The 230686-nt window shown below is 69.3% G+C and carries 214 protein-coding genes and 3 pseudogenes; 110 read left to right on the forward strand and 107 right to left on the reverse strand.

Going from position 1 to position 230686, the window contains the following annotated elements; translation table 11 throughout:
* Positions 1–238: 238 nt before the first annotated feature.
* The 9 genes from ACRWNM_RS17065 (at position 239) to ACRWNM_RS17105 (ending at position 7717) form a co-directional block, all read left to right on the forward strand.
* A complete protein-coding gene (locus ACRWNM_RS17065; protein ID WP_431969085.1) occupies positions 239–2089 on the forward strand; it encodes a hypothetical protein in 1851 nt (616 codons plus the stop codon).
* Positions 2086–2277: a hypothetical protein gene (locus ACRWNM_RS17070; RefSeq protein ID WP_431968568.1), complete on the forward strand. Its 192-nt coding sequence runs from the start codon at positions 2086–2088 to the stop codon at positions 2275–2277. The genes ACRWNM_RS17065 and ACRWNM_RS17070 overlap by 4 nt, the downstream gene beginning before the upstream one ends.
* Positions 2274–2657 (forward strand): hypothetical protein, encoded by a 384-nt coding sequence (locus ACRWNM_RS17075; protein ID WP_431968570.1) that lies wholly within the window; start codon positions 2274–2276, stop codon positions 2655–2657. Before ACRWNM_RS17070 ends, ACRWNM_RS17075 begins: the two co-directional genes overlap by 4 nt.
* Positions 2657–3991, forward strand: coding sequence for a hypothetical protein (locus ACRWNM_RS17080; protein ID WP_431969087.1), 1335 nt, complete (start codon positions 2657–2659; stop codon positions 3989–3991). Before ACRWNM_RS17075 ends, ACRWNM_RS17080 begins: the two co-directional genes overlap by 1 nt.
* A gap of 152 nt (positions 3992–4143) precedes the next feature.
* Positions 4144–4407 carry a helix-turn-helix transcriptional regulator gene (locus tag ACRWNM_RS17085; RefSeq protein ID WP_431968572.1) on the forward strand — a complete coding sequence of 88 codons (264 nt, stop codon included), beginning with the start codon at positions 4144–4146 and terminating at the stop codon, positions 4405–4407.
* A 274-nt stretch (positions 4408–4681) separates the two neighbouring features.
* Positions 4682–5080 (forward strand): TOBE domain-containing protein, encoded by a 399-nt coding sequence (locus tag ACRWNM_RS17090; protein WP_431968574.1) that lies wholly within the window; start codon positions 4682–4684, stop codon positions 5078–5080.
* Complete coding sequence (modA, locus tag ACRWNM_RS17095; protein ID WP_431968576.1) at positions 5080–5862, forward strand: molybdate ABC transporter substrate-binding protein; 783 nt, start codon at positions 5080–5082, stop codon at positions 5860–5862. Before ACRWNM_RS17090 ends, modA begins: the two co-directional genes overlap by 1 nt.
* Positions 5859–6671 carry a molybdate ABC transporter permease subunit gene (gene modB, locus ACRWNM_RS17100; RefSeq protein ID WP_431968578.1) on the forward strand — a complete coding sequence of 271 codons (813 nt, stop codon included), beginning with the start codon at positions 5859–5861 and terminating at the stop codon, positions 6669–6671. The genes modA and modB overlap by 4 nt, the downstream gene beginning before the upstream one ends.
* Positions 6668–7717 (forward strand): ABC transporter ATP-binding protein, encoded by a 1050-nt coding sequence (locus ACRWNM_RS17105; RefSeq protein ID WP_431968580.1) that lies wholly within the window; start codon positions 6668–6670, stop codon positions 7715–7717. Before modB ends, ACRWNM_RS17105 begins: the two co-directional genes overlap by 4 nt.
* A gap of 11 nt (positions 7718–7728) precedes the next feature.
* Here the strand turns inward: ACRWNM_RS17105 and ACRWNM_RS17110 are convergent, their stop codons facing one another.
* From ACRWNM_RS17110 to ACRWNM_RS17120, 3 genes and pseudogenes are all read right to left on the reverse strand, one after another.
* Positions 7729–8367, reverse strand: a complete 639-nt coding sequence (locus ACRWNM_RS17110; RefSeq protein ID WP_431968582.1) for an AAA family ATPase — start codon at positions 8365–8367, stop codon at positions 7729–7731.
* A 43-nt stretch (positions 8368–8410) separates the two neighbouring features.
* A pseudogene (locus ACRWNM_RS17115) lies at positions 8411–8694 on the reverse strand (ABC transporter substrate-binding protein); the annotation flags it as partial.
* Between the two features lie 14 nt (positions 8695–8708).
* The gene (locus ACRWNM_RS17120; RefSeq protein WP_431968584.1) at positions 8709–9110 is read right to left on the reverse strand and encodes a Dabb family protein; all 402 of its coding nucleotides are present in this window, start codon (positions 9108–9110) and stop codon (positions 8709–8711) included.
* A 386-nt stretch (positions 9111–9496) separates the two neighbouring features.
* On the opposite strand from ACRWNM_RS17120, the gene ACRWNM_RS17125 reads away from it, so the two are divergent.
* Complete coding sequence (locus ACRWNM_RS17125) at positions 9497–9946, forward strand: SgcJ/EcaC family oxidoreductase (protein WP_431968586.1); 450 nt, start codon at positions 9497–9499, stop codon at positions 9944–9946.
* A gap of 544 nt (positions 9947–10490) precedes the next feature.
* On the opposite strand, the gene ACRWNM_RS17130 is transcribed toward ACRWNM_RS17125, so the two are convergent.
* From ACRWNM_RS17130 to ACRWNM_RS17140, 3 genes are all read right to left on the reverse strand, one after another.
* Entirely contained in the window at positions 10491–11000 is a 510-nt protein-coding gene (locus ACRWNM_RS17130; RefSeq protein WP_431968588.1) for a hypothetical protein, read from the reverse strand.
* A 323-nt stretch (positions 11001–11323) separates the two neighbouring features.
* Positions 11324–14980: a cobaltochelatase subunit CobN gene (gene cobN, locus ACRWNM_RS17135; RefSeq protein WP_431968590.1), complete on the reverse strand. Its 3657-nt coding sequence runs from the start codon at positions 14978–14980 to the stop codon at positions 11324–11326.
* Between the two features lie 163 nt (positions 14981–15143).
* Positions 15144–15581 (reverse strand): nuclear transport factor 2 family protein, encoded by a 438-nt coding sequence (locus ACRWNM_RS17140; RefSeq protein ID WP_431968591.1) that lies wholly within the window; start codon positions 15579–15581, stop codon positions 15144–15146.
* Between the two features lie 98 nt (positions 15582–15679).
* Between ACRWNM_RS17140 and cobG the strand changes: the two genes are divergently transcribed.
* On the forward strand, positions 15680–16861 hold the full coding sequence (gene cobG, locus ACRWNM_RS17145) for a precorrin-3B synthase (protein ID WP_431968593.1): 1182 nt from the start codon (positions 15680–15682) through the stop codon (positions 16859–16861).
* A gap of 262 nt (positions 16862–17123) precedes the next feature.
* On the opposite strand, the gene ddaH is transcribed toward cobG, so the two are convergent.
* Complete coding sequence (gene ddaH, locus ACRWNM_RS17150) at positions 17124–17969, reverse strand: dimethylargininase (protein WP_431968595.1); 846 nt, start codon at positions 17967–17969, stop codon at positions 17124–17126.
* 135 nt (positions 17970–18104) lie between these two features.
* Here ddaH and ACRWNM_RS17155 point away from each other — a divergent pair, with 135 nt between their 5' ends.
* From ACRWNM_RS17155 to ACRWNM_RS17175, 5 genes are all read left to right on the forward strand, one after another.
* Positions 18105–18542 carry an Lrp/AsnC family transcriptional regulator gene (locus ACRWNM_RS17155; RefSeq protein WP_431968597.1) on the forward strand — a complete coding sequence of 146 codons (438 nt, stop codon included), beginning with the start codon at positions 18105–18107 and terminating at the stop codon, positions 18540–18542.
* A 96-nt stretch (positions 18543–18638) separates the two neighbouring features.
* Positions 18639–19274, forward strand: coding sequence for a precorrin-8X methylmutase (locus tag ACRWNM_RS17160; protein WP_431968599.1), 636 nt, complete (start codon positions 18639–18641; stop codon positions 19272–19274).
* Positions 19271–20821 (forward strand): precorrin-3B C(17)-methyltransferase, encoded by a 1551-nt coding sequence (gene cobJ, locus ACRWNM_RS17165; RefSeq protein WP_431968600.1) that lies wholly within the window; start codon positions 19271–19273, stop codon positions 20819–20821. The genes ACRWNM_RS17160 and cobJ overlap by 4 nt, the downstream gene beginning before the upstream one ends.
* A gap of 91 nt (positions 20822–20912) precedes the next feature.
* On the forward strand, positions 20913–21518 hold the full coding sequence (locus ACRWNM_RS17170; protein WP_431968602.1) for a TetR/AcrR family transcriptional regulator: 606 nt from the start codon (positions 20913–20915) through the stop codon (positions 21516–21518).
* Positions 21519–21588: 70 nt separating this feature from the next.
* Positions 21589–22113, forward strand: a complete 525-nt coding sequence (locus ACRWNM_RS17175; RefSeq protein ID WP_431968604.1) for a PadR family transcriptional regulator — start codon at positions 21589–21591, stop codon at positions 22111–22113.
* Here the strand turns inward: ACRWNM_RS17175 and ACRWNM_RS17180 are convergent, their stop codons facing one another.
* The 4 genes from ACRWNM_RS17180 to ACRWNM_RS17195 form a co-directional block, all read right to left on the reverse strand.
* A complete protein-coding gene (locus tag ACRWNM_RS17180; protein WP_431969089.1) occupies positions 22114–22863 on the reverse strand; it encodes a cobalt-precorrin-6A reductase in 750 nt (249 codons plus the stop codon).
* A complete protein-coding gene (locus tag ACRWNM_RS17185; RefSeq protein WP_431968606.1) occupies positions 22860–23465 on the reverse strand; it encodes a hypothetical protein in 606 nt (201 codons plus the stop codon). Before ACRWNM_RS17185 ends, ACRWNM_RS17180 begins: the two co-directional genes overlap by 4 nt.
* A 111-nt stretch (positions 23466–23576) precedes the next feature.
* Complete coding sequence (gene cbiE / locus ACRWNM_RS17190; RefSeq protein WP_431968608.1) at positions 23577–24806, reverse strand: precorrin-6y C5,15-methyltransferase (decarboxylating) subunit CbiE; 1230 nt, start codon at positions 24804–24806, stop codon at positions 23577–23579.
* Positions 24803–25558, reverse strand: coding sequence for an SDR family NAD(P)-dependent oxidoreductase (locus ACRWNM_RS17195; protein WP_431968610.1), 756 nt, complete (start codon positions 25556–25558; stop codon positions 24803–24805). The genes cbiE and ACRWNM_RS17195 overlap by 4 nt, the downstream gene beginning before the upstream one ends.
* Before the next feature lie 106 nt (positions 25559–25664).
* Here ACRWNM_RS17195 and ACRWNM_RS17200 point away from each other — a divergent pair, with 106 nt between their 5' ends.
* On the forward strand, positions 25665–26063 hold the full coding sequence (locus tag ACRWNM_RS17200) for a PPOX class F420-dependent oxidoreductase (RefSeq protein ID WP_068066365.1): 399 nt from the start codon (positions 25665–25667) through the stop codon (positions 26061–26063).
* 16 nt (positions 26064–26079) lie between these two features.
* Here ACRWNM_RS17200 and ACRWNM_RS17205 read toward each other — a convergent pair whose 3' ends face one another.
* On the reverse strand, positions 26080–27207 hold the full coding sequence (locus ACRWNM_RS17205) for a M24 family metallopeptidase (protein ID WP_431968613.1): 1128 nt from the start codon (positions 27205–27207) through the stop codon (positions 26080–26082).
* A 144-nt stretch (positions 27208–27351) separates the two neighbouring features.
* On the opposite strand from ACRWNM_RS17205, the gene ACRWNM_RS17210 reads away from it, so the two are divergent.
* Positions 27352–28320 (forward strand): 5'-3' exonuclease, encoded by a 969-nt coding sequence (locus ACRWNM_RS17210; RefSeq protein ID WP_431968615.1) that lies wholly within the window; start codon positions 27352–27354, stop codon positions 28318–28320.
* Positions 28321–28657: 337 nt separating this feature from the next.
* Here the strand turns inward: ACRWNM_RS17210 and ACRWNM_RS17215 are convergent, their stop codons facing one another.
* From ACRWNM_RS17215 to ACRWNM_RS17245, 7 genes are all read right to left on the reverse strand, one after another.
* Positions 28658–29392 carry a DUF4333 domain-containing protein gene (locus tag ACRWNM_RS17215; RefSeq protein WP_431968617.1) on the reverse strand — a complete coding sequence of 245 codons (735 nt, stop codon included), beginning with the start codon at positions 29390–29392 and terminating at the stop codon, positions 28658–28660.
* A 122-nt stretch (positions 29393–29514) separates the two neighbouring features.
* Positions 29515–32214 carry a DEAD/DEAH box helicase gene (locus tag ACRWNM_RS17220; protein WP_431968619.1) on the reverse strand — a complete coding sequence of 900 codons (2700 nt, stop codon included), beginning with the start codon at positions 32212–32214 and terminating at the stop codon, positions 29515–29517.
* 3 nt (positions 32215–32217) lie between these two features.
* Entirely contained in the window at positions 32218–33165 is a 948-nt protein-coding gene (tatC, locus tag ACRWNM_RS17225) for a twin-arginine translocase subunit TatC (RefSeq protein ID WP_431968621.1), read from the reverse strand.
* 143 nt (positions 33166–33308) lie between these two features.
* The gene (gene tatA, locus ACRWNM_RS17230) at positions 33309–33569 is read right to left on the reverse strand and encodes a Sec-independent protein translocase subunit TatA (protein ID WP_431968623.1); all 261 of its coding nucleotides are present in this window, start codon (positions 33567–33569) and stop codon (positions 33309–33311) included.
* A 102-nt stretch (positions 33570–33671) separates the two neighbouring features.
* Complete coding sequence (locus ACRWNM_RS17235) at positions 33672–34703, reverse strand: 2-dehydropantoate 2-reductase (protein ID WP_431969091.1); 1032 nt, start codon at positions 34701–34703, stop codon at positions 33672–33674.
* Positions 34704–34722: 19 nt separating this feature from the next.
* Positions 34723–35703 carry a helix-turn-helix transcriptional regulator gene (locus tag ACRWNM_RS17240; protein ID WP_431968625.1) on the reverse strand — a complete coding sequence of 327 codons (981 nt, stop codon included), beginning with the start codon at positions 35701–35703 and terminating at the stop codon, positions 34723–34725.
* Positions 35700–36695 carry a helix-turn-helix transcriptional regulator gene (locus ACRWNM_RS17245; protein WP_431968627.1) on the reverse strand — a complete coding sequence of 332 codons (996 nt, stop codon included), beginning with the start codon at positions 36693–36695 and terminating at the stop codon, positions 35700–35702. The genes ACRWNM_RS17240 and ACRWNM_RS17245 overlap by 4 nt, the downstream gene beginning before the upstream one ends.
* Before the next feature lie 91 nt (positions 36696–36786).
* On the opposite strand from ACRWNM_RS17245, the gene ACRWNM_RS17250 reads away from it, so the two are divergent.
* Entirely contained in the window at positions 36787–37083 is a 297-nt protein-coding gene (locus ACRWNM_RS17250; RefSeq protein ID WP_431968629.1) for an MTH1187 family thiamine-binding protein, read from the forward strand.
* Between the two features lie 50 nt (positions 37084–37133).
* Here ACRWNM_RS17250 and ACRWNM_RS17255 read toward each other — a convergent pair whose 3' ends face one another.
* From ACRWNM_RS17255 to dop, 8 genes are all read right to left on the reverse strand, one after another.
* Complete coding sequence (locus ACRWNM_RS17255; RefSeq protein WP_431968631.1) at positions 37134–37538, reverse strand: type II toxin-antitoxin system VapC family toxin; 405 nt, start codon at positions 37536–37538, stop codon at positions 37134–37136.
* Entirely contained in the window at positions 37531–37770 is a 240-nt protein-coding gene (locus tag ACRWNM_RS17260; RefSeq protein ID WP_431968633.1) for a FitA-like ribbon-helix-helix domain-containing protein, read from the reverse strand. Before ACRWNM_RS17260 ends, ACRWNM_RS17255 begins: the two co-directional genes overlap by 8 nt.
* A 40-nt stretch (positions 37771–37810) precedes the next feature.
* A complete protein-coding gene (locus ACRWNM_RS17265) occupies positions 37811–38191 on the reverse strand; it encodes a nuclear transport factor 2 family protein (RefSeq protein WP_431968635.1) in 381 nt (126 codons plus the stop codon).
* A 123-nt stretch (positions 38192–38314) separates the two neighbouring features.
* Positions 38315–39673: a Pup--protein ligase gene (gene pafA, locus ACRWNM_RS17270; RefSeq protein WP_218024195.1), complete on the reverse strand. Its 1359-nt coding sequence runs from the start codon at positions 39671–39673 to the stop codon at positions 38315–38317.
* Between the two features lie 337 nt (positions 39674–40010).
* On the reverse strand, positions 40011–40781 hold the full coding sequence (prcA, locus tag ACRWNM_RS17275; protein ID WP_431968638.1) for a proteasome subunit alpha: 771 nt from the start codon (positions 40779–40781) through the stop codon (positions 40011–40013).
* A complete protein-coding gene (prcB, locus tag ACRWNM_RS17280; RefSeq protein WP_431968640.1) occupies positions 40778–41626 on the reverse strand; it encodes a proteasome subunit beta in 849 nt (282 codons plus the stop codon). The genes prcA and prcB overlap by 4 nt, the downstream gene beginning before the upstream one ends.
* A 14-nt stretch (positions 41627–41640) precedes the next feature.
* Positions 41641–41835, reverse strand: a complete 195-nt coding sequence (locus tag ACRWNM_RS17285) for a ubiquitin-like protein Pup (RefSeq protein WP_067781199.1) — start codon at positions 41833–41835, stop codon at positions 41641–41643.
* Positions 41836–42022: 187 nt separating this feature from the next.
* Positions 42023–43522, reverse strand: coding sequence for a depupylase/deamidase Dop (gene dop / locus ACRWNM_RS17290; protein WP_431968643.1), 1500 nt, complete (start codon positions 43520–43522; stop codon positions 42023–42025).
* Positions 43523–43614: 92 nt separating this feature from the next.
* On the opposite strand from dop, the gene ACRWNM_RS17295 reads away from it, so the two are divergent.
* The 8 genes from ACRWNM_RS17295 (at position 43615) to yidC (ending at position 52075) form a co-directional block, all read left to right on the forward strand.
* Positions 43615–44814, forward strand: coding sequence for a DUF418 domain-containing protein (locus ACRWNM_RS17295; RefSeq protein WP_431968645.1), 1200 nt, complete (start codon positions 43615–43617; stop codon positions 44812–44814).
* A 132-nt stretch (positions 44815–44946) separates the two neighbouring features.
* Positions 44947–45660: a hypothetical protein gene (locus tag ACRWNM_RS17300; RefSeq protein ID WP_431968647.1), complete on the forward strand. Its 714-nt coding sequence runs from the start codon at positions 44947–44949 to the stop codon at positions 45658–45660.
* Complete coding sequence (locus ACRWNM_RS17305; protein WP_431968649.1) at positions 45657–46193, forward strand: NUDIX domain-containing protein; 537 nt, start codon at positions 45657–45659, stop codon at positions 46191–46193. The genes ACRWNM_RS17300 and ACRWNM_RS17305 overlap by 4 nt, the downstream gene beginning before the upstream one ends.
* A 224-nt stretch (positions 46194–46417) precedes the next feature.
* Entirely contained in the window at positions 46418–48226 is a 1809-nt protein-coding gene (locus tag ACRWNM_RS17310; protein ID WP_431968651.1) for an AMP-dependent synthetase/ligase, read from the forward strand.
* Between the two features lie 256 nt (positions 48227–48482).
* The gene (locus ACRWNM_RS17315; RefSeq protein ID WP_431968653.1) at positions 48483–49682 is read left to right on the forward strand and encodes a PucR family transcriptional regulator; all 1200 of its coding nucleotides are present in this window, start codon (positions 48483–48485) and stop codon (positions 49680–49682) included.
* Positions 49683–49837: 155 nt separating this feature from the next.
* Entirely contained in the window at positions 49838–50653 is an 816-nt protein-coding gene (locus ACRWNM_RS17320; protein ID WP_431968655.1) for a helix-turn-helix transcriptional regulator, read from the forward strand.
* A gap of 104 nt (positions 50654–50757) precedes the next feature.
* A complete protein-coding gene (locus ACRWNM_RS17325) occupies positions 50758–51051 on the forward strand; it encodes a DUF6412 domain-containing protein (protein ID WP_431968657.1) in 294 nt (97 codons plus the stop codon).
* 103 nt (positions 51052–51154) lie between these two features.
* Positions 51155–52075 carry a membrane protein insertase YidC gene (gene yidC, locus ACRWNM_RS17330; protein ID WP_431968659.1) on the forward strand — a complete coding sequence of 307 codons (921 nt, stop codon included), beginning with the start codon at positions 51155–51157 and terminating at the stop codon, positions 52073–52075.
* 17 nt (positions 52076–52092) lie between these two features.
* Here the strand turns inward: yidC and ACRWNM_RS17335 are convergent, their stop codons facing one another.
* The gene (locus ACRWNM_RS17335; protein WP_431968661.1) at positions 52093–52473 is read right to left on the reverse strand and encodes a nitroreductase family deazaflavin-dependent oxidoreductase; all 381 of its coding nucleotides are present in this window, start codon (positions 52471–52473) and stop codon (positions 52093–52095) included.
* A gap of 90 nt (positions 52474–52563) precedes the next feature.
* On the opposite strand from ACRWNM_RS17335, the gene ACRWNM_RS17340 reads away from it, so the two are divergent.
* Positions 52564–53073, forward strand: a complete 510-nt coding sequence (locus tag ACRWNM_RS17340; protein WP_431969093.1) for an NUDIX hydrolase — start codon at positions 52564–52566, stop codon at positions 53071–53073.
* Between the two features lie 201 nt (positions 53074–53274).
* Here ACRWNM_RS17340 and ACRWNM_RS17345 read toward each other — a convergent pair whose 3' ends face one another.
* The 3 genes from ACRWNM_RS17345 to ACRWNM_RS17355 form a co-directional block, all read right to left on the reverse strand.
* Positions 53275–53955, reverse strand: coding sequence for a TIGR00266 family protein (locus ACRWNM_RS17345; protein WP_431968663.1), 681 nt, complete (start codon positions 53953–53955; stop codon positions 53275–53277).
* A 78-nt stretch (positions 53956–54033) separates the two neighbouring features.
* Positions 54034–54402, reverse strand: coding sequence for an arsenate reductase family protein (locus tag ACRWNM_RS17350; protein ID WP_431968665.1), 369 nt, complete (start codon positions 54400–54402; stop codon positions 54034–54036).
* 22 nt (positions 54403–54424) lie between these two features.
* The gene (locus tag ACRWNM_RS17355) at positions 54425–55960 is read right to left on the reverse strand and encodes a glycosyltransferase family 39 protein (RefSeq protein WP_431968667.1); all 1536 of its coding nucleotides are present in this window, start codon (positions 55958–55960) and stop codon (positions 54425–54427) included.
* 133 nt (positions 55961–56093) lie between these two features.
* Here ACRWNM_RS17355 and ACRWNM_RS17360 point away from each other — a divergent pair, with 133 nt between their 5' ends.
* Positions 56094–56597, forward strand: a complete 504-nt coding sequence (locus ACRWNM_RS17360; RefSeq protein WP_431968669.1) for a hypothetical protein — start codon at positions 56094–56096, stop codon at positions 56595–56597.
* A gap of 6 nt (positions 56598–56603) precedes the next feature.
* On the opposite strand, the gene ACRWNM_RS17365 is transcribed toward ACRWNM_RS17360, so the two are convergent.
* Together ACRWNM_RS17365 and ACRWNM_RS17370 are read right to left on the reverse strand one after the other, a co-directional pair.
* Positions 56604–57482: a bile acid:sodium symporter family protein gene (locus tag ACRWNM_RS17365; protein WP_431968671.1), complete on the reverse strand. Its 879-nt coding sequence runs from the start codon at positions 57480–57482 to the stop codon at positions 56604–56606.
* Between the two features lie 95 nt (positions 57483–57577).
* Positions 57578–58705, reverse strand: a complete 1128-nt coding sequence (locus tag ACRWNM_RS17370) for a PucR family transcriptional regulator (protein ID WP_431968673.1) — start codon at positions 58703–58705, stop codon at positions 57578–57580.
* 141 nt (positions 58706–58846) lie between these two features.
* Here ACRWNM_RS17370 and ACRWNM_RS17375 point away from each other — a divergent pair, with 141 nt between their 5' ends.
* Positions 58847–60391 (forward strand): acyl-CoA synthetase, encoded by a 1545-nt coding sequence (locus ACRWNM_RS17375; protein ID WP_431968675.1) that lies wholly within the window; start codon positions 58847–58849, stop codon positions 60389–60391.
* Between the two features lie 746 nt (positions 60392–61137).
* On the opposite strand, the gene arc is transcribed toward ACRWNM_RS17375, so the two are convergent.
* Entirely contained in the window at positions 61138–62898 is a 1761-nt protein-coding gene (arc, locus tag ACRWNM_RS17380; protein ID WP_431968677.1) for a proteasome ATPase, read from the reverse strand.
* Positions 62899–63078: 180 nt separating this feature from the next.
* On the opposite strand from arc, the gene ACRWNM_RS17385 reads away from it, so the two are divergent.
* Positions 63079–63612, forward strand: a complete 534-nt coding sequence (locus ACRWNM_RS17385) for a hypothetical protein (RefSeq protein ID WP_431968679.1) — start codon at positions 63079–63081, stop codon at positions 63610–63612.
* A gap of 92 nt (positions 63613–63704) precedes the next feature.
* Here the strand turns inward: ACRWNM_RS17385 and ACRWNM_RS17390 are convergent, their stop codons facing one another.
* A complete protein-coding gene (locus ACRWNM_RS17390; protein ID WP_431968681.1) occupies positions 63705–64538 on the reverse strand; it encodes a tRNA (adenine-N1)-methyltransferase in 834 nt (277 codons plus the stop codon).
* A gap of 82 nt (positions 64539–64620) precedes the next feature.
* Here ACRWNM_RS17390 and ACRWNM_RS17395 point away from each other — a divergent pair, with 82 nt between their 5' ends.
* Positions 64621–65529 carry a RecB family exonuclease gene (locus ACRWNM_RS17395; protein WP_431968683.1) on the forward strand — a complete coding sequence of 303 codons (909 nt, stop codon included), beginning with the start codon at positions 64621–64623 and terminating at the stop codon, positions 65527–65529.
* Between the two features lie 13 nt (positions 65530–65542).
* On the opposite strand, the pseudogene ACRWNM_RS17400 reads toward ACRWNM_RS17395, so the two are convergent.
* The 11 genes and pseudogenes from ACRWNM_RS17400 to metH all read right to left on the reverse strand — a co-directional run.
* Positions 65543–65688, reverse strand: a pseudogene (locus ACRWNM_RS17400) (putative sulfate exporter family transporter); the annotation flags it as partial.
* Positions 65689–65766: 78 nt separating this feature from the next.
* The gene (locus tag ACRWNM_RS17405) at positions 65767–65901 is read right to left on the reverse strand and encodes a hypothetical protein (RefSeq protein WP_431968685.1); all 135 of its coding nucleotides are present in this window, start codon (positions 65899–65901) and stop codon (positions 65767–65769) included.
* 148 nt (positions 65902–66049) lie between these two features.
* On the reverse strand, positions 66050–66901 hold the full coding sequence (gene hisG / locus ACRWNM_RS17410; protein WP_431968687.1) for an ATP phosphoribosyltransferase: 852 nt from the start codon (positions 66899–66901) through the stop codon (positions 66050–66052).
* A gap of 125 nt (positions 66902–67026) precedes the next feature.
* On the reverse strand, positions 67027–67308 hold the full coding sequence (locus ACRWNM_RS17415) for a phosphoribosyl-ATP diphosphatase (RefSeq protein ID WP_174553499.1): 282 nt from the start codon (positions 67306–67308) through the stop codon (positions 67027–67029).
* 220 nt (positions 67309–67528) lie between these two features.
* A complete protein-coding gene (locus ACRWNM_RS17420) occupies positions 67529–68095 on the reverse strand; it encodes a GNAT family N-acetyltransferase (protein ID WP_431968689.1) in 567 nt (188 codons plus the stop codon).
* Entirely contained in the window at positions 68092–69909 is a 1818-nt protein-coding gene (locus ACRWNM_RS17425) for a choline/carnitine O-acyltransferase (protein WP_431968691.1), read from the reverse strand. Before ACRWNM_RS17425 ends, ACRWNM_RS17420 begins: the two co-directional genes overlap by 4 nt.
* A gap of 155 nt (positions 69910–70064) precedes the next feature.
* Positions 70065–70886 (reverse strand): class I SAM-dependent methyltransferase, encoded by an 822-nt coding sequence (locus tag ACRWNM_RS17430; RefSeq protein WP_431968693.1) that lies wholly within the window; start codon positions 70884–70886, stop codon positions 70065–70067.
* Between the two features lie 51 nt (positions 70887–70937).
* Positions 70938–71798 carry a HalD/BesD family halogenase gene (locus ACRWNM_RS17435; RefSeq protein WP_431968695.1) on the reverse strand — a complete coding sequence of 287 codons (861 nt, stop codon included), beginning with the start codon at positions 71796–71798 and terminating at the stop codon, positions 70938–70940.
* Between the two features lie 250 nt (positions 71799–72048).
* Positions 72049–72720 carry an HAD family hydrolase gene (locus ACRWNM_RS17440; protein ID WP_431968697.1) on the reverse strand — a complete coding sequence of 224 codons (672 nt, stop codon included), beginning with the start codon at positions 72718–72720 and terminating at the stop codon, positions 72049–72051.
* 207 nt (positions 72721–72927) lie between these two features.
* A complete protein-coding gene (locus tag ACRWNM_RS17445) occupies positions 72928–74610 on the reverse strand; it encodes a serine/threonine-protein kinase (protein ID WP_431968698.1) in 1683 nt (560 codons plus the stop codon).
* A gap of 460 nt (positions 74611–75070) precedes the next feature.
* Entirely contained in the window at positions 75071–78667 is a 3597-nt protein-coding gene (metH, locus tag ACRWNM_RS17450) for a methionine synthase (RefSeq protein WP_431968699.1), read from the reverse strand.
* A gap of 324 nt (positions 78668–78991) precedes the next feature.
* Here metH and ACRWNM_RS17455 point away from each other — a divergent pair, with 324 nt between their 5' ends.
* Positions 78992–79876 carry a PAC2 family protein gene (locus ACRWNM_RS17455; protein WP_068069147.1) on the forward strand — a complete coding sequence of 295 codons (885 nt, stop codon included), beginning with the start codon at positions 78992–78994 and terminating at the stop codon, positions 79874–79876.
* Positions 79877–79961: 85 nt separating this feature from the next.
* Here the strand turns inward: ACRWNM_RS17455 and ACRWNM_RS17460 are convergent, their stop codons facing one another.
* Positions 79962–80291 (reverse strand): hypothetical protein, encoded by a 330-nt coding sequence (locus ACRWNM_RS17460; RefSeq protein WP_431968702.1) that lies wholly within the window; start codon positions 80289–80291, stop codon positions 79962–79964.
* 326 nt (positions 80292–80617) lie between these two features.
* Here ACRWNM_RS17460 and ACRWNM_RS17465 point away from each other — a divergent pair, with 326 nt between their 5' ends.
* The 6 genes from ACRWNM_RS17465 to ACRWNM_RS17490 all read left to right on the forward strand — a co-directional run bounded on the left by ACRWNM_RS17465 (position 80618) and on the right by ACRWNM_RS17490 (position 91077).
* On the forward strand, positions 80618–81757 hold the full coding sequence (locus ACRWNM_RS17465; RefSeq protein WP_431968704.1) for an XRE family transcriptional regulator: 1140 nt from the start codon (positions 80618–80620) through the stop codon (positions 81755–81757).
* A gap of 365 nt (positions 81758–82122) precedes the next feature.
* Positions 82123–83745, forward strand: coding sequence for a TIGR02677 family protein (locus ACRWNM_RS17470; protein WP_431969096.1), 1623 nt, complete (start codon positions 82123–82125; stop codon positions 83743–83745).
* On the forward strand, positions 83745–85157 hold the full coding sequence (locus ACRWNM_RS17475; RefSeq protein WP_431969098.1) for a TIGR02678 family protein: 1413 nt from the start codon (positions 83745–83747) through the stop codon (positions 85155–85157). The genes ACRWNM_RS17470 and ACRWNM_RS17475 overlap by 1 nt, the downstream gene beginning before the upstream one ends.
* Positions 85158–85159: 2 nt before the next feature.
* A complete protein-coding gene (locus ACRWNM_RS17480; RefSeq protein ID WP_431968706.1) occupies positions 85160–89371 on the forward strand; it encodes a TIGR02680 family protein in 4212 nt (1403 codons plus the stop codon).
* Between the two features lie 10 nt (positions 89372–89381).
* On the forward strand, positions 89382–90743 hold the full coding sequence (locus tag ACRWNM_RS17485) for an MFS transporter (RefSeq protein WP_431968708.1): 1362 nt from the start codon (positions 89382–89384) through the stop codon (positions 90741–90743).
* A 64-nt stretch (positions 90744–90807) separates the two neighbouring features.
* A complete protein-coding gene (locus ACRWNM_RS17490) occupies positions 90808–91077 on the forward strand; it encodes a DUF2283 domain-containing protein (RefSeq protein WP_431968710.1) in 270 nt (89 codons plus the stop codon).
* Positions 91078–91931: 854 nt separating this feature from the next.
* Here the strand turns inward: ACRWNM_RS17490 and ACRWNM_RS17495 are convergent.
* The 4 genes from ACRWNM_RS17495 to ACRWNM_RS17510 form a co-directional block, all read right to left on the reverse strand.
* On the reverse strand, positions 91932–92444 hold the full coding sequence (locus tag ACRWNM_RS17495) for a M15 family metallopeptidase (protein WP_431968712.1): 513 nt from the start codon (positions 92442–92444) through the stop codon (positions 91932–91934).
* An 890-nt stretch (positions 92445–93334) separates the two neighbouring features.
* Positions 93335–93553, reverse strand: a complete 219-nt coding sequence (locus tag ACRWNM_RS17500) for a hypothetical protein (RefSeq protein WP_431968714.1) — start codon at positions 93551–93553, stop codon at positions 93335–93337.
* Positions 93554–93687: 134 nt separating this feature from the next.
* Positions 93688–94083 (reverse strand): hypothetical protein, encoded by a 396-nt coding sequence (locus tag ACRWNM_RS17505; protein WP_431968716.1) that lies wholly within the window; start codon positions 94081–94083, stop codon positions 93688–93690.
* A gap of 199 nt (positions 94084–94282) precedes the next feature.
* Entirely contained in the window at positions 94283–95959 is a 1677-nt protein-coding gene (locus ACRWNM_RS17510; RefSeq protein WP_431968718.1) for a fumarate hydratase, read from the reverse strand.
* Between the two features lie 327 nt (positions 95960–96286).
* Here ACRWNM_RS17510 and ACRWNM_RS17515 point away from each other — a divergent pair, with 327 nt between their 5' ends.
* Positions 96287–96754 (forward strand): MarR family winged helix-turn-helix transcriptional regulator, encoded by a 468-nt coding sequence (locus tag ACRWNM_RS17515; protein ID WP_431968720.1) that lies wholly within the window; start codon positions 96287–96289, stop codon positions 96752–96754.
* Between the two features lie 7 nt (positions 96755–96761).
* Here ACRWNM_RS17515 and mftD read toward each other — a convergent pair whose 3' ends face one another.
* Positions 96762–97970 carry a pre-mycofactocin synthase MftD gene (gene mftD / locus ACRWNM_RS17520; RefSeq protein ID WP_431968722.1) on the reverse strand — a complete coding sequence of 403 codons (1209 nt, stop codon included), beginning with the start codon at positions 97968–97970 and terminating at the stop codon, positions 96762–96764.
* Positions 97967–98671 (reverse strand): mycofactocin biosynthesis peptidyl-dipeptidase MftE, encoded by a 705-nt coding sequence (mftE, locus tag ACRWNM_RS17525; RefSeq protein ID WP_431968724.1) that lies wholly within the window; start codon positions 98669–98671, stop codon positions 97967–97969. The genes mftD and mftE overlap by 4 nt, the downstream gene beginning before the upstream one ends.
* A gap of 85 nt (positions 98672–98756) precedes the next feature.
* Between mftE and mftR the strand changes: the two genes are divergently transcribed.
* The 6 genes from mftR to ACRWNM_RS17555 all read left to right on the forward strand — a co-directional run bounded on the left by mftR (position 98757) and on the right by ACRWNM_RS17555 (position 104242).
* A complete protein-coding gene (mftR, locus tag ACRWNM_RS17530; protein ID WP_431968726.1) occupies positions 98757–99350 on the forward strand; it encodes a mycofactocin system transcriptional regulator in 594 nt (197 codons plus the stop codon).
* Between the two features lie 125 nt (positions 99351–99475).
* On the forward strand, positions 99476–100381 hold the full coding sequence (locus ACRWNM_RS17535; RefSeq protein ID WP_431968728.1) for an STAS domain-containing protein: 906 nt from the start codon (positions 99476–99478) through the stop codon (positions 100379–100381).
* 13 nt (positions 100382–100394) lie between these two features.
* Complete coding sequence (locus ACRWNM_RS17540) at positions 100395–100784, forward strand: STAS domain-containing protein (RefSeq protein ID WP_067781095.1); 390 nt, start codon at positions 100395–100397, stop codon at positions 100782–100784.
* Positions 100774–101187, forward strand: a complete 414-nt coding sequence (locus ACRWNM_RS17545; protein WP_431969100.1) for an ATP-binding protein — start codon at positions 100774–100776, stop codon at positions 101185–101187. The genes ACRWNM_RS17540 and ACRWNM_RS17545 overlap by 11 nt, the downstream gene beginning before the upstream one ends.
* A complete protein-coding gene (locus tag ACRWNM_RS17550) occupies positions 101180–101815 on the forward strand; it encodes a SpoIIE family protein phosphatase (RefSeq protein WP_431968730.1) in 636 nt (211 codons plus the stop codon). Before ACRWNM_RS17545 ends, ACRWNM_RS17550 begins: the two co-directional genes overlap by 8 nt.
* A gap of 126 nt (positions 101816–101941) precedes the next feature.
* Complete coding sequence (locus ACRWNM_RS17555; RefSeq protein WP_431968732.1) at positions 101942–104242, forward strand: SpoIIE family protein phosphatase; 2301 nt, start codon at positions 101942–101944, stop codon at positions 104240–104242.
* Between the two features lie 8 nt (positions 104243–104250).
* Here the strand turns inward: ACRWNM_RS17555 and ACRWNM_RS17560 are convergent, their stop codons facing one another.
* Positions 104251–105501, reverse strand: a complete 1251-nt coding sequence (locus ACRWNM_RS17560) for a PucR family transcriptional regulator (protein WP_431968734.1) — start codon at positions 105499–105501, stop codon at positions 104251–104253.
* Between the two features lie 250 nt (positions 105502–105751).
* Here ACRWNM_RS17560 and ACRWNM_RS17565 point away from each other — a divergent pair, with 250 nt between their 5' ends.
* The 5 genes from ACRWNM_RS17565 (at position 105752) to bla (ending at position 112457) form a co-directional block, all read left to right on the forward strand.
* A complete protein-coding gene (locus ACRWNM_RS17565; protein WP_431969102.1) occupies positions 105752–107209 on the forward strand; it encodes a class I adenylate-forming enzyme family protein in 1458 nt (485 codons plus the stop codon).
* 116 nt (positions 107210–107325) lie between these two features.
* Complete coding sequence (locus tag ACRWNM_RS17570; protein WP_431968736.1) at positions 107326–109146, forward strand: DUF3556 domain-containing protein; 1821 nt, start codon at positions 107326–107328, stop codon at positions 109144–109146.
* Positions 109147–109173: 27 nt separating this feature from the next.
* Positions 109174–110586: a phytoene desaturase family protein gene (locus ACRWNM_RS17575; protein ID WP_431968738.1), complete on the forward strand. Its 1413-nt coding sequence runs from the start codon at positions 109174–109176 to the stop codon at positions 110584–110586.
* Between the two features lie 302 nt (positions 110587–110888).
* A complete protein-coding gene (locus tag ACRWNM_RS17580) occupies positions 110889–111275 on the forward strand; it encodes a hypothetical protein (protein WP_431968740.1) in 387 nt (128 codons plus the stop codon).
* A gap of 285 nt (positions 111276–111560) precedes the next feature.
* Positions 111561–112457, forward strand: coding sequence for a class A beta-lactamase (gene bla, locus ACRWNM_RS17585; RefSeq protein WP_431968742.1), 897 nt, complete (start codon positions 111561–111563; stop codon positions 112455–112457).
* A gap of 86 nt (positions 112458–112543) precedes the next feature.
* On the opposite strand, the gene ACRWNM_RS17590 is transcribed toward bla, so the two are convergent.
* Together ACRWNM_RS17590 and ACRWNM_RS17595 are read right to left on the reverse strand one after the other, a co-directional pair.
* Positions 112544–113029 (reverse strand): hypothetical protein, encoded by a 486-nt coding sequence (locus ACRWNM_RS17590; RefSeq protein ID WP_431968744.1) that lies wholly within the window; start codon positions 113027–113029, stop codon positions 112544–112546.
* 13 nt (positions 113030–113042) lie between these two features.
* The gene (locus ACRWNM_RS17595; protein WP_431968746.1) at positions 113043–113216 is read right to left on the reverse strand and encodes a hypothetical protein; all 174 of its coding nucleotides are present in this window, start codon (positions 113214–113216) and stop codon (positions 113043–113045) included.
* A 576-nt stretch (positions 113217–113792) separates the two neighbouring features.
* Between ACRWNM_RS17595 and ACRWNM_RS17600 the strand changes: the two genes are divergently transcribed.
* The 8 genes from ACRWNM_RS17600 to ACRWNM_RS17635 all read left to right on the forward strand — a co-directional run bounded on the left by ACRWNM_RS17600 (position 113793) and on the right by ACRWNM_RS17635 (position 120411).
* Positions 113793–114062 (forward strand): hypothetical protein, encoded by a 270-nt coding sequence (locus tag ACRWNM_RS17600; protein WP_431968748.1) that lies wholly within the window; start codon positions 113793–113795, stop codon positions 114060–114062.
* Positions 114059–115201, forward strand: a complete 1143-nt coding sequence (locus ACRWNM_RS17605) for a thiolase family protein (RefSeq protein ID WP_431968750.1) — start codon at positions 114059–114061, stop codon at positions 115199–115201. Before ACRWNM_RS17600 ends, ACRWNM_RS17605 begins: the two co-directional genes overlap by 4 nt.
* 172 nt (positions 115202–115373) lie before the next feature.
* Entirely contained in the window at positions 115374–116915 is a 1542-nt protein-coding gene (locus tag ACRWNM_RS17610) for a class I adenylate-forming enzyme family protein (RefSeq protein ID WP_431968752.1), read from the forward strand.
* A 125-nt stretch (positions 116916–117040) separates the two neighbouring features.
* Positions 117041–117859, forward strand: a complete 819-nt coding sequence (locus tag ACRWNM_RS17615) for a crotonase/enoyl-CoA hydratase family protein (RefSeq protein ID WP_431968754.1) — start codon at positions 117041–117043, stop codon at positions 117857–117859.
* Between the two features lies 1 nt (position 117860).
* Positions 117861–118778, forward strand: a complete 918-nt coding sequence (locus tag ACRWNM_RS17620; RefSeq protein WP_431968756.1) for an SDR family NAD(P)-dependent oxidoreductase — start codon at positions 117861–117863, stop codon at positions 118776–118778.
* 107 nt (positions 118779–118885) lie between these two features.
* Entirely contained in the window at positions 118886–119587 is a 702-nt protein-coding gene (locus ACRWNM_RS17625; RefSeq protein ID WP_431968758.1) for a TetR/AcrR family transcriptional regulator, read from the forward strand.
* Between the two features lie 13 nt (positions 119588–119600).
* The gene (locus tag ACRWNM_RS17630; protein ID WP_431968760.1) at positions 119601–119882 is read left to right on the forward strand and encodes a metallophosphoesterase family protein; all 282 of its coding nucleotides are present in this window, start codon (positions 119601–119603) and stop codon (positions 119880–119882) included.
* 166 nt (positions 119883–120048) lie between these two features.
* Positions 120049–120411 carry a hypothetical protein gene (locus ACRWNM_RS17635; RefSeq protein ID WP_431968762.1) on the forward strand — a complete coding sequence of 121 codons (363 nt, stop codon included), beginning with the start codon at positions 120049–120051 and terminating at the stop codon, positions 120409–120411.
* Here ACRWNM_RS17635 and ACRWNM_RS17640 read toward each other — a convergent pair.
* A complete protein-coding gene (locus ACRWNM_RS17640) occupies positions 120404–120673 on the reverse strand; it encodes a hypothetical protein (protein ID WP_431968764.1) in 270 nt (89 codons plus the stop codon). The genes ACRWNM_RS17635 and ACRWNM_RS17640 overlap by 8 nt on opposite strands.
* 50 nt (positions 120674–120723) lie before the next feature.
* Positions 120724–121311 (reverse strand): DUF3558 family protein, encoded by a 588-nt coding sequence (locus ACRWNM_RS17645; protein WP_431968766.1) that lies wholly within the window; start codon positions 121309–121311, stop codon positions 120724–120726.
* 120 nt (positions 121312–121431) lie between these two features.
* Between ACRWNM_RS17645 and ACRWNM_RS17650 the strand changes: the two genes are divergently transcribed.
* Together ACRWNM_RS17650 and ACRWNM_RS17655 are read left to right on the forward strand one after the other, a co-directional pair.
* A complete protein-coding gene (locus ACRWNM_RS17650; RefSeq protein ID WP_431968768.1) occupies positions 121432–121668 on the forward strand; it encodes a hypothetical protein in 237 nt (78 codons plus the stop codon).
* Between the two features lie 211 nt (positions 121669–121879).
* Positions 121880–122353 (forward strand): SRPBCC family protein, encoded by a 474-nt coding sequence (locus tag ACRWNM_RS17655; protein ID WP_431968770.1) that lies wholly within the window; start codon positions 121880–121882, stop codon positions 122351–122353.
* A 61-nt stretch (positions 122354–122414) separates the two neighbouring features.
* On the opposite strand, the gene ACRWNM_RS17660 is transcribed toward ACRWNM_RS17655, so the two are convergent.
* Complete coding sequence (locus ACRWNM_RS17660; protein WP_431968772.1) at positions 122415–122879, reverse strand: iron chaperone; 465 nt, start codon at positions 122877–122879, stop codon at positions 122415–122417.
* A 288-nt stretch (positions 122880–123167) separates the two neighbouring features.
* On the opposite strand from ACRWNM_RS17660, the gene ACRWNM_RS17665 reads away from it, so the two are divergent.
* Complete coding sequence (locus ACRWNM_RS17665; RefSeq protein WP_431968774.1) at positions 123168–124748, forward strand: succinic semialdehyde dehydrogenase; 1581 nt, start codon at positions 123168–123170, stop codon at positions 124746–124748.
* Between the two features lie 129 nt (positions 124749–124877).
* On the opposite strand, the gene ACRWNM_RS17670 is transcribed toward ACRWNM_RS17665, so the two are convergent.
* Positions 124878–126422, reverse strand: a complete 1545-nt coding sequence (locus tag ACRWNM_RS17670) for a hypothetical protein (RefSeq protein ID WP_431968776.1) — start codon at positions 126420–126422, stop codon at positions 124878–124880.
* 211 nt (positions 126423–126633) lie between these two features.
* Positions 126634–127350: an alpha/beta fold hydrolase gene (locus ACRWNM_RS17675; protein ID WP_431968778.1), complete on the reverse strand. Its 717-nt coding sequence runs from the start codon at positions 127348–127350 to the stop codon at positions 126634–126636.
* Between the two features lie 149 nt (positions 127351–127499).
* On the opposite strand from ACRWNM_RS17675, the gene ACRWNM_RS17680 reads away from it, so the two are divergent.
* Complete coding sequence (locus tag ACRWNM_RS17680; protein WP_431968780.1) at positions 127500–127874, forward strand: helix-turn-helix domain-containing protein; 375 nt, start codon at positions 127500–127502, stop codon at positions 127872–127874.
* Positions 127855–128247, forward strand: coding sequence for a hypothetical protein (locus ACRWNM_RS17685; RefSeq protein WP_431969104.1), 393 nt, complete (start codon positions 127855–127857; stop codon positions 128245–128247). The genes ACRWNM_RS17680 and ACRWNM_RS17685 overlap by 20 nt, the downstream gene beginning before the upstream one ends.
* On the opposite strand, the gene ACRWNM_RS17690 is transcribed toward ACRWNM_RS17685, so the two are convergent.
* The 3 genes from ACRWNM_RS17690 to ACRWNM_RS17700 all read right to left on the reverse strand — a co-directional run bounded on the left by ACRWNM_RS17690 (position 128244) and on the right by ACRWNM_RS17700 (position 131073).
* Positions 128244–129269, reverse strand: coding sequence for a hypothetical protein (locus ACRWNM_RS17690; RefSeq protein WP_431968782.1), 1026 nt, complete (start codon positions 129267–129269; stop codon positions 128244–128246). The genes ACRWNM_RS17685 and ACRWNM_RS17690 overlap by 4 nt on opposite strands.
* A 248-nt stretch (positions 129270–129517) precedes the next feature.
* Entirely contained in the window at positions 129518–129913 is a 396-nt protein-coding gene (locus ACRWNM_RS17695) for a carboxymuconolactone decarboxylase family protein (protein ID WP_431968784.1), read from the reverse strand.
* A gap of 185 nt (positions 129914–130098) precedes the next feature.
* Positions 130099–131073, reverse strand: coding sequence for a DUF2332 domain-containing protein (locus tag ACRWNM_RS17700; RefSeq protein ID WP_431968786.1), 975 nt, complete (start codon positions 131071–131073; stop codon positions 130099–130101).
* Positions 131074–131895: 822 nt separating this feature from the next.
* Between ACRWNM_RS17700 and ACRWNM_RS17705 the strand changes: the two genes are divergently transcribed.
* The gene (locus ACRWNM_RS17705; RefSeq protein ID WP_431968788.1) at positions 131896–133764 is read left to right on the forward strand and encodes an acetolactate synthase large subunit; all 1869 of its coding nucleotides are present in this window, start codon (positions 131896–131898) and stop codon (positions 133762–133764) included.
* Positions 133765–134143: 379 nt separating this feature from the next.
* Here the strand turns inward: ACRWNM_RS17705 and ACRWNM_RS17710 are convergent, their stop codons facing one another.
* Positions 134144–134629, reverse strand: a complete 486-nt coding sequence (locus ACRWNM_RS17710; RefSeq protein ID WP_431968790.1) for a MarR family winged helix-turn-helix transcriptional regulator — start codon at positions 134627–134629, stop codon at positions 134144–134146.
* A 46-nt stretch (positions 134630–134675) separates the two neighbouring features.
* Between ACRWNM_RS17710 and ACRWNM_RS17715 the strand changes: the two genes are divergently transcribed.
* From ACRWNM_RS17715 to ACRWNM_RS17725, 3 genes and pseudogenes are all read left to right on the forward strand, one after another.
* A complete protein-coding gene (locus tag ACRWNM_RS17715) occupies positions 134676–135044 on the forward strand; it encodes an antibiotic biosynthesis monooxygenase family protein (RefSeq protein ID WP_431968792.1) in 369 nt (122 codons plus the stop codon).
* Positions 135045–135073: 29 nt separating this feature from the next.
* Positions 135074–135172, forward strand: a pseudogene (locus ACRWNM_RS17720) (SDR family NAD(P)-dependent oxidoreductase); the annotation flags it as partial.
* Between the two features lie 376 nt (positions 135173–135548).
* Positions 135549–139781, forward strand: a complete 4233-nt coding sequence (locus ACRWNM_RS17725) for a WGR domain-containing protein (RefSeq protein ID WP_431968794.1) — start codon at positions 135549–135551, stop codon at positions 139779–139781.
* Positions 139782–139930: 149 nt separating this feature from the next.
* On the opposite strand, the gene ACRWNM_RS17730 is transcribed toward ACRWNM_RS17725, so the two are convergent.
* Positions 139931–141442 carry a cytochrome P450 gene (locus tag ACRWNM_RS17730; RefSeq protein ID WP_431968796.1) on the reverse strand — a complete coding sequence of 504 codons (1512 nt, stop codon included), beginning with the start codon at positions 141440–141442 and terminating at the stop codon, positions 139931–139933.
* 113 nt (positions 141443–141555) lie between these two features.
* On the opposite strand from ACRWNM_RS17730, the gene ACRWNM_RS17735 reads away from it, so the two are divergent.
* The 3 genes from ACRWNM_RS17735 (at position 141556) to ACRWNM_RS17745 (ending at position 144105) form a co-directional block, all read left to right on the forward strand.
* On the forward strand, positions 141556–142740 hold the full coding sequence (locus ACRWNM_RS17735; RefSeq protein WP_431968798.1) for a sensor histidine kinase: 1185 nt from the start codon (positions 141556–141558) through the stop codon (positions 142738–142740).
* Positions 142737–143360, forward strand: coding sequence for a response regulator transcription factor (locus ACRWNM_RS17740; protein WP_431968800.1), 624 nt, complete (start codon positions 142737–142739; stop codon positions 143358–143360). Before ACRWNM_RS17735 ends, ACRWNM_RS17740 begins: the two co-directional genes overlap by 4 nt.
* 406 nt (positions 143361–143766) lie before the next feature.
* A complete protein-coding gene (locus tag ACRWNM_RS17745; protein WP_431968802.1) occupies positions 143767–144105 on the forward strand; it encodes an STAS domain-containing protein in 339 nt (112 codons plus the stop codon).
* A 52-nt stretch (positions 144106–144157) separates the two neighbouring features.
* On the opposite strand, the gene ACRWNM_RS17750 is transcribed toward ACRWNM_RS17745, so the two are convergent.
* On the reverse strand, positions 144158–145195 hold the full coding sequence (locus ACRWNM_RS17750) for an LLM class F420-dependent oxidoreductase (protein WP_431968804.1): 1038 nt from the start codon (positions 145193–145195) through the stop codon (positions 144158–144160).
* A 131-nt stretch (positions 145196–145326) separates the two neighbouring features.
* Here ACRWNM_RS17750 and ACRWNM_RS17755 point away from each other — a divergent pair, with 131 nt between their 5' ends.
* From ACRWNM_RS17755 to ACRWNM_RS17770, 4 genes are all read left to right on the forward strand, one after another.
* Positions 145327–145986, forward strand: a complete 660-nt coding sequence (locus ACRWNM_RS17755) for a cyclodeaminase/cyclohydrolase family protein (RefSeq protein WP_431968806.1) — start codon at positions 145327–145329, stop codon at positions 145984–145986.
* Between the two features lie 148 nt (positions 145987–146134).
* Positions 146135–147046 carry a GNAT family N-acetyltransferase gene (locus ACRWNM_RS17760; RefSeq protein ID WP_431968808.1) on the forward strand — a complete coding sequence of 304 codons (912 nt, stop codon included), beginning with the start codon at positions 146135–146137 and terminating at the stop codon, positions 147044–147046.
* 174 nt (positions 147047–147220) lie between these two features.
* Entirely contained in the window at positions 147221–147973 is a 753-nt protein-coding gene (locus ACRWNM_RS17765) for a L,D-transpeptidase (protein WP_431968810.1), read from the forward strand.
* A 152-nt stretch (positions 147974–148125) separates the two neighbouring features.
* Positions 148126–148884, forward strand: a complete 759-nt coding sequence (locus tag ACRWNM_RS17770) for a hypothetical protein (protein ID WP_431968812.1) — start codon at positions 148126–148128, stop codon at positions 148882–148884.
* Between the two features lie 104 nt (positions 148885–148988).
* Here the strand turns inward: ACRWNM_RS17770 and ACRWNM_RS17775 are convergent, their stop codons facing one another.
* On the reverse strand, positions 148989–149840 hold the full coding sequence (locus ACRWNM_RS17775) for a bifunctional 5,10-methylenetetrahydrofolate dehydrogenase/5,10-methenyltetrahydrofolate cyclohydrolase (RefSeq protein WP_431968814.1): 852 nt from the start codon (positions 149838–149840) through the stop codon (positions 148989–148991).
* Positions 149841–150090: 250 nt separating this feature from the next.
* On the opposite strand from ACRWNM_RS17775, the gene ACRWNM_RS17780 reads away from it, so the two are divergent.
* Entirely contained in the window at positions 150091–150963 is an 873-nt protein-coding gene (locus ACRWNM_RS17780; protein ID WP_431968816.1) for a YdcF family protein, read from the forward strand.
* A 193-nt stretch (positions 150964–151156) separates the two neighbouring features.
* Complete coding sequence (locus tag ACRWNM_RS17785) at positions 151157–151957, forward strand: putative protein N(5)-glutamine methyltransferase (protein WP_431968818.1); 801 nt, start codon at positions 151157–151159, stop codon at positions 151955–151957.
* Between the two features lie 45 nt (positions 151958–152002).
* Here ACRWNM_RS17785 and ACRWNM_RS17790 read toward each other — a convergent pair whose 3' ends face one another.
* Together ACRWNM_RS17790 and ACRWNM_RS17795 are read right to left on the reverse strand one after the other, a co-directional pair.
* Positions 152003–152833 (reverse strand): SDR family oxidoreductase, encoded by an 831-nt coding sequence (locus tag ACRWNM_RS17790; RefSeq protein WP_431968820.1) that lies wholly within the window; start codon positions 152831–152833, stop codon positions 152003–152005.
* A gap of 26 nt (positions 152834–152859) precedes the next feature.
* Positions 152860–154434, reverse strand: coding sequence for a succinic semialdehyde dehydrogenase (locus tag ACRWNM_RS17795; protein ID WP_431968822.1), 1575 nt, complete (start codon positions 154432–154434; stop codon positions 152860–152862).
* Positions 154435–154581: 147 nt separating this feature from the next.
* Here ACRWNM_RS17795 and ACRWNM_RS17800 point away from each other — a divergent pair, with 147 nt between their 5' ends.
* Positions 154582–155277: a TetR/AcrR family transcriptional regulator gene (locus tag ACRWNM_RS17800; RefSeq protein ID WP_431968824.1), complete on the forward strand. Its 696-nt coding sequence runs from the start codon at positions 154582–154584 to the stop codon at positions 155275–155277.
* Positions 155278–155331: 54 nt separating this feature from the next.
* Positions 155332–155991, forward strand: a complete 660-nt coding sequence (locus ACRWNM_RS17805) for a TetR/AcrR family transcriptional regulator (protein WP_431968826.1) — start codon at positions 155332–155334, stop codon at positions 155989–155991.
* Between the two features lie 89 nt (positions 155992–156080).
* Here the strand turns inward: ACRWNM_RS17805 and ACRWNM_RS17810 are convergent, their stop codons facing one another.
* Positions 156081–157574: a flavin-containing monooxygenase gene (locus tag ACRWNM_RS17810; protein WP_431968828.1), complete on the reverse strand. Its 1494-nt coding sequence runs from the start codon at positions 157572–157574 to the stop codon at positions 156081–156083.
* Positions 157575–158249: 675 nt separating this feature from the next.
* On the opposite strand from ACRWNM_RS17810, the gene ACRWNM_RS17815 reads away from it, so the two are divergent.
* The 10 genes from ACRWNM_RS17815 (at position 158250) to ACRWNM_RS17860 (ending at position 168737) form a co-directional block, all read left to right on the forward strand.
* On the forward strand, positions 158250–159299 hold the full coding sequence (locus ACRWNM_RS17815; RefSeq protein ID WP_431968830.1) for a 3-oxoacyl-ACP synthase III family protein: 1050 nt from the start codon (positions 158250–158252) through the stop codon (positions 159297–159299).
* A 10-nt stretch (positions 159300–159309) separates the two neighbouring features.
* On the forward strand, positions 159310–160224 hold the full coding sequence (locus ACRWNM_RS17820; protein WP_431968832.1) for a hypothetical protein: 915 nt from the start codon (positions 159310–159312) through the stop codon (positions 160222–160224).
* Positions 160221–161900, forward strand: a complete 1680-nt coding sequence (locus tag ACRWNM_RS17825) for a fatty acid CoA ligase family protein (protein ID WP_431968834.1) — start codon at positions 160221–160223, stop codon at positions 161898–161900. The genes ACRWNM_RS17820 and ACRWNM_RS17825 overlap by 4 nt, the downstream gene beginning before the upstream one ends.
* Positions 161897–162223, forward strand: coding sequence for a hypothetical protein (locus tag ACRWNM_RS17830; RefSeq protein WP_431968836.1), 327 nt, complete (start codon positions 161897–161899; stop codon positions 162221–162223). Before ACRWNM_RS17825 ends, ACRWNM_RS17830 begins: the two co-directional genes overlap by 4 nt.
* The gene (locus tag ACRWNM_RS17835; RefSeq protein ID WP_431968838.1) at positions 162220–163263 is read left to right on the forward strand and encodes an NAD-dependent epimerase/dehydratase family protein; all 1044 of its coding nucleotides are present in this window, start codon (positions 162220–162222) and stop codon (positions 163261–163263) included. Before ACRWNM_RS17830 ends, ACRWNM_RS17835 begins: the two co-directional genes overlap by 4 nt.
* Before the next feature lie 19 nt (positions 163264–163282).
* Positions 163283–164476 carry a peptide synthetase gene (locus ACRWNM_RS17840; protein WP_431968840.1) on the forward strand — a complete coding sequence of 398 codons (1194 nt, stop codon included), beginning with the start codon at positions 163283–163285 and terminating at the stop codon, positions 164474–164476.
* Positions 164477–164568: 92 nt separating this feature from the next.
* Positions 164569–166695 (forward strand): MMPL family transporter, encoded by a 2127-nt coding sequence (locus ACRWNM_RS17845; RefSeq protein WP_431968842.1) that lies wholly within the window; start codon positions 164569–164571, stop codon positions 166693–166695.
* A 150-nt stretch (positions 166696–166845) separates the two neighbouring features.
* Positions 166846–167733 (forward strand): universal stress protein, encoded by an 888-nt coding sequence (locus ACRWNM_RS17850; RefSeq protein WP_431968844.1) that lies wholly within the window; start codon positions 166846–166848, stop codon positions 167731–167733.
* A 148-nt stretch (positions 167734–167881) separates the two neighbouring features.
* Entirely contained in the window at positions 167882–168271 is a 390-nt protein-coding gene (locus ACRWNM_RS17855; RefSeq protein ID WP_431968846.1) for a hypothetical protein, read from the forward strand.
* A gap of 160 nt (positions 168272–168431) precedes the next feature.
* Positions 168432–168737 (forward strand): hypothetical protein, encoded by a 306-nt coding sequence (locus tag ACRWNM_RS17860; protein WP_431968848.1) that lies wholly within the window; start codon positions 168432–168434, stop codon positions 168735–168737.
* An 86-nt stretch (positions 168738–168823) separates the two neighbouring features.
* Here the strand turns inward: ACRWNM_RS17860 and ACRWNM_RS17865 are convergent, their stop codons facing one another.
* The 5 genes from ACRWNM_RS17865 to ACRWNM_RS17885 all read right to left on the reverse strand — a co-directional run bounded on the left by ACRWNM_RS17865 (position 168824) and on the right by ACRWNM_RS17885 (position 173002).
* Positions 168824–169465: an NAD(P)-dependent oxidoreductase gene (locus ACRWNM_RS17865; RefSeq protein WP_431968850.1), complete on the reverse strand. Its 642-nt coding sequence runs from the start codon at positions 169463–169465 to the stop codon at positions 168824–168826.
* A gap of 203 nt (positions 169466–169668) precedes the next feature.
* Positions 169669–170073 (reverse strand): hypothetical protein, encoded by a 405-nt coding sequence (locus ACRWNM_RS17870; RefSeq protein WP_431968852.1) that lies wholly within the window; start codon positions 170071–170073, stop codon positions 169669–169671.
* A 10-nt stretch (positions 170074–170083) separates the two neighbouring features.
* Positions 170084–171073: a DUF6745 domain-containing protein gene (locus ACRWNM_RS17875; protein WP_431968854.1), complete on the reverse strand. Its 990-nt coding sequence runs from the start codon at positions 171071–171073 to the stop codon at positions 170084–170086.
* Positions 171074–171223: 150 nt separating this feature from the next.
* Positions 171224–171778, reverse strand: coding sequence for a peptide-methionine (S)-S-oxide reductase MsrA (gene msrA / locus ACRWNM_RS17880; protein WP_431968856.1), 555 nt, complete (start codon positions 171776–171778; stop codon positions 171224–171226).
* A 396-nt stretch (positions 171779–172174) separates the two neighbouring features.
* On the reverse strand, positions 172175–173002 hold the full coding sequence (locus ACRWNM_RS17885) for a hypothetical protein (RefSeq protein ID WP_431968858.1): 828 nt from the start codon (positions 173000–173002) through the stop codon (positions 172175–172177).
* 432 nt (positions 173003–173434) lie between these two features.
* Here ACRWNM_RS17885 and ACRWNM_RS17890 point away from each other — a divergent pair, with 432 nt between their 5' ends.
* On the forward strand, positions 173435–174391 hold the full coding sequence (locus tag ACRWNM_RS17890) for an alpha/beta fold hydrolase (RefSeq protein ID WP_431968860.1): 957 nt from the start codon (positions 173435–173437) through the stop codon (positions 174389–174391).
* 102 nt (positions 174392–174493) lie between these two features.
* Here the strand turns inward: ACRWNM_RS17890 and meaB are convergent, their stop codons facing one another.
* From meaB to ACRWNM_RS17905, 3 genes are read right to left on the reverse strand one after another with little or no spacing between them, the layout of a single operon-like run.
* The gene (gene meaB / locus ACRWNM_RS17895; RefSeq protein ID WP_431968862.1) at positions 174494–175543 is read right to left on the reverse strand and encodes a methylmalonyl Co-A mutase-associated GTPase MeaB; all 1050 of its coding nucleotides are present in this window, start codon (positions 175541–175543) and stop codon (positions 174494–174496) included.
* Positions 175540–177819, reverse strand: coding sequence for a methylmalonyl-CoA mutase (gene scpA, locus ACRWNM_RS17900; RefSeq protein WP_431968864.1), 2280 nt, complete (start codon positions 177817–177819; stop codon positions 175540–175542). Before scpA ends, meaB begins: the two co-directional genes overlap by 4 nt.
* On the reverse strand, positions 177819–179708 hold the full coding sequence (locus ACRWNM_RS17905) for a methylmalonyl-CoA mutase family protein (RefSeq protein WP_431968866.1): 1890 nt from the start codon (positions 179706–179708) through the stop codon (positions 177819–177821). Before ACRWNM_RS17905 ends, scpA begins: the two co-directional genes overlap by 1 nt.
* 182 nt (positions 179709–179890) lie before the next feature.
* Between ACRWNM_RS17905 and ACRWNM_RS17910 the strand changes: the two genes are divergently transcribed.
* Complete coding sequence (locus tag ACRWNM_RS17910; protein ID WP_431968868.1) at positions 179891–180595, forward strand: TVP38/TMEM64 family protein; 705 nt, start codon at positions 179891–179893, stop codon at positions 180593–180595.
* A gap of 107 nt (positions 180596–180702) precedes the next feature.
* Here ACRWNM_RS17910 and ACRWNM_RS17915 read toward each other — a convergent pair whose 3' ends face one another.
* The 3 genes from ACRWNM_RS17915 to ACRWNM_RS17925 all read right to left on the reverse strand — a co-directional run bounded on the left by ACRWNM_RS17915 (position 180703) and on the right by ACRWNM_RS17925 (position 183387).
* A complete protein-coding gene (locus ACRWNM_RS17915) occupies positions 180703–181635 on the reverse strand; it encodes a DUF4344 domain-containing metallopeptidase (RefSeq protein ID WP_431968870.1) in 933 nt (310 codons plus the stop codon).
* Positions 181636–181963: 328 nt separating this feature from the next.
* Positions 181964–182869: a S1C family serine protease gene (locus ACRWNM_RS17920; RefSeq protein ID WP_431969106.1), complete on the reverse strand. Its 906-nt coding sequence runs from the start codon at positions 182867–182869 to the stop codon at positions 181964–181966.
* Between the two features lie 209 nt (positions 182870–183078).
* A complete protein-coding gene (locus ACRWNM_RS17925; RefSeq protein ID WP_431968872.1) occupies positions 183079–183387 on the reverse strand; it encodes a hypothetical protein in 309 nt (102 codons plus the stop codon).
* A gap of 63 nt (positions 183388–183450) precedes the next feature.
* Here ACRWNM_RS17925 and ACRWNM_RS17930 point away from each other — a divergent pair, with 63 nt between their 5' ends.
* Positions 183451–184566: an alcohol dehydrogenase catalytic domain-containing protein gene (locus ACRWNM_RS17930; protein WP_431968874.1), complete on the forward strand. Its 1116-nt coding sequence runs from the start codon at positions 183451–183453 to the stop codon at positions 184564–184566.
* A 40-nt stretch (positions 184567–184606) separates the two neighbouring features.
* On the opposite strand, the gene ACRWNM_RS17935 is transcribed toward ACRWNM_RS17930, so the two are convergent.
* The 5 genes from ACRWNM_RS17935 to ACRWNM_RS17955 all read right to left on the reverse strand — a co-directional run bounded on the left by ACRWNM_RS17935 (position 184607) and on the right by ACRWNM_RS17955 (position 191246).
* Positions 184607–185317 carry a hypothetical protein gene (locus ACRWNM_RS17935; RefSeq protein ID WP_431968876.1) on the reverse strand — a complete coding sequence of 237 codons (711 nt, stop codon included), beginning with the start codon at positions 185315–185317 and terminating at the stop codon, positions 184607–184609.
* Positions 185318–185519: 202 nt separating this feature from the next.
* Positions 185520–187196, reverse strand: coding sequence for an asparagine synthetase B family protein (locus ACRWNM_RS17940; protein ID WP_431968878.1), 1677 nt, complete (start codon positions 187194–187196; stop codon positions 185520–185522).
* 13 nt (positions 187197–187209) lie between these two features.
* Positions 187210–188520, reverse strand: a complete 1311-nt coding sequence (locus tag ACRWNM_RS17945) for a nucleotide sugar dehydrogenase (RefSeq protein WP_431968880.1) — start codon at positions 188518–188520, stop codon at positions 187210–187212.
* Positions 188521–188523: 3 nt separating this feature from the next.
* Positions 188524–190305, reverse strand: a complete 1782-nt coding sequence (asnB, locus tag ACRWNM_RS17950; RefSeq protein ID WP_431968882.1) for an asparagine synthase (glutamine-hydrolyzing) — start codon at positions 190303–190305, stop codon at positions 188524–188526.
* Positions 190306–190424: 119 nt separating this feature from the next.
* On the reverse strand, positions 190425–191246 hold the full coding sequence (locus ACRWNM_RS17955) for a CorA family divalent cation transporter (RefSeq protein ID WP_431968884.1): 822 nt from the start codon (positions 191244–191246) through the stop codon (positions 190425–190427).
* A gap of 217 nt (positions 191247–191463) precedes the next feature.
* Between ACRWNM_RS17955 and ACRWNM_RS17960 the strand changes: the two genes are divergently transcribed.
* On the forward strand, positions 191464–192423 hold the full coding sequence (locus ACRWNM_RS17960) for an Lrp/AsnC family transcriptional regulator (RefSeq protein WP_431968886.1): 960 nt from the start codon (positions 191464–191466) through the stop codon (positions 192421–192423).
* Here ACRWNM_RS17960 and ACRWNM_RS17965 read toward each other — a convergent pair.
* The 7 genes from ACRWNM_RS17965 to ACRWNM_RS17995 all read right to left on the reverse strand — a co-directional run bounded on the left by ACRWNM_RS17965 (position 192410) and on the right by ACRWNM_RS17995 (position 200202).
* Complete coding sequence (locus tag ACRWNM_RS17965; protein ID WP_431968888.1) at positions 192410–193285, reverse strand: VOC family protein; 876 nt, start codon at positions 193283–193285, stop codon at positions 192410–192412. The genes ACRWNM_RS17960 and ACRWNM_RS17965 overlap by 14 nt on opposite strands.
* A 117-nt stretch (positions 193286–193402) precedes the next feature.
* Positions 193403–193579, reverse strand: coding sequence for a hypothetical protein (locus ACRWNM_RS17970; RefSeq protein WP_431968890.1), 177 nt, complete (start codon positions 193577–193579; stop codon positions 193403–193405).
* A complete protein-coding gene (locus ACRWNM_RS17975; RefSeq protein WP_431968892.1) occupies positions 193579–195231 on the reverse strand; it encodes a hypothetical protein in 1653 nt (550 codons plus the stop codon). The genes ACRWNM_RS17970 and ACRWNM_RS17975 overlap by 1 nt, the downstream gene beginning before the upstream one ends.
* Complete coding sequence (locus ACRWNM_RS17980; protein ID WP_431968894.1) at positions 195228–197030, reverse strand: hypothetical protein; 1803 nt, start codon at positions 197028–197030, stop codon at positions 195228–195230. The genes ACRWNM_RS17975 and ACRWNM_RS17980 overlap by 4 nt, the downstream gene beginning before the upstream one ends.
* Before the next feature lie 8 nt (positions 197031–197038).
* Positions 197039–198334, reverse strand: coding sequence for an ABC transporter substrate-binding protein (locus tag ACRWNM_RS17985; RefSeq protein ID WP_431968896.1), 1296 nt, complete (start codon positions 198332–198334; stop codon positions 197039–197041).
* Between the two features lie 183 nt (positions 198335–198517).
* Complete coding sequence (locus ACRWNM_RS17990; RefSeq protein WP_431968898.1) at positions 198518–199771, reverse strand: SPFH domain-containing protein; 1254 nt, start codon at positions 199769–199771, stop codon at positions 198518–198520.
* Positions 199771–200202: an NfeD family protein gene (locus ACRWNM_RS17995; protein WP_431968900.1), complete on the reverse strand. Its 432-nt coding sequence runs from the start codon at positions 200200–200202 to the stop codon at positions 199771–199773. The genes ACRWNM_RS17990 and ACRWNM_RS17995 overlap by 1 nt, the downstream gene beginning before the upstream one ends.
* A gap of 145 nt (positions 200203–200347) precedes the next feature.
* Here ACRWNM_RS17995 and ACRWNM_RS18000 point away from each other — a divergent pair, with 145 nt between their 5' ends.
* The 4 genes from ACRWNM_RS18000 (at position 200348) to ACRWNM_RS18015 (ending at position 204979) form a co-directional block, all read left to right on the forward strand.
* Positions 200348–201172: a DUF3097 domain-containing protein gene (locus ACRWNM_RS18000; RefSeq protein ID WP_431968902.1), complete on the forward strand. Its 825-nt coding sequence runs from the start codon at positions 200348–200350 to the stop codon at positions 201170–201172.
* A 129-nt stretch (positions 201173–201301) separates the two neighbouring features.
* Positions 201302–202117 (forward strand): hypothetical protein, encoded by an 816-nt coding sequence (locus ACRWNM_RS18005; RefSeq protein WP_431968904.1) that lies wholly within the window; start codon positions 201302–201304, stop codon positions 202115–202117.
* Between the two features lie 349 nt (positions 202118–202466).
* On the forward strand, positions 202467–203741 hold the full coding sequence (locus ACRWNM_RS18010) for a cytochrome P450 (protein WP_431968906.1): 1275 nt from the start codon (positions 202467–202469) through the stop codon (positions 203739–203741).
* A gap of 11 nt (positions 203742–203752) precedes the next feature.
* A complete protein-coding gene (locus tag ACRWNM_RS18015; protein ID WP_431968908.1) occupies positions 203753–204979 on the forward strand; it encodes a cytochrome P450 family protein in 1227 nt (408 codons plus the stop codon).
* 136 nt (positions 204980–205115) lie between these two features.
* Here ACRWNM_RS18015 and ACRWNM_RS18020 read toward each other — a convergent pair whose 3' ends face one another.
* The 9 genes from ACRWNM_RS18020 to ACRWNM_RS18060 form a co-directional block, all read right to left on the reverse strand.
* Positions 205116–205559, reverse strand: a complete 444-nt coding sequence (locus ACRWNM_RS18020; protein WP_431968910.1) for a hypothetical protein — start codon at positions 205557–205559, stop codon at positions 205116–205118.
* A 188-nt stretch (positions 205560–205747) separates the two neighbouring features.
* A complete protein-coding gene (locus tag ACRWNM_RS18025; RefSeq protein ID WP_431968912.1) occupies positions 205748–206812 on the reverse strand; it encodes a ferrochelatase in 1065 nt (354 codons plus the stop codon).
* Positions 206813–206833: 21 nt separating this feature from the next.
* A complete protein-coding gene (gene inhA, locus ACRWNM_RS18030; protein ID WP_431968914.1) occupies positions 206834–207670 on the reverse strand; it encodes an NADH-dependent enoyl-ACP reductase InhA in 837 nt (278 codons plus the stop codon).
* 112 nt (positions 207671–207782) lie between these two features.
* Positions 207783–208505 carry a 3-oxoacyl-ACP reductase FabG1 gene (gene fabG1, locus ACRWNM_RS18035; protein ID WP_431968916.1) on the reverse strand — a complete coding sequence of 241 codons (723 nt, stop codon included), beginning with the start codon at positions 208503–208505 and terminating at the stop codon, positions 207783–207785.
* 79 nt (positions 208506–208584) lie between these two features.
* Positions 208585–209589, reverse strand: a complete 1005-nt coding sequence (locus tag ACRWNM_RS18040; protein ID WP_431968918.1) for a VWA domain-containing protein — start codon at positions 209587–209589, stop codon at positions 208585–208587.
* Entirely contained in the window at positions 209586–210542 is a 957-nt protein-coding gene (locus tag ACRWNM_RS18045) for a DUF58 domain-containing protein (protein WP_431968920.1), read from the reverse strand. Before ACRWNM_RS18045 ends, ACRWNM_RS18040 begins: the two co-directional genes overlap by 4 nt.
* A gap of 32 nt (positions 210543–210574) precedes the next feature.
* Positions 210575–211750: an AAA family ATPase gene (locus ACRWNM_RS18050; RefSeq protein WP_431968922.1), complete on the reverse strand. Its 1176-nt coding sequence runs from the start codon at positions 211748–211750 to the stop codon at positions 210575–210577.
* Positions 211751–211866: 116 nt separating this feature from the next.
* On the reverse strand, positions 211867–213279 hold the full coding sequence (locus ACRWNM_RS18055; protein WP_431968924.1) for an NlpC/P60 family protein: 1413 nt from the start codon (positions 213277–213279) through the stop codon (positions 211867–211869).
* 266 nt (positions 213280–213545) lie between these two features.
* The gene (locus ACRWNM_RS18060; protein ID WP_431968926.1) at positions 213546–214121 is read right to left on the reverse strand and encodes a DUF6676 family protein; all 576 of its coding nucleotides are present in this window, start codon (positions 214119–214121) and stop codon (positions 213546–213548) included.
* Between the two features lie 289 nt (positions 214122–214410).
* Here ACRWNM_RS18060 and ACRWNM_RS18065 point away from each other — a divergent pair, with 289 nt between their 5' ends.
* Entirely contained in the window at positions 214411–217227 is a 2817-nt protein-coding gene (locus ACRWNM_RS18065; RefSeq protein ID WP_431968928.1) for an aconitate hydratase, read from the forward strand.
* A 130-nt stretch (positions 217228–217357) separates the two neighbouring features.
* Complete coding sequence (locus ACRWNM_RS18070) at positions 217358–217924, forward strand: TetR/AcrR family transcriptional regulator (protein WP_011210017.1); 567 nt, start codon at positions 217358–217360, stop codon at positions 217922–217924.
* A gap of 6 nt (positions 217925–217930) precedes the next feature.
* On the opposite strand, the gene ACRWNM_RS18075 is transcribed toward ACRWNM_RS18070, so the two are convergent.
* Both ACRWNM_RS18075 and ACRWNM_RS18080 read right to left on the reverse strand, forming a co-directional pair.
* Positions 217931–218722 carry a hypothetical protein gene (locus ACRWNM_RS18075; protein ID WP_431968930.1) on the reverse strand — a complete coding sequence of 264 codons (792 nt, stop codon included), beginning with the start codon at positions 218720–218722 and terminating at the stop codon, positions 217931–217933.
* Positions 218723–218848: 126 nt separating this feature from the next.
* Positions 218849–219355, reverse strand: a complete 507-nt coding sequence (locus ACRWNM_RS18080) for a MarR family winged helix-turn-helix transcriptional regulator (RefSeq protein ID WP_431968932.1) — start codon at positions 219353–219355, stop codon at positions 218849–218851.
* A 150-nt stretch (positions 219356–219505) separates the two neighbouring features.
* On the opposite strand from ACRWNM_RS18080, the gene ACRWNM_RS18085 reads away from it, so the two are divergent.
* The 4 genes from ACRWNM_RS18085 (at position 219506) to ACRWNM_RS18100 (ending at position 222116) form a co-directional block, all read left to right on the forward strand.
* Positions 219506–219928, forward strand: coding sequence for a cupin domain-containing protein (locus tag ACRWNM_RS18085; RefSeq protein WP_431969108.1), 423 nt, complete (start codon positions 219506–219508; stop codon positions 219926–219928).
* 78 nt (positions 219929–220006) lie between these two features.
* On the forward strand, positions 220007–220423 hold the full coding sequence (locus ACRWNM_RS18090) for an acyl-CoA thioesterase (protein WP_431968934.1): 417 nt from the start codon (positions 220007–220009) through the stop codon (positions 220421–220423).
* Between the two features lie 259 nt (positions 220424–220682).
* Complete coding sequence (locus ACRWNM_RS18095) at positions 220683–221138, forward strand: hypothetical protein (RefSeq protein WP_431968936.1); 456 nt, start codon at positions 220683–220685, stop codon at positions 221136–221138.
* 15 nt (positions 221139–221153) lie between these two features.
* Positions 221154–222116 carry a hypothetical protein gene (locus ACRWNM_RS18100; protein WP_431968938.1) on the forward strand — a complete coding sequence of 321 codons (963 nt, stop codon included), beginning with the start codon at positions 221154–221156 and terminating at the stop codon, positions 222114–222116.
* 154 nt (positions 222117–222270) lie between these two features.
* On the opposite strand, the gene ACRWNM_RS18105 is transcribed toward ACRWNM_RS18100, so the two are convergent.
* Both ACRWNM_RS18105 and ACRWNM_RS18110 read right to left on the reverse strand, forming a co-directional pair.
* The gene (locus ACRWNM_RS18105) at positions 222271–222510 is read right to left on the reverse strand and encodes a helix-turn-helix domain-containing protein (protein WP_357459224.1); all 240 of its coding nucleotides are present in this window, start codon (positions 222508–222510) and stop codon (positions 222271–222273) included.
* A gap of 83 nt (positions 222511–222593) precedes the next feature.
* A complete protein-coding gene (locus tag ACRWNM_RS18110) occupies positions 222594–224225 on the reverse strand; it encodes an ABC-F family ATP-binding cassette domain-containing protein (protein WP_431968940.1) in 1632 nt (543 codons plus the stop codon).
* A gap of 187 nt (positions 224226–224412) precedes the next feature.
* Between ACRWNM_RS18110 and ACRWNM_RS18115 the strand changes: the two genes are divergently transcribed.
* From ACRWNM_RS18115 to ACRWNM_RS18145, 7 genes are all read left to right on the forward strand, one after another.
* Positions 224413–225177 (forward strand): SDR family oxidoreductase, encoded by a 765-nt coding sequence (locus ACRWNM_RS18115; protein ID WP_431968942.1) that lies wholly within the window; start codon positions 224413–224415, stop codon positions 225175–225177.
* A gap of 229 nt (positions 225178–225406) precedes the next feature.
* A complete protein-coding gene (locus ACRWNM_RS18120) occupies positions 225407–226516 on the forward strand; it encodes a lycopene cyclase family protein (protein ID WP_431968944.1) in 1110 nt (369 codons plus the stop codon).
* Complete coding sequence (locus tag ACRWNM_RS18125) at positions 226516–227472, forward strand: Ku protein (RefSeq protein ID WP_431968946.1); 957 nt, start codon at positions 226516–226518, stop codon at positions 227470–227472. Before ACRWNM_RS18120 ends, ACRWNM_RS18125 begins: the two co-directional genes overlap by 1 nt.
* Before the next feature lie 126 nt (positions 227473–227598).
* The gene (locus tag ACRWNM_RS18130; RefSeq protein ID WP_431968948.1) at positions 227599–228018 is read left to right on the forward strand and encodes a DUF4247 domain-containing protein; all 420 of its coding nucleotides are present in this window, start codon (positions 227599–227601) and stop codon (positions 228016–228018) included.
* A gap of 42 nt (positions 228019–228060) precedes the next feature.
* On the forward strand, positions 228061–228486 hold the full coding sequence (locus ACRWNM_RS18135) for a DUF350 domain-containing protein (RefSeq protein WP_431968950.1): 426 nt from the start codon (positions 228061–228063) through the stop codon (positions 228484–228486).
* The gene (locus ACRWNM_RS18140; protein WP_431968952.1) at positions 228487–230052 is read left to right on the forward strand and encodes a polyamine aminopropyltransferase; all 1566 of its coding nucleotides are present in this window, start codon (positions 228487–228489) and stop codon (positions 230050–230052) included.
* A gap of 79 nt (positions 230053–230131) precedes the next feature.
* Positions 230132–230686 carry a GNAT family N-acetyltransferase gene (locus tag ACRWNM_RS18145; RefSeq protein WP_431968954.1) on the forward strand — a complete coding sequence of 185 codons (555 nt, stop codon included), beginning with the start codon at positions 230132–230134 and terminating at the stop codon, positions 230684–230686.

Here is a 230686-nt window from a genome sequence, read left to right on the forward strand (position 1 = left end):
CCCCCCCCCCCCCCCCCCCCCCCCCCCCCCCCCCCCCCCCCCCCCCCCCCCCCCCCCCCCCCCCCCCCCCCCCCCCCCCCGCCCCGTTCCGGCATCGACGGAAACGGGTCCGAACTGCCAACTCCCGGTACGGCGACGCAAGCACACCACACCACCGTTTATGTGTGCTACCTTTCGTAACATTAATACGGCTACGAGTGTAAACTCAGTGCGGTTGGAGGTTGTCGTGTCCGGCACGATGCACGAAGCGATAGGACGGCTCGCCGCGCCCGGCACCGAGGGCGGCGGCGCGGCGCTGGATCGGGTGGCGATCATGACCGGCTCCGCGGGCCTGATCGCGCTCGCCCTGCTCTGGGTCGGGTACCTGCACCGGACTCGACGCATCACCTGGCTCGGCGCACTGGCCGACCGCATCGGCGCCGTCTTCAACCGGCCCGGCTGGGTGGCCCTGCCCATCGTGATGTTCCTCGCCACCATCCTCACCGCGCTGCTCGGCTTCATCTGGGACGTCAGCCTGCACGTCGGCAACGGCCGCGACGAGGGACCGCTGGCCAATCCGGCGCACTACTTCATCCTGGCCGGCCTGTTCTTCCTGTTCACCGCCGGAATGCTGGCGATCGTGCTGCCCATGGACGAGAAGCCGGGCGCGGCGGCGGTGCGGATCACGCGCACCTGGTACGCGCCCGTCGGCGGCATCCTCATCGCGGGCGCCGGCCTCTACGCGCTCATCGGGTTTCCGCTCGACGACATCTGGCACAGGATGTTCGGCCAGGACGTCACGCTGTGGGGACCCACGCACCTCATGCTGATCGGCGGCGCAGGGCTTTCCCTGGTCGGCGTGCTGCTGCTGGAATTCGAGGGCAGCCGCAACCGGCCGGACCCGGATCGCGCGGACGGACGCCTGATCTGGACGCTGCGCGCGTTCGCGTTCGGCGGCCTCATCATCGGCCTCTCGGTGTTCCAGGTGGAATTCGATTTCGGCGTCGAACAGTTCCGGCTGGTGCTGCAACCGATGCTGATCGTCGCGGCCGCCACCGTCTCGCTGGTCGCCGCTCGCGCGACGCTGGGCGCGTTCAGCACCTTCGTGGTGGTCGGCTTCGCCGCGGTCGTGCGCGGGGTGGTGGCATTCCTGGTCGGCGGGCCGATCATCGACGCGCCGCGCAACGTCTTCCCGCTCTACCTCGGCGCCGCCGTCGTCGTGGAACTGCTCGCCCTGCTCCCGTTGGCGCGCAAGCCGCTCTGGTGGGGCGCGGCGGCGGGCCTCGCGGTGGCCACCGTCGGCGTCTGGCTCGAATCCCGGTGGGTCGACGCCGTATTCGTCGATCCGTGGCCGGCGGCGATGTGGCCGGAACTGCTGGCGATGAGCGTGCCGACCGGCATCGCGGGCGGCGTCGTCGGCGCGCTGCTCGGCATGGTGCTGCGCGCGGAGCCGCTGCCGCGCCCGCCGGTGCGCCGCGCCATGATGGTCGCCGCGGTGCTGATCGTCGCCGCCGCCACGACCAACGGCCTGATCGTTCGCGTCCCCGATCAGGCGAGCGCCACCGTCGCGCTGCGCGACGCCGAGCCCGTCGACGGCGGCCGCATGGTGACCGCCGATGTGCGACTAGACCCGGCCGACCTGGTCGGCTCGGATCCCGAGTGGTTGCAGATCCTGGCCTGGCAGGGCGGCGTCGGGTCGGACAGCCCCGGCCGCGGCCTGGTCGTCGATCAGCTGCGGCGAGTCGGCGACGGCCACTACGTCTCGACGAAACCCGTTCCGGCGCACGGATCATGGAAGACCGTGCTGCGCCTGCAGGACGGCCGCACGCTGACCGCGCTGCCGATCTTCATGCCCTACGACGCCGGTATCGGCGCGGCGGAGGTCGCCGCTCCGCCGGAGTTCACCCGCCCATTCGTCGCCGAGATCACGGTGCTTCAGCGGGAGCGTTCGTTCGATCACCCCGACTGGCTGTTCGGCGCGGCCTCGCTGGTCGTGCTGGTGTGCAGCGCGATCCTCATCGGCGCGCTGTCCTGGGGCGCGGCGCGGATCAACGACCGCTACTCCATCACCGCCCGGACCGACGCGACCGCGCCGGTGACGGCGGGATGACCACGCCCGGCGACGGCGTGGACCTGCTGGCGGACCATTCCGTTCTGCTGGCGATCCCCGCCTTCCTTCCCGCGCTCGCCGTGGTGGGCATCATCGTGCTCATCGCGGTGCGCGACCGCCGCGCCGAGCGGCGCGAGGGCCAACCGAACGAGAAGTCCCCCGCGAGCGGCGACGAGGAGACCCGATGACTCGCACCTGGCGAGACGCGGCGGTTGCCCTCGCGGTGGTGGCCGCCGCGCTCGGCTGTTCCGCGGAGGACAGCACGAAGCAGCCGGGCGTGAGCGCGACCGCCGAAGCCGACGCCGTCGTCGTGGAGTTCCGTATCGCGAACGGGACGGTGAGTCCCGTCAACGCGCGCAGGGACGCGAAGGTCGGCCAGCCGATCGATCTCGTCGTCGACAGTGACTCCGAGGACGAACTCCACGTGCACGCCACGCCGGAGTACACCTTCGTGGTCCGCCCCGGGGCCGGTCAGCGCTTCCGGTTCACGGTGGAGGTGCCGGGCCGGGTCGAGGTCGAGTTGCATCACGCGCACAAGACCGTCGCCACGGTCGTCGTTCGCCCGTGATCGAGATCAGCGCGCACGGGATCTCCGGTGCGACCGATCTGCCGATTCCGTTGTCCTACGCGTTGATCGGCGCCGCCTGGGCCCTGACGTTCTCCTTCGCCGTGCTGGCCTTCGCGTGGCGCGAGCCGCGACTGGATCCGGATTCGCCCGGCGCGCCGCTGCCCGGGTTCGCGCGCGCCGTGGTCGATTCCACTGCGGTGCGCACCATGCTGGGCGGCATCGGACTGCTCGGCGCGCTCGCGGTCCTGGTCGCCGGGCTCTTCGGTACGTCCGACTCGGCGCGCAATCCGGTGCCGGGGATCGTCTACATCTTCGTGTGGGTCGGGGTGATGGTGGCCTCGCTGGCGCTGGGGCCCGTGTGGAAGATCCTCTCCCCCACCCGCGCACTGCACCGCTCGATCTGCCGGGTGACGGGGCGGCCGCCCGAGTACGGGCCGCTGCGCTATCCCGAAGCGTGGGGCAACCGTCCCGCGGCGCTGGGCCTGTTCTCCTTCGTGTGGCTGGAATTGGCGTTCCCCGAACCGGGTTCGGTACTCGCCGTGACGATCTGGTTTCTCGGCTACCTGATCGCCGGAACCGCGGGCCTCGTGGTTTTCGGCACGGCGTGGGCCGAACACGGCGATCCGCTCGAGGTGTACAGCAGTCTGCTGGCGCGGCTGAGTCCCTTCGCCCGCCGCGAGACCGGCGTCCCGGTGCTGCGGTGGCCGCTGAACAATCTCGCGGGCACGCCCGCACTGGCCGGTTCGGTCGCGGTGGCGGCGACGCTGCTGGGATCCACTGCCTTCGACAGCTTTTCGATGTTCGCCGGGTGGCGTGACTTCCTCGATCGGGTGGGCGGCGACTCCACCCTGGCGACCACGCTGCTGCGCACCGCGGGCTTGCTCGGGTTCATCGCCGTGGTCGGCGGCGTCTTCGGTCTGGCGGCCCGGGCGACCGGCGGCCTCACGAAACCCGAACGGGCGCTGCTGCCGAGGCGGCTCGCGCACAGCCTCACCCCGATCGTGGCGGGCTACCTGATCGCGCACTACCTCAGCTTTCTCGTCGAGAAGGGGCAGGCGACGCTGATCCTGTGCGCCGACCCCTTCCAGCGCGGATGGAACATCCTCGGGCTGGCCGACCTCGACGTGCACTACATCCTGTCCACCCACCCCGCTGTGCTGGCCAGCCTCAAGGTGCTCGCCGTGCTCACCGGTCACATCCTCGGCGTCGCCGCGGCCCACGATCGCTGCCTGCGGCTGCTGCCTCCCGCGCACCGGCTCACCGGTCAGCTGGCGCTGATGCTGACCATGATCGGCTTCACCTTCACCGGCCTGTACCTGCTGTTCGAGGCCTGACCCGCCGCGGACGCGCGATGTCGGTCGTCATCGTCCGGCCCGGCTCGAACACCGGCTTCGGCAGGATCTCCACCGCAGGGTCGACCGGCGCACCGATGGCCCGGCCGCTTTCGAGATTGCGGTATTTAAATACCGCATCTACCCTGGGGCGCATGGTTCGTTTGCCGCTGACGCCCGCCCAGATCGAGGCGGGCCGCCGCTTGGGCGCTCTGCTGCGCGCGGCCCGCGGCCCGCGCGATCTCACCGAGGTGGCCACCGCGGCGGGGATCTCGCCGGAGACGCTGCGCAAGATCGAGACCGGTCGGCTGCCGTCGCCCGCGTTCGGGACCGTGGTCGCACTGAGCCAGGCACTCGACCTTCCGCTCCAGGAACTCGCCGACACGTGGCGATCGGCTGGGCTGGCCGAATCAGCCTGAGCCGCTATCGATTCGAGGGGCCCGAGACTTCCAGGGTGCCCAGCGTGCGGCGGGCGACGGCGAAGAGCTCCGACTTCGACTGCTCCAGCCGGTCCCCGATCGGCACATAGCCGTCGGCCCTGCCGAACGATCTCGTCGAGCGCGCGCCCGTAACGCACCGTCGACTGATTCAGGGACGACCGAGCGAACCCCTACGGACGCCCGGACTCAGCCGCGGCGGGTTCGCGGCCGGTTCGGTTTCCCTTTCCGCGAATGCGGCAATAAACTCCCGACCGTGGCGAATCTGCGGATCAGCGAGGCGGCCGCCCTCATGGGCGTCAGCGACGACACCGTGCGGCGGTGGATCGATCAGGGGCGACTGCCCGCGATCCTGCTCGACAACGGGCGCAAGGGCGTCGACGGCCGCGATCTCGCCGAATTCCTGCGCGCCAACGCCGAGGCGCCCGCGCCCGGCGTCACCGTGGCGGCGTCCGCCCGCAACCGTATGCGCGGCATCGTGACCCGCATCGTCAAGGACACGGTCATGGCCCAGGTCGAGATGCAGGCCGGGCCGTTCCGGCTGGTCTCGCTGCTGAGCCGTGAATCGGTCGACGAGCTCGGGCTCGAGGTCGGCAGCGTCGCCGTCGCGTCGGTGAAGTCCACGCACGTCGTTGTCGAAATACCGGAAAGTTGATGAGGATGACACTGTTTCGCACGGTGAGCGCGGTCACCGCGACGCTCGTACTCGCGTCTCTGACGGGCTGCGGCTCCGACGACGCACCGGCCACGGGTGACTCCGTGACCGGCACCGTGACCGTCTTCGCCGCCGCCTCGCTCACCGAGACCTTCACCGAACTCGGCAAGCAGTTCGAGGCCGCACATCCGGGCGTCAAGGTCGTCTACAGCTTCGGGGCCAGCTCCGCGCTCGCCGAGCAGATCAACCAGGGCGCCCCCGCCGACGTGTTCGCCTCGGCGGCGCCGAAGAACATGCAGCAGGTCGTCGACAAGGGCGAGGTCACCGCGACGCCGTCCACCTTCGTGCGCAACCGGCTGACGATCGCGGTGCCGAAAGGCAATCCAGGACACATCGCCGGGCTGACCGATTTCGGCAAGTCCGAACCCAAGCTCGCGCTGTGCGCCGAGCAGGTGCCGTGCGGGGCCGCGGCGCAGAAGGTCTTCGAAGCCGCGGGCGTCACTCCGCAGCCCGACACCCGCGAACCCGACGTCAAGGCCGTGCTGACCAAGGTGACGCTCGGCGAAGTCGACGCCGCGCTCGTTTACCGCACCGACGTGCGGGCCGCGAGCGACAAGGTGGAGAGCATCGACTTCCCGGAGGCCGACAAGGCGGTCAACGACTACCCGGTCGCGCCGCTGGCCGAGTCTCCCAACCCGGCCGCGGCGCAGGCCTTCGTGGACTTCGTCAAGTCGGACAAGGCCAAGGCGGTGTTCGCGCAGGCCGGCTTCGACACACCGTGACCGCACCCGCACGACGGCGGGCGGTCCGCGGGCGGCGACCGCTCGTCCTGGTGCTGCCCGCCGTCTGCGGGTTGCTGTTCCTGCTCGTCCCGCTGGCAGGGCTGCTGCTGCGGGCGCCGTGGCAGACCATGCCGGAACGCCTGTTCAGCGCCGAAGTAGGTGAGGCACTGCGGCTTTCGCTGTTCTGCGCGAGCCTCGCCACGGTCGTCTGCCTGCTGCTCGGTATTCCGCTCGCTTGGCTGCTCGCTCGCGGGGAAGTGCCCGGCCGCGGGCTGATTCGCGCGCTCGTCACCGTGCCGCTGGTGCTGCCGCCCGTGGTCGGCGGTGTCGCACTGCTGCTGGTGCTCGGCAGGCGCGGGCTGGCCGGCCGGTACCTCTACGACTGGTTCGGCGTCTCGCTGCCGTTCACGACGGCGGGCGTGGTGGTGGCCGAGGCCTTCGTGGCGATGCCGTTCCTGGTCATCTCCGTGGAGGGAGCGCTGCGCGCCGCGGATGTGCGGTTCGAGGAAGCCGCCGCCACCCTCGGCGCGTCGCGCTGGTACGCCTTCCGCCGCGTCACGCTGCCGTCGGTGCTGCCCGGCGTGGTCGCGGGCGCGGTGCTCTGCTGGGCCCGCGCGCTCGGCGAATTCGGGGCGACGATCACCTTCGCGGGCAACTTTCCCGGCAAGACCACCACCATGCCGCTGGCGGTGTACCTCGCGCTGGAGACCGATCCGGACGCGGCGATCGTGCTGAGCCTGGTGCTGCTAGTGGTCTCGGTAGGTGTGCTCGTCGCGCTGCGGGAGCGCTGGATCCGAGGTGCGCTGTGACGCTGGACGCCGAAATACGCGTCACCCGTGGCGCATTCAGCCTCGACCTCGCGCTCGCGGCCGAACCGGGCGAAGTGGTGGCGCTGCTCGGGCCGAACGGCGCGGGCAAGACCACCGCGCTTCGGGCGCTGGCCGGCCTGCTCCCGGTGACCGATGGACACCTGCGGCTCGGCGAGCGCACCTGGGACGCGCCGCCGTCGGTGTTCGTGCCCGCCGAACGCCGCGAGGTCGGCGTGGTGTTCCAGGACTACCTGCTCTTCGCGCACCTCTCCGCGCTGGACAACGTCGCCTTCGGCCTGCGCGCCCGCGGCCACCGTCGCGCCGAAGCCCGGCAGCGCGCCGCCGAATGGCTCGACCGGGTCGGGCTCGCCGAGCACGCGCACCGTAAACCTCGCGCGCTGTCCGGCGGTCAGGCTCAGCGCGTCGCGCTGGCCCGCGCGCTGGTCACCGACCCGCGGCTGCTGCTGCTCGACGAGCCGCTCGCCGCGCTCGACGCGAGCACCCGGCTCCAGGTGCGTTCCGATCTGGCCCACCATCTGCGCGACTACCCTGGCCACACGGTGCTCGTCACCCACGACCCGCTCGACGCCATGGTGCTCGCCGACCGGCTGATCATCCTCGAACACGGCCGGGTCGTGCAGCAGGGGCCGCCCGCCGAGGTCGCCAGGCAACCACGCTCGGACTACGTGGCGAATCTGGTGGGCCTCAACCTGTATCGCGGCGCCGCCCGCGAGCTCACCGTCGAACTCGACGAGGGCGGCGAGCTCACCGTCGCCGAACCCGCCGACGGACGCGTCCACGTCGCCTTCCCGCCGAACGCGGTGAGCCTGCACCTGGAACGCCCCGAGGGCAGCCCGCGCAACACCTGGCCGGTCACCATCGGCGGCATCGAACAGCACGCCCACACCACCCGCGTCCGCCTCGACGGTCACCCGCCCGTGCTCGCCGATATCACCCCGGCCACGGTCGCCGAACTGCGCCTGCGACCCGGCCTGCGCCTGTGGGCTGCGGTCAAGGCCACCGAGGCGCGGACGTATCCGGCCTGAGCTTCGGGCTGTCAGCTGGGAATCACGACATCGCAGGCGCGACAAGCCTTCTCGCGGGTCCCCGACTCGAGCACGGCGGACCGGTACGCCTCCCACTCGGCCAGCTTGGGCGCGTCCCGGTCGGCGCCCCGCGCGATCATCCGCGCCCTGATCCGATCCGCAGGGGTGTCCAGCCACACCGTGACGATCGGCATCGATCGCGCCGCCTCGGGATAGCCGCGCACGTACTCGCTGAGGGTGCGCCCGGCGGCGTGGGCGTTGCGGATCGTGGACAGGAACGGCGCGTCCAGCACCACCGGCGCGGCGGCGGCGGCAGTCAATCCGGTGCGGATGAGTCCCTCGTACAGGCCGGGCGAGATCAGCGTCCGATAGGTGTCGGAATCGCGGTCGTTGCGGTCGCCGGTCAACTGCTCCATCACCTGTTCCTCGAGCAGCGGCACGAAGCGGTCCTTGTCCAGCACCACGGCGCCGCACAGCGCGCGCAGATACGCTGCGGCCGTGGACTTCCCGGAGGCGGGGAAGCCGCAGAGCAGTACCAGCCCGCGGCGCCCAAGGGCCTCGGCCACCGGGCGCAGCCGCTCCCGCACAGGCGTCGGCACGCGCACGTCCAGCTGATCGCGGTTCTCCAGCATCGCTCCAGTCCACCACATCGCGGCGGCTCGACAACCGTCCGAGCCGGTCGACCGCGCGGGCTCAGACCGCGGCGGCCTCGGTGTCGGCGACGACCTCCCCGATCCACGGCAGCACCGCGTCGCGCACCGTACCGTGGCGGGCGGCAGCCCGTCGGCGGCCAGCAGGTCGGCGGCGCGCTGCTGCTCGTCGAGGAACGCTTCGGTGGCCGACCGGACGCCGAACGGCCTGCCGCGCAACGCCGCCTCCCACGCGTCCAGGTCGGCGGACCCGCCGCGGGCGACCGCGTCGTCGACGAAATACTGCGCGGCGGCCCGCGGGTGGGCGGTGATCCACGCGTCCGATTCGAGAGCGGGATTTCCTAGGCGACGAGCACTTCCGGGATCGACTCCATCAGCCGAGCCCACTCCGGGTACATCGCGAGCTTGCGTTCGTGCATGGCCATGATCTTGGCGCCGAGCTCCGGATCCATGTCGTCGGAGACGTCCGGGCCGATCGCGAGCTTGGCCAGGTGCGGAATGATGCCGGGATCGCCCGCGAGGTGCACCGGGTCGTGCATGTAGCGCTCGAGCGCCGCCAGGTCGGCGATGCCGACGCAGTAGCTGTGCGTGTACCCCGCCGTCGGATCTCCCAGGTGCTGCCCGACCGCCGAGAACGACACCGATTCCACCCCCGCCGTGCGCCGCATCGCGGCGAGGACGTCCGCTTTCCGCTCCTCCGTCGCCTCGTCGCGGAACGCGAAACGCAGCAGGTGAACGATCATGACAATCTCCTCAGCGCGGACAGGTCGTAGCGCGAGCCGCCGCCAGGATCAGCGACGCCTGCGGACCGTAGGTCTTGTTGTCCGCGGCCAGGCGCAGGATCCGATCGGGCCGAGCCAGGTTGAGGACGCCGTCTGGTGCGGTCGCCGCACCGCGCGCAGCGACTCGGCGGCATCGGTGAGGCGCGCTTGGAGCGCGCCGAACTTCCCTGATCGGTGATATCTCCTCGTGCCGAACCCACGCTGTGCTGCCGGCCACTCACGGTACGGAGGCCGCGGCACCGACAACCATGAGCCCAGTGGCCAGAACCTGCTCTTTTCGGCCAGAGTCGGCGAGCTTCCTCCGCCGATTTGACCTGAACCTTTGTTCGGGTACGAAGCTCACGGCCATGGACGCAACGACAGACGAATCGCCGGTGGTCGAGGACACGACCGTGGATCACACCGAGGACATCGCCGCAATCAAGCGATTGGTGGCCGATGTGGAGGAGGGCTTCAACAACAAGGACGCGGAGCTGATGGTCAGCGGGTTCACGGCCAACGCGTCGGCGGGGAACGCGATGGGCACGGTGATCACCGGACGGGAGGCGCTGCTCGACGCGGGGCGCAAGGGGCTGGCCGGGTTCCTGAAAGACGAGTACGCGAGGTACGAGGTGACCGACATCGTCTTCCTGCGCCCCGATGTCGCCGTCGCGCACAAGGCGGCGCGGGCGATCACGACGGACGGCGAGCCGATCGACCACGACCCGGCGATGGTCGCGCTGTACGTCCTGGTGAAGGAGAACGGCCGGTGGTGGACGGCGGCGCGGCACAACACGCTCGTTCCGAAGGCCGGATGAGGAGCGGGGCGAACAACCCCCGAACAGAACAGTCCCCGGTAGTCTCCATCGATTTCCATGAGTCTCAGTCGTCGCTGACGACTCCGGTCTTCGACTGGCTTGCCGGGGGCCTAGCCGGATCTTGAAGATTTGTCACTACATTCTTTGGACGTCTCCGCCGTTTGTACGACTCTTCTTCGGTGTTTCCGGTATACAACCTATCGTCCTCGGTTTTCCCCGCTAGTCAATAGCTGGACACCCCAATTTTCGACGCATTTCCGCCGCTCACCGCCGCCATCGGCACCCGCCGCGCCCTCCCCGCGAACCCGGGGCAGACCTGGCCGCCCCCACCCCTCGGCGAGGCGGGCTTCCCGCAGAGACTCGACACGCCGCGCAGATGCCGTATCGCCCATGCAGCGTTTCGAGAGTCCGCGCGAACCGATTTTCCGCGGAAATGAAAAGCGGGATGTCCGGAAATTGCGAGGGCGTGAGTGCGGCCCGTCCGGAATTCGTCCAGGACGGGCCGCCGGTGGTCGCGGGGCCGTTCCCCCCGCGATTGCTCGGCTCAGGCGTTCGCGCCGATGATCCCGCCGATCACGGCGCCGATGATGCAGCCGGGAATGGCGGGAAGGATGAGGAAGATCGCGCCGATCAATGCGCCGATCACACAGCCGATCGCGATACCACCGATCGTCGTTCCCGCATCGCCGATGAACGCCAGTTCCGGCCGGACCGGGCCGCTCACCGGGGTGAGCGTCAATTCCGTTGCGCTCGCGTCGATTACCGACGCGACTTGCACCTGCTGCCCCGCCACGGTGTGCAGCGTGGTCGGCAGGCTGCCGATCACCGTGCCGTCGGGCGCGTGCACCAGCACCGCGTCCGGCGCGACCTCGAAGGTCCCGGACGCGAGGGTGAGCGTGGCACCCGAGCGATCCGGCGCCACCGAGGCCGTGTACTCGACCCCCCGGTCCACCCCCGCCACCACGCCGCCGGGCGAGCCGTTGGCGGTCGCGGTGGCGATGCCGGTGGTCGCGGCAACGGTCAGCACCGCGGCCGCTATCAACTTTTTGATCATGATGAATCTCCATCATCCGGCCGATCCGAATATTGTGTGCCCCGAGAATCGGCTTTAGGGACATCGATAATGATGCGCCATGGGCGCTCTCGGTGTCGATAGAATGACGAGACCGAATTGTGTTGCAAGATCAGCGAATCGGCCCTGGAATTGGGGGGTTGCCAATTCTGGTCGATGGTATTTGCGCGCTCGAATCCACCGATAACTGGAACGAAACAACATGCGGCACAATAAAAACCGAGGCGTCGTTTTGCGGTGGTATACCACGGCATCGGTGGCGGGCGGACCTGATCATAACCGGGTCCGCCCGCACGACGCCGAGGCTACTCGAGCTCGCCCTCGGTCTCCAGGTACACCTGGCGCAACCGGTCCAGCGTCTCCGGCTCGGGGGCGGCCCACATGCCGCGCTCGGCCGCCTCCAGCAGCCGTTCGGTGATACCGTGCAGCGCCCACGGGTTGGACTGCTCCATGAACTTGCGGTTCACGTCGTCGAAAACGTAGCTCTCGGTGAGCTTTTCGTACATCCAGTCGGCGACGACGTCGGTGGTGGCGTCATAGCCGAACAGGTAGTCGACGGTGGCCGCCATCTCGAACGCGCCCTTGTAGCCGTGCCTGCGCATCGCCTCCAGCCAGCGGGGGTTCACCACGCGGGCACGGAACACCCGCGAGGTCTCCTCCGACAGCGTCCTGGTGCGCACCGCGTCGGGCCGGGTGCTGTCGCCGATGTAGGCCTCCGGGTTCTTGCCCGTGAGCGCGCGTACGGTGGCGACCATGCCGCCGTGGTATTGGAAGTAGTCGTCGGAGTCGGCGATGTCGTGCTCGCGGGTGTCGGTGTTCTTGGCGGCCACGGTGATTCGGCGGTAGGCCGAGCGCATGTCGTCGGCGGCAGGAGCGCCGTCGAGATCGCGACCGTAGGCGTAGCCGCCCCACGCGGTGTAGACCTGCGCGAGATCGTCGTCGGTGCGCCAGCTCTTGGAATCGATGAGCTGAAGCAGGCCCGCGCCGTAGGTGCCGGGCTTGGAGCCGAAGATGCGGGTAGTGGCGCGGCGGGCGTCGCCGTGCTCGGCGAGATCCGACTGGGCGTGCGCGCGAACGTAATTCGATTCCGCGGGCTCGTCGAGATCGGCCACCAGCCGGACCGCGTCGTCGAGCAGGGCGAGCACGTGCGGGAAGGCGTCGCGGAAGAATCCGCTGATGCGCACGGTCACGTCGATGCGCGGCCTGCCGAGCTCGGACAGCGGGATCACCTCGAGGGTGGTGACGCGACGGCTGGCCTCGTCCCACACCGGGCGCACGCCGAGCAAGGCGAAGACCTCGGCGATGTCGTCGCCGGAGGTGCGCATGGCCGAGGTGCCCCACACCGAAAGCCCCACCGAGCGTGGGTATTCACCGTGATCGGCCCGATAGCGTTCGACCAGCGATTCGGCCATGGCCTGCCCGGTCTCCCAGGCCAGCCGCGACGGCACTGCCTTCGGATCGACAGAGTAGAAATTGCGGCCGGTGGGCAGCACGTTGATCAGGCCGCGCAGCGGCGAACCGCTCGGGCCCGCCGGGACGAATCCGCCGTTCAAGGCGTGCAGCACCCGCTCGATCTCGACACCGGTCTGCCGCAGGCGCGGCACCACTTCGGTGGCGGCGAACCGCAGTACGGCCCGCACCGCGCCTGCCGTGCCGGGCTCCGCGCCTGCGACGGCCGCCGCCCCCGAGGGCGCCAGGGCGCCCGCGAAGTCCGCGACCAGTCCGTCGATCGCGTCGACCGACCACTCGGCGGCCTGCAACGCGCCGAGCAGCTCGCGCGCCCTGCCCTCGATCAGGTCGACCCGCTCGCGGGCCTCGCCGCCGGATTCGTTCAGTCCCAACGCTTCTCGCAGGCCGGGCACCGACACCTCGCCGCCCCACAGCTGCCGGGCGCGCAACATCGCCAGCACCAGGTCGAGTTCGCCCTCGCCGACGGGCGCCTGGCCGAGGACGTGCAGTCCGTCGCGGATCTGCACGTCCTTGATCTCGCAGAGCCAGCCGTCGACGTGCAACAGCATGTCGTCGAAGGACTCCTCGTCCGGGCGTTCGGTGAGCCCGAGGTCGTGGTCCATCTTGGCCGCGCGCATCAGCGTCCAGATCTGCTGGCGGATGGCGGGCAGCTTGGCCGGGTCGAGGGCGGAGATATTGGCGTGCTCGTCGAGCAGTTGCTCCAATCGCGAGATGTCGCCGTAGCTTTCGGCGCGCGCCATGGGCGGGATGAGGTGGTCGACCAGGGTCGCGTGCGCGCGGCGCTTGGCCTGGGTGCCCTCACCGGGATCGTTGACCAGGAACGGGTAGATCAGCGGCAGATCGCCCAGCGCCGCGTCGGTGCCGCACGAGGCCGACATGCCGAGGGTCTTGCCCGGCAACCACTCCAGGTTGCCGTGCTTGCCGAGATGCACCATGGCGTCCGCGCCGAAACCGCCCGTGGCCTGGGGCGCCGCCAGCCAGCGGTAGGCGGCCAGGTAGTGGTGGCTGGGCGGCAGATCGGGATCGTGGTAGATCGCGACCGGGTTCTCGCCGAAGCCGCGCGGCGGCTGCACCATCAGCACCACGTTTCCGAAACGCAGTGCGGCGATGACGATTTCGCCCTTCGGGTCGGCCGAACGGTCGACGTACAGCTCGCCGGGCGGCGGGCCCCACGCCTCGACGACGGCCTCGCGCAGGTCCTCGGGAAGGGTCTCGAACCACGCGGTGTAGGTGGCGGCGCCGATGCGGATCGGGTTGCCCTCCAACTGTTCGGCGGTGAGCCAGTCCGGGTCCTGGCCGCCCGCCGCGATGAGCGCGTGGATCAGGGCGTCGCCGTCGCGCTCGTCCAGCCCGGGAATCTCCCCTGAGTCGCCGAGATCGTAACCGGCGGAGCGCAATTCGGTCAGCAGCCGGATGGCGCTCGCAGGGGTGTCGAGGCCGACGGCGTTGCCGATGCGGGCGTGCTTGGTGGGATAGGCGGAGAGCACGACGGCCAGCCGCTTCTCGGCGGCCGGGATGTGGCGCAGCCGCGCGTACCGCGTCGCGATGCCCGCGACCCGCGCGGACCGCTCCGGATCGGGGACGTAGGTGGACAGGCCGTCGGCGTCGAACTCCTTGAACGAGAACGGCACCGTGATGATGCGACCGTCGAATTCCGGTACGGCCACCTGGGTCGCGACGTCCAGCGGCGAGAGGCCGTCGTCGTTGTCCTCCCACTGGTCGCGGCCGCTGGTCAGGCACAGGCCCTGCAGAATCGGCACGTCCAGGTCGGCGAGCGCGCCGACGTCCCACGCCTCGTCGTCGCCGCCCGCCGACGCGGTGGCCGGTTTGGTGCCGCCCGCGGCGAGCACGGTGACGACCAGCGCGTCGGCCTGCCGCAGCGTGGTCAGCAGCTCGGGTTCGGCGGTGCGCAGCGAGGCGCAGTACAGCGGCAGCGGTCGCGCGCCCGCGTCCTCGATCGCGGCGCACAGCGCGTCGACGTAGCCGGTGTTGCCCGCCAGATGCTGGGCGCGGTAGTAGATCACCGCGACGGTCGGCACACCGGCGACGGGCGCCGGGTGACGGGCCGCGCGCTCGAGCTCGCCCCAGCTCGGCAGCTGCACCGGCGGCGCGAAGCCGTGGCCGGTGAGCAAGACCGTGTCGGACAGGAAGTTGTGCAGCTGCCGCAGGTTCTCCGGACCGCCCGCGGCCAGGTAGTTGTGCGCGTCGGCCGCGACGCCGCCCGGCACCGTGGAGCATTCCATGAGCTCGGCGTCCGGCGCGATCTCGCCGCCGAGCGCCACCGTCGGCACGCCGCTGTCACGCAGCGCGGCAAGCCCGTCCTCCCAGGCGCGCTTGCCGCCGAGGATGCGGACGACCACGAGATCGGCTCCGTCCAGCAGCCCGGGCAGGTCGTCGACCAGCAGGCGGGCGGGATTGCCCAGCCGGTAGTCCGCGCCGCTGGCGCGCGCGCTGAGCAGATCGGTGTCGGACGTGGACAGCAGCAGGATCACGGGTGACCTTCCTCGGGTGACGCGCCCATCGGGGTGTGGTGCTCGCCGGAGAGGGTCTGGCTGTTCACAGTGGCGCGACCGCACCGGAATTGCACCGGTTTCCTCGTCGCCCGCCGAGCACGCCGATGCTACCCGGCCCGGTGCGGACCGCCGCACCCCCGGTTCAGGACAGGTCGGCGTTGCCGTCGACGACCTTGAGCAGATAGTGGAACCTGTTGATGCGCCAGCCCGCGGGCGTGCGCTCGACGCCGAGGTCGTAGCTGCCGACGAAGGTGCGGGTCTTGCCGTTGGCGGCGTCGTTCTTCACGTGCACGGCGATGGAGTCCGCGTGCACGTCGGCGGTGTCGCCGTCGCGATCGATCAGGTAGTTGCCCGCCTGATGGTGGATCGCGTCGAGGTCGCCGAGGCCCGCGCGCCAGTCGGCGACGATGTCGGCGGCAGGGCGCGACGCGGCGGGGTCGCCGAAACCGCCGTCGAAATCGACCTTCGCGGTGAACACCTCGGCCAGATCGTCCCAGCGCTTCTGGTCGCAGTAGACGAACATCTGGGTGGCGAGGTCGATGATCGCCAAACGATCTGCGACATCGGAGAAATCGGTCATGTCCGCCACCCTATCGATCGCGCGGGTCACCGCGCTCGGTGAATTCCCCCACGAGGCGCGATCTCGCGGCGCGGTCGCGCACGTAGGCTGAAGGAGCTATGACCAGAACCGCCCCCGATTCCTGCCCCGGCGTGCTCCGGCTCCATCAGGCCGCCGACGGACCGCTCGCGCGCATCAGGGTGCCCGGCGGACGCCTCACGCCGGAGCAGGTGCTGGCCTTGGCCGCCGCGGCGAGCGAACTCGGCGACGGCGCGATCGAACTCACCTCTCGCGGCAATCTCCAGCTGCGGCAGGTGCGCGACGCCGCGGAGCTGACCGCGCGCGCGACCGCCGCCGGACTGCTGCCGAGCCGGACACACGAGCGGGTGCGCAACATCGTGGCCTCGCCGCTGTCCGGGCGGGTCGGCGGACTCGCGGACGTGCGCGGGCTGGTCGGCGCGCTCGACGCCCGGCTGTGCGCGGAGGCCCGGTTGGCGGAACTGCCGGGGCGGGTCCTGTTCACGCTCGACGACGGACGCGGCGACGTCAGCGCACTGGATGGCGACATCGGCGTCCACGCGGTCGGTCCCGACGAGTTCGCACTGCTGCTGGCTGGGGCCGACACCCGCGTCCGTGTCGCCGGATCAGAGGCCGTCGATATCGTGCTGGCCGCGTCGGCGAGTTTCCTCGAGGTGAGCTCGGGGCAGTGGCGGCTACACGAGATCGCGGACGGCCCGGCCCGAATCGTCGAGTCGCTCGGTCTGGCTCCCGGTGCGGAGCGCGTGGAAATCCTCCCCGTCCAGGATGTTCCGATCGGCTGGCTGAACCAGGACGACGGCTTGGTCGCGCTCGGCGCGGGCGTGCGGCTCGGCGCGCTCGACGCCCGCGTCGCCGAATTCGTCGCGGCCATCGAACGTCCGGTGATCGTCACGCCGTGGCGCAGCCTGGTCATCGCCGACCTCGACGAGTGGGCCGCCGAACAGGTGGTGCGCGTCCTGGCCCCGATGGGCTTGATCTTCGACGCCGCCTCCCCCTGGCTGCACGTCAGCGCCTGCGCCGGACAGCCCGGCTGCGCGAAGTCGCTCACGGACGTGCGCGCCGATGTCACCGCCGCCGTCGAATCCGGCCGCGTGCTTGCCGAGGGCGCGTCGACCGACACCGCGCACGAGCAGGCCGTCCCCGCCGAAGAGGTCAGGGTCGCGGGCCGCCAGCACTGGTCCGGCTGCGACCGCCGCTGCGGACGCCCGCGCGGCGAGGTCACCGACGTGGTGGCGACTCCCGACGGCTATCGGGTCGACTGAGTCACACGGCTACCGACCACACGGCGACCTCACCGCCGCGGCGACAACTCACGACGGCTACCGCGTCGACTGATCGCACCCCCTGCCCGGAACCAGCCGCGTCTGCGGTGGCGCCGAGCCCATTCCGGCGTGCGGCCGTGGTCGCCGGGTTGGACTTCCGCCGAATCCGGAATCGGCGATGCCGCACGCGATCGTGACGCCGAGTCGGAGGTCCTGATGCAATGGCTGTGCCGCACGCGATTTCGGCTCCAGCCACTCGGGGTCAATGCAACTCCAAGGTGCAGCATTTGATCCCGCCGCCCGCCTTCAACAGCTCCGAGACGTCCACCGGGACCGGGAGGTAGCCGCGGGCGCGGAGGGCGGTGGCGAGGTCGGTGGCCTGCGGACTCAGGAAGACGTGGTAGCCGTCGGAGACGCCGTTCAGCCCGAGGGCCGCCGCGTCCGCGTCGGTCGCCTCGATGGCGTCGGGGAACAGGCCAGCGAGGACGGTGCGGCTGGTTTCGTCGAAGGCGGGCGGGTAGTAGGCGATGGTGGCGTCGTCGAGGACCATCAGGACCGTGTCCAGGTGGTAGAACCGCGGGTCCACCAATTCCAGTGAGATCACCGGGATTTCGAAGTGCAACTCGACCTCGCGGTGGGCCGCCGCGGAACTGCGGAAGCCGGTGCCCGCCAGGAAGCGTCCGCCGATCAAGGCGAAATCGCCTTCGCCCTCGTTGAATTCCGCCGCCGCCACGACCTGGACGCCGCCGCGTCCGGTGAACCAGCGGTGAAAGGCGGGTCCCTCGGCGGCGCGTTCGACGTGGGTGAAGCGCGCCGACATGATCCGGTCGCCGACGGCGAGGCCGCTGTTGGCGGCGAACACCATGTCGGGGAGCCCGGGTTCGCCGGGGACCACGTCGACCCGGTGCCCGTGGCGCTCGAAGGTCTCGCGCAAGGTGTCCCACTGGGCGAGCGCGAGTGCGCGGTTCACCGGAGCGTTCGGATCCATCCACGGGTTGATCGCGTACCGGACGTCGAAATGGTCGGGGCGACACATCACGAACCGGCGCGGCGCGGGTCGGCGCGCGGGGGTCGGCTCGGTGGTCTGGAGGGTAGCTACTGAGGTCATCGTGGCTCCCGGAGTCAGGCGCGGATTCGGCTGATCCGAAGGTAAACGGCCTACCATTGCGTCAGGAACGCCGAATCGTTGCGCAGATCGCCGTACATACGGCGGATCATTGCGCCGAGCGGAGGATGATGTGACGTGGACGATACCGACCGCCGAATCCTCGGCCATCTGTTGCGCTCGGCCCGCGCGTCCTTCCAAGAGATCGGCTCCGCGGTCGGCCTCTCCGCGCCCGCGGTCAAGCGCCGGGTGGACCGCATGGTCGCCAGCGGACAGATCACCGGCTTCACGGCGCTGGTGAACCCGGCGGCGCTGGGCTGGACCACCGAGGCCTACGTCGAGGTGTACTACCGCGACAACATCACCCCGGCCGAGCTGCGCCGCACCCTGGAGCCGATTCCGCAGGTGGTGGGCGTCTGGACGATCGCGGGCGAGGCCGACGCGCTGGTGCACGTGATGGCCACCGACATGGCCGAGATCGAGTCGACCGTGGAACGCATCAGGGAGAACGCGCGCGTCGGGCGCACCCGCAGCGCGATCGTCATGTCCCGCATCCTCGAACGGCCGCGCACCTGACCCGCGACCGGCGGGCGCGCTCGCCCAGGCGTGGCTCCGCCGCCCTGCGCGGGCTGTCGGCGAGGTCGGTTCGGACGCCCCATTAGGGTGGTGCCCATGTCCGACGTGCGCACCAGCTACCTCACCGACGGGGCCGAGATCTATCGGCAGTCGTTCGCGACGATCCGCGCGGAAGCGGACCTGAGCGCGTTCCCGGCGGACGTGGCGCGGGTGGTCGTCCGCATGATCCACGGCTGCGGCCAGGTGGACCTGACCGAGGACATCGCCTTCTCCCCCAGCGTCGTCGCGGCCGCACGGGCGGCGCTGCACGCGGGCGCGCCGATCCTCTGCGACGCCACCATGGTCGCCTCCGGCGTGACGCGCAAAAGACTGCCCGCCGACAACGAGGTGATCTGCACCCTCGCCGACCCCCGCGTGCCGGAACTGGCCGCGGCACTGGGCAATACCCGCTCGGCCGCGGCGCTCGAGCTGTGGCGCGACCGGCTGGACGGCGCGGTGGTCGCCATCGGCAACGCGCCGACCGCGCTCTTCCACCTGCTGGACATGCTCGACGCGGGCGCCCCGCGCCCGGCCGCGATCCTCGGCATTCCGGTCGGTTTCGTCGGCGCCGCCGAGTCCAAGGACGCGCTGGCGGCCTACGGCGGCGTCGAATACCTGACGGTGCGCGGCAGACGCGGCGGCAGCGCCATCACCGCGTCGGCACTGAATGCGATTGCGAGCGAGGCGGAATGAGTACAGCGGGCAAACTGTGGGGCGTCGGGCTCGGGCCGGGCGACCCCGAGCTGGTGACGGTCAAGGCGGCGCGCGTCATCGCGGCCGCCGACGTGATCGCCTTCCACTCCGCGCGGCACGGCCGCAGCATCTCCCGCGGCATCGCCGCGCCCTACATGCGGCCCGGCCAGCTCGAGGAACACCTCGTCTACCCGGTGACGACGGAGACCACCGACCATCCCGGCGGTTACCAGGGCGCGATCGACGAGTTCTACGAACAGGCCGCCGAACGGCTGGCCGCGCACCTGGCGGCGGGCCGGTCGGTCGCCCTGCTCGCGGCCGGTGATCCGCTGTTCTACAGCTCCTACATGCACATGCACCGCAGGCTGGCCGACCGCTTCGACGCCGAGATCATTCCCGGCATCACCTCCGTGAGCGCGGCCTCGGCGGCGCTCGGCACCCCGCTGGTGGAGGGCGAACAGGTGCTGACCGTGCTCCCCGGCACCATGCCGACCGAGGAGCTCACCCGCCGCCTGCGCGACACCGACGCCGCCGCCATCATGAAGCTCGGCCGGACGTATCCGGGTGTGCGGCAGGCACTCTCGGACGCGGGACGGCTCGACGACGCCTACTACGTGGAGCGGGCGAGCACCGACCGCGAGCAAGTGCGCACCGCCGCCGAGGTGAACGACGCCGACGTGCCGTACTTCTCGATCACGCTGGTGCCCGGCCCGCGACCGACCACGCCGCTGCCGCGAATCGCCGCGGCGAAGGAAGAAAAGGACGCGAACTCCACGACTGTTCCCGCGGAAGCGAATTCGCCCGGCGAGGTCGTCGTCGTCGGCCTCGGACCCGGCGCGGCGGACTGGACGACGCCGGAGGTGCGCGAGGCGCTGGCCGCCGCCACCGATCTGGTCGGCTACACCACTTACATCGACCGCGTTCCACACCGTCCCGGCCAGCGCAGGCACGCCAGCGACAACCGCGTGGAATCCGAACGCGCCGCCATGGCTTTGGATCTGGCCAAGCGCGGCGCCAAAGTCGCGGTGGTCTCCTCCGGCGATCCGGGCGTGTTCGCGATGGCGGCCGCGGTGCTCGAGGAATCCGCCGATCCGCAGTGGCAGGACGTGCCGGTGCGGGTGCTGCCCGGCCTCACCGCGGCCAATGCCGTGGCCAGCCGGGTCGGTGCGCCGCTCGGACACGACTACGCGATGATCTCGCTCTCCGACCGGCTCAAGCCGTGGGAGGTTGTCGCGCAACGCCTTTCGGCGGTCGCCTCGGCCGATATGGCGATCGCGGTGTACAATCCGGCGTCCTCGCATCGCACCTGGCAGGTCGGCGCGATGCGCGATCTGCTGCTGGAGCACCGCAAGCCCGACACTCCGGTGGTGCTCGGCCGCGATGTCGGAGGGCCCACCGAGTCGGTGCGGGTCGTCTCGCTCATCGATCTCGATCCGGCCGACGTGGACATGCGCACCCTGCTGATCATCGGCGCGTCCACCACCGCCGTGGTCGACACCGCGCACGGAACCCGCGTCTACACCTCGCGGCGCTACCACCGGCCGTGACCAGCGGGTGAGCCCTATCTGGTATGCGCATACCAGCACTCGTGATCGCCGCGTACCATAAGCCTCTTCGACGGGACGAAAGGAGACCGCGGTGCCGCGGCTGGTGGATCACGAGCAGCGCAGGCGGGAGATCACCGACGCGGCGCGGCGCGTCATCGCGCGCGGCGGACTGGAGTCCGCCACCTTCCAGTCGGTGGCCGCGGAAGCCGGAATCTCGGTCCGCTTGGTGCAGTACTACTTCGGCACCAAGAAGGACTTCCTGCGCGCCACCCACCTCGCGGTGAGCGCGGACGCGAGCGTCCGCTTCGCCCAGCGGTTCGCCGCACTCGGCGAGGCGGCCGAACCGCGCGATGTCATCTACGCGATGCTCGAGGAGTTGCTCCCGATGAACGAGGCGCGGCGACAGGACACCGTCGTGCTCGGCGCCTTCCAGGCCGCCAGTCTCGCCGGGTCCGGACTGTCGATGGACGAAACCCTCGGCGGCACGCGATGGCTGGTCACCGCGGTCGCCGATCAGCTCCGCCGGGCGGCCGATTCGGCCGACGCCGAGCGCGACGCCACCCTGATCGTGCTCGCCGCCGCCGCGCTCACGCAGACTATGGCGGCCGGGGTTCACACCAACGAGACGGCGACCGACCTGCTCGACCACCTGCTCCGACGCATACCCGGACCGGGCGCCGCCCGACCGGGCGAATGACGACACGACAACCGGCAGCGGGATCGTTCCGCTAACATTCCACTATGGAATGTCGAGAAGGGAGCGACCAATGGCCACGATCCGGCGCAAACCGTTGAATTCGACGGCCGCGTCGCTGCTGGGCTTTCTGCACGAGGGGCCGATGTCCGGCTGGGACCTGGTGACGCTCGCGCAGGACCGGATCGGCGATTTCTGGACCATCACACAGAGCCAGGTGTATCGCGAGCTCGCGGCCATGGACGCGGCGGGACTGGTGGTGAAGGGCGAGACCGGCGCGCGGGAACGCACTCCCTACCGGATCACCGACGCGGGCCGGGAGGCGTTTCTCGAATGGGTCACCCGCGATCCCGGCGCGGAGACCATCCGGGTGCCGCTGCTGCTCACCATGTCCTTCGGGGACCACCTGGACGCCGAGCATCTCGACCGGATCATCGCGGCCAATCGCGAGGTGCACCAGCGCCGCCTCGACCACTACTTGAAGGAAGAGGGCGCCCCCCGGCGGCCGCACCAGCGGGCCACCCTCGAGTTCGGCATCGGCTACGAGCGCGCGGTGCTCGCCTGGTTCGACCGGCTGCCCGGGCTGCTCGGGCGCTGATCACCGCGCGCCGGATGCCCTGGCCCGCAACCATTCCCAGGCTTCGGCCACCGTGTCGACGACCTCGGCGCCCGCGGGCAGTGGCGGCCGATCGATCACGACCACCGGAAGGTGCGCCGCGCGGGCCGCTGTCAGCTTGGCCTCGGTGCGATCGCCGCCGCTGTCCTTGGTCACGAGCACGTCGATGCGACGGCTCGCCAGCAGCCGGGACTCCTCGTCGACCGTGAAAGGCCCTCGGGCCAGCAGCACTTCGTGCCGCGGCGGCAGCTCGGTCTCGGGCGGATCGATGGCGCGGATGAGGAACCACTGCCGGGTGAGACCGGCGAACGCGCCGACGCCCTGCCTGCCGATGGTGAGAAACACGCGCTCACCCAACTCCGGAAGCGCGCGGGCCGCGGCGGCCGGATCGGGCACGCGAATCCATCGGTCACCCGGAACTTCGGACCAGCCGGGCCGCCGCAGGTGAACCAGCGGCACGCCCGCGTCCCGCGCGGCGGCGGCCGCGTTCGCGGTGATGGTGGCGGCGAAGGGATGGGTGGCATCGACAATGCTCTCGATCCCGTTGGCCACCAACCACTCCCGCAGCCCCGCGACGCCGCCGAAGCCGCCGATCCTGACCTCGCCCTCCGGCAGCAGCGGGTCGCGAACACGACCGGCGAGCGAGGAGACGATGTCGAATCCTCGCTCGCCGGAAGCGATGTGGGCCAGCTGCCGGGCTTCGCCGGTGCCGCCCAGAATCAGAGTTCTCAGGGCTGACCGCTGAAGTAGGCCATGCCCGCGTTCAGCAGCGACGGGCCGCCCGCGACCAGCAGACCGATCACGCCGCCGATGATGGCGCCGGGGATGACGCCGACGACCAGACCGAGCAGGCCGATCAGACCGCCGATCACGGCGCCGACGGCAGCGCCGAGCGAGGCGCGCTGCAACTCGGCGAAGAACCACTCCTGCGCGCTGACGTCCTGGACGGCGACCACGTCGGCCTTCGGGGTCAGCGTGAGGGTCTGGCCGGTGGCGTCGAGCGCGGCGGCGATCTCCACCGCGGCGCCGTTGCTGGCCTCGCGCGCGGCGAGCGGGATCGAGGTGACGACCTCGCCCGCGTCGTTCTTCAGCGTGACGGCCTTGCCGTCCGCGTCCAAGGAGAACGCGCCGCCGGTCACCGTGGTGACGATGGACTTGCCCGCGTCGGCGAGCGCCGCGGTGTAGCCGACGCCCTGGTCGACGCCCTGCGCCGACAGCGCGGCCTGCTCCTGCACGGCAGGCGCGTCGGCGGGGGCGGCGTAGGTGGTGCCCGCGGTGACACCAGTGGCGGCGACGGCCAGCAGAGCGGTGGCGGCGAATTTCTTGTACTTCATATATCTCCCCATCAGGAATCGGTTGTCCGATAACGGGCGGATGTCGCGACCGACCCTACCTGGCGACACACGCGTGTTTCACCCTCGCAGTGCAGATTTCAGGGTGAACCCCTAGGCTGATTTGACGATCGACCACTGGGCCACCGGCAGCTGGGGACGCCACGCGGTGAAGCCGCCCAGCGGTTCGGCGCGATAGATCTGGAACTTCCGCAGCTCACCGCCCCACTCGGCGGCCATCGTGACCAGCAACGATTCCGATTCCGCGGTGACGGCGTTCGCGACCAGCCTGCCGCCATGGCGCAGATGGGCAAGGCATGTCTCGAGCAGGCCAGCCTGAGTCACGCCGCCGCCAACGAAAATCGCATCCGGCGCGGACATTTCGTGCTCCGCGGCCAGTTCGGCGAGCACCTCGCCGCGCACCTCGACGTGCGGGACGCCCAGCGCGGTGGCGTTGGCGGTGATCTGCTGCCTGCGCCGCTCGAGCCGCTCGAAGGTCACCGCCCGGCAGGCGGGGTGTGTGCGGCACCACTCGATGGCGATGCTGCCCGAGCCGCCGCCGACGTCCCACAGCAGTTCGCCCGGTGCGGGAGCCAGCGCGGACAGGGTCAACGTCCGCACCTCGGCCTTGGTGAGCTGCCCGTCACCGCCGTAGACGGCGTCGGGCAGACCGGGCACGCGGGTGCGGCGGACGTGCTCCGCATCGGCGGCGCAGTCGACGGCGACGATGTTGAGCGGATCGCCCGTCTCGAGATCCCAGGACGCCGCGGCGCCGGATCGCACGCGTTCCGCGGGACCGCCGAGCTGCTCCAGCACCGTGAGGGTCGACGGGCCGAATCCGTTGTCCCGCAGCAGTTCCGCGAGGCGCGCCGGGGTGTGTTCGTCGCTGCTGAGCACCAGCAGCCGCCGCCCGTCGGCCAGGTCGGGCAGCACCGTCGCGACGGGACGGCCCACCGCGCTGACGACCGGCGTCTCCGCGAGCGCCCAGCCGAGCCGCGCGCACGCCAGCGACGCCGAGGACGGCTGCGGCAGTACGCGCAGCGAAGCGGGTCCGAACAACCGCGCCAGCGTGACGCCGATGCCGTAGAACATCGGGTCCCCGCTGGCGAGCACGCAGATCCGCCGCGCGCCGTGCTCGGCGAACAATCCGGGCAGCGCGGGCAGCAGAGGCGACGGCCACGCGCGGCGCTGTCCGCCGAGATCCGTTGGCACGAGCGCCAACTGACGCGCGGACCCGAAGAGAATCTCGGCCGCGGCCACGGCGTCGCGTGCTGCGGCGCCGAGACCGTCCCACCCGTCGGCCCCGATCCCGACCACCGCGATCGCGGGGCCGTGCCAGGTCATCGAGGCATCCGGCGCCAGAGGAATTGCGGAACCAGGCGCGCGACGACGACGGCCGGGCCGAGAGCGCGGGGCACCCAGATCCTGCCCGCGCGGCGGCGCAACCCGCGGACCACGGCATCGGCTACCTGACCAGGCGTGCTGGACAGCGGCGCGGGGTCCATGCCCTCGGTCATCGCGCCGATGACGAACCCGGGGCGCACCAGCAGCAGATGGACGCCGCTGCCGTGCAGCGCGTCGGCGACACCGCAGGCGAAACCGTCCAGACCGGCCTTGGCCGAGCCGTAGACGTAGTTGGCCCGGCGCACCCGCGCGCCCGCGATGGAGCTGAAGACGACGAGCTGGCCGTGCCCTTGCGCGCGAAGGAGATTCGCGAGGGTGGTGAGCACGCTGACTTGGGCCAGGTAATCGGTGTGCACGACGGCGAGCGCGTGCCCGGGTTCCCGCTCGGCGCGGGCTTGGTCGCCCAGGATGCCGAAGGCCAGCACGGCGACGCCGATGGGCCCGTGTTCGGCGGCGATCTTCTCCAGCAGCGCCGGGTGGCTGCCCGTATCGTCGGCGTCGAACTCCACCGGGTGCACCGCGCTCGCACCGGCCTGTTCGACGGCCGCGATCGGCCTCGCCAAGTCGTGGCTGCGCCGCGCCGCGAGGATCACCGTCCGGCCGGGGGCAAGACGCCGGGCGATCTCCAGACCCATTTCGCTGCGTCCGCCGAGTACCAGTACCGAGCCCTCGGCGATCCCTCGCATTCCCATGCGCTCAGTCTGTCATCCCGGGTTGCGCACCCCTCGATCCCCTCGCGGCCGGCCGAACACCCGCGCCGTGGCGGCCACCGCGGGACGCAACGGCTACCGTCGAGGGATGCCGACCACCACCGCACAGCTCTCCCCCGCCGCACTCGAGTTCGTCGCCGAACGCCATCTCGCGACCCTGACCACGCTGCGCGCCGATGGCACGCCGCACGTTGTCGCCGTGGGATTCACCTGGGACGCCGACGCCGGGATCGCGCGAATCATCACCAACGACGGTTCGGTGAAAGTGCGCAACGTGCGCCGCTCGGGATACGCGGCGGTGAGCCAGGTCGACGGCATCCGGTGGCTGACCCTGGAGGGACCCGCGACGGTGCTCGACGACCCGGACAGCGTCGCCGACGCCGTCGAGCGGTACGCGGGTCGCTACCGGGTACCGCGCGAGAACCCGACCCGGGTGGTGATCGCGATCGAGGTACGCCGCGTCCTGTCGTCGAGCACGTTGCGCTGACTGCACATTCCGGACGTCACAGCACGGTCAGGCCGTGCGGGCGCGCGTTCATGGATTCGCAGCCCTCGGGCGTGACCACGACGATGTCCTCGATGCGAGCGCCCCACTCACCGCCGAAGTAGATGCCCGGTTCGACACTGAACGCCATGCCCGGCTGCAGAACCAGGTCGTTGCCCGCGACGATGTAGGGCTCCTCGTGCACGGACAGGCCGATGCCGTGACCGGTCCGGTGCACGAACTTCTCGCCGAAACCGGCCTCCGTCAACGGATTCCGGGCGGCCGCGTCCACCGAGGCGGCGGTGACGCCGGGCCGGACCGCGGCGACGGCCGCGGCCTGGGCGCGTTCGAGTTCGGCGTAGCGGGCCGCGATGTCGGGGCTGGGCTCGCCGAGGACGTAGGTGCGGGTGGAGTCGGAGTAGTAGCCGGGCTCGACGGGTCCGCCGATATCGATCACCACCACGTCGCCGTTCTCGATGCGCCGATCGGACACCCCGTGGTGCGGATCAGCGCCGTGCGGGCCGCTGCCGACGATCACGAACGCCGCCTCGGTGTGCCCTTCGGCCACGATCGCCGCCGCGATATCGGCGCCGACCTCGGCCTCGGTGCGTCCTGCCTGGAGGAACTCGCCCATCCGCGCGTGCACCCGGTCGATGGCCGCGCCCGCTCGGCGCAGCGCATCGATCTCGGCGGCGTCCTTGAGCATGCGCAGCTCGCGCAGCACCGGCGTGGCCGAGACCGGCAGGCCGCTGAACGAGGCCGCCAGCGGCAGCAGGTGCAGGGCCGGCATGGCGTCGGCCACCGCGACACGGGAACCGACGTGCAGCGTCGACTTCACCACCTGGTACGGGTCGACGCCGTCGACCCAGTCCAGCACCTGCAGGCCGAGTTCCCCCGCCGCCGAGGCGGACAGCGAGGCCAGTTCGAGTTTGGGAATGATCACCGACGGCGTCGCACCGTCGGCGGGAATCACCAGGCAGGTCAACCGCTCGAAGGATTCGGCCGCCGAACCGATCAGATAGCGCAAGTCCGGGCCGGGGGTGATGAGCAGGGCGTCGAGGTGCGCCGTGCGCATCGCCTCCACCGCCCGCTCGAGCCGGTCTCCGTAGACATCCGCCGCGAATCTGGACTCCGTGTGCCCACTCATACCCATCGACGTTACCCGTGATCGACTCGCGGCGAACCCGAACACCGGGCGGCGCCGACCCCTCGGGCGAGCGCCGTGCCGTGTCGGGTGGATGCCGCGCCGGATCGGGTACGGCCTGTCGTAGCCTGCGGGTAGCCTCAGCGCGTGACCTCTGCTGCGACTTCCGGCCCGCTGCTGCTGCTCGACGGAGCAAGCCTGTGGTTCCGCGCGTTCTACGCGATTCCGGACAAGATCACCGCACCGGACGGGCGTTCGGTGAACGCGCTGCGCGGCTTCACCGATATGGTCGCCTCGCTGATCACCAAGCACGCGCCGAGCAGGCTGGTCGTCTGCCTGGACCTGGACTGGCGGCCGCGCTTCCGGGTGGACCTGGTGCCCTCCTACAAGGCGCACCGCCTGGACACCTCGGCCGACGCGGCGGAGGGCGCGGAGGAAGTGCCCGACAAGCTGACGCCGCAGGTCGAGATGATTCTCGAGGTGCTCGCGGCCGCCGGGATCGCGACCGCCGGTGCGGAGGGCCTGGAGGCCGACGACGTCCTCGGCACGCTGGCGAGCCGGGAGCGCACCGACGAGGTGATCGTGGTCAGCGGCGATCGCGACCTGTTGCAGCTGGTCCGCGACGAGCCCGCGCCCATCGTGCGGGTGCTCTACGCGGGGCGCGGTTTGGCCAAGGCCGAACTCTTCGGTCCCGCCGAGGTGTCGGCGAAGTACGGCGTCCCGGTGCGCAACGCCGGACCCGGCTATGCCGACCTGGCGACGTTGCGCGGTGATGCCTCCGACGGCTTGCCCGGCGTCGCGGGCATCGGCGAGAAGTCCGCGGCGACACTCATTTCCCGCTTCGGTTCGCTGGACGCGCTGGTGGCCGCGGTGGACGATCCAGAATCCGATCTGGCGCCGGGCGTGCGCGGAAAACTGCGCGCGGCCGAGGAGTATCTGAAGGCCGCGGCCCCCGTGGTGCGCGTAGTGCGCGACGCCGAGGTCGAACTCTCCCGCCCCGACACGCTGCCCACGGCGCCCGCCGACCCGGACCGCTTGCGAGAGCTGGCGGTGGCCTACAACGCGGAAAGCCCGGTCACCCGACTCACCGCCGCGCTGGCCGCACCGCGGTCCTGAGGCGCGAACACTCCCGCGAGGGCATGCGCCGCACCTTTGCACAAGGTGCAATTTCGCACACCATGCGTGCGCGCGCGTCGTGCCGCTGCGGCTCGATCCGAGTGATACCCGGCGGATTCGCCTCCACTCGCACGGCATGGGTTCTCGACCAGCTGCGCAGGAATCGCACGCGTGCATCCGTGCAGTGGGCTCGTCGGCGAAACGCGACGAGCCCACGAACATCGACGCCGACACCACGACCGTGGTGCACCGCCGAACCCGTTCGTGGGCCCGCTACTTCCCTACTCCCACCGGACGCCCGCGCCGCAGCACGGGCCGCCCGGTCTGGGCTCCGAGCTCAGTTCGGTCGACCGACCTCGTAGGTGCCGTCGTCCTTGGTGATCTTGATGTTGACCTTCTTCTGCTCACCGCTGACCTTCAGGGTGCACTGGAAGGTGGCGTCCACCTCGACCTTCTGGCCCGACGGGCAGGAGACGTCGGTGACGTCCTGGATGCCGTAGGAATCCGTGAGCACCTTCTTGACGCCGTCCTGGACGGCGGCCTGGTCCAGCTTGTCCGTGGAGGTCAGCACCACCACGAGGGCGACCACCGCGCCGATCACCAGCACGCCGAGCGCGGCCAGACCGATGATCAGCCCCTTCTTGCCACCACCACCGCCGCTCTGCTGCTGCGGCTGCTGCTGGCCCTGGCCCTGGCCCCACTGCTGCTGGGGCTGCTGACCCCACTGCTGCTGCGGCTGCTGTTGCTGGCCCCAATCCTGCTGCGGCTGCTGCCCCCACTGCGGCTGCGGCTGACCGGGCGTCTGTCCCCACTGCTGCTGCGGCTGTTGAGGCTGTTGAGGTTGCTGCGGCTGGCCCCACTGTGGCTGCGGCTGGCCGGGGGTCTGTCCCCACTGCTGCTGGGGCTGGTTCTGGTCACCCCAATGCTGGGTGGGCTGTGCCTGCGACGGAGTCTGCTGGCCACCCCAGTGCTGGGTCGGTCCGGCGCCGCCGGGCGCCTGCTGTCCGCCCCACTGCTGGGTGGGATCGTTGCGTCCCTCCCCGGGGTCGTTCGGTCCGTACGGGCCGCTCATCTGGTTGCCTCCACTCGCATAGTTACTCACACGGTAGCCCCCCGCCGGCGACTCGTCGTTGCAGAACACGACTCCTCCGCCACGGTCGGTACGCGAAAGAAATCAAATCACAATCGAATCCGCTACGCGGCGTCCACCGCCACGACACCCCGCCGGATGGCCCGGACCGCCTTCGCCGCCGTCCCCGCGATCTCCGGGTCGTCGGCCGTGCCGTGGATCTGATCGAGCAGGTCGATCACCTGCCTGCACCACCGGACGAAATCGCCCGCGGACAGCGGCGCGCCCTGGTCGCCACTGGCCAGCAACGACTCGGCCAACCCGTCGCCGCGCGCCCATTTGTAGACGCCGGTGACGAATCCGAGATCGGGCTCCCTGGTCGGCGGCAGCTTGTGCCGCGCTTCGTCGGAGCGCAGTTCGCTCCACACGCCGATGGTCGAGGCGACCGCGCGCCGGATCGGCGCGGTGGGACCCGAGGCGCCGAGAATGCCACCCTCCTGGCGAGATTCGTAGACCAGCGCGGACACGACACCCGCCAGCTCGGCCGGGCCGAGACCGCGCCAGAGGCCGTGCCGCAGGCATTCGGCGACCAACAGGTCGCTCTCGGCGTAGATGCGGGCCAGCCTGCGCCCGTCCGCGGTGACCTCGCCGTCGTGCACGAAACCGCGTTCCTCCAGCAGCCCGACGATGCGGTCGAAAGTGCGGGCCAGCGAGTTGGTCGTGGCGGCAACCTTCTGGCGCATGCTCTCGGTCTCGCGAAGCAGCCGGTTGTAGCGCTCACCGATCCGGCTCATCTGCTCGCGGTCCGGCCGGGTGTGCGCGGGATGCGCGCGCAAGCTCCGGCGCAGTGTGTCCAGTTCGCGGTCGTCGGCGGCCTCGGCGCGCTTGCCGCGGCGCGGACGGCCCGGCGCGCTGATGCCGGTGCTGCGCAGCGCGGACGCGAGGTCGCTGCGGGCGCGAGCGGTGCGGTGGTCGACGCGACGAGGCAGCCGCATGTGACCCAGCGGTTCCGCGGGCACCGGGAAGTCGGCGACCGACACCCGGCCCGCCCACTTGTCCGCGGTCAGCACGAGCGGGCGCGGATCGTTGGGCGTCGTGTCCGGTTCCAGGATCACCGCGAGCCCGGCGCGGCGGCCGGATGGAATGGCCACCACGTCGCCGCGACGCAGCGCCGTCAACGCGCTCACCGCCGCGCCGCGCCGGTCGGTGCGACTCTGCTGCGCCAGCTGACGCTCCCGCTGCCTGATCCGCTCGCGCAGCGAAATGTATTCCAGGAAGCCGCCTTCCGCGCCGCCGAGCTGGCCGCGCAGCTTGCGCAGCTGGCCCTCGTTGCGTTCGATGCCGCGCACCAGCCCGACAACCGAGCGATCGGCCTGGAACTGGGCGAAGGAGCGCTCCAGCAGGGCGCGCGATTCGGCGGCGCCCATCCGATCGATCAGGTTGATCGACATGTTGTAGCCGGGCCGGAACGAGCTGCGCAGCGGATAGGTGCGGGTGGAGGCCAGGCCGGCCACCGCGCTGGTGTCGACCTCCGGCTGCCACAGCACCACGGCGTGGCCCTCGATATCGATGCCGCGCCGGCCCGCGCGGCCGGTCAGCTGCGTGTACTCGCCGGGGGTGAGCTCGGCGTGCGTCTCGCCGTTGAACTTGACCAGTCGTTCCAGCACCACGGTGCGCGCGGGCATGTTGATGCCGAGGGCCAGCGTCTCGGTGGCGAAGACGGCCCGCACCAGCCCGCGCACGAACAGGTCTTCCACGGTGTGCCGGAAAGCGGGCAGCATGCCGGCGTGGTGGGCGGCCAGACCGCGGTGCAGCGCCTCGCGCCACTCCCAGTAGCCGAGCACCTCGAGATCGGACTTCGGCAGATCACCGGTGTGCTTCTCGATGATCGCGTCGATCTCGGCGGTTTCTCCCTCCCTGCTCAGGTCCAGTCGCGACCGCAGGCACTGAGCCAGCGCGCCGTCGCATCCCGCGCGGCTGAAGATGAAGGTGATCGCGGGCAGCAGCCCTTCCTCGTCGAGACGGGCCAGCACTTCGGGGCGGGGCAGCGGACGGAAGTCGCGGCGCATGCCGCCGCGACCGCGCGGCACACCCCAGTTGTTCATCCGGTCCGCGGACTCGCGGTGCCGGATGTAGCGCACCAGGTCCTCGTCGACGAGCACCTTCTGCTCGCTGGACTTGGTGTCGAACAGGTCGAACATTCGCTTGCCGACCATCACGTGCTGCCACAGCGGCACCGGGCGCGTCTCGTCGACCACCACCGTGGTGTCGCCGCGCACGGTCTCCATCCAAGCGCCGAACTCCTCGGCGTTGCTGACCGTGGCCGACAGGCTGACCAGCCGCACGTCCGACGGCAGGTGCAGGATGACCTCCTCCCACACCGCGCCGCGGAACCGGTCGGCCAGGTAGTGCACCTCGTCCATCACCACGTACGACAGCCCGCGCAGCGCCTCCGAGGACGCGTAGAGCATGTTGCGCAGCACCTCGGTCGTCATCACCACGACGGGCGCGTCGGGGTTGATCGACTGATCGCCGGTCAGCAGGCCGACTCTGTCGCGCCCGTACCGCTCGGTGAGATCGGCGAACTTCTGGTTCGACAGCGCCTTGATCGGAGTGGTGTAGAAGCATTTGCCGCCGGAGGCCAGCGCCAGGTGGACGGCGAACTCGCCGACCACGGTCTTGCCCGCGCCGGTCGGCGCGCACACCAGCACGCCGTGGCCGTCTTCGAGCGCACGGCAGGCGTCACGCTGGAAGGGATCGAGAGTGAACTTCAGCTCGGCGGAGAAACTGGCCAGCTCGCTGGTGCGGGACCGGTGATCTGTCACCGTTCAGAGAGTATCGGAGTAGTCCGACACCGGTCGCGTGGATTTTGCCGCCGGATCCATGATCGACTCCGCGGGCGTGATCGGCTCCGGCATGGCGATCGAGGAGGCCTCGTCGTCGGTCAGCGCGGCCAGCGCGTCCTTGCGCGCCTTGCGCTTGTCGTTGATCCTGGCGATCTGCACCGCCACTTCGAACAGCACCGTCAGCGCGGCCGCGAGCGCCAGCATCGAGAACGGGTCCTGCGGGGTGACCACCGCGGCGAAGACGAACAGGCCGAAGATGAGGCCGCGCCGCCACGCCTTGAGCCGCTCGTAGGTGAGCACGCCGATCATGTTCAACCCGATGATCAGCAGCGGCGTCTCGAAGCTGACGCCGAAGATGATCAGCAGCTGGATGATGAAGCCGAAGTACTGCGAACCGCTCAAGGCGGTGATCTGCACGTTGTCGCCGATGGTGAGCAGGAAGTCCAACGCGTGCGCCACCACGACGTAGGCGAGCACGGCGCCCGCCGCGAACAGCGCGGAGCCCGACGTGACGAAGCCGACCGCGACCTTGCGTTCCTTCGCGTACAGGCCGGGCGTGATGAACGCCCAGATCTGGTAGAGCCAGATCGGCGCGGCGAGCACGACGCCCGCGGTGAAACCGACCTTCAACCGGAGCATGAACTGCTCGAACGGCGCGGTCGCCAGCAGGCGGCAGGACCCGTCGGGGGTCAGCGCGGCCCTGGCCTCGGGCGGCAGCGAACAGTACGGTCCGCGCAGGATCTCGCCGAGGCTCTCGATGCCGAGGAACGGATGCGAGTACCAGAGGAAGCCGAGCACGGTGGTCAGCAGCACCGCGAACAGCGACTTCAGCAACCGGGTGCGCAGTTCCTGCAGGTGCTCGACCAACGACATGGTGCCGTCGGGATTCGTCCTGCGCCTGCTGCGCCGGGGATCGAACGGGATTCGCATATCTGTGGATTGCCCCTGTGCTCGAGTGCCGCGCCAGGCGCGGCGGTATCGCGTCCCGTGGGTTCAGGGACCGAAGCCTTCACGGACCGCCGAACAGCACTGACCGGGGTGAGTCCGAACTCACCCCGACGGGAGCATTCGACTCAGGCCGATTTCGTCTCGGTCTGCGGCGTGGTCGCCTGGTTCACGGGCTGCGCGGGCGGCAGCTGCTGCGCGGGTTGCTGTGCGGGTGCGGCGCCCGCGGTGGGGCTCGCCTCGTTCTGCATCTGGCTGACCTCGCTCTTGAAGATGCGCAAGGACCGCCCGAGGCCGCGCGCGGCGTCCGGCAGCCGCTTCGCGCCGAACAACACCACGAAGAGCAGCGCGATGATCAGCAGGTGCGACCAGCTGAACGTGCCTGACATCTGTTACCTCCCAAGACTGTGGTAGCTCCGATGCTACCGGACCGCCTGGCGCCCGAACTCGCCCACTTCGCCCGTTTACCGGGCGTTCAACCTCGACTTTTGCTATAGGGGCGGCTCGGCAGCAGCGGCGGCGCGCAGTTGCGCGAGCAACTCCGGCCCGGTCCAGGCCCGCCCGTGGCCCTGCTCGGCCGCGACGATGAGCTCGATGAGTCGCTCGTTCACCGGAGTCGGCGTGCCGACCATCGCGCCGAGGCCGACGATTTCGCCGCAGAGCCAGGTGATTTCGGTCTTGCGTCCGGCGGCGAGGTCGTCGGCCATCGAGGAGCGCGCCACCGGATCGATGGCGAGCACCTGCCCCGCGACCCGGCGGAACAGGCCGTCGGGCACGGTCAGCAGCCGGGTCATCAGCTCCGGCGGCAGCGGGGTGAGCCGGGCCGGGCGAATGCGCGCCTTGTGCATCGCGGCCAGTGCCTCGCGCTGCGTCAGCGCCAGGCAGCGGCGGTAGTCGCGGTCGGCGAGCTCCTCGCGCAGCGGGCGTCCGGACAGCGCGTTGATCGGGTTGTTCAGATTGAGCAGCAGCTTGGCCCACTGCACCGGCCGCAGATCCGAGTAGCGGCGCAGCGGCAGCCCGGCCCGCTCGAAGAGCTGGACATACTCGGCCAGCGCCGGATCGTCCTGCACCGCGAGCCCGCCCTCGGTGCCGCGGTGGAAGCGACCCTCCGGGTGGTGCACGACGTTGAACATCACCATCCCGGCCAGCACCACGCAGGTGGGCAGGATCTCCCTGATCACCGAGTCGTTGCCGATGCCGTTCTGCAGGCTCAGCACCACGGTGCCGGGACGGATCTTGCCGGTCAGCTCGCGCACCGCGCTCGCGGTCGCCCCGGATTTCACCGCGACCAGCACCAGATCGGCCGAGCCGACGTCCTCCGGGCCGGTCGCGAGCGTGAGCCGGTCCGGCGAGACGAGTACCTCACCGCCCTCGAGATCCGTCAGGCGCAGGCCCGAGGCGCCGACCTCGTCGAGCAACCACTGCCTGCCGACGAACGTGACGTCCGCACCGGCCGCCGCGAGTTTGCCGCCGACGAAGACGCCGATGCTGCCCGCGCCGAGCACCATGACTCGCCGCGGCATGTTGCCGAGCTCGGTCACCTCACTCCAATTCCTCTAGTCCGGCGTCCCGGTACGCGGCGAGCGCCGCGTTGGATCGCTCGCGCACGGCGGCGATCAGCTCCGGCGGACCGAGTACGGTCACGCCCGAGCCGAAGCCGAGCAGCAGGCGCGCCATCCAGTCCAGGGTGGCGAAGCGCATGGTCGTCTCCAGACTGCCGTCCGGATGCACGGCAAGCCGGTGCATCGGGTACTGGTCGAGTACCCAGCCGTAGTCGCCGCGGATGCGCAGCCGCGCCAACGGGACCGCCGGGTCGTCCTGGAACAGGTCGAGCGAGGCGGCCGCTTCGGTGGCGGCGTGGCTCGGCGGGCGGGCGGCCTCGGCGAGTTCGGTGGCGGCCTCGATCCGGTCGAAGCGGAACAGCCGCACGCCCTCGGCCTCCCGGCACCACCCCTGCAGATAGCTGTTGTCGTCGACGAGCACGATCCGGATCGGATCGACGACCCGCTCGGAGACCACATCGCGGCTGGCCGAGTAATAGATGATGCGCAGCGCGTGCTGACGAGCCAGGGCCGAGCGCACGGTCGCTACGGCGGGCGCCTCCACCGGGGTCGCCAGGGCGTCGTCGGAGAGCCGCGGGGCGCCGCCGGAGATGGCGGATTCGATCTTGGCGATGGCCGCGTGCGCGGCGGTCGGGTCCACCATGCCCGGCATCTCCGCGATCGATCGCAGGGCAACCAGCAGCGCGGTGGCCTCGGTGGAGGTCAGCCGCAGCGGCCGATCGATGCCCGCGGAGAAGGTGACCTCGATGCTCTCCTCCGAGAACGAGAGATCGATGAGATCGCCCGGACCGTAGCCGGGCAGGCCGCACATCCACAGCTGATTCAAGTCGCTCATCAGCTGCTTGGTCGTCACGCCGAGGTCGGCGGCGGCGTCCGCCGCGCTGATGCCGGGGTTGGCGATCAAGTACGGAATCATGTTGAGCAGCCGGGAAAGCCGCACCGAGAGCCGGCTGGTCGTCACGCCCGCACCTCCGTCGTGTCGAACACCGAACGTAGCCGGGCGACCACGTCGGCGCGCAGATCGTCGGGCGCGAGGACCAGGGCGTCCGGTCCGAGGCCGGTGATGAGCCTGGCCAGCCAGTCGCGCGAGCGGACGGGAACCTCGACCACCATGCCGCCGCGGTCGCCGACGGTACGTTCCTCGACGACCTGGCCGAGCCTGCGGATCTCCTGGCCGCGTCCGTCGGCGACCCATACCGTGGCCGAGCCGCTGACCGGCGCGCTGCTGGTGACCCGCGCGACGATCGCGCGCAGGTCGACGTCGTCGGGTTTGTGCACCGCGTTGACGGGGCCGTACGGCGTCACGTCGTCACCGATACGGGAGAGCCGGAAGCTGCGCACCGCGTCCCGGTCGCGGTCGTGGCCGACCAAGTACCAGCGACCGTGATGGGTCACCACGCCCCACGGCTCCACGTCGCGCATCAGGTAGGGCGCGTTGACCGCGCCGCGATGCTCGAAGCGGACGGCCTGCCCGGCGTCGACCGCCGCGAGCAGCTTGCCGAGCACCGGCTCCGAACCGCGGGTGCGGGCGGGCACGGCGGGCACCGACGCCACGGCCGCGTCGGTTTCGACGTGGATGCCCGCGGCCCGCAGCTTGAGCAGGGCGCCTTCGGCGGCGGCCGCCAGCTCAGGGGACTCCCACATCTGCACCGCGACCGCGACCGCCGCAGCCTCCTCGTCGCTCAGATCGATGTCGGGTAGCTCGTAGGCGTCGCGGTTGATCCGGTACCCCTCCAGCGTCGAATACCGGTTCACCGGTCCGACTTCCAGCGGAATGCCCAGGTCGCGCAGCTCGTTCTTGTCCCGTTCGAACATTCGGCTGAACGCCTCGTCGCTGGCCGAGTCCTCGTAGCCCGCGACGCTTTCCCTGATCCGCTCCGCGCTCAAGAACTGCCGGGTCGACAGCAGCGCGATGACCAGATTCATCAGCCGCTCGACCTTGGATATCGCCACCCGATAGAGGGTAATCGCCACCGCGACGTCACCGCGCGGCGGCGCGCGTTTCGTGGCCGTGCGATCGCCGCCCGCGGTGGACAATGATCCGGTGATCGTTGCCTTCTCAGTGACTCCGCTCGGCGCGGGAGTGGATGTCGGCCCCGCGGTAGCCGAGGCGGTGCGCGTCGTCCGGGCCAGCGGACTGCCCAACCGCACCGACGCCATGTTCACCACGCTGGAGGGCGAGTGGGACGAGGTGATGCGCGTCGTGAAAGACGCCACCGCCGCCATCCTCGCCATCGCCCCGCGCTGCAGCCTCGTCCTGAAAGCCGACATCCGCCCCGGCGTCACCGACGCGATGACGGCCAAGGTCGAGTCGGTCGAGCGCTACCTCGCCGAGGGCTGACTCCCGTGCCGGCATGAAAGAGCCGTACGTCCGTCCACTCGCGCCGTTGGCTACTCGATCAGCTCCACCACGCAGGGCAGACCCGGCGCATTCCCTAGTTTCGCGTCGCGTGTCAGCAAGGGGATCCCCAGCCGTGCCGCCAGCGCGACATAGAGCCCGTCGTAGAACGTGACCGAATGGCGAAGCTTCCACGCCTCGACCGATAACCAATCGTGGTGGGCATACCGCTCATCCACCAGCAACTTCAGCAACCGCATGCAGGTGAGCGCGGTGCGTTCCGAGATCAGCCCCTTCCGCTCCGCACGCCGCAGCACGCTACCCACCTCGGCGTCGATGAGGTGCGGCGAATGGCAGACGGACTCCGAGATTCGTTTGGCCAGCGCGACGCCAGCCGCGTCATCGCGCAACAGCGCATCCACGAGGGCCGACGCATCGACGACAATCTCGTCACTCACCTCGCAGCTCCCGCAGGGTTTCCAGGACGAAGTCGCGGTCGACACCAGGCCCGGAATCCTCGGCCAGTGCCTCGCGAATCTCCGCGAGGGCCTCCACCTTGGTCCGGCGCCGAGCCATGCTGATCAGCTCCCGGCGCATGTACGCCTGCAGCGACATTCCGGCCGCTTCAGCGCGCCGCCGGAGTACCTCGGCGTCTTCCTCGGGAACATCGCGGATCTGAATAGTCGCCATAGCGCTAGTTTAGCGCTCCCCTGGCGCTGAACCAGCGCGATTACTCCTCCGGGAAACGGGTCTGTTGGTAGCAGGTCAGGCGCCAGCCGTCGGTGGTGCGGAGGTAGATGCTCGACATCATGCCGCGGAAGGCTGGGGTGGGGTCTTCGCGGTAGGCGACGCCGATGTAGATCAGGGCCGCGGCGTCAGGGCCGACGTGCACCAGGCGCGGGTCCTGGATTTCGTAGGTGCGCCACGGGGGTGCGTGGCGTAGGGAGTCGACGACGCCGGCGCGGTCGAGCACCATGCCGTTGGCGAGGATCATCAGGGCGTCGTCGGTCATGAGGGCGCCGTAGAAGTCCGCGCCCGAGCTCGCACACAGCGAGTCCCAGCCGCGACCTTCGAGAGCGAGCAGCTCGTCGAGCACATCCGTGTCCGTCATGCGTCCCACATTAGGCAGGATCGGCGTGACGGCACCTCGTTCGATGCTCGGATTTCGTCCCGCCGACAAGCCGCTGGTCCACGACCTGGAGGTCGCGGACCAGCGTTTCCGAACTACATCGAGCTACATCGAGGCGATCAGCCGGTCGACGCGCTCGTCGACCGAGCGGAACGGGTCCTTGCACAGCACGGTCCGCTGCGCCTGGTCGTTCAGCTTGAGGTGCACCCAGTCGACGGTGAAGTCGCGACCGGCCTCCTGGGCGGCGGTGATGAAATCGCCGCGCAGCTTGGCGCGCGTGGTTTGCGGCGGGGTGTCGACCGCCGCATCCACCGCCTCGTCCTCGGTGATGCGCTTGGCCAGGCCCTTGCGCTGCAGCAGGTCGAAGACGCCGCGGCCGCGCTTGATGTCGTGGTAGGCCAGGTCCAGCTGGGCGATCTTGGGATCGGACAGCTCCATGTTGTAGCGGTCCTGGTAGCGCTGGAACAGCTTGCGCTTGATCACCCAGTCGATCTCGGTGTCCACCTTGGCGAAGTCCTGCGCCTCCACCGCGTCCAGGGTGCGGCCCCACAGGTCGACGACCTGGTCGATCTGCGGATCGCGATCCCGGTTGCGCAGGTGCTCGACGGCGCGCGCGTAGTACTCGCGCTGGATGTCGAGCGCGCTGGCCTGCCGGCCGCCCGCCAGTCGCACCGGACGACGTCCGGTGAGGTCGTGGCTGACCTCGCGGATGGCGCGAATGGGGTTGTCCAGCGCGAAGTCGCGGAACGAGACGCCCGCCTCGATCATCTCCAGCACCAGCGCGGCCGTGCCCACCTTCAGCATGGTCGTGGTCTCGGACATGTTCGAGTCGCCGACGATCACGTGCAGGCGCCGGTACTTCTCGGCGTCGGCATGGGGCTCGTCACGGGTGTTGATGATCGGGCGCGATCGGGTGGTCGCCGAGGAGACGCCCTCCCAGATGTGCTCGGCGCGCTGCGACAGGCAGAACGTGGCCGCCTTCGGCGTCTGCAGCACCTTGCCCGCTCCGCAGATCAGCTGCCTGGTCACCAGGAACGGCAGCAGCACGTCGGAGATCCGGGAGAACTCGCCCGCGCGCACCACGAGGAAGTTCTCGTGACAGCCGTAGGAGTTGCCCGCCGAGTCGGTGTTGTTCTTGAACAAATAGATGTCGCCGCCGATGCCTTCTTCGGCCAAGCGCTGCTCGGCATCGATCAGCAACTCCTCGAGCACCCGCTCGCCCGCCCTGTCATGGGTGACCAACTGATGCAGACTGTCGCATTCGGCCGTGGCGTACTCCGGATGCGAGCCGACGTCGAGATACAGCCGAGCGCCGTTGCGAAGGAACACGTTAGAGCTACGGCCCCAGGACACGACCCGGCGGAAAAGGTACCGGGCTACCTCGTCGGGGGACAGCCGACGGTGACCGTGGAAGGTGCATGTCACACCGAACTCGGTCTCGATCCCCATGATTCGTCGCTGCACACTATCGACATTACAGCCATGTCATGTACTCGCGTGGCGCTGCGGACAACACGGACGCATACGGCTTCACAACGATTCGGCACCGTATGCCCGGTGCACTCGGCCGGTCAGACGCGGATTTCGGCCCGTGGGCCGCGGCGAAAACCCGTGCGCCGAGCGCACGGAAGCACACAGAATCGTCGGCCGCATCGGCGTCGCACGACAGATCTTCCGACGTCCCGCCGACGCGCGCCGACCCGCCGGAATTTTGCACGGCTCCGCACGAGACGCGCTCGGAACCGCGAAAGGCCCGCACGGGACCGCCTCGGAGCGGTCTCGCGCGGGCCCTCGTCTTCGACTACTCCGAGTCCGACGACTCCTCGGGGAGCTCGACCACTTTGGTCTTCGCCCCCGGCTTGCCGGCCTGCAGCAACTTCTCCAACGTGGCGTCGGAGATCCTGCGGAACGCCCGGCGCGGCCGCGCCTGCTCCAACGTGGCCACCTCGAGCGAGCTCACGCCGAGCACCCGCTTGTCCTTGTCGGCGCCCTCCGGAATCCCGGCCTGCAACGCCTTGACCGCGACGCCGATCGCGCCTGCCAGGTCGAGACCCGGCCGGTAGGACCCCTTCAACGCGGAGACGATGGGCTCGGTCGTGCCGCCCATCACCACGAACTCGCGCTCGTCCACGATCGAGCCGTCGAAGGTGATCCGGTACAGCACCGACTGCGGCGACTGCTCCGGATATCCCACCTCCGCCACGCAGAGTTCGACCTCGTACGGCTTGAGCTGATCGGTGAAGATCGTGCCGAGCGCTTGCGCGTAGGCGTTGGCCAGCGCCCTTCCGGTCACGTCCCGCCGGTCGAACTGGTAACCGCGCAGGTCGGCCTGCAGGATGCCGCTGCGGCGCAGATTCTCGAACTCGTTGTACTTGCCGACGGCCGCGAACCCGATGCGGTCGTACAGCTCACTCACCTTGTGCAACGTCGCGGAGGGATTCTCCGCGACGAACAGCACTCCCTTGTCGTACGCCAGAACGATGACACTGCGACCACGAGCGATGCCTTTGCGCGCGAGCTCGGTCTTGTCGCGCATGATCTGCTCGGCCGACGCGTAGTACGGCAGTGTCATGCGTTGGCGCTCCCTTCCTCCGCCGCCGCGCGGTCGGCGACGATGCCGCGGGCGATCTCCTCCACACGCTCCTCGGGAACCTCCACCGCACCGTCCTCGTCGATCGTGACGATCGTCGGGTAGATGCCGCGAGCGAGATCCGGTCCACCGGTCGCGGTGTCGTCGTCGGAGGCGTCGAACAGCGCCTCGACCGCGATGCGCAACGCCCGGTCCGCGTCGATTCCCTTGGCGTACAGCTTCTTCAGCGACGTCTTGGCGAACATCGAACCGGAACCGACTGCGGTGTAACCGAATCGCTCCTCGCTGCGACCGCCGACCACGTCGTAGGACACGATGCGGCCGACCCGGTCGGGATCGGTGACCTGCTGGTCGTAGCCGACCAGCACCGGCACCACGGCCAGACCCTGCAGCGCGGCGGGGAGGTTGTCGCGCACCATCTTCGACAGCTTGTTGGCCTTGCCGTCGAAGGTGAGCGGAACGCCTTCGATCTTCTCGTAGTACTCCAGCTCCACCGCGAAGAGACGCACCATTTCTACGGCCATGCCTGCGGTGCCCGCGATGCCCGCCGCCGAGTAGGTGTCGGTGATGTACACCTTCTCCATGTCCCTGCTCGCCACCAGGTTCCCCTGCGTGGCGCGGCGGTCGCCCGCGATCAGCACGCCGCCGCGGTAGGTCACCGCGACGATGGTGGTGCCGTGCGGGGCGATGTCCTTCGCGACAGCGCCACCGGAGTGTCCGGTGGCGCCATCGATCGCGGCGAAACTGTTGCCCGGCAACAGTTCCGGTGCGTGTGCGCGGAGGTGTTCGGTGAACGAGGAGAGGGCGTACCCCGGGTGGAGACGCATGGGGTCACCTGCTGTCACTGGCCGCCCTTCTGCACATAGGCGCGGACGAAGTCCTCCGCGTTCTCCTCGAGCACGTCATCGATCTCGTCGAGCAGGTCGTCGGTATCCTCCGCCAGCTTCTCGCGGCGCTCCTGACCGGCGGCGTCGACGCCGTCGGGACCCTCGTCCTCGTCGCCGCCCCCGGTGCGCTTGGTCTGCTCTTGTGCCATGGCAGCCGACCTCCTCTGTCCTCATCATGACCGGAGCCAAAAGTATGAGCACGGCTCCGATCATGAGCAATGTGCGTGCTCGTACAACAACACTACCCAGCCGAGCCGACACGATGTCGGATCTGTGCCCAATTCGCCGCGCGGACAGCGCCCGATTCGCGACCCTGCCCGCGCGGGAGGAACGTAGCTACGTGGTGAGCTGCCGAACCAGCTCGGCGGCGGTGTCCACGCCGTCGAGCAGCTTGCCGACATGCGATTTGGTGCCGCGGCGCGGTTCCAGGGTCGGGATGCGCACCAGCGAGTCGCCGCCGAGATCGAAGATCACCGAATCCCAGCTCGCGGCGGCGATGTCCGCGCCGAAGCGGCGCAGGCATTCGCCGCGGAAGTAGGCGCGGGTGTCGGTGGGCGGCTTGGTCATCGCGTCGAGCACCTGCTGCTCGGAGACCAGCCGCTTCATCGAGCCGCGCGCCACCAGGCGGTTGTACAGGCCCTTGTCCAAGCGTACGTCGGAGTACTGCAGGTCCATCAGGTGTAGTTTCGGTGCGGCCCAGCTCAGTCCCTCGCGCTGGCGCATGCCCTCGAGCAGGCGCAGTTTGGCCGGCCAGTCGAGCAGGTTCGCGCATTCCATCGGGTCGCGCTCGAGCAGATCGAGCACCATCGCCCAGTTGTCCAGGATGTCCTGCACGCGGGCGTCCTCATTGCCCTCGCGGTCCATGAACTTGGCGACCCGCTCGTGGTAGAGCCGCTGCAGGGCCAGGCCGGTCAGCTCGCGGCCGTCGGCGAGCGCCACGGTGGCGCGCAGGCTCGGGTCGTGGCTGATCTGGTGCACCGCGGTGACCGGACGGGCCAGCTGCAGGTCGGAGAGGTCCTCGCCGGCCTCGATCAGGTCAAGGACCAGCGCGGTGGTGCCGACCTTGAGGTAGGTCGACATCTCGGCGAGGTTGGCGTCGCCGATGATGACGTGCAGCCTGCGGTACTTGTCGGCATCGGCGTGCGGCTCGTCGCGAGTGTTGATGATGCCGCGCTTGAGGGTGGTCTCCAGGCCGACCTCGACCTCGATGTAGTCCGAGCGCTGGGACAGCTGGAACCCGGCGTGATCGCCGGACTGGCCGATGCCGACCCGGCCGGAACCGCAGATGACCTGCCGGGAGACGAAGAACGGCGTCAGCCCGACGATGATCTGGTTGAACGGGGTGTCCCGGTTCATCAGGTAGTTCTCGTGGGTGCCGTACGAGGCGCCCTTGCCGTCGACATTGTTCTTGTACAGCTGCAACCGGGGGGCTCCCGGCACGCTGGAGGCGTGCCGCGCGGCGGCCTCCATCACGCGTTCGCCCGCTTTGTCCCAGATCACCGCGTCCAGCGGGTCGGTGACCTCGGGCGCGGAATACTCCGGGTGCGCGTGATCGACGTACAGGCGGGCGCCGTTGGTGAGGATCATGTTGGCAGCGCCGACCTCGTCGGCGTCGATCACCGGCGCCGGTCCGTTCATCCTGCTCAGGTCGAATCCGCGCGCGTCGCGCAGCGGCGACTCCACCTCGTAATCCCAGCGTGTGCGCTTGGCCCGCGGCACGCCCTCCGCGGCCGCGTACGCGAGGACCGCCTGGGTGGAGGTGAGGATCGGGTTGGCCGACGGCTCGGTGGGGGTGGAAATGCCGTATTCGACCTCGATACCGATGATGCGCTGCATACCTCGAGCCTAGGCGACACCGGCCAATGTCATACCGAGGGTGGTACTTCCGGAGGATCGCGGCGCCCGTGCGCGGGCCGGATAGTCGACACATGACCGAATCCATCGCCGAAACCGGGGCGGGAGCCGTCCAGCGGCCCCGCGTAGCCGACGCGCGCCCCGCGCGGCTCGTCGCGCTCGACGTGCTGCGCGGCATCGCGATTCTCGGCACGCTGGGCACCAATATCTGGATCCTGACCAATCCCGAGGGCCTGATCGGCTACATCGAGGAACTGGGCGCCGCGACGGACGGCGGCTGGATGTGGACCGAGCGGATGCTGCAACAGCTGGCGCAGGGCAAGTTCCTCGGCCTGCTGACGATCATGTTCGGTATCGGCCTCGCCATCCAGCAGGCCTCGGCGGTGCGCCGCGGGCGAGCGTGGCCGGGCGGCTATCCGTGGCGAGCCGGGCTGCTGTTCCTGGACGGCCTGCTGAACTTCGTGCTCGTCGCCGAGTTCGACGTGCTGATGGGTTACGCGGTGACCGGCTTGGTGGTCGCGTTCGTGCTCGCCACCGGTGAGCGCGCGCAACGCCGCTGGCTCGTGATCGCGGCGGCCGTCCATCTGGCACTGCTGACGCTCATCGCGCTCGCGATGACCTTTGCCCCGCAGCCGGATTCGGCCGCGCGCGAGCCGCTGAACCCGAATCCCTATGCGGACGGCTCGTTCTGGGACCTGGTGGTCTTCCGCCTGGAGAACGCCCTCGCGTTCCGCGTCGAGGCCGTCTTCGTGTTCGCCATGTCGGTGGCGCTGTTCCTCGCGGGCGCGCGGCTGTACCGGGCGGGCGTGTTCGCACCGGAGGGCGCGCGAATCCGGCGGCGTCTCATGCTGATCGGCGCGATCGCCGCACCGATCGACTTCGTCGTCGGCGTCCTCGGCGGCGATCTGGTGCTGTTCACCCGGTACGGCACCGCGCCGCTCGTCGCCTTCGGCATCCTCACCGTAGTCGCCGAGTTCTTTCTGCGCCGCCCGCGGCTGGGTTTCGCGGGCAGGCGGCTCACCGAGATCGGCCGTACCGCGCTGTCCTGCTACATCCTGCAGAACCTGGTGGCCTCGGCGCTGTGCTATGGCTGGGGTCTCGGCCTGGCCGCGCGGGTCTCCCCCGAGGCGCGGGTCCCGTTCACGATCGCGATCTACCTGGTGGTCGTGCTGATCATCGCGACGGGCGCCCACTTGTGGCTGCGGCGCTTCGAGCGCGGGCCGGTAGAGTGGGCGTGGCACACCTGCTATCGGCTCCTGGCCGGGGAGCGCTGAATCCGCCCTGGTCCGCGCCGTTGCACCGAGACCAGGTGGCGAACACGAGTAGCCCACTACTCGTGTTCACCGCCCCGCCTCGTCCCATGCTGAAATGAAACCTTTCCGCACTCTCGACGAGGGGAATCGTTCATGAAGGCCGCGGTGCGCCGCGTGTGGCTGGCGTTCAATGTGCCGTTGGAAGGCCGGGTGCCCTGGATGTACCTGGATTCCGAGGGTTTCGTGAGCACCGGTGTCGGCAACAAGCTCGACGACACCGCGCGGGTGCGTGCCGCCCCGACTCCAGCCGAACGAACCGCCTCGCTCATCGCGGCCCGCAGGCTGCCGTGGCGACGCCCGGACGGCTCGGCCGCCACCGGCGCGGAGGTCAACGCGGCCTGGGACGCGGTGAAGAACCGGATGGACCTCGTCGCGGGCGGCAATCGCGCTTTCGCGGACGTCTCCCTGCTGCGGTTGACCGACGAGGACATCGACCGCACCGTCTACGGCCGGCTCGACGAGCTGGAGACGCTGCTGCGCGGCCGCATGGTCCGGCACGGCAGCGGCGCGGTGGTCATGCCGTTCGCCGCCTTCGACTCCTGGCCCGCCGACGCGCAGCTCGGCATGCTCAGCATGTGCTGGGCGATGGGGCCGAGATTCAGCTTCCCCGCCTTCCAGGACGCCGCCTTCGCCCGCGACTGGCTGCGCTGCGCGGCCGCCTGCCGGGTCAATCCCGAGATCGGCACCGTGATCCGGCGCAACGATCGCGATCAGGAGTTGTTCCGCAACGCTTTTCGCGTCGAGGAGGAGCAGCTCGATCCGGAGGTCCTGCTGTTCCGTCTTCCTGAACTACCGTCGGGCAGGTGAGTTTCGCCGAGCGTTATCCGCTGCTGCACACCCCCGCCCGCTGGGAATGGGGCGGCCTCGATGTCCGCTTCTCCATCGAACTGCCACCCGACGAGCTGGTGACCAATGTGCACGCCGTGTGCTTCGTCGGCGAGCGGATCGTACTGTGCCGCGACGACCGCGACGTCTGGCTGCTGCCGGGCGGCACCCGCGAGGCGGGCGAATCCGTCGACGAGTGCCTGCGCCGCGAACTGCGCGAGGAGGCGGGCGCCCGTCCGATCGGCCCGGTGCGATGGCTGGGCGCGCACCACGCGACCAGCGACGCGCCGGAACCGTACCGGCCGTGGCAGCCGCACCCGCACAAGGCGTGGCTGTGGTGCGCCGCCGACGTCGTCCTCGACCGCTCCCCTAGCAACCCCGCCGACGCCGAGCAGATCCTCGAGGTCCGCGCCTTCGCATTCGAGGACGCACTCGAGCACGCCGCGTCGGATGGCGCGCACCTGCCCGAACTCCTCACGCTGGCAAGGGAACTGCACCGCCCAGGTGTGCGGTAGCGCACCGCGGCCGACAACCTCGGGACCATCCGCCGGGCGGGTGCTCCGGGGATGCCGGGCGCACCGCCGTTTGGTCCGGTGCACAAATCACGGCGGCACAGTCTTGTTCTTTGCCCCTGGTGAAGGGGGTCCGCGATGCGCTGAGCTTGGACGGACGACGAGGTCGACGCCACCGCCCCGGGTGCGGGGTTGCCTCGACCACACTCGAGCAGAAGGTTGCGGTCTTGGCTTCTCCCACAATTCCGGCGGTCGAGCGGGTGCGCCCGGACACCCTCTGCGCGGCGTTCCAGGCGAACGTCGCGCGATACGCCGACGCGGTCGCGCTGCGCACCCTCGGCGGCGGGCAGACCATCACCTGGCGCGAGTACGGAGAGCGGGTGCGCGCCATCGCGACCGGTCTGGCCGCGCTCGGCGTCCGCTCCGGCGACACCGTCGCGCTGATGCTGACCAACCGGCCGGAGTTCCACCTGTGCGACACCGCCGTGCTGCACGCGGGCGCCACACCCTTCTCCGTGTACAACACCAATCCGGTCGACCTGCTCGCCTACCAGTTCGGCAACGCGGGCAATCGGACCGTGATCTGCGAAAGCCAGTTCGTGTCACGGATTCTGGACGCGGTGGCCGAGGCCGCCACGCAGGGGCATCGCGTCGAGCGCGTGATCGTCGTGGACGAGGCGCCGGCCGGTACCGTCGCGCTCGCCGCGCTCGAATCGAGCACGGCCCCCGCGGGTTTCGATTTCGAGTCGACGTGGCGCGCGGTGCGTCCCGACGACCTGCTCACCATCGTCTACACCTCGGGCACCACAGGACCGCCGAAAGGCGTCGAGCTGACGCACACCAATTTCCTCGAGAACTCTCGCGTCATCGATCAATTCGGCGGCGGCCCGGACGACCGGGTCATCTCCTATCTGCCCGACGCGCACGCGGCCAACCGCTGGTTCGCGCACTACCTGACCATGCTGGAGGGCGGCCGGATCACCACGGTCGCGGATTTCACGCAGGTGGCCGCCGCGCTGGCGGAGGTGCGGCCGACGGTGTTCCTCGGCGTGCCCCGGGTGTGGGTGAAAGTCAAAGGCGCGCTGGAGGAACGCTTCGCCGCGGAACGCCCGCCGCGCCGCACGCTGGTCCGCTGGGCGGTCGGCATCGGGCGTATCCGTGCGCGTGCCGCCTCCGACGGACGCGCGCTCGGGTTCACCGAGCGGATCCAGCACAGCGTCGCCGAACGACTGGTGCTGCGCCCGCTGCGGGCGCGGCTCGGCTTTGACCGAGTGCGCGTCGCGGTGACGGGCTCGGTGGCCATCCCACCGGACGTGCACGAGTTCTTTCTCGGCATGGGTCTGCCGTTGTGCGAGGGGTACGGCATGACCGAGTGCACGGCGGGCGCGACGCTGAACGGTCCTGCCCGGATCAAGATCGGCACGGTCGGCACGCCGCTGCCCGGCGCGGAGGTCCGCCTCGCCGCGGACGGCGAGGTCCTGATCCGCGGCAAGATGGTGATGCGCGGCTACCGCGACGACCCGGCCGAGACCGCCGAGACGGTGGACGCCGACGGCTGGCTGCACACCGGCGACATCGGCTCCTTCGACGCCGACGGCTACCTGTCCATCGTGGACCGCAAGAAAGAACTCATCATCAACGCCGCGGGCAAGAACATGTCCCCGGCCAACATCGAGAACACGATCATCGAGAACTGCCCGCTGGCGGGCGCGGTCGTGGCGATCGGCGAGCAGCGCCCCTTCAACACCGCGCTGATCTGCCTCGACCCCGATCTGGCCGCCGCGTTCGCCCGGCGAATCGGGCTCGCGGCGGCCTCCCCCACCGAGCTGGGCACGGCCCCCGCAGTGCTCGCCGAGATCGAGCGAGGGGTGGCGGCAGCCAACGGCAAACTCTCCCGCGTGGAGCAGATCAAGAAGTACGTGGTGCTCGGCGAGGTGTGGGAGCCGGGCGGCGACTGCCTGACGGCCACCGGCAAACTTCGCCGCGCGCCGATCGCGAGCCGCTACACCGATACGATCGAGGCCATGTACTCGTGATGGTCGTACGGACTCGGAGGCGCTGATGAGCGAACGTGGTGAGCGAATCGTGTGCCAGCGCGCATCGCGCATGACGGAGCCGAGCGCCAGCGAGGCGGAGGCATGAGCGAACGCAGTGAGCGATTCATGTGCCAGCGCGCATCGCGCATGACGGAGCCGAGCGCCAGCGAGGCGGAGGCATGAGCGAACGCAGTGAGCGAATCATGTGCCAGCGCGCATCGCGCATGACGGAGCCGAGCGCCAGCGAGGCGGAGGCATGAGCGATGCGGGCGGAAGAGCAGGTCCGAGAGGCCACGCGCACCGCACCGCGGCGATCGACGGCCTGCACCAGGCCGCGGCGTCGCTGCTGGAGGGGTTCTACGGCACGCTGCCGCCGTACGCGCAACTGCCGCACTCGCTGGTGGAGACCGACTTCGCCCGCGGCGCGAAGCTCAATGTCGACCTGTTCTTCGAGTATCTCCGGCGCGGCGCCGAGCCGTCCGAAGCCGACACCAGGGAGCTTGTCGAGCTGGCGATGGACCGGCTGCGCGACGGCACCCCGCTGGCCGATGTGCTGGAACGGTATCGGCTCGGCGCCGTCTTCCTCTGGGACCGGCTACGCGATTCGGTCGGTGACGAGCGCCTGCTGCTGGAGGCCTCGCCCGCGCTGCTGAAGTACGTCACGCTGGTCAGCGCGCGCATCGCCACCGCGGCCACCCAGCGGTCGCACGATCCGCGGTGGGAACTGCTCGAGCGCCGCCGCGGCATCGCCGACGCGCTGCTGGCCGGACACGATCCGGTGGAGTGGGCCGCCGACCCGGTCATACCGGTGGCCGACGCCTTCCTGGTCGCGGTGTTCCGGCTGTGCGGAAGCCACGGCGGCACCGCCGCGGCCCTGCGGCACCGCGTCGAAGCCATCCCCGGCGTGTTCTTGCGGCTGGACACCGGCGGCTGGACCGCGCTGGTCCCGCTGGCCACGGGCGACGACGGCGCGGCCGCACTGGCCGGTCTCACCGCGCGCCTGCCCGCGCACGCGCCCGGCCGGGTCCCGCCGTACTGGGTGGGCGTCGGGGCCGCGTCCGCCAGGGCCGTGATCCCCGCGACGGCCGCCGAGGCGCGTGTCCTCGCCGAGCTCGGCCGCTGCCTTTCCTGGCGCGAGATCATCTGTCGCCGAACGGATCTGCACTTCGAGTACACCGTGGCGGCGAGCGACGCCGCGCGGCCGGGCCTCGCCGGGCTGCTCGCCCCGCTGGACGCCCAGCCGATGCTCGCCGAGACGCTGGAGACGTTCGTGGACACCGGCTTCAATCAGCTCGCCACCGCGCGGCTGCTCATGGTGCACCGCAACACCGTGACCTACCGGCTCTCGCGCGTGCACGAACTCACCGGGCTGGATCCGCACCGGCCCGCCGACGCCATGACGCTGTCCGCGGCGCGGCTGGCCCGCCGCCTCGAATCCGCGTCTTTCGCACCGTGATCGGCGTATCCCGTTCCGGCCACCGTGTCCGCGCGACCGATCGTGGGTGAATTCCTGGCTCACCTGACCGAAACGCTCACCGCCGCGGTGGGACCCGGATAGTCTCGGCGATGGGTCCGAAACCCGGATCCTTGCTTCACTGCCGGGAGCGTCCGATGGAGAAGGCTCTGGTCACCGACGGGGTGTCCGCGACACCCTGTAGTCCGGGCGGCGCCCGCACGCCCGACGAATCCCACCGGCGGGCAACGGCTTTACTCCGTCCCGGGATTCTCGCTTTCGGCGGCGCGATCCGCCCGACCGCATTGCACGCCCACCACACCGTTCAGGTGCTCGCCGCACGCACGCCGATCACGGTGATGGACGCGGGCGGGGTGCGCCACCGCGGCACCAGGATCATCGTGCCCGCCGACGCGCCGCACCGGATCGAGACCGCCGCCGAGGGCGCCGCGCTCTATCTCGATCCCGAGACCGCGGCGGGCGCCACCGCCGATCGCCGCGCGCACGCCGGCGGCTGGGCCGACGACCAGCAGGTCATGCCAACGACGCTGGCCACCGCGCCGATCGCCGAGCAGGTGGCCGCGATCGTGCGCGAATTGCGCTGCGCGCCAACGGCCGCCAACGGCTCGCACCGGCACGGCGCGGTGACCGAGGCGCTGCGGCTGCTGCCGAGTCTGGTGCCGGACCATTCGATGCGCGGCGCCGACGTGGCCAAGCGGGTCGGGCTCTCCCCCGCCCGGCTCTCGCACCTGTTCGCCGAACAGGTCGGGATGCCGTTGCGCCCGTACATCCTGTGGCTGCGGCTGCGTTTGGCGGTCAACCGGTTCCGCTCCGGCGACGATGTCGCCGCCGCCGCGCACGCCTCCGGTTTCGACGACAGCACCCAACTCACCCGCACCTGCCGTCGCACCTTCGGGTTGACGCCCGCCGCGCTGCATCGCGCCGAACTGTGGGACCTCGGCGACGGAGCCTGACGGACGCCGTCGGACGTCGGTCCGTCGACAGCCCGCGCACGGCCGGCGCGAAGCCGAACACACGCCATGACGCCGCGCCGCCCGTACCCGGTACGCTCGATCCCATGTTCTCGCGGGTGCGGCTGACGGCCTTCGCGGTGCTCGCGTGCCTGGCGCCCGCGCTCGCACTGCTGGTCGCGCCCCTGCCCGAGCACGCGTCGCTGGCCGCGCTCGGTGTGCTCGCCGTCGCGGTGTTCGCGATGGTGGCGCTGCACGGCGGCGCGGTCGCGCCGCTGGTCGTCGCCCGCGGCGGACCGCCGTCGGCACAGCGCCGCAGGCGCGGTTCCTATCTGCGACAGAGCAATCCCGATACGGCGGGCCGTCCGCGGCCGCGAGCACCGGGACTGGTCACGGGCTGATCGACGGCCCGCGCCGCGGCGCGGGTGTGGTCGGCCCGCGCCGTGACCATCTCCACTTCGCGTGCGTGTGCGCGCACGTCTCACCGAATCAGGTGCTCCCCCAATGCTCGATGTCCTCTATTACCCTGTCTCCGCCGTGCTCTGGCTCTGGCACACCGCGTTCGCCGCGCTGCTCGGATCCACCAGCGGCCTGGCCTGGGTACTGGCGGTGGTGTTCCTCGTCGTCACGCTCCGCGCGGCCATGTATCCGCTGTTCCTGAAACAGGTCCGCACCCAAGCCGTCGTGCGGCGCCTGCGACCCGAGATCGAGGCGCTGCGCAAGCGCTATCCCGACGACAAGCAACGACAGGCCGTCGAAATCCAGAAACTGCACCGCGAGAACGGTGTCGGCGTGCTGGCGGGCTGCCTGCCGATGCTCGGCCAGGGGCTCGTGTTCCTCGCGCTGTTCCATGTGCTTCGCTCGTTCGACCGCACCGGAACGCTCGGCCATCTGCCCTTCCAGGCGACGTCGACGCCGATGACGCCCGAACAGAACGCGCAGACCCCGAACTACGTCTTCGACGCCGCCGATGTGCAGTCCTTCCTGAACGCCAAGCTGTTCGGCGCGCCGCTGTCGGCCACGCTGACCGGTCAGCCGAGCGTGGCGATCGCCGCGGTCGCAGGCACGCTGATGCTGGTGGCGGCCATCGCGACGCACTTCACCGCGCGCGCCGCGATCGCCCGCCAGGACCCGGCCACGGCACAGCTGCCGCTGCTGAACACGATGACGCTCTGGGTGTTTCCGGCGGGCGCGCTCGTCGGCGGCGCACTGCTTCCGGTGGCGATCCTGCTGTACTGGGTGGCGAACAACGGGTGGACGCTCGCGCAGCAGCACGTCGCCCACCGCCGCGTCGACGCCGAGGTCATGGCCGCGGCGGCAGCGGCGGCCACGGCGCGGCAGGACAGCGCGCCGAAGCCAGGGGTGAAGCCGATGCCGGGCGTGAAGCCGCGACCGGGCGTGAAATCCCGGCGTGGCCGTCGGTGACCTGCCGGGGCACGCCGTCAGGCAGCGGGTGTGGCCCGCAGGTAGTGCTTGGCGGCGATGCCCCACAACACCTGGCGCACGCCGAGCGGAGCCCAGCCCGCCGAGCGATCCTCCAGCACCACCGGATCACGCAACGTCACGGTGTGCCCCTTGGTCTCCAGCTCGAAAACGCCCGCGGCGAGGACGTTCTTGACCCATTCCGTCTCACGGCCGTACGTCAGCGCGATGCGGTAGACGCCGTCGTCTTCGAACACCCACACCGGTGTCCGGTAGGCGCGGCCGGATCGTCGTCCTTTGTGCAACACCACAGCGAAGGGCGGCACCGTGCCCGCGACCAGTCCCGCCACCGGGTTGGTCACGTGCCGGTTGAATCTCGCCACTATGCGCGGAAGCACCATCGGACGGTCCTCTCTCCAGGTGGCGTGCGCTGCCCAGGTTACTCTCGAGCAGTGTCTGCGCAGCCGAACTTCGACGGTCCTTCCGGCGAGATGATCGCGGTCTACGACCGGCAGGGTCGCGCGGTCGGCGCGGCCGATCGCGCCGAGGTCTACCGCGAGGGTCTATGGCACGCCAGTGCCGGGGTGCTGGTGCGTTCGAGGGATGGCGAGCGGGTCTACGTACACCGCCGCACCGACACGAAGATGGTGTTCGCCGGGATGCACGACTGCCTCGCGGGCGGTGTCGTCGCGCCGGGCGAGGACCCGGCGCGGACCGCGATCCGGGAGCTGGCCGAAGAGCTCGGCATCGTGCTCACCGAGGACGCGGCGCCTCCGCTGCCGATGGCCAGCGCGTCCTGGGACGGGGAATGGGAGGGCAGGCCGATGCGCTGCCATTTGTTCGCCTACGAGCTGCGGTACGACGGCCCCATCCGTCATCAGCCCGAGGAGATCGCCGACGGCTGGTGGTGGACCGACGCGGAACTGCGCGCCCACCTCGCCGACCCGGACTGGCCGTTCGTCCCGGACACCCTGGTACTGGTCGGCGATCTCCTGGCCTGAACCAGTTACGCCGCGCTGCCGCTGCCCAGGGACAGCATCGTGGTCAGAATGTTGGCGACGACTTCGAGCAACTCCATGAAAGGCAATCCTTCGGGTAGTTCATCAGGTGGAGGGCCCAGCATCACGGATGTGGGTGTCGGGGAGGTTACCCGAACATGACGGACTCGGATGGGAGTCCTCGCAGCGTGACCCTCGCCGCGGTCAGCTCGACGAGGCGCCGGTGCTGGCCCAGGACAGGAACGCGCCGGGATTGCGGGTCTGCAGCAGCACCCGGCCGGGACCGACGAAGTCGAAGACGAAGCCTTCGCCGGACTTCAGCGACTGAATGGAGCGGCCGGAGACGGCGCGCCGGATGGTGAAGTTCATGGCCAGGTCGTAGGCCACCACGTGTCCGGTGTCGATGGTGATCGGTTCGCCCGGCTGCAGATCGATCACATCGATCGCGCCGAAGACGCCGACCACGATCTCGCCGTCGCCGTGCGCGCGCAGGCCGAAGCCGCCCTCGCCGCCGAACAGATTCGCGAAGCCGCCCCACTTGCTCTCCACTTGCACGCCGTGCGAATTGGCGATCCAGCCGCCGCGGCTGATGAAGTACGGCCGGTCCGGGGTGATCTGCAGGTTCAGCATGTCGCCGGGCAGGGCGGGCGCGACGTCGACCCAGCCGCCCTGCGGCGGAGCGGTGAAGGTGGAGACGAAGAACGATTCTCCGGAGAGCACCGAGCGCTTGAGCCCGGCCAGGATGCCGCCCTCGGCCTTGGCCTGCAATGTGACTCCCGCCGAATGGGCGACCATGGCGCCGCTCTCGACCCGCATCGGCTCCCCGCCTGCCAGGAAGCACCGCGCGACGGTGGAGGCGGGGTTGTGGCGCAGATTTACCTTCATGCCGCCGACCCTACCGCGTGTGCGCGGTGGACAGGGATGAGCGAATTCGGCCCCGGGAGACCGGGATTCGCTGGATCGTCAGTCGAGCGAGCGCAGCGTGTCCTCGCTGCGCGCGACCACCGCGCCGCCGTCGCCGGTGAGCACGATCGGACGCTGGATGAGCTGCGGGTTGTCGGCCAGCGCCGCGATCCACCGATCCCGGTCGGCGGGCGTGCGGCCCCAGTCCGCCATGCCCAGATCCTTGGCGATCTGCTCGCCGGTGCGGGTGATGTCCCACGGTTGCGCGTCGAGCCGCCGCAGCACCTCGCGCAACTCGTCGGCGGTGGGCGGGTCGTCCAGGTAGCGGCGCACGGTGTAGGTCGCACCCGTCTCGTCCAGGTGCGCGGTCGCGGCGCGGCTCTTCGAGCACCGCGGGTTGTGCCAGATCTCGGTCTGCCCAGATGTCATGCCTCCAGATAATCACGTCCCGCTACAGGTGCATCAAGTCCGGCCAGGTCTCGGCCCACGGATGACGCGCGCCAGTGCACTTCCACACGGTGACGTCCTGGGTGTTGCCGGGGAAGCCGAGCCTGCTGTCCGCCTTGCCGACCGGCTCCACGCTGTCGAAATTCCAGCGCAGGAAGCTCTCGGTCATCCCGACGGCGAGCACGGTGCTCGCCTCGTCGAGCGGCCTGCCGAAGTAGCCGTAGCCGCGGCTCGGGCTGTAGATCGGCGGCAGCTCGTCGCGGACGAACTGGTCGAGCACGCTGGCCTGCCAGTAGGTGTCGGTGACGACGACGGCGTTCGCGCGTTCGGCCGGGGCGAGGGCCGCCGCGGCCCGCGACACCGCGGCGGTCAGCTCGGGCCAGCCGAATTCGCCGTATACGCCGATGTTGATCGCGGCCTCGGCATCGTCGGCGGGCGGTGCGATGTGGTCGGGGTGCTGCCACGGTGTCGACCACAGCACGAGCGCCGCGGAGCACAGCACGACCGCCGACCCGCCCCCGGTGAGCAGCCGCCGCGGCGAGGGACCCAGTCGGCCCGCCTGCTCGACCAGTCCGGCCGCGCCCGCGGCGAGCACCACGCCGTACATGCCCGCCACGTAGTAGATACGTCCGCCCGTCACCAGGAAGATCGCGACGAGCAGCAGTAGCGTGGCCCCGAGGAAGCGGTACGGGCGCAGGGCCGGAGTGCGCAGCAGCGCCCACACGCCGTACACCAGCACGACCGCGCCGAGAATGCCCGCGGTCAGGATGGCCAGGGGCACGAACATCAGCCGCCCGCCGAGTACGCCCTGCTCGCCGCTGATCACCTCGCCCATGCGCAACTGCGGCCAGCCGTTGCCCGCCTGCCAGATCAGCGTCGGCAGCGTCGCGAGCAGGACGATCGCGCCGCCGAGCCACAGCAGCGGGCGCCGGACCAGCTCGCGCGGACCGAGGGCCAGCGAGGTCACGGCGACCACGATCCAGAAGAACGGGATCAGCCACTTCACCTGCATGTCCAGCGCCGTCACCAGCGCGGCGCACAGCAGCAGCGAGTCGCGGCGGGTGCGCACCCACCGCACCACGAGCCAGGTGACGATCACCCACAACGCGGTGTCGATCGCGTTGGTGGTGAGCATCTTGCCCTGCAACAGCAGAAACGGTGAGGTCGCGTAGGCGGCGGCCGCGAGCAGTTGCGCGCCGCGCCCGCCGCCCAGCTCCCTGGCCAGCAGCGCGGTGAGCGCCACGGCGAGCGTGGTCAGCGCGACCGCGGGCAGCCGGAACACGAAGAACGAGCCGGGAGCGATGGTGTCCATGAGCCGGGCCAGCATCGGAAGCACCGGGCCCTGATCGGCGTAACCGAAGGACGGGTGACGGCCCGCGGCGAGGAAGTACAGCTCGTCGCCGAAGTAGTCGTAGCGAGCGGCCGAGAACAGCAGCACCGCAAGGGAGATACCCGCCACTACGGCGATACCCGCGGTCGCCGCCGGAGGGCGCTCCTCCCCTGCCACGTCCAGCTCCTGACGCTCAACGGTATCGGTCACGCCGCTCCTCGACGAGTTCGGACTCGGGCCTGGTCGAATCTAACGAGAAACGGCCGCCCGCCCATCCGCCCACGGGGGGAGTCGAGATCAGCCTTTCGGCGTAGCCAACGGGGGATCGACAGATACTGGAAGGATGAGCGACACATCGAAGCCCGAAAATCCTTACGGAACACCGACTACCAGCGGTCCCAGTCCGATCCCGCGCTATCAGGCCGTGGTGAACCGCGTAATACGCTCGCTGCTGCGCGTCCCCGTGCTCTCCGGGGTGGTCGGGAAACGACTGATGACGCTGCACGTCGTCGGCCGCACCTCGGGCAAGATCTACGAAGTGCCTGTGGCATACACCCGCCACGGCAGCGCGTTGCTGGTCGGCACCGTGCTGCGGCCGTGGGTGAAGAACCTGCGCACCGGCACGTCGGTCACGCTGACCCGCGGTGGCGCGCCCGAACGCTTCGATCCCGTGGTGCACACCGGCGAGGAGGAGGTGATGCGGCTGTTCGAGATCATCGCGAAAGACAACAAAACCAACGCCTCGTTCAGCGGCATCGGGTTCGACGCCGACGGTTCCCCGAACAAGGCCGACATCTACCAGACCTGGCGGCAGGGCGGTGTCGTCGTCGAGCTGCGGCCGGTCTGATCCCGCTCACACAGTGGCGGTCGCCCGAACAGGCCGACGGCGTCGAGCCAGGAGGTAGGCCGCCCCGGCGGCGGGGATGTTCATCAGCACGCCGTACACCGCACCGGGAACCGCCATCGTGTCGTTGTGCAGCACCGTCACCGCGACGGCGATGGCGATCGCGCCGTTGTGGATGCCGATCTCCATCGCCGAGGCGACGGCCTGATCGTCGTCGACTCCGAACAGCCGCGGCGCGAAATACCCGACCGTCAGGCTCAGCACGGCGAACACCAGGCACAGCGCGGCCAGCTCGCCGAGGTGTTCGGTGAGCGTCTCGAAGTTCTTCGCCACCGCCGCCGCGACCACCAGTGCGAGCACCACGATCGACAACACCTTGACCGCGCCGCGCATCCGCCGCGCCCAGTCGGTGAACCGCCGATGCACCCACATGCCGAGCGCGACGGGCACCAGCACGATCGCGAAGACCTGCGCGAACTTGTCCGGCCGCAGCCCGATCGAGCCCTCGCCGTCCAGGAACACCGTGTAGGACAGCGCGACGACCAGCGGCATGGTGAACACCGCGAGCACCGAATTCACCGCCGTGAGTGTGATGTTCAGCGCGACGTGCCCACCGGCGATGTGGCTGAACAGATTCGCCGACGGTCCGCCCGGCGAGGCCGCGAGCAGCATCATGCCCACCGCGAGCGCGCCCTCCACCCGGAACAGCAGGATCAGCCCCAGGCAGGCGGCGGGCAGGAGCACCATCTGGCAGACCAGCGCGATCGCCGCGGCCGCGGGATAGCGCAGCACCCTGGCGAAATCGTCGACGGTGAGCGTCAGCCCGAGCCCGAACATCACCAGGGCCAGCGCCAGCGGCAGAAATACGGCGAAAGCCGTTGAACCCATGCGGATCTCCTTCCGAACCGACGCCCGCGAGCGGCATTGCCGGAGTCGACCGTAGCGACGGAAGACACGCAAGGAAAGCCCGCGCGGCGAATGTCTCATCCGCGCGGCGGGTACTGCGCCTTCCGGTATTGAATCGCCCACCAGACTTGCAGCGCGGTGTGCGCGACGCGCAGATCGGCGCCGGTGAGTTCTTCGAAGCGACCGAGGCGGTAGCGAACGGTGTTGGGGTGCACCACGAGTCGCTCGGCGGTGACCTCGACGCGCATGCCGGTGTCGAGGTACGCCTCGACGGTGTCGACGACCGTGCGGACGGACTCGCCGTCGCCGAGGGACGCCAGATAGCGCCGGACGAGTTCCCCGCCCAGGTCGGTATCGGCGGCGATCGCGGGCAGCAGGCCGACGCTGTCCAGGTCGACGATTCCGGTGCGGCCGAACAGCTGCGCGGTGGTCAGCATGCGGCCCGCCAGGCGAAACGAGCGAGCCAGGTCCTCCAGGCGGGCAGGCGGGCCGAGGCCGACGACCCCGTGCCCTTCCGGGCTTCTGGACTTTTCCACAAAACCGGCGATATCGCCGTCCACCGTGGTCACGAACCCGCGCGGGGCGATGCTCCGGCCTGCGGCGCGGGATTCGTCGGTCCTGGCGCGGTACGCGCGGTACTCGAGCTCCGGGTCCGCGCCGAGTTGCTGGGCGCGGATGCGCAGGTCCGCGGGACCGAGGGTGCCGAGCAGCGCGGCCCTGGTGAACTCGGCGCGGAACTGCTCGTCGTGCCGTGCCGCGGCGATCTCGACGTCGCGGTGCCCAGCGCTGTACGGGACGACGGCCACGTCGACGAGATCGAGCAGCGCGGTGGTCAGCCTCAGCAGTGTGCGATCGGCGGCCTGGCTCTCGCCCGCGGCCGCGCTCAGCTCGGCGAGAATCTCGCGCACCGCGATGCGCCACCCGTTCTGCACATCGGCGAGCGAAATGCCTTGGCGGGCACGGATTTCGCCGAACTCGCGGAGCGCGGCCAGATCCGCGGCGGCCAGCAGGTTGCCGTCGTGCAGCGCGGTGAGCAGGCGGTCGACGATCGAGGTGGTCGACGCGGCGATGGTCGCGGCGGGCAGCGGCGCGTACGCGGGCACCTCCGCCCTCGCCCGCGCCACGATGCGGTCGACCAGTTCGGGCGCCCGATCCCGCACGCGCACCACCGCTCGGCGTTCCGCGGCGGTCGAGAGTCTGCTCATGGCGATCGACCCTACGGCCGGGCGTTTAGAGAAATCAACAAACTGGCGACTGATAGTTCGACACGCCCTCCATGGCGCAGATCACACCTCCCGCCGAATACTCGTCGGGACCCACCACCGCTGTTCGACGAGGAATAGACGATGTATCTGACTCAGGGCCTGCACCGCGCCGCCCAGCACAACCCCGACGGCCTGATGACCATCTGCGGCCCGCGGACGCGGACCAACCGGGAGGTGCTCGACCGGGTGTCCCGATTGGCGGGCGCGTTGCGTGGCCTCGGCGTCGGCGCGGACGACCGGGTGGCGATGCTGTCACTGAACTCCGACCGCTACCACGAGTACCTGCTCGCGGTGCCGTGGGCGGACGCCGTCCTCAATCCGGTGAACATCCGCTGGAGCCCGGCCGAAATCGCCTATTCCCTGGCCGATTCCGACAGCCGGGTCCTCTTCGTCGACGACGCGTTCGCCCCCATGGTCCCCGCGCTGCGGGCGCAGTATCCCGAGCTCCGCGCCGTTGTCCACTGCGGCGACGGCCCGGCCCCCGAGGGCGCGCTCGACTACGAGCGGCTCATCGCGGATGCCACGCCCATCCCCGACGCGCGCCGCGGCGGCGCAGCGCCGGCGGGCATCTTCTACACCGGCGGCACCACCGGATTCCCCAAGGGCGTGGTGCTCAGCCACGCGAACCTGCTGACCTCCGCGCTCGGCGGCGTCGCCACCGGATACCTGATGGCTCCCGGTGCGGTCTTCCTGCACGCGGCGCCGATGTTCCACCTCGCCGACCTGGCCGGATGGCAGGGTGTGCTGATGCTGGGCGGCACCCACGTGATGATCCCCGCGTTCGATCCGGTCGCCACGCTGACCGCGATCCAGCAGCATCGGGTGAGTTCCTCGGTACTCGTGCCGGTGATGATCCAGATGCTGGTCGACCATCCCCGCGCCGCCGAGTTCGACCTGTCCAGCGTGGAGCACATCATGTACGGCGCCTCGCCGATCTCGCAGGCGGTGCTCGAGCGCGCGATGGCCGCCTTCGGGCGAGCCGGGTTCACCCAGGCCTACGGCATGACCGAGGTCGCGCCGATCGCCACCCTGCTGGGCCCGCAGGACCATCTGGCCGGTCGGTTGCGCTCGGCGGGACGGGCCGCCCCGCACAGCGAGGTCCGGATCGTGGATTCCGACGGCGTCGAGGTGCCGCGCGGCGAGGTCGGCGAGGTCGTCGTGCGCGGTGGCCACGTGATGCTCGGCTACTGGAACAAGCCCGCCGAGACCGCGGACGCGGTGCGGGACGGCTGGATGCACACCGGCGACGGCGGCTACATGGACGAGGACGGCTACGTCTACATCGTGGACCGCATCAAGGACATGATCGTCTCCGGCGGCGAGAACGTGTACTCCGCCGAGGTGGAGAACGCCGTCGCCGCGCATCCGGCGGTCGCCGCGGTGGCGGTCATCGGCGTGCCCGACACCGAATGGGGCGAGCGGGTACACGCGGTCATCGTCTGCAAGCCGGGCCGGCAGGTGACGGCGGAGGAGATCCGGGGCCACGCCAAGGAACTGATCGCCGGGTACAAGGCGCCGCGCAGCATCGAGATCGTGGACGCGCTGCCGGTGTCGGGCGCCGGGAAGATCCTGAAACGCGATCTGCGGCAGAAGTATTGGGACACCGGGGCACGGCAGGTCAACTGATCGGGCCGGATCTATTCCCGGAGCGCGAGATTCGCTCCGCGTCGGCACAGACGAAGGGCCGAGCCCCCTCTCGGGAGGCTCGGCCCTTCGATCCGTCGTGCGCGGTGGCCACGTGCGCTGCCCGACGGCGTCCGTCGGCCGTCCGCGCATGGCCGCCGCGGAGGCGGCGGTGGGCTCAGCTCGCGCTGCCCGACCCCAGCAGCTGCTGGATGGTCTTGATCAGAACTTCGGCCAGGAAATCCGCTGCAGATCCGGACATGGGGTGCTCCTCATCTCGATACGGTGCGCACGGTCGGCGCGCCGTTAATCTGAAGCATGCATGATTCAGATGTTTGCCGGAGGCGTTTTCGGTCCAAAAAGACCGGAGAAGCATCGCGCGCACACCTAGAGCAGGGCTCCTAGCTGGCATTATCTTCCCAGACAAGCGTCCAGTGGGTTGAATCACATTCCATTCAGTGGAACGCGGGGATCCGTTCGCCGGACACGGCGAAGGGCCGCGCCCATGGGAGACGCGGCCCTCGGCACAACCACCACCCGACACGGCGCGAGCCGCGCCCCCAAAGGAGACACGGCCCGCCACACCACCGAACTACAGGTACTGACCCGTGTTCGACTCTGTATCGATCGCACGACTGGCGCTGGCGTTCTTGCCGGTGCATCGAGCGCAGCCGGATGTACACAATGCGCTCACCCGACACGGCGCGAGCCGCGCCCCCAAAGGAGACACGGCCCGCCACACCACCGAACTACAGGTACTGACCCGTGTTCGACTCTGTATCGATCGCACGACTGGCGCTGGCGTTCTTGCCGGTGACCAGAGTGCGGATGTACACGATGCGCTCACCCTTCTTACCCGAAATGCGGGCCCAGTCATCGGGATTCGTGGTGTTGGGCAGGTCCTCGTTCTCGGAGAACTCGTCCACGATCGAATCGTAGAGATGCTGGATGCGCAGACCCGGGTTGCCGGTGTCGAGCACCGCCTTGATGGCGTACTTCTTGGAGCGGTCCACGATGTTCTGGATCATGGCGCCGGAGTTGAAGTCCTTGAAGTACAGGACTTCCTTGTCACCGTTGGCGTAGGTGACCTCCAGGAAGCGGTTGTCCTCGCTCTCGGCGTACATCCGGTCGACGACCCGTTCGATCATTGCGGCAATGCAGGCGACCTTGTCGCCGCCGAACTCTTCGAGATCGTCGGCGTGCAGCGGCAGGTGCTCGGTCAGGTACTTGGAGAAGATGTCCTGCGCCGATTCGGCGTCCGGCCGCTCGATCTTGATCTTCACGTCCAGGCGGCCGGGCCGCAGGATCGCGGGGTCGATCATGTCCTCGCGGTTGGAGGCGCCGATGACGATGACGTTCTCCAGGCCCTCGACACCGTCGATCTCCGAAAGCAGCTGCGGCACAACGGTTGTCTCCACATCGGAGGAGACGCCCGAGCCGCGGGTGCGGAAGATCGAGTCCATCTCGTCGAAGAACACGATCACCGGAGTGCCCTCGGAGGCCTTCTCGCGCGCCCGCTGGAAGATGATCCTGATGTGGCGCTCGGTCTCGCCGACGAACTTGTTGAGCAGCTCGGGGCCCTTGATGTTCAGGAAGAACGACTTGGCTTCCTTGGCATCCTCACCACGCGCCTCGGCGATCTTCTTGGCCAGCGAGTTGGCCACCGCCTTGGCGATCAGCGTCTTACCGCAGCCGGGCGGACCGTAGAGCAGCACGCCCTTGGGAGGGCGCAGCGCGTACTCGCGGAACAGATCCTTGTGCAGGAACGGCAGTTCCACCGCGTCGCGGATCTGCTCGATCTGGCGTCCGAGACCGCCGATGTCGTTGTAGTCGACGTCGGGGACTTCCTCCAGCACGAGATCTTCGACCTCGGCCTTGGGGATGCGCTCGAAAGCGAAGCCCGCCTTGGTGTCGACCAGCAGCGAATCACCGGGCCGCAGTTTGCGAATGGGGGCATCGGGGTCGTCCAGATCATCGACCTCGGCGACCTTCGCCAGCGGGCCCGCCAGCCAGACCACGCGCTCCTCGTCGGCATGGCCGACGACCAGCGCGCGGCGCCCGTCATCGAGGATCTCGCGCAGGGTGCCGATCTCGCCGACCGAGTCGTAGGTGTTCGCCTCGACGACCGTCAGCGCCTCGTTGAGGCGCACGGTCTGGCCGTACTCGAGGATCGCGGTGTCGATGTTCGGTGAACACGTCAACCGCATCTTCCGACCCGAAGTGAACACGTCGACCGTCTGATCGTCGTACACGCCGATCAGAATGCCGTATCCGCTCGGCGGCTGACCCAGCCGATCGACCTCCTCGCGCAACGCGACCAGTTGCTGGCGCGCCTCCTTGAGCGTGTCCATCAGCTTCGTGTTGCGAATGGTCAGCGAATCGATGCGGGCTTCCAATTCCCGTGTGCGATCCGGCGAATCGGCGAGTTGCCTTCGGAGTGCAGCCGCCTCGGCGCGTATCGCCTCGAGCTCTCTCCAGGCCGCCGAATCCGAATTCTCGATGGGGCTCATGTGCTGCTCCTCCCAGTCCCGGTCTATCAACGCTACCGGGCGCGAACCGTTCTCGCTTTCCGACATGGTTTCGTCGTGATCACATCTGTGCTGCGATCGGCGGCTGAGTGTCCATGTTAGCCTGCCCTAACCCGACGTGGGCGAGGTCCCTCGTCACCCGAGCCGAAAGGTTGCTGGACAATGCTCCTTCCTGCCAAAACCCTGCGTGTTTCCGTGGCTACCGCCGCGGCAGCCCTCGCCGTTACGGTGGGGCTGACCGCCTGCGGCTCGGACGACTCCTCCGACACCGCCGCGACCGGCACCTCGGCGGTGGTCACCACCTCGGCAGCGGCCACCACCGGCGCGGCGGGCGGGCACGACCACGCCGCGGGCGACGCTCCCAAGCCCGAGGAGTTGCAGGCCACCTTGGCACTGGTCGCCGATCCCAGCAAGCCCACAGCCGAGAAGACCGCGATCATCGTGGACGGTGAGAAGCGCGCCGCCAACATCGACCAGATGAACCAGCTGCTCGCCGGCTACGGCCAGCTCACCTTCGTGGTCAGCGACGTCAAGACCGAGGGCGAGACCGCCACCGCCCAGGTCGTCATCACCTCCCCGCACGGCTCGGCCCCGGCCATGCCGATGACCTGGCAGCACGTCGACGGCAAGTGGAAGCTCTCGGACGCCACCGCGTGCACCATGCTGGGCTTCGCCCAGGCGCCCTGCACGTCCTAGTCGCACCTCGGCCCGCGCGCCCGTGCGTGATTTCCCCGTCTCCGGTGAAACCTCGCCCGGGCGCGTTCTCGGCGCTGCGGCTCCCGAGCGCCTCAGCCCTTCGAGGGGCGGCGTTGCGGCTTGGGGGTGACCACACCCTCGGCGAGCCTGCGGGCGCTCACCAGGAAGGCCGTGTGGCCCTGCATGCGGTGCTCGGGGCGGACGGCGAGGCCGACGACGTGCCAGCCGCGCACCATCGACTCCCATGACCTCGGCTCGGTCCAGCACTCCTGTTCGCGCAGCGCCTCGACCACCTTGGACAGCTGGGTGACGGTCGCCACGTACACGATGAGGACGCCGCCCGGCACCAGCGCCTTGGACACCGCGGGCAGCGCGTCCCACGGCGCCAGCATGTCCAGCACCACCCGGTCGACCGGATCGCCCGCGTAGTCGGCGACGTCGCCGACGGTGAGACTCCAGTTAGCTGGACGTTCGCCGAAGAAGCGCTCCACATTGCGAACGGCGTGCTCGGCGTGGTCCTCACGGATCTCGTAGGAGACGACCTCGCCCTCCGGGCCGACCGCCCGCAACAGCGAACAGGTCAGCGCGCCGGAGCCCGCCCCGGCCTCCAGCACCCGCGCGCCGGGGAACACATCGCCCTCGTGCACGATCTGGGCGGCGTCCTTCGGGTAGATGACGGCCGCGCCGCGCGGCATGGACAGCACGTAGTCGACCAGCAGCGGGCGCAGGGCCAGATACGGGGTGCCGTTGGTGGAGTGCACGAGGCTGCCCTCGTCGGCGCCGATCAGATCGTCGTGCTTGATCCCGCCGCGGTGGGTGTGGAACTCCTTGCCCGGCTCCAAGATCACCGTGTGGAGGCGTCCCTTGGCATCGGTCAGCTGCACCCGGTCCCCGGTGGTGAATGGCCCGGTCCGTCTGGCCGTCATGAATCTCCGTTCGCTGCTGGTCTTCGCGCTGTCGTCGCGGTTCGGCACCGGCGTGTCGGTGCCGCCGGATAGCCTGCCAGGTATGCCAGCGCCCGTGTCCACGCCCCCTGCCGACGCCGCCTCCGCACCGGAGCCCGCGCCCGCCGAGACGCGCCGCAGGCCCGCGCTGTCCCCTTCGCGGGCAATGGATTTCAAGCAGTGCCCGCTGAAGTACCGGCTGCGCGCGATCGACCGGATTCCGGAGCCGCCCTCGCGGCACGCGGTGCGCGGCACGGTGGTGCACGCGGTGCTCGAGGACCTGTACGGGCTGCCCGCCGCGGACCGCGTACTCGAGCGCGCCGCCGCGCTGGTGGAACCGGCTTGGGACCGCGTGCTGGCCGCGCAGCCGGAGATCGCGGAGCTGGTCGCGGCCGACGGGCTCATGCCGTTCCTCGGCGAGGTCCGCGCGCTGGTCGAGAGCTACTACCAGCTGGAGGACCCGACCCGGTTCGAGCCGGAATCCCGCGAGGCCAGGGTCGAGGTCGAGCTGGACGACGGCGTGCTGCTGCGCGGGTTCGTCGACCGGATCGACGTGGCCCCGACCGGCGAGCTGCGGGTGGTCGACTACAAGACCGGACGCGCGCCGGGTCTCGCGCAGGAGACCAAGGCGCTGTTCCAGCTGAAGTTCTACGCGCTGGTGGTGCTGCGCACCCGCGGCGTGCTGCCCGCCCAGCTGCGCCTGATCTACCTGGCCGACCGGCAGATCCTCACCTACGCGCCCGACATCGAAGAGCTCGGCCGCTTCGAACGCACCCTGTCGGCGCTGTGGACGGCGGTGCGCGAGGCGGGCCGCACGGGCGAGTTCCCGCCGTCGACGAGCTGGCTGTGCGGCTACTGCGACTACAAGCCGCTGTGCCCGGAGTTCGGCGGCACCCCGCCGCCCTACCCCGGCTGGCCGGAGGGCGGCGGGGAGTCGCCGGACGAGACCCTGGCCGAGGCCGTCGCCGACTGACCTCCGGACCGGATCACACGCTGAAGTCGCGGAACAGCAGCACCGAGAGTCCAAGGCCGACAAGCAGATTCACCGCGACGGCGGACCGAAGACGGCGACAGGTCGCCAGCCCGCCGCACGCAGCCCGCGCAGCGAGAATTCCAGGCCGATCGAGACGAAGCAGCGCGGAGGTTTCCGAGCGCACCGGCGGCTCGGCGGAGGGCGCGGGATCGGCCTGCCGCGCGTGGGTGTCCGACATCAGGGCACCAGCCGATCCGGGATCGCGCCGAGCAGGACGAGCGCGACGAGCGCCAGTCCGACGATCGCCGCCAGCCAGTCCTCGTTCCAGGTGAAAGTGCTGCCCGGACGTTCCTCGGGCGGTGTCTGCGACACGGTGGTGCTCCTTGCGTTCCTCATCGAGAGGCCGCACCGTACCAACGCGCCGCCGCGGGTCGCAGCGGTTGAACTCCGCGTGAATCGATCGGTGGGAACGGACGATCCGGGCGGATACACTCCGGTATCCGCCCGGCGTCCGGCGAGGTCAGAAGGCCCGGCAGGACCGGATGTCGGTGGCCAGGATGGCCTTGGCGCCGAGGTCGGCGAGCTCGTCCATCACCGCGTTGCCCCGGTTGCGCGGCACCAGCGCCCGCACCGCGACCCAGCCGGCGTCGGCGAGCGGGGAGACGGTCGGCGATTCCAGGCCCGGCGTGATCCGCACGGCCTGCTCGAGCAGCTCCTTCGGGCAGTCGTAGTCCAGCATCAGGTACTGCTGGGCGAACACCACGCCCTGGACGCGGGCGATGAGCTGGTTGCGGGCCCGGTCGTTGCGGTCCGACCCGACGGCCTCGATGAGCACGCCTTCCGAATCGCACAAAGTTTCGCCGAAGGCGACCAGGTTGTGCTGGCGCAGCGTGCGCCCCGAACCGACCACATCGGCGATGGCGTCGGCGACGCCGAGCTGGATGGAGATCTCGACCGCGCCGTCGAGGCGGATCACCTCGGCCTCGATGCCGCGGCGCTGCAGGTCCGCGAGCACCAGGTTCGGGTAGGAGGTCGCGATGCGCTTGTCATAGAGATCCTCGACCTTCCATTCCCGGCCCGCAGGCGCGGCGTAGCGGAAGGTGGAGCGGCCGAAGCCGAGCGCGAGGCGTTCCTGCACCGGCGCACCGGAGTCCAGCGCGAGATCGCGGCCGGTGATGCCGAGGTCGAGTTCGCCGGAGCCGACGTAGACGGCGATGTCCTTGGGACGGAGGAAGTAGAACTCGACCTGGTTCGCGGGGTCGAGCACGCTCAGGTCGCGGGAGTCGGTGCGCTTGCGGTATCCGGCCTCGGCCAGGATGGAGGTCGCGGATTCGGACAGGGCGCCTTTGTTGGGGACTGCGACGCGCAGCATGGGGGTGGAGTCCTTTCGGTGTTCGACTTGGCGTTAGCGGGGGCCCTCCGTGGTCACGCTCCGCTACCGCCTACGGGCCTGACCCGTTCACGCCCGGGAACGAAACTACGGGATGGACGCGACCGTCACAGATGTCGGTACACGTCGTCGAGCTTCAGTCCCCGGCCCACCATGAGCACCTGGACCCAGTAGAGCAGCTGCGAGATCTCCTCGGCCAGCGATTCGTCGCTCTCGTGTTCGGCGGCCAGCCAGACCTCGCCCGCCTCCTCCAGCACCTTCTTGCCCTGGGCATGCACGCCGGCGTCCAGCGCGGCCACGGTGCCGGAACCCTCGGGGCGGGTGATGGCACGATCCTGCAGCTCGGCGAACAGGGCTTCGAAAGTCTTCACGGCTGGCCATTCTTTCAGACGCGCATTCCCAGCTACCGTCCCGGTCCACCTCCGACCGGCCGCGAGCCGTGCGTCCGACGGACGCGGGCGAACGAGGTCCGCGCGCGGCCGGACCGAACGCGGCGGAACGCCCAGCGTCCATGGTGACCGGATCGTCCCCGGGCCCGTCGCGCCGTGCCGAACCGTTGGGGCGGTTCGGCACGGCGACTCGGAGTGAAACGAGCGGCGCGATCCGGATTCAGCGCGGCCGGTCGACGCGGTAGATGTAGTGCGCGGTGCCGTTGGCCGGGTTGTCCGGCGTCAGCTCGCCCTCCGCGACGCGCCGCAGTCCCGCCTTCTCGAGCGCCCGCCACGATGCCGCATTGGCCGCCGCGACCGGCACGATGACGCAGTCGGCTTCCGGATACGCCGCCCAGGTGTCGGCCAGGGCGGCACGGATCATCGCCGAACCCACGCCGCGCCCGACCAGGTCCGGCTCGCCGACCAGGTAGTCGACGGTCATCGCCGACTCGGGCACCTCGGCGAGCTCACGCAGCTCGTCGAGGTACTCCGGATAGTCGGCGATCCGGCACCGCTGCACCAGGCCGATCGGCACGCCGTCGGCGTGGGCGAGAAGGTCTTCGGCCGGCTCCTCGCCGCGGGCGGTGGGGCCGAAATCGCGCCGCACCGCCTCCGGCGAGGTCTCGTGGTTCCACCACCGCGCCACGTGCGGACGCGCCAGCCAACCGCCGAGCAGCGGGAAATCCGCTTCGGCGACGCGACGCCAGGTGAACTCCGGCGTGCGCACCTCCTCCGCGCCGGTCACTCCCCCGACGACAACAGGTCCGCCAGTTCGGCGACCGCGACGCGCAAGTAGTCGGCGTACTCGTGCATCTGGTCGGCCACCGCCTTGGGCGTCGCCAGGTAGAGGTTCCAGCGGTCCGGCAGCAGCACGTAGGCCACGCCGATGCAGCGCGGGCTGGTCGAGCCGAAGCCGAAGTACTGGATGTTGACCGACGGCGCCGAGCTGGTGCTGAGGTAGTCGTCGCGCATGATCACCCAGCCGGGGCTGTCGTAGAGCGAAATCGGTTCGGTGACACCGAGTTCCGCGCCGCGGCGGCGCTGGATCCACTGCAGCTCCCACAGGTGCTGCTCCGGCGCGTCACCCGCCTGGCATTGCTTGGCCCGCTCGACATGCTTGGCCGCGGCGGTCCGCGCGGCGGCGAGCCGGGTCGCGGTGTCGGCGGCGGGGTCCTGCATGGCGTCGACGAAGGCGATCATCTCCGGCGTCACCACGCGCATGGCCTCGGTGCGACCGTTGCGGTACTGGCGGGTCGCGATCGATTCGTAGGTGGCGCCCGTGATGCCTTTGCTGCGCCGGTGCGCGAGCTGGTAGCTCAGCTGGGCGAAGGCGTCCGGCGAGATGCCGAGCTGCTTGGCCCGCGCGGTGCCGAAGTCCTCGAAAGAGACGGTCTGCGTGGCGTTTTCGGCCGCGTAGCGGGCGAAGGCGGCGCCCGCCGACGCGATGTCGGTGCGCAGTTCGGCGTCGAGGGTGAACTCGATCGATTCCACCGGCGGCAGCCCCTGCGCCTGCGCGCCCGAGCGTTCCGCGTGCTCGGCGGCCGAGGACTCGAGCACGGTGTCGACGAAGGACAGGATGGTGGTGCCGTCCAGCCCGCAGTGCTCCACGTTGATGCCCGCCTGGCCGTCGCCGAAGACGATGAACGAGACCGCCTTGTCGAACCAGCGGTTGGCGCTGTCACCGTGCAGCAGCTGGTCGCAGGCGTGCAGGGTGTCGCGCGGGGCGAAGTCCTCCAGGCACAGGCAGAACAGCGCCGTCTCGATGGTGTCGAGCGCCGCGACGTTGGCGGGTTCGGCGCGGAGCGCCGTCCGGCTCGCGGCCCACTCGGCGCGCGCCTTGGTGGTGAGGTGACCGACGGCGGTGTCGGTGCGCGCCGAGCGCGACCCGGCCTTGAGTACCGCGCGCAGACCGTCGGCGAGGTCGTCGAGCGAGTACGGCGCGCCGCCCGCGCCGATCACGTCCATCCGGAACATGCTGCCGCGGTAGAACACCACGATGTGCCGCTCCCGCGAGGGTCCCGGCCACTCCGGGCTGTAGGGCACCCGGACGGAGTCCTGCTGCTCGCCGGGAATCCTGGTCTCGGAGAACAGGTACTTGTTCTGCCACATGGACAGCTGCTGCCCGCGCTGGGTGACCGGCGGGATCGCCTCCTCGTCGAGGGCCAGCTTGTAGTCGACGGCGGCCGAGACGATGGCCGCGGCCCGCTCCACCTGATCGGCCGCGGTGGAGGCGGCCAGCGGCGTGTCGTCGCGGAAGAGGAAGAAGAAGTTGGCGTTCAACGCGATTCGGTCGCGCCTGCCGAGATAGCGCGACGGCCAGAACAGGTCGAGCCAGCTGCCGACGCCCGGCGTGGCGTCGTAGTCCGCCAGTGCCGCGTGCAGCGTCCGGCCCGGGCCGTCCGGGCGGAGCAGGTCGGCGACCGCCGCCTCGGTGGTGGCGAGTTCGTCGTCGGTGAGCAGCGGGCTGCACCACTCCAGGAACCTGGCGCAGCTGTCCTCCAGCGTCGGCAGCGGTACCCGGGGCAGGTGGTCTTCGGCGGCGAAGGTGCGGTCGGTCAAGTCGGGGTCCTCGCGGTTCGGGTGCGGTGGGTGAGACGCGCACGGCGGGACAGCATCCGTGCGCGGGAGTTCGTGGAATGCGTCGCTCCACTACAGATCCTCGGCGACGAGGCCGAGTTTCGACAAGAGGTTGCCGGTGTTTTCGAGCGAAAGGCTCAGGCTTGGCCCTTCGGGCCGGGACGCGACAGGTAGAGCTGCGCGTACAGCCAGCCGTCGGCTTCCCGGCCGGTGGTGTCGATTCCCTTGTCCGACAGCGTGTTCAGCACGCGCTGCTGTTCGTCGGCGGAGGCGAACCTGCGCTGCGCGAACAAACCGGACGCCTGCTCGGTGCGGTAGCCGAGCGCCGCCAGCTCTTCGGCCATCGGATCGAAATCGAACATGCGCAGCACGAAGTGCGCCATCCACGGCCTGCGCCGCGGGTGCGCGGTGGCGATCCGCAGCAGCGTCTTCTCGGTGACGTAGCCGATACAGCCGGTCGACAGGACGATGTCGGCGGCGGCGAGCACCTCGCACTGCTCGTCGGTGGGATCGGCGGATTCGAGGTCGGCGTGCACGATGTCGTGCAGGAATCCCGCGGCGTGCGCGTAGTCCAGCGCGGGGCCGGAGACGTCCACGCCGACGAAGCGCACGTCGGAATGATGTTCGCAGCCGGCGAGACGGTCGCGATCGCGCGCGACGAGCTGCGCACGGTCGACCTCGGCGGCGGTGCGGTAGTGCTCGGTGAGCTCATCGATGCTGGTCTCGAAGCGCAGCAGCGCCGCGTTCACGCCGTAGGAGCAGCCGATGTCGAGCACGGTCGGCGTCGCCACGCGCGCGGAGGCGCGGTACTCCCGAATCTGCTGCTCGAAGAAGGGCTTCGCCAGTTCCGGTATGCGGTAGTCCAGCTCGGACATCCGTGCGTAGTAGTCGCGGGGATCGGGACGGTCGTAGATGTCGTCGAAGGAGGCTTTCCCGGTCGTGTCTAACGGCACTGGCACGTGTGTTCCTCTCGGGTCGAGCTGAGCCCAGTCGATCGGGTCGAGCTGAGCTCAGTCGAGTAGTCGGTCACCGCGGACCAAGCGGTCCTCGGCGACGTGTTCGGGCAGGACGCGGCCGAACAGCTGGCGGGTCCGCTCCACGGTGCCGATGACACCGGGCCGGTCCGTGTAGGCGAAGATCGCCGAGTGTCGTTGCCTGCCACCGGAAACCGGGGACACGCGATGCAGGGAGAAGCGACCTTGGAACAGTTGCAGGTCGCCGGGGCGCAGTTCGAGCCTGCGGATCAGGCGCTCGCCGGAACCGGCGAGCACGTCGCGCACATCGGCGAGGTTCTCGGCGTGCGGCGTGCGGATGTCGGGGCAGTATTCGAAGACCCCGCCCGCTTCCGGCAGCTGAGTGAGCATGCTGACGGTGAACTCGTTGGTGTCGAAGTGCCACGGATGCGACATGCCGGGCGCGACCACGTTCAGGCACAGTCCCGCCAGCGGATCGGCGTATTCGTGCAGTTCGGACAGGCCGAAGCAGTCCGCGACGAAGCGCTGGAACGCGTCGCTGGTGTAGAGCCGGTGGATCAGCGCCTCGGCGGGGATGCGGTCGCGGGGCACGAACGCGTTTCCGCGTTCCATCACGATGCGGCCCGGATGATCCCGGGGCAGTTCGGTGTTCAGCGGAATGTTGTAGGCGTTGACCCGCTCCACCTCGTAGTGCGCGTGCGGCGCGATGTCCTCGCCCTGCGCGCGCAGCGTCTCGATCAGCTCGGGACGGATGAACTCGCGCAGGACGGTGCAGCCGCCGTCGGCCAGGTCGGCCCGCGCCGCGTCGACCGCCGCCCGCCACCCCGCCGACCCCTGCGACGCGAGCGGATACCTTGCGGTATCGACGATTTCGTCCAGCACACCCGTCGCAGCCATGGCGTCATCTTGGTGCAGAAATCGACGACACGCCCGGGGATTCGGAAAAGTTGCCGGTGAATACGGTCACACTTACCATCTGCGCGCACTTGCGTTGCAGGACAGTAACTCCCGAGCATTTGCTCGGTACTCGCAACGCGATCCGACCGACCAGTCCCGGGTTCGCTCCGCGACGTCTTCTTCCGCTCGCGCAACGGCTCCCGCCCCGCCGGACGCGATCGCGGCGCCGCCGCGGACGCGCGAAGGAGCGTCAGCCGCGGGCGTGCAGTGTGCGTTCCAGATCGACGTGGGTGAGACCGACCAAGGTGTCGCGGAAGACGAGGCCGGGCGCTTCCGGGACCGGGATCTCGCAAGGGACGACGAGGACGGCGCAGCCCGCGGCCGCGGCGGCGCGGGCGCCGGTCGGCGAATCCTCGATGGCCACGCAGTCGCGCGGGTGGACGCCGAGCAGCTCGGCGGCGCGTAGGTAGACGTCCGGTTCGGGTTTTCCCTCCGGCACTTCGTCACCGCAGACGGAGACGTCGAAGAAATCGCGGCCGAGGGTGTCCAGGCCGTACTCGGTGAGCGAGCGTTTGGTGTTGGTGACGAGCGCCGAGGCGAGGCCCGCGTCGCGGACGAGGCCGAGGGCGCCCTTGGCGCCGGGCCGCCACGGGATCGGGCCGGTCATCAACTCGGTCACCCGCCGCTCCAGGAAGCCCGCGGCGTCGCGCAGGGCCTGCGGCGTCGGGTCGAGGCCGAGTCCGTCGAACAGGATGCGCAGGGCGTTCGGGCCGGACGCGCCGATGAGCGCGTGCCTGATCTCGTCGGCCATCGCGGTGCCGAGTTCGACCGCCAGCTCCCTGACACCTATGTCCCAGAGCTTCTCCGAGTCCAGCAGCGTCCCGTCCATGTCCCACAGCACCGCGGCGAGTCGCGCTGTCACGTGCGGTCGTTCTCCTCGTGCGCCGATCGAATCGACGGACCGTGCGCCCGCCGGGGAAACCGACGTCCAGCGTAATGGGCACCGCCCCCGCACCTTCCGTCGGCCGGGCACGGCCGGACCACGGGTCCGGCAGGCGCCGCCGGACGCGGTCTGTCGCCAGTCCGCGCGGGACGGCGCTGGGGCGAGAGTCCCCCGACAGGCGGAGCGTCACACTCCGGAGGCGGTGATGACCAACCTGCCGCCGTCCTGGCGAACCTGGATCCAGCGGTTCTCCCGATCGACCGAGCCGTTGGTCTTCACGTAGGTCAGCGCGACGGTGGCGCCGTCGTCGCCGCGTGGGGTGATCCCGTTGACCTGGACCGAGCGGATGGTCGACCAGAACGCGGCGTAGGAGTTGTAGCCGCCGGTCTGGGCCTGGTAGCCCGGTGCGAGCTGCGTCCACGCGCCGGACACGTTGCCCGGCAGCATGCCGTAGTAGCCCTGGATGAACTGGGCGATCCGGTCCGGCGTCGGCGGGCCGAACGGCGTCGTGGTGATCGTGGTCGTCGGCGGACGCGTCGTGCTGCTCGGCGACCCCGACGGGCTGATCGACGGTGTGGCGGACGGGGATGCGCTCGGCGGTGCGGAAGTCGGGGCCCCGGTCGGCTGCGCGGCGGTGGGGACCTGAGCCTGGGGCTCCTGGGTCGGCTGCCCGCCCGCGTCCGTCGGGGGCTGCACCGGCTCACCGGTGCCGGGCGGCGGAGCGGCGGTGGGACCGTCCGAACCGCCTCGGTCCCCGCCGGAGAGGGCGAACGCCACCACGATCACGACGAGCACGACCACCGCGGCGGCCGCGAGGGCGAGGATCTGCTTGTTCGGCCCGCCACCCGTGGTCGCGCCGGGCAGCGTACCGCCGCCGGACGGCCCGCGTGGCGGCGCCGAGGCCAGGGCCGCCGTCGGCACGAATTCGGTGGCGTCGGAGGCGTTCGCGGTGCTCGCGGTGGCGGCGGACGTGGCGAGCACGGTGGTCGCGTCCGCGCCGGGCGCAGGGAGCACCTTGGTCGCCACCGGCGCCGCGGCCAGCGCCGGAACCCGGCCCGCCGCAACGGCTTCCAGCGCCTCCTGCGCCTCGCGCATGTTCGGGCGCGCGTCGATGCTCGCGGCGAGCAGGTGCATCAGCACCGGTCCGAGTCCGTCCGCCTGCCGCGGTTGCGGCACATCGGCCCGCGCGACAGCGTGCAGCACCGCCAGCGGGTTGTCGCCCTCGCCGAACGGCGGCGCGCCCTCCACCGCGGCGTAGAGCGTGGAGCCGAGGGCGAAGACATCGGACGCCGGTTCCGGGTTCTCGCCGCGCGCCACTTCCGGCGCGAGGTACGCGGGGGTGCCCGCGAGGAATCCGGTGGCGGTGACGGTCACGTCGCCGACCGCGCGCGAGATGCCGAAGTCGGTGATCTTCACGGTGCCGTTGTCGGCGACCAACAGGTTGGCGGGTTTCACGTCGCGGTGCATGATGCCCGCGTCGTGCGCGGCGGCCAGCGCGGCGGCGGCCTGCGCGCCGATCTTGGCCACCTCGATCGGCGACAGGGTGCGCCGACCGGACAGCTTGACGGCCAAGCTCGGCGCGTTCATGTATTCCATGACCAGCCACGGCTGGCCGTCCTCTTCGGCGACGTCGAAGACGGTGATCGCGTTCGGGTGGTGCAGCCGCGCGGCGATCCGCCCCTCACGCATCGCGCGCAGTTTCGACTCCAGCGCCTGCGCCTTGGAGAGCCCGGGCCCGAGTAGCAGCTGTTTCACCGCCACCGTGCGGCGTAACCGCACGTCGGTCGCCCGCCACACCACACCCATCGCGCCGGTGCCGATCGGATCCGTCAGCCGATACCGTCCAGCGATCAACCGATCCGCCGTCATGGGTCGTGCCCCTCCTGCTATGCGCCGAGCCGTCCAGCACTCCGGTGCGCTCGGCGAGTTTCCCGCGAAACCCATACGCTCCGAAGTGTTTTGCACCCGTCAGCAGCGAGACGAACAACATCCGCCGACTGCTCCGGATGCAGTTGCAACTCTTCGACAATGGCATACGGACCCGACAGACATCCAGCCGCGTGACCCGATACCGCGGACCGGGCGGTCGAATACCCAGGTCGCCTCGAAACATCAAGCGTACCCGCAGGTAACAGATACTTCGGCGACACCCGTGCGGTGACCCGCGCTTCCGCACGTCTCAGCAGGTCAGGGCCCATGGCAGGGGCCGGGCGATGGCGGCCCTCCGCTCATCGCGGTGAGTACCGTCACATCTCCCCGAGCCGTGTGCGCCGCTCACAGCGGAACGGCGGCTCCACACAGCGCGGAGCCGCCGTTCTCGCCGGACGAATCAGGCGTTGAAGTACTTCGCCTCGGGGTGCAGCAGGACGAACGCGTCGGTGGACTGTTCGGGATGCAGCTGGAGTTCCTCCGACAGGACGACGCCGATGCGGTCGGCTTCGAGCAGGTCGACCAGCTTGGCGCGGTCCTCCAGCTCCGGGCAGGCGCCGTAGCCGAAGGAGTAGCGCGCGCCGCGATAGCCGAGCTTGAAGTAGTCCAGCACGTCGTCGGGGTCGGATTCGGCCACCGAATGCCCGTCCAGCACCAGTTCCTCGCGGACGCGGCGGTGCCAGTATTCGGCGAGTGCCTCGGTGAGCTGGACGCCGATGCCGTGCACCTCGAGGTAATCGCGGTAGTTGTCGGCGGCGAACAGCTCGTTGGCGAAGTCGGCGATGGGCTGACCCATCGTCACCAGCTGGAACGGCAGCACATCCACCTGACCGGTGGCCTTGGCGTCGTCGCGCGAGCGCAGGAAGTCGGCGATGCACAGGAACCGGTCGCGCTGCTGGCGCGGGAAGGTGAATCGATAGCGGTGCGGCGCATCGGGATCCGGCTCGGTGAGCACGACGACGTCGTCGCCTTCCGACACGGCGGGGAAGTAGCCGTAGACCACGGCCGCGTGCTGCAGGACGCCCTCGGTGGACAGCCGGTCAAGCCAGGCGCGCAGCCGCGGCCTGCCCTCGGACTCCACCAATTCCTCGTAGGAGGGCCCGTCACCGCCGCGCTGGCCGCGCAGACCCCACTGGCCGAGGAACAGCGCCCGCTCGTCGAGCAGTCCCGAATATTCGTGCAGCGCAAGGCCTTTTACCACGCGAGTGCCCCAGAACGGCGGCACCGGCACCGGCAGGTCGGCGGCAACGTCCGAGCGGGCGGGCACCTCGACGGGGATCTCGGCCGCCTTGCGCTGCGCGGCGATCCGCTTGGAACGTTCGTGGCGGGCCTTGCGCTCGGCGGCCTTCTCGCGCTCGGCGACGGCCTCGGGGCTGTCCGGGTCGAGTCCGCCGCCGCGCTTGCGGGTCATGATGTCGTCCATCAACCGCAGGCCTTCGAAGGCGTCGCGGGCGTAGTGCACGTCGCCCTCGTACACCTCGGTCAGGTCGTTCTCCACGTAGGCACGGGTCAGCGCGGCGCCGCCGAGCAGCACGGGGAACTGGTCGGCCACGCCCCTGGCGTTGAGCTCCTCCAGGTTCTCCTTCATGACCACGGTCGACTTCACCAGCAGTCCGGACATGCCGATCACGTCGGCCTTCTTGTCCATCGCGGCGTCGAGGATGGTCGCGATCGGCTGCTTGATGCCGAGGTTGACCACCTCGTAGCCGTTGTTCGACAGGATGATGTCGACGAGGTTCTTGCCGATGTCGTGCACGTCGCCCTTGACGGTGGCCAGCACGATGCGGCCCTTGCCGGAGTCGTCGGTGGCCTCCATGTGGGGTTCCAGGTACGCGACGGCGGACTTCATCACCTCGGCCGACTGCAGCACGAACGGCAGCTGCATCTGTCCGGAGCCGAAGAGTTCGCCGACGGTCTTCATGCCTGCCAGCAACGTCTCGTTGATGATCTGCAGCGGCGGCACCTCGGCCATGGCCGCGTCCAGGTCGGCCTCCATACCGGCCTTCTCGCCGTCGACGATGCGGCGCTCGAGCCGTTCGAACAGCGGCAGCGCGGCCAGCTCCTCGGCGCGCGAGGCCTTCGACGACGACGTCGAGACGCCCTCGAACAACGCCATCAGCTTCTGCAGCGGGTCGTAGTCCGGGGTACGGCGGTCGTAGACCAGGTCGAGCGCGGTCTCGCGCTGTTCGTCCGGGATCCGGCTCATCGGCAGGATCTTGGAGGCGTGCACGATCGCCGAGTCCAGGCCCGCCTGCACGCATTCGTGCATGAACACCGAGTTCAGCACCTGCCGCGCGGCCGGGTTCAAGCCGAAGGAGATATTGGAGAGGCCCAGGGTCGTCTGCACCTGCGGGTGCCTGCGCTTGAGTTCCCGGATCGCCTCGATGGTCTCCAGCCCGTCGCGGCGCGACTCCTCCTGACCGGTGCCGAGGGTGAAGGTCAGGGTGTCGATGATGATGTCGGACTCGACCAGGCCCCAGTTGCCGGTGATGTCGGCGATCAGGCGCTCGGCGATCTCGACCTTCTTCTCGGCGGTGCGGGCCTGCCCCTCCTCATCGATGGTCAACGCGACCACCGCGGCGCCGTGCTCGGCCACCAGCCGCATGGTCTGCTGGAACCGGGATTCCGGTCCCGCGCCGTCCTCGTAGTTCACCGAGTTGACCGCGCACCGGCCGCCCAGGTGCTCGAGCCCAGCCTGCAGCACCGGGGCTTCGGTGGAGTCCAGCATGATCGGCAAGGTCGACGCGGTCGCCAGGCGCGAGGCCAGCGCCTCCATGTCCTTGGTGCCGTCGCGGCCGACGTAGTCGACGCACAGGTCGAGCATGTGCGCGCCGTCGCGGGTCTGGTCCTTGGCGATGTCCAGGCACTTCTGCCAGTCCTCGGCCAGCATGGCCTCGCGGAAAGCCTTGGAGCCGTTGGCATTCGTGCGCTCGCCGATCATCAGGACCGAGGCGTCCTGTTCGAACGGCACCGAGGTGTACATGCTCGACACGCTCGGCTCGTGCGCCGGGGCACGGCGCTCGGTGATCGGCGGCAACGCGGGCTCGACCTCGCGCACCGCATCGCGCACCTGGCGGATGTGCTCCGGCGTGGTGCCGCAGCAGCCGCCCACCAGCGCCAGACCGAACTCGGAGACGAAACCGCGCAGCGCGACCGCCAGCTCCTCCGGCGTCAGCGGATACTCCGCGCCGTTGGCGCCGAGCACCGGCAGGCCCGCGTTCGGCATCACCGAGACCGGCACCCGCGCGTGCCGCGACAGATGCCGCAGATGCTCGCTCATCTCGTCCGGACCGGTCGCGCAGTTCAGGCCGATCATGTCGATGCCGAGCGGCTCGATCGCCGTCAACGCCGCGCCGATCTCACTGCCGACCAGCATCGTGCCGGTGGTCTCCACGGTGACGTGGGTGATGATCGGAATCCGCCGGCCGGCCCGTTCCATCGCCCGCCTGCTGCCCGTCACCGCGGCTTTCACCTGCAACAGGTCTTGGCAGGTCTCGATCAGGATCGCGTCCGCGCCGCCCTCGAGCATGCCGAGCGCCGACTCGGTGTAGGCGTCACGCAAGATCGTGTACGGGGCGTGCCCCAGCGTCGGCAGCTTGGTGCCCGGCCCCATCGAACCGAGCACATACCGCGGCGTGCCGTCCTCGCTCGGCCCCATCTCGTCGGCCACCTCGCGGGCCAGCCGGGTGCCGCGCTCGGACAGATCACGAATCCGGTCGGCGATGTCGTAGTCGGCGAGGTTCGGCAGATTGCAGCCGAAGGTGTTGGTCTCGACCGCGTCGGCACCCGCCTCGAAGTACGCGCGATGGATGTCGCGCAGCACGTCGGGCCGGGTTTCGTTGAGGATCTCGTTACAACCTTCCAACCCGCGGAAATCGTCCAGGGTCAGATCCGCGGCCTGCAACATCGTGCCCATAGCGCCGTCACCGATGACTACACGCCGACGGAGCGTGTCGAGAAGCGTGGTATCGAACACGGCGGAGCGGGACACAGACATGTGTACAAGCGTAAAGGCCCGGTACGACTGGTAACCAACAGCCTGCGAATGTTCACGGCGAGCGTGTGCGGCGCCACATCCCCGACCACCCCCAGAATCGGTACACCGAAATCCCGAACCCCGACATCCCGCACTCCCAGCCACCCCGAGGGCGAGTCTTACGAGCCCGTTCGCGGCCCGTCTCGCGTCCGAGCCCTCGCGACGCAGGCGCCGCAGGCGCGAGTCGCGAGGGCTCGGACGCGAGACAACAGGGGGCCGCGAACACGCGCGCGCCAGCGCGCAATAGATACAGCACCATGCGGGCGCAACCCGTAGGCTGACCGGGTGAACCCCAGTGAAACTTCCGATTCGGAACTGCCGACGTTGCGGGATCCGGTGCTGGTTGCCGCCTTCGAGGGCTGGAACGACGCCGGTGACGCGGCGAGCGGCGCCGTCGAGCATCTGGAACTGATCTGGGATGCCGAGCCGCTGGCCGAACTCGATTCCGAGGACTACTACGACTATCAGGTGAATCGGCCGACGGTCCGTCAGGTCGACGGCGTGACCAGGGAGATCCAGTGGCCCGCCACCATGCTTTCGGTGTGCTCGCCACCGGGCAGCGACCGGGATGTGGTGTTGCTGCGCGGGATCGAACCGAATATGCGGTGGCGCAGTTTCTGCGGGGATCTGCTGGAGTTCATCGAACAGCTCGGCGTACAGACCGTGGTGATCTTGGGCGCGTTGCTCGCCGACACCCCGCACACCAGGCCCGTTCCGGTGACCGGTTCCGCGTACAGCAAGGAGGCGGCCGAGCGCTTCAATCTGGAGCAGACCCGCTACGAGGGCCCGACCGGCATCACCGGTGTGTTGCAGGATCAGTGTGTGAAGGCGGGCGTGCCCGCGGTGTCGTTCTGGGCGGCGGTGCCGCACTACGTGTCGCAGCCGCCGAATCCGAAGGCGACGATCGCGTTGCTGCATCGGGTGGAGGATGTGCTCGACATCGAGGTGCCGCTGGGTGAGCTGCCCAAGCAGGCCGAGGATTGGGAGGCCGCGGTGAACGAGATGACCGTGGGCGACGAGGAGATCACCGAGTATGTGCGTTCGCTCGAGGAACGCGGTGACGCGGCAGTCGATTTGAACGACGCGATGGCGAAGATCGATGGTGACGCGATCGCGGCGGAGTTCGAAAAGTATCTACGCAGAAGGGGTCCGGGTAGTTTCGGGCTGTGACCGTCCGGTCGCGGCTGCGCGGGTCCGGTCCCGGCGCGAGCAACACCGTGTCGAGGTGTTGCTCGCCGCGCCTGGGGTCGGTGGTTCACGCCACGGAGGGCGGCGCGTTCACCTCCTCGACGGCCCAGACCTGGGCCGCGGCCTCGTGGGCCAGTTTCGCGATCAGGATGTCTCGCGGAATCGTCTGGCCGGCAAAGTGATCGAGTGACGGCACCACCACGTGGTGCGCGTCGGCCCGCTTGAGTTCCTGCGTCAGCTCGGCGAACGCCGTACCGTCGCCCGCTGTCGATTCATGGAATGTTGCGGCGAAGCAAAGCCCTTCGGCTCGGGCGAACGTGCTCATCGCGCGCTCGAGCTCATCGCTGTGGCCGTCGGCCAGATCATCACGCAAGTATCCATAGATCAACGCTTCCACCCGAACCTCCGTTGGATAGGGCCGCTGTTCTCTTGTTTGGATCTTCCCGTGCAGGGTACTGCGACGAGGGCGATCCCGGATCTTGCATCTGCACTTACATTTGCAAATCCGGCAAACCTGACCGCTCCCACTTCAGGATCGCTGACGCCAAACTGCGAATGCAGGTGTCAACCCGCTGACATCTAGATGCCCTATCCGGGCCACCAGACGTTAACTGGTGCGATACTACAACCGTGGCCGCTGGAGACGATCGACCCGTCTGGGCAGTCCGGATGCGTTCCGAGCGCGATGCGAGGGGGTGGTCACAGGCAGACGCCGTCCGCGTGATGCGCGCGAAGTCATCGCACAATCTGCCGACAGACAGCACGCTGCTACGCAATTGGCGGCGTTGGGAGTCGGGCGAGTCGCGACCCGACGACTTCTACGCGCCGATCATCGCCGCCGCCTTCGACACCGTCACCGCGGCGTTCTTCCCCAAGGCCAGGCCGAATCGGGACGACGAGCTGCTTTCCGCAACGGGGATGGACACTTTGGAGTTCATCGGCAGGCTGCGCATGTCGGACGTCTCCGCGGCGACGCTGGACGCCATCCGGATCACCGCCGAGCGCCTGTGCTGCGAATACCCTTACGCCGATCCGCATGCGTTGCACGCCGAGGGCACGTCGTGGCTGCGGCGGATCACCTCGCTGCTCGACGGGCGGCTGACGCTGGCCCAGCACCGGGAGATCCTGGTGCTCGCGGGCTGGGTCGCGCTGCTCGTCGGCTGCGTGGACTACGACCTCGGCCGCCGTACTTCGGCGGAGGCCACCCGGCGTGCTGCGTGGTCGCTCGGCAAGGAGGCCGACCATCTCGAGATCCTCGGCTGGGCCGCGGAAATGGCGGCGTGGTTCGCGCTGACCCAAGGTAACTATCGGGGTGCTGTGGAAGCCGCCAACAGTGCGCTAGAGGACAGTTGCCATCTCGGGGTCGGTGTGCAACTGGCCGCCCAGCGGGCCAAGGCGTGGGCACGACTCGGCGATCGCGCCGAGGTGGAGCGGGCGCTGGGCAAGGGCCGAGCGATCCTGGAGCGACTCGACCATCCGGCGAACCTGGACAACCATTTCGTGGTCGACCCGCAGAAGTTCGACTTCTACGCGATGGACTGCTGCCGCGTGGCGGGCGAGGATCGGCTCGCGGAATCCTTTGCCCGCGAAGTCATCCGGAACTCCACCCGGGCCGACGGCACGGTGCGTAACCCGATGCGCGTGTCCGAGGCGCACCTGACGCTGGCCGTCGTGGCGGTGCGCGGACGCGATCTGGAACTCGCGCTGGCCGAAGGGATGCGCGCCTTCTCGGGGAAGCGCCGCTCGCTGCCTTCGCTGATGTGGATCGCGGGCGAGGTGGCCCGCGAGATCATCGAACGCTATCCGGGCGATCCGCGCACGCGCTGTTATCTCGAGCAACTGCGCGCGCTGTCCACCGAGTGAGCGGCCCGCGTCCGGGCGTGGGCGAACCGCGGGACAGCGGACGCAGCCACGCCGAACAGGGGTCGGTCTTGCCGGGCGGCGACCGGCCCGCTACTACCCTGTTCCCGGTGACCGACTCCGACGACGGCCCGCCCGCGGGCGATCAGCCCGGCGCGACCGCACTGGGTGATCGACCCGGCACCGCCGCGCAGGGTGATCAGCCCGGCACCGCCACGCAAGGCGATCAGCCCGGCGCTACCGCATTGGATGATCAGCACGGCTCCGCCACGCAAGGCGATCAGCACGGCACCACCGCACCGGGCGATCAACCCGGCACCACCGCATTGGGTGATCAGCACGGCTCCGCCGCACTGTGGGACGAGCGGCTGCGACTGTTCTCTTTCGCGACGGCGGAGAAGCGCGCCGATTACCTCTGGGTGCTGCGCGCTTTCGACAGCGCGCGGGCCGCCTACGTGGTGCTGCTGCACGCCGACGATGTGGCGGACTGGACTCGCCGCAACGGCGGACGCGCACGGGTCGCGGAGAGCGGACCTTCGCCGGACCCGACGGCATCCGGTCCGGCCGAGGCGCAGCCCGGTCTGTTCCGGCGCAGCGACGCCGCGCCGCTGAGCGCCGCGGAGATCGGCCCGCTGCTCGACCAGCTGCACCAGTGGGGCGTGCTGGAACGCAGCTACGACGGCACCCGCGCGGCGACGCTGGCCGAATACCGCAACCGGCACTACGTCTACCAGTTCTCGCAGGCCGGGTTCCAGGCCTATCGCGCGGTGGCCGGCGTACTGGAGGCGCGGCTGGACGAGGCGTCGCTCTCGCGGCTCGTGCTGCCGGAACTACTCGCCGACCTGCACACCCTCGCCGTGGCGAATCGGGCGGGCGACGCCGAGCGCGTCTATCGCACGCTGCGCAGGCTGGACGCGGCGCTGTCCGATATGGCCGCGCGCGCCGCCCATTTCTATCTGTCGCTCGGCGATTTGGTGCGCACCACCGAGATCACCCCGGAATCCTTTCTCGCGCACAAGGACGCGCTGCTCGCGCACATGCGCGAGTTCAGCATGGACCTGGCACGTTTCGCGCCCCGGCTGGCCGCCGCCATCGGCGAGATCGAGGAGACCGGCGTCGACGACCTCATCGCCCGCGCCGCGAGCTGCGACGAGCGGGTGCTGTTGAGCGCCGCCGAACGCGAGGCGGATTGGCACGCCCGTTGGCAAGGTCTGCGCACCTGGTTCGTCACCTCGGACGCCGAGGGCGAGTCCACGGAGGCGGACCGGCTGCGCGAGGCCACCATGAGCGCGATCGCGGCCGTGCTGTCGCTGCTGCGGCGGGTCACCGAGACGCGCCGCGGCGGGGTGAGCCGGGAGTCGGCGCTGCGCCACCTCGCGGGCTGGTTCACCGCCGCGCCCACCGCGGACAGCGCGCACGCGCTGTTCGACGCGGTGTTCGGGCTCGGCAGGCCGCGCCACATCGCCATGGAGCATCCGGACGCCGATATCGTGCCCGCGACGCGGTCGTGGTGGGAGGCGCCGCCGCTGGAGATCTCGCGCACCCTGGCCGAGACCGGGCGGCCGCCCTCGGCGGGTGCGCCGAGTCGAATCCAGCGCAACGACGCGGGGATTCGCCGTTTGCGCGAGGCCCAGCTGGCGGCGCAGCGAGCCAGGGCGGAGGCGGCGCAGTCCTTGGCCGCCGCGGACGTTCACGAACGGGTGCTCGACGAGCGCGAAACCGAGGTGCTGCTACGGCTACTCGACGCCGCTTCCACCGCGTGGGTGCCGGTCAGCGGGCGGGTCGGCGGCACCACGGGTTCGGAGAGCGGCGTCACCCTGACGGTCTCCGAACATCCGGGGCCGACCGTGGTCAGGACCTCGCGCGGGCTGCTGCACCTGAACAACCGCAAGCTCGACGTCCGCGCGACCAGGTCCCGAGGCGGGAACGCAGGGCGCGGGAAGGCCACCGAGAATGTGTCCGATGCCGAAACAGCAAGGGGCGGAGCATGATCCACGCCCAGCGCATCGACGCGCTCGCACTGGACAACTACCAGCGCGCCGCCAGGGTGATCCTGGCCAACCACCTGGTCACCCGCACCTATCCGGACCGGATCGCGCTGCCGCTGATTCGCCGGTGGGCCACCGAACTCCGCGAGGATCTCGCCGAACTGTTCGGTTACCGGCTCGAGGTCACCGAGACCACGGCGCGGGTCTATCCCGTGATCGATCGGCTCGACGGCGGCAAACCCGCCCGCACCGTGAACGACCGCGTCTTCGACCGCCGCCGCTACGCCTACCTCGCGCTGGCGCTGGCCGCGCTCGGCCGCGCGGGCGATCAGATCACGCTCTCGGAGCTCGCGGATCAGGTCGCGGCGTACACGGCCAGGATCGACGGGCTCGAGCTGGCGCCGGATCGCGCGGCCGACCGCGACGCCTTCGTCGACGCGGTCGGCTGGCTGGCCGCCCGCGGCGCGCTCGCACTCGCCGACGGCGACGCGGGCGGTTGGGCCGCCGATCCCGAGGCGGGCGAGGCGCTCTACGACATCGACCGGCCGGTGGTGTTCGCACTGTTCCGGCCGCCGCGCGCCCTGCAGCATCTGCACAGCGTGCGCGGCCTGCTGGCCGAGGATCCCGCCGTCACCGCCGGGCAGCCCGCCGCGGCGGCCGGCGAGATCGCCCGCCGGGTGCGCCGAGCGCTGGTGGAGCGGCCGGTGGTGTACTCCGAGGACCTGATGCCCGAGGAGCGTCCGGTGCTTGCGCAGGACCGGACGGTCGCCGATGTCGAGCTGTTCACCGGCCTGCGCGCCGAACGCAGGGCCGAGGGCGTCGCGCTCATCGACACCTCGGGGCGGCTGTCCGATGTCCGCTTTCCCGGCACCGGCACGCTCGCCCAGGTGGCGCTGCTGTTGGTCGGCGAGATCGCCGATGTGGTCCTCGACATCGATCACCCGCTCCCCCACCGCCCGCGCGCCGCCGATCCCGGTGTGGCGCTGGCCGATCGGCTCGACGACGCCATCCCCGAATCCACACTGTTCGCGCCGATGGCTGATCACCCGTTCACCGGAACCGAAGCGGCCGAGGCGGATTCGGCGGAGGACGAGGACGAGACCGAACCAGGGGCGACCTATCCGTTCGTCGCGGCCGACTGGGTGCGCGACACCGTGCAGGCGCTCACCGATCGCTACGGCGTCACCTTCGCCGCGCAGTGGCAGGCCGACGTGCCCGGCCTCACCGCGCAGGTCAGCGCGCTGCTCGCGCGGCTGCGGCTGGTCCAGCCGCTCGAGGACGGGTTGCTCGTGCTGCCCGCCCTGGCGCGCTATCGGGGTGCGGTGGTCACCGTGCGCACCAAGCGCGCCGCGGAACTGTTCGTCACCGCCGCCGACACGGTCGGGGCCGCAAGCACCGGTACGGAAGGGATCTGAACATGTCGGTCATTCACGGCGGAGTGCGTTTCCTCCCGACCCGCGCCGGAATCGTCAACCTGTGGGACTACCGAGACCAGGAGTTCTGCTTCGCCGACGGCAGGCTGGTGCTGCGCGGACCGAACGGCTCGGGCAAGACCAAGGCGCTCGAGGTGCTGTTCCCGTTCGTGCTCGACGGCCGCATCGAACCGCGCAGGCTCAACCCGTTCGCGGGCGAAGAGCGCACGATGAAGTCGAATCTGCTGTACCGCAAGCAGGAATCGGCCTACTCCTATGTCTGGATGGAGTTCGCGCGCGGGAAGTGGGACGACCCCGAGGTGGTCACCGTAGGGATCGGCATGCGCGCCACCCGCTCCTCGGACAAGGTCACGCGCTGGTACTTCGTCGCCGACGGACGGGTGGGCGTCGACTTCTCCCTCATCGGTCCCGACGACCGCCCGTTCACCCGCAAACAGCTGGCCGAGCAGATCGGCACCGACTCCATCGTGGACCGGCCGGTCGAATACCGGGCCGCCATCGACGCCCGCATGTTCGGGCTCGGCGCGCAGCGCTACGACCAGCTCATCAATCTCATTCTGACGCTGCGCCGCCCGCAGCTCGCCAAGAACCTCGACCCGCGCGGGCTCTCCCAGGCGCTCACCGACGGCCTACGCCCGCTGGACGAACAGCTGATCCTGGACGCGGCCCGCTCCTTCAGCGATATGGAAGAGGTCGGGCGCACCCTCGAGGGCTTGGTGCATGCCGACACCGCCACCCGCGCCTTCGTCGGCGTGTACCGGAAATACCTTGCGGTGCAGGCCAAGACCGATGTCGACCAGGTACGCGCCCGCTTGGACGCGGTCACCCACGCCAGCACCGCGCTGTTCGCCGCGACCGCGCTGCGCGAGCGCCGCGAGGCCGAGCGCACCGCCGCCGAGGCCCGCGCCGACGACGCCGACCGCGCCTACGAACAGGCCCTCACCGACCGCGAGACCCTGCAACGCTCCAGCGCTTACGAGGGCAAACAGCAACTCGACGACCTGGCCGACGCGGTGCGCAGGCTGGAGACCTCCGCGGCGGTGCACCGCGACAAGGCGCTCAAGGCCCGCCAGACCCTCGACCAGCGGGCCGAGGAGGCCGAGCGGGCGCGCGCCGCGGTGCAGCAGGCCGCAGCCGCGCTGTCCCGCGGCGAGGACGAGTTGCGCGCCGCCGCCGAGGAGGCGGGCATCGCCTGGACCGCGCTGTCCGACGACGCGCGCGGCGATCAGCTCACCGCGACCGTGCGGGCCCGCGCCGAAGAGCGCGATGCCGATGTGCGCGCGGTGCGTAAAGCGTTGCTGCTCATGGATTCCGCGGCTGCCGAGCGGGCCAGGGCGGAACGGCTGGCCGAGCGCGCGGTGGGGTCGCGCGAGGCGGCCGCCGCCGAGGTGGCGCACGCCGAGGCGGCGGTGACGCTGGCCCGCACCGAGGCCGCGGCGGCGCTGCGCGCCTGGTGGGAAGGGCACCGCGAGTGCTACGCCCCGCTCGGCGGCGGACTGTTCGACGCGCTCGACGCGGCGCTGGCCAAGGTCGGCTCCGACGACGCGGCGGGCGTGGCGGAGGTGCTGGCCGAACGCGCCGAACCGCTGCTCGACGAGTTGCGCGACCGCAGGCTGGCGGCGAAGGCGCGCGCCGCGGCGGCGGCCGAACAGATCGCCGAGCTCGGGGCCGAACGCGACCGGGTCGGCGCGCGGCGCGACGACGCGCCGCCCAGCACCGCGACACGCACCGACGACCGGACCGGGCGCTCCGGCGCTCCGCTCTGGCGGCTGGTCCGCTTCGGCGACGACGTGACGCCAGAGACCGCCGCCGGTGTCGAGGCGGCACTGCACGCCGCTGGGCTGCTCGACGCCTGGGTGTGCGCCGAGGACGAACTACCCACCGGCTATCGCAGCGACCAGTTCTTGGTTCCGCTGCCGCCCTCCGCCCGGCCGACCGGACGCACCCTGGCGGACGTGCTCGTGATCGAGGACGACGCCGAGGGTCTGACCGTGCCGCGACGGGTCGTCTCCGACGTGCTCGCCTCGATCGCGCTGCTCGACGAACTCGACGCCGCCGCGGGCGTGGCGATCAGCGGCGCGGGCGGGTTCCGGCAGGGCGTGCAAGCGGGCAGGCACCACAAGCCCGACGCCGAATTCATCGGCGCGACCGCCCGCGCCCGTCGCCGCGAACTGCGGCTCGCCGAGTTGACGTCCCAGCGGGACGCGGCCGCGGAGGTTCAGCGCGTCGCCACGGCGGAGGCCGACGCGGCCGACGCGGAACTGGCTCGGATCACGGCCGCCGCCAAGGCCCTTCCGCGTCCGGCCGCGGTCACCGCCGCACTGCGTTCGGTGTCGGAGACCGCGGGCGTCATGCGGTCCCGCTCGGAGGCCGCCGCGCAGGCCGAGAAGGATCTGGACCAGGCCGTCACCGAGGTCGCGGCCATCGAGAAGAAGTTGCGGGCCGCCGCCGTCGCGCACCGTGCGCCGCGCGAATCGCGCGAACTGGACGCGCTGGCCGCCGCCATCCGGCATTTCGAGAACACCGGCACCGGGCTGCTCCGGCTGCGCGCCGACCACGACCGGGAACGCGAACGCGAACGCGAGGGCGCCGACCGCTACGACGAGGCGCGCGACCTGGCGGAGGCGTTCGCCGAGGAGGCCGAGGCCGCCCAAGCCGGCTATCAGGAACAGCTGCGCAAACTGGAGACGCTGCGCGAGGCGCTCGGCGCGGGCGCGGCGGACATCGACCGCGAACTCGACCTGGCCAGGCAGCGCATCGAGGCGACGAGGGCCGAACAGAAGGCCGCGCGCAAGGCCGCCAACGAGGCGATCGAGGCGGTGGGTGACGCGGAGGCGGCCTTCCGCACCGCACACGAGTCGCTGGGCACGGCACTCACCGAGGTGCTCACCGACGTGAAAAGCCTTGCGCCCTATGCCCAGCCGGATCTGCTGTCGCTGCTGGGCGCGTCGCCGGAGTGCCGGTGGCCGAGCAGCGATGCGGCCTGGTCGACATCGGAACAGCTGCTCTACCGGATCACCCAGGCGGGGCCGGAACACGAACCGCGGGTGCTGCCCGAGGAGGTCGCCGAGCTCTTCGACGGCCTCACCGCGGCCACCGCCGCGGTGCGCGCGGGCGAGGCGGCACGCAAGTCCACCCGCAGCGCGGTGACCGCGGCCCTCCAGGAGTTCGACGCCGCGCTGGCAGCCTCGGGCCGCGACTACCGCTTGCAGTGGGACGCGGCCGACGGGCTCACCGTGGTGCAGGTGCAGGACGAGAACGGGATCGCCGCGCTCGCCGACTTCGCCGGACGCATCGACCAAGCAAGGCACGACCAGGAACTGCTGCTCACCGACGCCGAGCGCCGCATCCTGGAGGACGCGCTGCTCACCGGCCTCGCCCAGCAGATCCACGAACGCACCAGCGACGCACGCGAACTCATCGCCAAGATGGGCGCGGAGATGAAGAAGCGGCGGATGTCCTCGGGCAACACCATCGGCGTGCACTGGGTGCTCGCCGACAACCTGTCCGACGCCGCGAGGGCGATGTGCAAACTGCTCGACCGCGACGCCACCACCCTCGGCTCCGAGGACCTGGCCGCGATCCGCTCGCACTTCGCCGCCGAGATCCGCGCCGCGCGCGCCGCGCACCCCGAACGCTCCTACCCCGAGATCCTCGCCGCCACCCTGGACTACCGCACCTGGCGGGTGTTCTCGTTCACCCTCATCTCCGGCGACGGCAGCGAGGACAAGCTGACCGTGGCCAGGCACAGTGCGCTCTCCGGCGGTGAGCAGTCGGTGTCGCTGCACCTGCCGCTGTTCGCGGCCGCGCACGTCATGCTCGACTCCGCCGATCCGCAGGCGCCGCGCCTGCTCGCGCTGGACGAGGCGTTCGCGGGCGTCGACGACAACGGCCGCAGCGAATTGCTGGGCCTGAGCGTGCAATTCGACCTCGATCTGTTCATGACCGGCTACGACCTGTGGATCACCTACCCGCACGTGCCCGGCTGCGCCCACTACGACCTGGCACACTCCACCGCCGAGAACACGGTGAGCGCGACGCTGCTGGTGTGGGACAGCGGCGATCTGCTCGCCGAACACGACGGCGCCGATCTGACCACCGCGCTCGGCTCCCCCAACCGCCGCCGGGTGCCAGCCACCATCGAAGGCGGGCTCACCCTCGACGACATGCCGGGCGCACCCGCGCCCGTCGGCTGAATGGATTGCAGTGACCTCGGTTCCACCCCGCTCGACCGCCGTGTCCGCCCCGCGCCGGGTCGCCGCGGCCACCCTGATCGGCACGACGCTCGAGTGGTACGACTTCATGCTGTACGGCACGGCGTCGGCGCTGATCTTCGGTAAGCAGTTCTTCCCCTCGCTGAGCCCGGCCGCTGGCACCCTCGCGGCCTTCAGCACTTTCGCGGTCGGGTTCGGCGCGCGCCCGATCGGCGGGCTGCTGTTCGGGCACTTCGGCGATCGGTTCGGGCGGCGCACCACGCTGGTGGTGTCGCTGATCGTCATGGGCGTCAGCTCGACGCTGATCGGTGTGCTGCCCACCTACGCGAGCATCGGATTCTGGGCGCCGGTGCTGCTGGTCGTGCTGCGGCTCGTGCAAGGCGTCGGGCTCGGCGGCGAGGGCGCGGGCGCGACGGTGCTGTCCATCGAGCATGCACCGCCCGGGCGGCTCAACCGGTACGCGAGCTTCCCGCAGATGGGAACGCCCGCCGGGTTGATCCTGGCCAACGCGATGTTCCTCGGCGTGAGCGCGCTGCTGCCCGATGCGGCGTTCCAGTCCTGGGGATGGCGGATTCCGTTCCTGTTCAGCGTGATTCTCGTGGCGGTCGGCCTGGTGGTGCGGCTGCGCGTCACCGAATCCGAGGAGTACGCGGGACTGGTGCGGCGCGGGGAGGTATCGGCGTTTCCGCTGCGCGACGCGCTGCGCGTCGGAGCGCCGCGACTGGCGCTGATCCTGTGCGCGGCGGTCGCGACCTCGGCCGTGGTGTACATCTTCATGGTCTTCACGCTCACCTACGGCGCCAAGGAGCTCGGGTTCAGCAGGGATTTCCTGCTGTCGGGCGTCATCGTGGCCGCGATCGTCTGGTGCGCCACGATGCCGCTGTGGGGCGCGCTCGGTGATCGGATCGGTACCGCGCGGGTCTTCCTCGCGGGCACCGCGGCGCTGCTGGCGTGGTGCGCGGTCTACTTCCCGCTGTTGAACACCGGCAACCGAGTCGTGGTCTTCCTCGCGCTGCTCGGGATGGGCGTGGTCCTGCCGATCAGCCACAGCGTGGGCGGCATCATCATCGCCGAGTTGTTCCCTCCCGCGGTGCGGTACTCGGGGACCTCGCTCATCGTTCAGATCTCCGTGATTCTCGGCGGCGGGCTCGCGCCGCTCATCGCGACGGCGCTGTGGTCGATGGGATCGGGATCGGGGTCGGCGGGCTCCGGGTCGGCCCCGGTCGCCTGGTACATCGTCGCGGTGTGCGCGATCAGCCTGATCAGCACGTTCGCGCTGTTCTGGGTGCTGCCGCGGCGAGCGGGACGCACCGGCCGACGGATCGAGGCGACCGAACCTGTGCCGGTGCGCTGAGGCGCTGTCCGGCCGTCCTCATTACGGCTCGCGACTCGGCGGCGCGACCGTTTCGGAGTTACCGTTGAGTGCTCACGGCCCCGGCGACCCGATGGAGGACCCGGACATGCACATGACCTACGACCCGGCCGCCGACGCCGCCTACTTCACCATCGCCGACGAGATAGCCCCGGGCGAGGCGACCCGCCAGGTCGTCACCCCGGTCGAGGGCGGCACCGTAGTCCTCGACTTCAGCTCCTCCGGCACCCTGCTCGGCATCGAGGTCCTCGGCGCCCAACGCCTGGTCCCGACGGAAGTCCTCGGCCGGGCCCCGAGCCCGCCGTCGCGCTCGTGAGCCGCCGCCTCGATCCCGGCGTACCCACAGCCTGATCTCGGCCAGGCGCGGGCCGACGACCCCCTCCCCACCGGCGTGCCCTGGACGTGCCCGTCTTCGCCGCCGCTCCGGCCGTACGATGGACGAACTCCGCTGGCATCGAACGGGTAGACATCGCTGCGCCGCAGCCCTTTCCAGGCCGACGATCAATACCCTCCCGCAGCGCAACCAGGCCCACCTCTCCGCGCTCCGGCCGTGGGCGGGCCGACGACCGGCATCGTCGGACAGCAGCGATCAGGCGCACCTCGAGCTGCTCCGGCCATGAACAGGTGGTGGACGGATCCCGTCCAGCTACGGCAGCCCGCGACATACATCGGCCTCCGGTCCCGCCCCAAGCGGACCAAAGCCCGTCCAATAGCACCGATCTGACGCACCCTTCCCCTCGCTCTCGGCCATGCGCGGGCGCACGACCAAGCCCAGCAACGCCAACCAGCCATACCACGCCCAATCCCGCCATGCGCGGGCCGACGACCGGCACTGTCCCGCAAACGCAACCAGGCGCACCTCGCCCGGGCGTCGGCCGTGGACGGACCGACGACCGGCATCGTCGGACAGCAGCGATCAGGCGCACCTCGGTTGCTCCCGCCGAACTTGTCGTCGACGGACGTAGTTCCGCTGACGCCAACCCGGCATACTTCGGCCTGCTCTTCCGGCACACGGGGCCTACCGACCGACTCGGCCCGCGGTATGCCAGGCGCACCGCGGGCCCGCGCTTCGCCCATGCGCCGGTGGTGACCGGAAGCTGTCCAGCGGTGCCGAGCACGCATACCTCCGCCTGCTTTCGCCATGCGCGGGCTGATGACCGACAGCGTCGATCAGCGTTCGCTGGCGTCCGGACGGAGGGGCGGGCAGGCGGCGCCGGGGATGGTGGCCAACTCGAAGTGCCACCATTCGTTGGTGTAGGTGCGGCAGAGGCCCCAGCGGTTTCCGTTCTGTTCGAGCCATTGCGCGCCCGGTTGCGGGCCGACGTCGATGGCCTGGCCTGCGACGTGGGTGGATTCCTCGGCCGGCAGCACCCAGCGGCGCGCCTCCTCGGGGCTGCCGTAGGTGGCGATGCCGTCTTCCCAGAGGGCTTGCTGTTCGGCGTAGCTGCGGTATCCGGAGTTGATCCAGATCGGAACGCCTTCCGAATGCGCCGCATCCTCGGCGAACGAGTACGCCACCGCGAGCGCCGGATCGAGCCCTTCGGTGGCGGTGGCCAAAACCAAGACCTCCCGCTCGTCGCTCGGCGTAGCGAGCGCCTGCGGCGTACCCGCGGCGCCGATCGCGGCCGCCGCCAGCACCCCAACCGCCGTCCGCTTCCCGAATCCCGCATTCCTCACCAACATGGGCGCCATCCTAACGACGCCCAACCGCCCACTCCCCCAACCGATGATCACCAGGCGACCCACCCCCACCAGCATCGATCCGCGGCAAACTGGCCGCTACGCCGTCACAATCCAGTGCTTTTCGGACGCGACAAGCCGCCTGGCCGCACACCCCGGCGTCCACATCCAGAGAACCACCTGAGCCCCGCTCGACAATGCAGCCTGCACATCACCACCGGCAGCCGACCACCGCACCACCACCTACCCAGCAGCAGCCAACACCTCGGCCACCAACCCGTGCGGCACGCGGACCACCCCGCCCTCGCCCCAAAGGGCAACCACCAGCACACAACTGCCGCCCGCTCGGCAATAGGGCCTGCAAAGCTCACCCGACCCACCCGGCAGGCGGCCTGCGCACTTCGACCCCTACACCCTCACCCAGCCGAAGAACCGCACAGATCGACGGGAGAGAAATGGTTGTCCGACAACCACGTTCAGCCACGCTTTCTCTCCCGGCGAATCCATTTCTCTCCGCTCGGTAGCGAAAGGGTGGCTGGGCAACCAGAGACTGGACGGTCCCTTCGAGCGCCCCCGGGAACCCGGACAAAGTGCGCGGGCCCGCGCCACCATCGACCCCGAAACTGGCAGCGCGTGCAAGTTACCGTCAGGCACCAGGGATTTCGTGTGGATCACCTGTGGAGAGATGCCCGGCGGAGACTACATCTATCCCCCGAATCCACAGGCATGTGGATAACCAGAGGTGATAGCTTTTGGCTACATCCCGGCCCCAGATCGCCGCATCGGATCCCGAGTGCACATGCCTGGCAATCCCGATATCCACAGGAAAGATCGCTGTCCACATAGTTATCCAGTGCTGTGGATCACACTGGGGCGAGCCTGCTACCAATCCCCTACCGCGCCCGGACGACACGCACCAGCTCGCCGTCGGCGTACTCCAATCGGACACGGTCGCCGACGCGGACCGGAATGTCCGTATCCAGCAGGACATCTCGCACGCTGACGGATTCACAGGTCTCGGTGATCACCTCACCGAAGCCTCCGTCGGAATCCGGTACCCAGGTCGACACGATCGCCCACATCGGCTCGACCTTACCCCCGGCGTCGATCACGAGCGTTTTGTCCGAATCATCCCAGCCGCGAGCCCTTTTCGCTCGCGGGAGTACAACCCGAACTCGGAGAAAAGAAAAGCGCCGAGGTCGACGAGCGGCCTCGGCGCAGCGACCAACCGGTCGGCTTTCTGGGTCTAGATCGGCTCGCCCCGTTGAATCGCTTCGGTAGCTTGACGATTGCGACCGATCCGGGTGCCGATCTCCATCCGGTTGTCCCACGCGTACGCGAGCGCGGTCCTGATCTTGCGGGAGTGCAGATCGGATTGCCCGCTCAGCACGGCGATCCGGCGTTCCACCGGACCGTCCAGCTCGAGCAGCCTGGCCACCACCTCCCAGACATCGGGTCCGGCGGCCAGCGCGGCCCGCCGGTTGTGGATCGGCCCGCGGAACACGATCCCCGGGTGCTCCAACTGGTCGACCCCCTCCCGAATCAACCTGTCGAGCAGTGTGGTCGAACTGGTTCCCTCCAGTGCGGCTCGCGCGACAAGCCGTCGCCCGGCCGATTCCGAGACGCGAAACGACGTACCCATTGCCCTCCTCGGCTCGAAACTCAGCGACCTACTCGCTAAGGGTGCCCGGGAGGGCGGCGATGTCACACCGGTGATCATGGTGACATCGCCGTGTCCGCACCGCTGACCGCCTAGCGCCACAGCCGCATTCGAGAAGCGCCGCCGGACCGCAGTCTGTTCCACAGCCCCGCGAACGGCCGGAACGAAGGCGGAGGTACGCCTAGACCCGTTCCTTGGACCGGGTGCGCACCCGCAGCGCGATCGGCTTCTGCGTCTCGGCGAAGAAGTCGTTGCCCTTGTCGTCGACGACGATGAACGCGGGGAAGTCCTCGACCTCGATCTTCCAGACCGCCTCCATGCCCAGCTCGGGGTATTCCAGCACCTCGACCGACTTGATGCAGTCCAGCGCGAGCCGGGCCGCGGGGCCGCCGATGGAACCGAGGTAGAAGCCGCCGTGCTCCTTGCACGCCTTGGTCACCTGCGCCGAACGATTGCCCTTGGCCAGCATGACGAACGAGCCGCCCGCCGCCTGGAACTGATCGACGTAGGAGTCCATCCGGCCCGCGGTGGTGGGGCCGAAGGAGCCGGAGGCGTAACCGTCGGGGGTCTTGGCGGGACCGGCGTAGTAGACGGCCATGTCGCGCAGGTAGTCGGGCATCGGCTCGCCCGCGTCCAGCCGCTCCTTGATCTTGGCGTGCGCGATGTCACGGGCGACGACCAGCGGGCCGGTCAGCGAAAGCCGGGTCTTGACAGGGTATTTCGACAGTTCGGCGCGGATCTCCGACATCGGCCGGTTCAGGTCGACCTGCACGACGTCGCCGCCGAGGATCTCGTCGGTCTGCTCCGGCAGGTACTGCGCGGGCTCGCGCTCGAGCTGCTCGAGGAACACGCCCTCCGGGGTGATCTTGGCCAGCGCCTGCCGGTCGGCCGAGCAGGACACCGCGATAGCCACCGGGCAGCTGGCGCCGTGCCGGGGCAGCCGCACCACACGCACGTCGTGGCAGAAGTACTTGCCGCCGAACTGCGCGCCGATCCCGAACGACTGGGTGAGCTTGAAGACCTCTTCCTCGAGCTCGAGGTCGCGGAAGGCGTGCGCGGCGAGCGAGCCCTCGGTGGGCAGGTTGTCCAGGTAGTGCGCCGAGGCGTATTTCGCCGTCTTGAGCGCGAATTCGGCGCTGGTGCCGCCGATCACGACCGCGAGGTGGTAGGGCGGGCACGCCGCGGTGCCCAGCGAGCGGATTTTCTCGTCCAGGAACTCCAGCATCCGCGTGGGGTTCAGGATGGCCTTGGTCTCCTGGTAGAGGAAGGACTTGTTGGCCGAACCGCCGCCCTTGGCCATGAACAGGAACTTGTAGGACGGGTGCGCGGGATCGCCCTGGGTGGAATACAACTCGATCTGCGCGGGCAGGTTCGAGCCGGTGTTCTTCTCGTCCCACATGGTGATCGGAGCCAGCTGCGAGTAGCGCAGGTTCAGCTTGGTGTAGGCGTCGTAGACGCCGCGGCTGATCCATTCGGCGTCGTCGACGCCGGTGAGCACGCCCTCGGACTTCTTGCCCATCACGATGGCGGTGCCGGTGTCCTGGCACATCGGCAGGATGCCGCCCGCGGAGATGTTGACGTTCTTGAGCAGGTCGAGCGCGACGAAGCGGTCGTTGCCCGAGGACTCCGGGTCGTCGATGATCTTGCGCAGCTGACCGAGGTGCGCGGGACGCAGGTAGTGGCTGATGTCGTGCATCGCCTCGGTCGTGAGCAGCCGTAGCGCCTCGGGATCGACCTGCAGGAACGTGCGTCCGTTGTGCTCGAAGGTGCTGACGCCCTCGGTGGTCAGCAACCGGTACGGCGTGTCGTCCGCGCCGGTCGGCAGCAGATCTGAATAGCGGAATTCCGGGGCGGTCACGGATCGCACTCCTTCGGGTGGGACTGGGGCTCGAGCGGACCGTCGGCCGCAGGCGGGCTGGGCCAGGCTGGTCACAAGCACAGCGAGCCTATCCAGCGGTCCAGGACCGGCCACGGGTTAGGCAAACCTAATTGTGCAGGCGGACGCCTCACAGCCGCACCGAACCCATAGTGCGACTGTGCGACTCGGGGCCCGCGCATTGGTACGCCGCACAAAAGGTTGCACGTTCAACCCCAGTGGTGCTACCTGTCAGTCCCTACAGTTTGTCGCGCTCGACACGACCACAGCGGGGCAATTGGCTGACACGTCAGAGGCTTGGAGGCTGCCGTGACCGATCCGCAGTGGCTCGACGACGTCGAGATGCGGGCCTGGCTGGGATTCGTGCGCACGCGCGATCTCATCGCCGCCGCCGTGGGACGCGACTCGTCGCGTGAGTCGAACCTCACCTACGTCGAGTACTCGGTGCTCGCACGCCTGGCGGGTTCCGAGGACCACCGGCTGACCTTCGCCGACCTGGCCGAGGCGCTGGAGTGGTCGCAGAGCAGGCTCTCCCACCAGATCACCCGAATGGAGAAGCGCGGATTGGTGGTGCGCGAGCCGATCCCCGACGACGCGCGCCGCACCGCCGCGCGGCTCACCCCGCGCGGCGCCGCCGTGCTCGGCACCGCGGCGCCCGCGCATGTGCGCAGCGTGCGCAAGCACATGATCAACGCGCTGGACCGCGAACAGCTCAGCGCGCTGGCCGACATCTACGACACGCTGCTCTCGCACCACCGCAGACAACCTCCGGGCTGACCCGGGGTCAGGCCGACGCGGACGCCGCCTTCGCCGCGGCAGCCCCGGGCACGCCGAGCGCCCGTTCGAAGCCGTCGGGCACCACGAGGTCGCCGCGGTTCAGCTCGGTGATCGCCGTCTTGCGCAGACCGAGCAGGGCCGAGTCGATGCCGCCACGCAGGATGTCGAGCACGTTCTCCACGCCCGCCTGCCCGTTCGCGGCGAGGCCCCACAGGTAGGCGCGGCCGATCATCACCGCGCGGGCGCCGAGCGCCACCGCCTTGACCACGTCGCTGCCGCGGCGGATACCGCCGTCGAGCACCACCTCGATCTGGCCGCCGACGGCGTCGGCGATCACCGGCAGCGCCCGGATGGCGGCCGGGGTGCCGTCCAGGTTGTTGCCGCCATGGTTGGAGACCGAGATCGCGGCGACGCCCGCGTCGACGGCGCGCTGCGCGTCGTCGACCCGCATCACGCCCTTGAGCATCACCGGGCCGTCCCACTGCTCGCAGATCCAGCGCACGTCGTCCCAGTCCGGCGCGGGGGTCCCCATCCACTCGCCGTAGGCGCCGAAGAAGCCGGGGGCCGGGCCGCCGCCCACCGCCATGTTGGGCGCGGTGAGATCAGGAATGTGGCCGGAGCGGGCGTAGGTCGCCAGCCAGCGCGGGCGGGCGAGGGTCTGCGGCGCGAATTTGAGCATGGTGCGCAGGTCCAGCTTCTCCGGGATCACCGGGCTGCCCCAGTCGCGGCCGTGCGAGAAGGACCAGTCGAGCGTCAAGATGAGCCCGACCGCGCCTGCCGCCTTCGCCCGCGCCATGCGCTGCAGGATCTCGTCCTTGCCGCCGCACCAGTAGAGCTGGAAGAAGGTGGCCGGGTTCGCCGCGATCACTTCCTCGATCGGCTTGCTGGCGAAAGAGCTGAGCCCCATGGCGATACCGCGCGCGGCGGCCGCCCGCGCGACGGCTACCTCACCGTCGGGGTGCACCGCCTGCACGCCGGTCGGCGAGATCAGCACCGGCATCGACAGCGGCTGGCCGAGCACCGTGGTCGACTGGTCGCGCTCGCCGATCGGGCCCGCGACGTGCGGCGCGAAGCCGAGTTCGGTGAAAGCCTTCTGGTTCTCCTCGATGGTCTGACCGCGCTCGGAGCCCGCGATCAGCGCGCCGTACACCGATGTGGGCAGCCGCTTCTTCGCGCGGCGCTGCGCCTCGGCGACGGTTTCGAACCAGGGATTCATGATGGGAGTCCTTTCGGGGCGTGCGCCGGCCACCAGTGCCGGGTCTTCTGAGTCAGGTCGTCGGTCAATCGGGCGAGCAGGGCCCGGCCCTCCTCGGCGTGCGCGCCCTCGGGATCGCCGAGCACACCGTTCGGGCTCACCGCGCGCACTCCCCCGGCGCGCAGCAGCGGCAGCAGCTCGTCCAGCGGACGGGTGTCGCCCTTCTCCGCGCGGTCGGCGCGTACGAGATCGGGGCGCAGCGCGAGTTGCAGCGCGGTCTCGGCGCGACCCGCGTGCAAGCCGCCCGAATAATGCGGCAGGTACACCCGCACGTCACGGGATTCGCTGCGCAGCAGCTCCTCGGCGCGGCGCAGCGGGTCCAGGTTCCCGCCGTGCCCGCTCACCACGAGGACGCGGTCGAAGGTGTCGGTGGCCGAGCGGCACAACTCCACGATCACCAGCTCGAGCGCGGCCTGCCCGATGGACAGGGTGCCCGCGAATCCCGCGTGCTCGCCGCTGGATCCATACGGAATCGCCGGTGCCACAAGCACATCCGCGCGCACCGCGGCCAGCCCCGCGCAGAGCGCCGTGGCGATGTCGGTGTCGGTGGACAGCGGCAGGTGCGGTCCGTGCTGCTCGGTGGCGCCCACCGGCACGGCGAGGATCGCCCCGGTGGCGCGCGCGCCCGCCTCCGGCCATGTGAGATCCGCCATGCTGCCCATGCCAGCGAGATTAACGTCACCGACTGACATAATCAATACTTTCAGGGACTGACAAAATTAGACGGGCAGCGGCCATAATGACTCCGTGACCACGCGGACCACCCGGGGCCGACCCCGCGGCACCACCAAGCGCGAGCTCGAAGTCATCGCCATGCGCCTGTTCACCGAGCAGGGCTTCGACGACACCACCGTCGACCAGATCGCCGCCGCCGCGGGCATCAGCGGGCGCACCTTCTTCCGCTACTTCCCCACCAAGGCCGAGGTGCTCTGGCACCAGTTCGACGACGAAGTGGCCGCCCTGCGCGCGGCCTTCGCGACGGTGCCCGACGACGTGCCGATGATGACGGCCGTGCGCCGAGTCGTGGTGAACGCCAACCGCTATCGCGCCGAGGACGTGCCCGAGCTGCGCAGGCGAATGCACTTGGTGGCCACCGTGCCCGCGCTCGCCGCCACGGCGGGCGCGCACTACGACGCCTGGGAGCGCGCGGTGAGCGCCTTCGCCGGGCGACGGCTCGGCGAACCCGAGGACGGGCTCATCCCGATGGCCGTCGGCCGCACCACGCTCGCGGCGGCCCGCGCCGCCTTCGACGCCTGGTTGCGCCGGGCGGACGCCGATCTCACCGTCTACCTGGACGAGGCCCTGCTCGCCCTGGAGCGCGGATTCGTGACGACCACATGAATTGTGCGCGAGCTACCCATAGGTTTCAGCGGCAATCGGGATGGGGTATGACTAGGCTCGGACTCGGCCACGGCCGAGCGCACGACGAACCACCGACCTACCCGTCGAAAGGGGCTGGAATTTCCATGTCCGAGGTGTCCATGAGCCTTTCGGCGGACTCGCTGGCCGCGGGACCGGTAGACAACTTGCTTCCGCAGCTGGTCGAGCACCTGCGCCAGAACCGCACCGCGCTGCGCGAGGAGTGGGCGCGCCGTATCACCGATGCCCAGCTGCTCACCGCCATGACCCCGGAGGAGATCTTCTCCGAGGCCACCTCCATCTACGACAACTACGTCGAGGTGCTGGAAACCGGTAGCGTCGAGGCGCTGCAGGCCTACGCGCGCGACCTGTCCGAACGCATCATCCCGAGAGGAGTCGAGACCGACGAGGTCCTGGGCATCGTGCTCCTGCTGCGAGATGTGCTGGCCCGCTCGCTCTTCGAGAAGTACCAGTCCAACTTCGACCTGCTCAACCACGCGCTCGACGCCTACGAACCGGCCGCCAACCGCATCGCGAGCACCGTGGCCATCTCGTTCGTGCAGGAACGCGAACGCGTCATCCGCCAGCAGCAGGAAGCCATCCGCGAGCTGTCCACCCCCGTGCTCCAGGTCCGCGAACAGCTGCTGATCCTGCCCATCATCGGCGTACTCGACAGCCAGCGCGCCCGCCAGCTCACCGAACAGCTGCTCCGCGCCATCCGCCACAACCGCGCCAAGGTCGTCGTCATCGACATCACCGGCGTACCGACCATCGACTCCACCGTCGCCAACCACCTCGTCCAAACCGTCGACGCCTCCGGCCTGATGGGCGCCAGCGTGATCATCACCGGTCTGTCCTCGGAGATCGCGCTGACCCTGGTCACCATCGGCCTCGATCTGTCGAAGATGAACGCCGTCGGCGACCTCCAGGGCGGCATAGAAGAGGCCGAACGCCTACTCGGCTACGAGGTGACGCGCGTGACCGATCGAGCGGCCGAACGCGACGGACGCTGATCGAGCGCCCGCGATGCCGGTCCCCATTCTCAAGCAAGGCACCTATCTCATCGCGTCGGTCCAGTCCGCACTGACCGACGCCGACACCGAGCGCCTGCAGGACGACCTGATGAAACAGGTGAGCAGATACAGAGCGCACGGCATCATCGTCGACGTGACGGCGATCGACGTGATGGACTCCTTCGCCGCGAGATCGCTGCGCACCATCGCGCACATGACCCAGTTGCGCGGGGCGGAGACCGTCATCGTCGGACTGCAACCCGAGGTCGCGTTCGCCATGGTGCAGCTCGGACTGACCTTCGAGGACATGCACACCGCCCTCGACCTCGAAGAAGGACTGGCATGGCTGGATCGAAAATCTTCCGTACGCCGCCAGCGAGACGGTCGTGACAGTGGCCGCTGAGAACGTGGTGATCGCGGTCAAGCTGTCCGCGGACATCGTGACAGCACGACAAGCCGGACGGGAATTGGCAGCCAAACTCGGCTTCTCCCTGACCGACTGCACCATGATCTCGACGGCCATCTCCGAAATCGCCCGCAACATCACCAGTTACGCGGGCACCGGCGAAATTCGCCTGCTGGTCGACGATCGCGAGGGCCGCCAGGCGCTCGTGGTCCAGGCCAGCGATCAAGGACCCGGCATTCGCGACATCCCCCGCGCATTGGAGGACGGCTATTCGACGGGCCGCGGACTCGGGCTCGGACTGCCCGGCGCGCGACGGTTGATGGATCGGCTCACGATCGACTCCGCGCCCGGCCGCGGCACGTTGGTGGAAATGTGGAAGTGGGTACCCAACGGTGCATGAAGACGGGTTCATCGGCCGAATCGAGTGGGCGGTGGCCGGTCGGGCGTTACCGGGGCAGCACATCTCCGGTGACCGCTGCGTCGTCCTGGACGCGGGCGGCGGCGCGGTGCTGTTCGCGGTGCTCGACGGGCTCGGCCACGGCGCCGCCGCGGCGGACGCGGCCGACCGGGCCGCCCAGGTGCTCGCCGAGAACCGCTCCGAGCCTTTGGATGTGCTGATGGTGCTGTGTCATCGAGCCATGGCCGACACCCGCGGTGCCGCGGTGTCGCTGGCGCTGTTCGACGTCAAGGACACCATCTGCTGGCTCGGCGTGGGCAATGTCGATTCCCGGGTGCTCACCGCGAGCCCCGCCGGACTCACCGTGCGCGCCGCGGTCCTACTGACCGGAGGCATCGTGGGATATCGGCTACCGCAGAACCTGCAACCGCAGACCGTGCAGGTGCGCGCGGGCGATCTGCTGCTGATGACCACCGACGGCATCGTCACCGAGTCCGCCGAGGGCATCGACCTTTCCAGGTCCACCGCCGAGATCACCGCCGACATCCTGGCCCGGCACGCCAAGGACACCGACGACGCCTTGGTGCTGGCCGCCCGGCACCGCGGCGGGACCGCGAACGGGGTCTCATGAGCGAACGCAGTGAACGAATCGTGTGTCGGCGCGCTTCGCGCATGCCGGAGCCGAGCGCCTGCGAGGCGAAGGCATGAACGACGCGGCCGGGTGCAGGCGAGGCGAAGCCGGAAAGGGCGGTCGCCGATGAGCACTGTGCTGGCCGAATTCCTGGACGCCTACGCCGACGCCCTACGACGCCATCTGGACTCGCCCAGTCAGGACAGCCTGTCCGAGGGCTACGACCTCGGCCGACGCGCACTGGTCGAGGGCATCAGCCTGCTCGACCTCACCGAGAACCACTTCCGCCTGGCCACCGAGGCCGAACTGGCCGAGCGCGCGACCGAGGGCGCGCGGGAGCCGCGGATCGCCGAGACCGCGCTCGAATTCCTGTTGCAGACCCTCGCCGCGCTCGACATCGCCACCCGCGGCTACCTCGACGGCACCCGCCGCTACGAGCAACAGCGTTCGCGCGCAGACGATCTCGCGGGCCGCGACGCCTTCCGCACCGCGCTGGTCGAATCGTTGCAGGACGGGTTCTTCGTGGCCGACGCGCGCGGCACCATCGTCGAGGTGAACTCCGCCTTCGGCGCGCTCACCGGCTACGGTCCCGCCGACGTGCCGTACCCGGTGCCGCATCCGTGGTCGCTGCCCGCCGGGCCGCGCTACCCCGATCTCGGCACCGAGGCGCTGCGTTTCGTGCTGCCGATCCGGCACCGCGACGGGCGTCGGCTGTGGCTGGCGGTGAGCACCAGCGCGCTGGTCAAGCCGGAGAACAACGAGCTGATCTACGTCGGCACCATCCGCGACGTGACCGCCGAGCACGACGCGCAGGCCCGCGACCAGGCCGCCTCCCGGCTCGCCACCGCGGTGGGCGCGGCGACCAGCGTGGTCGAGGTGCTCGCGGTGGGCCTGGACGAATTGCGGCGCACCGTCGGCGCGGAGTCCGCGGTCGTCACCGTGTGGCCCAGCCGGAATGCCGACCCGGAGGTGTACGTCTCGGGATCTGTCGAGCGGCCGGGCGATTCGGCCGCAGGCGTCGAGACCGACCCCGCCGCGCTCGACAAACCCGCGCGCGCCCTGCTCGAGCGCGCCCGGCGCAGGCCGCCGCGCAGCCTGTTCGCGATCCCGGAAGGCGCGGAGAGCTCCGAGGGCATCGTCGCCCCACTCGGCGAAACCGGCGACGCCGCACTGTGGTTGCGCTTCGCCGCGCCGCGCGCGATCAGCGCCGCGGACTGGACGCTGTTCTCACTGCTGATCGGGCACCTCAGCCTGGCGGTACAGCGGGCGCGCAACTTCGATCAGGCCCGCGCCACCTCGCTCACCTTGCAGCGGGCCATGCTCGGCCCCATCGAGCTGCCGCCCCGGTTCTCGGTGCACTACGAACCGGCGCTGCCGCCGCTGGAGATCGGCGGCGACTGGTACGACGTGGTGCCGTTGCGCGACGGCACGATCGGCATCGTGGTCGGCGACTGTGTCGGCCGCGGCCTGTCCGCGGCCGTGGTGATGGGCCAATTGCGCACGGCGGGAAGGGCTTTGCTGTTGCGCGGCGCGGGCCCCGCACAGTTGCTCGCCGAGCTCGACACGGTGGCGAGCCGCATCCCCGGCGCCATGTGCACCACGGTGTGCGCCGCGGTGCTCGATCCGGTGCGCGGGCTGGTCCGCTACAGCAGTGCGGGCCACATGCCGCCGATCCTCGCCGACGTCGGCACGCCGGGCAGGCTGCTGGAGGGCGGGCGTTCGGTGCCGCTGGCCACCTTCGAGATGCCGCGCCGCCCCGAGGCCACCACCGCGCTGACGCCCGGCTCGACGCTGGTGCTGTTCACCGACGGTCTCGTCGAACAGCGCGGTGTCGACATCGACGACGGTTTCGCCAAGATCGCGGCCGTGCTCGCCGACACCGCGGGCAAACTGCCGCGCGAGGTGGCCGACGCGGTGCTCTCCCGGCTGCGTCCGGCCGCGGGTTACGACGACGACGTCGCGATGGTGGTCTACCGGCAGCCTCCCGCGCCGCTGCGCATGGACGTGCCCGCCGACGCCGACGAGCTCTCCGGCATGCGCCGCAGGCTCAAGGCCTGGTTCGCGGCCGCGGCCGTCCCGCACGATCTCGCCTCCGACCTGGTCGCCGCGGCGAACGAGGCATGCAGCAACAGCATCGAGCACGCCTACCGCAACGGCACGGCCGCGACCGAACACGTCGGGTTGAGCGCGGAATGCGACACCGAACGGGTGGTCATCGAGGTCACCGACACCGGCACCTGGAAGCCGCGCTCCGCCGATCCCGGCCATCGCGGCCGCGGCATCGACATGATGCGCGCGCTCACCGAGGAACTGGAGATCCACCACAACGGACCGGGCACGCGGGTTCGCATGTCGGTCACCCTTCCGGCGATCAAATCGCCCGTGGCGAACCCGCTGCGCGGCGCCAACCGTCGCATCGCCGGGTGACGCGACGGTCACTCCGCGGTGTCGGAGCGGCCGGAAGCCGGTGCGGTGACACCGAACTGCGCGCACACCATGAGCGCGATCTCGACGTCGAGCCGATTGGTGCCGAGCGAATGACCGAGCAGCTCTTCGGCTTTGCGCACCCGGTAGTGCACGGTGTTCTTGTGGACGTGCATGCGGGCGGCCGCGTCGGTGAGGCTGCCGCGCGCGTCCAGGTACACCTGGGCGGTCTCGCGCAGGCGGGCCGTCGACTCGTCGTCGCGCATCAGATCGCCGAGCACCCGGTGCGCCCAGGCCCGCACGTCCGGCAGGCGGTCCATCAGCAGACCGGCCACGGCGACGCGCGAGTACAGGGTCAGCTGGCGGACTTTGGCGGCGGCTACCGCCACGCCGCGCGCGCCCTGGGCGTCGTGGAACGTCTGCCGGAACCCGGCGAGCCCGAACCCGCGATCGCCGACCGCCATCCGGAGCGACGGTTGCTTGCGCAATTCGGCTTCGAGCACCGCCACGTCGAGTGAGGGCCTGCCCGTCGAGGAGATCCAGGCCCAGCAGTTGTGTTCGTCGACGAGGATCGTCAGCGGAAGCTTGCCGGTCGCGGTGGCGAGCATGCCCGCACCGGTGCGCAGCAGGTCGTAGGAGGCCGGGGAGCCGGGCGGCGTCCAGATGATCGCGGCCAGATGCCAGCCGCGCAGCGAGGTCCCCAGCATCTGTTCCGCCGAAGGCAGATCCAGCCGCTCTCCCTCCAGGACGGCCCGGACCTGCGCGGCGCGCGTCGCGTCCGAGCGCGCGTCCCAGCGCCGCCGCTCGTTCTCGTAGATGTCGATGATGCCCTCGATGACTGCGTCGATATAACGGTTGACCAGTGACGCGATCCGGCTGGTGGTCGCCAGGGCCAGTTCGGCCGATGGGTCGAGTGTCCGCAGCACGCTCATCGCCGTCTGCGCGAACATGTGCTCCCCTAGGCGATAGGCGCGCAGCAAAGCCTCCAGCGACATCCCGTGCTGGGCGAACCGGCGGGCGTACTCGGCGGCGGCGGGCGGCACGGTGAGGTCGTCGAACGAGATGCCCAGCGTCAGCAGATCGAGGATCCCGGCGAGGTTCGAGGCCGTGCTGGCCACCATCAGCCGCCGCACCTCGTCGTCGTGCCGGAACTCCGGGATCATCTCGGCGAACATCGCGGTCATGTCCGTGAGCAGCCGGGGAAGGTCGGCTTTGATGTCTTCGGCGACCTCGCGGACCGTCGACTCGACCTCGTCGTTCATGCCCGTGCCCCGCCGCCCGGCTCCGGCACGGCTGTCGCACGTCGGCCCATCGTTCTCTCACTGCATTCGCTCATCGGCCCGGACGATACTCCAGGTCAGCGGTCCGGACGGGCGCTTGCGCACTCCCTTTGTGCCACGGGCACAACACGCGGCGGAAACTCTGGGATACCGGCCCGTAGCCCTGCCCCGGCAATTTCCCTACCTTGGGAATGTAATCCCCGTCACATACGCATTCGATGGTGAGGAAATGGTGCAGCACGTAGCCGAGACACCCCGCGTCCGGGCGCTCTGGAATCCGACCGGACCCTGCCTCGCGGACGATCGCGAAGAACTCGACAACGCGAATTTCGCGCGCCGCGTTCAGACCGCCGCGACAATTCTGCACACACACGGAGTGGGGCGCGGCGACGTGGTCGCGGTGGTCTTGCCGAATCAGCTGGAATTGGTGGTCATCCTTTTCGCGGCCTGGCATCTCGGCGCCGCTGTCACCCCGGTCAAACCGGATTCGACTTTCGACGAACTGCAATACCAGATTTCGGATTGCGCCGCGAAAGTCGTGATCACCGAAGGCGGGCGCGGCCTCGAGTCGCTGGATGTGGCCGACGTGGCGGGCCCCGCCGCGACGACCACCGCGCCGGCGCCCGCGGCCGTCACCGAGGACGACGCGACCGCGCTGATCATCTACACCAGCGGCACCACCGGACAGCCGAAGGGCGTGGTGCTCGATCACTCGAACATCGCCGCCATGTGCGCCATGCTCATCGAGACGCTCGGCCTGGACGAGACCGATCACAGCCTGCTGATCCTGCCGCTGTTCCACGTCAACGGGATCGTGGTCAGCGTGCTCTCGCCGCTGCTGGCCGGGGGCAGGGCCACCATCGCCGGGCGTTTCTCCGCGTCGACCTTCTTCGACGTGATCGAACGCGTCCGGCCGACCTACTTCTCCGCGGTGCCCGCGATCTACGCCATGCTGGTGACCCAATCCCCGGAGCGGACACCGGACACCTCGTCACTTCGCCGGGTCGTGTGCGGCGCGGCGCCGATGCCCGCCGAGCTCATCGCGCGGTTCGAATCTCGTTTCGACGTACCGGTCGTCGAGGGCTACGGCCTGTCCGAGGGCACCTGCGCGTCGACCGTGAACCCGCCGGGCGGGCCGCGCAAGCCGGGCACGGTCGGGGTGCCGCTGCCCGGTCAGACGGTCGCGATCGTGGACCCCAACGGCTTCATCGCCGATCCTGGCGAGACCGGCGAGGTGGTGATCAAGGGCCCGAACGTGATGCGCGGATACCTGGGCCGCCCTGAGGCGACCGCGCAGACCGTCGTCGACGGCTGGCTGCACACCGGCGACGTCGGCTACTTCGACCAGGACGGCTACCTGGTGCTGGTCGACCGCATCAAGGACATGATCATCCGCGGCGGGGAGAACATCTACCCCAAGGAGATCGAGAACGTCCTGCACGCCCACCCGGACGTGCTCGAGGCCGCCGTGGTCGGCGCACCGCACGAGGTGCTCGGCGAGGTGCCGGTCGCGCACGTGGTCGCCATGCCGGGGACCACGGTCACCGCCTCGAACTTGCTCGAGCATTGCGGCATCTCGCTGGCCCGGGTCAAAATCCCGGTCGCCATTCATCTCACGGAAGAACTACCACGCAATCCGGTGGGCAAGATCGACAAGAGAAAATTGCGCACGATGCCGGCTCCTGCCTGAGCATCGACAGCATTCGGTAAACAAATCCACGAAGGCACAGTACGCCGTCGGAGCCACGCGCTCACGGACGTCGATGTCGTGCACCCGAAAAACGGTAGCAAGAAAGGTTCGAAACAATGGGGTTCAAAACGGGAGATTTCCCGCCCGTCGACGTCGATACATTTCTCGACAAACCACTGCGCGAGCGCATGCAGACCCTGGCGCTGCACTGGGTGGATTACGGCTTCGGCAGCCCGAGAATGATCCACACCGTCTATATCGTCAAACTCCTCGTGCTCTACATCCTGGGTGGCGCGGCGCTGGCGACCTGGACCTCCGGCGTCGGACCGGTCTGGGACGTGAGCGGCTGGTGGAACGAACCGATCGTCTACCAGAAGCTGGTGCTGTGGACCGTCCTGCTCGAGGCCATCGGCCTGGCCGGTTCCTGGGGTCCGCTCGCGGGCAAGTTCAAGCCGATGACCGGCGGAATCCTGTTCTGGGCCAGGCCGGGCACGATCCGTCTGCGGCCGTGGCGGCGCGTGCCGCTCACCAACGGCGACACCCGCACGATCCTCGACGTCGTCCTCTACCTGGCCTTCCTCGGCACGCTGCTGGTGGCGATCGCGCTGCCCGGCGTCCCGAGCGCGTCGCTGAACGCGGCGCTGCCGGGCGACACCTCCGGGCTGGTGAATCCGGCGCTGCTGATCGCGCCGATCGCGCTCTACGTGCTGTGCGGGCTGCGGGACAAGACGATCTTCCTCGCGGCGCGCGGTGAGCAGTACCTCCCCGCCTTGATCTTCTTCGCGGCGCTGCCGTTCGTCGACATGATCATCGCGGCCAAGCTGCTGATCTGCGTCGTCTGGATCGGCGCAGGCGTCTCCAAGTTCGGCATTCACTTCACGAATGTGGTTCCGCCGATGGTGTCCAACAGCCCGAGCGTGCCGTTCCGGTGGCTCGAGCGGCTGCACTACCGCGACTTCCCGCGCGACCTGCGCCCGTCCAAGGTGGCCTCGTTCCTCGCCCACGTCGGCGGGACCACGGTGGAGATCATCACGCCGCTGGTACTGCTGTTCTCGACCAATTACTGGCTGACCCTGGCCGGCGTGGTGATGATGGTGGTGTTCCACTGCTTCATCATTTCCACCTTCCCGCTGGCGGTGCCGCTGGAGTGGAACGTCTTGTTCGCCTACCTGTCGGTGTTCCTGTTCCTCGGCTATCCCGCGGCCGACGGCTATGCCGTCACCGACATGTCCTCGCCGTGGCTGGCCCTCGGCATCACCGCCGCGCTGCTGTTCTTCCCGATCCTCGGCAACCTGCGTCCGGATCTGGTGTCGTTCCTGCCGTCGATGCGGCAGTACGCGGGCAACTGGGCCTCGGCACTGTGGGCCTTCGCCCCCGGCGCGGAGGAGAAGCTGAACACACTGCCGCACCGGCCGACCGAGAATCAGCTCGACCAGTTGCAGGCCATGGGCTACCCGAAGGCCATCGCCGAGATCACCATGCAGCAGACCATCGCGTGGCGGTCCATGCACAGCCAGGGCCGCGGCCTGTTCTCGCTGCTGTACAAGCACATTCCCGAGCTCGATCGGTGGACGGTGCGCGAGGCCGAGTTCGGCTGCAACTCGCTGATCGGCTTCAACTTCGGCGACGGGCACCTGCACCACACCGATTTGATCGAGGCGGTGCAGTCCCGCGTCGGCTTCGCCCCCGGTGAGTGGATCATCGTGTGGGTGGAGTCCCAGCCGGTCCACCGCGGCACCCAGCGGTACCAGGTCATCGACGCGGCGCTCGGCGTCGTCGAGCGCGGCGAGTGGCGGGTGCGCGACGCGGTGCAGGCACAGCCGTGGCTGCCCGACGGCCCGATCCCGCACGAAGTGACCTGGCGGCGTGCCGGATACGAGGCGCCGACACTGCCCGCCGGGCCCGCGCCCGAACCCGAGCCGCAGCGCGTCGGCTGACCCGCGATCAACGGAACGGAGAGCGATATGAGCACAGCACTGGTGGTCGGCGGCGGCCCCAACGGCCTCGCGGCGGCGATCGTCCTGGCCAGGGCGGGGCTTCAGGTCACCGTGCTGGAGGCCGCCGACGAGATCGGCGGCGGCGCACGGACCCGCGAAGCGATCGTGCCCGGTCTGCTGCACGACCAGTGCTCGGCCATCCACCCGATGGCCGTCGGCTCTCCGCTCCTGCGGTCGCTCGACCTCGCCCGCTACGGGCTGACGTGGGTGTGGCCGGAGATCGACTGCGTCCACCCGCTCGACGACGGCAGCGCCGGTGTGCTGCACCGATCCGTCGCCGACACGGCCGAGGGCCTCGGCGCCGACGGCCGGGCCTGGCGGCTGCTGTTCGAACGCCCCACCGCGCGCTACGACCGCATGAGCCCGGACATCATGCGGCCGCTGCTGCGCGTGCCGCGTCATCCGTTGAGCTTGGCGCGCTTCGGGATTCCCGCGCTCGCCTCGGCCGACCTGCTCGCCGAGGCCTTCCGCACCCCGCAGGCGCGCGGTCTGTTCGGCGGCGTCGCCGCGCACGCCTTTCACCCGCTGAACCGGCCGCTCAGCGCCAGCATCGGCCTCGGCATCCTCACCGCGGGGCACGCCTACGGGTGGGCCGTCGCCGCGGGCGGATCCCAGCGCATCACCGACGCGATGGCGGCGCTGCTCAGCGATCTCGGCGGCAAGATCGAGACCGGGACGCCGGTGCGGACCGCGACCGACCTGCCCCCGGCGGACGTCGCCCTGTGGGATGTGGCGCCCACGGCCGTCGCCGACATCCTCGGCGACCGGCTGCCCGCGCGAATCAGCAAGGCCTTCCGGCGTTTTCGCTACGGACCCGGCGCCTTCAAAGTCGACTTCGCCGTCCAGGACGGAGTCCCTTGGACGGCCGAAGCCGCCCGCCGCGCGGGCACTGTGCACCTCGGCGGCAGCTACTCCGAGATCGCCGCGACCGAGCGCGACATCCACGCCGGACGGATGCCCGAGCGGCCGTTCGTGCTGGTCGGGCAGCAGTACCTGGCCGACCCACAGCGCTCGGTCGGCGACATCCACCCGATCTGGGCCTACGCCCACGTCCCGCACGGCTACACCGGCGACGCCACCGCCGCGATCATCGATCAGATCGAACGATTCGCGCCCGGCTTCCGCGACCGCGTCCTCGGCGCCGCCGTGCGCACCACCACGGAATTCGCCGACTACAACCCCAACTACGTCGGCGGCAACATCATGACCGGAGCCAAGGACATCCCCCAGCTCGTCTTCGGTCCGCGGAAAACCTTGTGGCCCTATGACATCGGCATCCCGGGTCACTACCTGTGCTCGGCCGCCACCCCACCCGGCCCCGGCGCGCACGGCATGTGTGGCGCCAACGCCGCCGAGCGCGCCCTGCGCCGCCTTCGATGAGCCGCGTGCCGACCTCGCACGGCGAAGACGCCACGAATCCGCGCAGGTCTCGGTAGTCGCCCGCCTCGACCTCGCGGTACATCTGACCGGCTCATATGAGTGACCGGATCCGGACCCCGAACCCGCGGCGACCTGGACCGGAAAGGAATCGCTCGAACGGCGAAGTGCCACGAATCACTGCTTGCCCCGCAGGACAAAATCCGAGACGCTAGCTGTGGGGAGGTCGCGCCGGGTAACACCGGGTGGACTGGGTTTCGATCGAATGGGTAGTCCTCATCCCCGTGCGCCGTGAGAGGAGGGCCATGAAGATCATCGTCCTGTTGCTGTTGGCTCCGTTCCTGTGGCCTTTCTACCTCGTCGTCTGGTGCTTCCAGGACCCCGACAAGACCAAGCAGGCCTACGCCAGGGTGCGGGAGTCGATGCGGCGGCATCCCGGCGCGTGGACGTGGGCCGTCGCGGCATTCGGTTTGCTCATCGGGATCGGCAACCTGTTCGACGCCGAGCTCGGCGGCACGGTTCTCGGCTTCGCGATCGTGGCCGGTTGTCTCGGCGTGCTGCTGAAGCTGCGCCGCAATGCCACCGCCGAGGTCGCCGCCGCACTCGCCGCCCGCGCCGACGCTCAGCATCTCGCGTACTTGCGCGGTGACGAGTGGGGGATCTACGGGACGCGGAATCGGCCCGTTCTTTGAGCCTCGTGAAGGACAGAAGCACCGCTGCCCCAAAGACGGCGAGCCCTCAGCGAAGCCACGGGCCGTCACCGGACCGAGTCCGCGGTCGATGCACGTCGGTGAGAGCCGGAACGTGCGCGAGCCGAGATGTTCCGGTATTCATGGGACCACAGGATGATCAGGCGTGCGCACTACTGCCGGGGTCAGCGGCCGGGGAACGCCGGACGACGCGACCGCCGACACCTAGCCCGCAGTGTGTGTCATCGACACCGCGAGCATCGCGCACCAGGGGAAGGAACAGTGACGTTGTCGCGACCGCTACTCACCCGCCGCGGTCTCCTCGGCGCGGCCGCGTTCTTGCCCCTCGCGGGCTGTGCGACGGCACCGGCGCCGCCTGCCGCGGCTCCGGCGACTCCGACGGAGATCAACCACGAGCGTCTCGACGAATTGGAACGACAGTTCGACGCACGCCTCGGCGTCTACGCACTCGCGACGGGCACCGGCGCGACCATCACCCACCGAGCAGACGAGCGCTTCGCCTTCTGTTCGACGTTCAAAGGGTTGGCCGCGGCGGCGGTGCTGCACCGTAATCCGCTGTCGCACTTGGACACTGTCGTCTCCTACACCGAAGCGGATCTCTTGAAGAGCGCCTCCGTCACCTCGCGACACGTGGCGACGGGGATGACGATCCGCGACTTGTGCGACGCGGCAGTCCGTTTCAGCGACGGGACCGCGGGCAACCTGCTGCTCCGCGACCTCGGCGGCCCCGCCGAACTGACGGCGTACGCGCGAAGCCTCGGCGACACCGTCACGCGGATGGATCGCATCGAACCGGCGATCACCGAGGCCACACCGGGCGACCCCCGCGACACCACCTCGCCGCGCGCCCTCGGCACCGACTACCAGCGAATCGTGCTGGGCGACGCCCTGCCCGCCGACAAGCGCGCCTTCCTCCGCGACCTCCTCGAACACAACACCACCGGCGCACAACGCATCCGGGCGGGGGTGCCGCAGGGCTGGACGGTGGCCGACAAGACCGGCACCGGCGACTACGGCACGCTCAACGACATCGGCATCGTATGGCCGCCCGGCTCCGCCCCGCTCGTCATCGCGCTGATGTCGAGCAAAGCCACCGTGGACGCTCGCTACGACCAGGCCCTGCTCGCGCAGGCCGCCACCTACGTCGTCGACACCCTCACCTGACCGCTTGGTCGCCGAATTCTTCGCGACGCCGAGGTGATTGCAACTCAGTCGCCGAGTTCTTCGCGACGTGAAGGTGACCGCAAGTGTCATGCTACGAGAACGAGGGCGCTGGTAGCCATCGCGAGGATCGAGATCACCTGCATTCCGGCGGCGCCCATCAGCAAGTATGCCTTCAGCGACGTCCCGGCCCGCAGCGAGGCGATCGACTCCAAGTGGCAGTACGCCGCCACATAGCGGGCGTCCACCTCGGCATCGCGCCAGTGCTCGGTCAACATCGCACGCATCGAATCGAGGGAGGTGACGCGATAGCGCCAGCTCACCCCGGCGAGGACCGCGAGCACCGCCGAGCCGAGCAGCGCCAGCATCGCGACGTAGAGCGCGACAAGCGCGGCTCCGGTGAGCGTGAAGTCCTTGCCCTTCAACACCGCCACCACCGCGAGCACGAGGGTGACGAGGCCGGTCGCGCTGGTGACGGCGGACGCGGCCCGCGTATTCAGTGTGTCGCGGCGGGAGTACTCGCGCTCGAGCTGGTCGTGAATGAAGCTCGCCCACGCCGCGCCCTGTTCCGCCATCGCCGAACCGCCGCTACTTCGTCCTGAACAATCGCTTGAAGAACCTTCTGATCGGGCCCTCCGCCGAACCTACGCCGTACGGCTGCTGCGGATACCCGAACCCGGCGGGGCCGTAGGCGTGGTCGAACGTGATCCATCCCGTAGGAGGCGGATCCTTGTCCTCGCCCGAATCCTGCTGCTCGGTCATCAGACTTCGATTGTGACAGTTCCGGGGTCCGCTCATGCGCGGATCCGGTGCCCGAGTTCTCGATCGGCCGCTTCGGTCTCGCGGGTTCCGCACGTGCCACGGCCTGCCGGTGGCGGCCCCGCGCACAGCGGTGCGATACCAGCGGGGATTACCCCCGCCGAACCTTCGCGGCCGCGCGGTCGGGTCGCCGGACTCCACGATCCTGATCGATACCGAGACGCGGCGGTCGGTCGAGGCGCTCGGCGACCTCACCGCCGAGACTCCGACCTGGCGCTCGTGCCCACCGGATCCGGCGAATCCGCGCCGAGATGTCGCAGCTCGTGCGGCTCATCGCGAGGTCGGGGGCGCTCTTTCTCCAGGGGCTGTTTCTCTCGCAGGAGAACTGCTAGCATTAACTTGCTGAACGGCTAACAAGTATCTTGGAGGTTGCGGTGCGAGTCGCTATCCACCCCCGGCTCTACGATCCCTCGCTCGATGACCCGGTTTTGAAGGGTGCCGAATGCGCGAGTTGTGGCCGGGTACTTCCCGCCGATCGGGCTCGGGTGTGAGAGTTGCGGCGCCTCAGCGGATCAGCTCGTGTCCAAGCCGCTGCCCTCGGACGGCGTCGTGTTCGCGGTCGCCGACGTGACCATGAATTCGCAGGGCGCTGCGCCTTTCACGGTTGTCGAGGTTGCCCTCGATGCCGGGCCGTTGATCCGTGCCGTGGCGCACCCGGAATCTCCGGCTGTCCGAATCGGAGATCGGGTTTCGGCGCGATGGCATGTCGTCGGGCACGGCGATGCCGGTTCGGAGCTGGTCGAGCCTGCGTTCGCGAGCGCGGCCCAGGTGGACGGAGCGGATGCGTGAGCGCGGCAACCGGACTCCGGAGGGCATGGGTGGTCGGCGTGGGGCTGCACCCTTATCAGAAGCCCGGCGGAACGCCGTACACCGAATTGGGGCTCACCGCCGTCCGGGCGGCACTCGCCGATGCGGGCATGAGCTGGACGCAGGTGGAGACCGCTTACACAGGTACGGCGACGACGTCGATGGCGTTGTCGCGCTTGATGTATCGACACCTGGGGGCAACCGGTATCCCGATGGTGCAGATCGAGAACGCCTCCGCGTCGGGTTCCAGCGCGTTCCGCCAGGCCTACCTCGACGTAGCCGCCGGGGTGCACGATGTGGCCATCGCGGTCGGCGTCGACAAGCCGCTGAACTTCTCGACCCCGACCCATGCGGCGGGTCTGGACGATTTGGTCGGGAGCCGGATACTGCCGGTCACCCACTTCGCATTGCTGGCCTCGCGCTACATGCACGAGACGGGCGCGGCACCGGAGCAGATCGCTCAGGTGGCGGTCAAGAACAGTCGCAACGCGGCGCTGAATCCGAATGCGCAGCGCCCCAAGGCCCGCTCCCTGGCGGAGGTGCTGGCGCCACCGCATCTCAGCGGCATCTTCACTCGCCTGCAGTGTTGCCCTGTCGGTGAGGGCGCGGCGGCGGCTCTCGTCGTCTCCGACCGTGCGATCGACGAGCTCGGCCTGAACCGGGAAAGGGCCGTGCGGGTTCGATCATCGGCATTGCGGTCGGAAACGTTCTACGGCACAGCGAATTTCGATGCGGCACTGACGGCCGAGACCACCACCGAGGCGTTGGAAGCCGCTGGCGTTTCCGCCGACGATGTGGATCTGGTCGAGCTGCACGATGCCTTCACCATCGAAGAGCTGGTGTATCTCGAGGCCATGCGAATCTGCAAGCCCGGGCAGGCGGCGGCCGCGCTGTCGGCGGGCGAGTTCGATATCGGCGGCCGGGTGGCGGTCAATCCCTCCGGTGGGTTGTTGTCGATGGGCCATCCGATCGGCCCGACCGGCGTGGGCCAGATCGCGGAATTGACCACCCAGCTGCGCGGGGAAGCCGGTCCGCGCCAGCATCCCGGCGCTCGCATCGGCGTCGCCCACATGGTGGGCATCGGCGCCGTGTGCGCCGTCCACGTTCTCTCACGAAACTGATTGCGGCGAAATCCACTGCACGAAAGTCGAATTCACCTACCGAGGCGACCTGAACACACAACCCGTGTCCAAGATATTTGCTGACTGTTCAGCAAGTTACATGTCGCAGGAATCGAATGCGCCTGCGTCACAACCCGCGTCGGTTCCGAGCGACGCACAGAGAGGGACAACGATGACCCACCCTGACCATGGATCCCCGGAATATTGGGCCGCCCACCGGCCGGATCGGCCCGCGGTGATCAGTCGTTCCACCGTATTGACCTACAAGCAGTGGAACGACGCCGCCGACCGTGTCGCGGAGGGCCTGGCACGAAGGGGGCTGAGCCCCGGCGACCGCATCGGCATGCGTTTTCGGCTCGCACCCGAGTGGTTCGTGATCCAACGTGCCCTGCAGAAGATCGGCGTGGCGCAGGTAGCCGTGAACTGGCGCCTGACCCCTGACGAAGCGATGTACATTCTGCGCGACAGTGGCGCAAAAGGGCTGGCATGCAACGATACCGATGTCAGCGAGTGGGCCGGCGTCGACCCCGGCCTGCTGATCACCGTCGGACAAACTCGCGGCGCTGCCGGGATCCGTTACGAGGATCTGCTCGAGACACCCGATGCCCCTGCCCGTTTCGGTCCCGCGCGTCCGTCGTTGGTGTTGTATACCTCGGGCACCACCGGCCGCCCACGAGGTGTGCCGCCGACGAACCCTGCCGACATCGAAGACCCCGAACGTCTGGTGCGGTACGGGCTGTCGGTGGCTGGGACTCCACCCCAGCCCGACGGTGTGACCGCCCTGTTGACGATGCCGGTACACCACGGCGCAGGACCGCAGATCGCCGCCATCACCTGCGGCCGCGGCGGAACAATCGTGACGTTGGACCCGTTCGAGCCCGAACAGGCGTTGCGGCTGATCGAGGACCACAACATCCAGTCGTGGGCGGGAGTTCCCACAATGATGCTGCGCATCCAGAAACTGGCCGTCGAGGTATTCCAGCGCTACGACCTCTCCTCGCTGACACAGATCATGCTCGGCGCCGCGCCCGTCCCGCAGTCACTGAAGGAATGGGTGGTCGAGCGCTTCGGCGACGACGTGCTCTGGGAAAGCTACGGCGCCAGCGAGCCAGGCATGATCAGCTACACCGCACCGGAACACCAACTGAGCAAACCCGGCACCAGCGGCCGTCCCTATGAGGGGGTCGACATCGCGATCGTCGACGACGAATGGAATCGGCTGCCCGTTGGCGAGGTGGGTGAAATCGCCGTCAGTACCCCGATCGTTCTACGCAACTATCTCGGCGGTCCAACGCTCGGCGAGGACGTGATCAAGGACGGCTTCTACCGTACCGGCGACGTCGGCCATCTCGACGAGGACGGTTTCGTGTTCATCACCGACCGGATCAAAGACATGATCGTCGCGGGCGGAGTCAACATCTATCCGGCCGAGATCGAGAAAGCACTGGTATCGCACCCCAGGGTCGTCGAAGCCGCGGTGATCGGCATCCCCGACAGCGACTTCGGCGAGAAGCCGCTGGCCTACATCATCGCCACACCGGGATCGCCGCTGTCCGAGGAGGAACTCCTCGCGCATCTCGAAGGCCGCCTCGCCCGCTACAAACGGCCCCGCCAGTTCGCCTTCGTCGGCGATCTGCCTCGCAATCCGGTCGGCAAGGTACTCAAAAATGCACTGCGCCAACCCTATTGGGAGGGGCGGCGACGCAATGTCTGACTCAACGGGCCACCGTTGTCGACCGATCACCGTCGTGAGCCACGCGGCAGCGATGATCGGCTTCCTCGCCTTCCCGGCCGGTAGCTGGATCACGGGACGAACCTATCCAGTGAATGGAGGATTCAGTGTCACTCGGTGACCGAACAACAGACGAGACACCAGGTCTCGACGCGAGCAGTTCCGATCTCATCCTGACCGAGGTGATAGACGGACAGATCCTGATCATCAGGATCAACCGGCCCGAACGCCGCAACGCGTTCGACGGAGCGACCGCCCACGCCCTCGAGGAAGCGATCGACGACTTCGACGCCGACGACTCCTTGCGGTGCGCGATCCTCACCGGCTCCGACATCGTGTTCTCCGCCGGACAGGACCTCATCGCCGCCGCCCGCGGCGACATGGGAGTCACCGAGCGGCGCGGCGCGTTCGGCATGATGGCTCAGCCACCGAGCAAGCCGGTCATCGCCGCCGTGGAGGGCCACGCCCTCGCCGGTGGGCTCGAGTTGTGCCTGGCATGCGATCTGATCGTGTCCTCCCGCACCGCCACGATGGGCCTGCCCGAAGCCGCTCGCTCCCTGGTTGCCATCGGCGGCGGATGCTTCCGGCTCCCCAAGCGCATCGCGTACCACATCGCGATAGAGCTGATCCTGACCGGAAAGACCTGGCCGGCCACACGATTCGCCGAACTGGGCCTGGTCAACAAGCTCACCGAACCGGGCCAGGCCCTCACCGCAGCTCTGGAGCTGGCCCGCGAGGTGTGTGCGGCAGGGCCGCTCGCGGTGCGGGCCAGTAAGCAGATCGCCGCCCACGCTCAGGACTGGACCGACGACGACGCCTGGCACGAACAAATGAAATACGTTGCCGCATTGCATGATTCCGAGGACCTGCACGAAGGCTTGCGCGCCTTCGCGGAAAAGCGGCCTCCGGTGTGGAAAGGATGCTGACATGCTGATCGAACCCAGTCTCACCAGCAACCTGCTCGAGGGCCAGGTCGCGATCGTCACCGGCGGCTCGCGTGGGATCGGCGGCGCCACCTCGGCGCAGTTGGCCGCCAACGGCGCCAAAGTCGTCATCGCCGACGTCGACAAGGCCAAGGCCGATGAAGCGGTGACCGAGATCAACGACAGGTACGGGTCCGACACCGCCACCGCCTTCGTTGCCGACCTGGTGCAACCCGGTGTGTGCGATGAACTCGTCAGCCACACTCTCACCCACCACGGCGGCCTCGATATCGTCGTCAACAATGCCGGCTACGCCTGGGATGGCCGCGTACACGCCATGACCGACGACCAGTTCCAGGCAATGCTCGACATCCACCTGGTGGCGCCCTTCCGCCTGGCGCGCGCCTGCGCTCCGGTGTTTCGCGCCGCCGCCGCGACCGATGCCGCCAATGGTCTACTGCGCCACCGCAAAACGGTGATGGTCTCCTCCATGGCCGGCTTGATCGGGCTCGACGGCGCGGCCAACTACGCCTCGGCCAAGGCGGGTGTGCTCGGTCTGATGCGCACTCTCGCCCAGGAATGGGGAGCGATGCACGTCAACGTCAACGCCGTGGCGTTCGGCATCATCCAAACCCGCTTCGGACTACCGCAATCCGAACGCGAGGTCATCCACACCGGCGGCCGCACCATCCAAGTCGGCATGCCAGACAAACAGGCCAAGCGACTCGGGATCACCCTCGACCCGGATTCCCCGCCCACCGAAGCCGAGGTCTATGACTCGAAGCCGATGCCGTTCGTCTCCCTCGGCCGCACCGGCACGATCTCCGAGGCCGCCGACGCCATCTTCTGGCTGTGCTCACCCTTGTCGAACTACGTGACCGGCCAAGTCGTGCCGGTCAACGGCGGTACGCGCCTCGGCTGACAAAACCGACCAGCGATCTGCGGGCCCACCGAGGCATCGCGGGCAGGGGCCCGCAGATCATCTATTCTTGTCGAACGTTCAGCAAATAGACAGTTAGGGTTGGGCTCATGGCAGGTCGTGCGGCTAGGTCAGTGACGTCCATCGGCTCCGATGGCAAGACAGCCACGCCGCCACGGCGCACTCAACAAGAACGCACCGCCCAAGCCGAGCAAGCCCTACTGGATGCCGCCGAGACATTGTTCGCCCAGCGCGGCGTCGACCAGACATCGCTCGCTGATGTGGGGCAACTCGCCGGGTACAGCCGCGGCCTGGCCAGCCATCACTTCGGCAGCAAAGCCGCGCTGGTCGACCGCCTCGCCCAACGCATCCAGGAGCGCTTCGTCACCGAAGCCATCGACGTCGCCGACATCGAAGGCACCGACGCCGACGCGGTCGAGATACTGGCAGGGCTCGTCGAGGACTATCTGAAGGCGATAGTTCGGCATTCGCAAACCGGTCGCGCGTTCTTCGTCATGTGGGGGGCCGCGATTCCGTCCGAGGCGACCATGCGCCCGGTATTCGCCACAGACGACGCACGGTTCCGCCTCGGCGCCGAAGCCCTACTCCGCGCCGGTCAAGCCAATGGCACCGTCGATGGCGACATCGATCCGGTGGCCACCGCGGTCGCGGTGATCGGCATGGTGCGCGGCGTGGCCGCACAACACCTCATCGCCCCGGACGCATTCGACCTGAACGCAGCAGCCGAGGCTTGTCGGCAATTCGTGAGGAAGAGCCTGACACCGGCCGCGAACAACACCCACCGAAACTGAAACACCGGACATCGTGCGGTTGCTCATCATCTACGACACCCACATCCCGAAACGCGCGCGCGACCTCCCCGAGCCCGTGTGGCGCGCAGTGGACGACGCCGACGTCGTCGTCTTCGGTCACAGCCACATCCCGTGGGACAGCGTCACCACCACCGGCCTCCGCCTGCTCAACCCCGGCTCTCCCACCGACAAACGCCGCCAACCGGATCACACCTACCTGACCGCCACGGTTCGCTCGGGTCGGCTGAGCGAGGTCGAGTTGCACACGATTCCGCCCCCCACCGAGGCCCGATGAGTCAAGGCCGTGGGCAGCGAGCGGCCGCATCGCGAAAGTCGAGTAGCGAACTACCCATGACCACGGGCAACGACGGTTGGACACTGACGATGCGATCGACGAATGACGCGCGCAAGCACCGCATAACCATCTCTCGGCCCTCCGAATCATCGCGGAAAGGTTTGTCATGGCTTTCGATTTCAACGTCGACGTCGAACTGACCGACGCCAACGACCCAGCCAGCGTCCAGTTCATCAACATGACCATCGAATCGGCACCGGCGGGCTCCGACCGATTGCTCGGCGAATGGCGCGGCGCCTCGGTGTTCGTACCCGCGGAATCGGGCGAGTTCGATTGGGACGATCGGCCAGGAGCCGGGACCGCGTTCGTCTTCGACGGCGCCTCGGCGGATGCGCGACTGGTACTCGGCCTCCTCGACTTCCGGGCGCCCGGAGGCGGTTTGCCGGGGCGCGGCACCAGCGGAGCCGGATCGATCACCGACCCGGACGACCCGCAGTTCCTCGGCGACATCAAGTGGAAGATCACCTGAGATAGCCGCCTTCGACCTCCGGATGTCCAGTCCGTTCCCCAGCGGCGCGAACGGCCTGTTCCACGGTGGGCCCGGCGAGGGCGGCCACGCTGGCCCGCACTGGTTCGACGAGTTCGGCATGGACCTCGGCGCGCCCGTGGGCACGGCGGCTCATACTGGCCGCATGCGCTCCGCTCTCGTCGACCCGCAATCGCTCCCTGGCGAGTTGCGGCCTTACCTGGAGGACCTCGTTCAGCGCACCCGTACCATGTGCGGATCCCATCGATTCGGCCCCGATTTCGGCATCGGCCGACCGAGCAGCGCGTTCGGACCTCAGCGCATGCGCGCGGTGATGACGGTGGCGACGTCGATGGTTTTCGCGCAGACGTCCCAGTCGACGCCGGTATCGATGCCGGAGACGGCGATACCGACGTAGAACGATCCACCGGACGGCACCGACACGTCGACCGAGCAGCCGCCGTTGCTGCCGTCCGGCCGGACGCTCGGCGCGAGTGCGGCTCGGCGGTCCCCGATCGTGATCGTCCGCTCGAGCGGATCACGAACTCTGCGTCGGTCGAGATCGCTGTGATCGCTGGTGTTCGGGGCGAATCCGATGGTGAAGCTGCCCGTAGGCCCGGTTTGGATGGAGGACCACGAGCACCTGGGCAGCGCCTTCGGAGGCGTGGCAGGCTTCCCCTGCGGTTCGAGCACGAAGCGGGCGAAATCGTCCGGTCCCAGGACGCTGCACGGATGGTAGGTGAGGTCGTCCACCGTCCACGGGGGCGGCGTCGGCGGCGCAGCGGTGGCCGCGCTCGGCGACGGATCGGGTCGCGGAGTCTCCTCGGTGTCGCACCCCGTGACCGTCACGACGAGCACCGCCGCACCGAGCATCCACCGGCGATCGAACAGAAAACCCCGCATCACGAACGTCCTCCCTCGCCCCGATCAGACCAGATCCCGGCGCGGACCGCCATTCCTGCTGCACTGAACTGCGCTCGGGAGTTCTATTTCGGGCCGGCCTTCGATGACATTCGTGCGGTCGTGACCGCACCGGGGTTCGATCTGACATCCAGCACCAAGCCGCCCTATCTGTCCGAATCGGGTACGACCTCGACGATGCTCGGCCCCGGGCCGCAGCGATGGTATCTCGATGTGATGTCGTACGGGCCGATGGCGGTGTTGGATCCGTGGCTGGGATCGACCGATGAGCAGCGCCTGGCGATCAGGGCCGGCACGCCGGTCTTGATGAATGTCTCAGTGAATTGTTACGACGGCTGACGGATTTCGGCGCTCGATGGCGGTTGTCTCGCTTCTCGTCGATCGGGACGAGCGGCCGTGACGCGCTGTGGGCACTCGGTGGACGCATCCGCGTAAGGCTACGAGGCGGCAACCGCATCCGACGAATTCGCGACCCGATGGACCTCCGGAGATTCGGCCGCCTCGAGCGCAACGGTTGTGGGCGCGAGCGACGGATGATTCGATTCAGCCCGTGACCGACAAGATCGACGACACTCGTATCGTCAGCGCCAGCCGGGAGATCGCCGCGGACCCGGCCGACATCTTCGAACTCATCGCCGACCCCGCCCAGCAGCCGCGCTGGGACGGCAACGACAACCTCGCCGAGGCGCCTTCGGGCCAGCGGGTGCGCGCCGCGGGCGACGTGTTCGCCATGACCCTCACCAACGGCGCCGTCCGCGACAACCATGTCGTCGAGTTCGTCGAAGGCCGGCTCATCGCCTGGCACCCGTCGGAACAGGGCAAAGAGTCGCCCGGTCACCTGTGGCGCTGGGAGCTGGCGCCCGCGCAGGAGGGCCGCACGCTGGTGACGCACACGTATGACTGGACGAAGCTGACCGACGAGAAGCGTCAGGTTCGAGCGCGTGCCACCACCGGCGAGAAACTGTCCGCGTCCCTCGAACGCCTCGCGCAGCTGGCGGAGAAGGAAACGAATTCCGCCGGATAACGCGCACCGCGGGTGTCCCGGCGGCAGGTCGCGTGGTGGACGACCGCTGAGCCGCCGGGCCTCAGCTCACCGCTTTCTTCACCAGTTCACCGATCCGCTGCTCCACCTCGGCGGACAGCTCGCTCAGCGCGAAGGCGGTCGCCCACATGCCGCCCTCGTCCAGCTTCGCCGGGTCGTTGAAGCCGAGCGTCGCGTACCGCGCTTTGAACTTCTTCGCGGGCTGGAAGAAGCACACGATAGCGCCGTCCTTGGCATACGCGGGCATTCCGTACCACAGCTTCGGCGTCAACTCGGGCGCATTGGCCGTCACGATGGCATGAATCCGCTCGGCCATCGCGCGATCGAAATCCTCCATCTCGGCGATCTTCGCCAGCACGTCCTGCTCGCCGTCGGCCTTGGTGGCCCGCGAAGCCGTCTTCAGCTCCTGAGCGTGCTCCTTCATCGCCGCCCGCTCGTCCTCGGTGAAACCCACCGAAGCGGCACCCTTCGCGACGGTCTCCGTGCCGGACTTCTGTGCCTTGCTCATTGCCGGTTTCCTTCCTGACGGACTCGATGACGACACTGACAATGCTAGGAAGCGGACGCGCGCGGCGGCTTCTTCGAAACTGATCAATCGCCCGCGCGACCCGAACTCGAGGCTTTCGGCGCCGCGGTGTAGCTGCTCGTACCCGCCTGTGAGGGCCTCCGCGGGACCTCAGTCGAGCCTCCGGATTGTGCTGCGGCACAGCCCAGTCGCGTCGAGCGAGGTGCCCGGGCACATGGTGACGCGCGTCCTGTCCGCGTAACGCTGATGGACGCCGAAAAGGAGTTCATCATGACCGAAACATCGACCGCGACGGCTGCGCAGCCCCTTGGTGAGAAAGCCCTGGCGAGCACTGTGATCGACCGGCTCACCCGCGGCGTCACCGGCACCGCGGCGACGGTGACCACCACATCCCCCGTCGACGGCCGGATCGTGGCGACCTTGCCGCAGAGCACGCCCGCCGACGTCGAAGCGGCGTTCGACCGGGCCCGTGCCGCGCAGCGCGAATGGGCGCGCGTGCCCGTGAAGCAGCGGGCGGCGCTGGCCTTGAAGCTGCACGACCTCATGCTCGACCGGCAGTCGGAGGGACTGGACATCGTCCAGCTGGAGACCGGCAAGTCCCGCATGCACGCACTCGAGGAACTGGTGGACGGCGTCGGATCCACCCTCTACTTCGCCCGGCGCGCGCCGCGACTGCTGTCCCCCAAGCGACGCGCGGGCGCCTTGCCGCTGCTGACCCAAACCCGCGAGGGATACCACCCGAAGGGCGTGGTCACGACCATCACGCCGTGGAACTATCCGCTCTCGCTCACCATGGACGTGATCCCCGCGCTGCTCGCGGGAAACGCCGTGGTGCACAAGCCCGACACCCAGACGGCGCTGTCCAGCCTGTGGCCGCGCATGCTGCTCCTCGAGGCAGGGCTTCCCGCCGACCTGTGGCAAGTGGTCATCGGCGACCCGGCGGACATCGGTGACACCCTCATCGACAACGCCGATTTCGTCTGCTTCACCGGATCCACCGCGGCGGGCAAGGCCATCGCGACCAGGGCCGCCGCCACTCTCACCGGCTGTTCCCTCGAACTCGGCGGCAAGAACCCCATGCTGGTGCTGCGCGACGCCGATATCGACGCCACCGCCACCGCCGCCGTGCGCGGCTGTTTCGCCAATGCCGGGCAGCTGTGCGTGTCGATCGAGCGCATCTACGTGGACAGGGAGGTCTACCCGCGGTTCGTCGACGCCTTCGGCGCCAAGGTGCGCGCGCTACCCCTCGGCGCGGCAAGGGAATTCACCGAGGGCATCGGTTCACTGACCTCCGCCAAGCAGCTCGACCGCGTCCAGGCGCACGTGGCGGACGCGGTCGCGGCGGGCGCGCAGGTCGTCGCGGGCGGCAAGGCCAGGCCGGATATCGGGCCGTACTTCTACGATCCCACCGTGCTCACCGATGTGCCGCCTTCCGCCAAGCTCTATCGCGAGGAGACGTTCGGCCCCGTGGTGTCGGTCGCGCCGTTCGACTCCGAGGACGAGGCGATCGAGCTGGCCAATGACACCGAATACGGTTTGAACGCGGCCGTTTTCAGCAAGGATGTCAAGCGGGCTCGCGGCGTCGCGGCCCGAATTCAAGCGGGCACCGTGAACATCAACGAGGGCTACGCCTCCTCCTACGCCGCCCAGGACGCACCTATGGGCGGCATGAAGCAATCCGGCCTCGGGCGCCGCCACGGCACCGCCGGTCTGATGAAATACGTGGAGCCGCAGAATATCTCGGCACAACATGTGCTCGGATTCGACCCCGCGTTCGGCCGCACCGCGGCCCAGCACGCCGACTTCCTGCTGAAGGCCATGAAGGCGATGAAGGTCCTGCGTATTCGCTGAACCCCGCAGCCGAAAGCCGCCGCCTGAAACCAGACGGCGGCTTTCGGCTGCTCAGAACGCTTTTCGCTGCCATCCCCTCCGCTCGAGACAAGTGCTTGCCACTTCGTCGGCGACTCTCGGTGTAAGCGATTATTCGTTCCGCACCAGAATCCGGTTCGTATAGTCGACCGCAGCGGTAATACTCGACTCGAACAACTCATCGCTGATTGCGTTCGAACGTCGAAGCTGATCGATGTCCTTGTGGTCGAAATCCAGGCCCGCCGACATCGCGACTTCGCCGGACACCCGGCTTCGCTTCGATAGCCTGCGGTAGATCAGCAACTGACACAGCAGAATTCGCCAGAAGACCGGCCGGTCCTCGGGGCGAAAGTTGTAGATCGGGTTGCAGAACAGGCCAAGCGACTTGTGCCGGCTGTCGTCCGGACGGTTGAACAAGTCGATGTAACGCGTCTCGAATTCATCGACAGTAGCGGCCCGATCGGCCTCGCGGTTGATGCACACCTCGATGGCCGGGTCCAACCGCCCGCGGGTGATCCCCTGCCACCAATAGGTCGCCGGGTTCTCCACACGCTTCTCACGCCATCCGGGAACAACCGGGTCATACGTGTGCGCCGGTGGGATTTCGGCGATCGCGTAGTCGTCGAGGTGAGCGTTGTAGGCGCCGCGAGCGAGGGCGTAGATTTCGAACAGCCGTCGCTCGTAGGCCAAATCGACGAAATTCGTCTTCTCTCGGAGCAGGGTGAGCAGAGCGAGCGGTTCGAGCAGCGCGTGGACCGTGGAGATCACTTCCGACGAGCGGCTCAACATCCAACTGGTGCTGCTGTCGACCGTTGCTTGCAACGCAGGCCACCTCCTCGGCTCGGACAGACCGATGATCCGGGATGCCGCGTAGTCCGCACTTTCGGCGAGTTTCAGAACGAGGGGCTCACTTTCGGCATAGATCTTCGCCCTGGCCTGGTACTCGAGGTTCCGTCGCGCCTCGGCGGCCGCGGCCTCTTGGACCAGCTTCGCCTTGAGAACCTCCACGTCCTTGCTGGTCCTGGTCGTCGACCGAACCGAGTAGACAGCGGAACCCAACGCCAGAACCCCGGCGGCAAGAGCGGGAACGGCTGTAGTCAGCTGGCTGGCAAGAGACATGAGTACCGGCCTTTTCTCGCGGAGGATCACCGGCAGTTCTCGAACCACTGGTGTTGTCGGCTGCACATCCGAGGACCGTAGGACACGAAACGCTACCGGCAGCTTACGTGACGGCTGCTGCGGCGACAGCCGACTGAACGCGTTCGGCGACGCATTCAATGCGGGTGGGGCCGAGTGGCATTCGAGTAGCGCGCTACTCGCGATGGACGCCTGTCGCATCAATAAGGTCGCGATTGCGGTCGACCGATTGGGCACCGTTTCCGAAATACAGAGGGAGGTGCGGTGATGGTTTTTCGGTCCGTTGGCGCGGGTGGCCAGAATCTGCCGGAGGACGTGCAGGATGTCCAGAGATTGATCAACCGCAACATCGCGCTGATCGGCCTGCCACCGCTCGCGGTCGATGGTGCGGCAGGCCCGCTGACGCTCGCGGCGATCACGGCGTTCCAGCTCGCCCACGGCGGAGTCGGAGACGGCATGATGCGCATCGCGGTGGGCGAGGAGCCCATGCCCGGTCCGGAGCCGCTCGAGCTGAGCCAAGGTCAAGCGGATGGCGCGACGATCGCGGAGGCGTGCAAGGCCGCCCGTGAGGATTGCCAGGCACAGGCGGGGTGCCAGCCGGGGACACTGAAGATGGACAAGAAGTGCATCTGTTGGAAGGGCGGGGCGGCAGGCGGATTCACGTGCACGGTCGGATGTGGGTGCAGCACGCCGATCGTCTGAAATAACGTCTGCTACAAAAGAATTCAGTTCAGCGGCGAGATCGCGGCTCCGCGCGGCACGCTCGTGTGACGATGTCGACCCACACCTGTGGATCGGTCGACCACAGGTTGTGGGCAACTCCGGGCAGTTCCTCGAAGCTGCCGCGCGGGACCAAGGCCGCGAGTTGCCGCAGCGGCCACGACGGACGGATATCGTGCTGCGGAGCGACGAACGTCATGGCGACCTCGGAATCGGCCAGCCCGCGGAACAATTCGGGTTCGTGAATCCACTGCACGAACGACGCACTCAGGGAGGCGTGAACGTCTGGCGCCCAATCGATCTCGAAATCATCCTCCAGATGCCGCGAGGACTCGTACACCTGCGACCAGGTGCGGTCCTTGTGCAATCCGTGCCCGGCGACGCCCACCACGGATCGGACGCGGTCGGGATGGTCCAACGCGTAGCGCACCGCCAGGTCCGAGCCCCAGGAATGACCGAGGACAACCCAGCTGTCGATGTCTCCGGCTCGGCGCACCGCTTCGATGTCGGCGACTGCCTGCGCGAGGTCGTGCGGCCCGCCCTCGGAGCGTCCGACACCCCTCGGCTCCGGGTACCACGCCCGCATCCCGCGCGGCGCCAGCCCGTCATCCTCCAGGTAATGGACGCAGCCCGGTCCACCGGACAGAACCACGACATCCGGACCGCGGCCGGTGACACCGACGTGCAGCGCGGTCCCGTCATCCGCAGGCACCATCATCGATCGCATTTCGCCCCCTCACCGCAGCGAATCCGAGGTACGGAATTCGACGCGCCCTACCCTATCGCCACCCCGTCGGATCCGCTGTAGTGCGAGACTCCGCCTAGTGCCTCGACCGGGAAGGTCGATGCTGTAACCCCGCGGCTCGGGGTGGCGGGTTGATCATCGACGGGTGGGCGGTGACGCTGCCGGTGAAGGTGATGCCGGTGGCTCGCAAGCCAGATGTGTTCGTCAGGGCGGTGACGCCCGAAGAGGGCCGCAAGCTGGCCCAGATCGCGCGGCGTAGCAAACAGCCGATCCGGATGCGGCGGGCCGTGGTGGTGATGGCCTCGGCTCGGCATCAGCCGGTCGGATTCCTCGCGAAGCTGATGGGGGTGTCGGAATCGTATGTGCGGCAGGTGATCCACGACTTCAACGAGAAAGGGTTCGACGCACTGGACACAAAATGGACACCGTTGGCGAATCCGAATTCGCCAACGGTGTCCAAAATGGAGCGGGGGCAGACCGGCGAAGATCGATCAACCGACGCGTGATCGGATCTGTCAGATCGCCCGGTGCTGCCCCCGCGACCTGGGCTGGCCCTTCTCGACGTGGAGCCTGTCGAAATTGGCGGAAGTGCTGCGGACCAACGGCATTGCCGAGCTCAGCCGCGAAACCGTCCGGCAGATCCTCGAAGCTGGCGGGGTGTCGTGGCGGGCCACGAAAACGTGGAAAGCCAGCAACGACCCTGACTTTCAGGCCAAGATGGCGCGAGTGCTCGACCTCTACGATCATCCGCCCGCCGACGGCCGGGTGATCTGTGTGGACGAGTTCGGGCCGTTGAACCTGCAGCGTCCGGGACTTCGCGGTCGGCTCCAAAATCCGCCGACCGGATTACCTAGCGAACATTGCCTGACACGGCACTAGCAGCGTTCATACTGACGCGCGAAGGGCTCCGACTCCGGTGAAACCTCGCGCCCGGATTCTGGGCAGCCGCCGACAAGGACGGCGAAACGGGGGCCGTTGCGCGTAATGATCGTGTAATCGACCACGACACCGCGCTGGGACAAGTAGCGAAGATGCCGATCGGCAAGTTGTGTCGCCTGCGCAGCGCTGAATTTCTCTCCGACGGGCGGGAATACCGTGACGCCCAGTGTGCGGCCTGCTGTGTCGGGCGGGTCGAATACCGACACCTCGACAATCGACGAGGTGGGTTGATCGGTCAGGAACCACTCCCACAATTCGAGTTCGCCGTTGGAGGGGAAGCGGGGGCGGCGGTCCAAGTACGTCAAGCTGGGTTCCAGTCTCGAGTGGTGCTCAAAAAGGCCGTCCTCATGAAGGGGGGACACTGTCCAGTCGTTGGATGCCAGTTCCGGGAAGTCCTGGATGATTCGGCGCATCGCCGCAGTGGCACGCTGGGGTTCGGCCTCGGAGCCCGCTCGGACACTGATGGATTCGGCTCCGTCCGCGTCTCCGGCGGGCTTGACGCCGTGGGTGGCCCAGTGAATCTCCGCACCGGTATTGGCCGATGACACTCGTGTCCAGGTGTATGCCGCGTTCGCTTCCACGTCCACGTCCCGCCCGAACCGCCAGTCCCCGAAATAGGAGTCTGTCATCCGGTGGATTCTGACCAAGGTCGAGTCGCCTTGATAGTGCGGCGGCAGCTGCTGAGCGCCCATGACACGCACCACAGACGCGGCCTCGGCTGGTGTTGCGTCATCGTCGAGCTGCACGTCGAGCTTGGAGATGTAGTACGAGTTGGGGCCGTACGGGTGGTACTGGAACGTATGTGACGCGTCGGCCACCCCCGGAAGGGCCTCGATGGCCGTCTCGATCACCCGGGACCAGCTGTCACGCTCGGCCTGATCGGGCCCTTGCGCGAAGAGCGAACATCCAGTCAGCAGGACTGCCCCCATCATCAACGCGATGGTGGGCACGGTGAAGCGCATAGCCGTTCATCCTGCCAGAGGTTAGCGCGTCAGGTCGTTGAGGAAGGACGTTCTCGAATGTCCTTGGTTCGGCGGTTATGGATCGACTTCGACTGGGGCCCACGGGAACAGCGCCGGGCAGTTACGGCATCAGCCATTCTGGACGCGGCACTAGCTCTCCGCCAGGCCTATTGAAGAGCGATCCAGCTCGCGATCTCGACGAAAGAGCCGAACACGATCTCGATCCCGCTGTCGCACGGGCCGCGGGATCAGGCCTGATCGAATTGCTGCTGGACGACGCGCATGGCGGAGAGTGCGGCGGGTGCGCCGCAGTATCCGCTGGTGTGGATGATCGCCTCGACGATTTCCTCGCGGGTGAGTCCGTTGTTGAGGGCGCCGCGCACGTGACCCGCGAGTTCTTCGTGCGCCCGCAGCGCAGTCAGGATGCCGAGGTTCAGCAGGCTGCGTTCCCGCCGGTCGAGGCCCGGCCGATTCCAGACCGCGTCCCAGACGTGTTCGGTGACGAAGCGTTGGATCTGCTCGGATTCGGTGCCCGCGGTGCGAGCCAGTGCGCGGTCGACGAATTCGTCGCCCATGACTTCGCGGCGGGTGTTCAAACCGCTCGTGTAGGCGGGTGACGCCGCCGCGTCGGGGTTGGTGTCCATAGTTTCGTTTCCTGTCTCGCGGGTTCGCGTGGCCGCGCCGAGCCACTTTACGGACCGCGAGTGCACGGCCTCACTGCCCCGGGGATCGAGGGGCAGGTGCGTGTCGTCCACGAATCTCGACGGCGATGAGACCGCGTGTGTCAGGGCGTTCGGTTCCGTGGACCGGGGATGTATTCGGAACCGGGTCAGTGACGGAACCAATCGAGCGTCTGACCATGTGCACCGGCATATCCCAGCGGAATCCCGTCCAATGCGACGACGAACCGCCCTGGCGTGTCCTGAGCGGGAACCGGAAGCTGCTCGGCCACCGATCCCACGACACCGCAGCCTTCGTTGGACAACCAGTGACAGGGCAAGCTTCGGATCGTCCGTTCGAAGCGGACTCGTTCGTCGACGCTCAGATAAGCCAAGACGGCGCTGTGGAAGACCACCACCGTCGTCCCATCCGGCGCGGCGTCGACCAACTCGGTCACCGTCTCGTTCAGATCCCCGGTCACGACATCCACCGGCCTGGCCCGGGCGATCGCCACCGCTTCGCGCAGCCGTCGCAGCCGCTCGGGCTGTCCCGGCCACACGAGGCATTCCAGCCAACGCATCTCGTCGGCATCGCTCACATCCAGCGGGTTCAGATCGACGCCCGCCCGCCACACGACCTCGGGCAAGCGATCCGGGATGGGCGGCTCCCCCGAAGTCACACACCGCAACATCACGCCGGAGGCGCCACCGGCTGGATGCAGATCGATGCGACCGTCATAGCGATAGCTGAACAGATCCGGATACAGGCACAGCCCCGCCGACGCACCGACCTCGATCAACGCCAATGGACCGGCAAGTTGCGCCAACGCCGGAAGCAGCACCGCGGCCCTGCCGACCTCGTTGGTCTGCGTCCTGCGCGCCGTCACAACCCGCGCGACATCATCCCAATGCTGGAACACCCAATCCCTGAACGCGGGATACGACGACTCACCGACCCCGAGATAGCGCGCCGCCGTCAACACGAGATTCGGCTGCCTCTTCTCCTCCGGAAGCCGATCGATCAACGACAACAGCCGGTTATCCGACGCAATCCCCCACGCCCACAACTCATAACACGACGAACTGCCCCGAGCCTCGAACTCGGCGAAACGTCGATACCGGTCAGCGGTCGTCTCCCAATCCACATTCTCGTTCTATCCGAACATCCACCGAGCTGACCAGCCAACGGATCCGGTCGACGAAAACCGTAGAACGCCTTGCCCATTCGATCGAGTTCGGAGTGATTTCGCCCGGAGCGCCGGTCGGTGACTTCCCGGGTGGTGATCGGCCGCATGATCGCCGAACTCGGCTGGAATGCAGTGCTATTCGGGGTATCACAGGCGATGCCCGTGGGCGTCGGTGCTGACTCGCCGGATGTCGGCTCATCGAGCGGGTAGCGTGGGCAAAGCTCGAGTCGCTGGTGCAACTGCTGGTCGGTGATGGTTAACGCGTGGGCGCGTTCGTTGTCGCTCATGCCGATCGCCGCCGCGGTGTGGCGAGGGTCCATGGTGCGTCGGAGTTGCTGCGCGGCAGCGTGTTCCGGTCCGCCGGTGATACGGCGGTCCGCAACCCCGACAAACTCCGCCCGCGGACGACCGGCGGCAACGGCTGAGGACGGTCTGGCGCGGCGATCCCTTCGATCCCGCGCCTGGCGACAGGTAGCGGGTGGCATCGGGGATGCGGCCGAGGGTCGGTTAAGATCATCGGCAGTGCGTGCACGCCGCATCAGGCGTCCGCGCCAGGACGGTCCGTCCTCACCACGGGAACCCGGACCGGCGAGCCGATCATCTTGCGGCACACCCACGGCGGAGAGACCCGCCGGAACAAGTCGGTGTGCCCGGTCAGGAACGGCTTTCCCTCGACGCGTACCGGCATCTCCGGAATCGAGCCGTTCCGGCAGTGCCGGATCGGGCCGGTGCGCTCGCCCACGGTCGCCGCCGCGCGCGGCGCATCAGAAGGAGTTTCCCGTGAGATCCGCCCTGTCACGGCCCGAAGCGCCGCAGCACAGCGAAAATCGCTGTCCCACAGATATTTCCGGCACCAACGAGCCGATCGTCAAACGTGTCACCGGCGCGCGATCCGTGGTGCGATCGCTGGAGGAACTCGGCGTCGAGGTGGTCTTCGGCATTCCGGGCGGGGCGATCCTGCCGGTCTACGATCCGCTGCTCGACTCCCGGCGCATCCGCCACGTGCTGGTGCGGCACGAGCAGGGCGCCGGTCACGCCGCAACGGGCTATGCCCAGGCGACCGGCCGGGTCGGGGTGTGCATGGCGACCTCGGGCCCTGGCGCGACGAATCTGGTGACCCCGCTCGCCGACGCGCAAGCCGATTCCGTTCCCCTCGTGGCGATCACCGGTCAGGTGCCGAGGCCCATGATAGGTACCGACGCATTCCAGGAAGCCGACATCACCGGCATCACGATGCCGATCACCAAGCACAACGTCCTCGTCACCCGCGGCGCCGACATCCCGCGAATCCTCGCCGAGGCATTCCACCTGGCCAGTTCGGGCAGGCCGGGCGCGGTCCTGGTGGACATCCCGAAGGACGTGCTGCGCGCCCAGACGGTCTTCCGCTGGCCGCCGCAACCGCGGCTGTCCGGCTATCGGCCGGTCACCGAGCCGAATCCACGCCAGCTCCGAGCGGCGCTGCACCTCATCGCGCGGGCGCACGCGCCGGTGCTCTACGTGGGCGGAGGCGTCCTCAAGGCCGAAGCCACCTCCGCGTTGCGCACTTTCGCCGAACGCACCGGCATTCCGGTGGTGACCACCCTCATGGCGCGCGGTGCGTTTCCCGACAGCCATCCCCAGCACCTCGGCATGCCCGGCATGCACGGAACGGTCGCCGCGGTGGCGGCAATGCAGAAGAGCGATCTGCTGATCGCCCTCGGCGCCCGGTTCGACGACCGAGTCACCGGCGACCCCCGCTCCTTCGCCCCGCACGCCGCGGTGATCCACGCCGACATCGATCCCGCCGAAATCGGCAAGATCCGGCACGCCGACGTGCCGATCGTCGGTGACTGTCGAGCGGTACTGGAAAGCCTGATCGCCGCGCTCGACGCGCATCGGGAACCGTTGCCGGACCTGTCGGCCTGGTGGGCGACGCTGCGCGAGCTCCGCGCGTCGTATCCGCTCGGCTACGACCGGCCCGCGGACGGCGCGCTCGCACCGCAGTTCGTCATCCGCGCCCTCGGGCGTGCCGCCGGGCCCGACGCCATCTTCTGCGCCGGTGTCGGCCAGCATCAGATGTGGGCCGCGCAGTTCATCGAGTACGAGAAGCCCCGGACGTGGCTCAACTCCGGCGGTATGGGCACCATGGGCTACGCCGTTCCCGCCGCCCTCGGCGCCAAACTCGGTGTGCCGCAGGCGGAAGTCTGGGCCATCGACGGCGACGGCTGCTTCCAGATGACCAACCAGGAGCTGGCCACCGCGGCCGTCGAAGGCGTGCCGATCAAGGTGGCGGTGATCAACAACGGCCATCTCGGCATGATCCGTCAGTGGCAGCACCTCTTCTACGAGGAACGCTATTCGCAGAGCGAGCTGGCCACCCACTCCCGGCGCATCCCCGATTTCGTCGAACTCGCCGAAGCTCTCGGTTGCGTCGGGCTGCGCTGCGGGCGAGAAGCGGACGTCGCGAGCGTGATCGAAGCGGCCCGCGCCGTGCACGACCGACCGGTCGTCATCGACTTCGTCGTCGGATCGGACGCCCAGGTGTGGCCGATGATCGAAGCGGGCGCGGGCAACGACCTGATCATGGCCGCCCGGAATCTGCGACCGCTCTTCGACGACGCGGACGCCGGTACGGCCGAAACCAATGCGGCGCAGACGGGTACGCGATAAGTCGCGGCTCGGCGGCGGTGCGACACCGGCTCGGCCCGCGCGGGCTCGCCGCGATCCCTCGGCGGCGAGCCCGCATGCGTTTCAGCGACCCGGCTCCGGTGCGGCCGACCGCCGTCCTGGCGCGTCAGGAGTCCTGGCCTTACTCATGCAGCCCCTCGCGTCGCGACTGTCTGCTATCGGTTGCGCCGATAGCGGGTTCGAGGCCGGTAGCGATGCGGAGGGCAGCGGCACAGGCGTCCGTACCGTCCTGAGTGAGGGTGATCTTCAACATCCCGAGTTTGGTCCGCTCGGCCCTCTCCTACCTCTCACGAGATCACTGAGATCACCTTCAGCCTTCGACCTAAAGCTCGACTTCGTTCGTGGCGAGGCACCCAGTCGCCTACACCGAAGGGGTGGCCCGCCGCCGTCGCTGGAGGCCGGGATGAATACCCGGCGGCAACCCCGCATGCGAGGAAAGTCGGCGCAGTTGCTGGATGAGGTTCGCCCGCTCGGCCTCGTCGAGCGGTGCGAGGATCTCGTTCTCGATGGCCTCGGCCTCGGCTTCGGCTTCGGAGAGGGCCCGGCGAGCGCGTTCGGTCAAATGCACCGCATGGGCGCGCCGATCGGTGGGATGTCTTCCGCGGCGCACCAGTCCGCGTTCTTCCAGTTCGTCGACGAGCCCGACCATGGCGTTGCGGTGCACGTTCAGCAGATCGGCGAGCTCCTGCTGACTGCGCCCGTCGACGGCCACCAGGTGGGTGAGGATTCCGAAGTGCGCGGGTTCGAGCCCCAGCGGTGCGAGCCGCGCGGTGAACAGGTACGAGACGTGGTGGCCGATCTGGGACAACAAGAAGACGCCCCGGTCGTCCAGCGGCTGATTCGGCACACATCGACAGTAGCAAGCGCACGATACTGTCATCTAAGATGACAATATGACTATCCCGACCGGACACACGATGGCCGGCACCGAGCAGCCGGTGACACTCGTCAACGCCTTCTCGGTGCCCATGTCGCAGAAGGATCGATTCCTCGACCGCTGGAAGGACAACGCGCGGTGCATGGCGTCCGCGCCCGGATTCCTCCGCGCGCGCATGCTCCAAGCGGTCAACGACAAGGCCGAGCTGACCTTCATCAATGTGGCGGAATGGGCCACCGGCACCGCCTTGGACGCGGCTCGAACCAACCCGGAGTGGCAGCAATCGATCAAACGGTTGACCGACGACCCCGAGCTCGACGTCACCCCGCGCCCCATGGTCTACCGGACCGCGATCGACGTGGCGCCTGGAGACACACTCCTCTAACGCCGGAAGCCCCGAGAAAGGTCGTTCTCATGGATCTACATCCCACCGGAAAGACCGCCGTCGTCACCGGCGCCGGACGGGGCATCGGCCTCGCCATCGCCGAGACACTGGCCCGCGAGGGCGTCCGCACGACGGCACGCTGAAGACCGCGTAGTCGGCGTGCTGTCGGTGACCACACGCGTCCGCCCTCGAGCAGCCCTGCTGAATAGCGCAGGCGACCACGGGTAACACCCCCGGCGTTGAACCCGCCGATCGGGGGATGCACATCGAGACCGCTTTCGCCGCGCGGCAACGGCACGGGCCCCGCGTTCGGCCTGGCAGCCATCGCAAGTGGCGTACCACGCGAAAGGCGCCGCGCGACTGCGGGATACGCGCGAATCCTCGACCGGCGGGCGTCCGACTCGGCCACCGTCATCCCTGTACCGCAGGAGTGGAATCGGTGTCTGCCGTTCCTGTCACAGCCGAACGGTAGCGTCCCGGACCATACGATCGTTCGTCTGGACGGTGTGGGCCCAGCCATCTGCTACAAGCTGGCGAGCCATCTCGGACCAGAACCGTCTTTCGTACCGGCACAGCGCATTTCGATACCAGAAAGAAGCCATGGACCTGCACCGATCCGCCAGCCGCTACTTCGGCGTGCCCGTACCCGCTCGCGTAGCCGACGCCCTCGACGACCGGCTGCTCGAGTATTGGGTGGGCGAGCGCGGCCCGCTCGTGGACGCCCACTTGGCGATCAACTACCCGTACTTCGGAGCGATCGACAAATCGCTGAGCGGCTTCGTCGTCATCGACGACGAGGGGGACGACTACACGCTGCTGGATCTGCGCGGCAGCGGCCGGGTGTGGTGGCAGAGTCACGAAACCCGGGAACTGGAACTGTGGTTCGACTCTTTCGACGACTGGCTGGCCTACCGGGACGAGCTCGAGCGCGCCGAAGCGAACGACGAGGACGAGCGGTCGAGATTCGATATTCGCGACTCCTTCCGTTCGCCGTCATCGGCCGCGGACTCCGAACCCGACCCGACCAGCGCCGAACTGGCGAAGCGCTATCAGTGGCTGATGTGGCTGCTGGCGCAGCCGTTGCTGCGCGACGGACAGCCCATGCAGTCCGCTGATGACCTGGCGTCCAGCGCCGCCGGGCACTTCCTGCATCTGTGGAACGCTGCCGACGCCCGGAAGGTGCTCGAGGTGGAATTGCCGCTGCTGCACCGAGATCCACATCTGTCCATCTACTGGCTGCTGCACACCGGTCTGCTCATGCAGGACGACGACCGCGCCCGCGTACTCGCCGAGATCGGCCGTGCCGAGGAGCGTTCCGACCTACTGGACGCCTTCGCAGAGGTCTTCGGCACGCTGGCGATCGACGGCGACGTGGCGTCCGTGCCGGAGTTCCGCGTCCGCCGTTCGCTGCTTCAGCAGTACGTCGCTTCCGACGACGAGGCGCGAACGCGGGCCGCGCTCACAGCGATGGAGATGGCCCCGGAGCACGTGCCGCTGGGCCGGGCGAGCTGGATCGTTCACGGCCTGAACAACGGAACGCTCACCGCCGAACAGGTGCGCGCCGCCCTGGATCGCATGCCCGTCACGACGGGTACGGCACTGGTGCGCGCCGAGGCGGATCGGCTGGCGGGACACGATCACAGCCCGGCCGCGGACACCCTCGTGCGTTTGCTGCTCACGTCCACCTGCGCCTGGTCGACGCGCGTGTGGGCGCTGTCCGTGGTGACGCCGCTGGTGCGCGACGGCGCGGCGCTCGCCGCGGCGGCCGGAGAGCTGCTCGGCAAAGACCCACACAGCGGTGCGTGCCTGATCGCCCTGCGGCGGGCCCACGAACTGTGCGAGACCGAACCGGTGCTGACCCGCGCGGAGCTCGACCTCCGCTGGGCCGACGCCCAGATATCATCCTCCTACCTGCAGCGGCTGGGCGATGCCGCGGGCGACCACGCCGCCATTCTGGCCGAGATCGACGGTGCCGAGCTGAGCGAGCTTGTCGCACAACGTGTTCTGCGGCGCGCGGACGTCGAGGACTCGCCGGCCGAGGTGATCGAATGGGCGCTGAGCGCCATGCTCGGCAGCGCGCACGCCGAGCGGGCCGCGCTGGCCGCCACCGGTATCGAGCACCTGCCCGCCGAGGTGCGCACCCGCGTGGTCCAGGGGCTGCGCGTGGACTCCCCGGACAGTGCCTTCGTTCCAGTGCTTATCCGGCTGCTCGAGCACACACCGGAGCCGGATGCGTCCGACATCCTCGCCGAGATGAACAACGACGAACTGAAGAAGGCTGTCTGCCTCGCACTGGCCCCGGTGGCGCATCATCCGCCGGTATTCGATGAACTGATGCGGCTGGCGGGCCTGCCCGCACCGGCCAGCACGGTCGAAGCGCTGTGGCAGCAGTTGTTCGATTCGAGCAAGAAGCATTGTGTGCTGCGACGGGCGTCGCCCGAGCAGGCCGTGCGGGCCGCCGCCGCCATGATCGACACAATTGTGGCCCATCCCGGAATAGGCGCTCGCAATGTCGCGGGCCACCAGCTGTATCGCTTCCAGCACTCCGGTGCGCACGACTTTCTCATCGAGGCGCTCGACGACTACGGCCGCCGCTATGCCGACTCCGACCCGGTGCACAGCGTGGCGCTCAGCCACGGGCAGACGGTGGACGATCAGCTCGAGGATGTGGTCGCCAATCTGTATTCCGCGGTACGGAACCTGAACTCCGACACCGCGCGCACGGCGTTGATCGAGCGGCTGTTCACCGAACGACGCAGCATCTGGCGGATGGGCAACGCACTCGGCGAGATCTTCTCGGCGGAGGTGCACCGGGATGTCATGCGGCGGTTGCACGATCGACACGACCATCGTGCTGCCGCGCACTACGCCAATGCCGTCACCGATCACGTGAAACAGCGATGGCCCATGGTCGAACTGCTGCGTGAGATCAGCGACTGGGCGACACCGCAGGACGAGACCGAACAGCGGGTGTTCAAGTACGCGCTGGCTGTCGGCATCATTGCCGCGTTGGAAGCCGATGAGTACGGCCTGGTCCGAACCGCCTACGCCACTTGGGAATCCATCGCTGTCGACGCCATCGAGCCCGACAACCTGTCTCGTGGACGAGAGTGGGCCGATCCGCTCATCTCGGACGACATGCGCGCCCAACTCGCCAACGTGCTGTCAGGAGAGGCCGATTCGGCGCGGCGTGACCTACTCGACAAGGGCGAGCGAGCACGTGCGGCGGGGCGGCCGCTCGCTCGGATCGGTGACGACGACCTCGGGACCTTGGCGGGCACCACCGTGCGGCGACGTCTGCTCACCGACCGAATCACGGGAGAGGTGTGGTTCCTCGACTCGGACGGCGATATCCACGCCTTCGACGGATTCGGCATGTCGGACGGCACCCCCTTCCAGTCGAGCCGGATCGGCCATAGCGGTATGCGAGAATTCCTGGGCGAGGGGCGCGAGCAATCCGCGCGCGCGTTGTTGTGGACGGTCTCGGGCAACGAATTCGTCGAATTGGTGCGCTATCTCGACCAGATCGTGTACCGGTGGGGCGTCAACAACGGCCGCTTCGACACGGTCGGCCTCACCTTTCCCGACCCGGCCACCGCCGAAAACGCCTTCACCCGAATGAAAACCACCTGCGCGGCGGCGAAATACACCGAATCCGATCCGTGGTATCTGCCCGGCCGGGCGGCGATCCTGCGCACCTTTTACCGGCCCGACGCTGACAGCGAGCGCCTGATGGCCTTCGACCGGCCCCGGTTCGCGGTGGACGCGGCGCTCGCGGCGGCTCATGAACGCCGGGAGCTGGAGCTGTATCGCGATGGTGCGGCGCTGTCCAAACTGGAGTGGGTGACCTGGAACGGCTATCGGGTACGCGAGGAACTGACCGTCGCCGAATGGGTCCGCGCTCGCATCCGCGTCGACAATCAAGACCCCGCCTGGCATGTCGCCGCCCTCGGCGAGATCGCCGAATACCTGACGGCACAGGGTTTCACCGCGCATTCGCCCGGTCTGCACGGGTTCGAGGTGGAAGTCGGTCCACCCGCCTCGCCCGAGGACATCGACGCCCTCGAAGCCGAGCTCGCGGCACCGCTACCCGCCATCCTGCGCACGCTGTGGGAGCGTATCGGCTACGCCGAGTGGCGAATCGGAGAGACCGGTCTGCGACTCCTGTGCCCCGCCGAGGTACGGCAGGAACGGGCCCGCATGCGCAAACTCGGGGCGAAGTACACGGCCGCGCTGCGCGGTGAGCAGCAACTCGAATGGGAACCCGTGCTGTCGGCCATGAGCGCGCTGGTGGTCGGCCTCGACGGCACGGTCGACACCGTATTCTCCGATGTGTCACCGAGCTCCGACGACCGGGTCTTCATGTACCTGGATCAGCATCCGGCCGAGGCGTGGTGGGAGAAGTCGCTGTCGTGGATCCTCGCGTCCTCGTTCCTGAGCCGATTCGCCCACCACCTCGAACAGGCAGCGCCCGAAACCATGATGCTCTTCGGCGGCCAGCGGCGCGGCCCCGAACTCACTCGCCGGTACTTCGAGGCCGCCGGGCCGCACGGCACCAAATTCTGGGAGATCGTCACCGATCCCGGCCTCGATACCGTCGCCACCCGGCACGGTAGAGAAGGCGCCGTGGGCACCGTCAACACCAAACGCTACGGCGACCCGGTCAAGGCCGCCGCCCAGGCCGCGAAAACAATTGCCGCCAAACAGAAGAGCGGATACCGGGAGACCGCTGACTGACGCGCACTCAGCCGAGCAGTTGGCACGCGAAGGTGGCGTAGGTGTCGGCGAGATCGTCGACACCGATCCCGAGTTCGGGACGCCACCATGCCGTCATCGCCTACAACGGCGAACCTTCGCCGGGGCCTGCGCTTGTGCGAGTCGCAACCTCAGTGGCGGAGGGACTGATTCCTGTCGCGGTCGACCGTCCGGCCGCTCGCATGCATGGGAACTGGTCCGTCGGGGCCGCCGGTGAAGGAGAACTGCGGGCGAGTCGGCTTCGCGGTCGCCAGGTCCATCTCGAGGCGTTGAGCCATGGTCGCCAGTGCGAGAACGGCTTCGGTGTTGGCGAAGACATGGGCTACGCACATGCGTTTTCCGGCTCCGAAGGGCAGCGTGGCGTGGCGTTGTGTGGGTGTCAGGTTTCCGGGCAGGTAGCGGGTCGGGTCGTAGATCTCGGGATTCGACCAGACTCCGCCGTGATGATGCAGAGCATGCAGGCTGATCGTAATGGTGGTGTTGGCCCGTATCGGGAAATCGCCGAGCAGATCATCACTTCTCGCAACGCGGGCAAGTCCGACGATGGGCGGATACAGTCGCATGGTCTCGGCGACAACGGCTTTCGTCCATGGCAGGAAATCCACGTCGTCGGCGGTGGGGGTACGGCCGGCGAGGACGTCGTCGAGTTCGGCGTGCAGGCGAGCGCGGACATCGGGGTGTTCGGCGAGCAGTTTCCAGGTCCAAGCGAGCACTGTCGCAGTGGTTTCCATCCCGGCACCGATGAATGTCATCAGCTCGTCGTGGATTTCGGCATCGGTATAACGGTGCCCGGTCTCCGGATCGCGCGCCTCCATGAGCAGTGCGAGCAGGTTGTCGCGGCGGGTGATCGCACCACTGCGATGATCGGCGATGAGCTGATCGATCACCCGGTCGACGTGCCGGAGATCAGCGATCATGCACGGCGCGATAATCCAGCTGGCGGCGCGCATGACACGCATGGGCAGGTTATAGCGGTTCGTGAGCTCGGCGAGCGCGTGCAGCGGACGAGAGACGCCCGCGACGAACCCGACTCCGAACAGGCGCAGCATCCGGGAGAGGGTGATCTCCGACATCGGCCCCGTGAGGTCGACGCCGAACATGGTGCGGGCGACGATATCGAGTGTGAGCCTGTTCATTTCGACGTTCACGTCGACGGATGCTCCGTCGGCACCGAGCTGGAGGATACGCTCGGCGCAATCTCGTGCGGCGTCGGTGATCGGGCCTGCGAGTGTGGCGATGTTGCGTTTGCCGAACACGGGCGCTACCAGACGGCGATTTCGTTGCCAGCGTTGCTCATTCCGCTCTGTGACCAGGCCGCGTCCGAATGCTACGGCGAGCATGTCATATTCCGCGCTCTTGGTGTAGTTGTCCTGGTTGGTCACCAGGACATGCCGCGCCAGCTCTGGGCTGCGCACCACCACAAAGCGCTGAAACGGCATTCGGGCCACTAAAATGTCGTCTCCACCGGGAAGTTGGGTGCCGTAGAAGTCGGCGAGAGTGCGGTCGCGCCAACGCGGCACCACCTGGGCGGCAAGCTTCCACGACTGCCACCACGACACGCGTGTGCGATGCCAGCGCAGCGGAGCCGGCTGCCATCGGGGCGGGTAGAGCGTCCGGTCAGGCTCGACCGATCGTGTCATCATGACGAATCCCCCTGTCTACAAAGGCTTTTGTCGCAGCGTAGGCCGCGAAATCGAGGTAGACGTCCGCCGTTCGAAGGACAACCTGCATGCCCGGTCCGGGTTATCGTCGAAGCATGACAGCGCGCGGCCCAGCGCCCGTAGGGTGGGATTTCTGGTACCGGATCTGGTGCGCCTACGTGGTCGGCGGCACCATCGCCACCGGCGTTCTCGTTGTCGTAATGCAGTGGGGCGATGCCTGGAATATGTGGGCTGCTTTGGCGGCGTTGGCATGCCTGCTGGCATGGTCCGCACAGCTGGCGCCGCGCCGCAATAACCCAGAGGCGTTCTATCACCGTACGGTGAGCCGGAAATCGGTGACGTTCGTGGCCGGGGCGCTGGTGTTGTTTCTTGCCGCCGCCTGGTGGTCGCCGGATGCCATCGCGGCGGTGATGGTGGCGTACGCACTGATCTACATGTCGCTGCCGGTACGACCGGCGATGCTGGTCGCCGGGGCGGTCAGTTTCACGCCGCTGATCGTCTCACTACTGGCACACACGCATGTCCCCATGGGTCTAGCGATCTCGCTGGTCGCGGTGGTGTTCAACCCCGCGATCGGCGCGACGATCACTCTGGCCATCGACCGCGGCGAACAACTGGCCGTATTACTACGCCAGCTGGAAGGCAGCCGCGCCGAGGTGGCACGACTGTCTCGGGAAGCAGGTTCGGCGGCCGAACGTGCCCGCCTGGCACGGGAAATCCACGACACCCTCACACAGGGCTTCACCGGCATCGCGACGCTGGCCCAGGCGGTGGAATCGGAATTCGATGCCGACCCCGTTCTCGCGCGCCGACATATCGCGCTGATCGAGGCCACCGCGCAGGAGAATCTGATCGAAGCACGCGCGATGGTCGAGGCATTGGCACCACCCGAACTGGGTACCGGCCCTCTGGCCGAGTCGGTGCAGAGGCGCTGCCACAGGCTCGCCGACGAGACCGGTATCGACGTTATTGTGGAGGTGGATTCGACTGTGCCTCAGCTCGATACCGGCTCCGAGGTGGTGCTGCTGCGTGCGGTGCAGGAAGCGCTGGCCAACGTGCGCAAGCATTCACACGCCGACAGTGTGAAGGTCACACTCACCCGAACCGACCAGGGTGTGCGACTGTCGGTGGCGGACAACGGAATCGGTTTCGACAGCGCCCACACCAACGGATTCGGGCTGCCCGGCCTGCGCAGCCGGGCACGGGAAGTCGGCGCGACAGTCACGGTCACGACCCACCCGAGTGCGGGGACCCAGGTGGATATCGTGGTACCGGCGTGATCACCGTCCTGCTTGTCGACGACCATCCGGTAGTACGGGAGGGCATGCGCGGAATGCTTTCCCGGGAAGCCGATCTCGCTGTCGTCGGCGAGGCGGCCGGTGGGGCGGAGGCCGTGACGGTGGCGACCGCGCTGCGCCCTGACATCGTGCTCATGGATCTGCGGATGCCTGAAGTCGACGGCGCTACCGCGACCGAGCAGATCCTGGCCGTCTGCCCTGACACCCGGGTGGTGGTCCTCACCACGTATGAGACCCACACCGACATCGTGCGCGCCGTGGAAGCCGGTGCCTGCGGATACCTGCTGAAGGGCAGCTCGCGCGCCGAACTCGCCGCAGCCGTGCGCGCGGCCGCCCGGGGCGAGACCGTGCTGGCGCCCTCGGTCAGCGCACGGCTGCATCACCGACAGCATCGCCCGCGCGCGGCGTTGTCAGCCCGTGAGGTGGAGGTCCTCGGGCATGTCGCGCACGGACTGACCAACGCCGAGGTCGGGCGACTCCTGCACATCAGCGAGACAACCGTGAAAACACACCTGCAGCGCGCGTTCACGAAACTCGACGTCTCCGACCGCACCGCTGCCGTCACGGCAGCCTTGGCACAGGGACTGCTGGTTACATCGTGAGCCGTACTCCCAGCCAGCCTTCACCCTGTTGCACGAGCAAGATCGACAGCCAGCACGAACGCGCACTCATGGCTCCCCTTTATGTCAAGACACTCTTGCGGGGTAGCAAGCCATTCGAAGGCACGAGAAACTTCGCACCCTGGCTACTGACCTTCAGCTACGCGCGGCCGTCGGCCGTAGAGCCGACGAGGCGGTCTCGGATCTGACCTGCGAGGCGCACACGTTCGCGCACGGCCGCGCCGTCCCCTCGCGCCGACGGATGCCCACGTCAACGCACCGCGGGCGGCCCCTGACTCCGGTAATGTTTGGAGCGTATGAACACGCCGAGCTTGCGAATTCGCCGCAACCTGTGTGTTGTAGTGGTGTGACCAACACTTCCGGAGACGCGTATCCCATGGCGGACACGATGACCACCTCCGTCGCAGTGCGTGACGGTGCGACCGTGCTCACGGTGGCCGGCGAGGTCGATCTCGCGACCGCGCCCGCACTGGAGACCGCGATCGAGGGCATCCTGGCGAGCAAGCCGACAGCACTGATCATCGACCTGACCGCGGTCAGCTTCCTCGCCTCGGCGGGGATGGCGGCCCTGGTCGCGGCGCATCAGCGGGCCGGGTCGGCGACGACCATCGCGGTGGTCGCCGATGGACCGGCGACGAGTCGTCAGCTCAAGATGACCAGCCTGGATCAGGTCTTCGCGCTGCACTCGACGCTCGAGGCGGCGCTGACCTCGCTGCGACCCAATTGACCCGAACGCGATGGCTTCCCGGCGTCTACACGCCGGGACGCCGTCGCGTTCGTCAGACCAGCTCGCGCAGCTGCTCGATCAGCTTGACCCGCTCGGCGGGCGTGGCGGCCATCGGCACCACGTTCAGGACGGTGACGCCCGCCTCGCGGAAGGCGGCGATACGTTCCTTGACGAAACCGGCCGGTCCGACCAGCGAGATGTCGCGGACCAGATCGTCCGGCACCACCTTGGCCGCCTCTTCCTTGCGCCCGGCCAGGTACAGCTCCTGGATGCGGTCCGCCTCGGCGCCGTAGCCGTACTTGGTGGCGAGGGTGTGGTAGAAGTTCTTGCCCTTGGCGCCCATGCCGCCGATGTAGAGGGCCAGGTGCGGCTTGACGAACTCCAGCAGCGGCGTCACGTTCTCGCCGATGGCCAGCGCCGGACCGGCAAACACGTCCAGCTTGCCGAGGGCGGGGTCGCGCTTGGCCAGGCCCGCGTCCAGCGACGCGCCCCAGACCTCCTTGGCCCGCTCGGGCAGGAAGAAGATCGGCTGCCAGCCTTCGGCGATCTCGGCGGCCAGCTCCACGTTCTTCGGGCCGAGCGCCGCGAGCAGCACCGGAATGCGTTCGCGCACCGGGTGATTGATCAGCTTCAGCGGCTTGCCGAGGCCGGTGCCCTCGCCCTCGGGCAGCGGGATCCGGTAGTGCTTGCCCTGGTATTCGAGCCGTTCCCGGCGCCACACCTTGCGGCAGATCTCCACCAGTTCCCTGGTGCGCCCGATCGGCGCGTCGTAGGGCACGCCGTGGAAACCCTCGATCACCTGCGGGCCCGACGCGCCGAGGCCGAGCAGGAACCGGCCCTCGGAGACGAAATCGAGGCCAGCGGCGGTCATCGCCGTCAAGCTGGGGGTACGGGTGTAAATCTGCAGGATGCCGGAGGCCAGCTGCAGTCGCTCGGTCTTCGCGGCGAGGTAGCCGAGCGCGCTGACCGCGTCGAAGGAGTACGCCTCGGGCACGAAGACGGTGTCGAGTCCGGCCCGTTCGAGGTCGGCCACTTCGGCGGCCGCTTCCTTGAAGCCGCCCGAATAGTTGATGCCCAATCCGATCCGCATGTGCTCAACATAACCCCAGGTTTGCGCCGACTGCGCACCGGCCGTCCGACGCGGTGGTCGGGCAGGGTGCGCACGGCCGCAGGCGGTAGCGTGATCATTAATTCACGCCGCCGGAGAACGAAAGGCAACCCGTGTCGCAGCCGAGCACGTCGTCCCAGGAAACTGCGTCTTCCTTCGGTGAGGTCACCCTCGCGCAGTACCTGTCCGATCTGGCCGCCAAGATCCCCGCACCCGGCGGCGGTGCGGTGGCCGCGCTGCACGCGGCGCAGGGCGCGGCACTGATCGGCATGGTCGCCCGCTACACGACCCGGGCCAAGGACGCCGAGCACCGGCCGATCGTGGACCGCATCATCGAGGCCGCCGACGCGGCCCGCGCACGCGCGCTGGCCCTGGCGGATGCCGACGCGGCCGCGTTCACCGCGGTGGGCGCCGCATACAAGCTCCCGAAAGCCACCGGCGAGGAGACCGCGGCCCGCACCGAGGCGATCAACGCCGCCCTGGTGGAGGCGGCACGCGTGCCCGCGGCGGTGGTCGACGAGGCCGACGAGGTGCTGTCGCTGGCCGCTGAGCTGCTGCCGATCGGCAACCCGAACGTCGTCACCGACATCGGCGCCGCGGCCGACGCGGCACGCGCCGCCGCCACGAGCTCGCGGCTCAACATCGAGATCAACCTGGCCTCGCTGCCCGCAGCGCTGGGCGACAAGTTCGCGCCCGCGTTGCTGCGCATCGAGGAGATCACCGCGCGCGCCGACAGCCTGCACGCCGAGGTCGTGCACGCCGTACGCAGCTAGCACGACCCCTGGGCGACACGCCGATACGGAAACACGCCGCCATCTTCCTCGGCAGGAGCGGCCTGACCAGGGCGCGTCGGGCGGTTCGCGCGGCGATGTATCGGCAAGCCTCCCCAGGTGACCATGTCCGGATCTACGGTTGATGGTCATGAGTGACGATCCCCCGTCCTCCGAGATACCCGGCTCCGATCCGGCGCTCCAGGTCCGCGCGCGGCGCGCGCAAGCCTGGAGCAACTACCATGCCGCGCGCATCGCGCTCGCCGACCTGCGCATCCGCACCAACTTGCAGGGCAGGCCCGCTTGGCTCGGCCGCTTGCCCGGCGGCGCGTACGAGCGCGCGGAACGGCGTCTCGACAAGCTGCGGCGCGAACTGGGCAGGCACGGGGTCGGGGCCGACGAGCACTCCTGGGGATTGCTCTCCGGCGGCGAGACCACCACGTTGGCCGGTGTGGTCGGCATCGAGACCACCATCGCCGTCGTCACGTCGCGTTTCGCGGTGAGCGCGCCGCAGTGGGCGCGCCAGCTGCGCGCCATCGGCCGCGACTGCCCCTTCGTGCGCGAACAGGCCGCCGAAGGCGACCGCCGGTGCGTCGACGAGCTCACCAACCGGCTGCTGGAGAGCGTCCGGCTGGCCCCTTCCGAGGTGGCGCGGCAGCGGCTGATCGATCATCTTCCCGGCGAACTGCGCCCGATCCCCTCCGACATCGCGCAGTTGCGCAGACGCGGACCGGGCCCGATCGAGATCGGCTTCGAGATCCACACCAGCACAATCGAACTCGAGGGCATCACGGTCACGCCCGCGTTGCGCGGAATGGGCCTCGGCAGTGCGGGACTCGCGCACCTGTGCCGGACGGCGGACGCACATCGCCTGCACATCGTCGGCCAGCTGCTGCCCACCTTCCGCGACGACGAGGCCGCGATCCCGGCGCTGGCGAGCTGGTGCCGCGGGCACGGGTTCACGGTGCACGAACGGCTCGGCGGGCGCATCGCCCGCCCGCCCGCGACGCCCAAGCCGGAATCGCGATCCGTGCGGGGGCTCGGCGGAGCGCCGACGACGTAATCGGACCCCGTGGCTGGATGAGAGGCGCGCTACTCTTCGAAGGCTTAGAGAAAACCGACCGGTCTCATGGTTGATCCCCGGGAAATCCTGTCCTGGATGTTCGGCAAGCCGGGTTGATCATGAAGGCGTAGACTGGTTTTTCGCGTACGACACCATCTCGAAAGGGGTGGAGCCATGAGGAGCGTACTTCGCCACCTGTTCCTCGCGACCGTGGTCATCATGCTGACCGCGTTCGGCTCCGGTGCGGCGGGAGCGACACTGATCGTTCCTCCGTCCGCCGACAGGATCACGGCGATCACGCCGACCGCAGGACAGGAAGTCGGCATCGCGCATCCGATCACCATCCAGTTCGCCGCACCCGTCACGAATCGCGCTCGCGCCGAGCGTCTCGTGACAGTCGGCTCGGCAGGCCCGCTCGACGGCACGTTCGCCTGGACCACCGACCGCGAACTCACCTGGACGCCGACGGGCTTCCTGCCCGCACGCTCCGCCATCACCGTCCGAATCGGCAACGCCCGCACCGAATTCCGCACCAACGAAGGCGTGTACGCCGAGGCCGACATGTCCGCGCACACCTTCACCGTCAGCATCGGCGGCCAAGTCGTGCGGAGCATGCCCGCCTCCATGGGCAAGTCCGGATTCGAAACTCCCACAGGCACTTTCCCGGTGCTGGAGAAGTTTCGCTCGGTGGTCTTCGATTCCCGCACCATCGGCATCCCGCTGAGCTCGCCGGAGGGCTACCTGATCAACGGCGAGTACGCCGAACGCCTCACGTGGGGTGGCGTTTTCGTGCACTCGGCACCGTGGTCGGTGGATTCGCAGGGCTACGCCAACGTCAGCCACGGCTGCATCAATCTCGCACCCGACGACGCGGCCTGGTACTACCAGACGGTCGGCATCGGCGACCCGGTCAACGTGCACTGGTGAGCCCAGGTCCAGTGGTCCGCCTCTCCGCGCCACGCGCCCCGGACGTTTCGCAGAACGCGGTTCCCTGGCAGTATCGTGCCGGGGAGCTGGTTTCGATGTGGGACTACCCGACGGCGTGACCTGATGAAGGCGGGGAGATGGAACGACCGGACATGACGACACGACCCGGACAGAGCATGATGCCGCGGGCTGCCGCGCCCGGGTCGCCGCCGTGGCCCGGTGAATTGCGCTTTCGCGGCGCCTGGCCGGTCCGGGAGTCGCAGCGGCCGTACGACTCTCACGAACCCGAGGGGGAACCCGACGCCGAATTCGCCCCGGAGCCAATGCACTTCCCCGAAGAGGACGTCTTCGCACGGATGATCGACCGATCCCCCAAACGCCCGCCGCTGCGCCGCTGGGCTCCCGCGCTGATCGGTTCCGTCGCCGCACTGGCGGTCACTGCCGCGGCTTTCCTGTACTTCCGCGGCGGTCCCGCGCCGCAGCCCACGGCCTCCAACAGTCCCGCCCCGACCACCGAGCCGCTGGTGGTTCCCGCGTCCCGCTGTCCCGCGGAGCGCATCGGCGACAAGATTCAGGGCAACGGCGACGGCGGCACGGATTCCGGTCCGGGGGCCATCTTCGCGTTCCAGTACGCGTACTACGTGACGCGCTCCGCCGAACAGGCGCGCACCGTGGTCGCGCCGAACGCCTCGGTGCCCACCGTGGACGCCATTCAGCACGGCATCGACAGCATCCCCGCGGGCACCACGCACTGCGTCGCGATCACTCCCGGCGCGTTCGCGGGCCAATATCGCGTCGTGATCACCGAGTCCCGGCCCGGCCGCGACCCGATGACCTACAACGCCCAGCTGGTCAGCGTGGCCCGCGCGGGCGACCGCACCCTCATCACGGGCATCGCCGCCGCGGGCTGAGCCGCACCGCCCGCCGATCTCGCGGACGATTCCCCGCCGCCCGGCCGCCGCCGGCTGAACCGCGCCGCTCGCCGATCTCGGCGACGGTTCCGCCACCGCAGCCGTCAGCCGCGCAGCTTCTCCGCCGCCGCGACCACGTGCCGCATGAGCAGCGCGGTGGTCACCGGGCCGACGCCGCCGGGGACGGGGCTGAGTCCGGCGGCCTTGCCGCGCACCGAATCCGCGTCCACGTCGCCGACGATGCCGCCGTCCGGCGCCTCGTTGGTGCCGACGTCGATGACGATCGCGCCCTCGCGCACGTGCTTGCCGGTGACCAGCCCGGCCCGGCCCGCCGCGGCCACCACCACATCGGCCGTCGAGGTCACGCCGGCCAGGTCGGCGGTGCGCGAATGGCACACGGTGACGGTGGCGTCCTCGGCGAGCAGCAGCTGCGCCAGCGGCTTGCCGACGATGTTCGAGCGCCCGACGACCGCGACCAGCTTGCCGCGCAACGGGATCTCATGGTGCTTCAGCAACTCGACCACGGCCTCGGAGGTGGCGGGCACGAAACCGTCCAGACCGGCGGCGAGCAGGCCGAGCGAGAGCGGGCTGACGCCGTCGACGTCCTTGTCGGCGGCGATCGCCGAACTCACGTCGTCGAGCGAGACGCCCGCGGGCAGCGGGGTCTGCAGCATGATCGCGTCGAAGGAGGGGGCGGCGCTGCGCGCGTCGAGTTCCGCTCGGATCTGCTCCGCCGTGGCGTCGGCGCCCAGATCGATGCGATCGCACGCGATTCCGAGTCGCTCGGCGGCCTTGCGCAGCGAGTTGACGTACCAGGCGCTGGCGGGATCGTCGTTGGCCACGACCAGGGCCAGCCGCGGGGCGTGCGCGCCCGCGACGAACGCGGCGGCGCGTTCCTTGGTATCGGCGTTGATGGCGGCGGCGAGTTCCTTGCCGGTCAGCGAAAGGGTGTCCACGGGGTGACAGCTTAGTGGGCGCTGCCGGACGCATTCCGGCAGCAACCCGCGCACCCGAGCGGAGTCATCGTCTCCCGGCCCGTCATCGCGAGAAGTCGCGGCGCGATCGCGCGAAGTCACGGGGCGATTCGGCCCGCGAATTACCGGGTTCCGCCCGGTCGCGGTCGTATCGTGGACGGAGCTTTGCCACCGGCCAACTGTCAGCTGACGTACCGAAACCCGTTTCACGCGTGGAAAGGTGTCGACTGTAGTGAGAATCTCGAGGCATTGGAAATCCCTGGTCGCGGCGTCGTTCGCGGCCTTCACCCTCACCGGTCTGGTCGGCGCGCCCGCCCAGGCTTCCCCCGAAACCGACGCCCTCTACAACTCCGCCCAGCGCCACTTCACCGACGGCAACGAGGGCGCGGGCCTCGCCGACCTGCGCGCGCTGCTCGGCACCGATCCCGGTGACGCCGAAGCGCTCTCGTTGCAGGCCATCTGGTCGCACTACGCCAACGACCTGCCCGCACTGGCCGACGCCATGGGCCGGTTGCAGGCCACCGACCCGGTGATGGCCGCGGGCACCGGCCACGTGCTCAATGCCATCGGCGCCGCGGTCGGCACCCTGCCGAATCCGCTGCCCGCGCTGATCGGTCCGCAGACGGGCATCGTGGTGCTCGGCTACGGTCTGCTCCCCGACGGCGCGCTGCGCCCCGAGCTGGTGAACCGGTTGACCGCCGCCTGGATCCAGGCCGTCGCGGCACCGTTCTCGCCGATCGTGGTGACCGGCGGCAATCCGCAGAACGGGATCACCGAGGCCGATGCCATGCGCAACTGGCTGGTCGAGCGCGGCATCCCGGCCTCCCGAGTCCATGTCGAGAACCGGGCGAGTTCGACGGTGCAGAACGCGCTGTTCAGCAGTCGGCTGCTGCGCGATGTCGGCGCGACCAGCGCCGTCGTGGTGACCTCGCCCAATCACATTCGCCGCGCGGTCGCCGATTTCATCGTGGCGGGCACCCGCGTCGTCGGCGCCACCACGTCCCTCGAACAGCTGGTCTCCCAGCTGCCCCCACCCGCCCGCAACGCCCAGCGCGGCATCTACCTCGACGCCACCCGCACCTTCCAGCTGGACATGTCCCGATAGCCACGCGCGTCGCGGCCCGAGTGAGACGTCCTCGCTCGGGCCGCGACGCGTTCGGACCACCGGTTTGCTCGACGAACACACAGGCCACGGCGTTCGGTAGTCATCGACGAACCTGGTGGTGCGGCAGTCCCATCTCGCACCGGCACCGGATACCCGCTGGCAGACGCCGAGCCGACTCGTGCAGGATGGCCGGGTGTCAGGTGTGGAGGTCGCCGAGGTGGCGGCGCAGTTACGGGCGGCAGGGTGTGTGTTCGCCGAGGACGAGGCGCGGCTGTTGATCGGCGCGGCGGACGAGACCGGGAGCGATCTGAACAGCCTTGTCGCGCAACGGGTTTCCGGGACACCGCTGGAGCACCTGCTGGGGTGGGCGGAGTTCCGCGGGCTGCGGGTCGCGGTCGGGCCGGGGGTTTTCGTGCCGCGGCAACGCACGGTCTTCCTGGTCGAGGAGGCACTCGCGCTCGCGGGCGCGGTCGGGTCGGCGCCCACGGTGGTCGACCTGTGCTGCGGTTCGGGGGCGTTGGGGTTGGCGCTGGCCACCGCGCTCATCGCCGAGGGACGGACCGTCGAACTCGCCGCCGCCGATATCGAACCCGCCGCTGTCGCGTGCGCGCTCCGCAATCTCGATCCGCTCGGCGCGGCGGTCTACCAGGGCGACCTGTTCGAGCCGCTGCCCGGCGACCTGCGCGGCCGCGTCGACATTCTGCTCGCCAACACCCCGTACGTGCCGTCCGGCCACATCGCGGGCATGCCACCCGAAGCCCGCGACCACGAGCCGCGCACGGCGCTCGACGGCGGCGCCGACGGACTGGACGTCTTCCGCCGCGTCGCCGCCGAAGCGTCCGAGTGGCTTGCCCCCGGCGGGCACCTGCTGGTCGAATCGAGTCCCGAACAGTCGGTCGTCGCCATCGAGATCCTCGCGGCGCACGGTCTCACCGCGCGCGTCGCGGAGTCCGAGGAGTACTACGCCACCGTCGTCGTCGGCGCCCGCCCCTGACCACCGCGCAATCGAGGGCGGGCGCTGCAACGGCGCCGAGGCCGGTTACTTCTTGCGCCCGGTGAACTGGTCCATGGAGCGGTAGACACCGACCGTGTCGAGGAAGAGGTCGCGGAGCTTCAGCGGCAGGACGCCGGAGAGCGCCCGGTTGAGGCGGGAGGTCCACGGGAGGACGACCAGCGGGTTGCCCTGCTTCATCTCCTTCCACGAGGTGTCGACCACGTCGTCCTGCTCGAGGATCGGGGTGAGCCAGAAACCCTTGGCGCCGTCGAACATTCCGGTGTTGATGTAGGTCGGGCACACGGTGGTGACCTTGACGTGGTCGTGGCCCGCCTGCTCCAGTTCCAGGCGCACCGAGTCGGACCAGCCGAGCGCCGCCCACTTGGACGCGGCGTAGACCGACATGCGCGGGTTGGACACCAAGCCCGCGGAGGAGGCGATGTTCAGCACCCGCCCCTCGCCGGCGCCGCGCACCATGGCGGGCAGGAATTCGAGCGTGATGTACATCGGCGCGAGCGAGTTGATCGCCATGGTCTTGTCGATGTCAGCGCGGTTCTCGGTTTCCCAGAAGTAGGTGTTGCCGCGCACGATGCCCGCGTTGTTCACCAAGATGTCGATGTCGCCGACCGCCTCGCGCACCGCGGCCGCCGTCTCGGCGATGGCGTCGCGGTCGGACACGTCCACCACGAACTCCTCGATCCGCGACCCGCGACCCGCGAGTTCGGCGGCGGTGCCCTTCAGCGCGATCTCGTTGACGTCCCACAGCACCACCGCCGCGGCGCCCTCGCGCACCGCGCGCTCGGCGAACAGCTTGCCCAAGCCCATGGCAGCGCCCGTGACCAGGACCTTCTTGCCCGCAACCGTGTCCAGCTTCATTCGTTCCCTATCCCTGCGTTCGTGTCTTACTTCTGGCGCAGCGTCTTCATGACGGCGAAGTAGAGCGTCATGGTCTTGGCCCACAGCTCCTCCGACATCCCCGGCAGCGGCGCGATCGGCAGCACCCGCTGCACCGCGATGGTCTGGGTGTCGATGTACTTGAGCAGGCCCTCGGGGCCGTGCCGCCGCCCGGTGCCGGAGATGCCGAGACCGCCGGACGGCGCGTCGGCGCTGCCCCACGCGGCGATGAAGCCCTCGTTGACGTTCACCGAGCCCGCGTTGATGCGCGCGGCGACCTCCCGGCCGCGCTGCACGTCCTTGGTCCACACGCTGGCGTTGAGTCCGTAGGCGGTGTCGTTGGCGGCCTCGATCGCTTCCTCGTCGCTGCCGACGCGATAGATCGAGACCACGGGGCCGAAGGTCTCCTCGCGGTAGACCGTCATGCCCGGCCGCACACCGGCGAGCACCGTCGGCTCGTAGAAGAAGGGGCCGAGATCGGGGCGCGCGCGACCGCCCGCGAGCACCGTCGCGCCCTTGGCCACGGCGTCGTCGACATGCGCGCGCACGGTGTCCAGCTGGCGCTGGAAGGTCAGCGAGCCCATGTCGCTGCCGTAGTTCAGCTCCGCGCCCAGCTCGATCGCGCGCACGTTGGCGACGAATGCGGAGACGAAGCGGTCGTAGACCGCCTCGTGCACATAGATGCGCTCCATGGATTCGCACAGCTGCCCGGCCGAGGCGAAGCAGGCGCGGATGGCGATCCTGGCGGCGCGGGACACGTCGGCGTCGGCGAGCACCAGCAGCGGATTCTTGCCGCCCAGTTCCAGCGAGTAGCCGATCAGCAGTTCGCCCGCCTGCTGGGCGATGGTGCGGCCGGTGGCGCTGGAGCCGGTGTAGTCGACGTAGTCGGCGCGGCCGATGACCTCGCCGCCGATCACCGAACCGCGGCCGAGCACTGCCTGCCACAGTCCGCGCGGCAGCCCGGCGCGCACGGCGGCATCGATAGCCCACAGCGCGGTGAGCGCGGTCTGGTTGTCGGGCCGCGCGACCACGGCGTTGCCGGCGACGAGCGCGGGCAACGCGTCGGAGGCGGCCAGCGCGAGGGGGTAGTTCCACGGGGAGATCACCGCGACGACGCCCTTGGGCCGGTGGCGGACGTCGACCTGGGTGAGGACCGGCAGCACGCCGCGCGGCTTGCGGGTGGCGAGCAGCTTCTCGGCGACCGAGGCGTAGTACCTGGCGTTGACCGCCACGTCGCCGACCTCGTCGAAGGCGTGCGCACGGGACTTGCCGGTCTCGGTCTGCACGAGGTCGAGGATGGTGTCCTGCTCGGCGAGCACGATGTCGTGGAAGCGGCGCAGCACGGCGACGCGCTCGCGCACCGGGCGGCGCGCCCATTCGCGCTGCGCGGCCCGTGCCGTGGCGAAGGCCCGCTCGATGTCGCGGGTGGACGACTGGGGCAGTTCGGTGATCAGCCGCCCGGTGGCGGGCGCGAACACTTCGACCGCGGGCGCGCGGCCCGCGACGGCATGCTCGAGCAGCGGCCGGACCAGGTCGGCGGGCAGTGCGGCGGCTTCGGCGGGCAGCTTGGCGGCGGTCGTCATGGTCGGACCTCTCGGAGGACGGTTCGGGTGCGCACGTCCAGACATTTACTGAACAGTGGTGTTAGATTAATCCTCGTGACGTGTCCCGTGTCAAGCTCTCCGTTGTGCAGCACAGACATGCCCGACATCCGGTTGTGAGGTCTCACCATGTCCACTGACGCGACGACGACGCGCCGCGGCCGCCCACCGCAGACCAGGGAGCAGGCCGAGGAGGTCAAGGCCAGGATCGTGCTGGCCACGGCGGAAGTGTTCACCCGCAACGGCTCTCGCGGACTGAGCGTCGCCCAGATCATCGAACAGGCCGGGCTGGCGCGGCCGACGTTCTACCGGTACTTCGGCAACGCCGCCGAACCGCTGCACGTGCTGCTCACCGCTTCCAACGAGGGCCTGGTCAGCGGCATCCGCGCCGCGCTCACCGGCACCGCCGAGCCCGTGGAACTCGGCATCCGGCTCATCGACGCCTACCTGGGCTGGGCGCGCGGCCACGGCGCGATGCTGCGCCCGCTGTTCGCCGAGCTGCACGATCCGGGCTCGCCCGTCTCCGCCTATCGCGAGCGCGCCCTCGACGACATCCGCGCGACCGTCCGCGAGACGTTCACCGAGCTGGACCGACCGATCCCCTCCCCGCTCGATCTGGACGCCGCGCTGCACGTCTGCGAGTACGTCGTCTACCGCATCTCCGCGGGCACCGCGCCCGGCGCCGAACCCGACGCCGAGACCGTCGACGCCGCGCGACTCACCATGATCCGGGTGCTGCTGACCACCCTCGGCACCCGCGCCGACGTCGAATACGCCCTCGACATCCCGAACCTCTTCCCCGAGGCACCCCCCGCGGCAGGCTGAACGCCGGGAACTCGGCCCCCGTCGTAGCCGATTCGGACATGAGAGGATCGGGGGATGGTCGCAGATTCCGATGAATCCTTCGCCCGTATGCGCAACTGGCGTGGCCTCGCCCCCGCCGAGCGGATCGCCACGCGCCGAACACAACTCGTCGAGGCGGCGACCGAGCTGATGGCGACCGTCGGCGCCGCCGAGATCTCCATGCGCGGGGTGTGCAGGCAGGCCGGGCTGACCGAGCGCTATTTCTACGAGAGCTTCCCCAATCTGGAGGCGCTGCTGGTCACCGTGCTGGAAACCGTGGTCGTCGGGGCGCGCGACCACCTGCTCGACGCGCTGACCGAGGCGCCGATCGAACGCGAGGCGATGTTCCGCCACGTCGTGGCCGCCTTCACCGACTATCTGACCGAGGATCCGCGCCGGGGCCGGATCATGTTCGTCGAGTCGCAGGCCACCCCCGTGCTGTCGCAGCGCGGCGACGAGCTCATCGAGTTGTTCACCGCGCCCATCGCCATGACCATCGGCGCGGGCGACTACCGCGAACCCGGCCCCGACCACCTCGACAGCGTGCTCAACGCGAACGCGATCTTCGGCGCGCTGGCCTACCTGTACCGGCCGTGGCTGAACGGCGCGATGGACGTCCCGCGCGAACGGTTCGACGAGCATGCCGCCCGCCTGCTCACCGCCGTCGCGCTGGTCCGGTCCTCGGACGCGAAGTAAACGCATCTCCGCATTCGCTCCGGCCGTGCGCAGTTCACGGACGGACTCATCCGGCAGCGCCTACCGAGCGCCCCTCCCGGAAGCGCTCGCTACGTCCCGGCGGGGATCCGGTCGCGGCGCGCGGCGCCCTCGAATCGCATGGCGCCGTCGGTGATCGCGCCGTGGCGCAACGTGATCAGATCGCGCACGTAGTTCATGTGCAGCGCCCACGGCGCGCGATCGCCCTGCATCGGGAACAGGGTGGCGGCGCGCAGCACGTAACCGGGCATGAAGTTGGTGAACAGCGGCGCCTTGCCGACCGAAGGGTCGCGCACCGGCATGCAGCGGGCGTAGCCGTGCGCGTCCATGTGCCGCAGCAGGCGAACTACGTATTCGCTGACCAGATCCGCTTTCAGCGTCCACGACGCGTTCGTGTAGCCGATCACGAAGGCGAAGTTCGGCACCCCGGAGAGCATCATCGCCTTGTAGGCGAGGTGATCGGCCATCTCGACCGGCTTCCCGTCCACGACCAGTTTCATGCCGCCGAAGGCGAGCAGGTTCAAACCCGTTGCGGTGATGACGATGTCGGCGTCGAGGTGGCCGCCGGAGGCCAGCGCGAGACCGCGCTCGGTGAAGGTCTCGATGCGATCGGTGACGATGTCGAGCTCGCCCTTGCGAATAGCGCGGAAGAAGTCGCCGTTCGGCGCGAGGCACAGCCGCTGGTCCCACGGGTTGTACTTCGGCGTGAAGTGGGTGTCGATGTCGAAGCCCGGCGGCAGCCAGCGCTGCTGCCACCCGCGGATGCGTGCCCGCATGCGTTCCGGGTAGCGCTGGCTCAGCTGATAGATCGCGGTCGCGATGGCGACGTTCTTCGCGCGCGCTACCGCGTAGGCAGCCTTGGCGGGCAACCACTTTCGCGCCCGGTGGGCCAGATTGTCGCGTTCGGGCGCGGAGATGATGTAGCTGGGTGAGCGCTGCAGCATGGTGACGTGCGCACCCTGCGCGGTCAGCGCGGGCCCGAGCGTCACGGCGGTGGCGCCGCTGCCGACGAGCACCACGTGCTTGCCCGCGACGTCCAGCTCGTCCGGCCAGTGCTGCGGGTGGATGATCGGACCGGAGAAGCGCTCGGTGCCCGCGAAGTCCGGCGTGTAGCCCTCGTCGTACCGGTAGTAGCCGGAGCAGCACCACAGGAAATCGGTGGTCAGCGTGACCACGTCGCCCGTGTCGGTCCGTTCGGCGCGCACGGTCCACCGATTGTCGGACGAGGACCATTCGGCCCGCACCACGCGGTGGTGGTAGCGGATGTGTTCGGCGATCCCGTTCTCGCTCGCGGTGTCCCGCAGATAATCGAGGATCGTGTGACCGTCGGCGATCGCCTTGTCCCCCAGCCAGGGGCGGAAGCGGTAACCGAGGGTGTACATGTCCGAGTCCGAGCGAAGTCCCGGGTAGCGGAACAGATCCCAGGTGCCGCCGAGGGCGGCGCGGCTCTCCAGAACCGCGAAACGACGTCCCGGGAAAGCCCGCCGCACGTGGTACGCCGCACCGATGCCGGACAATCCGGCCCCGACGATGAGTACATCGACGTGCTCGGTCTCGGTCGTCATGACACAGCTCCTCCGATTCTTCTGCGGACGGGTGCGGCGGTGCATCCGCGATAAGGGAAGCCTAATCGCGCCGCCTGCGACGTCTGTCGATGGCCTGTCCGGAGCCGGGCCGCAGGCGCGAGTACGCCCGGTCGCCCAATTCGATGTCCACTCGGCCGCCCATCCGGACCGGAGGCGAGCACGCGCGGGCCCGAAATCGGCGACGAACCGGTTCGCCTCCACCCCAACGCCATTGCCGAGATTCGGGGGCGACGAACCCGCTTTCGATACCGACCGGTTCGCAAGGCCTCGCAGGCGAGTGAGGTCACTCACAGGAAGCTCGGCGGTACCACTTCGTACATCCGCCTAGCTATTTCGAACCCTGGTTAGCCAATTGTTCGCGCTCACAACGCACCCGCATCGCGCCGCGGATCGCCTTCGTCGCCCAGCAAGCTCGCAAAACGAGTGTCAGGGCGGTGAAGTGCCCCCTACCGGCCACCATAGCGAGCGGCCATAGCCGAGCAGTATCCAGTTAGTGACACCGCACGAAACGTATACGTCGCCGCGCCGACTGTCTGAGAAGGAGGGTCGATTTCGAAACGTACCCATTTCTAGTTACTGTCCGGTAGTGTTCCGACGCACCGACGATCAGAGAAGATCCGGAACCGTATCTGTCAACGATTTCCAGGAGCTCACGTGTCGCATTCTCGCTTCGAATCCATCGGCGCATATCTGCCCTCGAACAGCGTCACCACCGAGGACTTGATCGCGCGGCTCAAGGTGCCGCCGTCGTTCGATCTCGAGCGAATCACAGGAATCAAGGAACGCCGGGTGCACGATACGCGTCCGGAAAGTTACGAGGATTCCTTCGCGCTCGCCATCAAGGCCGCCGAGGACTGCCTGTCCAGGTCACGGTACTCCGCCGCCGAACTCGACGTGATCATCTCCAGTTCGATCACGCGCAGCAAGCACGGCACCAGGGTGTATATGGAGCCCGCTTTCGCCTCGTCGATCGCCAAACACGTCGGCGCTCGAAAGGCGATCACTTTCGATATTTCGAATGCGTGCGCCGGAATGCTCTCCGGCACCTACATCCTCGATCGGATGATTCGTGCCGGCATCGTCCGAAACGGCATGGTGGTCAGCGGTGAAGCAATTACGCCGATCGCCGAAACCGCGGTGAACGAAATTTCCGAGAAATACGATCTGCAGTTCGCCTCGCTCTCGGTCGGTGATTCGGGATGCGCGATCGTGCTGGACGAGGCGGTCGACGACGCCGACAAGATCCACTACATCGAGATGATGACGGCCTCGGAGCACTCGCACCTGTGCCTCGGCATGCCCAGCGGCCGGACCCAGGGCGTCGCCCTGTACACCGACAACCGCAAGATGCACAACGAGGCCCGGTTCATGCTCTGGCCGAACACCCAGGGCAGCTACCTGGACGCGCAGGGCAAGACCTTCGCCGACGAGCAGTTCGACTACATCATCCACCACCAGTTCGGCGCCGCGGCGGTTCCCTACGCCAACGCGATCGCCGCACGCGAGTTCGGCTCGCCGATGCCGCCGGACCTCAACGTCATCCACAAGTACGGAAACACCTCCACCACTTCGCATTTCATCGTGCTGCACGATCAGCTCAGCGATCAGAACATCCCGGCGGGATCGAAACTGCTGATGATCCCGGCCGCTTCCGGCGTCGTGACCGGCTTCCTGTCCACCACCATCTCCTCCCTGAAGGTCTGAGGTAATCGACATGGGCGTGCGTATCAAGTCCACCGGAGTCAGCCGGGCGGGCGACACCCACAGCATCATCGCGCACAGCGGCCGCGCCGCACGGCGCGCGATGGACCGCGCGGGCATCGAGCCCGCGCAGGTCGGCGTGCTGATCAACGCGGGCGTGCACCGCGATTCGAACACCGTGGAACCCGCGGTATCCGCGCTGATCCAGAAGGCGGCGGGCATCGGCCTCGAGTACGAGAAGGACGATCCGACCTCGTTCTCGTTCGACCTGATGAACGGCGCGGTCGGCGTGCTCAACGCGGTGCAGGTGGCCATCTCGATCCTGGAGACCGGCAGCGCCGAGCACGTGCTGATCGTCTCCGGTGACACCCACCCGTCGCTGACCCGCGCGATTGCCGACGACGAATTCCCCTACGCCACAGCGGGTGCCGCATTGTTGCTGGAGCGCACCGACGAGCCCGAGGGCTTCGGCCGTGTGCACACCGCGACCGCCGAGGGCACGCCGGCCATCGAGGCCTACGTCGACACCGCCACCATGGGCACCGTCGGCCGCGGCCTGATGACCGTCGAGCGTGAGCCCGGCTTCGAGGACCGCCTCCTCGAGGTCGCGCTGGAGCCCGCCCGCGCGGCGCTCGCCGAGGCCGGTGACATCGATCTGGCCGCCACGGTGCTCATCGCCTCCACACCGAGCGCGGAATTCCCGCTGCGGCTGGCGGACGCGCTCGGCATCGCGCGTGATTCGGTGCGCACCCCCGACCTGTCCGACGGGGACCCGCACACCGCCGCGCTGCCACTGGCCTACGACCGCGCCGTGGCGCAGGATGCGTTCGGCCCGCACACGCAGGTGCTGTTCGTCGCGGCGGGCGCGGGTCCGTCGGCGGCGGCGGTGCTGTACCGGCTGCCTGCCCTCGTCGGGGCGCCCGCGTGACCGCAGGGACTTACTGGCAGGCCATCGACCGGTTCCGTGCGTTCGCGCGCACGGAGCCGGACCGCCAAGCGGTGATCTACCCCGAGGGGAAGAATCCCGATGGCCTGCCGGCCTACCGGCACCTCAGCTATCGCGAACTCGACGAATGGTCGGACGCGATCGCCGAGCGGCTGACGGCCTCCGGCGTCGGCACCGGCACCCGCACCATCGTGCTGGTCCTGCCGAGCCCCGAGCTCTACGCGATCCTGTTCGCGCTGTTGAAGATCGGGGCCGCGCCCGTGGTCATCGACCCGGGCATGGGTGTGCGCAAGATGTTGCGCTGCTTGCGCGCGGTGGACGCCGAGGCGTTCATCGGCATCCCGCAGGCGCACGCCTTGCGCGTTCTGTTCCCCCGCAGCTTCCGCGGCGTGCGCACCGCGGTCACCGTCGGCAAACAGTGGTTCTGGCGCGGTGAGCGGTTGCAGGACTGGGCCCGGCGCCCGCAGCGCCCGGCGCCGAATCGCGCACCCGCCGACCCGGGCAGTCTGCTGATCATCGCCTTCACCACCGGAAGCACCGGCCCGGCGAAGGCGGTTCAGCTCACCCACGGCAACCTCGCCGCCATGGTGGAGCAGGTCGACACCGCGCGCGGCCACGTCCCTCCGGACACCTCGCTGATCACCCTGCCGCTGGTCGGCGTGCTCGATCTGCTGCTCGGCGCGCGCTGCGTGCTGCCGCCGCTGATTCCCAGCCAGGTCGGCTCGACGGACCCGGCGCACGTGGTCGACGCCATCGGAAAATTCGGGGTGCGGACCATGTTCGCCTCCCCAGCGGTGCTGATCCCGCTGCTGCGCCACCTGGAGCGGCACCCGACGGATCTGCCCACCCTCGGCAGCATCTACTCCGGCGGTGCGCCGGTGCCGGACTGGTGCATCGCCGGGCTGCGCGACGTGCTGAACGAGGACGTGCAGATCTTCGCCGGCTACGGCTCCACCGAGGCGCTGCCCATGTCCACCATCGAATCCAGGGAACTACTCGGCGGCTTGGTGACCAAGGCGCACCAAGGCGAAGGCACCTGTATCGGGCGGCCGTCGGACCGGGTCGAAGCCCGGCTGGTGGCCATCACCGACGCGCCGATCCCGACCTGGGCGCGCGCCGAGGAGCTGGCGGGCGAACTGGAGAAGACCAGGGGCGTGGGCGAACTCGTCGTCTCGGGTCCGAACGTGAGCACCGCGTACTACTGGCCGCACGAGGCCAACCACCAGGGCAAGATCGTCGACGGCGACCGGATCTGGCACCGCACAGGCGATCTGGCCCGGATCGACGAACAGGGCCGAATCTGGTTCTGCGGGCGCAAGAGTCAGCGGGTGGTCACCGCGGACGGTCCGATGTTCACCGTGCAGCTCGAGCAGATCTTCAACACGGTGTCCGGCGTGGCGCGCACGGCGCTGGTCGGCGTCGGCGTGAAGGGCGCGCAGCGACCCGTGCTGTGCGTCGAGCTGAAGCCGGGTGTGGATCGCACCGCCGTCGAGATGAAGCTGCGCACCCGCGCCACCGAATACGAGCTCACCAAGCAGATCACCGATGTCCTGGTGCACCCCAAGTTCCCGGTGGACATCCGGCACAACGCCAAGATCGGCCGCGAACAGCTCGCGGTGTGGGCAGACAAGCAGCTGAAGGCCGAGGCGCGCCGATGAGAACGACAGCGCTGCGAGCGATTCCGGTCCTCGGCTGGCTCTACCTCGCGGCAGGCCTGGTCGCGGCGCTCGTCGAACGGGCGCCACGCAACCGCTGGCTGCGCGCCGTGTGGTGGATCGACGCGTTTCTCAGCGTGGTGGTGCACGCGGCCCAGATCCCGGTCGCGCTGCGCGCCACGCGCGGCACCGGGCATTCCCCGCTGAAAACCGCGGTGCTCACCCAAATCTTCGGCTTGACCTGGTACGGGGATCGGCTCGGCTCCGGCCGGGCCGACGCGACCGGCGGCGGCACACCCACCGATCATCGAGAGGGCCAGCGATGAAGATTCTCGTTACCGGGGCCTCGGGCTTCCTCGGCGGCGCGCTCGTGCGCAGGCTGGTGGCCGACGGCGCGCACGACGTGCGAATCCTGGTGCGGCGCACCAGCAATCTGAGCGATCTGAGGGATGCGCGCGAGCGGGTCGAGATCGTCTACGGTGATCTCACCGACGCGCCGTCGCTGGTGGAGGCGACCGGCGGGATCGACGCCGTCGTGCACAGCGCCGCCCGCGTCGACGAACGCGGCACCCGCGAGCAGTTCTGGGAGGAGAACGTCCGCGCCACCCAGCGGCTGCTCGACGCGGCCAAGCGGGGCGGCGCGTCGCGGTTCGTGTTCATCTCCAGCCCCAGCGCGATGATGGACTACCACGGCGGCGACCTGCTCGACGTCGACGAGTCCCTCCCCTATCCGCGCCGCTACCTGAACCTCTACTCCGAGACCAAGGCCGCCGCCGAGCGCGCTGTACTCGCCGCGAACGCACCGGGTTTCGCCACCTGCGCACTGCGGCCGAGGGCGATCTGGGGGGCGGGCGACCGGTCGGGCCCGATCGTGCGGCTGCTCGATCGCGTCGCCGAGGGCAAGCTGCCGGATCTGTCGTACGGGCGCGACGTGTACGCCTCGCTGTGCCACGTCGACAACATCGTCGAGGCGACGATACTGGCGCTCGCCTCCGAATCCGTCGGCGGCAAGCCGTATTTCATCGCCGACGCCGAGCAGACCAACGTGTGGAAGTTCCTCGGGCAGGTCGCCGCCGAGCTGGGTTATCAGCCGCCGACCAGGCAGCCGAATCGGCGGGTGCTCGACGCGGTGGTTGCCGTGATCGAGACGGTCTGGCGGATTCCCGCCGTGGCCACCCGCTGGTCGCCGCCGCTGTCACGGTATGCGGTGGCGCTGATGACCCGCTCGGCGACCTACGACACCGGCGCGGCGAGCCGCGATTTCGGCTACCTCCCGATCGTCGATCGGGAGGCCGGGCTGGCGAGCTTCCTCGCCTGGCTCGACACCCAGGGGGGCGTCCGCGAATTGACCAAAAACCTGCGCTGATCCCGACCCGGAGGCAATCATGAGCAGCGACACCACCTTTCGCCGTCCCATCACCCCGACCGAACGCCTGTACTTCGCCGCGCGTGAGCTCGCACCGCCGTTCCTGATGCAGGTGGCGGTGCACGGGCAGGGCGTACTGGACCCCGCCGAACTCCAGCGCGCGGTCGACGTCGCCGCGGCGGCCATCCCCGGCTCCCGGCTCGTCCGGGACGGCGACGACTGGGTGGACAGCGGCGTCGCGGCCACCGTGCGGGTCGTCGACGGCCACACGCTGACCTACCCCGAGCTGGAGAACGACCCCGTCCTCAACAGCCCGATCGGCCCGACGCCGGACCGCACCTGCGAAATCCTGCTGCTCACCGCGGATCCGGTGACCATCGTCTTCCGCGCGTTCCACGGCGTCATGGACGGCATGGGCATGCGCATGTGGGTGGACGACGTGTTCCGCGCGCTGCGCGGCGTCGAACCGGTCGGCGCGCCCGACCCGGTCGCCGACGCCCAACTGGTCGCGCGCATCGGCGCGCCCGGCAAGCCCTCGCTGCTGATGCCGACCTTCTCGTCGGCGGCCGGTCGCGGCAAGCAGGATCCGGCCGCCTCGCGCTGGCTGCTGCGGCACCGCACGATCGAGGGCACCGGCAAGGGAATTCTCGCGCGGGTCGCCGCCGTGCTCGCCGAGGCGGCGCAGACCAAGTCCCGCTTCATGATTCCGGTCGACCTGCGCAGGCACGACCACACGCTGCGGTCCACCGCCAACCTGGCGCTGCCGCTGTTCCTCGACGTCGCCCCGGGCGACGACTGGAAGTCCGTGAACGACCAGTTGCGCGCGGGCCTCAAGGAGAACCGTGAGCTCAATCAGATGGACAACGGCGGCCTGACGGCCTTCCCGCCCGCGGTGGTCCGTGGAGTGATGCGCGTGGGCAACTGGGTCGGTGCGCGCCTCGGCCGGAACCTGGTCTCCGCCACGGTGACCCACGTGGGCGTCTTCGATCTGACGGACATGGCGGTGCCCGGCTACACCCCGACGTCCATCCGGGTGCTGCCGCAGCACAGCGGGATGATGCCGCTGCTGTTCGCCATCGTGCAATCGGGTGGGCGGCTGGAGATCACGGTGTCGTGCCGCAACGGCGCGGGGGTCGAGCGGCGACTGGAAGCGCTGCTGGATCGCCTCGTGGCCACCTTGGAACACGAACTCGCGGCGTCGCCGGCGCACTGACGCCGGACAGCTACAACCACTGCGGCACAGGAGTTTCCGATGAGCGACACCGATCCGTACATTCCGGGGGGCTACCGTCGGGCAGGTCGGCGATGATCGCCTGGGCCCGGTTCGTGATGGCGCGACCGCGCACCGTGCTCGGTGTCGCGGTGGTTGTGATGGGGTTGTGCGGCCTGTTCGGGGCGGGCGCCGCCAAGCAGCTCAGCGCGGGCGGCGTCATCGACCCGAACAGCGAATCCGCACTGGTCGACCGGCTCGTCACCGAGCATTTCGGCCCGCAGAATCCCGACGTGGTGGCGATCTACACGGCCCCGGAGGGCCAGACACTCGAGGACATCGGGCCACGGGTGCGCGCGGCGATCGCCGCCATCGATCCCGCGCTGCTGGCGCGGCCGATCGAAAGCTATTGGAACAGCGTCCCACCGCGCACGAACTTCCTGCGCTCCCCCGACCGGCGTCACGCGCTGGCGGTGGTGTTCACCGCGGGCGACGAGACGGAGCGCATCGCCGCCTACCCGAAACTCGAAGCAGCGCTGCGCGTTCCCGGCATCGACACCGAGCTGTCCGGCTACAGCGCGCTGTCCACCGAGATCACCGCCCAGTCGCAGCGGGATCTGCTGGTGGCGGAATCGATCTCGCTGCCCGTGACCCTCTTGCTGCTGGTGCTGGTGTTCGGCGGCGTCGCGGCGGCCTCGCTGCCGGTGGTGGTCGGCATGCTCGCCGTCGCGGGCGCGATGGGCGCCATCCGGGTGCTCAGCGAGATCACCGAGGTGAGCACCTTCGCGGTCAACATCGCCTCGCTGCTCGGTTTGGGCATGGCGATCGACTACGGCCTGTTCCTCGTCAACCGGTTCCGCGAGGAGATGGCCGATGGGCGCGACGTGCCGAGAGCGATCGAACGGACCTGCGCGACCGCGGGCCGCACCGTCGCCTTCTCGGCGCTGCTGCTGATCTGCGCGTTCGCCGGTACCTTCGTCTTCCCGCAGGCGGTGTTGCGCTCCTTGGGTTTCGGTGCCATCGCCGCCGTCGGGTTGGCCGCCGCGCTGTCGCTGACCGTGCTGCCCGCGATGCTCGCTCTGTTCGGGCCGCGCATCGGGCGCGCCACGCCGAACGAACGCACCGAACGGTTCTGGGGCCGCATCGTCGGCGCCGTGCTGCGCAGGCCGGGCACGGTCACGATCGCGGTGGGCGCGGTGCTGCTCGTGCTGGCCGCGCCGCTCGGCGGCATCCGGCTCGGCGACATCGATCACCGCGCGCTGCCCGCGGGCAACGCGATGCGCGAGACCGTCGACCGGCTCACCGCCGACTTCCCCGCCGCGAGCAGCGGCGTCACCGCGGTGCTGCGCGGGGTGGACGGCTCGGTGCCCAACGCGGCCGCGGTCGACAAGACGCTGCGCGCGCTCGGTTCCGTGTCCGGCGTCCGCTCGGTGCTGCAAGTCGGGCGGGCCGAGGACTTCGTGGTGGTGCACGTCTTCCTGACCGCCACCGATCGCAGCGACGCCGCCGCGGCCGCGGTGCGCGACATCCGGGCGCTCGAGCCGCCGCCCGACACCGTGATTCGGGTCGGCGGCGACACCGCGGCCACCCGGGACAGCGTCGACTCCATCGTGGCGAGGATGCCGCTGATGGTGCTGGCCATGGTGCTGGCCACCGTCGGCCTGCTGCTGGCCGCCTTCCGCTCGATCGTGCTGCCGCTCAAGGCCGTCGCGATGGCCTTCCTCAGCCTCGCCGCGACATTCGGCGTGCTCACCTGGATCTTCGCCGACGGGCACCTGGCGGGCGTGCTCGGCGTCAGCGTCGGGCCGATCGCCGCGGGCATGATGGTCCTGATCATCGCGGTGGTCTTCGGGCTCTCCACCGACTACGAGGTGTTCCTGCTCTCGCGCATGGTCGAGGCGCACAACGCGGGCGCGGACACCGCCGAGGCGGTGCGCGTCGGCACCGTGAAGACCGCGCGCGTCATCACGGCGGCGGCCGTCCTGCTCGTCCTGGTCACCGGCGCGTTCACGCTCTCGCCGCTGACGCCGATGCGGTTCCTCGGCATCGGCATGATCGTCGCCCTCGTCATCGACGCGACCCTGGTGCGGATGCTGCTCGTGCCCGCGCTCGTGCAGCTCATGGGCGGCGCCAACTGGTGGATGCCGTGGACGAAACGTCCGAGGCGGCATGTCGCCACCGTCCTGGAAAAGGCCGAGGAGCCCGCGGCCACCTCCTCCTGAACGAAGTCCGGCGATCGGCCCGCGGCGCCGTCGGTGCGACCTTCGGCGCCGGAAGACCGACGATCACACGGGGTATCGTCACGGGTGGTGGCCGTGTCCACCGGAACTTTCTCGAGGGCAGCTGGCGCGTGGCACACGAGAGGAGCGGTCATGGCGGTGAATCCGGCGTTCCTGGTCGGCGTGGACGGTTCCGCCGGCTCGACGGCGGCGGTGATCTGGGCGGCGCAGACGGCCGCGCGACACCGGGCGCCGGTGCACCTGCTCCACATCGTGGACGTGGTGGCCGACTACGGTCCCGGCGCCACGGAGCCGCTCACCAGCGCCGACCACGCGCGACTCACCGACCACGGTCGCAGGCTGCTCGACGCGGCGACCCAGCAGGCCGAGAAAGCGGCGGCGGAATTCGGCGGCGTCGAGGTCACCACCGAACTCGCGCAGGCGGTGACCACCCCGAGCCTGCTCGATCACACCGCGGACGCCCGGATGATCGTGGTGGGGACCAGGGAACGCGGCACCCTGCGCCGGGCCCTGCTCGGTTCGGTGAGCTCGGCGCTGGCGCGGCGCGCGCACTGTCCCGTCGCGATCGTGCGCGAAGGCATCGACCTCTCGCCGGAAATGCGTTCGCGGCCGGTGATCGTCGGCGTGGACGGCACCCAGGTGAGCGAGCCCGCGGTCGGCATCGCGCTGGCCGAGGCGGCGGCGCGCGGGGTGGACGTCATCGCGTTGCACGTCTGGACCGGCGTCGAGCTGCCCGAGCGCTACGGATTCGAGCCGGACTCGATCGCCACCGAGATGGACTACGTGCTCGCCGAGAGCCTGGCGGGCTGGCAGGAGCGCTTCCCAGGCGTCCGCATCCACCGGGAGGTCGTCAAGGACCGGCCGGAACGCCTGCTGCGCGAACGGTCCGAGCAGGCGCAGCTGCTGGTGGTCGGGAGCCGGGGCCGGGGCGGCTTCAGCAGCATGGTGTTCGGCTCGACCAGCCAATCCCTGCTTCTCTCCGCGAACTGCCCGCTCGTCATCGCCCGCGACGCGGGCTGACGAGCCGAGGGGCGCGGCTCCCGCGACGTGCTCGCCCAGCGGACGCCGGAAACTGGCGGCCCGCGGGGTGAATTCGTGTTTCGATGGAACCGGTTCCGGGGCTGGCGCGTCTGATTCATCGACGGAACCAGTGGAAGGGGCGACCGCCATGGCCGTGACTAACCCGTTCGGGGCATTCATCGAAGACGCGAAAGCCGGTGCGCTACAAGTGCGCCTCGAACCTCAGGTCTTCCTCGACCTGGACCGCGCGTGCCAGGACCTGATCACCGCGCTCGCGGCCGCGCAGCACGACGCGCGGGTGCTCGGCGACCTCGGCCACTGGGGGCTCGGCGAGGACGATCCACGGCTCCGGTCGGCGATCGAGTTGGTGAAGTTGTTCCGGGAGAAGGCGTTCGGCGGACCCAACAACGCCTACGACACGCTCGCCGAGTACATCGCGGTCGCCACCGAGATCCAAGCCCTCTTCGGCGCCATCCGCGAAGCCTTCGAGCGCACCGACGCCGAGTTCGCCGCACGCATCAGGGAGATCACCGGGTGAGAAGCCGACCCGAGTCCGGCGTCACCGCCTGATCGGGTCGGGCGGCATCGTGCCGCGCATCTTCGGTGATGCCCGTCACATCTGCGCGCGCAAGGGAACCGAATGCGCCGCGAAACGTCCAATGCCATGACAGACAACCTCTTTCGAGACAGGACGACGCATGAGGCTTCGAGCGGCCACCCTCCTCGCTTCCGCCGCGATCGCGGCATTCGGCGCGATCACCGCGGGATCGGTCACGGCAGAACCCCTCACCCACATCCTGCCTGCGGCGCGGTTCGATCACGACCCGAGCCATCCCGGCAACGGCTGCCCGCCGCCCCCGCTGGGCCAGGACGGCAAGCCACGGCCTCCGCCGCTGGGCGCCGACGGCAAGCCGCTGCCCCCGCCGATCGGCGCCGACGGCAAGCCGTGCCCGCCGCCGCTCGGCCCCGACGGCAGGCCGGTACCGCTGCCGCCCGGACACTGAGCCACGCCACCCGATCGGGTGTGAATCCAGCGCCGAGGTCGGGAGCGAGCGCGTTCGCGCTCGCTTTCCGACCTCGGCGCCGGTTCTCACGCCGCCGCGACGGTGAACCTGACGCCGCGGTGCGCCGGGCGCTCCGCCTCGTCGAGCAGCGCGACCGCGAAGTCCTCCATCGAGATTCGGGAGACGCCGTCCGGATCACCGAGCAGTTCGTCGCCGCCGACGCGGTATGCGCCGGTACGCTCGCCGGGCGCCAGTTCCGCCGGTGGGCTCAGGTAGGTCCAGTCCGCGACCGCATCGGCGCGGCACAGGGCGAGTTGGTCGGCGCAAGCCTGGGCGATCGCCCGCAACTCGACTGGGAAGTCCGGCATCTCGTGCAAGGTCGCGCCCTCGGCGCCGGGGACGATCAGCGTCGCCGCACCGCCGACCAGCAAGAGCCGAACCCCGGAGCGGGCCGCTCCCGAGAGCAGGGCCGCGGTCATCCCCGACAGCTCGGCTTCCCGACCGACGGCGGGGCGGGTCGCCGTGATCACCAGATCCTGTCCCGCACCGAGTGTTTCGACGTCTGCCGCGTTCGCGGCATCGCCCGTACGCACCGCTACGCCGACCGGCAGCCCCGCTGCCCTTTCGGGATTGCGCACGACCGCCGTCACCTCGTGCCCCCGCGCGAGCGCCTCGGCCACGACCCGGCGTCCCACCTCTCCCGCCGCTCCGAACACCGTGATCCGCATCGTCAGAACCTCCTCGCTCCGCTTTCGTTCAGCGTTAAGTAATTTATCTCAACGCTAAATTATTCCGGTACGGGGATACCGCTTTGTGGAACCACTTCGGAGGCACAACGGTAGCGGCTCGCCGCCACCCCGCGGACACTCCTCGAACCCCTCGGTGGCACCGCCTGATCGGCCGAGGCTCGCGAAACACCTTCCCGGACAACTCAGTCGGCCACGAGGCGGGCCCCGTAGTTGCTGTTCTCGCGTTGGCGACGGATCACGTAGGCGCCGGGAGCCGACCCGGTGGCTCCGTGTTCGGGGTGCATGAGATACGCGACGGTGTCGGCGACGAACATGCCCAAGGACAGGCCGGTGGGATCGTAGAGCTGCGTTGTCCATCGGCACGAGCCGGGTTCGGCGACAAGGGTGTGCGGGTTGCCGCCTGCCGCGCCGCGCAGCACCTCGATGCCGCCCGGCGGGACGAGGCGCCATTCCGCGTTCGGGAGTGGTGTCACCGAATCGAGCAGATGCGCGGGAATGACGAGGAGGTCGCCCTGCGCGTGCATGCCGTCGATGATCGGGATTCGAATCGTCTGCTCGAGCTGTTCGAGCACAAGGGAATCGGTCATGTGTCTCACCTCAGGTGCGATGGAGGAGTTGGGAGTACTGCGCGCGGCTCAGGCCGTAGGTCCAGGCGGCCGCGGCGAGGGGGTCGTCGAGATGTCCCGGCACGGTCAGGCCGTAGCGGCGGCGGGTGCCGTCGCGTTCGACCGATCCGTTCACCGCGACGAGGACGCGTTCGTTGCGGGGCAGGTCGTAGAGCAGCAGGTCGAAGCCGGGGTTTCCCGGATCGGGCGCGGTCGCCATGAGCCGCATCCCGGCCTGCTCGAGGTAGGCGGGCCACCCGAGACGCTCGATCGCACAACGCCGTACCTCGACATTGGATTCGCGATCTATAGCGGCTGCGGTCGGGTCGGTGATCACCCACTCGGGCACCCGCGTGCCGTGCCAGAAGTACAGCTCCCAGCCGTCGCGGAAGCGCACGGCGGGGCCGTCGGCACAGTGCGGCCGCATCTCGTCGTGGTCGCCCGCCGTCTCCATGAGGAGCGTCTCCGGCGGGTCCGAAACGATGCACAGCCGTTCGTCCGGCCACCACCATGGGCCACATGCGCGGACGGTCGCGGCCAGCGCATCCCATAGCCGCATCGAACGGGGATGACGCCCGTATCGAACATCGGACCAAGCCGGAATCCAGCCGATCCCGAATCGAGTGTTCCACTGCAGCAATGGGCTGCGCCGACCGTGCGCCGCATCGAGAATCGGCTGCACGTAGTTGCTCCACGACGACAGCAGTGGCGTGGCAACCCACATCTCGAACAATCGACCCGGCATCTGGGCCGCACGCGGCAGATCGGCGGCGACGTCCGACCAAAGAGCCTGCGGCACAGTGCCATCGAGGCCGCGCCACCGCTGCCCCAGTTGATCGGACAGCCCCGGTTCACCGGTCGTCAACGCGATCAACGGCGAGGAGACCCACCGGAATCGGGGCGGACTCAGTCCCGCCGATTCGTAGAGTAAGGAGATCGCCGCTTCGGCGGCTGGACGGTCGGCGGGTGTGGTGGACAGCATCCGGCCCGACCATTTTCGACGGATTTCTGCAGCTTCTCGCTGCGTGAGACCACTCACCGGATGACGGTGGTGTCGTCCTTTCCACTGATCATGACAACAAGAGTGACAGACCGACCGCGCTTCGGCAACGGTCGGTCTTCGGCGAAACCCTTACGCGGTCTGCCGCTTCGGCAGTTTCCACCCGGGCCGCGGGAAGTGGCAGGTGTACCCGTCCGGGTAGCGCTCCAGGTAATCCTGGTGCTCCGGCTCGGCCTCCCAGAACTCGCTCGCCGGTGTCACCTCGGTGACCACCTTGCCCGGCCACAGCCCGGAGTCTTCGACATCGAGGATGGTCTCCAGCGCGGCCCGCTTCTGATCCTCGTCGAGGTAGAAGATGCCCGAGCGGTAGCTGGTCCCGATGTCGTTGCCCTGCCGATCCTTCGTGCTCGGATCGTGGATCTGGAAGAAGAACTCCAGCAGCGCGCGGTAGTCCGTCTCCGCCGGGTCGTACACGATCTCCACGGCCTCCGCATGGCCCGGATGATTCCGGTACGTGGGGTGATCGTTGCGCCCACCGGTGTACCCGACCCGCGTGGACAGCACCCCCGGCTGCTTACGAATCAAGTCCTGCATTCCCCAGAAGCATCCGCCGGCCAGAATCGCCTTCCGCGTGTCGGTCACGCGTCCTCCTTCGCAGAGCGAGCTGATGTAGTTCCCGACATCCATTATCGGCCCCACGTACAACCGAGGACCCGACGCGAAAAGTCCCGACCCTGTCGACACACGCACGGCGGGACGCGGCGCGATCACCGGTCTGCATGCCGCCTTCGCGCGGCTCGGCGAGCTCGAGGATCACGCGCTCGACACCGGGGACCTCGACGCCGAGGTCAGGCGTCTGCTCGGCTCGGGCGCCTCACGCTTGACATAACGGGCGCGGTCACCATCGGTGAGCCGGACCAGCGGGTATTCCCGGTCGGACTCTCGCTGGCACTCCTCGAAGCGAGGCTGGGCGCGGCGAGGCACCGCCATGAGTCCGATCGCCCGTGTCACCACGCGCGACAGACCCCGCCGTCGCTGTGGCAACGGCGGGGTCTCGTCCGGCTCTTCGCTACGAACGGGTGATCAGGCGAACTGCGAACCCACCGCGCCGCCGATGAGGCCGCCGACCGCGGCGGCGGGAAGACCGACCGCGGCCGCGCCGACCGCGGCGCCGATCGCGGCGCCTGCCACCGTCGCGCCACCGGCGACAGGGACGGCGGCGACCAGTGCCGCTCCGAGAGCGGGCACCGCACCTGCGCCACAGGTGGGAACACCTGCCGCGGCGGCCGCGATGACGCCGCCCGCCGCCGTCCCCGCGACGCCGACCCCGAATCCGACGCCTGCCCCGATCAGCCCGCCGCCGACCCCGCCGATCACCGCGGCGGGCACACCCGCGACAGCCGCGCCGATCAGCGCGCCGCCGACGATGTTGCCCGCTCGATGCGAGTCGATGCCGACGCCGACGCCTTGCGATGCCGCCGTCACCTGGGCTTGGAACTCGGCGATACCGTGATTCACGCCGGCCAGCACGTCGCCGGGCACTTCCTGGGGCATGGGTGCGCTGAAGTCACCGACACGCAGGGTGTGCGGCGCGACCTCGGGCAGCTGCGGCTCCTGGTGGACTTCCGGCTCGACCGGCGCGCTCTGCGGAACCGGCTGCGGTTCCGGAGTCGCCGGTTCGACGCGCTCGAGTCCGGGGTCGACCTTCGGTTCGGGCACCTGGACAGGGTCGGACGGGCCCGGCTCGGCCGGCCGGATCGGCTCGGTGGTGACACCGGGCTGGCGGGGCGTCGTCGGCGTCACCGCAGGCTGCACCGGCTGCTCGGGCTGGGTGATGCCTGGCGTCGCGGGAGCGACGGTCGGGTCAGCGGTCGCCGTGCCCGCGCAGACCACGACTAGCGCGATCGGCACCGCACCTACCATGGGCCGGACGGCATTACGTGCCCCGGAGTTGGTTACCCGACGATGCCGACCTGCCACGGCAAACACTCCCACTGCGTAGGTGAAACACATTCGGAGAACAGGACGTCGATCGCTGCCGCGACGAACCCTGTTCCCGGCCAGTAAGTTACAGCACAATAGCCCGGGTGGGCACATCGTGGAAGGCGCGCGGTGATCCGTCACAGCATCGCGAGGTAAAAGCTCAGCTCACCGCCGTCTCGGTGCGTTCGGCCGCCCGCAACAGACCTTCGATCGCCGCGCCGGACCCGCCGAGCCGGACCTCACCTAGGTGGTGATTCCGCTCCACCTCTGGGGGACCGGCCTCAGCACTCGGGGGCCTGCTATCGGCGGCCGTGATGGCGGACAGTAGGACAAGCCACCATCAGCGAACCGGAGCACGCCATGTCGAACGTCAGCAGCATCGCCACCAAGGCGCGACGACGTCTCACGGTCCGGACCGGGGACGGTGTAAAACTCGCCGTGCGCGAATACGGCCCCCGCGACGCGGACCTCACGGTCGTGCTGTTGCACGGGCATTGCCTGCACACCGGATCGTGGGCCTACGTCCGAGACGCGCTGTTGCGTCGCTACGAGTGCGCCAGGGTCGTCTGCTACGACCACCGCGGCCACGGCGTCTCGGACGCGGCGTCGCATCGGACCTACAACATCGAGCAGCTCGGCGACGACCTGCGCCACGTCCTCGACGTGGTCGCCCCCACCGGACCGGTCGTCCTCGTCGGCCACTCGATGGGCGGCATGACCGCGCTGACCTACGCGGCCCGGTACCCGCACCAGATCGGCACACGCATCGTCGGCGTCGCACTGATCGCGACCGCCGCGGGCGGGGTCGCCGACGCCGGCTTCGGCCGCCTCCTGCGCAATCCGGCCCTCTCCCTGTTCCAGGCCGCGGTCCGGCGCGCTCCGAACACGATGCATCACGCGAAGCTCGTGGCGAGCAAGGTCTTCGCGCCGCTCATCCGCACCGCCGAATTCGGCGATCGCCGGGTCAGCCCCAGGGTTCTCGCCCTCGCGGGCGCGATGCACAACCAGACGTCGATCGTGACGATGGCGAGCTTCCTCAGCTCCTTCGCCGCCTTCGACCAGACCGAGGCGCTCGCCGTGCTGTCGAAGATCCCCACCTTGGTGCTGTGCGGGTCGGCCGACCTGATCACGCCGCCGTCGCATTCCGTCGCGATGGCCGCCGCCGTCGAGTACTCGGATCTGGTGCTGCTCGACGGCGCCGGTCACTCCGTGATCCTCGAGCAGCCCCGGCCGGTCGCCGACGCCATCGACCGCCTCCTCACCCGCGCGGAAGGCGCCTGCCGGAGCGAGGCCCCGCACCTCGAGCTGGTCTCGTAGCCCACTCGAACGGTCGCGCCGCGCCATCCGTCTGCCCGAAGCCCTCGGGGTCGGCCACCGGAGACGCTTCGCCGCGTCTCGGCCATCGCACCGCGCGGACGGTCAGTCGCCCGCGTTGTCGAAGGCGTCGAGGATTTCCTCGGCGGCGAGCGCCGCGGTCAGCGTGCCCTCGCGCACCTGCTTTTCCACCTGCGCGCGAATCGCTTTCACGTTCGGGTTGTCGGCGAGCCTGCGCAGCAGCTGGTCGTGCACCATCGTCCAGGTCCAGTCGACCTGCTGGCGGCGGCGCTTCTCGTCGAACTCCCCCGCGTCGGTGAGCACCCGGCGGTGCTGGAGCACCGTGTCCCAGAACTTGTCCAGGCCGACGCCTTCCAGACCGCTCATCGTCAGCACCGGCGGACGCCACAGCGCGTCGTGCGGGTGGATGAGGCGCAGCGCGCCGGCCAGCTCGCGCGCGGCCGCCTTGGCCTCCACCTCGTGCTTGCCGTCGGCCTTGTTCACCGCCACCAGATCGGCGAGCTCGAGCACGCCCTTCTTGATGCCCTGCAACTGATCTCCGGTGCGAGCCAGGGTCAGGAAGCAGAACACGTCGACCATGTTCGCGACCGTCACCTCGGACTGGCCGACGCCGACGGTCTCCACCAGGATCACGTCGTAGCCCGCCGCTTCCAGCAGCACGATGGTCTCGCGGGTCGCCTTGGCCACGCCGCCCAGCGTGCCCGCCGTCGGCGAGGGCCGGATATAGGCGTCGCGCTCCACCGAGAGCCGCGCCATCCGCGTCTTGTCGCCGAGGATGGAGCCGCCGGTGCGGGTCGAGGACGGGTCGACGGCGAGCACCGCCACCCGATGCCCCTTCCTGATCAGGTACATGCCGAGCGCGTCGATGAACGTCGACTTGCCGACGCCGGGAACACCGGTGATGCCGACCCGATTCGACAGGACCGCGCTCGCGGAACCGTGTGTCTCGGGGGTCAGCTTCAGCAGCAGCTGCTGTGCCAAAGCCCGGTGATCGGCCCTGGTCGACTCGACCAGGGTGATGGCCCGCGCCAAGGCGGCCCGCTCGTTGTTGCGGACCGCCGTGGCGAGTGCGTCGACGTCGATGGTGCGGCGCGCCGCTCCTCCGCGTGGTGGAGCGGAGTCTGCGTCGGTCATTCGGCGGCGGCGGATTCCGCGGCGCCGCTGCCGATGTCGTGACCGAGCTCGGCCGCGAGCTTCTTCAGCAGATCGATCGCCGCTTCGGCGATGACGGTGCCGGGCGGGAAGATCGCGGCGGCGCCCGCTTGGTAGAGCTCGTCGAAGTCACCGGGCGGGATGACGCCGCCGACGATGACCATGATGTCGGGCCGCCCGACATCGGCCAGTGCCTGCCGCAGGGCGGGCACCAGCGTGAGGTGGCCTGCCGCCAGCGAGGACACACCGACGACGTGCACGTCGTTGTCGGCCGCCTGCTGCGCCACCTCTTCCGGGGTCTGGAACAGCGGGCCCACATCGACGTCGAAGCCGAGATCGGCGAAGGCGGTGGCGATCACCTTCTGTCCTCGGTCGTGTCCGTCCTGACCCATCTTGGCGACGAGGATGCGCGGCCGCCGTCCTTCGGCCTCCGCGAATTCCTCGACGAGTTCGCTCGCCGTGGTGATGTTGGTGACCTTCCCTGCCTCGTCGCGGTACACGCCGGAGAGCGTGCGGATCTCGGCCTGGTGGCGGCCGTACACCTTCTCCAGCGCGTCGGAGATCTCGCCGACGGTGGCCTTGGCGCGTGCCGCGTCGATGGCCAGCGCGAGCAGGTTGTTCGCCATACCGCCTTCCGAAGAGGAAGCGGCGCGGGTCAATTCGTTCAGCGCCCGCTCGACGGCCACGGGATCGCGGTCGGCGCGCAGCTGCCGCAGCTTCTCGATCTGCTCGGCGCGCACCCGCGAGTTCTCGACCTTGAGGACCTCGACCTCGTGGTCCTCCTCCACCTGGTACTTGTTGACGCCGATCACCGGCTGCTGGCCGGTATCGATCCGCGCCTGGGTCCGGGCGGCGGCTTCCTCGATGCGCAGCTTCGGGATGCCCTCCGAAATCGCCTGCGCCATACCGCCGTGCGCCTCCACCTCGGCGATGTGCGCGCGGGCGCGGTTGGCAAGCTGGTGGGTCAGCCATTCGACGTAGTAGGAGCCGCCCCACGGGTCGATCGGCCGGGTGGTGTTGGACTCCTGCTGGATCAGCAGCTGGGTGTTGCGGGCGATGCGCGCGGAGAAGTCCGTGGGCAGCGCCAGCGCCTCGTCGAGCGCGTTGGTGTGCAGCGACTGGGTGTGGCCCTGGGTCGCGGCCATCGCCTCGATACAGGTGCGCGCCACGTTGTTGTAGGCGTCCTGCGCGGTCAGCGACCAGCCGGAGGTCTGGGAATGGGTGCGCAGCGACAGCGATTTCGCGCTCTTCGGCTCGAACTTCGCGACCAGCTCGCTCCAGAGCAGCCGTCCCGCACGGAGTTTGGCGACCTCCATGAAGAAGTTCATGCCGATGGCCCAGAAGAACGACAGCCGCGGCGCGAACTTGTCGACCTCCATGCCCGCGTCGATGCCCGCGCGGATGTACTCCACGCCGTCGGCGAGGGTGTAGGCCAGCTCCAGATCGGCCGTGGCTCCGGCCTCCTGGATGTGGTAGCCGGAGATGGAGATCGAGTTGAACTTCGGCATCTTCGCGCTGGTGTAGGCGAAGATGTCGGAGATGATCCGCATCGAGGGCTTGGGCGGGTAGATGTAGGTGTTGCGGACCATGAACTCCTTCAGAATGTCGTTCTGAATGGTTCCGGCCAGCTGTTCGGGCGCGACGCCCTGTTCCTCCGCCGCGACGACGTAGAGCGCCAGGATCGGCAGCACCGCGCCGTTCATCGTCATCGACACGCTCACCTGGTCCAGGGGAATGTGGTCGAAGAGCTGGCGCATGTCGAGGATGGAGTCGATGGCGACGCCCGCCATACCGACGTCACCCTGCACGCGCGGGTGATCGGAGTCGTAGCCGCGGTGCGTCGCGAGGTCGAACGCCACCGACAGGCCCTTCTGACCGGCCTGCAGGTTGCGGCGGTAGAAGGCGTTGGAGTCGGCCGCGGTGGAGAAGCCCGCGTACTGGCGGATGGTCCACGGCTGGTTGACGTACATGGTCGGGTACGGACCGCGCAGGAACGGCGCCACACCCGGCACGCTGTCGAGCGGATAGCCCTCGGCCGCGACGGCGTCGCGATCGGCCTTGGTGAACACCGGCGGCACGTCGATGCCTTCGGGGGTCGACCACACCACTTGCTCGGGGGTGTAGTTGTTGGCCGCCGCCGCGCCCTGCATGTAGGCCTCGACCTGGGCGGCGTCGACCGCGGCAGGTTCGGGCGCGTGCTCGTCGAGCGGCACCTCGGCGAAATTGCCGATCACGTGCTTGATCTCACGCGTAGTCATCAGGCTCCCACCTTCTCCAGCAGGCCGGACAGCGCCGCCACCGCGTCGATCTTCGCGGCGAGGAATCCGTCCGGGCGCTGCGTGCCGCTCAGCTCGGCGACGGCCTTCGCCGCACCCGCCAGCAGCACCGTTGTCACACCGGCGGCGCGCAGCGCATCGACCGCCGCGCCCGCCTCCGCGCCGTAGCGCGCGTCCGAACCGCAGAGTACCGCGATCGGGGCACCGGCTTCCGTTGCGGCGGAGGCGATTCCGGGCACGTCCAGCGGGCCCGGGTTGATCGACTCGATACCGCCGGAAGCCAGCAGGTTCGCGATGAAGGTGACCCGCACGTTGTGCTCGGCCACCGTGCCGAGCGGCACGAGCAGCGCCTTCGGCCGGGTTCCGTTGGCCGCCAGGTACACATCGGACCGGTCACGCAGCGCTTCGAAGGCCGCGCCGTAGCGGGCGACCCGGCTCGGCGTGCGGGCCGCCGCCGAGAGCGGCTGCTCGGCCAGGTTCGGGAATTCGTTGACGCCGGTCACCGCGGTCTTGCGGTGCGCGACATCGGAATCGCGGGCGGCCTTGGTGGCGGCGACGCGCTCGGCGAGCAGACCCGAGTCCAGCGCGGCCAGATAGCCGCCCGCGGCCTCCAGCTCCTGCATGAATTCCCAGGCCTTGGCGGCCAATTCGGCGGTGAGCTCCTCGACGTACCAGGAGCCCGCGCCCGGATCCTGGACGTGGCCGAGATGCGATTCCTCCAGCAGCAGCAACTGGGTGTTGCGCGCCATGCGGTCCGCGAACGATTTGGATACGTTCAGTTCACCCGCGGGCAGCGCGGAGTCGAAGGGCAGCACGGTCACGGTGTCCGCGCCGCCCACGCCCGCGCCGAACGCGGCGAGCGTGGTGCGCAGCATGTTCACCCAGGGATCGCGCTGGCTCATCATGGCCGCGGAGGTCACCGCGTGCTGCGGTGCGCCGCCGAAGTCCGGCGCGCCGCACGCGTGCGCGACGCGGGCCCAGAGCTTGCGCGCGGCACGGAATTTCGCGATCGTCGCGAACTGGTCGTCGGTGGCGGCGAACCGGAATTCCAGCTGGCCGAGCGCGTCCGCGATGTCCTGGCCCTCGGTGAGCGCACGCAGATACTCCAGGCCCGCGGCCACCGCGGCGCCGAGTTCCTGCGCGTCGGAGGCGCCCGCGTCGTGGAAGACGGTGCCGTCCACGGTGATCGCGCGCGCCGACTCCGGCCGCGCGATCGCCTCGGCGGCCAGCGCGACGGTCTCCGCGAGATCCGCGTCCGCGACGCCGGCGAAGCGGCTGGTGAGCGGCGCCGCGCCGAGCGAGATCCGGATATCGGCCCGCTGCGGCGCCTCGTAGCCGTCCAGCGCCGCGAAAAGCGCTGCGGCGGCGGACGATACGTGCTCGCCCGCGTCCAGGGTCAGCGGCGCCAGCTCGAAGAGCAGACCGTCCAGCGCCGCGGACAGCTCGGTGACCGGGACGCCGCGCTCGCCGACGCCGAGCCAGATCGCGCTGATGCCGTTCTCCAGTCCGGCCAGGATCTCCCGCTTGGCGGCGGCTCCGTCGCCCGCGCCGACGAAGGCGCTGACGTACCAGCCGCGGTGTACGTCGCGCGTGGCGTCGCGGCCGCGCACGAAGGGGAAGGCGCCGGGCAGCGGCAGTTCGGGCCGCTCGTCGCGCCGGGTGTACAGCGGTGCGACGGTCAGCCCGTCGTAGGTGGTCTGCGCGAGCAGCTGCTCCGGCTCGTCCGGCAACTCGGCGACCTCGACCCTGCGCGCCTTGGCGAGCACACCCGCGACACCCTTACGCCAGGCGCCGTACTGGGGAACCGGATCCGCGCCCTCGGGTCGCTCCGCGAGCTCCGCGCCCGGAGACGGATCTGAAGCAATCGGCATAGCTGCTGTTCCTCTTCCACTCGACCACGGGGCGCACCCGGGGTGCGCGCCCAAACCGTCGCATTCGCCCAGCTCAGCGAGCACTTCGGTTAACGAGCATTCGTCCCGTTTCCCTCGATGCTAGCGGCAGCGGCAGCATCGGTTGACCCTGGCCGCCACTACCAACCGGTAACCTGTCGCGGGTGACCAGGCTGTTCCGTAACCCGCGTATCCTCGCCTCGCTCGCCGGTGTGGGTGCGCTGTTCGTCGCGGTGCTGCTGGTCCCGCTACCCGGTCCGACGCAGATCCAGCAGTGGGCAGGCTCGGTCGGTCCGTGGTTCCCGCTGGTGTTCTTCGGGGTCTATTCGATTCTGGCAGTGGCGCCGCTGCCGCGCACGGTACTGACCGTCAGCTGCGGTGTGCTTTTCGGAGCATTGCCCGGCACCGCGGTCGCGCTCTCGGCCACGGTGGTCGCCGCCGGTCTGGCGCTCCTCTCGGTGCGCGCGCTGGACCGCACCAAAGTGGCGTCCCGGCTCACGCATCCCGCCGTACGGGCCATCGACGAACGGCTGGAGCGGCGCGGCTGGCTGGCCGTCGGTTCGCTGCGGCTCATCTCCTTCGCGCCGTTCTCGGTGGTCAACTACTGCTGCGGACTCTCCTCGATCCGCTTCTGGCCGTACCTCGCCGCCACCTTCGTCGGCTCGGCCCCCGGCACCATCGCCACCGTCATCCTGGCCGACGCCCTGACCGGCGGCTCCCATCCCGCCATGGTGATGGTCTCGGGCGTGTGCCTTGCCATCGGACTGCTCGGGCTGGTGGTCGACGCCCGCTGGCAGCCCGAAGCGCTACCGTCCGAAGCCCTACCGTCCGAGGATCTGCTCGCCGAACCGCTGGCCGTCCGCGACTGACCGGATCACACGGCTCGCGTCCGGTTCGGCCACTGCACTCGATCGCATTCCGGCGACGCGGCGCGCGCACAGGGCAACCCCGAATCAAGAGGGAAGACCGGCCAGCTCTACCGGGTCGTTGTCGTGGCAGGTGCCGCACCCGTGGTCGTGGCGCCGGTGGCGTCGGAAACGCCGAGGTTCACCTTGATATAGGGCTTCAGCAGGGTCTCCCACGAACCGCGCATCTTCTTGTACTCGTCGACGCAGCTGATGGCACGCTCCAACGGCAGGCGCCCCTTCTGATCCGGCTCACCCGGCATAGTCACGAGAACACCGAGCACGTCGGGTAGTGCGCCGTAGTCCCAGCACAGCAGGTTGTAGGCACGTACCTGGGAGAGGGAGTGTTCGTCGGCGAAGGAGTGCGCGTCGAAGGTGCCCGGATCGTCGGAGATGTCGAACCAGAAGTCGGCCGCCGCGGCCACGCTGCCGACCCCGGTGGGGCCGGGGGTGGTCAACTCGAGCAGGGCGGCGAGCTGGTCCGCGGAGTCCTCTTCGCGTCCCGTCGTGGGCAGTGAATACACATCGATCGCCATGTGTCCGGACTCGTGGAAGGTGATCATGCGTGTCACGCCGTCGAAGTACAGGTTGAAATAGTCAGGGCGTCCCTCGGACTGCGCCCTCGCATACTTCTCGGCCTCCCCGAACATCTCGTAGCAGAGGACGATCGATTGCTTCTCGGGGTCCCAATAGGCGTTGAACCCGCCGCATTCCATGCCGACGACCGGAACATCCTTCGGCAGCCGGTACATCGCACCCAACGCCTCGGCCAGGTCTTCGATGACGTGGTTGTCCTGAGCGACGCTCTTACCGTCCTTCGCCAGCTCCGAAAGCATCGCACGGTCGTACTTGGGCACGAATTTCCCGGTGTCCGGCGCCTGGCCCGCGGTCGCGGTGGTCGTCGCCGCCGACGCAGGCTTCTCCCCGTCGTCCGCCGTACACGCCGCTGTCGCCGCGACCACCATCGCCGCGGTCCCGGCCCATCGACACCAATTGGGAACCATCGAAATCCGCCTTTCCATACCGCAGGACCCCAACACTCGATGATTGCCACATGGTAGCAACGCCGCGTACTCGACACCGTGGGTTTCCCTCGTATCGCCGAGGCCTCACGTCACACCATGACGTTCACCGATACACCGGCCAATCCGAGGATCGCCTGCCAGAAGGCCGCCCCGAACTGAACAAGATGGCATTTTCCATGCAGATTCGAACAGTCCCCGAGAGGACGGTTTCGGCAAGGTGCGTCGATGTCGCGTACCAGCGGTTGGCCGTCGGCAGCCCGGATTCGCCAGGCCGCATCGCAGACAAACCGCCGTTGCTATCGAGTAGCTAGTCGACGGTCAGTTCGCTCGGTACGGCGATCACGTCGACCATCGCGCCGTTGCGCAGCACGGTGACCGGGGTGGGTCGGCCGATGGCGTCGGCGAAGAGCTGACGCTGGATGCCCTGGGCGTCGCGGACTTCCGACCGCCCGACACTGAGCACCAGGTCGCCGCGGTACAGCCCGGCGGTGTCGGCGGGCGCGCCGCGCACCACCTCGACGATGCGCACCCCTGCCTGTTGTCCGGTCCGCTCGGCCACGTCGGACGGCAACGGGGCCGGGACACCGACCAGTCCGAGGTAGGCGCGGCGGACACGGCCCTCGGAATGCAGGGTGGCGATGATGCGTCGGGTCGTGGCGTTGATCGGAATGGCAAGTCCCAGGCCGATTCCCGCGACGGCGGTGTTGATGCCGACCACCCGGCCCGCCGAATCCGACAGCGCTCCACCGGAATTGCCGGGATTCAGCGCGGCGTCGGTCTGGATGACGTCCTCGATGACCCGTCCGGCGCGGCGCGAGGCGACCGGCACCGCCCGCCCGAGCGCGCTGACCACGCCCGCGGTGACCGAACCCGCCAGACCCAGCGGACTGCCCACCGCGACGACCAACTGACCGACCACGAGCTTGTCGGCGTCGCCGAGCACCGCCGCGCCGGGCCCGCCACCGCCCCGCACGCGCAGCACGGCCAGGTCCGAGAGCGGGTCGATGCCGACCACCTCGAAGCGGGATTCGACGCCGTCGGCGAACACCACCTCGCCGCGCGTGGCCGCGCCGATGACGTGGGCGTTGGTGAGCAGGAATCCGTCGTCGGTGAACACCACGGCAGAACCGCTCCCCCGCCGGGTTCGCAGGCTCGCCACGTGTGGCGTGACCGATTGGGCCACCGCGATCACCGTTCGCGAGTACGCGTCCATCGCATCGTCCACACCGACCACCCTCTCGCCATCGAAACCAGGCACCTCCCAGGATGCCCCCGCCCGCAGCGCCGCGCACCGTCTTTTGCACCGAGCGAAAACCGCCGGGCGCGGCGGGCGAAAGTTCAGTTGTCCAATCGAATTCCTCGTCGCGGAACGTCACATGACGCCCTTGTCATCGATGCGCCGCGTCAAGACCGCTGAACATGTCAAGCCGCCCGGCGCCGCCGCCGCGGGCGATCCACGCCGCATTCGGCGACCGAGGTCGTTCGGCGGACAATTTCCAGCACGATCGCCTGTTCACCGGCACCACCGATCCCGATCGAACAAACGGCGAAATGGCCGCGAAGGTGGCCTCGAGTCAGTTTTCGTCCGCGAAACCGAGGTGAATTCAGGATGTTACGGCGTTCATGTCGAAGACCGCCGGGTACCGCCACCATGAAGCAGTGGCGAATCACGATCATCGATCCGCCGACGATCGGGTCCGTTAAACTCCCCGTGTGGCGGAATGCGCCCATCAAGCCGAATCCCGCACACATCGATCATCTGCTTCACCGACGATTCCGAACAAGGAGTGCGAAGTGGATTATGCCGGAACATCCGAGGATCGGATAATACGCGCGCGTTGCCTCGTCGTACCGCCCGATTCCACGGGCGCGCCGCGCGAGGTGATCAGAACGATGGATGCCATCGATCCGCGCGGCCCCTTGATTCGCACCCTGGAGGTGGGCGTCTGCGGGACCGACATCCAAATCGTCGCGGGGACAGAGGGACAGCTACCCGCGTCGGCGGACGAAATGGTGCTCGGCCACGAGGTCCTCGGGCGGGTGGTGCACAGTTCGACGCCCGGAATCGAAACCGGTCAGTTGGTCACCTGCGTGGTCCGCGATCCCGATCCGGTGCCGTGTAGCCAATGCCGCCGGGGCCGACCCGACCTGTGCAGCAACGGATCGTGGAAAGAGCGCGGCATTCGCGAACTCGACGGCTTCATGGCCGAGTACTGGCGCGCGCCTGCCGACAAACTCGTCCCCGTTCCGGAGGAGCTGATCCACCTCGGCGTGCTGATCGAGCCCGCATCCATCGTGGTCAAGGCGCTGGACACGCTGCGAACGATGGACCAGCGGCTGGGCATGTCGGATCCGTCCGGCCATACGCTGGTGATCGGCTGCGGCATCATCGGCCTGCTCACCACCGCCTTCCTGCGATTCGCGGGACACAAGGTGACCGTGGTGGATCCCGCGCCGCCGGGTTCGCTCGCGGCCCAGGCGGCGACCTCTTTCGGCGCGGAATACCAATCCCACCAACTGGTTCCCGGCGACATGGTGACCGAGCAGACGATCGCGGCCCACCGCAGCATCATCGACGCGGCGGGCGTGGCGTTCCTGCCGCGGTTGCTGGCGACACACGGCGCGGAGAACGCGTCCTGCTGCGTAGTCGGCCTGCCGAGCGGGCAGCACGCCGAGGTGGACGGCGGTGCGCTGCTCGGCACCATGGTCAAGCGCAATCAGGTGCTGTTCGGCGTCGTCAACTCCTCGCGGGTGCATTTCGAGGACGCGATCGATCTCTTGCGCGAGGTCGATGCCACCTGGCCCGGCGTCATCGGCTCGACGACGACGCGCATTCCCTTCGATCGTTTCCGGGAAGCGTTTCTCCCGCACGCGCGGGCGGGCGCGAAAGAAATTCTCGTCTTCCGATAATTCTCTGCGGAAAAATGTAGCGGCGGCACTCGAACCGCCGCTACATCTCTTCGTATCCGATTATTCGAATGTTGCTGTATTCGAGCCCGTCCAATTCACAATGCACGGCCACGAGAAAATCCTTTTTGTCGCGGATGAGATTCCAGACATCGGTGCCCCTGGCCACCCGCTCGAGCAGTGCGATGGTGGCGATCAGCGTGCCGAAGGCCCAGACGCCGAACAGCGCGACGCACCGTTTCCCGGACGGCGTGCGGCTGACCGCGATGAATCCGTAGTCCTCGAGCAGCGAGCCGTTCTCGTCCGCGGTCACGTCGTAACTCATCGAACCGTAGGACGCCACGTGCTCGGGATAGCGAATCTGGAACTTCGGAAAGCACCGCTTGAGAAGATTCCCGGTCAACCTGTTGACGCTCGGGCCGCCGATGAGAATCGTCAGACCGTGAGTGTCCTGGTAGGCGTCCTGGGTGCTGATACTGATCCGATTCCGATTCCCGAGCCCGCGCCAGGCCAGCACGGCCTCGGCGATCGCGCCGCCCTCCGCCATCGGCATCACCCGGACATTCGGCGGCATCTCCGCCTTCTGATCGGTGCCGTAGATCGAGAGCCAGCCGGCATGGAAATCGGGGATCACTATCTGAATGTCCTGGCCTTCGGCCAGGACATTCAGGTGTCCGAATTTACGCCGGACCCGCGTCGCGTCGTAGAACCGCGTCACCCCGAACGTGGTGGTCGCGACGATCAGTCCCGACACGATACTGAGTAGCCAGGTAACCATCGAGCGTCGAATCCTGTCTTCGAGAAATGGTCAAAGGCCATCCGATCACTCTGCGAGCGGTACTCGTGACGGGCTCGGCAGCGAAGAGGGCCGCCATTCGGATAGTGCCAGTTTCGGCTTGCGGTGTCCCGGGATTCGCGGACTCGCGCCGAAGTCGTCCGCACCGCAGCGTAATCCACTATCGTGCGGCGGGCTCCGTCGTACCGCCGGGCACGGTCCCGTCCGAGCTCCGCGGCGGCAACGCGCTCAGCCACGCGTCGAGGAACCACAGCGCCCACAGGATTCCGCTCTTGTCGTCGAGCCCGCGGTCGTGCGAGTCGATCAGTGCCCGAACTCGTTTCTCGCCCAACAGCTCCGTGGCCACCGTGCCGTGCGGCAGCGCGTCGTGCAGGTGGGCGCGCAGTGGGCCGCGGAACCACTCGGCGAACGGGATCCAGAACTTGTGCTTCCTGCGCTTCAGTATGCGATCGGGCAGGTGCGCCGCGATACCCGCCCGCAGCATGGCCTTGCCGTCCAAGGCCCGGTAGCGCTGATCGGCGGGCATCCCCGCGACGAACGACAGCACGCGCGGATCGGCGAACGGCAAGACGCTGGTCATCCCGGCGCCGCCGAAGGTGTGGTGGTCTTTGCGATACACGCCCTCGGTCAACCAGGTCTTCCACTGGCCGAACAGCAAACGGTCCAGCGCGGTGTGCGCTCGATGCTCCTCGTACAGACCGGCCAGAACGCCGAGCGCGAGGTCCTCGCCCCCGCCGAGCGCGTCGTACATCAGCGCGCGATCCTCCGGACTGCCCAGCCCGATCTGCCCCAGGTAGTACCGCGCCAGGTCCGTCGATTCCGCGGGGAGAGGCACGAGGTGGATGTCGTCGTGCGGCGACATCGGGAAACCCATCACCTCGTCGCCGCCTTCGCCCGTGACGATGTGCGAGCATCCCAACTGCGCGGCGCGCTCGGCGATCGCTTGCGTGGCGACGATCGCCTGGTCGGCGTTCGGACTGTCGAAGGCGCGCACCATGTTCGGCAGGCGCTCGACGATCTCGGGCCCGACCGGCACCACGACGTGGTCGAATCCGAACCGTTCCGCGACGATCGCGGCGTATTCGGTTTCGTCGTACCCGGCCTCGCGGAACGACGCGGTGAACGCGGTCGGTCCGATCCCCAACCGGGTGGCGAGCACGGTGGCGTTGGTGCTGGTGTCGATGCCGCCGCTCAGCATCATGCCCACGCGCTCCGCGGGCGCGATGCGGCGGGCGAGCGAATCGGTGAGCAGGTCGAGCACCTCGGCCGCCAGCTGCTCGGGCGCGATCGCGTCACCCGCCGACGGCTCCGCAGGCCGCGGGAGCGAGGCGTGGTGACGCACGTGGCAGCCGCCGCCCCGCCGGGTCACCACGGCGCCCGGAGGCAGCCGCCGCACCCCGTCGAAGATCGAAAACGGCGCGGGGACATATTGAAACGTCAGATACAGGGCGAGACCTTCGCGCGACACCGTGCCGGTCCCGACGTCGCAGGGCCGCGACCCGAACGCGAACGCCGAGCCGGAGTCGCGATAGCACGCGTGCCCGAATCCGCCGGGGTCGCTCACCAGGTGCGTCTGCCCGCGGGAACGATCGTGCACGACGGCGACGTAGTGCCCCTCCTGCGCGGCTACGGCCGACATCCCCTGCTTGCGATAGAGCGCGAGCAGCTCCGCCGCGCCGCCGCCGGAGCAGAGCCAACCGTCGAGAACGCAGACCGCGTCGTCGGTCTCCTCGACGCTGTACTGCGCGCCGTCGGCCGAGACGACGATGTCGTCCACCGCGCGCCGCCAGCCGCCGTAACCGCCACCTTCGGCACGCGGCCGGACCACAATCCCCATGGCGACATCCCTTCTACTTCGCGTCGACGTCCTGTTCCGCGGCGCCGGGGTCGCCGGCGCCGCCCGCCCGTCCGACCCCTCGATAGCGCAGCCCCGCCGCCTCGACATCGGACCGCGCGAGGGCGTTCTTGGCGTCCACGACAAGGCAATCCGGCCGCGCCAGTTGCGCCAGCGCGGTCCAGTCGAGGGCGAGCACGTCCGGGAACTCGGTCAGCACGAGGACGACGGAGGCATCGAGGACGGCCTCCTTGATGCCCGCCGTGCGCCGGACACCGGGGAACAGGTCGGCGAAAACCTCTTGGCTCAGTACCGGATCCCAGACCCGGACGTCGGCGGCGATCGCCGCGAGCTCGGGCACCACCGTCCGGCTCGGCGCCGCTCGCATGTCGTCGCTGCCCGGTTCGTAGAGCAATCCCAGCACGGCGACCTCCGGCGGTGCGCCCGGCGCCGTTTCGTGCGCGACGATCTCGACCGGGAATCGCAGCTGGCGGTCATTCAGCTCGGCGACCGATTCGAGCATTCTCATCGGTCGTCCACGACGACGGGCGGACCGGGTCAACGCGGTGACGTCCTTGCCGAGGCAGGAGTCGCCGTATCCGATGCCGGGGCGCCAGAATCCCTGCCCCATACGGGGATCCAGCGCCACACCGTCGAGCACGGCGTCCACGTCGATGCCGTGGTCGCCGCAGAAGTTCGCGATCTCGTTCGCGAAGCTGATCTTGGTGGCCAGGAAGGCGTTGCTGGCGTACTTCACCGCTTCGGCCTCGGTCGGACCGACCACCAGCCGCGGCGCGGTCATATCGTGGTACAGCGCACCGAGCAGCGGCAGCAGCTCACGGTTCCACAGCCCGAGGACGATGCGGTCCGGCGCTCGCCAATCCGCAAGGGCGCGGCCCTGATTCAAGAATTCCGGATTGTGCGCGTAGACACGCCGGAGCGCGGGGAACCGCGCCGCCCACTCTTCGCTGGTACCCGGCGGGATCGTGCTTTTCACTACGACGAGATCCGGAAGCGATCCGGCCGAGAGCAGCTCCGCGAGCACGGACTGCACGTTGCCCAGGTCGACGGCGCCGGTCGCGTCGAGCGGCGCGGAGACCGCGATGATCACCGCCCGGACCGGAACGTCGAGCGTCCGCTGGAACGTCACCGTGGTGGTGAGCAGCGCCTCCGCGACGTCCGGCTCGTGGAACGGGCAGCACCGCTCGCGCAACAGGGCGACGCGGCGCTCGTCGTGATCGATGCCGAGGACGTCGTGGCCCGACGCCGCGAGTCCGAGCGCCGCCGTGAGGCCGACATACCCCATGCCGATCACTGCCACCTGCATCGATCATCTCCTCGCACGAGCGACATTGCGCCGACACCACATTTCGAGCATCAGGGCTTTGAACGAGAAGGGCGAGCCCGCCCCGTCCGGGAAGTCGGCGACCGAAAGCCGCCGGGCGGCGAATTCGGTGAGAATGCCGCGGCGCACCAGCTCGCCGCCGGGCAGCAGGTCGCCGTAGGCCCGCAGGAAGGCGGCATGCCACGCGCGCAACGGCGGCGAGAAGCTCTGCTTGGGCCGGTCGGCGATCCGCGCGGGAAGGAGCGCGTAGGCCGCCTCCCTGAGCCGCTGTTTCGGCGGGTCACGGTGATCCGGCCGAGTCTTGCGCGTACCGACCACGGCCTCGACCAGGCGGTGATCGACGAACGGCGCACGCAGTTCGACGGAGTTGGCCATGCCGAGCCGATCGCACTGGGCGATGCCGTTCTCGCGCAGATAGGTTCCGGCGATCAACCCGGTCAGATCGATATCGGGGCGAGCGCCGGAGGGCTCGAACTCGGTCCGCGCCGCATCGCGCATCGCTTCGCCGAAATAGCCCGGCCCGTCCCGGTCGGCCTCTCGGAAGTCCGGATCCAGCTGGTAGAACACCAGTTTCCCGCGCGCTTCGCTCAGCGCGACGGCCCGCCGCACCCACGGGTAGCCCCAGAAGAGCTCGTCGGCGCCCTGACCTTGCAGCATCACCCGCACGCCCGCCTCGGCCGCCGCGCGCATGACCGCGTGGTAGCAGATACCCGCGAAGTCGGCGACCGGATCGTCCTGCGCCGCGACGACGACGGGCAGATCCGCGGTGGCGCGCGCGGTGTCGATCTCGATCTCGTGGAACGGCATGCCGAGCGAGGTCGCCAGCTGCCGCGCATGGTGTCGTTCGTCGTTGGCCGGTCGGCCCGCGTAGCCCACCGAGAAGGCCCGCACCGGTGCGGCGCAGAACTTGGCCGCGAGCGCCGCCACGACGCTCGAATCGAGTCCGCCGCTGAGCGAAATGCCCAGCGGCCGATCGGTTCTGGTGACCAGCGGACCGAGTCCGGTGAGAATCTCGCCGACGAGCTCGGCGCACGAACCGTCGATCGGCTCCACGTCCTCGAGACGCCAGTAGGGTCGTGACCGTACCCGCCACGGCCGGATGTCCACCGTCACGACGTGTCCGGCCGGAACTTTGCGCACATCGCGCAGGATGCTGCGCGGCTCGGGCACGTATTCGAGGTGGAAGAAGTCGGCCACGCCGTCCGGATCGAGTTCGACCGGGACGCCCGCGGCCGTCAGCGCTTTCGCTTCGGAGGCGAACAGCAGTCCGTCCGGTCGTTCCGTGTAGTAGAGCGGTTTCTCCCCCATCCGATCGCGCGCCAGCGTCAGCCGACCCCTGCGCCGGTCCCACAGGGCGAACGCGAACATGCCACGCAGGTGATCGACGGCGCGTTCGCCGTGCTCCTCGTACAGATGCAGGATCACTTCGCAATCGCCGTCGGTGGTGAAGACGTGGCCGCGCCGTCGCAGCCCCTCACGCAGTTCGGCGAAGTTGTAGATCTCGGCGTTCGCGACGAGGACCAGCTCACCGCCGGCGCACGATCCGCCGTCGGCACTGCGCAGCGGCTGCGATGAGCCGGAGACGTCGATGATGGCCAACCTGGTGCACCCGAGGGCGAGCGATGGGTCCGCGAACACCGCCGCGGCATCGGGTCCGCGATGGCTCAACGCTGCGGTCATCCGCTCGACGAGATCGATACGCGACGGAAAGCCCGATCTGGCGACGTGGCCACTGATTCCACACAAGGCCCGCTCCGTTCTTCCCACCCGCGGGTCTGTCGAATACTACCCGGCGGCGCGGCGCGGAACGGCCGGATCGCGAGGACGAGTTCGGCTGGGAGACTGGGATTTTCAGCGCAGGTTTCGGTAGCGGTACGGCTGCCGGATCAGCCGAGGACCACCAGGTAACACAGGGCGAGGATGCCGAGGGAGACCAACGCGGCCGACAAGGCCAGGATCTTGACGATTCTGGCGTGCTGTATCTCGACGCGCAGCAGCAGCGCGTGCTGCAAGTAGCGGATGCGATCGTGTTCGGCGTCCGCTCGCCCGTGCACGTCGGCGATGTCGGCGAGCAGGTCGCCGATCGCGCCGTCCAGATCCGCGGTGCGGCCGCCGTGCTCGGCGAGCAGGCGGCGTCCGGCGCGGACCAGGTCGCGCTGGGTGTCCCGCACCCGGGTGACGGCGCCTTCCACGGCGTCCATCCGGGCCAGGGCGGCACGCAGATCGGCGATCTCGCCGGTCCGGTCGCTCCCGTCGACGGCGGCGTCCATGTCGCGAGCCAACGCGTCCGATTCCTCCCGCGCGTGCCCGAGCACCCCCTCGGCGGCCTCGTTCAGCGAGCGCAGCAGGGCGTAGAGCACGCCGTGCGGGGAACCGGCGAGGGCGGGCCTGCGCCCCATCTCGGCGACGGCGCGGTCGAATGGGTCGAACGGTTCCGCCGAATACACGGTGACCACGAAATCGCCGCCGAGCGCGAACACGATCGTCTCGCGCCGCGCGGCGTCGCCGCGCAGATAGGTCGCGGTGACCGGGAGGTAGACGAAATCGCCGGTTTCCCAGATGCGGTCGTGGGTGCGGGAGAAATCGATGCCGAGGCGTTCGCGCAACACCGCGGCGGTGTCCTCGTCGGATGCGGTCAGCGGAATCCAATGCAGCCCGAGCACTTCGGTGTCGAAACGATCGGTGGGCGTGCTGAGCGCGCTGGTCATCTCGGACTCCGAGTCGGCGTTCCGATGGTTGTATCCGGCATCCGCCGCTCACCCCGCTTCGCTCGTCAGGCTGCTGTGTGGCGCGATACGCGCCACCGTCCATTAGTAACCGGCGTCTCCGGCCGCGTCAATCGAGGCGGATGTGCGGTTCCCCACGCTCGCGTTCACGTATTCGCCGTGGCCGCAGCGAGTTCCACGCCCGCCGTATCCTTGACTGGTGGAATCTGCGACGCTCGACGTGGTCGACCTCGGGTTGCTGCACGCCCTGCAGGTCGACGGGCGGGCGCCGTTCAGCAGGATCGCGCAGGTGCTGTCCGTCTCGGACCGCACCGTGGCGCGGCGGTTCGCGCGGCTGGCCGCGACGGGCGCGGTGCGGGTCACCGGCGTGACCGACAGCGGACGCACGGGCGGCGCGGAATGGGTGGTTCGCCTCCGGGTCCGGCCGCACCGGGCGGATGATCTGGCGCTGGCGCTGTCCGCCCGGCCGGACACCGCGTGGGTGACGGTGCTGTCCAGCGGCGCCGAGATCGTCTGCGTCTTCCGTACGGCGGCCGCCGAATCCGCACCATTGTCCGCGCTGGCGAGGCATTCCGACATCCTCGGCGTCGACGCGCAGCGACTCGTTCGCCATCTCACACGTCAGCGCTGGCGCGGCCGCACCTCCGCGCTCGACGCCGACCAGGTGGCCGCGCTGCGCCCCGCACAGCCGGCCCAGAGCGCGCCGGTCGCCCTCGGCGACCTGGATAGGCGCATGCTGCCCCGGTTGGCCGCCGACGGGCGAGTCGCCTATCCGAGTCTGGCCGGTGCGCTCGGCTGGTCGGAGTCCGCGGTACGCCGCAGGCTGGACGAGCTGCGGCGGGCCCGCGTGCTCGGCTTCGACGTCGAGGTGGACGCCGCGCTGTTCGGTTACGGCTTCCAGTGCGTGCTGTGGCTGACGGTGGCGCCCCGGCATCTCACCGCCGTCGGCGCGGCGCTGATCGAGGACCCCGAGATCGCGTTCGCGGGCGCGATCACCGGACCGCACAACATCATCGCCGTTGCGGTCTGCCGCGACGCCGACGCGGTGTTCGACTACGTCGTCGACCGGGTGGGCGCGCTGCCCGGCGTGACGCGTCTCGACACCGCGGCGGTCACCAGGTACGCCAAACGCGCGGCGCCCGCGCTCATCCCGCGGTGAAGAACAGACCCGCTCCGTAGGCGTCGCGGCCGGAGACGAAGAATCCGCCTCGCACCTCACGCGTGGGAATGCCGCCGTGCTCGACCACCCCGCGCGCCGCGGAGACGTCGGCCACGCGGATCGTCATGGCGGCGAGATACGAAGGGGCCGGATCGGGTTCGCCGGGCAGCACGGCGGCGACATCGGCGGCGCGCAGCAGTTCCAGGCGCACGTCCTTCTGTTCGAGAACGGACAGCGGTCCGTCCGCCACCCATTCGGCTCCGAGCAGGTCGGCGTATCGCCGCGCGATGCCGTCGTATTCCTCGGCGGCCGCCACGATCAGCACCGCGGCAATGCCGCGCGCGCCGTTCGGATGCGTCAGATAGCGCGGCTGGTGCACGAAGTCGCGCGTGAGGTGTTGCGCGAGACCGATGTAGCCCTCCGGCGTGGTGCGCGGATCCAGGTGCACGGCGCGCGCCCGGACCGTGCGCGGTCCGTCGGCGGTCTCGACGTCGCGCTCGAGGTCGAGCACGCCGGAGGTCCGCATCCCCAGCGCCGCCAGCCGGTCGTGCGTGCGCGCCGCGTCCTCGGTGTCGAGGTTGAGAATGCGGAATCCCTCGTACCGATCGGCCATTGCCTTGGTGTGCCACGGGTCGGGCGCGGACTCGTCGACGATGCCGAGCAGTTCGATATAGGACCCGCCGAACAGGGCGCACAGATTCGCGGTGCAGCCCGGCTGCGGCGGCTCGCCGGGCCGTGCGCTCAGTAGGTGCCGCGAGCGCGGGCTGAGGGTGAAACCCATGGCGCGGTAGACGCTTTCGAGTCCGTCGAGATCGCGGGTGAGGATGCCGGTGTGGTGCACGGCGGTGATGTGGTTGACCATGGCCTCAGCCTGCGGGCCGCTGCCGCCGAGCACCCGTCCCCGGCCGGGCCGCGCCGGATTCCGGCACGGGCGCATCGCGGCCGGGCGGATTCCGACGCGCCGGATCCTCGTCCGGAGTCAGCGATCCGGGTCGAGCGCCGCGCGCAGTTCCTCGGTGTGCACGGTGGCGCCGTCGAGCAACTTCGCCTCGGTGATCTCCAGCCTGCCGGTGACCAGATCCAGCGCCAAGCGCAGCACTTCGCGCTCGGTCGGCGCGACCACCTGCGACTGCTCGAGCGACCGATCAGGACGCATCACCCACTGGTCACGTTCTCGTCGAGCGGCAAGGGCCACCGGTTCGCGCTGGAGCGCGGGGTGACCCCGTGCCGTGTGATCGCCTCGGCCCGATAGTGATTCGCCGTCATCGCGGCGGGGTACAGCGCCTGGGCCTCGGCCAGCCAGCCGGTCGCCTCCTCGACCGCGAGCGCGGGTGGCCGCGCCGGATCCGGCCCGAGCGCCTCGTCGGCGCAGCGTGGGTCGGCGATCACCGCCGCGGCGAGATGCTGGAGGCAGCGGGCGATGCCGTGATCGTCGCGCAACGCCTGGTAAGCGGTCAGCGACAGCCGCCAGCAGCGCAGCGCGCGCGTCCCTTCGCCGCGAGCCCACCAGACGTGGCCGAGGATCTCGTGCATGTGAGCGCGACCGTCCGGATCGCGGCCCTGCCTGGTCAGCGCCTCGGCCAATTCCAGGCGGTCCTGCGCGTCGTCGAGCAGACCCTGACGCAGCAGCACCACACCGAGGTTGACCAAGGCGCAGACCTCGCCCGGGATGTCCTCGCGCGGCAGCGACCACCAGACCCGATCCAACCGCAGGCGCGCCTGCTCCAGCTCCGCGGCGGTGCTCGCCGACGGGTCGGCGCCCAGCGTTTCGAGCGCTTTCGCGTGTTCGTAGCGTGCGGTCAGATCGGCGTAGCGACCTGCGTCGCCGCCGCGGCGCGGCGGTTCGGCGTCCGGCTGCGCGCGCAGCCGCACCTGCGCGGCGTGCGCGCCGAGCGCGTCCAGCTCGGGCAAGTGGCACAGTTTCAGAGCCAGCTCGGCGTCGTGTCCGCCGGTGCGCGCGTGCCAGACGTCCAGGGAGTCGGCGATCCGGATCAGGCCCGGTATCGCGGTCCTCGGCAGCTCGGCCCCGAAGGACGCGCACTCGATCACCAATCGCCGCAGGAACGGTTCCTCGGCCTCGAACCACCCACGCCCCGCGGCGGCGAAACGCGGCGTGCCGAGACCGATCGCCCACCGCTCGGCGCGCTCCGCGTGATGTCCCACCAGCGCCGTCACCGCGGCTTTCCAGCGCAGCCCGGACCGTGCCTCGGCCGGGGTCGGCGCACCGGGCGCCGCGACGACCCAGTACTGCTGCACTCCTCCGGCACCCCGGACGAATCCCCCATCCGAAAGCTCGGCGAGCAGCAGCGGCGCGGTGGTCGACGCGGGCGCACCGTCGGACGGATCGCGGGCGGGCGCGTCGAGTACGGCCGTGAGCACGGCGAGCAGCGCGGCCGCGCTGTATTCGCGCACCGGCAGCTCACCGAGCACCGCAGCCTCCTCGTGGGTGGCGGCGTACAGCGTCGTCAGCGGCGGCGCGGAGGTGGTCGGGCCTGCCCCGATCGGCGTCTGCGCGTCGTCGAACTCGCTGAGCAGCTCCAGTTCCCGTGCGGTGTGCGGGCTTTCGCGAAGCCTGCGCCGTTCGGCATGCAGCCAGCGACCGACGAGGAACACCACGGCGAGCAGCGCGACCGCCAACAGTCCCACCGACAGCACCACGCCGACACCGCGTTCGAGGAAGAGGCTGGACACGATATTGATGACCAGCCCGAGGAGTACTGCGCCCGCCAGCGCGCCACCGCCGAACCGAAAGCGCAGCAGCGCGGGCGGGGGCGCGGCGACCCCGGGAGACGGCGGCGGCGCGTTCATCGCAGCGCTCCCCCGGTCAGTCCCGGCACGAGGAATCGGCGCCAGGTCGCCAGCAGCAACAGGACGGGCACGATCGCGAACACCAGCGACCCGGCCGCCAATTGCGGCAGGTTCTCCTCGTACTGGCGGGCCTCGCCCCACAGCAGCAGCGACCACGGGCTGACTCCCGCACCGCTGATCATCAGGCTGACGAAGAAGTCGTTCCACACCAGGATGAACTCCAGCACCGCCGCCGTGACCACGGCGCGACCGGCGCCGTCCCACAGCCGTCGCGCCACGGCGCCGGGTCTGGCCAGCCCGTGCAGCGCGGCCGAACTCGGATTCTCCTCGGCCGCTCGCATCGCACCGCGCAGGATCAGCACGCTGACCGGCAGTCCCGCGGCGCCGTGCACCAGCATCAGCGGGTACTGGGTGCCGGACAGCCCGAAGGACTCGCTCACCTGGTCGATCGGCCCGAGATACATCTGGGCGGGCAGCACGGCGAGCACGACCAGGGCGGTGACGACGAGGCGAACAGCCCACGTGTCCGACGGCGTTGTGGCCAGCCACCGTGCGACCGGCAGCGCGGCCGACACCGCGAGCACGGTCGCGACCGTCGCCACCAGCGCGGTCAGCCCCAGCGTCGAGGGCAGCCCGGCCTGCCAGACGCGCCCGATCGCGGGCCAGCCGAGACCGTCCGGCCGCCGCATCGAAACCCACGCCAGCATCAGCAGCGGTGCCACGGAGACGACGGCCATCAGCACCGCGAATCCGGTGGCGAGCCCTCCGGCCCGCCGCGCACCGTACGCTTCGTGCGCGCTCGGGTGCGGCGGCAACCGCAGTTCGCGCGCGCCACCCGCCTGCCACAGCGCGAACGCGCAGACGCCGACCAGGACGGCCAAGGGAACCGAATAGGTCGCCACCCCCGCGGGGCCCTCCGTGGTGAGCAATCGCCACCAGCGCACGGTCGCGCTGTCGCTGTCGTACTGGTAGGCCGAGGGAATGCCGATGAGGATGACATCGAACACCCTGGCCGCCGCGACGACCGCCGCGATCCCGGCGATCAACACCACCGGCTGCACCAGCTGCCGAGCGCGCCACGCCATGACCGCGAACCGGAAACGCCCGGTCGGCGCGTTGAGGTACCCCCAGCGCACCGGGTCGGTCTCGATCGCCCGCAGACCCGCCGAGAACATCCCGGTGAGGAACCCGAACCAGGTCCAGCAATACGCGAGCACCGGCATCCACCGGTAACCGGACTGGAACGTCGCGACATTGCCCTCGGGCACCGCCGCCTCGAACATCACCCGGAACGCGAGGCCCGAGACGAAAGCGGCGACGCCGAACGGCACGACCAGCGGCAGCCACAACCACCGCACGTCGCGACTCCACCACGCGGTGCACAGCGCGGCCGTCATGACGCCGAGTCCGGCCAGCACGAAGAGCAGCGTCCGGCGGTAGACGCCCAGCGCGTCCGCGTCCGCGTTCACGACGAACAGCAGCGGCCCCGCCACCAAGAGAGCGACGGCGGCGACTTGCGCGACGACCCGCGACGCGCCGTGCGCGAACAATCGCGTCACGATCACGGTCCCGACGCCGACGGCGAAAACCAGCAGCGGCACCCACACCCACGTTCCCGCGGTGAGCAGCGTCCAGCCGGAAGCTAGCAGCAGGAGCGCCGCGAGCGACCACGCGGGCGCCACCCTGGCCCACTCCCATCCGCGCCAGGGATGGCGACCGCCGATCAGCGCCCCGCGCATGCGCCGGGTGGCGAGCTCGAGATGCAGTCCGTTGCTGGAGAATCCTGGCGGCGTCGTCATCGTCGCGCTCACCGCCGATCGAGGGCGTGGACGGCGGCGTCGATCGCGGGACCGACGCGAAAGGGATCGCCGTCGACGGCGATCAGGAACTCGGTGAGTATCCGCCACAACCCGTTTCGGCCGCCGAGCGGTCCGATCCGATCGGACAGGTCGAACACCGTCTGGTCGTGCGGATCGGAAGCCGCCGACTCGCGCAGCCGCTGGGCCGACGGACGCAGGAACGGCGAATAGGCCGCGTCGGTGTGCGTGTTCGGCGCGAGAAAGCCGTGAAACCCGTTGATCCACGGCAGCGGCGCCGAGGGGGCGGCGAGGGCGGCGAGCACTCGTCCCGCGCGATCGTCCGCCGACCGGGTGAGCACGAGGACGTCGCCGCCGACGATGCGCGGGCGCGGCCCGCCGGGGCCGACGCCGGGAAAGGCCGTCACGCCGACGATATCGGCGGGATTGCGGCCGGAATCCGCGACGGCCTTGCGCACGACCGGTTCGGCGAAATCGGGCGCGACCACCATCACCGCGCGCTTGCGCTCGAACACCTCCCGGACGGCATCGGAGAACTGCATGGTCAGCGCGGTGCCGACCCCGCCGGCGAACGCCTCGCTGTTCGCCGCCCACGATCCGAGCAGCGCGAGCGCGGCGCGCACCGCGTCCTTCTCCCAGGTCACCGCCCCGACGCGCCGGGCGAGCGCCGCATAGGTGTCCGGGTTCTGCGCGTAGAGCAGGTTCTCGAACAGATCGGTCAGCGCCCATCCGTCCGCCGCGGCCAGCGCGAGCAGCCGCTGATCCTTGCCCGCGAGGAATTCGATGCGGTCGAGCCAGTAGTCCAGTGTCCACAGCGCCGGGGTGCCGACCCCGGATTCGGCCGCCGACTGACGGTCGAACCAGACCATCGACTTGTCGGCCGCTTTGAACGGCACACCGTACGGGCGTTCGTCGTAGTAGAGCAGGTCCGCCCACACGTCCGAATAGTTCGGCTGCTGGGCCTCGTCGAGCCACAGCGATTCGGGCACATCGCGCAGCACGCCGAGCTCGGCCAAGTCGCGAACCCAGCCCGCCTGCGGCAGCATGACCAATTCCGGCGCCGACCGGCCGCCCGTCAACGCCGTCTCGATCTCGTCGCCGAGCGGGATCACGTCGACCGAGTGCGACAACCGCAGCGCGTCGAGCACCGTGCGGAACGCGACCAGCTCGGAACCGCTCCACGACACCGCGATCCGCACCGTGCCCGGCGTGCCGAGCACGCCCGCGCCGCAGCCCGCCAGCGGCGCGACCAACGCCATCTGCACCAGCGCCCTACGGGTCAGCATGTTCCCCCGGATGTCGGTTTGCACGCGAGCACTGCCGATTATCCGCCGGGCCGGGGTTTTTCGGCGGAACACGGCGAAAAGCACTGTGCCCCTGATTACTTGGGCAACTCTCGAGTCACGACCGCACGCCGAGAAAACCGGCCCGCCGCTCGACGATCGGAGCGGCGGGCCGGTGCGAAAGGGCTACTGCCGGTAGTTCTCCGGCGGCTGCCATGGGCGCCCGTGCGGGTCGTCCGGGCGGTGCGCCGGGGGCTGCTGAGCGGGCAACGACTCGCCGCCGGGTGGGATCACCTGCTGGTGCGGGGAGGGTTCCTGCGGACGGGGCAGCGGGGTGGGCGTCAACCCCTCGACGGGCTGGCGCGCACTGGCCTCCGCGGCCCGCACGGCGCGTTCGATGGTGGGATCCGGTGCGGTGTCGAACCAGTCGGCGACGTCGGAATCGTCTTCCACCTTCACCGCGGCCACCTCCTCGGCGGGCGGCTCGTAGCGGAACACGCCGTCCTCGCCCTGGGTACCGAAGCTCTTGGCGAAGCCCTCGAGCGCCTTCCCGAAATCGCTCGGCACCAGCCACACCTTGTTCGCGTCGCCGCGCGCCACCATCGGCAGTGTCTGCATGTACTGGTAAGCGAGCAGTTCCGGCGTCGGCTTGCCGGATTTGATTGCGGCGAAGACCTTTTCGATGGCCTTCGCCTGACCCTGCGCTTGCAGGTAGGCGGCGGCGCGCTCACCCTGGGCGCGCAGGATGCGGCTCTGCCGTTCGCCCTCGGCGCCCAGGATGGCGGACTGCTTGGCGCCCTCGGCGGAGAGGATCTGCGCCTGCTTGGCGCCCTCGGCCGTCTTGATCTGCGACTCCCGCGTGCCTTCCGCGGTGAGGATCATGGCGCGCTTCTCGCGGTCGGCCTTCATCTGCTTTTCCATCGACTCCTGGATCGACGGCGGCGGATCGATGGCCTTGAGCTCCACCCGCGCCACGCGCAGGCCCCAGCGGCCGGTGGCCTCGTCGAGCACTCCGCGCAGCTGGTTGTTGATCTGGTCGCGGGAGGTCAGCGTCTCCTCCAGCGTCATGCCGCCGACCACGTTGCGCAGCGTGGTGACGGTGAGCTGTTCGACGGCGGCGATGTAGTTGCTGATCTCGTAGACCGCGGACTGCGGGCTGGTGACCTGGAAGTAGACCACCGAGTCGATCTGCAGCGTCAGGTTGTCCTGGGTGATCACCGGCTGCGGCGGGAAGGACACCACGCGCTCGCGCAGGTCCACTTTGGCGCGGATCCGGTCGGCGAACGGCACCAGGAAGGTCAGCTGACCGGACACCGTCCGCGAGTACCGGCCGAGCCGTTCGATGACCGCCGCCTCGGCCTGCGGCACCAGGGCGATGGATTTGAACACCACCACCACGACCAGCAGGACGAGCACGGCGGCGACGATCAGTACAGCCATTACGGCCCCTTCCAGACGACGGCCGTCGCGCCGTCGATCTTCATGACGTACACGGTCACGCCCGGCTCGTACACCTCGTCCGGGTTCATCGGCCGCGCGGTCCACACCTCGCCGCCGAGCTTCACCCGGCCCGAATGAGCGGCGACTTCCTCCAGCACCAAGGCCGACTTCCCCGGCAGCGCATCGACATTCGTCGGAATCGGCGGCGGCGTGCCGAACCGGCGGCGCAGCATCGGCCGCACCCCGAGCAGCAGCACCGCGGTGATCACCGCGAAGACCACCGCGTCGACCACCAGCGAGGTGTCCGCCGCGGCGCTCACCCCGGCCGTGCCGAGGGCCGCGACGCCGATCATCAGCAGCGTGAGGTCCCCGGTGAGCATCTCTGCCGCCGCGAGCAGAATCCCCGCGACCAGCCAAGCTATTGCGGCCACGCACCCACTCTAACGGCGCTGTCGGCCGATGTCCGTCGAAAAACCCAGCCCAGCGCCGCCCGCCGCCGCACACCACGCCCTTCCACGGCGGAACACACTGCGTCGCGCCCGCGAAATCCGCGCGCCACCGGGTAGTTTCGGGCGGGTGGGTACGCGCGACAGGCACGGCGACATCTTCGCCGGACACGACAGGTCCAAGAAGAATCCGGCGCCGCGGGTGACCGCCGAACGCGACCTGGTGGTGGAGGACGCGGCCAGCGGATTCTGCGGCGCCGTGGTCGGATTCGACCGCAGCTACGACGGCGAGTTCGTGAAACTGGAGGACGCGCGCGGCGCGGTGCGGCTGTTCGCGATGCGAGAGGCCGCGTTCCTCATCGACGGACGGCCGGTCACCCTGGTACGTCCCACCGCGGCCGCGCCGCGGCAGCCGACCAGGTCGGCCTCGGGTTCCACCCGCGTGACCGGGCTGCGCGCCCAGGTCGCCAAGGCCAGCAGGATCTGGGTGGAGGGCGTGCACGACGCCGCGCTGGTGGAGCGGGTGTGGGGCCACGACCTGCGGGTCGAGGGCGTGGTGGTGGAGCACCTGGAGGGTCTGGACAACCTGGCCGAGCGGCTGACGGAGTTCGGGCCCGGACCAGGCCGCCGGGTCGGCGTGCTGGTCGACCACCTGGTCACCGGCTCCAAGGAAACCCAGCTCACCACCGGCCTCGGCCCGCACGTGCTGGTGACCGGGCATCCTTACATCGATGTCTGGCAGGCCGTCCGGCCCGCGGCGCTGCGCATCGAGGCCTGGCCGCAGGTGCCGCGCGGGGAGGATTGGAAGACGGGCGTGTGCCGTCGCCTCGGCTGGGGCACCCCGCAGGACGGGTGGCGGCGGGTCTACGACGCCGTCGAGTCCTTCCGCGATCTGGAGGCTCCCCTGATCGGCGCGGTCGAACGTCTGATCGACTTCGTCACCGAGCCGGAGTAGCAGGCAGACGCGACGAGCGCGAGCGGACGCGACGCCGTCCCTGGCCGCCCGATTCGGGAGTGCGTGCAGCTCACGAGGGTTGGTGCGCCGATGCCCGCCGGTAGCGCCAAGCGTTTATGCTCGATGATTATGTGCTCTCCTAGTGCCACGCTGACGGTCTGGGCCGGCTCATGGCTGGCCGGATGCAGCGCGCCCGACGACGTCTTGGAGGCGCTGCACGCGTGGGCGCCGCGGCACACCATCGCCGCGGGCGACCCGATGACCGGCGGTCGCACCGACCTGCCGTGGTCCTCGCGCAGCGCGCTACCCGGGTCCGGTCTCATGGCGCTGCTCAAGGTGATTCGCGAGGCGATGGCCCAGCCCGGCGCACAGCTGCGCCTGGTGCTTCCCGTTCCCGGCGACGTGCGCGGACTGCCGCCGGGCACCGTGTTCACCGCCGACGCGATGGACGCCGAGGAGGGCACGCTCGTCGGTGTGCCCGGCGCCGAGGGCATCGGGCTGATCCCCCAGTGGACGGACGACACCACCCTCCAGTGGACGCTCTACAGCACTCCCATCCCGCCCCCGCCCGGCCCCGACATGTCGCTCGGCGAGGCCGAGTACACCATGCGAGAAGCCGTCCGCGACGCCGCCGACGCGCTGATGCAACTGCACACCACCGCGGTCGGTTCCGTCGAATCCGATCCGCGCGAACTCATCGAGGCCGAGCTGGCCGACTACGCCAGGCACGAATACCCCGGCTCGATTCCGCTGCGCGCCAAGCGCATCCTCGACACCGCCGATCACGTCGCCGCGATTCTCACGGTGGCGCAACACGAACCGGCCTCCGCTCCGACCTCTGCCAGCGCCATCGGCGCGCAGGAGACGCTGCTGCGCCCGCTGTGGGACGCGATCCGCGCGGCCCGGCTCGTCGCGGTGCACGCCGCGGCTCGCGGCGAGCGCTAGCAGGCCGCCGCCGCGAGCCCGGCGCCGCGGTACGCGAATCAATCACCCTGACAGCCACTTTCGGCGCTCTCTCCGCTTTGTCGCGCGAACAGGCGTTTCGGCGATCCGCGCAGACGGTGCAGAAAGTTTGTTACCGCATCGAAAGAGAACTCCTCGCATTGCTGCTAACGTGGGCGAGTTGTCGAGTTCTGGACGCTTGGGTCGGGATGTGCTCGGATCGACGGCGATCGCAGGCCCGGATCGCCTGTCCGGCAAGGACTGCGCGGTGAACCTGGCGAACGACGGTGCACCCCACCAGAGTTCCGGTCCTCGGCGCGGAGCACATGTCCCTCGTCTGGAGTACCGTCTTTTGACCTCGTCACAGCCCGCGGTCACCGCGCCGCACGCTACCGCACCCGGAGTCTGCCCCGTCCAGCACGGATCCCCGATCGGGCCCGACGGCCCCAGGATCCCGCTGCACGGACCGGAATTCGCCGCCGACCCGCATGGCGCCTACGACGGCATGCGTCGCCAGTACGGTTCGGTGATCCCCATCGAGCTGGCGCCCGATGTGCCCGCGACGCTGATCATCGGGTACAGCACGGCGCTGCGCATCCTCAACGACCCCGACCATTTCCCCGCCGACCCGCGGACTTGGCAGAAGGACATTCCGGCCGACTGCCCCGTCAAACCGATGATGGAGTGGTACCCGAACGCGCTGCGCAACGCCGGGGCGGTGCACGCGCGCTATCGGCAGGCCTACGTCGCCAGTATCGACGGGATCGACCTGCACGCGCTACACGCGACCGTCGAGAAGATCGCCATCCCGCTGATCAACTCCTTCTGCGAGGCAGGCTCGGTCGACCTGGTCACCCAGTACGCCTTCCCGCTCGTCTTCGAGGTCCTCAACCAGATGGTCGGCTGCTCGGCCGAGCTCGGCCAGCGCGTGGCGACCGGTATGGCGATGCTCTTCGACACCGTCGAGGCCGCCCGCGGCATGGAGATGCTCAGCGCCGCGCTGCTGGAACTGATCGCGCTGCGGCGTGCCGAGCCCGGCGACGACGTCACCTCACGGCTGGCGCACCACCCGGCGAAGCTGGACGACGAGGAGATGCTCTGTCAGCTGATCAGCTTCTACGGTGCGGGGATCGAGCCGCAGCAGAACCTGATCACCAACACCCTGCTGCTGATGCTCACCGACGACCGGTTCGGCGGGCACGTCCTCGGCGGCAGCCTCTCGACCCGCGACGCGCTGGACGAGGTGCTGTTCAACGACCCGCCGATGGCGAACTTCTCCATCACCTACCCGCGCCAGCCGATCCTGATCGACAACACCTGGCTGCCCGCGCACCAACCGGTCCTCATCAGCCTCGCCGGATGCAACAACGACCCGGCCGTCCGCGGCGGCGACCGCACCGGGAACCGCTCGCATCTGGCGTGGGGCGGCGGACCGCACGCGTGCCCGGCCCGCTCGGTGGCCTACCTGGTGGTGCAGGACGCCATCGATCAGCTGCTCGACGCGCTACCCGAGCTGGAGCTGGCGGTGCCCGCCGCCGAATTGTCCTGGCGGCCAGGGCCGTTCCACCGCGCCATGGCGGCGCTACCGGTCGTCTTTTCCCCGTCCCCTCCGTTGCATCTCGGGTAAGGAGCCCACCGATGGAGTATGAACCGATCGTCCTCGACCTGACCGGCGCCGATATCCAGGGCGAGTCCGCGCGGATTCGCGAGCGCGGGCCTGCCGCGCTCGTGGAACTGCCCGGCGGCGTGCCCGCCTGGTCGGTGACCGACGCCGCCGTGCTCAAGAGCCTGCTGGCCGATCCCCGAGTGTCCAAGGACGCGCGCCAGCACTGGTCGGCGTTCATCAACGGCGAGATCACCGAGGCGTGGCCGCTGCATCCCTGGGTGGCCGTGGACAACATGTTCACCGCCTACGGAGCCGACCACCGCCGCCTGCGCAAGCTAGTCGCCCCCGCGTTCACCCATCGGCGCACCGCGGCGCTGCGACCGCGCATCGAGGAGATCACCACGCAGCTGCTCGACGCCCTCGCCGCCACGACGCCCGGCGAATCGGCCGATCTGCGTGAGGGTTTCGCCTACCCGGTGCCGATCCAGGTCATCACCGAGCTGCTCGGGGTGCCCGAATTCCTCGGCCCGGGGCTGCGCAAGTGCGTGGACGGGTTCTTCGACACCTCGCTCGGTCCAGAAGAAGGAGTGGCCAACTACCTGGAGATGTACGGGCTCGTCAGCGAGCTCGTCGCCTACCGGCGCGACAACCCCGGCGACGACGTCACCAGCGTGCTGATCGCCACCCGCGACGAGGACGGCTCCCAACTGGCCGAGAAGGAGCTCGTCGACACCCTGATGCTGGTGATCAACGCCGGGCACGAGACCACGGTCAACCTGCTCGACCAGGCCATCTTCGCGCTGCTCACGCATCAGGGCCAGCGCGCCGACGTGGTCGAGGGCCGGGTGCCGTGGTCGGACGTGGTCGAGGAGTCGCTGCGCCACGAGTCGCCCGTCGCGCACCTGCCGCTGCGCTACGCGGTGGAGGACATCGAGATCGGCGACATCCGCATCCCGAAGGGCGAGGCGATCCTGGCGTCCTACGCCGCCGCGAGCCGCGACCCGAAGGTGCACGGCGCGACCACGAACGAGTTCGACGTGCACCGCGCGAACAAAGAGCACGTCGCCTTCGGCTACGGCGCCCACCACTGCCTCGGCGCTCCCCTGGCCCGGCTGGAGGCCGAGATCGCACTGCCCGCGATCTTCCGGCGGTTCCCGGCCATGCGGCTGGCCGTCGACCCGTCGGAGTTGCTGCCGGTCGGCAGCTTCGTCTCCAACGGGCACCGCACGCTGCCGGTGTATCTGGATGCGGTGCAGTAGGTTTCGATCGCGCTCGGGTGGGGTCCGTCCACCCGAGCGCCCGGCCTTCGCGGCCCGGCCCGTCCGCCACACGCGGTAGGCGTCGAAATGGGTTGCCGGACCGGCACGTTCACCGCAATCGCGCGCGGTGCTGCGGTCAGTAGTGCGGCGGGTACTGCTGCTGCGGATACTGCTGCGGGTAGGGCTGCTGCGGATAGGGCGGCGGATACTGCGGCTGCTGCGGGTAGGGCACGTGCTGGTACTGCTGCTGCGCGTACGGGGCCTGGCCGTAAGGCTGCTGGCCGTACTGCTGCTGCGGATACTGCTGCTGTTGCGGATACTGCTGGTGCGGCGGCAGCTGGTGCGGCGGAGGGGTTTCGGAGCTCTTCTTGTTGAAGTACCGAATCACCAGGACGAGCACGACGATCACCACGATCGCGAGGATGATCCACATGACGTATTCGGAGACTTCGACATCGGCGCCGCCTCCGCCGCTGCTCCCACCGCCTCCGCCGCGCCGGGCTTCATAGGAATCCAGCGCCGTCGTCCAGACGGCGCCGTCCGCCAGCAGATCGGCACTGGATAGCAGCTCGAGATACATCGAAAGGGCCTCCCCGGCACGAGTTACGGTCGGCCCTCCTCCCGAAGGCCGGCCCCGATGCTATCGCAGGCCATGGCGCCCGACGCAACCGGTGCGCTCGTAGCGACGACGCCCCGATCACGCTCGCGTCCAGGCAATGACGAATGCGGCTCGCGCACCGTCGTGGCACAGCGGCCCGGGATCGAGGCTCAGCCCCGCCCAGGCCGTCCGCCGCGGGCCGGTGCGCAGCAGCCGACGGCGCACGGCTCTCCGTCGCGGGTGCAGCCGTAACCCGGCACAGCGCCGAGCCGCCGCGGTTCGACACCGCCGATGCGCTCGCCGACCAGCTCGATCACCAGCCGCGCGAATCGCGGGTCGGTGCCGGGCGTGGCGGCGCGGGCGAAGGCCATCCCGAGTTCGGCCGCCTTGTCCTTGGCTTCGTTGTCCAGATCCCAGATGACCTCGAGGTGGTCCGACACGAAACCGACGGGACAGATCACCACGGCCCGCACGCCCTTCCCGGACAGCACGTCGAGGTGGTCCACGACGTCGGGCTCCAGCCACGGCATCTGCGGCGGACCGGAGCGCGACTGCCAGACCACGTCGTAATCGTCGAATCCGGTGGCGGCCGCGCACAATCGGGCCGCCTCGGCGACCTGGCGGCTGTACAGCCCGCCGCCGTCCGCGGGCGGGCCCGCGGTGGCGTCGGCGGACACCGGGATGGAGTGGGCGGTGAACACCAGACGAACATCGTCGCGGCGCTCCGCGGGCAGTTCGGCCACGGCGGCGCGGATCGCGTCGGCGAACGCCTCGATCAGCAGCGGGTGGTCGAAGTACTGCCGCAGCTTCACCAGTTCCGGTGCGCCGTCGCCGAAAGCCGTTCGCGCCCTGGCGATGTCCTCGTGGTATTGCAGGCAGCCGGAATAGCCGCCCCACGCCGAGGTGGGAAACACCAGGGCGGTGCGGACACCGTCGGCGGCCATGCGCGCGACGGTGTCCTCCACCAGGGGATGCCAGTTGCGGTTGCCGAAATACACCGGCAATTCCAAACCCGCGGCGGCCGATTCGCGCTCCACCGCCGCGATGATGTCGCGGTTGAGCGCGTTGATCGGGGATACCCCGCCGAAGTGCAGGTAGTGCTGCGCGACCTCTTCCAGGCGTTCGCGCGGCACCCCGCGGCCCCGAGTGACGTTCTCCAGGAACGGCATCACGTCCTCGGGGCGCTCCGGCCCGCCGAAGGACAGCAGCAGCAGTGCGTCGACGGCCGGTGCCACGGCATCTCCTCCGTTACGAACTCAGTTGTCCGACCAGTTCTCCGGGAACCAGGTGTTGTGGCTGGCGCCGCCGTCGACGTAGATGATCGAGCCGGTGGTGCCGGGCAGCCAATCCGAGAGCAACGCGACGATCGACTTGGCGACCACGGTCGGGTCGTCGACGTCCCAGCCGATCGGCGAGGCGCCATCCCAGTAGGTGTTGAGCTGGTTCAGCTTGGCGGCGTCGTCGGTGGCGGTGCCCGCGATGGCCTTGGCGGCCAGGGTCTTGATCGGGCCCGCGGCGATCAGGTTGGAGCGGATCCGCTTGGCGACGCCGACCTCGCGGGCGACGTAGCGGTTGACCGACTCCAGCGCCGCCTTGGCCACGCCCATCCAGTTGTAGTACGGCATGGCGGTGCGCGGATCGAAGTCCATGCCGACGATGGATCCGCCCTCGTTCATGACGGGCAGCACCGCGCGGGCCAGCGAGGCGTAGCTCCACGCCGAGATCTCGAACGCCTTGGCGGCGTCGGGGCCGGGACCGTCCAGGAACGGACGGGCCTCGGGACCCATCAGCGTGCGCGGCGCGAAGGCGATCGAGTGCAGCACGCCGTCGACGCCCTCCGGCGCCAGCTCGCGCACCTTGTCGGCCAGCGCGGCCAGATCCTCTTCGTTGGTGACATCGAGCCCGATGGCGGGCGGGATCTCCTGGGGCAGCCGCTTGCCGATCCGGTCGATCAGCCGCAGCCGCTCCGGAATGCCGGTGATGATGACCTTGGCGCCCTGCTCCTGCGCGACCGCGGCCGCGTGGAACGCGATCGACGCGTCGGTGATGATGCCGGTGACCAGGATGGTCTTGCCTTCGAGCAATCCGCCCATGAGTTCTCGGTTCTCCTGAAGTTGAAAGTCGAGTGTGTCGCCCGTCGCCTGCGAGACATCGTCCCGCCGCGCGACGCCGCGGTGTTCGGGGCGCGCGCCCGGAACGAAAGTACTAGTGGCCCATGCCCATGCCGCCGTCGACCGGGATGACCGCGCCGTTGATGTAGGAAGCGTCGTCGGAGGCGAGGAAGCTGATCGCGGCGGCGACCTCCTCCGGCTGGCCGGGACGGCCCGCGGGCACGCCGTACTTCAGGACCACCTCGCGCATCTCCTCGGTGACTTCCTCGCGCGTCATGTCGGTCTCGATGAAGCCAGGGGCGACCACGTTGGCGGTGATGTTGCGGGAACCGATCTCGCGGGTGATCGAACGCGCCATACCGATCAGGCCCGACTTGGACGCCGCGTAGTTGACCTGGCCGGGACCGCCGCCGAGGCCGACCACCGAGCCGAGGAAGATGATCCGGCCGAACTTCGCCCGCAGCATGGCGCGGTTGGCGCGCTTGGCGCAGCGCCACGCGCCGGTCAGGTTGGCGTCGAGAACACGGGTGAACTGGTCTTCGCTCATCCGCATCAGCAGGGTGTTCTCGACGATGCCCGCGTTGGCCACCAGCACCTCGACGGGGCCCTGGTGGGCCTCGACCTCGGCGAACGCCCGGTCCACCGACTCGGTGTCGGTCACATCGCACTTCACGCCGAACAGTCCATCCGGCGCCCCCGACCCACGATGAGTGACGGCCACCTTGTGGCCGTCGGAGGCCAGACGCTGTGCGACCGCGAGTCCGATGCCGCGGTTACCACCGGTCACCAGGACCGACCGGGATGTGATGTTCGACATAAGCATCAACCTATCTGTTCGGGTTCGTGCACCGAGCCCCGGGCACCGCACCCTGTGCGATGCCACAGCGAGCGCGGCGTTACGGCAGGCGTTGACGATAGAGCAATCCGGTCACGATGCCTGCGGCGACGACCAGCATGCCGAGCAGCAGCCACGGCCTGCTCGCGTCGCCACGCGTCGTCTCGTAACCGATCTGCTCTTCGAGAGTGTCGTAGACGGCGGTGAGTTCCTCCAGGCTGGAGGCGGTGTAGAACTCGCCGCCGGACAGCTGGGCGATCTCTTGCAACGAGTCGTTGTCGACGGGCACCTTGACCCGCTGCGCGCCCTGCCCGTCCTGATCCGGGATCTCCACCGAACCCCATTCGGTGCCGAAGGAGATCGTCGACACCGGAATGCCCTTGTTCTTGGCCAAGCGAGCGGCGGTGAAGGCGTGCCTCGGGTTGTCCACGTCCTTGTCGTCGGGCACGGTCTGCTTACCGTCCGACATCAGCACGACGCGCGCCGGCGGCGGGGTCTCCGCTCCACCGAGCACGGTGGCCAGGGTGTCGATGGACTGGAGCGCGGTCAGGATGCCTTCACCGGTCGCGGTGCGTTCGGCGAGCTTGATGTTGTCGATGGCGGCCTTGACCGACTCACGGTTCGTCGTCGGCGACACCATCACCGAGGCGGTGCCCGCGAAGGTGACGAAACCGAGGTTGATGCCCTGGGTCAGCCCGTCGACGAACGCCTTGCCCGCCTCCTGGGCGACTTGGAGCCTGCTCGGCGGCACGTCGGTGGCTTCCATGGACAGCGAAACGTCCATCACCAGAACGACTGTCGCGCGGTTGCGCGGCACCTTCTTGACCGCCGTCGGACCGGCAGCGGCGACGGTCAGGAACATCAGGCCGACCAGCATCAGCGCGATCGGCACGTGCCGCATCGGACTCGGCCGCGCGGGCGCGACCTTCTCCAGCAGCTCCATATTGGTGAAGCGCAGCATCTGGCGGTGCCTGCTGCGCTGCACCAGCACGTAGCCGAGCGCGATCAACACGACGATCGCCAGGAAACCGAGCCAGATCAGTGCGGTGAAATGCGAAATACTCACTGGCGCGGCACCCGCCCGGTCGGGGCGCCGAAGCTGTGACGCCGGGTGGATACGAACCGGACCACGTCGGCGATCCAGTCCCGGTCGGTCTGCAGGGTCAGCACAGGCGCGCCGCAGCTGCGCAGCGCCTGCTCGACCTGCTCGCGGTGCCGCTGCGCGGCGGCCGCGAAATCGCTACGGAGCGTGGGGGTCACGCTGAACTCGCGGGTGCGGCCGGTCTCCGGGTCGTGCAGCACGACATCGCCCACATCGGGCAGCTCCAGATCCCGCGGGTCGAGTACCTCGACCGCGAGCAGATCGTGGCGCGCGGAGATGGCGCGCAGCGAACGCTGCCAATCGATCTCGCCGAGGAAGTCGCTGATGATCACCGCCAGACCGCGTTTGCGTTGCGGGCGGCGCAGCGACTCGATGGCGCCGCGCAGATCGCCGCGCACTCCGTCGCGGGCGTGCGGGGTGGTGGCCACGCCGCGCAGCAGCGACTGGGCGTGAATTCGCCCGCTGCGCGCGGGAATTCGCACCAGTTGCTCGCCCGTGGCGACGACCGCGCCGATCCGGTTGCCGCCGCCGCTGGTGAGGTGGGTGATCGCCGCGGCGGCCGCGATGGCCAGATCGCGTTTCTGGCAGGCCGCCGTGCCGAAGTCGAGACTGGCCGAGAGGTCGACGACCATCCAGGTCTCCAGCTCGCGATCGGCGATCATCTGCCGCACGTGCGGATGCGTGGTGCGGGCGGTGACCGACCAATCCATCTGGCGCACATCGTCACCCGGCTGATACATCCGGGATTCGCCGGGCTCGGAGCCAGGGCCGGGAATGAGGCCGAGGTGGTCGCCGTGCAGCACGCCGTCCAGCCGCCTGCGCACGGTGAGTTCCAGGGTTCTCAGCGCCGCCGAGAGCCGCGGGTCGGTCAGCTCTCCGGCTCGGAACGACGGCGGTGCGTGCGATGACGTTGTCACTCGGGAACCCTCGGGCGCGGCCGACGCGGCCGTCACTTGGTCTGGTGGTTGCCGGCGGCCGGAGCCATCTGCGGCTGGCTCTGCTGCTGCGGCGGCTGCGGAATCTGCTGCTGGTGCGGCGGCTGGGGCGCACCCGGCGCGGGCGCGGGCTGGCCGGAGTGCACCGCCTGCGGCGCGACCTGCGGCAGGCCGACGGTCTGCAGCACCCGCTTGATCACGTCCTCCGGGCTGACCTCGTCGGCCAGCGCGTCGTAGGACAGCACGAGGCGGTGGCGCAGCACGTCCGGGATCACCTCGACCACGTCCTGCGGCACCACGTAATCGCGGCCGCGGATCAGCGCGACGGCGCGGGCCGCGGCGATGATGCCGAGGCTGGCGCGCGGCGAGGCGCCGTAGGCGATCCAGTTCGCCACGTCGGCCATGCCGAAGTCGAGCGGCTTGCGGGTCGCCGCGATCACCCGGACCACGTAGTCGACCAGCGCGTGGTGCACGAAGGTGTTGGCCGCGACCTTCTGCAACCGGATCAGGTCCTCGGGGCCGAGGATCGGCTTGGCCTCCGGCGGGGTGACGCCCATCCGGTAGATGATCTCGCGCTCTTCCTCGACCGAGGGGTAGTCGACGACGACCTTGAACAGGAAGCGGTCGCGCTGCGCCTCGGGCAGCGGGTAGACGCCCTCGCTCTCGATCGGGTTCTGGGTCGCCATGACCAGGAACGGATCGGGCATCGGGTAGGTCTTGCCGCCGATCGACACGTGCCGCTCGGCCATTACCTCGAGCAGTGCGGACTGCACCTTGGCGGGCGCGCGGTTGATCTCGTCGGCGAGCACGAAATTGGCAACGACGGGGCCGAGCTCGGTATCGAATTCCTCGCGGCCCTGGCGGTAGATGCGGGTACCGATCAGGTCGGTCGGCACCAGGTCGGGGGTGAACTGGACGCGGGAGAACGAACCGCCGACCACCGTGGCGAAGGTCTCCACCGCGAGGGTCTTGGCGATACCCGGCACGCCCTCGAGCAGCACGTGGCCGCGCGCGAGGACGCCGACGAGCAAGCGTTCGACGAGCCGATCCTGACCCACGATGACCCGCTTGACCTCGTAGATCGCCTTCTCCAGGGTCTGAACGTCACGCTCCAGGGTGCCCGACGCGGGCTCCGGCGCCTCTTTCGCCAGATCTGCCCCGCTCACACTGTCCGTCGAAGTCACCAACATCCCCGCTTTCGCCTTGGTCTTAGTGCGTGCTCGCCCCAACTATTCCAGGTATTCGCGCAGCATGCCGCAACCGGCTCCGGTATCAGGGGAATTCGTGCCGTATCGATAACGGTTTCTCAGGTCACGATGCGCACCGCGTACGGCATGATGCCGCTCTCGCGGACCGGGGACACCTTCACCACGTCGCCGGATTGGGGCGCCTCCACCATCTTTCCGTCGCCCAGATACAGCGCCACGTGCTGGCTGCCGTTCGGGCCCCAGAACAGCATGTCGCCGCGGGCGCGCTCGTCCACGGGAACGCGGGTGCCCGCGTTGTACTGATAGCCGCTGTAGTGCGGCAGCGAGACGCCGATACCCGCGAAGGCGTAGATCATCAGGCCCGAGCAGTCGAAGCCGACCTTGTTGAAATCGCCGTGGCTGTCGGCGACGCCGCCGTCGCGAATACCGAGCGTCGGACCGTCCTCGTCGCCGCCGCCCCACGCGTACTGCACGCCGAGCTGCGAAAGTGCCCGGTCCACCACGATTTCCACCGCCTGCGAGCCGCGCACCGACGGCCCGCTCGGCCGCGGCGTGCTCTGCCTCGGGGCGGGCGCGTTCTCGAGCTGGGTGTGCGGGCGTCTGCCGTTGCCCGCCTGGGCGGCCCGGTCACGAGAGGCCTGGTCGGCAGCGGCGCGGGCCGCCGCGGCCGCCGCGGCGGCGCGGATCGCGGCTTCCTCGGCGCGGCGTTGTTCGTCCCAGGCCAGGAAGGCGTCGCGCTGGCTCTGCAATCCGGCGACGTTGGTACGGGCGATGTCGAGCCTGCCCTGCGCGGCGTCGCGCTCGCGCAGCAGTTCGTCGCGCCGCACGGTCTGCTGATCGAGTTCGGCCTTGGCCGCGGCCACCGCGTGCTCGGCCTCGTTCTTCTTCTCCTCGGCCAGCGCGGCGGCCGCGTCGGCCTCCGATTTGGCTTGGCGCGCACTGGAGTTCCTGTTGCCCTGGGTGATCTGGGCGCGGCGCAATTCGTCGAGCACCTGCTGCTGGTTCTTCGTCACCAGGCCGAGCAGCTGCGACCGGTCGATCGCGCCGCCGGGGGTCGAGGCCGACAGATGGGTGATCATCGAGCCGGTGCCTGGCCGGGTGTAGGCCTGGGTGGCGAACTCGTCGAAGTTCCGTCTGGCCTGCGCGACCTCGTCCCCGGCCTGCGAGAGGTCGGTCTGGGTCTGCACGACGACGGCGGCGGCCGCGTCGGCGGCATCGCGCGCGTTCTGCAGGTCGACCAGGGCCTTGTTGACTTCCTCGCGCTTGCGCGCCACCGCGTCGTCGAGTTCCTGCAGCTGCTGGTTCACCGCGCCGACCTGGTTGATCAGCGCACCGACCTCGGTGACGCCCGCGTCGACGCGGGCCCCGGCAGCGGCGATCTCACCATCGCTCGGATTGGGCGGGGCGGGTGGCACGGCGGCGGTCGGTCCCGCGGTCAGCGCGACGGAGACCAGCAACCCGAGAGCGACCGATAGTCGGCGGCACCGACCGGTCGGACCTTTTTTGTGCATCGCATCTCCCAAGGACTCGAACGCGGCTTCGCCTCACGAGCCCCGACCGAACCATCCAGCTCAGTGGTCGGCGGGCAACCCTCGACTACACAGTTTCCCCATCAGTAGCCACTTGAACCGTACGACACTTCTTTCACCAAGAGAACTCCAGCAACACAATCACACGCACGCAATTTGCACATTGCCCGGAATTAGCCGGATCGCCGATCGGAGTGTGCGAGATGAAACAAACCGAACGTCAGGAAAAGTGACGGAAGGGAAACCGCTTATCGAATGGGAGCCGCGAGCTCATCGCCCTCGGCAACCGGCACGGCCGCGGATTCGCGAGCCGCACGCCGCGACTTCACCCAGTACAGCCCGGCGATGGCGATCGCCGTGCCCGCCAGCAACACACTGGTGATCGCGGTCCACGAGAGGGCCTCCGGCTTCTCGAGGCGGTCGACGAAGACCCGCGCGGCCTCGACCGAGTTGCCCTGCTTGCCCTTGGCGACGTCCTCGGCCCATTCCAGCTGCACGCGGCTGATGGAATCGCTGTAAGTGCCGACCCAGTCGTCGCTGAGCACGACCACGGTGCCGTGCTGGGACTTGCCGATCTCGGTGGCCAGGTCCCGTAGATTGGAGTCGTGGCCTGGATTGCCGGGGATGACCACGATGCTGAGCGGGATCCCGTGCGATCGAGCCTCCGTCACGATCGCCTCGAGTCCCGCCTGATCCTTCCCCTTCGGCGTCGCCACGTGATTGTCGGCGACGTCGGCCTTGATGGTCCGCAACGCGCTGTCGTTGATGGTGGGCGGCAGTTCCGCGGCCATGGGGGAGAACACCGAGGTGTACGAGGGGGCCATCTTCCATCCGGTCTGTCGATCCGCGTCAGCGGGCGCTGCGACGGGCATCCAACTCTGCAGGGTGAGCTACCTATACCCCGACTAGCTCGAAAGCACAGTACGCGACACGATGTTCGTTCACCGCCACCCGCCACACCGAACGGCCCCCGCGCATTTCACAGGACAAGCGTACTGTTAGAGTCGTGGCGCGAGGAACCGGCGCTCCCCCAGGCGCTGGAGCCCCTCCAAAGACTCGAGTCGCCGGCACAGCCCCGCCGGTGACCAACCCTCACAGACGAGTGGAGCTGACGTGACGACAAGTATCGATACTTTCGGCGCCAAGGGCACCCTCGAGGTCGGAAGCAACTCCTACGAGATCTTCCGTCTCTCGGCCGTGCCCGGCACCGAAAAACTCCCCTACGCACTGAAGGTCCTCGCGGAGAACCTGCTTCGCACCGAGGACGGCGCCAACATCACCGCCGACCACATCCGCGCCATCGCGAACTGGGATCCCTCGGCCCAGCCGGACACCGAAATTCAGTTCACCCCGGCCCGCGTGATCATGCAGGACTTCACCGGTGTGCCCTGTGTCGTCGACCTCGCCACCATGCGCGAGGCCGTCACCGCTCTCGGCGGCGACCCGAACAAGGTCAACCCGCTCTCCCCCGCCGACATGGTCATCGACCACTCGGTCATCCTCGACGTCTTCGGCCGCGCCGATGCCCTCGAGCGCAACGTCGACCTGGAGTACCAGCGCAACGGCGAGCGCTACCAGTTCCTGCGCTGGGGCCAGGGCGCCTTCGACGACTTCAAGGTCGTCCCGCCGGGCATGGGCATCGTGCACCAGGTCAACATCGAGTACCTGGCGCCGACCGTCATGGTCCGCAACGGCCAGGCCTACCCCGACACCTGCGTCGGCACCGACTCGCACACCACCATGGTCAACGGCCTGGGCGTGCTGGGCTGGGGCGTCGGCGGCATCGAGGCCGAGGCCGCCATGCTCGGCCAGCCGGTCTCCATGCTGATCCCGCGCGTCGTCGGCTTCAAACTGACCGGTGAGATCCAGCCGGGCGTCACCGCTACCGACGTCGTGCTCACCGTCACCGACATGCTGCGCAAGCACGGTGTGGTCGGCAAGTTCGTCGAGTTCTACGGCAAGGGCGTCGCCGAGGTGCCCCTCGCCAACCGCGCCACCCTGGGCAACATGAGCCCCGAGTTCGGCTCCACCGCCGCGATCTTCCCGATCGACGCGGAGACCATCAACTACCTGCGCCTGACCGGCCGCAGCGACGAGCAGCTCGCGCTCGTCGAGGCGTACGCCAAGGAGCAGGGCATGTGGCACGACGCCGATCACGAGCCCGCGTACTCGGAGTACCTGGAGCTGGACCTGAGCACCGTGGTGCCGTCCATCGCAGGCCCGAAGCGTCCGCAGGACCGAATCCTGTTGTCGGAGTCCAAGACCGCGTTCCGCAAGGACATCCACAACTACACCAGCGACGCCGAGAGCGGCCCCGCCGCCGTGACCCCGCACTCGCACCTGGACGAGGCCGTCGAGGAGTCCTTCCCGGCCAGCGATCCGGCCGTGCTGTCCTTCGCCGACGACGACGCGATCCTGCCGTCCGCCGCCAACGGCAGCGTCGGCCGCCCGTCCAAGCCGGTCAAGGTCTCCGATCCGGAGCGCGGCGATTTCGTGCTCGATCACGGCGCCGTCGTGGTCGCGGGCATCACCTCCTGCACCAACACCTCCAACCCGTCGGTCATGCTGGGCGCCGCCCTGTTGGCTCGCAACGCGGTCGAGAAGGGTCTGTCCTCCAAGCCGTGGGTGAAGACCAACATGGCGCCGGGCTCGCAGGTCGTCGCCGACTACTACGAGAAGGCCGGCCTGTGGCCGTACCTCGAGAAGCTCGGCTTCTACGTGGGTGGCTTCGGCTGCACCACCTGCATCGGCAACACCGGCCCGCTGCCGGACGAGATCTCCAAGGCGATCAACGACAACGATCTGTCGGTCACCGCGGTGCTCTCCGGTAACCGCAACTTCGAGGGTCGCATCTCCCCCGACGTGAAGATGAACTACCTGGCCTCGCCGCCGCTGGTCATCGCGTACGCGCTCGCGGGCACCATGGACTTCGACTTCGAGACCGACGCCCTCGGCCAGGACACCGACGGCAACGACGTCTTCCTGAAGGACATCTGGCCGTCGCCGCAGGAGATCGACGACACCATCAAGTCGGCGATCAACCGCGACATGTTCACCAAGTCCTACGCCACCGTCTTCAAGGGCGACGAGCGCTGGCAGAACCTGAGCACCCCGGAGGGCGACACCTTCGCGTGGGACGAGAACTCGACCTACGTCCGCAAGGCGCCGTACTTCGACGGCATGGAGATGGAGCCGGCCCCGGTCACCGACATCAAGGGCGCTCGCGTGCTCGCGCTGCTCGGCGACTCGGTCACCACCGACCACATCTCCCCGGCCGGTCCGATCAAGCCGGGCACCCCGGCGGCGCAGTACCTCGACTCGCACGGCGTCGAGCGCAAGGACTACAACTCCCTTGGCTCGCGTCGCGGTAACCACGAGGTGATGATCCGCGGCACCTTCGCCAACATCCGGCTGCGCAACCAGCTGCTCGACGATGTCTCGGGTGGCTACACCCGCGACTTCACCCAGGACGGCGGCCCGCAGGCCTTCATCTACGACGCCTCGCAGAACTACCAGGCCGCGGGCATCCCGCTGGTCGTGCTCGGCGGCAAGGAGTACGGCTCGGGTTCCTCGCGTGACTGGGCCGCCAAGGGCACCAGCCTGCTGGGCGTGAAGGCCGTCATCACCGAGTCCTTCGAGCGCATCCACCGCTCGAACCTCATCGGTATGGGCGTCATCCCGCTGCAGTTCCCGGCCGGTGAGTCGGCCGCGTCGCTGAAGCTGAACGGCACCGAGACCTTCGACATCGAGGGCATCACCCAGCTGAACGAGGGTGTGACTCCGAAGACCTTGAAGGTGACCGCCACCAAGGAGACCGGTGAGAAGATCACCTTCGACGCGGTGGTTCGGATCGACACCCCCGGTGAGGCCGACTACTACCGCAACGGCGGCATCCTGCAGTACGTGCTGCGCAACATGATCCGCGGCTAGGTCGGGTTCCGGGGATGATCCCCCAGCGGTCTTCCCCGACCGTCAGCTCGTGAAGGGTCCGCGCATCGCTTCGGCGATGCGCGGACCTCTCCGCATCCCGCCGCGCCACCCGCTTCGGAGGAGCCACGCCATGCCCAAAGTCAGTGATGATCACCTCGCCGCCCGGCGCAGTCAGATTCTCGACGGGGCGCGGCGCTGCTTTGCCGAATACGGGTACGACGGCGCGACCGTGCGCCGCCTCGAAGAGGCCATCGGCCTGTCCCGCGGCGCCATCTTCCACCACTTCCGCGACAAGGACGCGCTGTTCCTCGCGCTGGCGCAGGAGGACGCCGAGCGAATGGCCGACGTCGCGGCCAATCAGGGCATCGTGCAGGTGATGCGCGATATGCTCGCCCACCCCGAGCAATTCAATTGGCTCGGCACCCGTTTGGAGATCGCGCGGCGGTTGCGCACCGATCCCGAATTCCGCGCGGGCTGGACCCAGCGCTCGGCCGAACTGACCGCCGCGACCCTGGCGCGCTTGGAGCGCCGCAAGGCCGCGGGCGCACTGCGCGACGACGTCCCCACCGACGTCCTGCTCGGCTATCTCGACCTGGTCCTCGACGGCCTCATCGCCCGGATCGCCTCCGGCCACACCAACGAAAACCTCTCCGCCGTCCTCGATCTCGTCGAAGCCTCGGTACGCCGCAAGGACTGACCGGCGTCAGTGCGTGGCGTTCAGGTAGTCGGCCGCGTGTGTGGTCCAGAGGACGTTCGTGCCCGGCATGTTGTGGCCCGAGTAGAGGACGTGCTGACCGTCCGGCCACGGCGTGAGGTAGCCGATGACGCCCTGCACGGCCTTGGTGTAGCGGTCCAGGTTGGCCTGCGGGTTCTGCAACAGGAAGCGCAGCAGTTCGTCGAAGATCAGCGGGGTCACGTTCCCGAAGCGAGCGCCCTCGACGAACGAGAACGGGGAGATGCCGACGTCGATCACGCGCAGCGGCGAGTCCGCGGGCGAGGCCGTGATGATGTCGCCGGGATTGGCGTACTCCTTGACGTCGAGACTCGGCCACGCGCCGCGCTGCCCGTGCAGCCCGTAGGTGGACGGCGGGCACAGGTTGCCCACGGACTGGCCCGCTTTGCGCAACGGGTTGGCGATGTTCACCGCGAACGCGATCTCGAGCGGCGAACCGTCGACGTTGCGGTACTTGCCCGACCTGACGCCCTCCAGAATGCGGCTCGCGCAGATCCCGCCCAGCGAATAGCTCAGCAGCCCGCAGACATTGGGCGAATCCTGGATCGCGCGCACGCCGGCCGCGATACCGAGCCGCACCGAGGTCTCCAGCGAAGGACCCCATACGTCGGGCGCCGGGCCGACCGACGCGGGCCAGTTCGGCTCGAACGCGGTGAACTTCTCCGGATCGAGCAGCTTGGTGACGTCGCGCAGCATGCCCGCGGGGGCGCCGTCCGCGTTCCGGGGCTCGCCGGTGCCCCGGAGGGTGATGATGTCGATCATCGGTTCTCCTTGCCCGCCTGGAATTCTGGAGCCAGGGCCACACGGTAGGTCCGCGCGGCGCGGGGCACACGAGTAGCGCACTACTCGATTTCGCACGACGCTTTCCGCGACGCGCCCGGCCGAATGTCAGTCCTTGCCTTCGAGACTGGCGAGCAGGCGCCGCGCGATGCGGTCCAGATCCTTGCGGTCCTGCGCGGAGAGCACCGAGAGGATGCGGGTCTCGTTGAGGGTGTGCGCGGTCACCACGGTGTCGACCAGTTCCCTGCCCTCGTCGGTCAGCGCCACGCGAACGGCACGCCGGTCGGTCGCGTCGGCCAGGCGGCGCACCAGACCCGCCGATTCGAGCCGGTCGAGGCGCCCGGTCATGCCCGCGCGGGAGAGCATCAGCGTGTCGGCGAGCACCGAGGGGTTCAACTCGAAGGGCGCGCCGGAACGGCGCAGAGCGGCAAGCACATCGAACTCGCCGCGTTGCAGTCCATGCGCGGTGAACACCGCCTCGATCGCGTGCTGCGCCACGATCGTCAGCCGCCCGAGCCGCCCGATGATCGCCATCGCCTCCAGGTCGAGATCGGGTCGCTCGCGCCCCCACTGCTCGGCGATGGCGTCCACGGGATCCGTTGTCGTGTCAGTCATGGACACGATTCTATTCGCTGATATATAGTTCTGTAGCGAATTATCAATCACCGAACTACTGGAGTAGTCATGACCACCTCCCTCCCCCGCCGCGACTTCGCCATCCGTCAGCCGCACGAGGCGGAGAATCTCGGCACCGACACCGCGCGCATGCGTCTCTTGATCGACGCGAACGAGACCGGCGGGTCGGTCAGCAGCCTGGAAGTCACCATGGCCCGCGGCGCCGACGGGGCCGCGCCGCACTACCACACCAAGTCCGACGAGCTGTTCTACGTGGCGGAGGGCGAACTCCAGGTGCTGGCGGGCGACAAGATCGTCACCGTCGGCGCGGGCGGCGCGCTCGTGGTCCCCAAGCTCATGCCGCACGCGTTCGGCGCGTCGCCGGACAGCTCCGCGCGGCTGCTGATCGCGCTCATGCCGGGCGTCGAACGTTTCGAGTACTTCCGCCTGCTCGACCGCCTCGGCAGGGGCGAGGCGACGCTCGACGACCTGGCCGCTGCACAGGAGGAGTTCGACAACCACTTCGTGGACGCACCGCAGTGGTGGGCGGAGCGGAACGCCAACCGGCGGTAATGCGTTGGCGCGCAGGACTGTGGCGCATACTTCAGCCGGCCCGGGAACATCCGTGGGCCGCGACGGGTTCGACTTGGCATGACCTTTTCCGTCCCCGTCGTCGTCCGCGGATACGAGCTCGACACTCAGGGCCACCTGAACCAGGCGGTATACCTGCAGTACGCCGAGCACGCCCGCTGGGAGCTGCTACGCGCCGCCGGGATCGCGCAGGAAAAGCTCATCGCGGCAGATATCGGCCCGGTGGTCCTGGAGACCACGATCAAGTACTTCCGCGAACTGCGCGGCGGCGACGAGGTGACGATCAGCTGCGAATTCGAGTGGGCGGCGGGCAAGATCTTCCGGATGCGCCAGCAGATCCGGAAGCTGGACGGTACCGTCTCGGCCGAAGTCGCGGTGACCGGCGGCCTGCTCGATCTGTCCGCGCGCAAGCTGGTCGCCGAGCCGGGCGAGCGTTTCCGAGCTCTCGCCGAGCGACCGGATCTACTCGGTCTGTAGCACCGAGGCGCGGGCGGTATGGCCGCCAATCTTGGGCAATACTCGTCCGCTACCCCCATATGGAATTAGCTGAAAGATAGCGGCAGGGCTATTTTCGGACTGCCGAAAATCTTTCGGCGCTAGCGCCTTCCGCGTCCGGATCCGGTTTGCCAACGGCCGTGAAATCTTTCGATCTGGGCCGAGGGAGCCCCCTCCCGCGTTATGATTCGGTTCACGCTCGGGGGTCCTGGCAAATCGCGAGCAGATCGGAGAGCAGACCATGGCCGACGCAATCCACCGCCCCGGTGCCACGTCGACGGAAGACCGCGTACCCGCGCTGCAGGGCCGTTTGGTGGCCGAGTCGGAACGCGAGATCACCGTCCGCGTCGCCGAGGGCACGTGGACCTTCCGCCGTGACGATGTGCTCCGCGTGCTCGACAACGCCGCCGACGACCGCGCGGGCGACGGCAGGCCGGTGCTGGTGGACATCCGCCCCGGCGCCACCGCGGATTTCACCCGCAGGCTGCGCATCGATCTCGTGGACCGGCCGATGACCATCGCCGGGCCGCCCTCGGAAGCGCTGGGCGACGAACTGCTGCAACAACTCACGGCCACCTGGGCCGATCGGTTGCGGCTGGTGGACTATCCGGCGGGCAGCGGTGCGACCTATACCTATTGCCAGACGAAATCGTTCGCGACGAGCGACGACGGCATCAACTGCGACAGTCTCGACTGAGCGGATCTGTTGCCCATGGTGAGCCGTCTCCCAGGCTCGGTCCTGATCGTTTCCGAATCCGATGATCTGCACGCCACCGCGATGGCGGCGACATTGCGAGAACACCACGGACTCAGTCCGATACACCTCGACCTGCGCGATTTCCCGCGCGAGTCAGGCAGTTTCCGGCTGGACCGGCTCGGCACCACGCGCTCGCTCTCGCACGTCATCGGGCTCGACACCGTCCGCTCGGTGTGGTGGCGGCGACCGCACCCGTGCCAGGTGCCCGGCGGCGTCCGCGCCTCCGACGACGCCTACCGTCAGGCCGAATGCGACGGCTTCATCCAGGGCCTGCTGTGGTCGATCCCGGCGTTCTGGATCAACGATCCCGGCGCCGACCGCACCGCGGCCCGCAAGATCGTCCAGCTCGAGACGGCGCAGCGGGCCGGATTCGCGATACCGGAGACGCTGATCACCAACGATCCGGACGAGGCCCGCAGCTTCGCCGAATCACGGCCCGGCCCAGTGGTTTACAAGCGCACCGGCACGGGGCGCGCGGAGTTCGCCGAGACCAGGATCATCACCTTGGCCGACTTCGGCAAGCTGACCGGCATCAGGTCGGCGCCGACCACCTTCCAGGACTACATCCAGGCCGAATGCGATCTGCGGGTGGTATGGGTGGACGGCATCGCGTGGACGGTGCGCATCGACTCCCAGGCGGGCGTCGGCCGGGTCGATTCGCGGCTGGACACCTCCGTCGAGTTCGCCCGCGACCAGCTGCCCGCCTCGGTGAGCAAATCCCTGGCCACGCTCATGGGGGCGCTCGGCCTCAGCTTCGGCGTGCTCGACCTGCGCCTCGGGCTGGACGGCGAGTACTACTTCCTGGAGGTCAACCCGCAGGGCCAGTTCGCCTACCTGGAGATCAAGACCGGCCTGCCGATCTTCCGCAGCCTGTCCAACCTGCTCGTGCACAGCGACGGCATGGTTCCCGGCTACTGACCGAGGCTCGTCGGCCTCTCGCGATCTCTCGCCGGACCGGGTCCGCCTCGCCGCGCACCGTCGCGACATCTCGCCCGGTGCGGGCATCACGAAAGACCCCGCGGTGGCTGCGAAAGATACCGCGCAGCCACCGGATTCGAGCCGGCGCGGACGGCTACTTGCCTACGCCCTTACGGCGGTTCGCTCCACCGCGGCTGCGGAGTTGCACATGCGACTCCACCAGCACGTTGTGGATGAAACCGTAGGAGCGCCCCGTCGACCGCGCCAGCGAGCGGATGCTTGCACCCGCCTCGTATTGCTTCTTCAGCTGCGATTGCAGACGGTCACGCGATTTCCCCGTGACGCGTGTGCCCTTACCCAATACGGCCTTGCTTTGTGTGGCCCTGTCGCTCATGGCTTCCTCCGAGTCGCCGAGCAGCGCGTCTTTCCAGGCTAAGCACTGAGCAGTCCGTGATCAACGGGTTCGTGTGATGAAACTCACGCAAGCTGAATAAGTTCCAAATATTCCGCGGACCAGTGGTCTTCGGTGCCATCGGGGAGGAGAATGACCCGCTCCGGGGACAGCGCCTCCGCGGCGCCCGGATCGTGGGTGACCAGCACGACGGCCCCCGCGTACGTGCGCAGGGCGTCGAGCACCTGCTCACGGGACACCGGATCCAGGTTGTTGGTCGGCTCGTCGAGCAGCAGCACATTGGCCGCCGAGGACACCAGTCCGGCCAGCGCCAGACGGGTCTTCTCGCCGCCGGACAGGGTGCCCGCGGGCTGGTCGAGCTGCGGACCGGTGAACATGAACGCGCCGAGCAGCCCGCGCAGGTCCTGCTCCCCCGCGTCCGGCGCCGCGTGCCGGATGTTCTCCCAGACCGTGGCGTCGTCGTCGAGGGTGTCGTGCTCCTGGGCGAAGTAGCCGATCTTCAGACCGTGACCGGGCACCAGCCCGCCCGCGGTCGGCTGTTCCACCCCCGCCAGCAGGCGTAGCAGGGTCGTCTTGCCCGCGCCGTTGAGGCCGAGCACGACGACCCGGCTGCCGCGGTCGATCGCCAGGTCGACGCCGGTGAAGATCTCCAGCGAGCCGTACATCTTGGTCAGGTTCTCGGCCATCAGCGGCGTCTTGCCGCAGGCGGCGGGCTCGGGGAACTTGATCCTGGCCACCTTGTCGGCGACTCGCACGTCGTCCAGCTCGTCGAGCAGCCGCTCGGCCCGCTTGACCATGTTCTGCGCCGCAACGGCTTTCGTCGCCTTGGCGCCGAGCTTGGCGGCCTGCGCCTTGAGCGCGGAGGCCTTCTTCTCGGCGTTGGCGCGCTCGCGGCGGCGGCGCTGTTCGTCGGTGGCGCGAGCGTCGAGGTACTTCTTCCAGCCCATGTTGTAGACGTCGGCCTCGCCGCGTACGGCGTCGAGGAACCACACCCTGTTGACCACCGCGTCGAGCAGCTCGACGTCGTGGCTGATCACGATCAGGCCGCCGTCGTGGCTCTGCAGGAACCCGCGCAGCCAGGTGATCGAGTCGGCGTCGAGGTGGTTGGTCGGCTCGTCCAGCAGCAGGATGCGGTCCGAGCGCCCGCCGCTGCCGTCGGAGGCGGAGAACAGGATGCGCGCCAATTCGATTCGGCGGCGCTGACCGCCGGAGAGGGTGCGCAGCGCTTGACCGAGCACCCGGTCCGGCAGACCGAGGCTGTGGCAGATGCGGGCGGCCTCGCTCTCCGCGACATAGCCGCCGAGCGCCGAGAACCGCTCCTCGAGCCTGCCGTACTTGCGGATCGCCTTCTCGCGCTCCTTCTCGTCGGCCACCTCGGCCATCAGCGCCTGCTGCTTCTCCATGTCGCGGATCAGCGTGTCGAGGCCGCGGGCCGAGAGCACCCGGTCGCGCGCGAGCACGTCCAGATTGCCTTCCTTGGGGTCCTGCGGCAGATAGCCGATCTCGCTGGAGCGCAGGATCTTTCCGGCGTACGGCTCGCCCTCGCCCGCCAGGATGCGCAGCGTGGTGGTCTTGCCCGCGCCGTTGCGCCCGACCAGTCCGATGCGGTCACCGGCCTGCACCCGCAGCGCGGGACCGGGCGCCGACAGCAGGGTGCGGACTCCGGCCCGGACCTCGAGGTCGGTCGCGGTGATCACAGATGGGCTCCTCACGGATGGCGGTGCTGGGGTGTTACGGCCGGGGCCGGGCTCGCTGCCCGATTGTGCGCCCCGAAACGCACAAGAACCACCGATTTTACCTGTGCCCCGACGGGGCCTCGCACCAGAGGAAGCCGGTGTGACCGCGGTAACTGTCGTTCGCCCGGCTTCGGTAGCGTGCGGTGTCATGAGTACCGATCTGTTGGGCAAGAGCGCGCTGGTCAGTGGGGCCAGCCGGGGCATCGGCAAAGCGGTGGCGGCCGAGCTGCTGCGCCGCGGCGCGAACGTGGTGATCACCGCGCGGAAACCCGAACCGCTGGAGGCGGCCGCCGCCGAGCTGCGGGAGCTGGGCCACCAGGGCGAGGTCGTGGCGCTGGCGGGCAACTCCGGCGACGCGGACAGCCGCGCGGCCGCGGTCGCGCGCGCGGTCTCGGAGTTCGGTTCGCTCGACATCCTGATCAACAACACCGGCATCAATCCGACCTACGGCGCGCTGATGGACGCCGACCTGGATGCCGTGCGCAAGATCTTCGATGTCAACGTGGTCGCGGCGCTCGGGTACATCCAGGAGGCGTACAAGGCGTGGATGGGCGAGCACGGCGGCGCGATCGTGAACGTCGCGAGCGTCGCGGGCATCCGCTCCAGCGGCGTGATCGCGGCTTACGGTGCCTCCAAGGCCGCGCTCATCCACCTCACCGACGAGCTGGCCTGGCAGCTCGGCCCGAAGATCCGGGTGAACGCGGTGGCGCCCGGCGTGGTCAAGACCAAGTTCGCCGACGCGCTCTACTCCGCCGACGAGGAGCGGGCGGCGGCGATGTACCCGATGAAGCGGCTCGGCGCGCCCGAGGACGTCGCGCGGCTGATCGGGTTCCTGGTGTCGGACGAGGCCGCGTGGATCACCGGCGAGACCGTGCGGGTCGACGGCGGACTGCTCTCCACCGGAGGCATCTGAGCCGCACTGCTCAGGCGACGGCCGTCGCTGCCGCTCGGCGCCGATCGGCCCGGAACCAGGCCCTGCCTCGAAGTCCGGCCGGATGCATCCGTGGCGGCGATCTGGGCCGCGAAGGCGCCTGATGGGACTTCGCGACAGGGCCTAGGCTCGGCGGGACCGAGTCGATGGGAGGGCAGCAACCGATGCGCCGAGTCGTGATCGCGCCGCGCCGTCGTCCTGCGCCGCTGTCGTGACGGCCGACGTCGCCGTCTGCGGCCTCGGCCCGGCCGGACGCGCGTTGGCGCATCGGTGTCTGAGCAGAGGTCTGTCCGTGGTCGCGGTCGATCCGTCGCCCGAGCGGCGGTGGACCGCGACCTACGCGGCCTGGGCCGACGAACTGCCCGAGTGGCTGGATCCCACGCTCGCTGCGGCGACCGTGGCGCGCCCGACGGCGTGGGGCGCGCGGCGGCACGAGCTGGATCGGCCCTACGTCGTGCTCGACACCGAGCGGCTGCGCGACTCGCTCGCACTCGACGGGGCGGAGATCGTCGCCGATCGCGCCGTACGGCTCGATCGGCGCGCGGTGACGCTGGCCTCGGGCCGGGTGCTCACCGCCGAGCGCGTGATCGACGCGCGCGGAATCGCCCGCTCCCCCGCTCGCGCCGAGCAGACCGCCTACGGGGTGGTCGTCGACGCGAGCGCGGCCGCGGGGATCGAGCCGCTGTTCATGGATTGGCGCGCCGACAACGGCGCGGGCCCGGCCGCGCCGCGCTCGTTCCTGTACGCGGTGCCGCTCGGCGGCGGCGCGATGCTGCTCGAGGAGACCTGCTTGGCCGGGCGGCCCGCGCTGGACATCGGCGAGCTGCGCACCCGGCTGCTGCACCGGTTGCGTGCGCGCGGTATCGCGCTCGGCGGTGACGAGCCCGTCGAGCGGGTGCGCTTTCCGGTGCAGGGCGGCCGACCGGGCCCGCGCGCGTTCGGCGCGGCGGGCGGATTCACCCATCCCGCAACGGGTTACAGCGTGGCGGCCGCGCTCGCCGCCGCCGACACGGTGGCCGCGGGACAGAATGCGTGGCCGCCGTCGGCGCGCGCCGTTCATGTCCTGCGCGCGGCCGGGCTGCGCGCGCTGCTCGCGCTGCCGCCCGCCGACGTTCCCGGGTTCTTCGACGCCTTCTTCGCACTGCCCGCGCCACTGCAACGCGCCTACCTGTCGGGTCGCGCCGACCTCGGCGGGACCGTCGCCGCCATGCGCGCGCTGTTCGCCGCGCTTCCCGCCCGATCGAGGGTGCGAATCGCCGCCGCGACCTCGGCGATTCCGGTTCGGTCGCGCGGGCGGGGTGGTTCGGCCATGATGGAGTGATGGCACGAGCTATCTGGAAGGGCTCGATTGCATTCGGGCTGGTAAACGTCCCGGTCAAGGTGTACACCGCCACCGAGGACCACGACATCAAATTCCACCAGGTGCACGCCAAGGACGGCGGCCGGATCAAGTATCAACGCGTCTGCACCGTCGACGGCAAGCCGGTCGAGTACGTCGACATCGCGAAAGCGTACGAGTCCCCGGAGGGCGACACGGTGATCCTCTCCGACGAGGATTTCGCCCGCCTGCCCGCCGCCGAGAAGCACGAGATCCCGGTGTTGCAGTTCGTGCCGTCCGAGCAGATCGACCCGATATTTTTCGACAAGAGCTACTACCTCGAGCCGGACTCCACCACGCCGAAGGCCTACGTGCTGCTGGCGACCACGCTGGAGCGCATCGACCGGACCGCGCTGGTCCACTTCACCCTGCGCCAGAAGACTCGCCTCGCCGCGCTGCGGGTGCGCGAGGGCATGCTGGTGCTCCAGACGCTGCTGTGGCCCGACGAGGTGCGCGCCGTCGAGTTCGAATCACTGGAGGACGCGACCGAGCCGCGGCCGCAGGAGATCAAGATGGCCGAGACGCTCGTCGAGTCCATGTCCGACGATTTCGACCCGAGCCAGTTCACCGACGAGTACCAGGCCGAGCTGCAGAAGATGCTCGACGAGGCGATCGCCAGCGGCAGCGACCGGGTGACCGCCAAACCCGAGCCCGTGGCCGCCGAGATGGACGCCGAGGTGGTCGATCTGGTCGCGGCGCTGCAGCGCAGCCTGGAGGCCAGCGGCAGGCGCGCGGCGGGTTCCGGCGGCGCGGCGAAGAAGACCGCCGAGAAGGCCGCGCCCGCGAAGAAGACCGCGAAGGCGGCCAAGACCACCAAGGCGGCCAAGGCCACCAAGAAGACCCCCGAGAAGCCGGCCAAGAAGGCCGCGAAGAAGACCCCCGCGCGCAAAGGCGCCTAGCGCACGGGCGAATTCGCGGACTGGACGCCGACCGTGGCGTCGGTGATACAGTGCCGGTCGAGTTTCGACGGAGGGGACTCGACGTATCACCTACCGGGCCCGGCCCGGCGCTCGACGGGGGGACGCATGAACCACCTCGGCAGAACGGTCATCGGCTTCGCGGCGCTGACCGCGCTGCTGCTCTCGGTCGTCGGCTGCGGCAAAGACACTCAGAGCGCACGCGATTTCATCGCCGCCAAGTATTCCCGGGCCACCTCGCTGGATCAGGTGAACGACGGCCGCGCCTACACCGCCGCCCTGGCGCCCGCCGCGGTCGGCAACGCCATCGCCGCGGCCGAGAAGCCGCTGGACAACCGCCGTGTCGGCGACCGCACCTATCTGCAGTACCGCAACGACATCGTCACCGTCGCCCCGCACGGGACGGGCTCGATGATCCTCGTCGACCAGTACGGCAACGGGTACCGCCGCCATCACTCGACGGTGTCGGGCTTCGGCTGGCCGAGCCAGCCGCCGGGCAGCGAATACCGCAGCCAGGGTGGCAAATAACGCCCGCGCGCTCGGGGATCGTCGGAGTTTCAGGAGGAATACATGCTGGCAGACCTAGCTGCCGACGCGGGCGCCGCGCTCGCCTACACCGGCGTCGGCATCGCGTTGATGGCGTTGGGGTTCGTGCTCGTGGACGTCATCACGCCCGGGAATCTGCGCGAACAGATCTGGGTCGAGCGGAACCGGAACGCCTCGCTGCTGGTGGCGTCGAATCTGCTCGGCGTCGGGATCATCGTGGCCATGGCGATCTGGACCTCACAGGGCGCGATCGGCGAGGCGCTGGTGGCCAGCGCGGTGTACGGCGTGATCGGTCTCGGCGCGATGGCGTCGTCGTTCCTGCTGCTGGATCTGCTCACCCCGGGCCAGTTCCGAGACGTGGTCGCGGACAGCGCGATTCACCCGGCCGTGTGGGTCACCGCGGCGCTGCATCTCGCGGTGTCCTTCGTGGTGGCGGCGGGCCTGTCGTAAATGCGCGCGGGCACCGACACCGCGCCGCTACCGCCGCTGCGGCGCCGCCCGGCCCGCATCGCGTTGCTCGTCACCGCGTTCGTGTGCGCGGCCTGCGGCCTGGTCTACGAACTGTCGCTGGTGACGCTGGGCAGCTACCTGCTCGGCGACACCGCGGCGCAGGCCTCGATCACGTTGAGCGTCATGGTCTTCGCCATGGGCTTGGGCGCGCTCGCCGCGAAACCGCTGCGCGGGCACGCGGCGGCGGCGTTCGTGGCGGTGGAGTTGCTCCTCGCGCTGCTCGGCGGGCTGTCGGTGGTGATGCTCTACGCGGCCTACGCCTGGCTGAACATCTACACCACGGCGCTCATCGTGATCGCGAGCGTTCTCGGCATCCTGGTCGGCGCCGAAATCCCGCTGCTGATGGAGCTTTTGCAGCGGATACGCAAGCAGGAGCCGGGCAGCGCGGTGGCCGACCTGTTCGCTGCGGACTACGTGGGCGCGCTGCTCGGCGGGCTGGCTTTCCCGTTCCTGCTGCTTCCGATGTTCGGCCAGATCCGCGGCAGCCTGATCGTCGGCGTCGTGAACGCGGCGGCGGGACTTGCGCTGGTATTCCTGTTGTTCCGCACCGAACTCCGCCCACGTGCCCGCTGGGCTTTCGGCGCGCTGACCGCGTTCGTCGCGGCGACGCTGCTCGGCAGCTATCTGTACGCCGACCGGTTCGAAGCGACCGCGCAGCAGGCGCTGTTCGCCCACCCGATCGTGCTGCACGAGCGGACGAAGTATCAGAACATCGTGCTCACCGAATCGATCTCGCCGTTCGGCACGCCGGACACCCGGCTCTACCTCAACGGTGATCTGCAGTTCTCCTCGGTGGACGAATACCGGTATCACGAGGCGCTCGTGCATCCTGCCCTCGCCGGTCCGCGCCGCACCGTGCTGGTGCTCGGCGGCGGCGACGGCCTCGCGCTGCGCGAGATCCTGCGCTACCCCGACGTCGAGACGATCACCCTGGTGGAGCTGGACCCGGAGATGATCCGGCTGGCCCGCACCGACGAGCGGCTGATCGCGTTGAACCGCAACGCCTTCGACGACCCGCGGGTGCGCGTGGTCAACGAGGACGCCTTCTCTTGGCTGCGCGACTCCCCCGGCGCGTTCGACGCGGTGCTGGTCGACCTCCCCGATCCCGACCAGACCTCGATCGCCAAGCTGTACTCGAAGGAGTTCTACGCGATGGCCGCCCACGTGCTCGCGCCCGGCGGCACGCTCGCGGTCCAGTCCGGTTCCCCGTTCTTCGCGCCGCGCTCGTACTGGTGCATCGCGAACACCATCCGCGCGGCGGGTCTGCGGACGCTGCCCTACCACGTCGACGTGCCCAGCTTCGGCGACTGGGGTTTCGTGCTGGCGACCAGGGAAGCCGAACCGCGCCTTCGCCTGGACGCGCCCGCCCCGCCGCGCTCGCTCGACGAGGCCTCGCTGGCGGCCGCCGCGGTGTTCGCGCCCGACCGTCGCGACACCGGCGCGCCCGTCTCGACGCTCATGCATCCGGTCATCGTGGACCTGGAACTTCGGGAGTGGCGGCGCTGAGTCACCGCGAGGTCACCAGCGCGAGGCGCGCGCTCGCGCCTCGGCCGCACAGCGGCGGGCCCCTGGCACACTGGCCGCCATGGACAACGCCACCGTGCTCGTCCCGATGGGCCTCGGCCATCTGCGCCAGGTGCTCGATCTCGGGCACCAGGTCTTCGACACCAGCACCAAGCCCTACACCTCGTGGTCGCTGACCAGCGTGGCCGAGCACCTGGACAGTCCGGACAACGCGTGCTGGGTGGCGCTGGATTCCGATCGGGTGGTGGGATTCGTGCTCGGCTCCATGGAATTCGAGCTGCGTGACGACTGGGGCTACCTCGAGTGGATCGCCGTCGCGCCCGATATGCAGGGAAACGGCATCGCGCGCAGGCTGGTCGACGCGTGCTCGGCGGCGCTGTTCGCGCGCGGCGCGCTGCGCATCGTCGCCGACGTGGAGAACAACAACACCGCCTCGGCGACATTGATGACCCGCAGCGGCTTCCGTCCCGCCGCGACCGTCACACTGTTCGTGCGCCCCAATCCCGAAGAGCCGACGGCCGACGCCGACGCGGCGCTGCCGCCCATCGCTCCGGGCACGAAACGCGATCTCATCCGCCGTGGCCGGCTGGCAGGCGAGGGCCGCGGCGGACGCTGA

This window comes from Nocardia sp. bgisy134, from assembly GCF_965341865.1.
Taxonomy (GTDB): Bacteria; Actinomycetota; Actinomycetes; order Mycobacteriales; family Mycobacteriaceae; genus Nocardia.

Coding starts and splice junctions, on each gene's coding strand:
- ACRWNM_RS18095 (WP_431968936.1), top strand. CDS start 220,683: ATGGCCGACGCAATCCACCGCCCCGGTGCCACGTCGACGGAAGACCGC.
- metH (WP_431968699.1), bottom strand. CDS start 78,667: ATGTCTGTGTCCCGCTCCGCCGTGTTCGATACCACGCTTCTCGACACG.
- ACRWNM_RS17675 (WP_431968778.1), bottom strand. CDS start 127,350: ATGCGATCGATGATGGTGCCTGCGGATGACGGGACCGCGCTGCACGTC.
- ACRWNM_RS18090 (WP_431968934.1), top strand. CDS start 220,007: ATGACCTTTTCCGTCCCCGTCGTCGTCCGCGGATACGAGCTCGACACT.
- ACRWNM_RS17445 (WP_431968698.1), bottom strand. CDS start 74,610: ATGACGGCGGATCGGTTGATCGCTGGACGGTATCGGCTGACGGATCCG.
- ACRWNM_RS17435 (WP_431968695.1), bottom strand. CDS start 71,798: ATGGCTGCGACGGGTGTGCTGGACGAAATCGTCGATACCGCAAGGTAT.
- ACRWNM_RS17620 (WP_431968756.1), top strand. CDS start 117,861: ATGCTGATCGAACCCAGTCTCACCAGCAACCTGCTCGAGGGCCAGGTC.
- ACRWNM_RS17065 (WP_431969085.1), top strand. CDS start 239: ATGCACGAAGCGATAGGACGGCTCGCCGCGCCCGGCACCGAGGGCGGC.
- ACRWNM_RS18050 (WP_431968922.1), bottom strand. CDS start 211,750: ATGTTGGTGACTTCGACGGACAGTGTGAGCGGGGCAGATCTGGCGAAA.
- ACRWNM_RS17760 (WP_431968808.1), top strand. CDS start 146,135: ATGAGTGACGATCCCCCGTCCTCCGAGATACCCGGCTCCGATCCGGCG.
- ACRWNM_RS18105 (WP_357459224.1), bottom strand. CDS start 222,510: ATGAGCGACAGGGCCACACAAAGCAAGGCCGTATTGGGTAAGGGCACA.
- cobG (WP_431968593.1), top strand. CDS start 15,680: ATGACCAGAACCGCCCCCGATTCCTGCCCCGGCGTGCTCCGGCTCCAT.
- ACRWNM_RS17640 (WP_431968764.1), bottom strand. CDS start 120,673: ATGGGATCCGCACATGGTACGGGTGCGCTGAACGAGGTCCTCCAGGTA.
- ACRWNM_RS17820 (WP_431968832.1), top strand. CDS start 159,310: ATGGGCGTGCGTATCAAGTCCACCGGAGTCAGCCGGGCGGGCGACACC.
- ACRWNM_RS17120 (WP_431968584.1), bottom strand. CDS start 9,110: ATGATCGTTCACCTGCTGCGTTTCGCGTTCCGCGACGAGGCGACGGAG.
- ACRWNM_RS17385 (WP_431968679.1), top strand. CDS start 63,079: ATGCTCCTTCCTGCCAAAACCCTGCGTGTTTCCGTGGCTACCGCCGCG.
- ACRWNM_RS17840 (WP_431968840.1), top strand. CDS start 163,283: ATGAGCAGCGACACCACCTTTCGCCGTCCCATCACCCCGACCGAACGC.
- ACRWNM_RS17715 (WP_431968792.1), top strand. CDS start 134,676: ATGACTATCCCGACCGGACACACGATGGCCGGCACCGAGCAGCCGGTG.
- ACRWNM_RS18020 (WP_431968910.1), bottom strand. CDS start 205,559: ATGTATCTCGAGCTGCTATCCAGTGCCGATCTGCTGGCGGACGGCGCC.
- ACRWNM_RS17560 (WP_431968734.1), bottom strand. CDS start 105,501: ATGAACGACGAGGTCGAGTCGACGGTCCGCGAGGTCGCCGAAGACATC.
- ACRWNM_RS17795 (WP_431968822.1), bottom strand. CDS start 154,434: ATGACGACCGCCGCCAAGCTGCCCGCCGAAGCCGCCGCACTGCCCGCC.
- arc (WP_431968677.1), bottom strand. CDS start 62,898: ATGAGCCCCATCGAGAATTCGGATTCGGCGGCCTGGAGAGAGCTCGAG.
- ACRWNM_RS17975 (WP_431968892.1), bottom strand. CDS start 195,231: ATGAACGCGCCGCCGCCGTCTCCCGGGGTCGCCGCGCCCCCGCCCGCG.
- ACRWNM_RS17325 (WP_431968657.1), top strand. CDS start 50,758: ATGTTCTCGCGGGTGCGGCTGACGGCCTTCGCGGTGCTCGCGTGCCTG.
- fabG1 (WP_431968916.1), bottom strand. CDS start 208,505: ATGTCGAACATCACATCCCGGTCGGTCCTGGTGACCGGTGGTAACCGC.
- ACRWNM_RS18075 (WP_431968930.1), bottom strand. CDS start 218,722: ATGATCGACATCATCACCCTCCGGGGCACCGGCGAGCCCCGGAACGCG.
- ACRWNM_RS17495 (WP_431968712.1), bottom strand. CDS start 92,444: ATGTTGGTGAGGAATGCGGGATTCGGGAAGCGGACGGCGGTTGGGGTG.
- inhA (WP_431968914.1), bottom strand. CDS start 207,670: ATGGGCGGATTGCTCGAAGGCAAGACCATCCTGGTCACCGGCATCATC.
- ACRWNM_RS17865 (WP_431968850.1), bottom strand. CDS start 169,465: ATGCGGATCACGGTGTTCGGAGCGGCGGGAGAGGTGGGACGCCGGGTC.
- ACRWNM_RS17695 (WP_431968784.1), bottom strand. CDS start 129,913: ATGGACACCAACCCCGACGCGGCGGCGTCACCCGCCTACACGAGCGGT.
- ACRWNM_RS17595 (WP_431968746.1), bottom strand. CDS start 113,216: ATGACCGAGCAGCAGGATTCGGGCGAGGACAAGGATCCGCCTCCTACG.
- ACRWNM_RS17955 (WP_431968884.1), bottom strand. CDS start 191,246: ATGACCAGCGCGCTCAGCACGCCCACCGATCGTTTCGACACCGAAGTG.
- mftD (WP_431968722.1), bottom strand. CDS start 97,970: ATGAATCCCTGGTTCGAAACCGTCGCCGAGGCGCAGCGCCGCGCGAAG.
- ddaH (WP_431968595.1), bottom strand. CDS start 17,969: ATGACCTCAGTAGCTACCCTCCAGACCACCGAGCCGACCCCCGCGCGC.
- ACRWNM_RS17870 (WP_431968852.1), bottom strand. CDS start 170,073: ATGACCGATTCCCTTGTGCTCGAACAGCTCGAGCAGACGATTCGAATC.
- ACRWNM_RS17465 (WP_431968704.1), top strand. CDS start 80,618: ATGCGCGCGAAGTCATCGCACAATCTGCCGACAGACAGCACGCTGCTA.
- ACRWNM_RS17625 (WP_431968758.1), top strand. CDS start 118,886: ATGGCAGGTCGTGCGGCTAGGTCAGTGACGTCCATCGGCTCCGATGGC.
- ACRWNM_RS18130 (WP_431968948.1), top strand. CDS start 227,599: ATGAACCACCTCGGCAGAACGGTCATCGGCTTCGCGGCGCTGACCGCG.
- ACRWNM_RS17575 (WP_431968738.1), top strand. CDS start 109,174: ATGAGCACAGCACTGGTGGTCGGCGGCGGCCCCAACGGCCTCGCGGCG.
- ACRWNM_RS17480 (WP_431968706.1), top strand. CDS start 85,160: ATGTCGGTCATTCACGGCGGAGTGCGTTTCCTCCCGACCCGCGCCGGA.
- ACRWNM_RS17730 (WP_431968796.1), bottom strand. CDS start 141,442: ATGATGACACGATCGGTCGAGCCTGACCGGACGCTCTACCCGCCCCGA.
- ACRWNM_RS17830 (WP_431968836.1), top strand. CDS start 161,897: ATGAGAACGACAGCGCTGCGAGCGATTCCGGTCCTCGGCTGGCTCTAC.
- ACRWNM_RS17750 (WP_431968804.1), bottom strand. CDS start 145,195: ATGCGGATCGGATTGGGCATCAACTATTCGGGCGGCTTCAAGGAAGCG.
- yidC (WP_431968659.1), top strand. CDS start 51,155: ATGCTCGATGTCCTCTATTACCCTGTCTCCGCCGTGCTCTGGCTCTGG.
- ACRWNM_RS17360 (WP_431968669.1), top strand. CDS start 56,094: ATGAGCGACACATCGAAGCCCGAAAATCCTTACGGAACACCGACTACC.
- ACRWNM_RS17590 (WP_431968744.1), bottom strand. CDS start 113,029: ATGGCGGAACAGGGCGCGGCGTGGGCGAGCTTCATTCACGACCAGCTC.
- ACRWNM_RS18145 (WP_431968954.1), top strand. CDS start 230,132: ATGGACAACGCCACCGTGCTCGTCCCGATGGGCCTCGGCCATCTGCGC.
- ACRWNM_RS17365 (WP_431968671.1), bottom strand. CDS start 57,482: ATGGGTTCAACGGCTTTCGCCGTATTTCTGCCGCTGGCGCTGGCCCTG.
- ACRWNM_RS17345 (WP_431968663.1), bottom strand. CDS start 53,955: ATGAAGGTAAATCTGCGCCACAACCCCGCCTCCACCGTCGCGCGGTGC.
- ACRWNM_RS18070 (WP_011210017.1), top strand. CDS start 217,358: ATGCCCAAAGTCAGTGATGATCACCTCGCCGCCCGGCGCAGTCAGATT.
- ACRWNM_RS17200 (WP_068066365.1), top strand. CDS start 25,665: ATGCCGACCACCACCGCACAGCTCTCCCCCGCCGCACTCGAGTTCGTC.
- ACRWNM_RS18080 (WP_431968932.1), bottom strand. CDS start 219,355: ATGACTGACACGACAACGGATCCCGTGGACGCCATCGCCGAGCAGTGG.
- ACRWNM_RS17085 (WP_431968572.1), top strand. CDS start 4,144: ATGGTTCGTTTGCCGCTGACGCCCGCCCAGATCGAGGCGGGCCGCCGC.
- ACRWNM_RS17890 (WP_431968860.1), top strand. CDS start 173,435: ATGTCGAACGTCAGCAGCATCGCCACCAAGGCGCGACGACGTCTCACG.
- ACRWNM_RS17855 (WP_431968846.1), top strand. CDS start 167,882: ATGGCCGTGACTAACCCGTTCGGGGCATTCATCGAAGACGCGAAAGCC.
- ACRWNM_RS17735 (WP_431968798.1), top strand. CDS start 141,556: ATGACAGCGCGCGGCCCAGCGCCCGTAGGGTGGGATTTCTGGTACCGG.
- ACRWNM_RS17505 (WP_431968716.1), bottom strand. CDS start 94,083: ATGGGTACGTCGTTTCGCGTCTCGGAATCGGCCGGGCGACGGCTTGTC.
- ACRWNM_RS17635 (WP_431968762.1), top strand. CDS start 120,049: ATGGCTTTCGATTTCAACGTCGACGTCGAACTGACCGACGCCAACGAC.
- ACRWNM_RS17970 (WP_431968890.1), bottom strand. CDS start 193,579: ATGCGTCCTGATCGGTCGCTCGAGCAGTCGCAGGTGGTCGCGCCGACC.
- ACRWNM_RS17745 (WP_431968802.1), top strand. CDS start 143,767: ATGACCACCTCCGTCGCAGTGCGTGACGGTGCGACCGTGCTCACGGTG.
- dop (WP_431968643.1), bottom strand. CDS start 43,522: ATGCAGCGCATCATCGGTATCGAGGTCGAATACGGCATTTCCACCCCC.
- ACRWNM_RS17260 (WP_431968633.1), bottom strand. CDS start 37,770: ATGGCGACTATTCAGATCCGCGATGTTCCCGAGGAAGACGCCGAGGTA.
- ACRWNM_RS17915 (WP_431968870.1), bottom strand. CDS start 181,635: ATGGTTCCCAATTGGTGTCGATGGGCCGGGACCGCGGCGATGGTGGTC.
- ACRWNM_RS18135 (WP_431968950.1), top strand. CDS start 228,061: ATGCTGGCAGACCTAGCTGCCGACGCGGGCGCCGCGCTCGCCTACACC.
- ACRWNM_RS18100 (WP_431968938.1), top strand. CDS start 221,154: ATGGTGAGCCGTCTCCCAGGCTCGGTCCTGATCGTTTCCGAATCCGAT.
- ACRWNM_RS17940 (WP_431968878.1), bottom strand. CDS start 187,196: ATGGGGATTGTGGTCCGGCCGCGTGCCGAAGGTGGCGGTTACGGCGGC.
- ACRWNM_RS17555 (WP_431968732.1), top strand. CDS start 101,942: ATGAGCACTGTGCTGGCCGAATTCCTGGACGCCTACGCCGACGCCCTA.
- ACRWNM_RS17205 (WP_431968613.1), bottom strand. CDS start 27,207: ATGAGTGGGCACACGGAGTCCAGATTCGCGGCGGATGTCTACGGAGAC.
- ACRWNM_RS18125 (WP_431968946.1), top strand. CDS start 226,516: ATGGCACGAGCTATCTGGAAGGGCTCGATTGCATTCGGGCTGGTAAAC.
- ACRWNM_RS18015 (WP_431968908.1), top strand. CDS start 203,753: ATGGAGTATGAACCGATCGTCCTCGACCTGACCGGCGCCGATATCCAG.
- ACRWNM_RS17570 (WP_431968736.1), top strand. CDS start 107,326: ATGGGGTTCAAAACGGGAGATTTCCCGCCCGTCGACGTCGATACATTT.
- ACRWNM_RS17965 (WP_431968888.1), bottom strand. CDS start 193,285: ATGGTCAACCACATCACCGCCGTGCACCACACCGGCATCCTCACCCGC.
- ACRWNM_RS17075 (WP_431968570.1), top strand. CDS start 2,274: ATGACTCGCACCTGGCGAGACGCGGCGGTTGCCCTCGCGGTGGTGGCC.
- ACRWNM_RS17660 (WP_431968772.1), bottom strand. CDS start 122,879: ATGAGCAAGGCACAGAAGTCCGGCACGGAGACCGTCGCGAAGGGTGCC.
- ACRWNM_RS17920 (WP_431969106.1), bottom strand. CDS start 182,869: ATGGACGCGTACTCGCGAACGGTGATCGCGGTGGCCCAATCGGTCACG.
- meaB (WP_431968862.1), bottom strand. CDS start 175,543: ATGACCGACGCAGACTCCGCTCCACCACGCGGAGGAGCGGCGCGCCGC.
- ACRWNM_RS18060 (WP_431968926.1), bottom strand. CDS start 214,121: ATGGCCCCCTCGTACACCTCGGTGTTCTCCCCCATGGCCGCGGAACTG.
- ACRWNM_RS17810 (WP_431968828.1), bottom strand. CDS start 157,574: ATGACGACCGAGACCGAGCACGTCGATGTACTCATCGTCGGGGCCGGA.
- ACRWNM_RS17130 (WP_431968588.1), bottom strand. CDS start 11,000: ATGATCAAAAAGTTGATAGCGGCCGCGGTGCTGACCGTTGCCGCGACC.
- ACRWNM_RS17160 (WP_431968599.1), top strand. CDS start 18,639: ATGTCCGACGTGCGCACCAGCTACCTCACCGACGGGGCCGAGATCTAT.
- ACRWNM_RS17790 (WP_431968820.1), bottom strand. CDS start 152,833: ATGAAGCTGGACACGGTTGCGGGCAAGAAGGTCCTGGTCACGGGCGCT.
- ACRWNM_RS18140 (WP_431968952.1), top strand. CDS start 228,487: ATGCGCGCGGGCACCGACACCGCGCCGCTACCGCCGCTGCGGCGCCGC.
- ACRWNM_RS17990 (WP_431968898.1), bottom strand. CDS start 199,771: ATGGCTGTACTGATCGTCGCCGCCGTGCTCGTCCTGCTGGTCGTGGTG.
- ACRWNM_RS17235 (WP_431969091.1), bottom strand. CDS start 34,703: ATGCCGCGGCGAGTCATGGTGCTCGGCGCGGGCAGCATCGGCGTCTTC.
- ACRWNM_RS17350 (WP_431968665.1), bottom strand. CDS start 54,402: ATGACATCTGGGCAGACCGAGATCTGGCACAACCCGCGGTGCTCGAAG.
- ACRWNM_RS17185 (WP_431968606.1), bottom strand. CDS start 23,465: ATGAAGTACAAGAAATTCGCCGCCACCGCTCTGCTGGCCGTCGCCGCC.
- ACRWNM_RS17370 (WP_431968673.1), bottom strand. CDS start 58,705: ATGAGCAGACTCTCGACCGCCGCGGAACGCCGAGCGGTGGTGCGCGTG.
- ACRWNM_RS17070 (WP_431968568.1), top strand. CDS start 2,086: ATGACCACGCCCGGCGACGGCGTGGACCTGCTGGCGGACCATTCCGTT.
- tatC (WP_431968621.1), bottom strand. CDS start 33,165: ATGCGAATCCCGTTCGATCCCCGGCGCAGCAGGCGCAGGACGAATCCC.
- ACRWNM_RS17125 (WP_431968586.1), top strand. CDS start 9,497: ATGGACGCAACGACAGACGAATCGCCGGTGGTCGAGGACACGACCGTG.
- ACRWNM_RS17535 (WP_431968728.1), top strand. CDS start 99,476: ATGTCCGAGGTGTCCATGAGCCTTTCGGCGGACTCGCTGGCCGCGGGA.
- ACRWNM_RS17905 (WP_431968866.1), bottom strand. CDS start 179,708: ATGCCGATTGCTTCAGATCCGTCTCCGGGCGCGGAGCTCGCGGAGCGA.
- ACRWNM_RS17300 (WP_431968647.1), top strand. CDS start 44,947: ATGAAGGCCGCGGTGCGCCGCGTGTGGCTGGCGTTCAATGTGCCGTTG.
- ACRWNM_RS17295 (WP_431968645.1), top strand. CDS start 43,615: ATGACCGAATCCATCGCCGAAACCGGGGCGGGAGCCGTCCAGCGGCCC.
- cobJ (WP_431968600.1), top strand. CDS start 19,271: ATGAGTACAGCGGGCAAACTGTGGGGCGTCGGGCTCGGGCCGGGCGAC.
- msrA (WP_431968856.1), bottom strand. CDS start 171,778: ATGGATGTCGGGAACTACATCAGCTCGCTCTGCGAAGGAGGACGCGTG.
- ACRWNM_RS17395 (WP_431968683.1), top strand. CDS start 64,621: ATGCCAGCGCCCGTGTCCACGCCCCCTGCCGACGCCGCCTCCGCACCG.
- ACRWNM_RS18005 (WP_431968904.1), top strand. CDS start 201,302: ATGTGCTCTCCTAGTGCCACGCTGACGGTCTGGGCCGGCTCATGGCTG.
- ACRWNM_RS17580 (WP_431968740.1), top strand. CDS start 110,889: ATGAAGATCATCGTCCTGTTGCTGTTGGCTCCGTTCCTGTGGCCTTTC.
- ACRWNM_RS17875 (WP_431968854.1), bottom strand. CDS start 171,073: ATGCTGTCCACCACACCCGCCGACCGTCCAGCCGCCGAAGCGGCGATC.
- mftE (WP_431968724.1), bottom strand. CDS start 98,671: ATGGGCAGCATGGCGGATCTCACATGGCCGGAGGCGGGCGCGCGCGCC.
- ACRWNM_RS17925 (WP_431968872.1), bottom strand. CDS start 183,387: ATGGGCGCATTCCGCCACACGGGGAGTTTAACGGACCCGATCGTCGGC.
- tatA (WP_431968623.1), bottom strand. CDS start 33,569: ATGTCAGGCACGTTCAGCTGGTCGCACCTGCTGATCATCGCGCTGCTC.
- prcA (WP_431968638.1), bottom strand. CDS start 40,781: ATGACACTGCCGTACTACGCGTCGGCCGAGCAGATCATGCGCGACAAG.
- ACRWNM_RS17340 (WP_431969093.1), top strand. CDS start 52,564: ATGATCGCGGTCTACGACCGGCAGGGTCGCGCGGTCGGCGCGGCCGAT.
- ACRWNM_RS17765 (WP_431968810.1), top strand. CDS start 147,221: ATGAGGAGCGTACTTCGCCACCTGTTCCTCGCGACCGTGGTCATCATG.
- ACRWNM_RS17375 (WP_431968675.1), top strand. CDS start 58,847: ATGTATCTGACTCAGGGCCTGCACCGCGCCGCCCAGCACAACCCCGAC.
- ACRWNM_RS17945 (WP_431968880.1), bottom strand. CDS start 188,520: ATGCAGGTGGCAGTGATCGGCATGGGGTATGTCGGCCTCACGGCGGCG.
- ACRWNM_RS17835 (WP_431968838.1), top strand. CDS start 162,220: ATGAAGATTCTCGTTACCGGGGCCTCGGGCTTCCTCGGCGGCGCGCTC.
- ACRWNM_RS17850 (WP_431968844.1), top strand. CDS start 166,846: ATGGCGGTGAATCCGGCGTTCCTGGTCGGCGTGGACGGTTCCGCCGGC.
- ACRWNM_RS17610 (WP_431968752.1), top strand. CDS start 115,374: ATGACCCACCCTGACCATGGATCCCCGGAATATTGGGCCGCCCACCGG.
- ACRWNM_RS17690 (WP_431968782.1), bottom strand. CDS start 129,269: ATGCGCTTCACCGTGCCCACCATCGCGTTGATGATGGGGGCAGTCCTG.
- ACRWNM_RS18115 (WP_431968942.1), top strand. CDS start 224,413: ATGAGTACCGATCTGTTGGGCAAGAGCGCGCTGGTCAGTGGGGCCAGC.
- ACRWNM_RS17110 (WP_431968582.1), bottom strand. CDS start 8,367: ATGTGGTGGACTGGAGCGATGCTGGAGAACCGCGATCAGCTGGACGTG.
- ACRWNM_RS17980 (WP_431968894.1), bottom strand. CDS start 197,030: ATGACGACGCCGCCAGGATTCTCCAGCAACGGACTGCATCTCGAGCTC.
- ACRWNM_RS17265 (WP_431968635.1), bottom strand. CDS start 38,191: ATGACGGACACGGATGTGCTCGACGAGCTGCTCGCTCTCGAAGGTCGC.
- ACRWNM_RS17195 (WP_431968610.1), bottom strand. CDS start 25,558: ATGGGAATGCGAGGGATCGCCGAGGGCTCGGTACTGGTACTCGGCGGA.
- ACRWNM_RS17800 (WP_431968824.1), top strand. CDS start 154,582: ATGTCCACTGACGCGACGACGACGCGCCGCGGCCGCCCACCGCAGACC.
- ACRWNM_RS17315 (WP_431968653.1), top strand. CDS start 48,483: ATGAGCGATGCGGGCGGAAGAGCAGGTCCGAGAGGCCACGCGCACCGC.
- ACRWNM_RS17645 (WP_431968766.1), bottom strand. CDS start 121,311: ATGCGGGGTTTTCTGTTCGATCGCCGGTGGATGCTCGGTGCGGCGGTG.
- ACRWNM_RS17175 (WP_431968604.1), top strand. CDS start 21,589: ATGGCCACGATCCGGCGCAAACCGTTGAATTCGACGGCCGCGTCGCTG.
- scpA (WP_431968864.1), bottom strand. CDS start 177,819: ATGACTACGCGTGAGATCAAGCACGTGATCGGCAATTTCGCCGAGGTG.
- ACRWNM_RS17215 (WP_431968617.1), bottom strand. CDS start 29,392: ATGAGCGGCCCGTACGGACCGAACGACCCCGGGGAGGGACGCAACGAT.
- ACRWNM_RS17665 (WP_431968774.1), top strand. CDS start 123,168: ATGACCGAAACATCGACCGCGACGGCTGCGCAGCCCCTTGGTGAGAAA.
- ACRWNM_RS17540 (WP_067781095.1), top strand. CDS start 100,395: ATGCCGGTCCCCATTCTCAAGCAAGGCACCTATCTCATCGCGTCGGTC.
- ACRWNM_RS17860 (WP_431968848.1), top strand. CDS start 168,432: ATGAGGCTTCGAGCGGCCACCCTCCTCGCTTCCGCCGCGATCGCGGCA.
- ACRWNM_RS17140 (WP_431968591.1), bottom strand. CDS start 15,581: ATGACCGATTTCTCCGATGTCGCAGATCGTTTGGCGATCATCGACCTC.
- ACRWNM_RS18055 (WP_431968924.1), bottom strand. CDS start 213,279: ATGCACAAAAAAGGTCCGACCGGTCGGTGCCGCCGACTATCGGTCGCT.
- prcB (WP_431968640.1), bottom strand. CDS start 41,626: ATGCGTCTCCACCCGGGGTACGCCCTCTCCTCGTTCACCGAACACCTC.
- hisG (WP_431968687.1), bottom strand. CDS start 66,901: ATGCTGCGCGTCGCAGTCCCCAACAAAGGCGCCCTGTCCGAATCCGCG.
- ACRWNM_RS17770 (WP_431968812.1), top strand. CDS start 148,126: ATGACGACACGACCCGGACAGAGCATGATGCCGCGGGCTGCCGCGCCC.
- ACRWNM_RS17390 (WP_431968681.1), bottom strand. CDS start 64,538: ATGACGGCCAGACGGACCGGGCCATTCACCACCGGGGACCGGGTGCAG.
- ACRWNM_RS17285 (WP_067781199.1), bottom strand. CDS start 41,835: ATGGCACAAGAGCAGACCAAGCGCACCGGGGGCGGCGACGAGGACGAG.
- ACRWNM_RS18085 (WP_431969108.1), top strand. CDS start 219,506: ATGCGTCTCTTGATCGACGCGAACGAGACCGGCGGGTCGGTCAGCAGC.
- ACRWNM_RS17335 (WP_431968661.1), bottom strand. CDS start 52,473: ATGGTGCTTCCGCGCATAGTGGCGAGATTCAACCGGCACGTGACCAAC.
- ACRWNM_RS17845 (WP_431968842.1), top strand. CDS start 164,569: ATGATCGCCTGGGCCCGGTTCGTGATGGCGCGACCGCGCACCGTGCTC.
- cbiE (WP_431968608.1), bottom strand. CDS start 24,806: ATGACCTGGCACGGCCCCGCGATCGCGGTGGTCGGGATCGGGGCCGAC.
- ACRWNM_RS17320 (WP_431968655.1), top strand. CDS start 49,838: ATGGAGAAGGCTCTGGTCACCGACGGGGTGTCCGCGACACCCTGTAGT.
- modA (WP_431968576.1), top strand. CDS start 5,080: ATGAGGATGACACTGTTTCGCACGGTGAGCGCGGTCACCGCGACGCTC.
- ACRWNM_RS17805 (WP_431968826.1), top strand. CDS start 155,332: ATGGTCGCAGATTCCGATGAATCCTTCGCCCGTATGCGCAACTGGCGT.
- ACRWNM_RS17985 (WP_431968896.1), bottom strand. CDS start 198,334: ATGCTGACCCGTAGGGCGCTGGTGCAGATGGCGTTGGTCGCGCCGCTG.